This is a genomic window from Stutzerimonas tianxiuensis, assembly GCF_053470365.1.
In genome coordinates, this window is sequence record NZ_JBPVWS010000008.1 from 55,942 (window position 1) to 240,010 (window position 184,069).

Sequence of the window (184,069 nt, forward strand, 5' to 3'; positions counted from 1 at the left end):
AGGCGTTCGTTGCGATTCTCCGCAACGCCTTTGTCGAGGCCTTCTCAGCTCGTTTCGAGCGCTCGCTTGGCGACGATGAGGGATAACCGCGAACACCTATGGAACGGTTGCCCATTCAGTGACTGAATGATCCGCTCACGTTCACACTCGCGCATCCATCACTTATAGTCGGCCGTCTAACTAAACAGTAAGCGCCTGCGTGCCAGGCCCGATGCAAGGAAACTCCGATGAAGTTCGAAGGCACCCAGTCCTACGTCGCCACCGACGACCTGAAGCTTGCGGTGAACGCCGCCATCACACTGGAGCGTCCGCTTCTGGTGAAGGGCGAGCCGGGCACCGGGAAAACCATGCTGGCCGAGCAACTGGCCGAGTCATTTGGCGCGCAGTTGATCACCTGGCACATCAAATCCACCACCAAGGCGCATCAGGGCTTGTACGAATACGACGCGGTGAGCCGTCTGCGTGACTCGCAGCTGGACTCCGATCGCGTTCACGATGTACGCAACTACATCAAGAAGGGCAAACTGTGGGAGGCATTCGAGTCAGAGCAGCGCGTTATCCTGCTGATCGACGAGATCGACAAGGCCGACATCGAGTTCCCTAACGACCTGCTGCAGGAACTCGACAAGATGGAGTTCTACGTTTACGAGACCAACGAAACCATCAAGGCCAAGCAGCGGCCCATCATCATCATTACCTCGAACAACGAGAAGGAACTGCCCGACGCCTTCCTTCGCCGCTGCTTCTTTCACTACATTGCTTTCCCCGATCGTGACACGCTGCAGCGGATCGTCGATGTGCACTACCCGAATATCAAGAAGGACCTGGTGGCCGAAGCGCTCGATGTGTTCTTTGATGTACGTAAGGTGCCAGGCTTGAAGAAGAAGCCGTCCACCAGCGAACTGGTCGACTGGCTGAAGCTGCTGATGGCGGACAACATTGGCGAGGCCGTCCTTCGCGAGCGCGATCCGACCAAGGCCATTCCGCCGCTAGCTGGGGCCCTGGTGAAAAACGAGCAGGACGTGCAGTTGCTTGAACGTTTGGCATTCATGAGTCGTCGCGCCAGCCGTTGACCGACGGCGTTCACACGAGCCGGACGCCTCACTTACTGGAGGAAGATCCATGCAAACGCATACCGGTAGCTGCCTCTGTGGCGTCGTTCGCTATCGCATCGACGCCCCGATCAACGAGCTGACCCATTGTCACTGCAAGATGTGTCGCAAAGCCCACGGTGCGGCTTTCGCCACTTATGCGAGCGTGCCGCTGGATGCGTTTCACTTTCTCTCCGGCAAGGATCAGCTGGGCGTTTATCACTCGTCCGACCATGTGACGCGGACGTTCTGCATTCGCTGCGGCTCCAACCTGCAATTCGTCGACAACCGCGAGCATGAGCTCGGCGTCGCAGCCGGCACGCTCGACTCGCCATTGCCCGCCCCGCCGCAGACGCACATTTTCGTGCGCTCCAAGGCGGACTGGTATGAGATCCGAGACGGCCTGCCGACTCACGACGAAGATCTCTGAATCAATCATGAAAAGCTGCCGCCACGACCGGCAGTTCGAGGTTCTGCCATGTTGCTTGGCTTGTTCAATGAGATGCGCGCTGCAAAGGTTCCGGTATCGGTGCGCGAACTGCTCGATCTGATCAATGCGCTTAAACACAACGTCGTGTTCGCCGACATGGACGAGTTCTACTATCTGTCGCGTGCCATTCTGGTGAAGGACGAGCGACACTTCGACAAGTTCGATCGCGCCTTCGGCGCCTACTTCAAAGGTCTGGAAAATCTCGATCAACACATCGAAGCGTTGATTCCGGAAGAGTGGCTGCGCAAAGAGTTCGAGCGCTCGCTGAGCGATGAAGAGCGGGCCAAGATCGAGTCGCTAGGCGGCTTGGACAAGCTGATCGAGGAGTTCAAGAAGCGTCTCGAGGAGCAAAAAGGCAAACACGCGGGCGGCAACAAGTGGATCGGCACGGGCGGCACCAGCCCCTTCGGCTCCGGCGGTTACAACCCCGAGGGCATCCGCATTGGCGATGCGGGCAAGCGCCAGGGCAAGGCGGTCAAGATGTGGGATCAGCGCGAGTACAAAAACCTCGACGACCAGGTCGAGCTTGGAACGCGCAACATCAAGGTTGCCCTGCGCCGTTTGCGCAAATTCGCCCGCCAAGGTGCGCAGGACGAACTGGACCTGGACGGCACCATCGACCACACCGCGAAGGACGGCGGCCTGCTGAATATCCAGATGCGCCCCGAGCGTCGCAATGCGGTGAAGCTGCTGATTCTGTTCGACATCGGCGGATCGATGGATGCGCATGTAAAGGTCTGCGAAGAATTGTTCTCTGCCTGCAAGACGGAGTTCAAACACCTCGAGTACTTCTACTTCCACAACTTTATTTATGAATCGGTCTGGAAAAACAATTTCCGCCGCACCTCAGAACGCACCTCGACCCTCGATCTGCTGCATAAGTACGGCGCTGATTATAAGGTGGTGTTCGTCGGCGACGCGGCCATGGCGCCTTACGAGATCACTCAGGCCGGGGGCAGTGTCGAACACTGGAACGAGGAAGCGGGCTACGTCTGGATGCAGCGCTTCATGGAGAAATACAAGAAGCTCATCTGGATCAATCCTTACCCGAAAGACACCTGGGGCTACACCTCATCGACCGGAATCGTCCGCGACTTAGTTGAAGACCGCATGTATCCGTTGACCTTGAGCGGGCTGGAAGAAGGGATGAAGTTCCTGTCGAAATAGACGAACCGCAAGCAGCCGCCTCAAGGTCCAGTCATAGGGAGACGATGGGCCAAGGGGGCGATTTCGTTTTGACGCCCGGGTTAACCGCTCCCCAGCCCAGCCTGGGGTAGCGGGGGATTACTAACCAAATGTGCGATTAGTGCAGTGTCGAAAAATCGGACTATTGCTTCGATGGAAGCGGGTTAGCCGTACGACGCCGGCGTCGATTACGTTGTGGAAACAGCGCCTGGCGAAGCAGTACGAAGAGACTTTCAACGATCCATGCGAGCAATAGCGCACAGCTCAGACCCCACGCGATCGCCTCAGGTGCCAGTAACACCCGGAACCGATAGCCACTCCAGACTTGCTGCCGGATCGCCCGGTCTGCGCCTATTAAAACGTGCCAAGCCTGCGCATACCAAGGCCCCTCCATGATCCGCCATTCGCGGTCGAGCAAGCGTGCACGCTCGACCAACGCCGAGACACTGCTGGCATCGCTCTGGATCACCGGATCTTCGCTGGCGCGGTAATGCTCGACCAGTGCGTTAAGGTCACCTTCGAAAAATTTCCCGGCGGTGTCCTGAAACCCTGCCAGGCCTTGGTGGGCCTCTAGGCGACGCGCCTCGACCTGATTAGCATAGGCCTCAATGAAGCCCGGTACCTGAACGCCGACGAGCAACCCGAGGGCGAACAAGGTAAGCCGCAAATAGCTTCGCAGCATCACTGCACCTGCCCGCGTGCGACGCACTCGCCCAACCGCCACAGCGTCCATTCGCCCGATTGATGGACGTCCCACTGTTCATTGTCGGTCAGCGGCTCGGTCGCCAGCACGGTCACGACGTCGTTGGGCGTCGTCTCGGCGTTGAAATCCACCGTTAATTCGGCATCTTTCAACTGAGCTGGGCCAAACGGCGCGCGACGGGTGATCTGCGCCAGCTTGGTCGAGCAGAAGCTGAACAACCATTCGCCGTTGCTGAGCAAACAGTTGAACACGCCCTTGGTCCGGTAACCGGCGCAGGCATCGAGCAGATGAGGGATCAAATCTTCCGCTGCGACTCGCTCGGGGAAGTCGCCGCGTATCTGATTAAGCAGGTCGCAAAATGCCGCTTCGCTGTCGGTATCCCCTACCGGCTGATAGAAGCCACGTGCTGGGCTGAAATCTGCTAGCTGCCCGTTGTGGGCAAAACACCAGTGCTGCCCCCATAGCTCACGCACGAAAGGATGCGTATTGACCAGCCCGACCTTGCCCACATTGGCGTGACGGATATGGCCGATCACCACATGACTTTTGATCAGATAGTGCTGGACCATCTTCGCTACTTCCGACTCGCAGCTCGCCACCGGATCCTGAAACAGCCGCAAACCGCGACCTTCATAAAACGCGATGCCCCAACCGTCCTTGTGTGGCCCAGTACGGCCACCGCGTTGCATCAATCCGGTAAAACTGAAGTGGATGTCGGTCGGTACATTGGCGCTCATGCCGAGCAGTTCACACATGCGCTATCTCCCGGTAGTTCCTGCTGCGCCTGGGGCGAGAAAGGTAGAGTCAGAGTCTGGGTTCGGTACGCGCCTGATAGCGGTTCGTCGGGCGGAGGTCATCGTCATCGTCTTCAAGTCGCTCGCGCAGAGTACGAGGGTCCTCATGGCGCGATTGGCTCCCCTGCTGCTTCATTCGGCGTTCGAACAGCCAGCGTATGACCGCAAATATTGAGTAGATCGCGAATGCGACCAATCCGTAGAGCGCGAGGTCAGCCACGGCACGCCAGGCATTGCTGCCAACGTTGAAAAGCAGATCCAGCATGGTGATGGCGACCGCCGGGGCGAACAGCTCCTTGGCGGGGTCGACGATGGTCGGCGTCAGCAGCAGCACAGCAACAATCAGCCGCAACGGTTCGCGCAACCATCGCCACATAGGGCGAGTAATGCGCATCCAGACCAGCAGACAGCCCAGCGCGGCGACTCCGTAGGCAGACCAGGCGAGCAGATATTCATTGGCGAGTAGGAACATAACGATCTCTGTACAGACCGGAGGAAGCACCGGCATTAACGGCGGACATGATAACAGTGGTGAACCGCGGCACGGCTAGCTACCTGATGCGATGCACGCTGGCCATTACGCATCCAACGCCGTATAAACCCTGAAAAAAACGCGTCGCAGCCCACACCGCGTGCCTAGAAGCCATACTTGTAGCAACCGACACTTCAGGAGATTCACCATGATCTACCAGCATATTCTGGTCGCCACCGACCTGAACGACGACTGTCACCCGGTGGTAGCGCGCGCCCAGGCGCTGGCGACAGCCAGCGGCGCGAAACTGGCCTTGGTCCATGTCATCGAGCCCATGGCCATGGCTTTCGGCGGGGATGTGCCGATGGATCTTTCCATGCTGCAACAGCAGCAGTTCGATCAAGCCCGCGAGCGCCTGGCCGTATTCGCCGATCGCTACCCTGGCCTTACCGCCGACCAACGCCACCTGGCTTACGGCCAGCCCCGCCAGGAGGTGCACCGGCTGGCCAAGGAGCAAGGCTGCGATCTGGTCGTGGTGGGCAGCCATGGCCGCCATGGCCTGGCTTTGCTGCTCGGCTCAACCTCCAATGACATCCTTCACGGTGCACCCTGCGATGTGCTTGCCGTGCGCCTGAAAAAACCCGAGTGAGCCCTCGAAACGGCCTGAACCGAGAGTCGATTCAGGCCGTTTCGACGTTCTCATTGGCGCTCATCACCAATGGTCGGATCTTTTGCAGCTGGGTTTCCAGTGAATAGGTCAGGCTCGATGCCATTGAAAAAAAGGTCAGAAAGGCCTTGAGATTGGAGTCACCATGGCAGGTGTCATGGATACGCTGCCAGAACGCCTGGTTGACCAGCTGCAACTGCTGAAATGAGCGCACCAGTCCGCGCAGCTCCCAGTCGGCATGCCGCCCCTCGCGCAGATTGAAATACTGTTGCGCCAGATACAGTGATACAGCACGCAACACGAACTCCTGGTTGCTGGCGAACGGCAAGTGCTGATGGGCCATCGGTTTGAGCCGGCCGAGCACCGGGCAGGCGCTGGTGGCCATGATGACGCCAAGTAACGCTCGCAGGCCCTCCTCCAATCCCACCAGTTTGTTGTACTCCCGCTCCGGCGTGCGAACGCGCACATGCGCCTTGCGGATGGCGGGCAGGCCCTGGAAGTCTTCGATTACCTGATGCAGGTCGACCGCAGCCGGGCAATGACTGTGCTGGTCGCGCTTCAGCGGACAGTTGTTGCACTGCTGATGATCCAAACGCGTCCACTTGGGCGCTTGTTTCGCGGCCTCGTGATCAAAGGCACGGTCCAGCTCGATCCGGTAACTGAATTCGTGCTCATCGTCGAGAATGATGCGGTATTCGATAGCCATCTATGCTCCGTCCAATGCTGCCAGATGTTCCGTTCAATCAGGTTCCGTCAATCAGCCGGACGTTTCATTCCGCATGCGCCTAGGCTGTACGCGGCTTTTTTCGAGCGTGCCGAAGCAGAAGCCGCCCGGCGTTTCAGCCTTCCAGCTCAGCCCAACGCTCTAGCAATTCATCGAGCTCTCGTTGCATTGCCTCAAGCTTCGCTATCGTTTCGCCGGATCGCTCGGCGCTCTGCTGATAGAAGGTCGGCTGCGCCATCTCCTCCTGCAGCCCGGCAATACTCTTTTCGGCAGCATCGATCTTTCCTGGTAGCGCCTCGAGTTCGCGCTGAACCTTGTAACTCAGTTTCTTCTTCGCCGGAACGGGTTCGGCAGGTCTGGGTGCAGCCGCCGTGGTCGCCTCGGATTTGCTCTCCTTACCGTCTTTCGCCTCACCGACGCCGAGCAGCTTTACCGAGCCGCCCTGGCGCAGCCAATCCTGATAGCCACCGACATACTCACGAACCACGCCGTTGCCTTCGAACACCAGTGTGCTGGTCACCACGTTATCGAGGAATGCCCGGTCGTGGCTGACCATCAATACCGTGCCCTGGAATCCCAGCAGGACTTCCTCAAGAAGCTCGAGCGTTTCCACATCGAGATCGTTAGTGGGTTCGTCCAGGACCAGCAGGTTGGCGGGTTTGCTGAACAACTTAGCCAGCAAGAGCCGTGCCCGCTCGCCGCCCGAGAGCGCCTTGACAGGCGTGCGAGCGCGCTGAGGGCTGAACAGGAAATCCCCGAGGTAACTCAGGACATGTCGGTTCTGGCCATCGATGGTGATGAAATCGCGCCCCTCGGCTACGTTGTCGACCACGGTCTTTTCCAGCTCCAGCTGGTGACGCAGTTGGTCGAAATATGCCACTTCCAGCTTGGTCCCGGCTTCTACCGTACCGCTGGTTGGCTGCAGATCACCCAGCAGAAGTTTCAGCAACGTAGTCTTGCCGGTGCCATTTGCGCCGAGCAAGCCAATACGGTCACCGCGCTGCAGCACCATGGAGAAATCACGAATCAGCGGCTCGCCGCCAGGATGGGAAAAACTCGCATGCTCCACGACGATGACCTGCTTGCCGGACTTTTCAGCCGCATCAATCTGGAGATTGGCTTTGCCCTGGTGTTCGCGACGCTCGCTACGTTCAGCACGCAGCGCTTTCAGCGCCCGCACGCGGCCCTCGTTGCGGGTACGGCGCGCCTTGATACCCTGACGAATCCAGACTTCTTCCTGGGCAAGCTTCTTGTCGAACAGCGCATTGGCGGTTTCTTCAGCTGCCAGTTGCTGCTCCTTGTGTACCAGAAAGCTCGCGTAGTCGCCGTTCCAGTCGATCATGTGCCCACGATCGAGCTCCAGGATTCGGGTTGCCAGGTTCTGCAGGAATGCCCGGTCGTGGGTGATGAACAGCACCGCACCATTGAAGCCGGTGAGCGCCTCTTCCAGCCAGGCGATAGCGCCGATATCCAAGTGGTTGGTCGGCTCGTCGAGCAGCAGCAGATCCGGCTCGGACACCAGCGCCTGTGCCAGCAGCACGCGCCGGCGCCACCCACCGGACAATTCGGCGAGGGTCTTATCGGCCGGCAGCTGCAAGCGGCTCAGGGTGCTGTCGACCAGCTGCTGCAGGCGCCAACCATCTTTGGCTTCGAGCTCCTGCTGGACGTGCATGAGCTTATCGAGGTCAGCCTCGTTCTGAATGTTCTGGCTCAGGTGATGATAATCAGCGAGCAGCTGACCCACGCCCGCGAGCCCCTCGGCCACGACATCGAATACGGTGCGCTCATCGGCGACCGGCAGCTCCTGAGGCAGCTCGCCGATTTTCAGTCCTGGCGCACGCCAGATCTCGCCGTCGTCCGGCAGCTGGCTGCCCTTGACCAAGCTGAGCATGCTGGATTTTCCGGTGCCGTTACGGCCGATAATGCACACCCGCTCACCCCGCGCAATCTGCCAGGACACTCCATCGAGCAATGGATTGTTGCCATAGGCGAGGGACACATCGGTCAACTTGAGCAGGGTCATGGCTATCTCCGGAAAACAGGGCGCGCATTCTAACAGAAGGCAGCGGTCCGTCGGGCTCTGACGAACACCGATCAACCTGCTTGAGGACAGGTTATCGCCGACGTTTTCAGCCTCTATCCGAAGGGGTCGGGGCAGTCTGGAACGGACGATGGCATGACGCTCGTCGGAAGTTTCGCTTTGACGCTTTCCAGCGCTTAATCCTCGTTTAACTGCTGGACCGGCCAAGCTAAGCTAGCCCCAAGAAATCCCCCTCCGTACCCCCGTTTTCGGAAGTCTCATGCGCGGTCGACTCTCCAGTGTTTGTTTGTGCCTTTTCTTCACCGTCGCCACCCTCGAAACCACTCAAGCCGCGAGCCTGCAGCAGGAGCGTCAGTTCTACGACGAAGCCAAGCGGGCTTTGGCCAAGGGCGATAGCGGGCCCTACCGGCGTTACGCCAACGCGCTGCGCGATTATCCGCTTGAGCCTTATCTGGCATATGACGAACTGACCGCACGGTTGAAAACCGCCAGCAACGACGAGGTGGAAAAATTTCTCGCCGAGCACGGAGATCTGCCACAGGCGAGCTGGATGAAGCTTCGCTGGCTGCGACTGCTGGCTGCACGTGGCGACTGGCGCCCCTTCGTCGCCCACTACGACCCAAAGATGAATTTCACCGAGCTCGACTGCCTGTATGGTCAGTACCAGCTCATCAGCGGGCAGAAAGAACAGGGCTATGCCACCGCCGAAAAGCTCTGGCTGGTCGGCAAGTCCCAGCACAACGCCTGCGATGCCTTGTTCGAGCGCTGGGAAGACGCGGGTCAGCTGACCGAGGAGCTGCGCTGGAAGCGCGCCAAACTGGCGGTCGAGAGCGGCAACTATGGCCTGGCCAAGTTCCTGATCAAAAGTCTACCGACGCTGAAAGTGCAGGGAGAACTGCTGATCGATGTCGCGCAGAAGCCACAGCTGCTCAGCCAGCCCGAGCGCTTTTCACCGGCCACCGAAACCATGGGTGATATCGTCTCGATAGGCTTGCGCCGGCTGGCCCGTGCAAACCCGGAGCAAGCCCTTGGACTGCTCGACAGTTACGCCAGGCGGATGTCGTTCTCGGCAGAGGAGAAGGTCTCCATTGCACGCCAGATTGGCCTTACGCTCGCTAAGCGTTTCGATCCCCGCGCGCTGAAAATTATGGCCGAGTACGACCCAGAACTGCGTGATGACACCGTCAGCGAATGGCGGGCTCGGCTGTTGCTGCGCCTGGGCCGCTGGGATGACGTCTATGCGCTGACTCAGCGGTTCCCCGAGGAACTCGCCAACAGCAATCGCTGGCGTTATTGGAAGGCACGCAGCCTAGAACTGGCAAAGCCTAACGATAAGCAAGCCATCGAGCTCTACCAGCCGGTTGCCGGGGAGCGCGACTTTTACGGCTTCCTTTCGGCAGACCGCATCCAGGCGCCCTACAAGCTCAACCATCAACCGCTCGCGCTCGACCCGAAACTGGTACAGAAGGTTCGCAATACCGCTGGTATCCGCCGCGCCATGGAATTTCATGCGCGAGGGCAGATCGTCGACGGACGCCGCGAGTGGTATCACGTCAGCCGACTGTTCAGCCGCGACGAACTGGTCGCCCAGGCGCGACTGGCCTATGAATTGGAATGGTACTTCCCGGCCATCCGCACCATCAGCCAGGCGAAGTATTGGGACGACCTGGACATCCGTTTCCCCATGGCACATCGCAGTAGTCTGGTAAACGCCGCGAAGGCGCGTGAGATTCACCCGAGTTGGGTATTTGCGATCACTCGCCAGGAAAGCGCATTCATGGCCGATGCCCGCTCTCACGTAGGTGCCTCGGGCCTGATGCAGCTGATGCCGGCTACCGCGAAAGAAACCGCCAGGCGCTTTGGCATTCCGTTGGCGTCGCCCCAGCAAGTGCTCAACCCCAACGTCAATATCCAGCTAGGTGCTGCCTATCTCAGCCAGATCTATGGTCAGTTCAACGGGAATCGGGTGCTAGCCTCGGCTGCCTACAACGCCGGCCCTGGGCGGGTTCGACAGTGGCTGAAGAATGCTCAACATCTGCCGTTTGACGTCTGGGTCGAAAATATTCCGTTCGATGAAACCCGCCAGTACGTGCAAAACGTCCTGACCTATTCGGTCATCTACGGGCAGAAACTCAATTCGCCGCAACCACTGGTTGAATGGCACGAGCGCTACTTCGACAGTCAGCGATAGGCTGCGGATCCGACTTGATGAGCTGCGGCATGCGCCGCAGCCTTCAAATCGCCCGTCTTAGCCGTAGCGCCATTTTTGAGAGATTAGCGTTGTTCTGGCTACGCCTGCTCGAGCACTTCAACGGGCATACCAACCTGCAACAAGCCAGTGCCTTCGGCGATCAGATTCTGACCGAAGAACACGCCACCCTCCCCCTTGCGGTAGCCCATCAGCGTAGCCAGCGGCTCGCGATCAGGGTTGCGCTCCCCGCTAAGGGGGTCGATGGTCGGGATGATGCAGCGCGAGCAGGGCTTGACCACGCGGAATGTCAGATCACCGATGCGGATGCGCCGCCAGCCATCTTCTGCGTAAGGCGCCGCCCCGGCAATCACCAGATTCGGCCGAAATCGGCGCGCGTCAAGCAACTGTCCGACTCGCGCCGATAGGTCGTCGAGTGACCGCTGGCCAATCAGAAGGAAGGGGAAACCATCACTGAACGCTGTGCGTTCACCTGGCCGTGCGTAGTCCTGATCGACCTGGATGCCACGCGAAGTCGGCAAATGCACCAGACGACAGGGATGATCAAGCAGCCCCGTCAGCCATCCAGCCGCAGCGTCACCCGCATCGGGCACCCGTACACTTTCGCGCCAGATCAGCACGCCACGCTCAACGGCACCTTGCTCCGGAACCGCCACACGCAACGCATCCATCCCTGGCGCGGTCAACAGCAGCTCCGTGCCGCCCTGCCAGCGGGCATCCAACAGGGCCATGCGTGGCAGCATTCGCTGGGTCAGGAATTTCCCGCTTGCAGCGTCCACTACCATCCAGCGCCGGTCACCGCACAAGCCAAGCTCGTCGCATCGTTCATGCTCCAGCAGCTCAGCCGAACCGGACTTGAGCGGAAAACGATACAGAGCGGCAAGGTGCATGCTGGGCCCTCTATTGGTCGATCAGGTCAGTGTTTTTCGTCCAGCAACAAACGTTCGCGGACGACGTCGACCAGTTTCTCCGGCTGAAACTTGGAAAGGAAGTTGTCGCAGCCGACTTTTTGCACCATTGCCAGGTTGAAGCTGCCAGAAAGCGACGTATGCAACACCACGTAGAGATCGCGCAGGCGAGGATCGTTGCGGATCTCAGTGGTGAGACGGTAGCCGTCCATCTCCGGCATTTCGGCGTCGGTGAATACCATGAGCAGTCGATCGGTGAGTACTTCACCGCTATCCGCCCAGGCCTTCAGTTTGTTCAAGCCCTTCATGCCGTCGCTGGCGGAATGAACCGTGATACCCAGCTGGCTCAGGGTTTCACGCAGTTGCGCCAGGGCCACAGTCGAGTCGTCTACGCAGAGGACCTCACGCCCCCTGGCACGCTCGAGCACCGGATCGGTCAAACGCTCCGGTGCGATGCTGGTGTTGTACGGAACGATCTCGGCCAGGACCTTTTCCACGTCGATCACTTCGACCAGCTTATCCTCGACTTTGGTGATTGCAGTGAGATAGTGCTGCCGTCCCGCAGTGGTCGGCGGCGGTAGCACCTCCTCCCAGTTGAGGTTGAGGATGCGGTCCACACCGCCGACCAGAAAGGCCTGAATCGAGCGGTTGTATTCGGTCACGATGATGGTACTGCTTTCATCCGGTACCAACGGCCGCAAGCCTATGGCTCGCGACAGGTCGATGACCGGCAAGGTCTGCCCGCGAAGGTTCACAACGCCGCACACCGAGCCGTGGCGGTGCGGCATCAGCGTCATCTTCGGCAGCTGCACAACCTCTTGCACCTTGAACACGTTGATCGCGAACTGTTGCCGTCCGGAAAGACGGAACATGAGAATTTCCAGACGGTTCTGCCCCACCAATCGGGTGCGTTGATCGACTGACTCCAGAATGCCGGCCATTGCGGGCTCCTTTGGCGAATAGGGACTAAGGAGCTATCGGCCGCAAACGTCCGGGCTTTATCCACCGGCAATAGAATTTATCTCCCGCCCGCATGCACTGCTCGCATACGGAACCGCAAACGGTCAGGCGGATGGATGATCGTTCTCTATCAGCGGCTCGTCCCGCAGCAATGGGCTATCCACAGGAAGGTGCAAACGCAGTGCTCGCCGTTTCACGGAAAAATGCATCTGCTTTGCCGCGATCGGCTCGCCATCAAGATTAATACTGATTTCTTCTGGCGCTTCTACCTCGAACCAGGGTGCACGGGCTTTGACCGAGACGGTATCTATACCCAGCAGACCGCCACTCAGCAAGGTGCCGAGGGTCCCGACCGCATCAGCCGGAGCTGGAACGATGCAGATGTCGAGCAGTCCGTCATCGATCGAGGCCTGAGGACAAAGCTGCTGCCCACCACCGGACTGGCGGCCATTACCGATGCCCAGCGCCAGAAACTCCCCCTCCCAGGTGAAGTCAGGCGCCACGAAGCGGCCCCAGGTGGAGCGCAGCTCACTGAAGCGGGACAAGCCGGTCAGCAGATACGCACTGCCGCCGAGAACCCGCTTGAGCTCCGACGATGTGGTGGCGGTGACCTTGGAGCCAAAGCCACCTGTCGCCATATTCATGAACAGTTCGCCGTTCATTTCGCCGACGTCTACCCAAACTGGCTCTCGATTCAACAACGTGAGTGCATCGAACGGTGCGAGCGGAATTTCCGCCGCATGAGCAAAATCATTAGCGGTGCCGAGCGGTAACACCGCCAAGCTCGCGTCAGAACCACTGTCGAGCAACGCCTGCGCCATCTCGCGCAGTGTTCCGTCACCGCCTCCCGAGACCAGCGTCCGATATCCCGCCGCCAGCGCTTCACTGACCAAGCGCGCGGTGTCGCCTGGTTCCCACGTCACCCGCACCGCCAGTTCATTGCCTAACTTGCGCCATTCGGTAACGGCCTCTCTGACTTCTTCGTTGAGCCCTTGCTTCCCGTGGAGGACGAGCAATGCCTTGGGTTCATTCATGCCAATCGTTCCAGTCATCCGTATCGGTATGCGCAGATAGACCTGTTTGCACCGCATAAAGTTGTGAAAAGGCAACCGCATACGGGGTTAAGCCGAGTTACCAAAACGCTGACCACCGGTCAGCGCAGGGCGCTGAAAAAACGCTTAGATGCAACGCAATAATCAATTTAACCGTTGTAAATCAAGCATTTGCGCCATGCATTTAATTCTTTCGCAGCGATAGGCTCTTTGTATGGTTTCGGTGAACTCATTTCCTGCAGGGCGGTCGGAGCTGTTGTCCAGGTGAAGGTTGCGATAGCGGCCTGCCATCAGAACCGCGGATCGCGGCGATCAAAACGAGTATTGAGCTAGTAATAGCCATAGGAAGGAGCCTTGTATGCGCTTACAGTCCGTTGGAACCCTTGAGTACGCCCACCCCAGCTTCGTAGATTACTTTCTTGCCAGCATTCGTCTAATTCACGGGCTGACCTCAGTGCTGCCGGGCGTTCTGTTGTTGCTATTTCTGCCCCTAGACCTGCCCGCAGGCGGAGGCACATTCAGCACCTTCCTGATGTTTTTTGGCGTGATCAGCGTTGTCATCTTCCAATCGGTTGGCATCTACCGTGAGGAAGTATTCAGCACGCTGCTGCGCTTCCGCACCATGCTCGTCGCCTGGGCCGCGGCTTTCAGCCTGATGATCTTCATGCACCAGGGGCTGGGCATGTTTGGCTACCTCGAAGCCAAACACCTGACCTTCTGGTTCGTCACCAGTGGCATCCTGTTCGGTGCCGAACGACTGATGATGCTCGCTCTTTTTCGCCGGCTGATGGCAAAAGGCGTTTATCTGCAGAATGCCGTAATTCTGGGCGGCACCGACAATGGTGTGCGTGTTGCCGAGTATCTGGCTCACCACCGCGATATCCGCACAGGCGTGCTCGGCTTCATCGACGACCGCCTTGAGCGTCTTCCGGACACGCTGGCTGATCTACCGCTGCTGGGCAATACCCGCGACCTGGAGCAGATGATTCGTGAAGAAAAGGTGACTCAAGTGCTGGTCGCCCTGCCCTGGTTTGCCGACAGCCGCATCGGCCAGCTGATCAACGAGTTGCGCAGACTTCCGGTCAACGTTCTGCTGGTACCGGACATGGTCGCCTTCCGCCATGCCAACAAGCGCATCACCGAAGTTGGTGGATTGCCGACGCTGATTGCCTCCGATCTGCCACTGCGTGGCTGGTCGCCAATGTTCAAGCGCATCGAAGACATCATGCTGTCCAGCCTTGCCTTGCTGGCGGCCGCCCCCGTCATGCTGCTGCTCGCTCTGGCGATCAAGCTCGACTCGCCCGGTCCGGTGTTGTTCAAGCAGAAGCGCTACGGTTACAACAACCGACTGATCGAAGTCTTCAAGTTCCGCTCGATGTACCACGCCAAGTCCGACGCCAATGCCGAACGGCAAACGACGCGCAACGATGACCGCATCACCCGGGTGGGTCGCTTTATTCGCAAAACCAGCCTCGACGAGTTGCCGCAGCTGCTCAACGTGTTCCTGGGCAGCATGTCCATGGTCGGACCTCGCCCCCATGCGACCGCGACCAAGGCCGCAGGCGTGCTGTTTGAGGACGCCGTATCGGAATACTCCGCACGCCACCGCGTCAAACCCGGCATCACCGGCTGGGCGCAGATCAATGGCTACCGTGGCGAGACCGACACAGTCGAGAAGATCGAGAAGCGCGTGGAGTACGACCTCGATTACATCGAACGCTGGTCGGTCTGGTTCGACATCTACATCCTTGCCCGGACCGTCCCCGCCCTGCTGCTCAACAAGGACGTCTACTGACTGCCACACGCATTGACCAGCTCCAAACTGGCAACACGCCACATTACATGCGCGAGCGCAGCAGGAAGATTGAACTAATGAAGCGAGCCAACATCAGATTTGCGTTCTGCAACAGGCAGACCTGTTCGCCCACTAAACCAGGGCTACGAGGCTGAGCAAATGTTCCAGAACATATTGATTGTCTGTGTGGGCAACATCTGCAGAAGCCCCGCAGCCGAAGCATTGCTAGCCCACAAACTCGAGGGCAAAGGCCTGACGATCAGCTCGGCAGGCATAGGTGCCTTAGTAGGCAACCCGATGGACAAGACGGCACATGAGGTGCTTAACGACCATGGAGTGGAACACACGGCTCACCGTGCGCGTCAGGTCGATAGCGAAATGCTACACCGCGCAGACCTGATCCTTGTGATGGAGCAGAGCCACATCCAACACATTCGTCAGATCGCACCCGAAGTACACGGCAAAACCTTTCTGCTGGGTAAATGGCTGGACGATACGGAAATCCCTGATCCCTACCGCCAGTCCAAGCCCGCATTCGAACATGTTCACAGCCTTCTGACCCAGTCCGTCGAAAGCTGGCTTCCTTACCTGAAATAGAAGAAGGAACTTCAATGACCACCATGCCCCGACCCATTTATGAAACAAAAGAGGACAAGGACATTGACCTGGCCCACCTCTTTGACACGTTTCTAAACAACCGAGCGCTGATTCTTACCATAACGGGGTTTTTCGCCGCGCTGGGGGTTGCCTATGCGCTGCTCTCGACACCGGTATATCTGGCCAGTGCAATGATCCAGATCCAGGCTAAGGGCGGCCTGCCGAGCCTCACCGACGTGGTCGGCACCGCTCCCGCCGTTTCGCCGGCGCAAACAGAGATCGCCCTGCTCAAATCACGCTCGGTCGTGGGTAGCGCAGTCGAAGATCTGAACCTCGATATCATCATCGAGCCTCACCACTTCCCGGTGTTCGGCGGTTATATCTTCCGTAGATTCGAGCCAACCGAGGAAGGTGAGCTGGGCTGGTATCCGGAAGGCTTCGAGTCCTATGCCTGGGGCGGCGAATCGCTGCGCGTCACCCAGCTGATCGTGCCAGACAAGATGCATGGCGAAGAACTGACACTGGAAGCGGCCGAAAACAACGGATTCATCCTGCGCGACACCGACGGCGAGGTGGTCGTTCAAGGCGTCGTCGGCGAGCCCATCGAGACCCCGGATTACGGCATCACCGTGGCGGAGCTTAATGCACGGCCGGGCACCACTTTTACCGTGGTCAAGAACCGCACCTACGCCACTACCGAGGACTATCAGAACCGCTTGAACGCTGGTGAGCGCGGCAAGCAGTCGGGCATCCTCAACGTGACACTGGAAGGGACCGATCCGGAAAAAGCGGTCAAGGTGCTGGAGGCGGTAGCCCAGCGCTACGTCGATCAGAATATTGCGCGCAATGCGGCCGAAGCGACCCAGAGCCTTGAATTCCTGAGCGAGCAGGTACCTGAGGTCCGCAAGAAGCTCGATGCCGCACAAACAGCGCTGAACGAATTCCAAACCGGCAACCGCTCGGTGGACATCTCTGCCGAAACCCAGTCGGTACTCGACCGCATTGTGGATCTGGAAAACCAGATTTCCGAGCAGAATCTAAAGCGCACCGAGATGGAGAGCCGCTTCACCCGTCAGCATCCTAATTTCCAGGCGCTGATGAACCAGATCAATCAACTGCAAGCGCAAAAGGCCGAACTGGAGAAGCAGATAGGCACCCTGCCCTCTACACAGCAGGAATTGTTGCGCCTCAACCGCGATGTCGAGGTGTCCTCCGAGACCTACTCGATGCTTCTTAACAAGACGCAAGAGCTGGATATCATCCGTGCCGGGACCGTGGGCAACGTTCGCATCGTCGACCACGCTGCGGCAGACATCGACGAGCCGATCAAACCCAACAAGCCGTTGATCGTCATCGTCGCTACGCTGCTTGGCGGCATTCTTGCTGTCGCCTTCGTCTATGTTCGTGAAGCTCTGAAGCGTGGCGTCGAAAATCCTGAAGAGATCGAGCGTGTAGGCATCCCGGTGTACGCAGCGATTCCGTTCAGCGAGAAACAAGGACTGCTGGAAAAACGCCTGGCCAATTTCAAGCGGGACAAGAGCAGCGCTTCGTATCTGCTTTCGATCAATGATCCAGCCGACCTGGCGACCGAAGCGATGCGCAGCCTGCGTACGAGCTTGCACTTCGCGATGATCGAAGCAAAAAACAACATCCTCATGATCACTGGACCAAGCCCAGCAGTGGGCAAGTCCTTCGTGACCAGCAACCTTGCCGCCGTCATCGCGCAGTCTGGCAAGAAGGTGCTGCTGATCGACGCCGACATGCGCAAGGGTTATCTGCACAAAGTCATGCGGTGCCAGGGTGAAAAAGGCCTGTCCGACATTTTGTCCGGCCGAATCACACTGTTCGATGCCATTCAGAAAACCCAGTTGAACAATCTGCATGTGATTACTCACGGCCAGCTGCCGCCTAACCCATCGGAACTGCTGATGCATGAGAACTTCTCGCGCTTCGTTAAAGAGATCAGCAGCATGTACGACCTGGTCATTTTCGATACGCCACCGATTCTGGCCGTAACCGACGCTGCACTGGTCGGCAGCCAGGCAGGCACCACCCTGATGGTGACGCGCTACGGGCTGAACGGAGTGAAAGAAATCGAGTTCGCCAAGCGCCGTCTTGAGCAGAACGGTCTCCTGGTCAAAGGCGTTATATTCAACGCCGTAGTGCGCAAGGCATCAACTTATAGCGAGTACGGTTACTACCAGTACGAGTACCAGAGCAAGTAACCCTTCTGGCTTTTGGAGTCCTGCAAGCTATCAGGCTCTGCCGCCGCTGCCCCCATTGCTACTAACCGAACCGTTCGCCTTGCACAAGGAGAACGGTTCGCATTATGCAATCGACTGAGCACTACAAAGCCGTCGAGTTGGTAGCGGCCCTTTGGAGATAAAGGTCATTATGGAACGTCGCCCCCTTTCTCTTTTATTCCGCACTGCAAGGTTAATAGCCGGCTTGTCTATTGCCGGGTGCATATCGGTCGCACAAGCGCAGCCCGACGATCACACAGGCATCGACTTGGTTGGCATTAACATGTCAGGCGCGAACTTCGCTCCTCACATCACACCCGGAAAAGTCGGCACCAATTATTTCTATCCGGAAGAAAAGTACTTCGAATACTACGCAAGCAAGAACATCCGCCTGATTCGGTTTCCCTTCATATGGGAACGCCTGCAACATGACCTTTACAAAGGCGTCAACTTTGATCAGATGCGGTTGCTAAAGCGGACGCTGGACTTCGCGGCCAAACATAACCAGAAAGTCATTCTGGATATGCACAACTATGGGCGGTACAAGGGCAAGCTGATCGGTTCGCCACAGGTGCCCTACGAGGCCTACGCAACTGTCTGGCGCAAGCTTGCGCAAGAGTTCAGAGACCACCCCGCGTTGCTGGGCTACGACATCATGAACGAGCCCCATTCCACAGATGGTCTTTGGCCTGGGGCTGCCCAGGCAGCAGTCGATGCCATCCGCCAGGTAGACATGGACACCTTGATATTCGTCGAAGGCGACCGCTGGGCCAGCACCTTTCACTGGCGCTACGTCAACGAGGACTTTCTGATCAACGATCCGGCAGACAAGATCATTTACGAGGGACACCTGTACCTCGACAAGGATTTTTCCGGGCGTTATGCCAAGGACGAAGTGGTCGACCCAATGCTGGGGGTGGAACGCGTTCGGCCGTTCGTCGAGTGGCTGAAGGAAAACAAGCTCAAGGGTTTCCTCGGCGAGTACGGTGTACCTGGGCATTCCGAATCGATGCTGATTGCCATGGACAATTTGCTTGGCTACCTCAACGAAAACTGCATGCCTAGCGCGTACTGGGCGGGCGGCCCGGGCTGGGGGAAATACGTGTTGGCTGTCGAGCCCATCGATGGCAAAGACAGACCTCAAATGGAGGTTTTGCAAAAACACATTTCCAATAGCTGCACGGAATACGGCCCTAAGCAGCAGCCTTGACAGACGCGTTGTCGCCCTGACTGTGGATGGCGGCATGGCCCGCGGCAAACAGTGTGAAGCCGTTCAGAAAGATTTCGATGAAATCTGAAAGATCGACGCAACCCTGCCGGCAGCCGCTTGTCCAAATTCGACCTTACATCGAGCGGCTTAATGCGAGGGGAACTCAAACACTCCTGCGGCTATCGAATCCAGATGTTACTGGCTGACTGCCGGCGGCGAATTGACCGAGGCGCTTAAGCTATCAGCCAGACGTAGAGTGACGACGCACCGAAGGCATCGATGTGGAAATGCTAAAGCTTGAGTTTGTTGCGACGTAGTAAATCTGGAATGGAAATGCACCTAAGGACTCAGGTGATGACAAACATCAGCTCAAAATTTTTCTTTTTGCCGTTGACCGTGCTTGCGATCGTCTTGCACTTTTCGGTGTTTGGTGACAGTACGCACAACCCGATCGGCTTCAAGTTTCTGAACGAAGCCTATTTGGCCGTCTGCTTGGGATTGTCGCTACTGTTGATTCTTGCCAGCACTGAAGAGTCATCGAGAGAGTTCCGCATTCTGATGTATTACGCTTTCTACAGCGTTTTCGTATTCACCGTACTACCCGCAATCTTTTCGTTTTACACCTTTGGCCAACCCATCACATACGGCCTGATCGAAGAACGCCGGATTCTTTTTACTTTCGGCTTCGTCCCGCTGCTATTGCTTGCCAAGCACATCAGTACGCGCCAATTCGAGCATGCATTCATTTACGCCGCACTGATTGCAGTGGTCCTGTCCTGGTGTTTCAAGTTCGGGCTGGTTCCGGATCTGCGCGAGGAGCAAACGTCATGGGATCGTCCGGACCGCTCATCCATCGGGCCCTTTTTGATCTGTTTCGCCTATTTCTATTGCATTCAGGTGTGGGCAAAAGGCAAATCGCCCATCAATGGTGAGCAGCGACAGCGAAAGCTGTATCTCATTCTTGCAGCCGTGCTGTTGCTGACCTTGGTCTTCGCCACGCAAACCCGTCAGCTAATTGTACTGTGCCTAGCATTCACGCTTTTCTCGTTGCGGGCCAAAGCGATCATTTGGGCTGCCTCGCTTTGCGTTCTGTTGTCCCCGCTGTTCTTTTATCCAGAGTTACTTGAAATTCTCGGTCTGAACGTGGAGTTCTACGAGAGCAGTTTGGACGGTGACGTGGAGGATGGTGTGAGGCCCCACACGATCGCATCCGTGTTCAGTCACTTGAACCTAGTTAATTGGTTGCCTAGCGGGTCCCTTTCGCTGATGTGGCAGGACGGTTTCATCCCCTACTTCGGCGAACACTTCTTCCTGTCAGACATCGGCATCATTGGCACACTGTTTCGCTTCGGTTTTCTAACGTTCCTGCTAGTGCCTCTGACCCTGTTCGTCTACCACCGTATTGCACGCAGTATAAATTCCGAAATGGAGTTCACCTATGCAGTGATGCTGGCCTTCTTCGTGATATGGCCACTTAACGGTCTATTCGAATATACCCAACCAGTTATTTGCATGCTTTTCGTATTACATGCTCTACGGGCACGCCATCTTCGCAGCAAGGAACGAGTACATGAACGTCGCACTTATTCTCAACTACAAAGCTGCTACTGAAACGATCAGCTGCGCCGAAAGCCTGCTCGAACATTGCGCAACGATTGGCCATATCGTCATCATCGACAATGATTCGCAGGACGGCTCCGCCATCGCCCTTCAGAACTGGCTGGATGACAAAGCCCATACGAACGTGACCCTGCTGTGTAACCCAGACAACAGCGGTTATGCGGGCGGCAACAACTACGGGTTGCGCTGGGCAATGGAGCATCTGCAGCCGGAGTATTTCTGGGTCATCAATAACGACACCTATGTAGACAGTGATGCCTTCTCACCGCTACTGGAGGCATTGCAGCGTAACGACCGTCAGTTTGTCGGCTCGCTCGTATTGAGCGCTGACACGGGTCGGCTTGAGTGCTATGGCGGCGGAAAGCTCTATCCGATCCTAGGCAAAGCCCGATTGCTCGGGAAAGATCAGAGCATCGAAGCGTCTCAAAAGCAGCAACCTCAGCACGCTCCAGACTACATCATGGGCTGCAGCCTAGCCTTTTCGGCCGCATTGACTGAAGAAATCGGTTTGATGGATGAAGATTACTTCATGTATTTCGAAGAGGTTGATTGGCAGTACCGTGCCAGGAGCTTTGGTGTTTCAACGAGAGTGATCCCTGAAAGCCGCCTGTATCACTACGGTTCACTCAGCCTGGGTAGTCGATCAGCGTTCTATCACTACTATCGCAACCGTGCAGCCACCCGTTTCAACAAGCGCTTCTACGGCCCGGCATTCGCGATCGTTTCCGCGTTTCTGCTTTCGGCCGTTACAACTGTCAAGGAATACAAAAATCCCACCCTCGCCTGGTCAGGTATCAAGGGCGCCTTCAAGGGAGTAGCAATGAGTGTCGAGTGATACTAATGCGTTCGGAATAGACTTCTATTCCGGCAATAAGAAGACTTTATTGACCTGCATACGCGAGGGCGTCAAGCAACCCTATTCGTTTGTGGTTACGCCGAATGTCGACCATCTGGTTCAGTTGGAACATGACGAACAGCTGCGTGACGCTTATTTCAAAGCACGCTGGAGAGTATGTGACAGCCGCATCCTGCTTTCGCTGTTGAGCCGTTTGGGCATACATCTGGATGAAGCTATTCCCGGCAGCGATTTGACACTCGACCTGCTCAAATGGGCGGACCGGGATCGGCTGCGCATTGTCCTGATTGGTTCAGCGACATCCGAAGCCGATAAACTCAGAGCGCTCTATCCAGGCATTTCTCTTTATCACTACAACCCGCCGATGGGCTTCATTAAAAAACCGGAAGAAGTGCAGCGTTGCTTGCAGTTCGTTCGCGAAAATCCATCGGAGTTGGTTCTTTACGCCGTGGGTACCCCACGCGGTGAAGTCCTGGCTGCAGCCACCCAGCCCTACGAGCGCACGGGTATGGGCTTCAGCATCGGCGCCTCCATTTCGTTTGCAACGGGAACCATCAAGCGAGCCCCGAAGTGGATGCGCGAATTCAAACTTGAATGGCTGCATCGCATGTGCATGGAGCCCCGCAGGCTAGCCAAACGCTACTGGGCGGACGCGGTGTATATCGTGCCGGCCTTCCTGAGGGAAAAGAACTCCAGGCAGAAAGGCAGCCCAGCAAAACAGGAGTCTTGATCGACGATTGAGGCCACCCTTCGGACATACCGAGCACCGGTACGCGGTGATCGGCGGTCAGTGAAGCTGACCGATTAACTTCGCTGCCTTGCAGTGCCTCGTGCCAGGCAGGAGCGAAGCAAGAGCACATCAGAAAACCTATCCTCGAACAGGGAAGAACATGAAAGCGATTATCACGGGTATCACAGGACAAGACGGCGCCTACCTTGCAGAGCTCCTTTTGGAAAAAGGCTATACCGTCTATGGCACGTTCCGTCGCACCAGTTCGGTCAATTTCTGGCGGATCGAAGAGTTGGGCATCGACAAGCATCCCAATCTAAATCTTGTTGAGTACGACCTGACGGACCTGTCTTCCAGCATTCGATTGCTTGAAAGCACCGGCGCGACTGAGGTTTACAACCTCGCCGCACAGAGCTTCGTGGGTGTTTCTTTCGAGCAACCGCTGACTACCCTTGACATCACCGGTGCAGGCGCCGTGAACCTGCTGGAAGCCATTCGTATCGTCAACCCGAAGATTCGCTTCTACCAAGCCTCGACTTCAGAAATGTTCGGTCAGGTACAGGCCATTCCGCAGTCCGAAACCACACCCTTTTACCCCCGCAGCCCCTATGGCGTGGCCAAGCTTTATGCGCACTGGATGACGATCAATTACCGCGAGTCATACGGCATATTCGGCTGCAGCGGCATTCTGTTCAATCACGAGTCACCGCTGCGCGGGCGTGAGTTTGTGACGCGGAAAATCACCGATTCTGTGGCCAAGATTAAACTGGGCAAGCTCGACGTGCTGGAGCTGGGCAACATTGACGCCAAACGTGATTGGGGCTTTGCCAAGGAATATGTGGAAGGGATGTGGCGCATGCTGCAGGCGGACGAGCCTGGCGTTTTTGTGCTGGCGACCAACCGCACCGAAACCGTGCGCGACTTTGTGACTTTGGCGTTCAAGGCGGTTGATGTCGAGCTCCAGTGGGAGGGCTCCGGCGAACAGGAACAAGCCACCGACGCCGCAACCGGCAAGGTCGTTGTGCGGGTAAATCCTAAGTTCTACCGCCCAGCGGAGGTCGACCTGCTGATCGGCGACCCTCAAAAAGCCAAGGACGTGTTGGGCTGGGAACCTAAAACTACGCTTGAGCAACTGTGCCGCATGATGGTGGACGCCGACATGCGCCGTAATCAGCAGGGCTTTTCATTCTAAGGGCAATCGACTGGCAACGGCCGTTCTGGTTCAGGCGCCTGCTGATATCCGAGCACCCCAGAGGGTAGCCTTGTCGAAAGTCAGCCGGCGCTTTGATTTCGGTGCGGTCTGTTGGTCGTTTCAGCAGTCGAGACAGACGCAACTGGTACACCGAGACAGCGCTGGCGTTACGGCACTGATCGCCAACTGACGTCGACAGTAACCGCAACGCCATGCCCCTCGCCTATACCTGGGCCCTGCATCGGCTTTTGAAACTGGAAATTCATCCTATCGGGAAGATCATGCGTAAAGTGCTGATTACCGGCGCTACCGGTTTTACCGGGCGCTATATGGCAGAGGAACTCGCGGCCTGTGGCTACGAGGTTCATGGCCTCAGCTACCGCCAACCCGTCGGCGAACTGCCCGCGGCGGTCTCAGCCGTCCATTGCTGCTCGTTGAACAATGCTGAGCTGCTACGCGCGCTTTTGATCGAAATTCGCCCAACCTACGTCGTGCACCTGGCCGCGGTCTCTTTCGTCGCACACAGCGATGCCGATGCCATTTACACAGCCAACCTGCTCGGCACTCGCCACCTGCTGGAAGCGTTACGTACCGCAGCAATCGAGCTTGAAGGCGTGTTGCTAGCCAGCAGTGCAAACGTCTACGGAAACGCAACCGAAGGTGTACTGGATGAATCCGCGCCCTTTGCTCCGGCCAATGACTATGCTGTTAGCAAAGCAGCCATGGAGTTCCTTGCCCGGCTGTACCAGGATCGTTTGCCGCTGATAGTCAGTCGCCCGTTCAACTACACGGGCGTTGGTCAAGCGGAGCAATTTCTCATCCCGAAAATCGTGTCACATACGCGCCGTCGGGCCGCGGTAATCGAGTTAGGTAATCTGGATATTGCCCGTGATTTCTGCGATGTACGTCAGGTTGTCCATGCTTATCGACGCTTGCTTGAAACACCCGCCGCGGTCGGCCAGACAGTCAATATCTGCTCCGGATCTGCCTATACACTCGAGTACGTTCTCGAGCAGGCAGCTGCCATTTCCGGCCACCGCATGGAGGTCAGGGTCAATCCAGCGTTCGTGCGCAGCGCAGACGTAAAGAACCTGTTCGGTAGCCGAGCCAAACTGGATTCGCTGATTGGCGACATGTCCCGTATCGAATTGAAGGACACGCTGCGCTGGATGATCGAGCATTCCTCCGCGACAAATACCTGATCCAACCACTTTGCCGTCAGGAATGTGGCCGTCGATCTCAGTGATCGCACGGCCGCTTTCGCTGGCTCACGTGCGCGGTGTCAAGTCAGCCTGATAGCAAGTTGACAGCCGCATTTAACCGGCCACGGCTGCTGGTTACCTCAGCGTTCGCTTGCTTTTGATCTCCCTTTCGCCTCGTGCCGGCAAGCTCTGCATTACCAATTCATTTATGCACGTGGCCGTGAACCGCAGAGAAACGAAGCGGTCTATGGCTACTGTGAGCAACACGGCGTCGTTTTTCTATTAAGGAAGGACGCCAAACAACGATTGAGCGGTACCTGCCCGGTGGCTCAATCCGAACTGGCCTCACAGAGGTCTGGAGGTATATCCCTCAGAGCTTGCAGTAGCGACACCCGGAACAGCAGAGATTGAATGCGTCTGTAGCACCGCCGAAACACTTCGGCGACTGTCGATAGACAAGTCAGTGTTCGCTCGCTCCTTCAGCTAAAGGTGAATTGCGCTGTTTCACTTCGTAAAAACAACTATTCCGTCAAGGATGAAGAAACCATGAAACCATTATTTGCTCTCGCTTTCTCTTCCGTGCTGGTGCTACAGGGATGCGTCTTCTCGCCCGGTCAGCATCTGGATCCCGATCAGTTCAAGGACGGCGCAGAAACGGAAGACGGCACTGTCCAGCTGATGCGCATCACCCCTGAAATGCTCAAGGGCGAACTCTCCTCCGACCAGGGCACGTCCAGCAAGCAAGAGCTGCTGAGCTTCAAGCCAGAGGCTTATCGCATCGGCGCCAATGACCTCCTCTATATCACCGTCTGGGACCATCCCGAGCTGACCGCTCCGTCGGGCCCACAACAACAGCTGGACGCCAATGGTCGTCTGGTTCGCCCCGACGGCACCCTGTTCTACCCTTACATCGGGAATATCGAAGCAGCGGGCAAAACGATCGAGCAGCTTCGCTCCGACATTTCCAAAAGGCTGGCCAATTACATCGACAGCCCTCAGGTAGACGTCAGTCTGCTGCGCTTCGGTAGTCAGCGCATTGTGCTCTCCGGTGCATTCAATACTGCTGGCGAGGTCGAGGTGACTACCGCTCCGATGACCATCATGCAGGCTATTGGTCAAGCCGGTGTCGATACCGATACGGCGGACCTGTCCGGTCTGATGCTCAAGCGTGACGGCCGCGAATACATGCTTGATCTCGACGACCTGAACCGTCCGGACTCCTGGCTCCATGAGGTTTATCTGAAAGACGGCGACCAACTCCATCTGCCGTATAACGACCAGAAGAAGATCTACGTTCTGGGCGAAGTGGTAAACCCGCAAGCCATGACCTTCAAGGCCACCAGCCTCAACTTGATGGATGCTATCGGCACCGCAGGCGGTATTCGCCAAGACACTGCCGACGGCGAAGCGGTCTACGTGATTCGTGGCGCAGAAAACATCGCCACCGAAAAAGCCACCGTGTTTCAGCTGAATGCTGAGTCTCCTGCGGCATTTGCCCTGGCTCAACACTTCCCTCTGCAACCGCAGGATGTGGTGTTCGTCGGACCAGCAGGTATCACTCGCTGGAACCGCTTCATCAGCCAGCTGCTGCCTTCGGCTAGCGTCATTGGCACCGGAGCTGCGTTCAACCGGTAACAACCGCAGTCATCAGGTCGAGATCGGCCTGATCAAAACCGCAGTCAGCTTTGGAGCGACTGCGGTTTTTTATTGTGCTGCCGAACTCTTCGGGGCGCCTAGGTACGCTTAATCACTAGACCATTCAAGCGGCTATACATCCGACCCCAATCAGCGCGCGGAACCTTGCCGTTATGGCTGCCCCTTGCACGCAGCCGTGCGGCGCCGCACGGCGGTCTCACGCACCAGGACCCTGCTCTCCTGATAAACTTGCCGGCCATTTTCCGAGGCGATCGGTTAAGCAACCGCCCCAGTCGCCTTCAACTCGCTCAGACAGTCGCTATATCGCCACAGCCAACGGGCATAAAAGTGTCGAAGCAATCGTAGCGCGCCCTAAACGCTCCGCCGGAAAGCCGCATGAACGCCAGCTACAACCCTGTCACTACGTCTCCGCAACTGTCGCGCCGGTTTTCCGTCGCGCCGATGATGGACTGGACCGACCGGCACTGTCGGTATTTTCTGCGTCTGCTTTCACGGCATGCCCTGCTCTACACCGAGATGGTCACTACGGGCGCACTGATCAATGGCGATGCCAACCGTTTCCTGCGTCATGATGAGGCCGAGCATCCCTTGGCGTTGCAACTTGGCGGCAGTGTGCCAAGTGACCTCGCCGTCTGCGCAAAGATGGCCGAAGCGGCTGGTTACGATGAGGTGAATCTCAATGTGGGATGCCCCAGCGACCGCGTGCAGAACAACCTGATCGGCGCATGCCTGATGGGCCATCCAGCACTGGTGGCCGATTGCGTGAAAGCGATGCGTGATGCTGTGGGGATTGAAGTGACCGTCAAGCACCGCATCGGCATCAATGGGCGCGACAGCTATGCCGAACTTTGTGATTTCGTGGGGCAGGTCCAAGCGGCAGGCTGCCGCAGTTTCACCGTCCATGCGCGGATCGCCATTCTGGAGGGGCTTTCACCAAAGGAGAACCGAGAGGTTCCACCCCTTCGCTACGATGTTGCGCAACAATTGAAGCGCGACTTTCCAGATCTTGAGGTTATCCTCAACGGCGGCATCAAAACGTTGGATCAATGCGAAGCCCACCTGGAGCATTTCGATGGTGTGATGCTAGGGCGCGAGGCCTACCACAACCCTTACTTGCTCGCGCAGGTTGATAGCAGATTGTTTGGCAGCGAAGAACCGGTCATTACCCGAGCCGAGGCATTGAGGCGCATGCGCCCTTATATTCAGAATCATCTTGATAGCGGTGGCTCGATGCATCACGTTACCCGTCACGTGCTGGGGCTTGGCCAGGGTTTTCCAGGCGCCAGAAGGTTTCGCCAGCTGTTATCGGTCGACATCCATAAAACCAGAGAACCACTGGCGTTGCTTGAGCAAGCGACCGGATTGCTCGAGGGGCACTGATACTAGGAGGGAACACGCGGCCGCATTTTCAATCCAACAGCTGCAACACCCGGACCATCGGATACAGATGGCGAGATGGCCACGGAAATCGAGTCATGACTACCAAAGGATAGAGCGCCCTTATGACGTCAAAGCTGGAACAACTCAAACAATTCACCACCGTGGTTGCCGACACCGGCGATCTCGACGCCATCGCCCGTCTTCAACCGGTTGATGCCACCACCAATCCTTCGCTTCTGCTCAAAGCTGCTGCACTGCCGCGTTATGCAGAGCACCTCAAGGACGCTATGTCCCGCTGTGGCGGTGATATTGGCCTCGGCTGCGACCTGTTCGCGGTCGCGGTTGGGCAGGAGGTGCTGAAATTGATCCCGGGGCGGATCTCTACGGAGGTCGATGCGCGGCTTTCATTCGATACACAAGCCATGATCCAGCGGGGCGAGCGCCTGATCGGCCTATACGAGCAGGCCGGCGTATCCCGTGACCGCGTATTGATCAAGCTGGCCTCTACCTGGGAGGGCATCCGTGCGGCTGAGCAGCTGGAAAAATCAGGCATCCAGACCAACCTGACACTGCTGTTCTCTTTCACCCAGGCGGTGGCATGTGCCGAGGCCGGGGTGTTTCTGATCTCGCCTTTCGTCGGCCGTATCTACGATTGGTATAAAAAATCCGAAGGCCGCGACTATGTGGGCGACGAAGATCCTGGCGTGCAGTCGGTCAGCCGGATTTACGACTACTACAAGACGCACGGTTACAAGACCGTGGTAATGGGTGCGAGCTTCCGTAACGCGGGTCAGATCGAAGCGTTGGCAGGCTGCGATCGCCTGACGATCAGCCCTGAGTTGCTCAGCCAGCTGGCACAGGAAGAAGGCACGCTGGAGCGCAAACTCTCCCCCGGACGCGCCTCCGAGCCGCGCATCTGCATGGATGAAGGCAGCTTCCGCTGGGGATTGAACGAAGATCCGATGGCGACGGAGAAACTGGCCGAGGGAATTCGCCAGTTTGCGCGGGATCAGGAAAAGCTTGAAGCACTCCTGCCAACCAAGCTGTAGCTCAAGACCGCTCCAACGCTGTCACGAGGTCGCGAAACGCCTCGCGGTTCGATTCGTTGAGGCTCATCAGAATACGGTGAGCCTCCAGCACCTTGCCCTTTACGATCTCCTCGGACTGATCCTGGCTTGGCAAATCGGCCAGTTGCTCAGGCGACGGCAGCGGCTGATCAACGATATTAAACACCTGATCGAAACCCATAGATTGCAACAGACGTGTGATGTCTTCATGGGTGGTAACCAATGTCGGCAGCATGCCGACCTTCTGCCGCGAAAGAATCGAAAGTTTGGCGAGCAGACCGAGCGTGGTGCTGTCGATGCTACGGCTTTCAGTGAGATCGATAACGATCGATGAGAAATTGCGCGAAGAGAAGATCTTCTCGATCGTTGCATCCAGCGCCGAGCAAAGCGTCAGTCGGATCTCACCGACGAACTTGAGCACGAACGTGCCGTTCTGCTCAGCGAACTGGATCTTACCCGTGCTCATGCAAGGTTCCTGCTCAATACCAACAACGCGATGTCATCGGGCATATCCTCCAGATCGGCTAGGCCCAACACCCGCTGTAGCCCCACCAGCGTACCGCCTGCTTCGCGAATCAATCCGGGTAGCCCGGCCTCTTTATCTTTGAGGGTCTCGCCGGGCAAAAGGTCCAAAATGCCATCGGAAAGTAGCGTAAGACTGAAAGACTCAGGCAGTTCGATCTCGTAATTCTCGTAGGTGGCTTCGACGAACAAACCGACCGGCAAACCCTTTCCTTCGAGATATCTTGCAGCACCGTTGGCGTATAACACCGGCATTGGAAGGTGGCCGCCGATGCTGTAATGCAGCACGTTGCGCTCCTGATCAATAACCCCGCCTAGCATTGTGACGTGCTTGCCGAGCTTGCAGTTGATCAAGCCGCGATTGATGTGATCGAGCACCTCGGACGGCTTAAAAGCGCGTAATGCTCTGCCCCGTCGAGACTCGTAGAGCAACCGCGTGGTCATGAATTTGAGCAGGACGGTGACGAACGCTGAAGAGGCCCCGTGGCCGGATACATCCGCCAGGTAGAAGCCGATGCGGTGCTCATCCACTCGAAAGTAATCGACAAAATCACCCGAGAGGTACAGAGAAGGAATTATCTGATGGGCGAACTGGAACTCGTCGAGGCTGCAGGGTGTGACCGGCAGCATATTCATCTGCACTTGTCGACCAGCATCCTGATCCTCCTGAAGAAGATGCAAGCTCGCCTGCAGGTCGCGGTTGGCCGTCTCCAGCTGTTCCCGGTAACGCCGGTTTTCCATGCGCAAGCGAGACCGATCGAGGGCACGACGGACCGAGTGCTCAAGCATCGCCAGGTCTTCAAGGGGCTTGATCAGGTAGTCGGCGGCGCCCAACCGCAGAGCTTCGACCGCATCACTCATCACACCGGCACCTGACACTACGATTACCGGCAGGTCAGCCTGACGCTCACTGATCAGTCGGATGAGCTCCAGGCCATCCATCTGCGGCATACGCAGGTCGCAAATCACTAGATCAGGGTGTTCCGCGTCGAACAGCTCCACCCCTCGCGGTCCGTTAGGCGCCTGCAACACCTTGAAACCACTGTCATCCAGATAGGCAGCCAGGCTGGCTCGCACCACATCGTCGTCATCTATGATCAGCAGCGTCGCGCTTGGGTTATGCATGTTCCTACCAGGCGGTATCGCCAGGATGATTGGCGAAAGCATCGGCCCTGCGCGAGCGCCGGGCATGGGATCGTTTCAAGGCGCAGACGGTACTCCCATACGATCGGCGTTTCAAGCCAGGCGCGGTCGCTCCGCCTGTCCTTTACAGGCCGAATTGACGGGCGTTATAAGAACTGGCGAAACAAGAACTCAGAGGACGAAACAATGACCCAGCGAGATCGGGACTACAGTGAAAAACGCGACTTCATTCGAATGAATATCGAGACAGCCATAACCCTGACACAGGGTGAACATTGCTACGAGGCAACCTGCCTGGATCTTTCCAGCACAGGGATGCAGGTGGTCGCAGCGACGAGTTTGCAGATGGGTGACAAGGTCCAGGTGCACATTCCTTCGGAACACAGCGAACTGAAGGGACTGGATGCCGAAACAGAAGTGGTGCGGGTCGGTAAGCACGAAGACGGACGACAGAGCCTTGGGCTAGCGATCCTTTCAATGAAATGACTGTTGCTTAGGTAAAAACCACTTAGGAACAGCAAGGCTGTTAGAAACAGGCGGACCGCATCGGCGTTGGCCAATGCGGTCCGCAGCAGACCTATCAGAAATCGTCTTCGACCTGACCATCCTGAGTGCGGAATTCACGATTCTGCAGGTAGGCGTTGCGCACGAAGATGTACCTGTCGCCTGTAATCATTTTTTCCGCCGAGAGCAGACCGGCACGCATGTCCACCACATTGACGGCACGGGTCACGTTGCGTGTCGGCACATGCTCGATATACGGATACGGCTGCAGGAAAGAGTCCGGCACGCGTCCAGCCGCATCGCGCACAGTGCTCGGCCCCAGCAGCGGCAACACGACATAAGGGCCACTGCCCAGGCCCCACGCGCCAAGCGTCTGCCCAAAGTCTTCATCGTTCTTCTGCAAGCCCATACGGGTTGCGACGTCGAAGAAACCCAGCACGCCGAAGGTGCTGTTGAACAGGATACGGCTGGTGTCGATGCCCGCGTCCCGAACCTTGCCCTGAAGCAAGTCATTGGTCAGCACCACAACATCGCCAAGATTGCTGAATACATTGCCGATGCCGTCTTCGACAAAATTTGGCGTGATCTTCTGATAGCCCTGCGCAAGCGGCTTGAGCGTATAGGTATCGACTTTATCGTTGAAGGTGAAGATCGCGCGATTCACGCCTTCCCAGGGGTCTTGCTCAGCGGCCTGGAGCGATGATGCGCCAAACACGGCCAGCGCCGTCACCAGCGCTATTCTGAAGTAACCAACCCAATCCTTGCCGATGACTTGCATCGCGGCATTCTCCTATTTCGAATGGGGACAATTGCCCAACAAAGCGCAGCAGTATAAAGCGATAACGGCCAGTTCCGGCAGCGGGCAGACACACGGAACCCCTACGGATCTTTGCAGACTCATTGAGACTCAAAAGCAAGGACAAGCCCAGCACGCTGGTTTACCCTGCTCACATCAAGCGCTGGCGACTTTGCCGTACGACAAACCAAGAGGGTAGCAACATGCCGGAACATGATCTGCAGTCGCAGCTAGCAGAGCTGCGTAGTCAACTGGCCCAGGACACACCGCTTACTGAAGAGGAGCGCGCGTCGCTGCAGGTGATTGCCCATGACATCGAACTGCGACTCGCCAACGAAGACGGAGTCGACCATCAGAACGACTCGCTGGTCGACGGCGTCAATCTGGCTGTCGAGCGTTTCGAGGTCAGCCATCCGAACACGGCAATGACGCTGCGCAACATCATGCAGACCCTGGCAAACATGGGCATCTGAGCGAAACCGCTCGGTCTATCAGAGCGTGAACGCGTTCACGCTCTCCTATCGCAACGGTTATTGCCGAACCAGCCGGCTATTGCCCGGCGATACAGGCTGGGTACTGCGGTAGGGATTGATATCCAGCCCGCCGCGACGTACGTAGCGAGCATGCACGCTGAGTCGCTCTGGCATCAGCACGCGCTGCAAGTCGAGAAAGATACGCTCGACGCACTGTTCATGAAAGTCAGCGTGCTGGCGAAAACTCACCAGATAGGCAAGCAGGCTGCCGTGGTCCAACGCAGCGCCGCGATACTCAATTACTACCGTGCCCCAGTCCGGTTGGCCGGTGACAGGGCAGTTGGATTTCAGCAGATGGCTATAGATACGCTCATCGACCTGGCGCTCAGGGTCGCTGCTCAGTAGTTCTGGCCGCGGCGAATCGTATTGCCGAATCTCGATATCCAGATCATCGATACAGTGCCCGTCTAGCGGCGCGATCCCATCCTCAGCAACTTCATCCAACGTGCGCAAGCGAACTCCGACGGACTTACCCGCTGCGGCTGACAAGTCCCGCGTCATCACCTGCACAAGCGCTGCCCGACTCTCGAAGACCGATTGGTTCAGCGAGTTGAGATAAAGCTTGAAAGACTTGGATTCGATGATATTTGGCGAGTCGGCGGGAATGCTGAACTCACCAATGGCCACCACCGGCTTGCCGGATGGCAACAGCCAGGACAGTTCATAGCAATTCCAAATGTCGACGCCGCCATAGGGCAAAGACTCGGCCGTCAGCCCAAGCTCGGCCCATTTGGGCGCACGCGGGATGGGAAAGAGCTGCTCGGGGCTGTAGGTCGCGACATAGGCGCTGGATTTGCCCAGCGGCGACAGTTCGGCGGGGTGCTGCATAGCGGGAACCTGTACGAAAAATGACCGCAAGTGTAGCGGTTCCCGTGTGGTTTATCACCGCGCCTGCTCATCGGGCCATTGGCTGCCCGTCAGATCAAGCGCAGCAACCTCGCCAATGGAAGTGCCTGGCGCGATGACTACTGGCGCATGCCTCGGCCACTTTTGAGCAAATGAATGCACAACAGGTACATGAGGACTGCCGCCACGGCCATGAAGCTGATCGCAATGCTTATACGGATGTCCGAAACCCCCAGAATGCCGTAACGGAACGCATTGACCATGTGCAGAATGGGGTTCGCCAGCGACAGTGTCTGCCAGAACGGCGACAGCAGGTTGATCGAATAGAACACGCCGCCCAGGTAGGTCAGCGGGGTCAGCACGAAGGTCGGAATGATTGAAATATCGTCGAAGTTGCGGGCGTACACCGCGTTGATGAAGCCGCCGAAGGCAAAGATCGTCGACGTCAATGTAATCACCAGAAGCGTCACGCCTAGATGATGGACCTGCAGATCGGTGAAGAACATCGACAGCAGCGTCACGATCAACGCTACCGCCAGCCCGCGGGTAATGCCGCCCAGAGCGAAGCCAATCAGGATCACATGAGGCGATACTGGCGAAACCAGCAGCTCTTCAATCGATCGCTGAAACTTGCTGCTGAAGAAGCTGGAAACCACGTTGCTGTAGGAGTTAGTGATGACCGACATCATGATCAACCCGGGCACGATGTACTGCATGTAAGTGAAGCCATCCATCTCGCCAATCCGCGCGCCGATCAGGTTTCCGAAGATGACGAAGTACAGCACCATGGTGATCGCTGGTGGCAGCAGTGTCTGCGGCCAGATGCGCGTGTAGCGGCGGATTTCGCGGTGGACGATGGTCTGCAACGCGACCAGATTGGGCCGGAATTCTGCGTTCATTTGGCCACCTTGGGCAGGTTGTTTTCCACCATCGAAACGAAAAGCTCTTCCAGCCGGTTGGTCTTGTTGCGCAAGCTCAGCACCTCGATGCCCTGGGCCGACAGCATACGAAACAGGTCGGTCACGCCCTGGCTCTTGTCCACTTGCACCTCGAGGGTGTGATGGTCAACCAGGCGCGCCGGATAGCTGCCAAGCTCTGGCGGGACCAGCTGCGACTCTTTCAGGTCGAGCAGGAAAGTCTCGACATGCAGTTGCTTGAGCAACTCGCGCATGCTGGTGTTCTTGACGATCTGGCCGTGGTCGATGATGCCGATGTTGCGGCACAGCTGCTCGGCCTCTTCCAGGTAGTGTGTCGTGAGGATGATGGTGATGCCCTCACGGTTGAGCTCGGTCAGGAACGACCACATCGAACGGCGCAGTTCGATGTCCACCCCCGCGGTGGGCTCGTCGAGAATCAGCAAGCGCGGTCGGTGGATCAGCGCTCGAGCAATCATCAGACGCCGCTTCATGCCGCCTGACAGCATGCGCGAGGACACGTCACGCTTGTCCCACAGCCCTAACTGGTTGAGGTACTGCTCGGCGCGTTCCTTGGCGACTTTTGCCGGAATACCGTAGTAGCCGGCCTGGGTGACAAGGATGTCGAAGGCCTTCTCGAACTGGTTGAAGTTGAACTCTTGGGGTACAACACCCAGGCAGCGTTTGAGGCCTGAAGGATCGCGATCAAGGTCGTGACCGAACACGTTGACCGTGCCGCCGGTCTTGTTCACCAGCGTGGAAAGGATACCGATGGTGGTGGATTTGCCGGCACCGTTGGGACCCAGCAACGCAAAGAAATCGCCTTCGGCAACGTCCAGGTCAATGCCCTTGAGGGCCTCGAAGCCGTTTCCGTAAACCTTGGTCAACTGCCGAATGGACAGAGCAGTAGTCATATAAGAACGCACACAACACAGAGAGATTCAAAGTACATAAGGGCGCGCTGCGTCAATTGCAACGTCGAAATGCAAACCGCGGAGAACCACCAGGTCACACCAGCGTAAATAAACATGATGACCCGAAGCAGTCACTTCGAACTCGCTTGTGAAGGCTCGGTCATTATCTGATACCAAACGCGTCGTCCTGTCTCTTCACCCCGCTTGCTACAAACGCCTATGCTCAATTTGGACGCCATTCGCTCAACAAGGAAAACCATATGACCCTGCTCTGGCTGCTCGTATTACTCACCGGCATTGCCGTGATTGCCCATTTACGGGTTTCCCCCGTTCCGGCGTTGGCCATTGTTGCAGCGTATCTGGTCCTCATGGGCGCGGCCGACGAGACGCCGACCTGGTTGATGGTCATCCTCTGGCTCATGCTGATTGCGATCGCGGTGCCCTTGCTGGTCACCGACCTGCGTATCAAGTACTTCAGCGGCCCGATGTTCGACTGGTTCAAAAAAGTCCTGCCCCCTATCTCCGACACCGAACGCGATGCGATCGACGCCGGGACAGTCTGGTGGGATGGACAGTTGTTCAGCGGCAAACCTGACTGGGACGTCCTGCTCGGCTATCCAAAGGCCGTCCTGACCGAGGAAGAACAAGCTTTCGTCGATGGCCCGACAGAAACCTTATGCGCCATGGTCAACGACTGGGAAGTTGGCCAGCGCATGGACCTTCCACAAGAAGCGTGGGATTACATCAAGGCCGAAGGATTCTTCGCCTTGATCATCCCAAAGGAATACGGTGGCAAGGGCTTCTCGGCCTACGCCCACTCGCAGATCGTGATGAAACTGGCCACCCGCAGTGGCGACCTTGCGACGACCGTCATGGTGCCCAACTCCCTCGGCCCGGCTGAGCTGTTGATGCATTACGGCACCGATGAACAGCGCAATCACTACCTGCCGCGCTTGGCCAATGGCACCGACATTCCCTGCTTTGCCCTGACCGGTCCCTATGCGGGCTCCGACGCTGGCGCGATGAATGACAGCGGTGTCATCTGCCGCGGTGAATGGGAAGGCGAAGAAGTACTTGGCCTGCGCCTGAACTGGGAGAAGCGCTACATCACTCTCGGCCCAGTCGCCACGCTGCTCGGTGTCGCCTTCAAGACGTACGACCCTGAGCATCTATTGGGCGATGAGGAAGAGTTGGGCATTAGCCTCGCGCTGATTCCGACCGATACTGCTGGTGTCGAGATCGGTCGCCGTCACCTGCCCCTTGGCGCTGCGTTCATGAATGGCCCGAACTGGGGCAAGGATGTGTTCGTGCCGCTCGAAGCCATCATCGGCGGACGTGACATGATCGGCAAAGGCTGGATGATGCTGATGAACTGCCTGTCAGTCGGGCGTTCGATTTCATTGCCAGCGACAGGCGCCAGCGCGGCCAAGACCTGCAGCTATGTCAGCGGCCGCTATGCGCAAATCCGCGAGCAGTTCAACGTGCCGCTGGCGGCCTTTGGAGGTATTCAGGAACCGCTTGCGCGCATCGGCGGCAATGCCTGGTTGATGGACAGTGCACGAATCCTGACGGCCAACGCAGTCGACCTTGGAGAAAAACCTTCAGTGCTGTCGGCGATTCTCAAATATCACCTGACCGAGCGCGGCCGCGAGTGCATCACCGACGCCATGGATATCCATGGCGGCAAAGGCATCATCATGGGCCCCAGCAACTATCTCGGCCGCATGTGGTTGTCTGCACCCATTTCGATTACGGTCGAAGGGGCGAATATCCTCTCGCGGAACCTGATGATCTTTGGCCAAGGCGCGATCCGCTGCCATCCGTTCGTACTGCGCGAGATGGAGCTGGTTCATGAGCCAGACCGCGACGCTGCAATCAAGAAGTTCGACGGGTTGCTGATGCAGCACATCGGTTTCGCCGTCAGCAACACCGCCAGCACCCTGGTGCTCGGGCTGACGTTCGGCCTGTTCGGCAAGGCGCCAGGCAACGACCTGACCCGCCCCTACTTCCGCGCGCTGGATCGGATCGCCGCCGCGTTCGCCATGCTTGCCGACCTGTCCATGATGTTGCTCGGCGGCGAACTCAAGCGTCGTGAGCGCCTCTCCGCGAGGCTGGGCGATGTGCTCAGCCATCTGTATCTGGCATCCGCTGCGCTCAAGCATTATCACGACCTGGGCCACCCAGTCGAGCAAGCACCGCTGCTGCGCTGGGCGATGGAAGACTGCCTCAGCAAGGCTGAGCAAGCCCTGGCCGATACGCTGGCGAATTTCCCCAACCGCCTGCTTGGCGGCGTGCTGAAGGTTCTGGTATTTCCGTTTGGTGCCCGCCACAAGGGGCCGTCTGATGCGCTTGATGCCGAAGTCGCCGCAATTCTCGGTCGCCCGGAAGGAGACCCGGCCTTGGAGCAGATTCTCGAGGGCGTCTACCGGCCACAAGGGCGCGAGGAAGCCTTGGGTGCATTGCGAGACGCGTTCGACACCCTGGCGGCATCGCAACCGCTGCAAAAGAAGCTGCACAAAGCGCTCAAGGCCGGTGATATCCAACCTGCCGCCGGAGAGGACCCGATCAGCGCCGCACTCGCAGCAGGCGTACTCGATCCCGCCGAGGCAGAGCAGCTGACCGCTGCGGAAGCGGCCCGCCGCAAAGTCATCAGCGTAGATGATTTCGCCAAGGAGCCTCTTGAGCTACCCGAAGGCAAGACTCGCTAGCCCTGCCTGCTACCCAGTCCACTTGTAGGCTCTGCCAAGCGCCGCGCTCACGCGCGATGCTTGGCGAGTCGCTCCTCTCGGCGTCGCGTGCCGTCATCGGCCAGCACCGACTCAGGCGATGTTTGCGTACACGAGCAAGCCAACGCTCACCTTGGCACCAAGGGCCTTTGCGCAGCTATCCGACGTCCGTACCGAACCCAGCACCGCGACCCGAGTCAACTAGACACGCCCCAATTAATCCGCGCGCCTTTATAATCGCGCGCCCAATCGATTCAGGTGAACCATGGCCAACCCTTATCACGATCACAACCTGGCGCTTCTGGCCCATCTGCGCGGCATCCTGCTTGCCATGGGTGAAACCGAACAGGTTTCGGAAGAAAGCCATGCGCTGTTTCTCGAGCGGTTCGACGAGCTGATCATGAACCTGCAGGACGTGCCAGAAGAGCGCCATATGGGTCAGGACATGATCTGCCAGGTCTTTCACCGCTACCCGCAGATTGCACATCTGGTTCCGCGCGACCTGCTCTGGTACTTCGGCGGTGATTGCCTGCACTTCATGCCGGACGAAGAGATCGAAATTTTCCAGCAGCTGGAAGAACGTCGCTATGAAGCAGAGCAGAACGACGAGCCGTTTGATTGGAATATGGAAAGGCAGCTGATGAGCATGCCTGAAGAGAGCCCGCGCCACTAAGTCGCCGCCCAACCTATACAGAAAACAGCGTCTACGACGAGGCGGATATCTTTGGTTTCGGTTGACCGGTGCTAAAGCTGGAATGGCTTCGCGCAGCACTTTAAACACTACTCAGCCGACCTGAGCCCTGCCCGCCTTCTAGCGGATAACACCCCGTTTAGCCTGAGTCAGTGCTGTACCCAGCGTATTGCACAATGCGGACGTTGCTCTTTGCATCGACCGACGGGTTTAGCCCACAAGCGAAGCGCTCACCGGCTTTGTTCCGACACGTGCAGCAGTCAACAGCCGCGACCGTTTTACCATCCGCCAGCTTAAGTCAGCGCCACGGCTAGAATCTGTCCGATGTGGCTACACGGCATCAGCCTCACCCCGCCGCTGAAATTGGCAGCTCTTGGAAATCCGGCCCTAGATGTCTGGCCGATTAGATGGATGCTCGACATGGCCCTGAACAGATAGCGTCGCGGGTGTCAGGACAAAACTGATTCCTTGAGCCAAGCTTGTAGCTCGACGGGACTCTCTGGCTGGCCTGAACGGAGAGCTGTCAACACTATTGCTCCAGCTCAGAGCTGAACGTCGCGGAGGGAATAAGCTCTTCGGGGAAAATCCGCTTCGTTTTGAATCCTCGGCCGAAAATGCTGCCCAAGCTGCATACGCAATGCGTCGACAATCAGATACTCAAGTGATTCAGTCACTTATGGATATAACGGCACGCCGCCCACTCTTGGCAGCCTGCCTTCACGGATAAATTGCTCAAGGTTGTTTTGCTATGACGTCGTTATTAGCCCCCATCAGCTCGCTGCTGGGTGGAGTTGCATTTCTCCTGCTCGGCCACGGATTGCTGAACACGCTGCTGACGCTGCGCGGCATTGAAGAAGGCTATTCCACCGGGCTGATCGGCCTGCTGATGTCCGGCTATTTCGCCGGCTTTCTCGTCGGCACCTGGTTGGCGCCTTCGCTGATCCGGCGCATTGGCCACATCCGCACCTTCGCTTTCTACGCCGCACTCGCCTCGGTCGCCGTGCTGCTGCACGTGCTGATCGTCAATCCATGGGTGTGGTTGGTGCTGCGGGTGATGTACGGCGTCGCCCTCGTCACGCTGTATATGGTGATCGAAAGCTGGCTCAATGCGCAGGTCAGCGGCGAAAAGCGCGGCCAGGTGTTCGCCCTGTACATGGCCGTCAACCTCGGCTCGCTGGCTGCGGCTCAGCAGTTGCTAAGCCTCGACAGCCCGATGAATTTCACGTTGTTTGCGCTTGCCGCGATCCTCATCTGCGCAGCCCTGATGCCGATTACCTTGACGCGTCAGGCACAGCCCGCGCAGCCCGACATGCCGGCTACAGATCTCTTGCAGCTGGCGCGAATCGCCCCATTGCCCTTGATGGCTGCGGGAATTTCCGGCCTGACCCTCGGGGGCTTCTGGGGCCTCGCGCCAGTCTATGCCTCGCAAACCGGTTTCGACGCCTCAGGCGTCGGCCTGCTTATGAGTATCACCATTCTCGGAGGCGCCGTTCTGCAGTGGCCTATCGGGCTGTTCTCCGACAAGCATGACCGCCGCCTGGTCTTACTCTGGGTTGTGGCAATTGCCGCGGTGATCGGCGGTTTGATCACTCCCTTGACCTCCGGTCCGCTGCTGCTGGGAATGATGTTTCTCTGGGGTGGCTTGGCCTTCTCCATTTATTCGATCGCTGTCGCGCAGATGGTCGACCAGTTGCACCCCGACGAGATTCTGTCCGGTTCCAGCGGCCTGTTGCTGGCGAACGGCTTCGGCGCGGCCTTCGGCCCGGTTATAGCAGGCGGCCTGATGAGCTTTTTCGGGCCCAAAGCGCTGCCTGTCTTCTTCGCCGTCACCCTGGCGTTTCTGGCGCTGTATTCCTACTTCCGCGCGCGCCGCGTGTTCGATCTGGTGACCGAGCCGCACGGCCACTTCACGCCGATGCTACGCACCAGCCATACCGTGCTCGAGCTGATGCCGGATACGCCGGAGGGCGAGGTCGCCGAGGCGGACATTCTCGACCAAGGCCAGCAGCCACTCGACGAAGAAGAGGTCGCCGAACCGCGCACCGGCACGCATTCTTAAGCAACTGACGTGGGTCCGCTTGCGCGAGGGATCGTGGCCCTTCGGATCTGACCTGACACAGGGCCCGGTCAAACCGGCCCAGCCGCATCCTGTCCGCAGGCGGGGCCGTGCTGCTGACGAGCGTCAGAAATCCACTTTGCCGCGTCCGGCCTTGATCGCACCGCGCTTGGTCTTGCCTTCCAGGCGCCGCTTCTTGGACCCCAGCGTTGGGCGTGTCGGGCGGCGCGCTTTTTCCACTTTCGTCACGCTACGGATGAGTTCGGCCAGACGCTCCAGAGCATCGGCGCGGTTCTGCTCCTGGGTACGGTACTGCTGCGCCTTGATCACTATCACACCATCGCCTGTGATGCGGCTGTCGCGAAGCGCCAGCAAGCGCTCCTTGTAGAACGCGGGCAATGAAGACGCGGTGATATCGAAGCGCAAGTGCAGCGCACTGGATACCTTGTTGACGTTCTGCCCGCCGGCACCCTGCGCGCGGATGGCAGTCAGTTCGATCTCGCTGTCGGCTAGTTGCACGTTGTTGGATATGTCGAGCATCGGTCCTACATCAGTTGGAATCGGAGGTCATTGTCCACAACAGGAGCCTCGCGGACATGTTTTTATATGATTTGGAGCCGCTACGGTACTGCCAGTTCGGCTACCGTAGCGCACTCGGAAAAGATGGAATCGCGCATGGACTCGATAACCCAAGCCCTTCTCGGTGCCACTGTGCAGGCGACCCTGCTGGGCCGATGGCAAGGCCGCAAGGCGCTGCTCTACGGTGCAGTGCTCGGCACCCTACCTGATCTAGATGTGGTCATCGATTACGGCGATGCCATCGCCGACATGACCTATCACCGAGGCTTCAGCCATTCATTGTTCGTTCTCAGTTCACTGGCCGTTGCGCTGGCTTGGCTGGCGCGTCGAATAAGGCCTGATCCCAATTACAGCAGCATGCGGCTTTTTCTCACGATCTGGCTGGTGTTAGTGACCCATGTACTGCTCGACGCCTTCACCAGTTACGGCACCCAGCTGTTCTGGCCGCTGACCACGCCGCCGGTGGCATGGTCCAGCGTGTTCATCATCGACCCTCTGTACAGCCTCCCGCTGTTGCTGGCCGTGCTGGTTGGCGTGATTGTCGGTGTGAAGGGCCGCAGCCCCCGCTGGGCTGCGAGCGCACTGCTGCTGTCGTCGCTCTACTTGGGCTTTACGCTCACTGGCAAGCAGATGGCCGAGCAGCGCGTGGAAGCGGCAATGAACGCACAGGGTATACAGGCCAGCCAGCTGTTCAGTACGCCGACACCGTTTAACAGCCTGTTGTGGCGAGTCATTGTCATTGAAGGCGATCAATACTACGAAGCGCTGGTGAGCTGGTTCGATGAAGAACCACCTGAACTGGTGAGTATTCCTCGCGGCGAGCGGCTCGCCACAGCTCTTCGCGAATCGCCGCAGCATGCTCGCTTGCAATGGTTTACCGGCGACGTGCTCCGTTACGATGAGGTGGGAGGCCAGCTGCTGGTGACAGATTTGCGTCTCGGCATGACTGGTTTTCATCCCTTCCGCTTTGCTCTCGCCGAGCGTAACGGCGCGGGCTGGGGGCTGATTCCCTACGTCGAGCGACTGCCCGCCGAACGCGGCGATCTTGACCGGCTCAAGCAGATCTGGCTGCGCATCTGGCAGCAACAGCCGGGCCTGCCACTGGCAGAGTGGGCAGCAGACCTTAACCGGCCCGGCTGACCGCGACGCCCCCTCTACTGGGAAGCTCGCTGGTGTTTTCAGATCGCAATAAAAAAGCCCCGGCAGACCGGGGCTTTTTTTATTTCACGGGTGCAACCTTCAGGTACGAAAACGCGCCACCAGCCCCTGCAGCTCAACGCCAAGGCGCGCCAGCTCAGCACTCGCTGCGGCGGTCTGCTCGCTACCGCTGGCGCTTTGCTCGCCAATGTCACGCACACGAGTCACGCTCTCGGAGATGTTTTCCGCTACAGCGCTCTGCTGCTCAGCTGCAGCGGCGATCTGCTGGTTCATCTGCTCGATGGTTGAGACCGATTCGGTAATGCGACCGAGCGCACTGCCCGCTTCGTTCGCCAGGCCAACGGTGCGCTGGGTCAGGCTTCGGCTGGTCTGCATTTGCTCGACAGCCTTATGCGCCACCCGCTGCAGGTTGGCGATCAGCCCTTCGATTTCCTCGGTAGAGTCGTGAGTGCGACGAGCCAGGGCGCGGACTTCGTCCGCCACAACAGCGAAACCGCGGCCCTGCTCACCGGCACGGGCAGCCTCGATTGCGGCATTGAGCGCAAGCAGATTGGTCTGCTCAGCCACCGCTCGAATCACCTCGAGTACGGTGCCGATGCGGCCGCTTTCGGTATTCAGCTCTTCGATGGCGTGAGCGGAGTGCTCGACTTCGCTGGACAGGCTGCCAATCTGGCCGATGGCCTCTTGCACGACCCGATCGCCCTGGCGCGCCTGCTGGTCAGCCTGTCGGGCGGCATGCGAGGCCTGCTCAGCGTTCTGCGCAACTTCCTGAACGGTGGCCGCCATTTCGTGCATGGCCGTAGCAACCTGTTCGGTTTCAACCCGCTGCTTCTGCACGCCGGCGCTGGTTTGTGCAGTCACCGCCGAAAGCTGTTCAGCTGCGGTCGCTATCTGACCGACACCTCCACCAATGCGACCGATCAGGGTGCGCAGACTGTCGGTCATGCCGTACATGGCTTGCTGCAGCTGACCGAGCTCGTCGCGACGGGTGACTTTCTGCGACTGGGTCAGATCGCCTTCAGCCACCCGCTGAGCCAGCTGTACGGTATAACGCAGCGGAACGACGATCATGCGAGAGATTGCCGTGGCGGCCATTAAGCCGATCACCACAGCCAGAACGCTGATAACTCCGAGCAGCATATAGGCGCTGCGGCGCTGGTCCTGCATCGCCTCGGTTGCGCCAGCCAGCGCCTTCTCGGCTGTATCCAGGATGCGTTGAGCCTGAGCCACCATCGCCTGTTCCAGCGCGACGCGCTCGATCCGGTTGCTGCGGAAGTCACCGAATGCCTGCTGGTAGGTTGCCAGTGCGGCGAGCGCACCATCCATGGTGGTCTTCTGCTCGTCGTTGAGCCAGGTTTTCAGACTGCTGCCGATGGTTGTCACGTCCTGATAGGACTCGTTCCAGCTATCCACCGCGGCTTGAGCGCTATTAGCAATGAACATGCTTTCGAACGTACGCAGATCGAGGATGCGTTTTGTCAGGCCAGAAGCCGCTTCAGCGATGGTCAGCGGATCACTGCCTGTCAGACGGTCACCTTCAAGGCGCAACACACGCACCGCGTCGTACATATCCAGCTCGATGTACTCGAATTCCTCACGGCTTTTCTGCGCCGCCTCGGCCATGCGCTCCCGAAGCGCTATGCCCTTGTCGATCAACTGACCGTATTGGGTGAACTTGTCTGCATACTCTGCAGCATTACTGCGAATCTGCTGCAGCGCCTGCTGGTCTTCTTCGGGCACGCTTCCGGCAAGCTCGTCCAGTTCCTGATTGAGCTTGGCCAAGGTGCTGCGCAAGGCGGCAGCGGACGCGTCACTCCGAGTCAGCGCAAAGTCACGCTCCAGGCCACGGGCCTCAAGGACAGCGGCGTTGATCCGTAACAGCTGATTCATCTGATACGAACGGGTCAGAATCGAGTCCACAGCATAGAAGCCGGTTCCGGCGACTCCCAGCGTCAGCAACAGGACCATGGCAAAGCCGCACAGCAGCTTCTTGCCTACGGAAAGGTTGGCGAATATATCGACGGACTGCATCTTAACTTCCTAGATAGATGAGATAGGCACAGCCATGAAGTCGGCAGGCTGCGACTAAAGTTGAACCCAAATTCTGATCATTTTAATCAGGCATTAATGGCACCGGGCCGGCCCGAGAGAGAAGCGGCGGAACGGAAGAACCGACCCGCTAGGCAAGCACAGCTTCAATGCTGCTGGAGATGCCCGTAAAGCTTGGCATAGAGCCCTCCGTCGGCGATCAGCTGCTGGTGATCGCCCTGCTCCGCGATGCGCCCGCCATCGAAAACGAGCACCCGATCAGCCTGCTTCACCGCCGATAAACGGTGAGCGATGATTAGCGTCGTGCGACCTTGCAGGAAACGGTTGAGCCCCTGATGCAAGGCATATTCGGTGGCTGCATCCAAGGCCGATGTCGCCTCATCGAGAATGACCACCTTGGGCTCGGCCAGCACCATGCGCGCCACGGCCAGTCGTTGTCGCTGGCCGCCGGAAAGACGCACGCCAGAACGACCGACAATGCTGTCCAGCCCGGCTGGTAATTGGCGAATCGTATCAGCCAGCTGAGCGATTTCCAGCGCGCGCCAGCACGCCTGATCATCCCGTTCACGACCCATCAGCAGGTTGGCGCGCACCGTGTCGTTGAACAGAGCCGGATGCTGCAGCACCACCGCGACGTTGTCGCGAACCGTGGGCAAGCCGATGTCGCGCACTTCGACACCGGCGAAGCGGATATGCCCCGCCTGCGGCTGATAGAGGCCCAGCAGTAACTGCACCAAGGTGCTCTTGCCGCCGCCGCTGGCGCCGACAATGGCCACCTTCTCCCCTGCTGAAATGGTCAGATCCAACCCTTCCAGCACCGGCTCATCCTGATAGGAAAAGCAAAGACCCTGAACATCGATGTCAACGGTATCTCGCCCCGCGAACGGGTCCTGACCGCCGGCATACTGCGGTTCATCGGCACGCGCCAGCAGCTGGTTGATACGGCTCAGCGCACCGCCTGCCGCATAGAAGGCGTATTGCAGATTGAGCAGCTGCTCAACCGGACCAATCATGAACCACAGGTAGCTGAACACCGCGAGCATCTGCCCGATGGACAGATCGGAGAACAGCACCGTGAGCATGGCCGCGGCGCGAAAGATGTCTATACCGAACTGAAACAGCAGACCGCTGGCGCGATTGGAGGCGTCCGTCTTCCATTGCGAAGCGACCGCGTGATCCCTGACCTCTCGGGCCTTCAGACCCAGGCGTCCAAGGAAGAAGCCCTGCCGGTTGCCGGCGCGGACTTCCTGGATCGCATCCAGCGTCTCAGTGAGCGCCTGGGTGAACAGCGAAGTGCTGTCGTTTTCCAGCTTCTTCAGATGCTTGACCCGCTTGCCCAACTGCACCGTTGCGTAGATCACCAACGGATTGAACAGGAGGATCAACAGCGCCAGCTGCCAATGCATCCAGAGCAGGATCGCCGCCGTACCGATAATGGAAAGCACGGCGACCAACAAACGGCTAAGCGTCTCGCCAATAAACTTGTCGATGGTCTCCAGATCGGTGACCAAGTGGGCAGCAACGGTTCCGCCACCCAGGCTTTCGTACTCGCTGAGGGCGATTCGCTTGAGTCTTTCGATCAAGCGCACTCGGATGCGATAGACCAGATCCTTCGACAGCCGAGCGAACAGCCGGGCCTGCAGCACGTTGAAGGCCAGCGCTGATGCGCGCAGCAGCAGCGTCACGCAAAGCATCAAACCGATATAGCCGAGCGCCGTCTGCCACTCTGGCGGAAGAAAGTTGTTCATTATTTCGAGTGCTGCGTCGCCCTGCTTCAGCAGCACCTCATCAACCAGCAACGGCAGCAGCAAGGGGATCGGCACGCTACACAGCGTCGCCAACACCGCGACAAGGTTGGCCAGCACCAAGGCTTTACGATGGTGCAGCGCGAGGCGGCGGATTTCGGCCCAGCTGAGCTGATCAGGCATTTATGTTGTGATCCAGCCAGCGTGTCAGCAGTGGTGCCAGCGCCTCGAGCGGTTGGTACCCGTTCGTCACCAGCGCCAGCTGACCTTCGTGTTCAGCCAGTAAGGTAGGAAAACCGGCAATGCCGAGATTGCGGGACCAATCGAAATCCGCGACGGTGGCATCGCGGGCAGCCTGAGAATCGAAACGATCAGCGAACTCGATGCGCGGAACCCCGGCGGTTTCGGCCAGCTCAACCAGCTCCTGAGGCAGCGTGACATTGCGCCCTTCGACATAGAACGCGCGCTGAATCAGCCCGGCAAGACGCCAGGCGACCTGAGGATCAAGACTGCGCGCAGCGACCAGGGCGCGGCAAGCCGGCTCGGTGTCATAGACCAGCCCTTCTGGAAGACCCGCCTCGAAGTTGAAGGGCTGACCGCTCGCCTCGTGTACCGCATGCCAATAAGAAGCCGTGCGGTCGCGAGCCGCCTGGTCCATTGCGGTACGCTCCTGGCGCAATCCTCCGACGACGAGATCCGCACCTACTCCACGAGCCTGCGCCTGTTCGATCAGAGCTTGCACGACCGGTGCGAAACCCCAGCACCATGAGCACATCGGGTCCATCACATAGATCAGTCGGCTGCTCATCGGCGCTCCGGTTCTATCAGGTTGAAGCGCGTCTAGCGCGCCTCCGGACTGTACGGTTAAACACCCGCCTTGCGATAGTTGTAGCCGATAGGGTGTGGCTGGTTGCGCTTGAGCGCCAGTTCGATCTGCTTCTGCCGCTCACGCGCACTGTGGCGCGTCTTTTCGCTGAGGTTATCCCAGCAGTGCGGGCAGCTGATGCCTGAAGCGTAGTGCTCGGATTGGCGGTCCTCCAGCGAAATCGGTGTGCGGCAGGCGTGGCACTGGTCGAAGTCGCCCTCGGTGAGGTCATGGCGGACGGTGACGCGGTTGTCGAACACGAAGCAGTCGCCGCGCCAACGGGTTTCTTCCTGCGGTACTTCTTCGAGGTATTTGAGGATGCCGCCCTTGAGGTGATAGACCTCCTCAAAGCCCTCGCCGAGCATGTAGCTGGAGGCCTTCTCGCAGCGGATACCGCCGGTGCAGAACATCGCGACCTTCTTGTGTTTGGCCGGATCGTAGTGAGCCTTGATGTAGTCCGGAAACTCGCGGAAGGATTTCGTCTGCGGGTCGATTGCGCCTTCAAACGTCCCGATGGCCACTTCGTAGTCGTTACGGGTATCGATCAGCAGCACTTCCGGGTCTTCGATCAGCGCGTTCCAGTCCTTCGGGTCGACATAGGTGCCGACGCGCTGGTTGGGATCCACGCCCTCCACACCGAGGGTGACGATTTCCTTCTTCAGCTTGACCTTGGTGCGGTAGAACGGCTGCTCATCGCAATAGGACTCTTTGTGGTCGATATCCGCCAGGCGCTCATCGGTAGCAAACCAGGCGAGCAAGGCATCGATCCCTTCGCGGGTGCCGGACACGGTGCCGTTGATACCTTCTTCCGCCAGCAACAGCGTGCCTTTGATGCCATTGGCCTCAAGGGTTTCGAGCAGGGGTTCACGCAACGCGACGTAGTCCGGCAGGGAGACGAACTTGTACAGCGCCGCGACGACGATCTTCTGGGTCATGCGGGTATTTCCTCCAGTGGTCACCCACGCAAAGGGCGGACCGGGAATGCGAAAACGACAACGCCGGCGTGAGCCGGCGCGGCGCGCATTCTAGCAATAATTGCAGGACAGGCTTCAAGCCGCCCGGCAGCTGACTACTTATGTCCCCCGGCACAGACCGGGGACGCCGGTGCGACGCCCTGCTCGGCCCACTCTTGCGGGGTATAGGTGTGCAGGGCGAGTGCGTGAATCTGCGGCATCAGGTCGCCCATGGCCGCGTAGGCGCGCTGGTGGCGCTTGACAGCATTCAGACCAGCAAACTGTTCGCTGACGATCACCGCCTTGTAATGGGTTTCCTGACCACGGCTGTGCATGTGGCTTTCATCCAGCACCTGCAGATACTGAGGTTGCAGTGCGCCTTGCAGCGCGTCTTGGATAAGGTCGATCTTGGGCATGCCGGGCGTGCTCCGTCAGGGTTTTTTCTGGGTATCGAGTTCGGCCGTCATTTCTGCCAGCAGTTTGTTCACCTGAGGCACGGCGCTTTCCAGCTTGGCCTGGGTGACCTGCGCCGAGCGTGCATTTAGCTCCGGCAATTTGGTCAGCATTTTCTTGCCCAGCGCCGACTCGTAGAAGTCGTTCAACTGGGTCAGTTCCTGCTCGGTGAAGGTTTCGGTATAGAGCTTGATCAGATCGGGTTTAACTTTTTCCCAGCCGATCGCCTTGTCCAGTGCGGCATCCGCCTTGGACTGGTATTGCTCGAGAAGCGCGCGTTTGCTTTCCGGTGCCCGAGTCTGTTCAAAGCGTTGGGCGAACATCTGCTGCACCTGGCCGTAGACCGGCACCGACAGCCGATCGGCATTGACCAGTTCCAGAAAACGCTCAGCCTGAGTTGCGTGGCTGGCGCTGTCCGCGCTGGCCTGACCACTGAGCAGCGCGATCGACAGAGCGCTACAAAGGCCGAATGTACGAAGCATGTGCATGAGATGATCCTTGGCGATCGTTAGGTGAGCCTCAATGGACACATTCTGCGCGCTGAGTTCCCGTCGCTCAAGGCACACTGCAGGCCAGATTGAACCTGTGCCCGCTGCCAGCGACCTAACAGGGATACCTCATTAATGGAGCACGGCATGACACGCACCGAAACCGACAGCCTGGGACCTGTGGAAGTACCTGAGCAGGCATATTGGGGCGCTCAGACACAACGTTCCCTGATCAATTTCGCTATCGGTGAGCAGCGCATGCCGCTCGCCGTCTGCCATGCGCTGGCGCTGATCAAGAAAGCTGCGGCGCGAGTAAACGACCGCATAGGCGACTTACCGCCGGACATCGCCCGCCTGATCGAACAGGCCGCGGACGAGATCCTTCATGGTCAACACGACGATCAGTTTCCGCTGGTGGTCTGGCAAACCGGCAGCGGCACCCAGAGCAACATGAACGTCAATGAGGTCATCGCCGGACGCGCCAACGAGCTGGCCGGTGGTGCGCGCGGCGGCAAGAGCCCGGTCCACCCCAACGACCACGTCAACCGTGCACAGAGCTCCAACGACTGTTTCCCTACCGCCATGCACATCGCCATTGCGCGGTCGATCCAAGAGGACCTTCTGCCTGCAATCGCCGAGCTGTCTGGCGGCATTGCTGAGCAGGCGGCGCGACACGGCGGGCTGGTCAAGACTGGGCGCACCCACATGATGGATGCGACGCCCGTCACCTTTGGCCAGGAGCTATCCGCTTTCGTGGCGCAGCTGGACATTGCCGAACAATCCATTCGCCACGCGCTGCCTGCAGTCTATGAACTGGCTCAAGGTGGCACCGCGGTGGGTACTGGGCTTAACGCCCCGCACGGCTTCGCCGAAGCTATTGCTGCCGAGCTGGCCGCGCTGTCCGGCCTGCCGTTCGTTTCGGCACCTAACAAGTTTGCGGCCCTGTCTGGCCATGAACCTCTGGTGGCCCTCTCCGGCTCACTGAAGACGCTGGCGACCGCGCTGATGAAGATCGCCAATGACCTGCGCCTGCTGGGCTCGGGCCCACGGGGTGGTTTCGCCGAGGTGCGTTTACCTGCCAACGAGCCGGGCAGTTCGATCATGCCGGGCAAGGTCAATCCAACTCAGTGCGAGGCACTGTCCATGCTTGCCTGCCAGGTCATGGGCAACGACGTTACCGTTGGTTTCGCCGCGAGCCAGGGTCATCTTCAGCTCAATGTGTTCAAGCCGGTGATCGTGCACAACATGCTTGAGTCGATCCGGCTGTTGGCTGACGGTTGCCGTAACTTCAACACTCACTGCATCGTCGGCCTGGAGCCGGATGCCGGGCGTATGGCCGAGCATCTGGAGCGAGGGCTGATGCTGGTGACCGCGCTGAACCCGCACATCGGTTATGACAAGGCAGCCGAGATCGCCAAGAAGGCCTACGCCGAAGGCACTACCCTGCGTGAGGCGGCGCTGGCGCTTGGCTATTTGACCGACGAGGAGTTCGACCAGTGGGTCCGACCGGAAACCATGCTCGAATCCAGTCGCAGCTGAGCTGAGGCAGCGATCTGGCCGCGGGGTGGTGGGCTGAAGCCCACCCTACAAGCCTCGGTCGCCAGACTGCGGTAACAAAAAAACCCGCGCCAGGCGCGGGTTTTTATTTATCTGACTGCCTCAGCGTACGGCTTCAAACAGCCCCGATGCGCCCATGCCGCCGCCCACACACATGGTCACCACGCCGTAACGCTGATTGCGGCGCTGCAGCTCACGAATGAGATGGCCCGCAGTCCGTGAGCCGGTCATGCCAAACGGGTGACCGATGGAGATCGACCCGCCGTTCACGTTGAACTTCTCGTTGTCGATGCCGAGTGTGTCGCGGCAATAGAGGCACTGAGAAGCGAAGGCTTCGTTAAGCTCCCAGAGATCAATGTCGCTGACCTGCAGGCCGCGCGCCTGAAGCAGACGCGGAACCGAGAACACCGGGCCGATGCCCATTTCATCCGGCTCGCAACCCGCGACGGTGAAACCACGGAAATAGGCACGCGGCTTCAGACCCAGCTCCAACGCCTTGTCCAGGCTCATCACCAGCGTCATCGAGGCACCGTCGGACAACTGCGACGCGTTGCCAGCGGTGACGGAGCCGTCATCCGCGAACACGGGCTTGAGCGACGAGAGATTCTCCAGCGTCGTATCGGGACGGTTGCAGTCGTCGCGATCAACCACGCCTTCATGTTCGGCGCGCTCGCCAGTGGCCTTGTCTTCAGTGAAGTAGCGGACGTTCATCGGTACGATTTCGTCTTGGAACAGACCTTCGGCCTGGGCCCGCGCCGTGCGCTGCTGGCTTTGTAGCGAGTATTGATCCTGCTGCTCGCGGGTCACGTTGTAGCGGCGCGCAACCATCTCAGCGGTCTGACCCATGCTGTGATACAGCCCTGGGACGCGCTCCTGCAGGATCGGATTGAAGAGGTTGTCACTGTTGCGGCTCTTGGCCGTCATGGTGATCGACTCGACGCCGCCAGCAACAATGATGTCGCTGCAGCCTGAAGCGATCTGGTTGGCCGCGATGGCGATCGATTGCAGGCCAGACGAACAGAACCGATTGAGCGTCATGCCCGCGCACTGAATGCCCAGGTTCGAGAGAACCGCCACGTTACGGCCGATGTTGTAGCCCTGAGCGCCTTCGTTTGAACCGGCACCAACGATGCAGTCCTCGACCAGCTTGGGATCCAGGTCGTTGCGCGACAGCAGCGCATTGACGCAATGGGCCGCCATGTCATCGGGGCGGGTCATGTTGAACTTGCCGCGGAAGGACTTGGCCAGGCCGGTCCGGACGCTGTCGACGATCACTACTTCACGCATGGCATACCTCGAATGGTTTGGGCGGCCGCGACGGGGGCGACCGGCCTGTTGACGATGGGTCGAGCATAGTTCCGGCCCATTGCCAAAGGCGACGACCATTCAGCAGGGATATGGCCGGCCATTGTCTCCCCTCCCTTTGCAACCTCAGCTGATCGCAGCGTCCAGCGCATCGTTGAGCGTTCGTAACACCTTCACCCGAGCGAAGCGCTTGTCATTGGCCTCCACCAGTGTCCAGGGCGCTATTTCGGTACTGGTGCGGTCGACCATGTCCGCTACCGCATTACTGTAGTCGTCCCATTTTTCACGATTTCGCCAGTCTTCCTCGGTGATCTTGAAGCGCTTGTGCGGGGTATCTTCGCGTTCCTTGAATCGCTCCAGCTGCGTCTGTTTGTCAATCGATAGCCAGAACTTCACCACCACCACGCCGGCATCGACCAGCTGTTCCTCGAACTCATTGATTTCGGTGTAGGCCCGCAGCCATTCATCCGGCGAGCAGAAGCCCTCGACCCGCTCGACCAGCACTCGGCCATACCAGGACCGGTCAAAGATGGTGAACTGCCCGCGGGCCGGGACGTTGCGCCAGAAGCGCCACAGCCAGGGTTGCGCCAGTTCGTCCTCGCTGGGCGCGGCGATCTGTATGGTGCGATACAGCCGCGGATCCAGTGCACCGGTAACCCGGCGAATGGCGCTACCCTTGCCTGCCGCATCGTGGCCCTCGAACAGGGCCAGCACCCCCCGCTTGCGTAGTCGCGGATCGCGCAGCAGCTGACTCAGTCTCGCCTGCTCCTGCCCCAGTTGCTCCTTGTAGTGGTCCTTGCTAAGCGACTGGTGCATGTTGAGGCTGTCGAGCAGGCTTGCCTGGTCGAGATTCAGCTCGACGGTTGCCGTGTGCGGCTGAGTCAAGGGTTGTTCGGCGGCGTCCAGCGCCGCGTTCAGCCCTTCGAGCAACAGCCGGCCGGCGGTCAGGCTGCGGTATCGTTCGTCGCTTCCTTCAATCACGTACCAGGGCGCAAAGTCCCGGCTGCTGCGACGCAGGATCAGTTCACCGTGCTTGACGAACCGGTCGTAGGTTTTCGACTGCTGCCAATCCAGCGGGCTGATACGCCAGCTGTGCAGTGGGTCATCCTTGAGCGACTCAAGCCGCTGCTGCATGCGGTCCTTGGACAAGTGAAACCAGAACTTGAAGATCAGCATGCCCTCGGCGCAGAGCATCCGCTCGAAACGTTGAGCGCGGTCGATGGCAAGCTGAAGATCGGTCTTCTTGATTCGACGATGAACGCGATCCTCAAGCATCTTGCTGTACCAGTTACCGAAGAAAATCCCGGTTTGCCCCTTGGGCGGGAGCCGTCTCCAGTAGCGCCAGGCTGGAGGATGCGAAAGTTCTTCGTCGGTGGGCACATCGAAGCTATCAACGCGGATCAACCGTGGGTCCATCCATTCGTTGAGTAGCTTGATCGTCTCGCCTTTGCCAGCGCCCTCAATGCCATTGATCAGGATCAGCACCGGAAACCGTGCTTGCTCCCTGAGGCGGTACTGCGCCTGCAGAAGCGCTTCGCGCAGGACAGGCACCTCTTTGTTGTAGGTGTCCTTGTCGATGGTGTGACCGATTTCCGCGGACTCGAACATCTTGAACTCCAAGAAAGGATGCTGTGATGAACCCTAGCAGGCCGAGACAGCTGCAGTACTGATGTAGCACCGCCTGTTTGCGCTGGTGCGCAAGCTTGCACGCCTATCGATGCGACAAAGCGCGCCCGCAGCAGGTTTCGCGCGGCTGCTAGAATCGCGGTCTTTCACCGCAGGAAACGTCGATGTCCGCCCCGCTCCACACCGGTTTTCAGCATGCCGAACTCGACTGGGACGAGAACGGCCAGCCGCAATCCCGGCAGTATGGTGACGTGTACTTTTCCCGCGGCTCCGGCATGGCCGAAACCACCCACGTGTTTCTGCGACCCAATCGGCTGGCCGAACGTTTCGCTGCCCTTCACGCCGGAGAACGCCTGGTGATTGGCGAAACGGGCTTTGGCACCGGTCTCAGCTTCCTTTGCGCGTGGGCGCTGTTCGAGCGCACTGCGCCTGCCAATAGCGCCTTGCACTTTGTCAGTGTTGAAAAGCACCCCCTCACGCACGACGACCTGTGTCGTGCCCTGGCTTTGTGGCCGGAACTGCATGACCAGGCGCGGCAGTTGCTGGATCAGTATGTGGCGATCAACCCGGGGTTCCAGCAGTTTCGCTTTGGCCAGGTGACGCTGACACTACTGGTCGGCGATGCGCTCGAGAGGCTCAAAGAGCTGGATGCGCGGGTAGATGCCTGGTTTCTCGATGGCTTCGCACCGCCAAAGAACCCGGACATGTGGCAGCCCGAGCTGTTCGAGCAGGTGGCGCGGCTGTCGGCTCCAGGTGCAACCCTGGCAACCTTCAGCAGCGCCGGCAGCGTACGGCGAGCACTCAAGGAAGCGGGCTTCGAGGTCAAGCGGATTCCCGGCTTAGGCCATAAGTGGGAAAACCTGCAGGGCCAGCTTGTCACGCCGCGAGAAACCCCGCAGACCCCTTGGTTCGCGCGCCCTTCGCATCAACCGGCGCAGCGCAAAGCGCTGGTGATTGGCGCAGGCCTCGCGGGTTGCGCCAGCGCCGCCAGCCTGGCGGCGCGCGGATGGCAGGTGGCACTGCTGGAACGGCACGACGATATTGCCCAGGAGGGTTCTGGCAACCCGCAGGGCGTGCTCTATTTGAAGCTCTCAGCGCACGGCACCGCGCTCTCGCAGCTTGTGGCCAGCGGCTTTGGCTACACCCGCCGGCTATTGCACAACCTGCAGCGCGGACAGGACTGGGATGCCTGCGGCGTGCTGCAGCTCTCCTTCGATCATAAGGAAAGCGTCCGCCAGGCGGCACTTTCCAACGCCTTCCCGCCCGGTCTTCTGCATGCGGTGCCGCGCGAAGAGGCCGAGCGGCTGGCGGGCGTAGTGCTGGACCATGGGGGGCTGTTCTATCCGGATGCCGGCTGGGCGCACCCACCAGCGCTGTGTCGCTGGCTGATCAAGCACCCGTCGATCGAGTTGCATCGCCATCGGCACCCGCTCGAACTGCGTCGAAGCGGCGAGCAATGGCAGGCGCTGGCCGGCGATGAGCTGCTGGCCGAGGCGCCGGTCGTGATTCTGGCCGGCGCTGCCGATGCCAAGCGGTTCAGTCAAAGCGCCTGGCTGCCACTCAAGCGGATTCGCGGGCAGATCACCGCCCTGCCGGCGAACGAACAAAGCGCCGCATTGCGCACCGTGTTGTGTGCCAAGGGATATGTCGCCCCGCCACGTGAGGGTCAGCATACGCTGGGGGCGAGTTTCAATTTTGCCGAGGCCGATCCCGCGCCGAGCGCTGCTGAACATCATTCGAATCTGGACATGCTCAGGGAGATTTCCGGCGATCTGCATCAGCGCCTGGACGCCGACAGCTGCGACACAGACCAGCTGCAAGGACGTGTCGCGTTCCGCTGCACCAGCCCCGACTATCTACCCATCGTTGGCGCCCTAGCCGATCCGGAATGTTTCGCCGAGACCTATGCGGTGCTGGCAAAGGATGCCCGCCAGGTGCCCGATAAGCCGTGCCCCTGGCTTGACGGGCTGTACGTGAACACCGCCCACGGCTCGCGCGGCCTGATTACCGCGCCCCTGGCCGGGGAATTGCTCGCAGCCTGGCTGAATGACGAACCCCTGCCAGTGCCGCGAGCCATCGCCGAAGCCTGCCATCCCAATCGATTCCTGCTGCGCAAACTCATCCGCCGGACCGACTGACTGACCGCGATCGCCTGGCGCTCGCACGCCAGGCACGCAGCCTTGAACAGGCCGTAGTACTAGCTTCGACGAAACGGCTCGTCCCAAAACGGACGGGAAGTTTCGGTTTCGATATCGGCCCGGCTCAAGCCGATGTCCTTGAGCATCTCGTCGCTCAATGCCGCGAGCTGCTGACGCTGACGATACAGCGCATGCCAGCGACTTAATTGCTGCCAGACCGCACGCAACGACCGGCTGAACGAGTAATGGGCCGTTGTGCTTCTGACGCAAGGTTGAACGAACTCAGCATGGCTTTTCATCTGGGATACCTCCGAGTGGATGGCGTCAGTGTCCTGCCCGGCTTATGATCAATCCAACGAATGTTTCTGATGGCGTACATCTCGGAGATTGATGAATGGCCAACTACCCCAGTATCGATGCAGAGCTGCTGCGCAGCTTTGTGGCGATTGCCGATCACGGCGGCTTTACCCGAGCGGCTGAAGCCGTCAATCGCACGCAATCGGCGATCAGCATGCAAATGAAGCGTTTGGAGGAGGACGTGCTGCAACGGTCGGTATTCGAGCGCGATGGACGTCAGGTCAAACTCACCGCCGAGGGCCAGATCCTGCTCGGTTACGCCAGGAGAATCCTCAAACTGCACGGCGAGGTGCTGACGACCTTGCGCGAACCGCACATGGTCGGCTCGGTGCGCATTGGTACCCCGGACGACTATGTAATGCGCTTCCTGCCGGGCATCCTGTCGCGCTTCGCGCAGGCCTATCCGCTGGTCCAGGTGGAGGTGCATTGCGAACCGTCTTATCAGTTACTGCAGCGGCGCGACCTGGATCTGTCCATCGTCACCCGCGAGCCGGGCACCGAGATCGGTCAGCTGCTGCGCCGAGAGCGTTTCGTCTGGGCCGAAGCGCCTGGCTTCAACACCCATGAACAACGGCCCATGCCACTGGCCATGTTCAATACCGACTGCTTCTGCCGGGCTTGGGCCTGCAACGCCCTGGACAGCCTGGAAGTACCCTACCGGGTCGCCTATACCAGCCCCAGCCTTTCGGCGCTGATGGCTGTGACCAACGCGGGACTTGCGGTGACCGCGCAGCTGCAGAGCCTGGTGACAGCGGATATGCGCGTGCTGGGCGAAGCCGAGGGGATGCCGGAGCTGCCTTCGTGCAGCATTGTCCTGCTGCGCAACGATCGCAATCAGTCTCAGGTCAGCGAGACCCTGGCGGAGCATATCGTCGAAGGTTTTCGTCTGTAGCGGGTCGGTCGATCAGCGCGGCGTCGGCTAGTCTTCCGAACCGCATATCGACGCGGCGCGCAGTAACGCCGCGGTAATCCCGTGCTGCTCCCACTCCGGCAGCGCCGAAAATCGCGCAACGAACTCGGGCGGTAACAGCGAAGGCGCCTGCTGTTGCAGTGCCCGCCCCTCGTCAGTCAATAACAGCCACTGACGACGGCGGTCCTGATCATCCCGTTGGCGCAACAACAGTCCGCGTTCAGCAAGGCGGTCGAGTTGCCCGGACAGCGTCGCTGGCGTCAGGCTGACGCGCTTGCTCAAAGCGCTGGCGGTCAGCTGCCGTTCGCTGGCCAGCACCTGCAGAATCATCAGCTGCACCGGGCTCAGCCCACCGAAACGGGCCAGTCGCTTGGCATGCATCTCGGCGTCTTGCTGCAACCGGCGCAAGGCCTGAAACAGAGACAATTCAAGGTTACCTTCCGCCACCTCAATAGTTTCAGATCGAATGTTTTTTTCGCTCACAGACAAGTAACTCGTGCCGAGTACGGTTTGACATGAAAGCACTATTTTTGTTTCCCTGTAAAACCTGACTGACGCAGCAGAGCGCGATTCAGGCCAGCCGAGGCGCCCCTGAACAAGCCCCTCAGGCACCGAGCCAGAGCGGTACACGCCCGTCTGAAATCCTGAACTTCGCGGTCCGAGCGTCAGTCACACTCCCCAACGGCAATACCGGTAAGGATCCTATGTGTGGCATAGCTGGCGAACTTCGCTTCGATAATCAACCGGCCGACCTGGCCGCGGTTGAACGCATCACCCAATCCCTGACGTCCCGTGGCCCGGACGCCTGCGGCTTCAACAGCCAAGGCCCTCTCGCTTTGGGTCACCGACGCCTGAAGATCATGGATCTGTGCGAGGCCTCTGGCCAGCCGATGATCGACTCGGCGCTCGGCCTGTCCATGGTGTTCAACGGCGCCATCTACAACTACCCCGAATTGCGCGCCGAACTGGAAGCATTGGGCTACAGCTTCTTCTCCGGCGGCGACACCGAGGTCTTGCTCAAAGGCTTTCATGCCTGGGGCGAAGCGCTGTTGCCCCGACTGAACGGCATGTTCGCTTTCGCCATCTGGCAGCGAGACGTGCAAGAACTGTTCATCGCGCGCGATCGTCTCGGTATCAAGCCGCTCTATCTGTCACGCACGGGAGAGCGCTTGCGCTTTGCCTCGACGCTTCCGGCGTTGCTTAAGGGCGGAGATATTGCTGGCGTGCTGAACCCGGTGGCTCTGAATCACTACATGAGCTTCCATGCTGTGGTGCCGGCGCCGGATACCCTCATCGCCGGAATCGAAAAACTGCCACCCGGCACCTTCATGCGGATTGACGCCAGCGGCATGAGCAGTCAACACCGCTGGTGGACGCTGGAATTCGGCGCATCGGAAGAAGAACAAGGCTACAGCTTCGAAGACTGGCAGGAGCGCACCCTGACCACCTTGCGTGAGTCCGTTGCCCTGCGTCATCGCGCGGCGGTCGACGTGGGCGTTCTGCTGTCCGGCGGTGTCGACTCCAGTTTGCTGGTCGGTCTGCTTCGCGAAGCCGGCGCTGGCGATAACCTGCAGACCTTCTCCATCGGCTTCCAGGATGCCGGTGGCGAGCGTGGCGACGAGTTCAAATACTCGGATCTGATCGCTCAGCATTACGGAACGCGTCATCACCAGCTGCGCATTCAGGAAAAGGAAATTCTCGAACAGCTACCCGCCGCCTTCCGCGCCATGAGCGAACCGATGGTCAGCCATGACTGCATCGCGTTCTATCTGCTCTCGCGTGAAGTCTCCAAGCACTGCAAGGTGGTGCAGAGCGGCCAGGGCGCAGACGAGCTGTTCGCCGGTTACCACTGGTATCCACAGGTGGACGGTGCCGAGGACCCGGTCGAGGCTTATCTCACAGCCTTTCGTGACCGCAGCTTCGAGGAGTACGCCGACACCGTGCAGCAGCAGTGGGTCAAGGGCGACTTCTCCGGCGATTTCGTACGTCAGCATTTCGCCCAGCCCGGCGCCGACGCCGCTGTAGACAAAGCTCTGCGCATCGACAGCACAGTGATGCTGGTCGACGACCCGGTCAAACGCGTCGACAACATGACCATGGCCTGGGGCCTCGAGGCTCGAGTGCCGTTTCTAGACCACAACGTGGCCGAGCTGTCGGCAAGAATTCCAGCCAAGTACAAGCTGCCCGACGGCGGCAAGTACGTGCTCAAGGAAGCCGCGCGCAAAGTCATTCCAGCTGCGGTCATCGACCGTCCCAAGGGTTATTTCCCGGTGCCAGGGCTCAAGCATCTGCAGGGCGATACCTTGAATTGGGTGCGGGAGCTGCTGACCGACCCGAGCCAGGACCGCGGGCTGTATAACCCGGCCATGCTGGACAGGCTGTTCAATGACCCAGAAGGTCAACTGACGCCTCTGCGTGGCTCGAAATTGTGGCAGTTGGCAGCGGTCAATCTATGGTTGAGCGAACAAGGCCTCTAACAACCCGTTCATGACGACGCAATGAGCGAGCGCCGAAGCGTTGCCGTAGTGAAGTCATACAAGCTCCAAGGAATGCACCATGCAGAAGTCTCAAGCCTACGGACAGCGACTGTTGCGCGGCCAGACACCGACCTATGAGCGCTTGCAGCAACGGCTCGCCGAGGACGGCCAGGCGGAACATCAGGCGCCAGTAACACTGCACTGCGGCTGGGGCCGGATCTTGATCGGCCACACCTACTCCGACCCTGAGAAGCTCGCGGCCGACCTGCTCCATGAACAGGCCGGTGAGCGGGATATCGCCCTGTACGTCGCCGCGCCGCATCAGGTACTCGCCTATGCGCCGCAGCAGCTCTTCCTTGATCCATCGGACACATCGCGCATCTGGTTCACCGATTACCGCCCGGCTCGCCGGAGCTTCCGCGGCTTCGGCATCCGCCGCGCTCAGAGCGAGGAGGACTGGAAGGCGATCAACAGCCTGTATCAGTCCCGCCACATGCTGCCGGTCAACCCTGAGTTGTGCACACCGCGAGAGCAAGGCGGTCCGGTGTATTGGCTGGCTGAGGACGATGACTCCGGCGAGATCATCGGCAGTGTCATGGGCATCAACCACCACAAGGCGTTCAATGATCCGGAGAACGGTTCCAGCCTCTGGTGCCTGGCGGTCGCGCCAAACTGCACGCGCCCCGGTGTAGGCGAAGCGCTGGTTCGCCACCTAATCGAGCACTACATGGGCCGTGGGCTGGCGTATCTCGATCTGTCGGTACTGCACGACAACAAGCAAGCCAAGGCGCTCTACGCCAAGCTTGGCTTCCGCGACCTGCAAACCTTCACGGTCAAGCGCAAGAACACCTTCAACCAGCCGCTGTTTCTTGGCCCAGGCCCGGAAGCGGAGCTGAATCCCTACGCCAAGATCATCGTCGACGAGGCACGCCGCCGCGGCATCGAGATCACCATCGATGATGCCGAGGCCGGCCTATTCACTCTGACCCAGGGTGGCCGCAAGGTGCGCTGCCGCGAGTCACTGTCGGACCTTACGTCTGCGGTCAGCATGACGTTGTGCCAGGACAAGAGCCTGACTCACCGGACCCTTGCTCGCGCGGGGCTTAAACTACCTGCCCAACAACTCGCGGGTTCGGTCGAGGAGAATGCCGCGTTTCTCGAGCAACACGGCGGTGTGGTCGTAAAGCCGCTCGATGGTGAACAGGGCCAAGGCGTCTCGGTCGACCTGCGCAGCAGCCAGGATGTCGAAGAAGCCATTGCTCGCGCACGTCAGTTCGATCAGCGCGTGTTGCTGGAAAGCTTTCATCCCGGACTTGACCTGCGCATTGTCGTGATTGGATATGAAGTCGTGGCCGCGGCGATCCGCCGTCCGGCTGAAGTGGTGGGTGACGGCAGCCACAGCATTCGCCAGTTGATCGAGACCCAGAGTCGGCGCCGCCAGGCTGCAACCGCTGGCGAAAGCCGAATCCCTATGGACGAAGAGACACAGCGCTGCATCAGCGACGCTGGCTTCGACTACGACAGCGTCTTGCCACGTGGCGAGCGCTTGGCGGTGCGCCGCACTGCCAACCTGCATACCGGTGGCACGCTCGATGATGTAACCGATCAGTTGCATCCAGATTTAATCGACGCCGCCGTTCGGGCCGCTCGCGCGCTTGATATTCCTGTAGTCGGCCTGGACCTGCTGGTGCCGGCAGCAGACAAACCCGAGTACGTATTCATTGAAGCGAACGAGCGGGTCGGCCTCGCCAATCACCATCCCCAGCCCACCGCCGAGCGCTTCGTCGACCTGCTCTTTCCACTCAGCTACGGCACCCACTAGCGGGGCACTCAGGCCGTAGATGGCCTGGTTCCGGCACCAGCAGATGCCGGAACGGCCCGCCGCCTCGCTTGCGGCACCACCGCAGCTCAACTTCACTCACTTACATAGCGGCAGCCAGTTTTCCGCCGCTAAGGAATGATCATGACTGCCAAGCTTCCCGAACCGGACCTCAACTACCTGCAACGTGTGCTGCTGGAGATGCTCGCCATTCCCAGCCCCACCGGCTTCACCGACACAATCGTTCGATATGTGGCAGAGCGCCTGAAGGAGCTCGGCATTCCCTTCGAGCTGACCCGCCGCGGAACCATCCGCGCCACGCTCAAAGGTCGCCGGTACAGCCCGGATCGAGCCATCGCCGCGCACCTGGACACCATCGGCGCCAGCGTCCGGGAAATTCAGGACAATGGCCGACTCGGTCTGTCCCCGGTGGGTTGCTGGTCAAGCCGCTTCGCCGAAGGCAGCCGCGTCAGCGTCTTCACTGACACCGGCGTGGTACGTGGCAGCGTGCTGCCCCTGCTCGCCTCGGGGCATGCATTCAACACCGCAGTCGACGAGATGCCGATCAGCTGGAACCACGTCGAGCTGCGTCTGGACGGCTATACCGCGAGCCGCGCCGACACCTTCGCGCTGGGCATCAACGTGGGCGATTTCGTCGCGTTCGATCCAATGCCCGAGTTTACCGACAGCGGTTACATCAGCTCGCGCCACCTGGATGACAAAGCCGGAGTGGCAGCCTTACTGACGTCACTGAAAGCGGTGATCGAAAGCGGTCGTGAGCCACCCATCGACTGCCATCCGCTGTTCACCATCACCGAGGAAACCGGGTCTGGGGCAGCCGGCGCCCTGCCCTGGGATGTCAGCGAGTTCGTCGGCATCGACATCGCGCCGACGGCCAAGGGCCAGGAATCCAGCGAACACGCAGTTACCGTCGCCATGCAGGATTCGGGTGGGCCATACGATTTCCACCTGTCCCGGCATCTGCTCAAACTGGCAGAAGCCAATGAGGTACCGGTGCGGCGTGACCTGTTCCGCTACTACCACAGCGATGCACAGTCGGCGATCGCTGCCGGGCACGATATCCGCACCGCGCTGCTGGCGTTTGGCTGCGATGCGACACACGGCTATGAGCGCACCCATATCGACAGCCTGGCCGCCATGAGCCGCTTGATTTCAGCCTATTTGCTGAGCCCACCGGTTTTCACCAGTGATGCCCATGCAGGCAAGGATTCCCTGGAGAATTTCAGCCATCAACTCGAACACGTGACGCAGATGGAAAACGACACGCGCGTGCCGGCAGTCGATTCAATCTTCGACAAGCCGACCGATGATTCTTCAGGTTGACTGTGGCGTTTCATGATGTGCCGCCAACTTGAGGCATTTGCCGATTGCGAGGCGGCGGTGATCCGGGCAAAGTCGCAAGCCTCTGAAACATATGAATGCTTGGCCAGTCAGGCATGAAGCGAACAGGGTTTGCCATTCGCGCGACTGGAAACTGCGTTTTGCGAGTGTGTACTCCTTGGATCAATAACATGGCGCCGCGTCTTTTTCTGGCCGTTCTTCTGTTCTGTCTGACCGCTCAGGCATCGGCGTTCGAGCCCGTGCCGGTGGACTCCCAGCATTTCCGCCAGGCACTGGGTAGCTGGAGCTACTTTTTGCGAGACCCGGCTGCCGAACTCGGCGTGGCTGAAGTCTTCGCGCTGCCGGAAAAAACCTTCGTCCCCGTGTCCGGGGTACATCCCAACAAGGGCAAGAACGATTCAGTCTGGTGGTTCCGTGTCGACCTGGAAAACCAGTTGCACGACCCCATCGGCGGCTTCGTCGAGATCAACTACCCCCTGCTCGACGACATCCAGCTCTATCTCCGTCACCCGGACGGCCGCATCAGCCAGCAGCGCTCCGGCGACAACCATCCGTTCAACGAACGAGCGGTCAGGGTCAGCAACTTCTGGTTTCCTCTGGAACTGGAGCCCGGTACCTCGACCTTGCTGCTGCGTGTGGAAAGCACCAGCACTCTCTACGTGCCGCTGTACTTCAGCAGCTATGCAGCAAACGCCGAATCATTCGAGGATTCGACGGGCTTGGCCGGAGCCTTCTACGGCGTGCTGTTTGCGATGTTCTGCTACAACTTCTTTCTGTTCCTCTCCCTCCGCGAGCCTGCGTATTTCTGGTACCTGATCTACAACCTCAACGTGGGCCTGTTTGCGCTCAGCTTCGATGGCATGCTGGTCAAGTGGCTGAACGATGCAGGCGGGGTGATCGCGCTGGGCATCTATGCACTGATGCTCAGTCATTGCCTGGTGTCTATCCAGTTCAGCCGCCATTTCCTGCATACCCGAGAATACTTTCCGCGCCTGGACTTCGCTCTGCGGGTGGCTCTGATCCTGTCAGTGGGCGCGCTGCTCTCCGGTTTCGTTCTGGAAACGCAGGTGTGGAGCGTACTGGCCAGTGTGATGGTCATCAGCTCGTCGATCGGGCTGCTGCTGACCGGAGCGTTCGTCTGGAGCCGCGGCGTGCGCTATGGCCTGTATTACACGCTGGCCTGGGGCGTGCTGTTGGCGACCTTCGTCATCGTCACGGCCGGATCACTGGGCTTCAACCTGCTGGGGCTGTATGGCCCCTCGATCGTCAAAGTTGGTATTGCCTTCGAGCTGATCACCCTGTCGATCGGGCTCGCGGACCGCATCAACCTGCTCAAGGAAGAAGGCTTCCGTTCACGCCAGGCAGCCGAACGGGCGGAGAGCGAGAACCAGGCAAAGAGCCGCTTCCTGGCGAAAATGAGCCATGAAATCCGCACGCCGCTGAACGGTGTACTGGGCATGCTGCAATTGCTGCGTGAGACCCCGCTTGACCGTAACCAGCGGTTCTACCTCGACACTGTTTCGAGCTCCAGCCACTCGCTGATGACGGTCATCAACGACATCCTTGACTATGCGCGGATCGGTGCTGGCAAGCTGGTTCTGGAAGACATCGAGTTCGACCTCGAAGTGCTGGTCTCCGAAACCATCAGCCTGTTCACGGCTCAAGCGCTGCAGAAGCAGCTGAACCTGCATCTCAACCTCGCCCCGGGTGTGCCGCGCCGCCTGCGCGGCGATCCGACTCGTCTCAAACAGGTTCTGATGAACCTGCTTAGCAATTCGCTCAAATTCACCGAACAGGGCTGTGTGGTACTGAAGGTTGTCTGCCAGGGCCCTGAAAGCAGTCGAAGCCTGGTCTTTTCGATCACCGACAGCGGGATCGGCATGCGCGCGGAGGTTCTGGCCCAACTGTTCGAATCCTTCGCTCAAGGCGATTCCAGTACCACCCGGCGCTATGGTGGCAGCGGTCTGGGGTTGGTTATCAGCAAGGAACTGGTAGAAATGATGGGCGGCCAGATCGATGTGCAGAGCACGCCCGGCCAAGGCAGCCAGTTCAGCTTCGACATCCCGCTGCGCGAGGCGAGCGGCAACCTCGACCCACTGACGGCGCTACTCGAGGGACGCACCGCTGTGATCGCGTCCAAGGACATCTGCGCCCTGGATGCAATGGGCAACTTGCTGCAGCGCTGGGGCATGCGAACCGTCCGCTGCGAGGAGCCACAACATCTGCGCCGCTACCTCGACGATCAAGCCTCAGCCCCACTATTGGTAATCATGGCGCCGTGGCCAGGTAAACCCCAGGCTTGGCTTAACGCCGTAGCCGATCAGCTCGAACTGAATCAACGGGTGATGCTGCTCTACCCGCCGCAAAGCGAACCTTCCCCGGCATCGTCATCGCTGCGCCTGGCCAACTTGCCGTTGCCACTGCTGCTCGGTCCCTTACGCGAAGCGCTGCATCGCCTCCATCAGGCGAACCCTCCGTCCGATAGCGCTGCGGCGGACACTGAGCACCCGGGACGCTCCAAACCGCTTATCCTCGCTGTTGAGGACAATCCCGTCAGCCAGATGGTGGTGTCCAGTCTGCTGCGCAAACGCGGCTATGAGGTCATGATGGCCGAAAACGGACGCAAGGCGGTCAGTGCCTACAGCGAGAACCCGGCCGCGGTGCGGCTGATCCTGATGGATTGCGAGATGCCGGAGATGGATGGTTTCGAGGCCAGCCGACAGATCCGCCGACTAGAGGCGCAGTTGCGGTTGCAGCCAGTGCCGATCATTGCGCTGACCGCTCACGTACTCGATGAACATCGCCGCGCTGGCAGCGAGGCCGGCATGGATGAATTCATTGGCAAACCACTGGACAGCGAGCAGCTGTATGCTTACCTGGATCGGTTCCTCAACGCGCCGATCAACGAACCCGACCTGCACCCTCCCACCTGATTCGGCATCGATGCTTATTCCTTACGACCAACTCGAACCTGACACCCTGACCCGCCTCATCGAAGATTTCGTGACCCGCGAGGGCACCGACAATGGCGATGAGACGCCGCTGGAAATCCGTGTCGAGCGGGTACGCCAGGCGCTGAGCAAAGGCACCGCGGTGATCGCGTTCGACATTGAGCATCAGCAATGCCAGTTGGCGCTCAGACGCGACGTACCGAAAGAATGGCTGGAGGACTAGAACTCAGCTGAGCACCCCACCGTCACGTTCCCAGGCGCAGCGCATGCGCAGATCGCGCTGATGAGGGCTGTGCGAGCCGCTTTCGGTTTCCCAGCGAAAGGTATGAATGCCATTGAGTTCGGTCTCCAGATGGACCACCGCGCTGGTCCAGTAGAGTTCGTTCAGCAGCTCCTCGAAATGACGCACCCAGAGCGCCCACTCATATTCGACCGCGCGGTAGCTGGCACCGAAATGAATGACCTGCGTCTGATACACCCCTTCGTCCATACAGCAAGAGAACATCTCTCTTCCGAGAAAAGGCCAACCCTCGCCTTGCGGCAGGCTGTACAGCGCACGCCGATTGACCGCGCGGCGCAACCGGCACTGCTCGATATCGGTTGAAGGCCAGTCACGGATGCTGCCGTAGACGATGGATTCCGGCTCCACAGAAACACTCCAGGAGAAAGCCCGTCATGTTCGACTAAATCCGTTCAGCCTTCCAGCGTCCCTTGCAGACAAGGTCTGGGTACAAGCTGCAGAGGTGACGCAGACCACAACCTCAAGGCAGTCGAGTCGCTTCAGCGCGTGCTCGCTGCAGCCAGATCGCGCCGAGGCGCCAGCCGCAAGGCCAGCAGGGACATCGCCGCCGACATGGTCGCGAGTACGAGGAAGGGTTCACGATAGTCACCGGCGATATCTCGGCCCAATCCGGTCAGCACAGGGGTGAAACAGGCCAGACAATAACCGGTGCAGAGCATCATCGCCGTCAAGCGGCTAACCGCAAGCGGCGTACTGGCTTCGTACATCGGCAATACCAGCGACATGGAGAAGGTCCCGTTCAGGGCTATACCCAGCAGCATGCACACCAGCAGCGGATTGACCTGCGGAAGCCAGGCAATGAGCAGCAGACAGACCGTTGCCAGCACGCCGCAGCAGGCCATCAGCAAGTGCCGCCGGCCAAAGCGCTGCGCCAGCCAAGGCATGATGAACGCGCTGGGCAAACCGATCAGCATGAAGCCACTGAAGAAGGCATTGCTCTGCAGCAGACTGAAGCCAACCTCGTGGTAACGCGCCACCAACCAGGTAGCCAGCGCGTAAAACAGACCAGCCTGCAAGGCGAAATAGATGCTTACCAACCAGGCGCGCGGTTCGCGCCATGGCAGACCGGTACGGCTCTCCACGGCCGGCTCCGGCTGGTTCGGTAGGCGCCACCAGATCAGCAATGCCAGCACCGCCGGGATTGCCCACAGCGCCAGGCCCCAGGTCCAACGCTGGCCCAACCATTCGGCTGCTGGTGCAGTCAGCACTACGCCGATGGTGCCGCCAACCGCCATGCTCAACGAATAGTAGGCCGCAGTCTTGCCCATCTGCTCGAGAAAATAACGCTTGATGAAGCCCGACAGCAGCGGCCCGGCAACCGCGATTCCGGCACCGACCATAGCCGCTGTGCCGATCAACACTGGAGCATTCTTGCCGAACAGACGCAGTAACAGCGCCAAACCGATCAAACCAAGGCACAGGCTGATGGTGCGCTCCAGGCCGAAACGCACGGCCAGACGGGGTGCCAACGGCGCCAGCAGCCCCATCAGCAGTACTGGCAAGGCGGTGGTGAGGCTGATGACGCTGCGGCTGAGACTGAGCTCCTCGGCGATGCGTTCGATCAATGGTGCAAACGAAGTGATGCCTGGCCGAAGGTTGATGGCGGCCAGCACAAGGGCCAGCATGAGCAGCCAGCGAGACGGGTTTTTCACAGTGAATCCAGAGGCAGACTGGGAAGGATCGGCAACCCTACTCCCGCCCCTGGATCAGGGCAAGCAAAACGGACCAGCCGGTCAGGTTTTGCTCTTGCTGCGCTTCTTTTCTGCCAACAGCGCCATCTCGTCGTAGATCGCCTGCGGGTTCTGTTGCTTGATCTTCCAGGCCATGCGCCCTTCATCGTGGGGCAGGATCATGAACACGCCCTCAGCCACCTGGCGATAGATGTAGTCGGCAATGTCGGCAGCAGAGATAGGCGACGCTTCGAGCAGCTTGCTGATCTGCGCTTTCATATTGGGAGTCGGACCGCGGTAGGAGTCCATCAGGTTGGTCTGGAAGAATGACGGGCAGACCACATGAACTCCGACTTCCTGCTGCTTCAGCTCCACCAGCAGGCTCTCGGACAACGCCACCACACCGGCCTTGGCCACGTTGTAATTGCTCATGCCCGGCGCCTGCATCAGAGCCGCCATGGACGCGATGTTGATGATCTTGCCTTGGCTCTTCTGCACCAATGGCAGGAAGGCCTTGCAGCCCTTGACCACACCCATGAGATTGATCGCGATCTGCCAGTCCCAGTCCTCCAGTGACAGCTCGTCGAAGAAACCACCCGAGGCAACACCCGCGTTGTTGACCACCACATCGATACCGCCAAGCTTGCTTTCGCATGCCTGCGCCAGGGCTGTCAGCTGGCTGTAGTCGCGCACGTCACAGCGTTGAGTAAAACCGTCGCCGCCTGCATCACGGACCATTTTCAGGGTTTCGGCCAGGCCGGCCTCGTTGACATCCGACAATGCCAGCTGCCAACCCTCGCGCGCCCAGCGCAACGCTATCTCGCGACCCAGGCCGGATCCGGCCCCCGTGACCATCATGCGATTTTGCATCGGTTGTAACCTTTTGTTCGTTGGGTTGCCACGAGTCTAGCGAAAGCTGCAGCAGGCTCCGGCCTCTATCGAAATGCTGAATGACTGGCATGCTCCGCTCCCGATTGGCCCCGCAGAGATGGCTGGTCCCAGAACAAAAAAGGCAGCCCGAAGGCTGCCTTTTCGATCACAAAACCCAGGATCAGTGGGCGACCGCACCAGTCGAACCCAGACCGGTCTGCGAGCGGATGAACTGCGGGAAGAAGCGCGCGCGCTCTTCGGCAGCCGTCTTGGACTTGTCGGTGACCGAGAAGAACCACAGGCCGGCAAAGGACGCGATCATGGCGAACAGGGCCGGATACTTGTACGGGAATATGGCCTGTTCGAAATGCAGCACGTCGACCCAGACCGTCGGGCTCAGGATGGTCAGCAGCAACGCCGTACCCAGGCCCATCGCACCACCGATCAGAGCACCGCGAGTGGTCAGGTCCTTCCAGTACATCGAAAGGAACAGGATTGGGAAGTTACAGCTGGCGGCAACCGAGAACGCCAGTCCCACCATGAAGGCGATGTTCTGATTCTCGAAAGCGACGCCAAGCAGGATGGCCAGTACGCCCAATGCCAGCGTGGTGCGCTTGGTCACCTTCATCTCGTCCTCTTCCTTGGCTTTGCCCTTCATGATCACGCAGGCATAGAGGTCATGAGCGACCGCGGAAGCACCGGCCAGCGCCAGGCCCGAGACCACCGCAAGGATGGTGGCGAAGGCCACCGCAGAGATGAAGCCCAGGAACAGGTTGCCGCCGACCGCCGATGCCAGGTGAATGGCGACCATATTGGTGCCGCCAACGATGGCGCCCGTGGCATCTTTGAAGCTTGGGTTGGTGCTGACCAGCAGGATCGCGCCGAAACCGATGATGAAGGTCAGGATATAGAAGTAGCCAATGAAGCCTGTTGCGTAGAACACGCTCTTACGCGCTTCCTTGGCATCGGCAACGGTGAAGAAGCGCATCAGGATGTGCGGCAGGCCGGCAGTACCAAACATCAATGCGAGGCCCAGCGAGATAGCCGAGATCGGATCGGAAACCAGGCCGCCCGGGCTCATGATCGCCTGATGGCTCGGGTGCAGCGCTACAGCCTCGGAGAACAGACGGCTGAAATCGAAGCCCACGTTATACATGACCATGACGGCCATGAAGGTTGCGCCGGACAGAAGGAGCACAGCCTTGATGATCTGCACCCAGGTGGTTGCCAGCATGCCGCCAAACATCACGTACATGACCATCAGCACTCCGACCATGACCACTGCAACCAGATAGTCGAGGCCGAACAGCAGTTGAATCAGCTTGCCCGCACCGACCATTTGCGCGATCAGATAGAAAGCCACCACGATCAGCGAACCGCAGGCAGAAAGGATACGGATCTGCGTCTGTCCCAGGCGGTAGGAGGCTACGTCGGAGAAGGTGAATTTGCCCAGGTTGCGCAAGCGCTCTGCCATCAGGAAGAGGATGATCGGCCAGCCCACCAAAAAGCCGATCGAATAGATCAGGCCGTCGTAGCCGCTGGTGAAAACCAGCGCGGAAATGCCGAGAAATGACGCCGCCGACATGAAGTCGCCAGCAATTGCCAATCCGTTCTGGAACCCAGTGATACTGCCACCGGCCGTGTAGTAATCAGAGGTAGAGGTATTGCGTTTGGCCGCCCATTTGGTGATACCCATCGTGAACACGATGAACACGATGAACATGGAAATGGCGGTCCAGTTGGTGGCCTGTTTCTGCACATCGCCGGTCAGGGCGTCAGCAAACAGCGCCGGAGCAACTGCCATCAGAGCAGCTGCGGTCAGCAGACGAGCGAGCATTATTTCTGAGCCTCGTTGAGAATGTCCTGGGTAATGCGATCGAACTCGCCGTTAGCGCGCTGCACGTAGACGCCGGTCAGCACGAACGACAGGAAGATCAAGCCCAGACCCGCCGGGATCCCCCAAGTGGTGACGGAGCCTGCACTTAGAGGGGTTCCCAACACCGCAGGGTCAAAGGCGATGACCAGAATGAAAGCGAAGTAAGCGGTGAGCATGATGGTCGCCAGCATCCAGGCGAAACGACCACGCTTGGCAACCAGGTCCTGAAATCGTGGGTCAGCATTGATCTGCTGAATTACGGTCTCGTTGTTCATTGGGGGTCTCCACACGGTCCTCTGCCCACACATGAAGGCAGGGCGGCTACTTTAGGGCCGGCCCGTTTGAAAACCACTCGACCATAGTCTTGTTTTTATTTGGTGGAAGGCCCGTGCCAGACGCATTGATGACGACTTCCACCTAACGCAGCGGGCACCGATAGCGATGGGCTATGTCATTCATCAAGCGTGACCATTTCCAACGTTTTGGCGGCATCTGCACACTCCATTGCAACCGAGAACAGTTCTCGATCGCTTTGGAGAAACAACCATGATCAAGACCGTTACCTTTACCCTGATGCATTTCTGCATCGCATTCTCGGTGACCTATGGGTTAACCGGCAGCGCTGCAGCGGGCGGGCTGGTTGCGGCGATCGAGCCCCTGTGCAACTCAGTAGGTTTCTACTTTCACGAGAAAGTTTGGCAGCGCCTGGACAAGCGTCGGCTTTCGGAGGAGAACATCCCCGCTCACGCCTGGTTGCATCACCAGGCGTAAGTGACTCGACCGCAGTCCCGGAAGCGCTTACGCCGTCAAGAATTAATCGGCAGCTTCTTTAAAACGCTCTGTTCAGCGCCTGCGCCTGCCCTGACTGATCGGTCACATTTACCAGCCAATCAGTCCGCGACCGGCTTTTCGCTATCACCGGGCCTAAGCTACGCAACCTGACGGCTTAATTGTGGTCCATGCTTAGCGAAACGACAGGGTGCAGGCGATTCCAGGCATGATCTGGGTATGAAGATGCGTGGTCGTTGCGATCGAATCAACCTCTGCCGAGACGCCACCCGTTGTACCAACCGACGCCATTTCGCCGGACGGATTCCGGCCCCGCCGCCGACACGCGAACACTAAAGATTAAATCTGCCAACCCCCCACCGTAGTCACCGGAGATCACCTCATATGCGATTGCTGCTGTGCCTGAGCGCACTGCTTGCACTGGTCGTTACGCCTGCCCACGCGGCAGACATCAGCGTCGAGCAGTATGGCTATCCCCTGAGTAACCCGTTCGAGGCGACGATAGCGACGACACCGGCGCCTTTTCGTGCCGAGCTGCCTGAGGATGACGAGATCGATCAGGCCGACTACAGCCTGCGGTTACGCCCCGAACGGGAGTTCACCCTGCCCGACAATTTCTGGGCGGTTAAACGGCTGACCTACCGCTTGGCAAAACAACCCGGACCAGCACCGCTGATGTTCATCATCTCAGGCACTGGTGCCAGCTACTCGGCTGGCAAGACCGAGTCGCTCAAGCGACTGTTCTATGGGGCTGGCTATCATGTGGTGCAATTGTCCTCCCCCACCAGTTTCGACTTTATCGCCGCTGCCTCGCGCTACGCCACGCCAGGCTACAGTCCAGGCGATGCCAAGGACCTCTACCGCGTGATGCAGGCCGTTCGCGCACAGCAACATGAACTGCCCGTCACTGAGTTCAACCTGGTCGGTTATAGCCTCGGCGCGCTTAATGCTGCGTTCGTCAGCAAGCTTGACGAGACGCGACAAAGTTTCAACTTCAAGCGCGTGTTGATGATCAACCCGCCGGTGAACCTCTACACCTCGATCAGTAACCTCGACAAGTTGGTGCAGACGCAGGTCGATGCCATCGACAGCACCACAACCTTCTATGAAGTCATCCTGGAAAAGCTCACGCGTTACTACCGGCAGCAAGGCACGATCAACCTGGACGAGGCGATGCTGTTCGACTTCCAGCAGTCCGCGCTGCGGCTGACCGATGAACAAATGGCCATGTTGATCGGCTCGGTATTCCGCTTCTCGGCAGCTGATATTGCATTCACCTCGGATCTGATCAACCGCCGCGGCCTGATCGTGCCGCCGAAATACCCAATCGATGAAGGCACCAGCCTCGAGCCGTTCTTTCGCCGCGCGCTGCTCTGTGACTTCGATTGCTATATCACCGAGCAGCTGATCCCCATGTGGCGCGCGCAGCAGGACGGCGGCAGCATGGCGCAGCTGGTAGAACAGGTAAGCCTGTACGCGCTTGAGGATTACATGCGCAACAGCCCGAAGATCGGTGTAATGCATAACGCCGACGACATCATTCTCGGCGCTGGAGACCTGGGGTTTCTTCGCCGCACCTTCGGCGAGCGCATGACGCTTTACCCTCGCGGTGGCCACTGCGGCAACCTCACCTACCGGGTCAATGCCCACGATATGTTGGAGTTTTTCCGTGGCTAAACGCTCTCTGCTTGCTGTCATGCTGCTGATCAGTAGCGTGGCCCATGCCCAGACGGGAACTGTCGATGAAGATGGATTCACCCATCCGTTGCGTGACCTTGAGTTCAACCCTGGCCTCGACCAACGCGAATTCGAGCGCGCTACCTTCGACGCGCTGAACATCTATGACCCCTGGGAATCGCTGAACCGGCGCATGTATTACTTCAACTACCGACTGGATCAGTTCGTGATGCTGCCTGCCGTTCGCGGCTACCGTTACGTCACGCCTAAGATCGTGCGGACTGGCGTCAGCAACTTCTTCGATAACCTCGGTGAAATCCCGACGCTCTTCAACAGCATCGCTCAGCTCAAGGGCGAGCGCGCCATGACCACCACGGCGCGCCTGCTGTTCAACACGATCCTTGGCGTCGGAGGCGTCTGGGACCCTGCTACGCGCATGGGCTTGCCCCGTTACAACGAGGATTTTGGTCAGACCCTTGGCTTCTATGGCGTTCCCCACGGCCCGTACCTGATCCTGCCCGCACTCGGCCCGTCCAACCTGCGGGACACCGCAGGCCAGGCAGTGGATTTTGGCGTCGAACGGCAGGTCGACTACTTCAGCTATGCCGAAGCCAGCGGCGGTGAGTTCGGCTTAACGGCGCTTCGGTTGATTGACATCCGCTACACGACGCCGCTGCGTTACGGACAGCTCAACTCGCCGTTCGAATACGAGAAGGTCCGCTACGTCTATACCCGGGCGAGGGAGCTGCAGATCGAAGAATGATCGATCTGACCGATACGAAGGGTTCAAATTTCGCATGAACGGATCGAGTTGCTGGTCGTAGTCTTAGCTCATCTGTTCTAGGAGCGAGCTATGACCACGCGCGAAATCTTTTCTATCAGCACCGGCCGTGCCACCTCCGATGGTGCAGGCGTCAGCCTGACACGGCTGTTTGGCGGCGCCGAGCCGGAGCGATTCGATCCCTTCCTGATGCTTGACGAGTTCGGCTCGGATAACCCGGACGAATACATCGCCGGCTTTCCGGCGCACCCACACCGCGGCTTCGAGACCATCACTTATATGCTCGAAGGCCGCATGCGTCACGAAGATCACCTCGGCAATGTCGGTCTGCTGGAAAGCGGCGGCGTGCAATGGATGACCGCCGCACGCGGCGTCATCCACAGCGAGATGCCTCAGCAGGAACACGGGGCGATGCGCGGCTTTCAGCTGTGGCTCAACCTGCCGGCGAAGAACAAGCTGGACGAGCCGAGCTACCGTGATTTCTCACCTGCCGAAATCCCACGGATGACGCTGCCGAACGGTATCGAAGCAGTCGTAGTCGCCGGCCAGCTCTGCGCCGAAGGCGTCAGCCAAGCCGGTGCTGTGCAGCGCCTTGATACAGAGCCACAGCTGTTCGATCTTCACCTTCCCGCCGGCACAGGGTTAAGCCCACAGCTGTCCGACGGGCTGCGAGTGATCCTCTATGTGTTCGATGGCGAGTTGTTAATAGGCGGGCAACGTCTCGTGAAAAACCAGCTCGCCCGACTTTCCGATCAGGGCGAGTTGGCGCTTTCAACCAGCAGCGGCGCCCGCGTTCTGCTTCTTGCAGGCCGTCCAATCGGCGAGCCGATTGTGCAGTACGGCCCGTTCGTAATGAATAGCCGCGAAGAGATCGAGCAGGCGCTGCGCGACTTCCGCGACGGCGTCTTTACAGACTGACCGGTTTCTTCGGGCGCTTGCGGTAAAGACTCGGATCCCCCGCCGGTCGTGTCTTGAAGCGCCGGTGGGCCCACAGATACTGTTCAGGATGCTGCCTGACCGAGTCTTCAATCCACTCGTTGATGCGGCGGCAATCAGCCTCCTCGCTTTCACCGGGAAAATCTTCCAACGGCGGATGCACCACCAGGCTGTAGCCCTTTCCGTGGGGCAGGCGCTCCAGCGTATAGGGGATCACCTTTGCCCGTCCCAGGCGGGCAAACTTGGTCGTAGCGGTCACGGTTGCGGCCTGAATTCCGAACCAGGGTACGAAGATGCTCTGCTTACGGCCGTAATCCTGGTCGGGTGCATACCAGATCGCCCGGCCCGCGCGCAGGACCTTGAGCATGGCACGCACGTCCTCGCGCTCGATCGCTGTCGCGTCCTGGTTGTGCCGCTCCCGGCCACGCCGCTGCACATAATCGAACACCGGATTCTTGTGCTCGCGGTACATACCATCAATGGTGTGCCACTGGCCGAGGAGCGCTCCACCGATTTCCAGCGTGGTGAAGTGCAAGGTCATCAGGATCACGCCCTGCCCTTGCGCCTGTGCTTGTTGCAAATGTTCGAGCCCCTGGATTTGTGCCAGCTGCTGCAAACGCGACTTGGGCCACCACCAGCTCATGGCCATCTCAAAGAAGGCAATGCCGGTCGAGGCAAAATTCTCGCGCAGCAGCCGCTCACGCTCCGCTTCGCACAGCTCCGGAAAGCACAGCTGCAAGTTGCGTCGGGCGATCTGCCGTCTCGAGCGCGCAACGCGGTACATCAACGCGCCAAGGCCGCGCCCCAGCAGCAGCAGTATCCGATAGGGTAACTGCACCACCAGCCACAGCAGGCCGAAGCCAAGCCACAGCAACCAGAAACGTGGGTGAAGAAATGATGAACGGAAACGAGGACGATCCATTGGCAAGCCCGAACCAATAAAAGCGCGCATTCTAGCGATAAATCGCCTGCCAATGCGGTGGCGTCGCGATACACGGCATCCGTCCGACAGCGCTGGCGAGACTTGCAGGCGACAGTTTGCCCCGCTATAAGTCCTCGCCATTTACCGCAGCAGGCAGACCATGAGCCAAGCCGATCTCACCGACCAAGCCCCCGTGTTCCAGCTCAAGGGCAGCATGCTCGCCATCACCGTGCTGGAGCTGGCACAGAACGACCTGCAGCGTCTGGATCAACAGCTCGCCATCAAGGTCGAACAAGCCCCGGATTTTTTCAACAATACGCCGCTGGTGTTGGCGTTGGACAAACTCCCGGCTGATTGCAATCTCGACCTGCCCGCGCTCATCGTGCTCTGCCGCAAGCACGGCCTACGCACCCTTGCGTTGCGTGCAGGCGACCCACAGATCGTCGAAGCCGCCGGCCGCCTGGATCTGCCCGTACTACCGCCGTCGAACGCTCGTGAACGCAAGCTCGACATCGCCAGCAAAGCCCCAGCCGAGCCCGCCAAACCGGCAGAGCCCGCCTACCGACCAACACGGGTGATCACCACCCCTATCCGCGGTGGCCAACAGGTCTATGCTCAGGGCGGCGATCTCATCGTGCTTGCTGCGGTGAGTCCTGGCGCGGAACTTCTCGCCGACGGGAACATCCATGTGTACGGCCCGTTGCGCGGCCGTGCGCTGGCAGGCATCAAGGGCGACGCTAACGCACGTATTTTCTGCCAGCAACTGGCCGCTGAAATGGTCTCGATTGCCGGGCATTACAAGGTCGCCGAAGACCTAAGACGCGACCCTTTGTGGGCCGAAGCCGTGCAAATGAAGCTATCCGGCGACGTGTTGAACATCACCCGCCTTTAACGGATACTGCCGCGAATTTTCAAGCACCAAAACGGGCGCACTGTAAGCCGACTCGGCTACGGTCCCGACTTCATATTTAGGGTGAATCACCTTGGCCAAGATCCTCGTAGTCACTTCCGGCAAGGGTGGCGTCGGTAAAACCACTTCCAGCGCCGCCATCGGTACCGGCCTCGCCTTGCGCGGCCACAAGACCGTCATCGTCGACTTCGACGTCGGTCTGCGTAACCTGGACCTGATCATGGGCTGCGAGCGTCGCGTGGTGTATGACTTCGTCAATGTCATTCAGGGCGATGCCACCTTGACTCAGGCTCTGATCAAGGACAAGCGTCTCGAAAATCTCTACGTTCTGGCCGCCAGCCAGACCCGCGACAAGGATGCCCTGACGCTCGAAGGCGTCGGCAAGGTCATCGATGAGCTGGCCAAAACGTTTGAATACGTCATCTGCGACTCCCCGGCTGGTATCGAGAAAGGCGCCCACCTGGCGATGTACTTCGCCGACGAAGCCATCGTCGTCACCAACCCGGAAGTCTCTTCGGTTCGCGACTCGGATCGCATGCTGGGCCTGCTGGCCAGCAAGTCCCGCCGTGCTGAAAACGGCGAAGAACCGATCAAGGAACACCTGTTGTTGACCCGCTACAACCCCGAGCGCGTAGTCAAAGGTGAAATGCTTGGTGTCGAGGACGTCGAGGAAATCCTTTCGATTCGTCTGCTCGGCGTCATTCCCGAATCCCAGGCCGTACTGAAGGCTTCCAACCAGGGTGTGCCGGTGATTCTCGATGACCAAAGCGATGCCGGCCAGGCGTATAGCGACGCCGTGGATCGCCTGCTGGGCAAGGAAGTGAACCATCGCTTCCTCGACGTTAAAAAGCAGGGCTTCCTGCAACGCTTGTTTGGAGGCCGCGAATGAACCTTCTCGACTTCTTTCGTGAACGCAAGAAGAAGGAAACACCAGCCAACATCGCCAAGGAACGCCTGCAGATCATCGTCGCCCACGAGCGCGGCCAACGTACGCAACCGGACTACCTGCCGGCTTTGCAGAAGGAACTGGTCGAGGTGATCCGCAAGTACGTCAACATCGACAGCGATCAGGTTCAGGTCGCCCTGGAGGATCAGGGCAGCTGTTCGATCCTCGAGCTGAACATCACCCTGCCGGATCGTTGATCGACCGGGTAGTCGCCAGCACCTTTGTGTAGCGGCAGATTCATCGGCGACTTCGGTCGCCGATGTCGTTTGCGGAATTCGAAAATGCCACTGAGCAACATCCAGATCGTTCACCAAGACGCCGCGTTACTGGTCATCAACAAGCCTACTCTGCTGCTGTCGGTTCCCGGTCGCGCCGAAGACAACAAGGATTGTCTGGTTACTCGCCTTCAGGAAAATGGTTATCCAGAGGCGCGGATCGTCCACCGCCTGGATTGGGAAACCTCAGGCCTGATCGTGCTTGCCCGCGACGCGGACAGCCATCGCGAACTCTCCCGACAGTTTCATGACCGCGAAACAGAGAAAGCCTACACCGCCTTGTGCTGGGGCGAACCCGAGCAGGACTGTGGAAGCATAGATCTACCGCTGCGCTATGACCCCCCAACCAAACCCCGACATGTGGTCGATCATGAACTGGGCAAGCATGCTCTGACGTATTGGCGAGTCCTGGAGCGCTGCGGTGATTACAGCCGGGTCGAACTCACCCCGATTACCGGCCGCTCCCATCAGCTGCGTGTTCACATGCTCTCGATTGGCCATCCTCTGTTAGGCGACCGCCTGTATGCGCATGAGCAAGCGCTTGATGCACATGACCGGCTCTGCCTGCATGCCAGCATGCTTGCCCTGACCCATCCTCAAAGTGGCGAGCGCATGCGCTTCGACTGCCCGGCGCCGTTCTAGAACGAAGCAGCTGAAGGCTTCATGCAAAACACAAGGTGCGGTTTCGGCTGCTTGCAGCATGCGGCTGTAGCTAGCACCTTGTTCCGCGATAAACTCCGAGCCATTGTCGTCCGGAGCCAACCATGCGCGAAGAACTCAACCAGGGTCTGATTGATTACCTCAAAGCCTCCCCTACCCCATTTCACGCCACCGCCAGCCTTGCCCAAGCCCTGCAGGCCGCTGGCTACAAGGCATTGGAAGAACGCGAGACCTGGCACACCGAACCGGGCGGCCGTTACTACGTCACCCGTAACGACTCCGCGATTATCGCGTTCCAGCTGGGTAACCAATCGGTCATCGAACAGGGTATCCGCCTGGTCGGCGCCCACACCGACAGCCCCTGCCTTCGAGTAAAGCCGCAACCTGAATTGCAGCGGCAGGGCTTCTGGCAGCTAGGCGTCGAAGTCTACGGCGGCGCGTTGCTGGCGCCATGGTTCGACCGTGACTTGTCCCTGGCTGGACGCGTGACCTATAGCCGCGACGGCCGGATCGAAAGCCAGCTGATCGATTTCAAGCTGCCTATTGCGGTGATTCCCAGCCTTGCCATACACCTCAATCGAGATGCCAACCAGGGCTGGGCGATCAATCCACAGAACGAGTTGCCGCCGATACTGGCGCAAGTCGCCAGTGAAGACAGCCCGGATTTCCGGGCGCTGCTGGCGGACCAACTGAGCCGCGAGCATGGTCTGGTGGCTGACGTCGTACTGGATTTCGAACTGAGCTTCTACGATACCCAAAGCGCTGCCGTGATCGGTCTGAATGGCGATTTCATCACCGGCGCTCGCCTGGATAACCTGCTGTCGTGCTTTGCAGGCCTCCAAGCCCTGTTACGCGCCGGCCCCGAGGAAACCTGTGTGCTGGTCTGCACTGATCATGAAGAGGTCGGCTCCACCTCGATGTGCGGTGCCGACGGGCCGTTCCTCGAACAAGTCCTGCGCCGCGTATTGCCTGAAGGCGAATCCTTCCAGCGCAGCATCAACCGCTCACTGATGATCTCTGCCGACAATGCGCACGCCGTGCATCCCAACTACAGCGACAAGCATGACGGCAACCATGGTCCGAAACTCAATGCCGGGCCGGTAATCAAGGTCAACAGCAACCAGCGATACGCCACAAGCAGCGAAACTGCCGGCTTCTTCCGCCACTTGTGTCTGGAAAATGAAGTCTCGGTGCAGAGCTTCGTAACCCGCAGCGACATGGGCTGCGGCTCGACCATCGGCCCTATCACCGCCAGCCAGCTGGGTGTACGCACCGTGGATATCGGCCTGCCGACCTTTGGCATGCACTCGATCCGCGAGCTGGCCGGCAGCCAGGATCTGGCACATCTAGTGAAGGTACTCAGCGCGTTCTATTCGAGCGCCGAGCTGCCCTGACCCGTGAAATCCAGGCGCACGCGCCTGGCTTGGATTGTTCAGCCAGACTGGCATCGATAACCAACGCAACATTCGCCGATATATGGTTGCTCGCCAGGGCAGCAAACGCGCCTCCACGTCGCCGGGACTGCATCCCAGGCGTGGAGAAAGCGTCTGGTTGGCCAAGAGCGGCCCGAATCTGCTCTGCAATGTCAGCCAGTAACTTAGCCCGGTCATCCGAAGATATCGGTCACGCCGGGCGGTGGCGGATAGTGCCCGCGCGCTGCAGCAAATCGGCACGGTTCAGGCCTGCAGCGGCCACTTGAATCCTGACCTCTTCCTTGCCGCACTTCGCAACGGTGCGTTCCACTCACTCCAGCTGCCCTTCGATGCCTTGCAATGCCTTCATGCTGCCTCCATAGTGGTTCACACCTGCGCCCGCTAAACCGTGACTCCGGCAGTGCAGGCCGCTGATCAAGTTCCACCCAGGCCTCACAGCGATACGCCCATTCAAAACCATGGATTGCCTGATCGGCATCCTCGGTGCGGAGAATCGCCCTACCGCCTCGGTGCGAACTGAATCGCGGCGTGCCAGCCGCCAGATACCATCGGGCTGTGTTCTTCCCGCCGAACGAATTCCGTCTCGGCGCCTGATTTGATGGCCTAATATGCGTTACTACTCAGCCTCGCGTCGCTCTCTCGATATGAAACGATCATTAACCGCAGGCTTGCTAGCCTTGCTGGTAGGTCTTCAGGCAAGCGCCACTCTGGCCAAGCCTACCGACCCACACACCTGGGATTATCTGCAGCCGGATCGTGATCAGGTGATTGCCAGCCTGAACGTGGTCGAGCTGCTCAAGCGCCATCACTACAACAAGCCCCCGCTCAACGACGCTCGCTCAGCGAAGATCTTCGACAGCTACATTGAGATGCTCGACCCTTCGCGCAGCTATTTCACTGCAGGCGACGTGGCCGAGTTCGAAGCCTGGCGCAACCAGTTCGACGACTTCTTGAAGAATGGCAACCTCGAGCCTGGGTTCATTATTTACAAGGTGCATCTGGAGCGGCTGCAGAGCAGGCTGGAGTACGCCCTGAGCCTGCTGGAGCAAGGCGTCGACAGCTTTGACTTCACCCTGGACGAGGAGCTGCTGGTCGATCGCGAGAATGCAGCGCGCCCGGAGAACGAACAGGAACTGGATGACCTCTGGCGCAAACGCGTAAAGGACGAGGTGCTCCGACTGAAGATCGCCGGCAAGGAGTCCAAGGCCATCGAGGAGTTGCTCACCAAGCGCTATAAGAACCAGCTGGCACGCCTTGAGCAAACCCGTGGCGAAGACGTGTTTCAGACTTACATCAATGCCTTTGCGCAGTCCTACGATCCGCACACGCAATACCTCTCTCCCGACAACGCGGAGAACTTCGATATCAACATGAGCCTCTCCCTTGAAGGGATTGGCGCGGTACTGCAGAGCGACAACGAGCACGTCAAAGTGGTGCGTCTGGTCCCTGCTGGTCCTGCGGAGAAGAGCAAGCAGATCGCGCCTGCCGACAAGATTGTCGGGGTCGGTCAAAGTAATGAGGAGATGGTCGATGTGATCGGCTGGCGGCTAGACGAAGTCGTCAAACTGATCCGCGGCCCGAAAGGATCGGTCGTCCGGCTCGAGGTCATCCCGGCGAGCAATGCGCCAAACGACCAGAGCAGCAAGGTCGTTGCCATTACCCGTGAAGCGGTGAAGCTTGAAGAGCAGGCGGCGAAGAAATCCGTGCTCAAGCTCAATCAGGACGGCCGCGATTACAAGCTCGGGGTCATCGAAATCCCTGCGTTCTACCTTGATTTCAAGGCCCTGCGTGCTGGCGACAAGGAATACAAGAGCACAACCCGCGACGTGAAAAAGCTGCTGACGGAGCTGGAAGAGGAAAACGTCGATGGCGTGGTCATCGACCTGCGTAACAATGGCGGTGGCTCGCTCCAAGAAGCCACCGAACTGACCGGCCTTTTCATCGATCAAGGGCCTACGGTTCTGGTCCGCAACAGCGATGGCCGTGTCGACGTCCTCGCCGACGAGCAGCAAGGTGTGTTTTATAAGGGCCCACTGGCCGTGCTGGTCAATCGACTGTCCGCATCGGCCTCGGAGATCTTCGCCGGCGCCATGCAGGACTATCACCGGGCGCTTATCGTCGGTGGTCAGACCTTCGGCAAAGGCACCGTACAAACGGTCCAGCCACTTAATCATGGCGAACTCAAGCTGACACTGGCCAAGTTCTATCGGGTCTCGGGACAGAGCACGCAGCATCAGGGCGTGATTCCGGACATCTCCTACCCAGCCGAAGTCGATACCAAGGAAATTGGCGAAAGCGCATTGCCGGAAGCGATGCCCTGGGACAGCATCCGCGCAGCGGTCAACCCGGATATGAATCCGTTCAAGCCGTTCCTTGCTGAACTCAAAGCTCGTCACGAAGGACGGACCCATGAGGATCCCGACTTTGTGTTCACGCGCGACCGTCTCGCGCTGACTCAGGAGCTGACTCACGAGACGACCATCAGCCTCAACGAGGAAAAGCGCCGGGCTCAGCAGGAGCGCATTGAGAAGCGCCAGCTGGCCTTGGAGAACACCTTGCGCGAGGCCAAAGGCGAGGAGCCACTGGCCAAGCTTGAAAAAGAGGATGAAACAACACCGCACGTTGAGGACAAAAAAATCAAACCCGAGGACGATGCCTATCTCTCGGAAAGCGGCAGAATTCTGCTGGATTACTTGGGACTGCATAAGGCGATGGCCAAGAACCAGTCTGTCGAGCGCTGATCTCGGGTGTCATCACAATGACATCATAGTGTCGTGAAATACGAAGGGCCGTCATTGTGCGGCCCTTCGCATTTTAAGGCCGCCACGAGACCCTCATGACCGTCACCGAGCAGTTGAGCACGCTGGATTCCATCCTTGCTCACAGCAGCATTACCAGCCTGTTCCAGCCGATCGTATCGCTTGCCGAACGAGTCATCCTCGGCTACGAAGCCCTTACCCGCGGCCCTTCAAACACCTCGCTTCACTCACCTATCAAACTGCTCGCCGCCGCTCGACATGCCGGACGGCTCAATGAGCTGGAGATGACTTGTCGCGAGAGCGCCTGTCGCCGATATAGCCAGCAGCAGCTAAAGGGCAAGCTGTTCCTCAACGTGTCGCCGGAAACATTATTAGATGCCACGCACAAGCCGGGCCGCACACTGGAGCTGCTGCACAAATACGGCATCTCGGCCGACAGTGTGGTAATCGAACTTACGGAGCAAACGCCCACCGATGATTTCGAACTGCTTCGTGCCGCCTTGCATCACTATCGTGACATGGGCTTTTCCATTGCACTGGACGACCTCGGTGCAGGCTACTCCAGCCTGCGCATGTGGTCGGAGCTGCGCCCCGACTACGTCAAGATCGACCGCTATTTTATAGACGGTATCCACCGGGACGCTGTTAAGCGCGAGTTCGTCGGGTCGATCATGAAGATTGCCAGAGCATCACGCGCTGAGGTCATCGCTGAGGGCATCGAGCTGGGCGAAGAACTGCACGTCCTGTCAGACATGGGCGTCGACCTGGTTCAAGGCTATCTGTTGGGCCGTCCGGAAGAGGAGCCGAAAGCGGACGCCAGTCTGTGTTTGCCGAATATGGGGAATCGTGCCGAGCCATTAAACGACCACCACCCTGCCAAGCCGCTCGGCGGCTCAAGCAGCCCACATTCTTTAGCTAATTGGGCTTGTTCAGCCTGCAAACAAGCTTGACGCTGCAATAAGAAGTTAGCGCAACAGTCAGGCTGGTCAATCTTTCCGTAGCGACCCATCGGCCAGTGCTGGTTAACCTCGAGTGCCTCACGAGCGAGACCGCACTCGCTCCGCAAGCGGCTGACGCAAGCAATCATCGGTTCAAAATACAACCGTGATCTATCGCCCTCCTCGTCCAAACAATGGGGGTGATCAATCCTGATCTCGGTCCCCCAACGTTCGGCGCGGCCGATGCTCCATATCCGGATCAGTGTCGCCATGATTGGATTGCTCGTAGACCTGCTCCAGCCGCTGATCGCGGACCTCACGATCGTTGCGCTTTTCCCCAGACTGTTCAGGTAGTCGTTCTATACCCGCACCGGTGCCCATGGAGCCATTTCCGAGGGTACGGTTGACCGAACCGGTATTCTGCGCCAGCAGCGTATAACCAGGCATTGAATCTCCCGCTGACGCCTGGGCCGCAGCCACTGCCGCAAGCGCGGCGCCAAGCACGATAAGCAAATAGCTCCGCATACGTTTCTCCTTTTGTTTCGAGCCGATACTCGAAATTAGGCAACGAGCTGCGGCCAATGATCCGCGCTATCGACAGAAGGCAAGCGGAACCGTTGTTTCCTTTCGACGGTCCCATATCCAGAGAGCACTTGATGTCTGGTTAGAAAGGAATCCAACGATGATCACAGCGCCACTGGTAATTCTTCTGATAGTAATTGGCTGGAGTGCAGCCGCCCTGGCGATGCTTTGGGGCATGCTGCGAGTCGCTCGTCATCATCACAAGCCATCCGCAGATAGCCGACTGGGTCAGAACCGACCTCGGGCAAGCGAGTCGCACAGCGCTCATGTTTCGCTTAGCGCGTGACGAAATATCGCTCGATTTGCAATAAAACAGTGACAGATCAGCCGAAAGATGTAGAATGCCGCCCACAGACGCGGGATGGAGCAGTCTGGTAGCTCGTCGGGCTCATAACCCGAAGGTCGTCGGTTCAAATCCGGCTCCCGCAACCAATACGAAAAAGGCCACTCAATTGAGTGGCCTTTTTCGTTTGGGTCCGCGCACAGACCTGAATTTACGCGGTCCACTCATTGTGCCAAAGCCTGACTGCCAGCCTAAATACCTGAAAATAAAACGCTTTATCGAGCAGCAAGGTTGACATGGGATCGTTAGCCTGTAGAATGCCGCCCACAGACGCGGGATGGAGCAGTCTGGTAGCTCGTCGGGCTCATAACCCGAAGGTCGTCGGTTCAAATCCGGCTCCCGCAACCAAATAGAAAGGCCACTCAATTGAGTGGCCTTTTTTTTGGCCTCCGATTTGTATCCAAAAGAACTTCAAGCGAATATAAAACGCCCCAACCTTTTAATTTCGAAATAAGCCAAATAACTTCCGGCATCTATCTGTTCATCGATAAAATAGTCGTAGATCAAACGACTTAGTTCAGAAGATGGAGCCCGCTTAAACCCGTCCAAGGCGGAAACCCATAAACACTTTAAAAGTTCCTTTGCAATCAAGGCATTGAGCTAAGTGACCGTATTGCTGACGATTTTTTTTGTTTCGGTTCTTGACTGCCGTCAGGTTCTGAATGTTAACTACATCACACAGCTAAGAGACGCCTCGTTTCGAACGGCAAACTAACTAGTAAGCCGAGCTGTACTGATGCGCATGGATGGCGTTTCTTCAGCAGCAGCAATGCTGCTGCTTTCGCCAACAAAGATTTGTTTGCTTATCTCGAATTCTAGCCGAGTGCGGTAGCTCTGTCTGAAGCGTGCCAAGCCTGCAACCTAGAGCAACGCTCTAATTACGCAAAGGCAGCTGTGTCGGCTGGTGCGGTAGCTTTGCCTGATCGAAACTCGTGAGCGAAAAGCCAATACGGCTCGATACTGGCTCAAGCCCTTAATGCCAAACACCAGTCGTAAACAGAGAGCGCTGTTTACGAGCAGTTATCGCTTGGCTTGAAACTTTAAAAACTTCTACTCGATTGTATTATCCAATTGGAGTGCATCGTGAATACATCTTTCCGCAACCTGGAAGCGCCCGCTCTTCAGTTAATTACTTATGAGATGTCCAATAAGGGAAGCGCCTGCATTGCCAACTTTCTAACAAGTGACCAACTGAAATCTCTTAAAGAAAGCGTCCGAGCAGAAGCCGAAAAGCATAAAGGAAGGTATTTTGCGCATCATGGTGGCAGCGAAATAGAAAGCTCCCTGCTCGGCGCGCTAGGCGCTTCACCAGAATTTCGAAACATGCTGGAAAGTATCTATCAGGCGGGCGCGGGGCAAGCTGCTTATAGCAACGAGATACTTAAAGTCCTGCGCTGTGTCCAAGGGACTTCAGGTCGCCGTGAGTCCAATTGCTTTCACTACGACGCTAGCCTGGTCACGGCGCTGCTACCGATAGAAATTCCTCAGGATGGCGTCGACCGGGGTGATTTGCTGTTGTTCCCCAATGGTCGCCGCATACGCTCCAACGTGTTGATCAATGTTCTCGAAAAAGCGTTGTTGCAGAACGCGCTGAGTCGGAAATTGATTAGCGCAGCCATCCGGCACAAATTTCTGCGCCCGCAAAAGCTTCAACTCGTTCCCGGCAACCTCTATCTGTTCTGGGGCTACCGCACGCTTCATGCCAACGAGCCCTGTGATCCTGATCATCGCCGCGCAACGGCCATCTTTCACTTTGGCGATCCACATGCAGGCAGCCTCGCGACCCGCTTGATTCTCAAGCTGAATCAGCGACGAGCACGACGCGCAACAGCCTTGGGTACGCAACCTGCAGCGTGACCTCACAGGCGCAACATTCATTGCGCCTGGTTCAGACGTGACGACAGATAGGGATATCGAGATGATCAATGTCACCCGATCATATCTTGGCAACAAAGCCAAATTTCTGGGCTACGTCGACAGTATTTATGCCACCGGTTGGCTGACCAACCATGGCCCTCTGGTTACGGAGCTGGAGGAGCGGCTGCGTGATTACCTGGGTGTCAGAAACATCATTCTGACCAACAACGGCACCTTGGCGTTGCAGATTGCCTATCGGGCTTTGAACCTCACCGGCAGTGCAATCACCACCCCGTTCAGTTTTGTCGCGACCACCAGTTCACTGCAGTGGGAGGGCATTCGACCGATATTCGCGGATATCGACAAAGCGACCTGGAATCTTGATCCCAGGGCGATCGAAGCGAGGATAGAGGCCGACACTCAAGCGATCGTCGCCACCCATGTTTTCGGCAATGCCTGCGACGTCGAAACAATCGCACAAATCGCGCAGCAGCATCGCCTGAAAGTGATCTACGACGGCGCCCACGCATTCAGCGTCCGCTACAAGGACCACTCGGTGTTCAACTGGGGCGATATCAGTACGCTCAGTTTTCACGCGACCAAGCTTTTCCACACGATCGAAGGTGGTGCCATCGTCACCAACGATGATGCCCTGGCCGCCAGGATTCGTTTGCTCTGCAACTTCGGCATCGTCGACACCGACATCATCGACGGCATCGGCATCAACGCCAAACTCAATGAGTTTGCCGCCGCGATGGGGCTGTGCATTCTCGACGACATAGTATTGATTCTGGAGCAGCGCGAAGAAATCGCTAGCCGCTACGAACATCAGCTCAGTGACCACTTCGACTTGCAACGCCAGCAAGCGGACTCGCAACGCAACCACAGCTATTTCCCCATTGCCCTGACTGATGAAAGTCAGCTGCTGCGGTGTCGAGCGGCACTCATGGACAAGGGCATCAACCCCAGGCGCTACTTCTACCCCTCGTTAGACACCCTCAGCTACGTGCAGCCGCAAACCCCACAAACCGAGTCCCGCGCCCTGAGTCGTCGGGTGCTGTGCCTGCCGATCTATCCGGGCCTGCCACGGCATGTCCAGAACACGGTTATCGAGACGCTGTTGAAAGAATCATCACATCGCAGCCAGCCGCAGGCCGAACGTATCTGGCCTCAGGTCACCGCCGGTTGGCTGGTGGACGACCGGGCAAACCTGCCGGCCCCTATGTGCAAGCGCATTTACTGATTCATTCGCAACGGCTGACGTCATGTCCGATCGAAATCTATCGATGCTTCGTAACACCGGCCTGAGCTATGCGGGGCAAGCGTATGCCATGCTCATCGGCATTCTTATCCTGCCCTTCTATCTTGGACATCTTGGCGCAGAAGCTTACGGTCTGATCGGTTTCTTCGCGGTACTACAAGCCTGGCTGCAGCTGCTGGACGCCGGTCTGTCCCCTTCACTGGTTCGTCAGATCGCCCATTTCCGCGGCCGGCCGGACAATGCAATACAGCGCTACGAACCGGGACAATTGCTGCGTTCGTTCGAGATCATATTTCTGCCGTTGGCAATACTCACCGCTCTCAGCATTCATCTCTCCAGCGGATGGATTGCACACCAATGGCTGCAGGCAGCGGAATTGAGCAACACCACCATCGTCCACTGCATCAGCCTGATGGGCTTGATGATCGGGCTCAAGCTCTACGCCACTTTGTATAAGAGCGGCCTGCAAGGGCTCGAGCTACATGCGTGGCTGAACAGCGCCAATGTCATCGTCGCCACGCTGCGTTATTTCGGCGGGTTGTTTCTGGTGGCCAATATCAGCCAGAACCCGGAAGACTTCTTTCTCTTCCAGACGGCTGTCGGACTGCTCGAAACCCTCATCTTCGCCGTCAAAGCGTACAGCTTGATGCCCAATCCAAAGCTGCTGACCGGTTTCAACTGGGCAGTCGTCAAGCCGGTGCTGCCATTTGCCGCCGGCATTTCGCTCACCTCAGTGCTGTGGATCGTCCTGACGCAGCTGGATAAGGTGCTGCTATCCAATGTGCTGCCGCTCAGCGAATACGGCTATTTCTCGCTGGTTGCGCTGATGTCGACCGGCATCATGACGCTGACCAATCCGCTGGTGCAGACGCTGTTACCGCGCATGACGATGCTTGTCGCCGAGGACCGTATCGCCGATATGCAGGCGCTCTATCTGAACGCGACCCGGTTCGTCTGCAGCTTGCTGTTTCCCCTGGCCGGGGTGATCGCGTTTCACTCTGCCGAGCTGGTTTTAGCCTGGACCGGCGACGCAGAAGCCGCGCAATGGAGCCGTCTGGTCCTGCCGTGGTACGTGATCGGCAGCGCCATCATGGCCGTTACCGCCTTCCAGTTTTACCTGCAGTACGCCTATGGGCAGTTGCGCCTGCATGTGTGGTTCAGCCTGGTCAGCGCCGTATTGAGCATCCCCGTGGTCGTCTACGCAACCCTCGAACACGGTGTCTACGGCGCTGCGCTGGCCTGGTTCGGATTACGCATGCTGACCTTTCTGATCTGGCCGTCGATGGTGCACAAACGCTTCGGTGCCTGCCTGCATCGCCCATGGCTACAGGACCTGTTGCGCATCACGGCCATGACCGGCCTGGGGCTGCTGATCGGCGAACCGGTGTTCGCTGCCATCGCCAGTGACAACCGATTCGACATTCTCCTGGGGCTGGCAGTCAGCGGCCTGATCTGCCTTGCCCTGGTGACCTTCACCTCCAAGCCGGTGGTAATGCGGCTTTACGTAATGATGACCAAGTCGAGCGTTTGAAATGGACAGCCAATCGAGAACCGAACAGGACGTAATGGCAGCTTGGGGCGACCAACGCTCTCCCCTGCTGAGCATCATCTGCCTGACCTACAACCATGCGGCGTTCATAAAGGGAACGCTGGACGGTTTCATTCGGCAGGAAACCGACTTCCCGTTCGAGGTGGTGGTCCACGATGACGCGTCGACCGACAGCACAGCCGCGATCGTCCGCGAGTACGCCGCGCGTTACCCCAACCTGATCAAGCCGATCTATCAGCAAGAAAATCAATATCAGCTGGGGGTGCCGTTCAGCACGCGACTTTTCGCTCAGGCCCGCGGCAGATATATCGCCTATTGCGAAGGAGACGATTACTGGACGGACCCGCGCAAGCTGCAGATACAGGTGGACTTCCTCGAAACACATCGTGACTACGTGATGACTTACCACGATGCATTCATGTTCAACAGCCAGGGCGTCGTCCGTACCCCTCACCTGACCGGCAAGTATCGAAAGGACGCAACCGCTCTCCAGCTGCAAAAGGCGCGTCCGGTTTCCACGCTGACCGTCTGTTTTCGCAACCTTGTGAAGGAGTTACCACCGGAGTTGCACGGCGTCGAAGTGCTGGATATCTGCTGGTGGTCACTGCTTGGCGCGCATGGCAAAGGCAAGTTCATCGAAGAGATAAAGCCTGCGGCCTATCGCGTGCATGAAGGCGGAATCTTCTCGATGCGCAGCAGTAAGCAACGCATCCAGATGACCACGCACGCCTACTACAACCTCGCTCGTTACTACCAGCGCATCGGCGTCCAGCCGCTGTACGAGTACTTCATGATCCAGGTGTTCGCTCAGGTGCTCGCGTCGATCTCGCCGCTCAGCAAGCTCCAGGCACTGGGTCAGGTCTTCCAAAACATCAGCATCAATCTTTTGCGCAGGCTGACCCCAGGTGTCTGAAGAACACCTGGCCGTCACGCCCGCTGCTGCACCGGTGGCGCAACACTCAAGGAAGGAACCCGCAATGACTGCAATGGCCCGCTCTTCGCTGGAATACGATGGCGATAACCGGATCGATCTGGCGCGCATTCTGCGCGTGGCGTTCGATCACAAGCGTCTGATTTTCACCATCACCGGCCTCTTCGCTCTGCTCGGCGTCGCCTACGCCATCGTCGCCACGCCGATCTATGAAGCCACCGCGATGATCCAGATCGAACCAAAGAAGTCAGGGATCACTGGTATTCCCGAATCCGTGCCCAGGCCGAACTCGGTGTCGCAGGCAATCACCGAAATAGAGCTGATCAAATCCCGTGCGGTACTGGGCGACACCGTCAATGACCTGAGGCTTTACATCAATGCCCGGCCCAAGTACGTCCCGCTGCTCGGCAGCTACCTGGCCCGCCAGCACGACCCCGTAGAAGACGGAGAGCTCGCTGCACCGCTATTGGGCCTGGACAGCTACGCCTGGGGTGGAGAAAAACTCGACATCTTCCAGCTGGACGTGCCGGACGCCTACCTGGGCGAGAAACTGCTGCTGCGTGCCGGCACTGCTGGCTCATACCGCCTGTATGACGCTGAAGAGAAATTGTTGCTGACCGGCAAAGTCAACGAAGCCGTTCAACTCGACGGATTTCGTCTGCAAGTCGCCGAACTCAAGGCTCGCCCCGGCACCGAGTTCGTCGTTGTGCGCAGCCGTCCGCAGACCACAGCCTTGGACTACCAGAAGCGCCTCAAGGTGGGCGAAGCCGGAAAGGACTCCGGGATCATCTATCTCACGATGGAGGACCCGGATTCGGACAAAGCAAATCGGGTGCTCGACAAAATCAGTCGCCTGTATGTTCGACAGAACATCGAACGCAGCTCCGCCGAAGCGGCTCAGCGCCTGGAGTTCCTGAGGTCGCAGGTACCCATGGTGCGCAAGGAGCTGGAAAAGGCCGAAGCCGCCCTCAACGACTACCAGACCAGCGCCCAGTCGGTGGACATCAGCATCGAGACCAAGGGTGTGCTCGATCAGATCGTCGCGCTGGAATCACAGATCTCCGAACACAACCTCAAGCGCACCGAATACAACCAGCTCTATACCCCGGAACACCCGACCTACCAGACGCTGATGAAGAAGATCGGCCAGTTGGAGGCCCAGAAAGCCGCGCTGATGGGCAAGATCGACACCCTGCCAATGACGCAGCAGGAACTCTTGCGTTTGAATCGCGACATGCAGGTCACCACGCGCACCTACACGCTGCTGCTGGACAAGGCCCAGGAGCAGGACATCCTTCGCGCGGGCACCATCGGTAACGTCCGCATCATCGACAGCGCCTACGCGGTGGTGGAGAAACCGGCAAAACCAATCAAGCCACTGGTGGTGCTGGTCGCGATCTTCATCGGGCTACTGGTGTCGGCAATGGTGATCCTGCTGCGGCAGGTGTTCTACCGCGGCATCGAAAGCCCCGAGACCATTGAGAATCTAGGGACGCCAGTGTATGCCGCGCTGCCTTTTTCGCCGAAGCAGGAGCACCTGTACCGGTTGAGGAAGATTCACGACGGCAGAAGCAAGCTGCTGGGTCGCGCCGATCCCGCCGACCTGGCTATCGAATCGCTCCGCAGCCTGCGCACCAGCCTCAAGTTCGCCATGCTCGAAGCACGCAATCAGGTACTGGTGATTACCAGCCCGACGCCCGCGGTGGGCAAATCGTTCGTCGCCAGTAACCTCGCTTCTGTCATAGCTCAGGCTGGCCAGCGCGTGCTGCTGATCGATGCCGACATGCGGCGCGGCTATCTGGCCGGCATGTTCGGCATGGCGCCGCGCAACGGTTTGTCGGACGCCCTGGCCAGCGGCTTGCAGCTCGCCGCCGTGGTTTGCAAGACCGATCAGGCCAACCTGCATTTCATTGCCAGCGGACATAGTGCGCCCAACCCCTCGGAACTGTTGATGCACGAGAATTTCGCTCGTCTGCTCAAGGACGCCGAGCGTGAGTACGACTTCGTGATCGTCGATACACCACCGGTATTGGCGGTAACCGATGCCGTTCTGGTTGCGCAACAGGCCGGCACCTGCCTGTTGGTGGCCCGTTATGGGTTGAGCACTGCCGGCCAGATCGAAGCCTCCAAACGGCGCCTGGCGCAGAACGGCGTACTGCTCAAGGGCGCCATTCTCAACGGTGTCAAACGCAGGGCCTCGAGCTCGGCCTACGAGACCGGCGCCTACGGTTACTACAGCTATTCTCAAAAAGCCTGACACACGCGAGGGATATGCCCGTGCTCAGAACCGTCTCGATGATGCAGCCCTACCTGTTCCCGTATCTCGGCTATTTCCAGCTGATCGCGCGCAGTGATGTCTTTGTGCTGGGCGACGACCTTCAGTACGTCAAGGGCTCATGGATCAACCGCAACAGGATACTGGCGGCCGGGCAACCGAAACTCATCACTTTTCCACTGCGAAAAGCCAACCAGTTCTTCCCGATCAACCAACGCTGGCTCTGCGACGAGTTCGAGCAAGAAGCGCAAAAGATGCTGAAAACCTTGGAGCTGGTGTACTCCCGTGCGCCACACAAAGCCGAGGTGATGACCCTGGTGCGTCAGATCTTGGCGCACCCCGAGCGCAACCTGGCGCGCTTCATCGAGAACTCCATCCGCCGGATCTGCGCCTACCTGCAGATCGCGACGCCGATCCGCATCGGCTCTGAACTGGGCTTGCCGGCACGCATGGACAAGCAGGAACGCGTGGTCACCATCGCCCACAAGATGAACGCGGAGCTGTACATCAACCCAATCGGCGGCACGGAGCTCTACAGCCACGCCTTTTTCAGAGCGCAGGGGCTGACGCTGAGATTCCTGAAGATGGATGACTTGAGCTATCCCCAGTTCAACCACCCCTTCGTGCCTTCGCTGTCGATCATCGACGTGTTGATGTTCAACAGCCGAAGCGAAGCGCAGGCGCTGCTCAAACGTTTTTCTTTGGTCGAGGGCATAGAGCAGCCGGCCGCGTTGCAAGGCGCATGACCTCGACAGAACGGACATCGACAATTCTCACTATGGAAGGCGGTTCAAATGACCTCGCTCAGCAGCAACTCCCACTGGTACCTGATCCAGACCAAACCCCGCCAGGAACGCCGCGCCGAAGACAATCTTCGACGTCAGCACTTCGAGTGCTACCGGCCTATAAAGCCTTGCACAGGGAACGGAAAAACGGACGAAGCGCTCTTCCCGGGTTACCTGTTCATCCGACTCGATCGGCAGCTGGATAACTGGTACCCGATTCGCTCCACGCGCGGCGTCGCCCGCGTAGTGTCATTCGGCAGCGTGCCGACACCCGTCAGAGACGAACTCATCGAGCAGTTGCGTCAACGTCTGGCCAGCGAGCCTCAGGCGCCTCAGTTCGAGCCCGGCGAAAAAGTTCAGGTGCATGGCGGCAGCTTCATCGATCTCGAGGCTATTTTCGTCAGTGCCGACGGCGAGAAGCGTTCGGTAATCCTGCTGAACCTGCTTCAGCGTGAACAAAAGGTTCGTTTGCCCACCCGCTACCTCTGCAGCATCCCTGCACAGCCAGCCTTCTCGCTGGCCTGCCGAGCGGATTGACTGATCATCGAGGGGCGCACCATGAAGGTTCTTTTTCTACACAGTTTGTATGCGCCCCACATTGGCGGCGGAGCGGAAATAGTGGTCCGACAGTTAGCCGAAGGGCTCCAGCGCCGTGGCTGCGACATTGTTGTCTTGGCGACTGGCCCAGAGGCGGGACTTCACGATGAGGAGCTCGACGGCGTGCGGATCTACCGCGCCGGGCTGGATAACTTCTACTGGCACTTCACTCAGTCCCGCCCCAGTCGACTGTTACGGCTGGGTTGGCATTATCGAGACCGCTACAACCGCCCCATGCGACGTCATGTGCGTCAGGTCATCGAGCGCGAGCGACCCGACGTGGTGGTTTGTAACAACCTCACAGGCTGGTCGATATCCGCATGGGACGAAATCAGCGCGGCCGGGCTGCCCATCATTCAGGTGCTACACGATCTCTATTTGCTCTGCCCCAAAGACACCATGTTCAGCAAGGGCCGTAGCTGCGAGCGCCAGTGCGGCATGTGTTCAGCCTTTCGCCATTCGCATGCGGGGGCCTCGGCTCAGGTCGCGGCGGTCATCGGCGTCAGTCGGTTCGTCCTGGATAGGCTGACGGCCCAGGGCTATTTCGGCCGAGCCAGCCAGCATGTCGTGCACAACAGCATCGACGCCAACAGCGGCCTGCCCGCCAGACCACGGGCACGCCATAGCGGGCTGCTGCGCTTCGGTTACATCGGTACGCTTTCTGAAAACAAGGGCGTGGGCTGGCTGATCGAGCAATTCCAGGCGCTCTCCATCAACGCCACGCTGGAAATCGCTGGTCGCGGCAAGCTGGACTACGAGGCCAAGCTCAAGGAGCAGGCCGACCCTGCCAGGGTGAGATTCGTTGGCTACCAACCCTCGGAACGCTTCATGCGGGAAATCGACGTGCTGGTCATCCCGTCGATCTGGGCCGAGCCCTTCGGGCTGGTGGCGGTTGAAGCCTGCGCTCAGTACTTGCCGATCATCGCCACGAACATGGGCGGCCTGCCGGAAATCATTCAGGACAACCTGAATGGCTTGCTCTGCACCCCGAGCGACCCCGACTCCCTCGGCAGGGCCATGCTCAAGCTCTATCTGGACAGCGGACTGCGCCATCGTCTGTCCAGCCATGCACGCGAGAGTGTCGCCGCCTTTTTAGATACGGAACGAATGCTCGATCAATACCAGTCGATCCTGCATTCCACGCTACACGGCCGGAGCGCCCACGATGAACCCGAGTTCGCTGACCATTTCGCATCGCAGGTCGAGACCGCTGGCGATTGATAAACCGACGGTGCTGACGCTGATCGCGGCCTCGCTGCTGATCAGCGAAACCTTCGCCGGAGCACTTCGTTATTACCTCGATATTGCTGGCGTTTCGGCCCTGCTCTACTTGCCAAAACTGGCCTGCATCGCGGCAGTTGCGCTGGAAATACCCAGGGCCCGAAGCCAGCCCGGCGTCTGGCTGGTGCTGTTTGCCGTGCTGGTCTCAAGCATGTTTGCTCTGCTGCACGGTGCCACGCTGGGCAATGTCGGCTTCAGCCTGTTCATCTACATCCCGCTGTTGTTCGGATTGTTCTGCGGCGGCTATCTGGAGCAAAGGACCAGCCTGCTCAGCTGGGTCATCGGTTTCTGCCTGGTCGCGTCAATGCTCGGCATTGCGCTGGACATGTTCACCAGCGTGCCATGGAAGGGCTATAGCTACATGATGGGCGACGTCGAGCTGACCGCTAACAAATCCTGGGCGTTCGGCAGTACCGACCGTCTTGCCGGATTCGCCCGAATGTCGACCAACCTGGCCGTAATGATCGCCCTGTACAGCCTGTTCCTGGCGGCGTTCCTGCGGTCGCGGTTACTACGGATGCTGCTGTACCCGCTGGCCTTTGGCGCGATATTTCTCACGACCAACAAGTCCACTGCCGCTGCATACCTGCTGACCCTGCTCATGCTGTTTCTGGCCGGTTACCGCCTGCCCAGCGCCACGGCATTTTTCATCGCCGTGCTGGTGGGCATGGGATTGCCGATCGCCAGCCTGCTGTTGAACATCCCGCAAAGCGAGGCATATAGCGCCAGCCTGCTAGCGTCCTTCAATGATCGGCTGATCCACAGCTGGCCGAATTTCATCGATGTCATCGTTAACGAAGGCTGGGGTTGGTGGGGCGCTGGCTTCGGCGCAGTAGGCAGCAGCGCGGCGGCCTTCCCATTGGCTTGGCTGGAGTTGCTGAGCATCGCTGACAACACGGCGTTGTATCTCTGGGGAATGCTCGGCGTATTCGGTGTACTGCTGTATCTGCTGCTGTTTCCGTTGTTGCTGCGCCTGCATGACCGTGGCCCGCGCATTCGCGACGCGCTACTGGGGATTGTTTTCTGCGCCATCCTGATCGGCTGGGCAACCGACGTACTGGAAGTCACCACGGCCACCCTGTTCCTCGGCATGGCCATTGCCCATGCCCTGACGCCGCAGGAGCGTCACCATCCGGTTGCAACGGTATCAACGCATTACGGCCTTGAGCTTGATAAGCGAAAACCCAGGGACGACCGGCCATGAAACACCGACATCCATTGCACTGCCTTGCGCTTGCCGCTGCTGTGACTGCGCTTGCTGCGCCAGCACCGGCACAACCGACAGAGGACCCATTTATCGTGGGGGTCTGTTCGCATGACCTGCATCTACGCGACACCACCAGCAAGGGTGTGCAGCTTTTACAACAAGCAGGCATCGAGTCGGTACGCACCGATGCGCACTGGGCCTTCCTCGAGCGCAAGCGCGATCAGCTCAAGGTGGAGCGGCATTGGCCAGCCTACCTTGCTGGCAACGAAGCGCAGGGGATCGAAAGCATGTTCATTCTGGGCTATGGCAACCGCTTTCACGGCAACGGCGAGAAGCCACGCAGCGAGCCGGTGCGCGCGGCGTTCAATCGCTACGTGGCGTTCACGGCTCAACAATTCCGCGGTCGCATCAAGCACTACGAGATCTGGAACGAATGGGACGTAGAGGACCCGATCGACCCGCAGTTCACGCAGGATTACGCCCGGTTGATCACAGATGCGGCGGGCATCATTCGTCAGCATGACCCGGACGCCAAGGTACTGGCCGGTGCAGTGACCACCAAGGGCATCGAGTCTGGATTCGCGTTGCGTCTGGTCGAGGCTGGGATCATGCAATCGATCGATGGCCTCTCGTTGCACCCGTACGTCCACTGCCGTAACCGTGGGAAGAACACCCCCGAAGCCTGGATCGAATGGCTCGCCGAGGTCGATCTCGAACTGTCGAGTGCTGCAAACCAACCGGTGCCGCTTTACCTGACCGAAATGGCCTGGCCTGCGCACCAAGGTGCCTGCGGGATCGATGAAACCCTTCAGGCGGCCTATCTGGCGCGAAGCTTTTTCCTCGCCAAAACGTTACCCAACGTGCGCGGCTACTGGTGGTATGACTTCCGCAACGATGGCACCGATAAGCGAGAGCGGGAACACAACTTCGGTCTGGTCCGACAGGACTACTCGCTTAAACCGGCGTATCGCGTGCTCGAAACAATTAGCCCGATCATCAATAACTTCGAGTTCGTAGGCCGGGTTGGCAACTCACCGGACAGCGTCCAGCTGCAGTTCTCCAATGGCCAGGAGCAGCTGCTGGTGGCATGGGCCCCCGACCGGCCACGCCCAGCCACCATTACCGCTACAGGAAAGACAACGGGTGACTTGAAGCTGCTCGATACCGCACAGCCCGACAAGGGATGGTCGTCCTTTAAAGCCTGGCAGTGCGCGAGCGACACAGGTACCTGCACTGCGCAGATTGAGCTCGACCGGTTCCCTAAAATTGTCAGCCTCGGCGAAGCGGCTTCGCCTGATACGGGGCAGACGCTGACCATCTCGACTCGTTGAACAGAAGGAACTCAAGATGATCGTGATCAATGCTCGCTTCCTGACTCAGGATATGCGAGGCGTACAGCGGTTCGCGGAACAGATTTGCCTGCAGCTCAAAGACTTGCGCAACGACCTGGTCTTCGTCGCGCCTGATGACATACGCCTGCACGAAAGTGCAGAACAATTGCAGGTCCGACGTATAGGCCGACACCACGGGCACTTGTGGGAGCAACTGGATCTTCCACTGTGGCTGGCACGCAACGGCTCTCCCCCCCTGGTCTCGCTGTGCAACACCGCCCCACTGTTCTACGGCAACCAGATTGCGACGCACCACGACATCACCTACATCAGGCACCCGGAAAGCTATTCCAGGACATTCAGAGCCATGTACCGAAACCTGACCCCGTTTCTGCTTGGACGAACCAAGGCGTTGATCACCGTCAGCGAATTTTCCAGAAAGGAGATAGCCGGCCATTACGGGTATCCGGCAAAAAATATCTGCGTTGTACCAAACGCGGTGGATGCACGCTTCCAACCCTTTTGCGCAGAGCAATGCCCACGCGAGGCGGCGCCTTACCTCCTGGCAGTGTCGTCGCCCAGCGCGCACAAGAATTTCGCCCGGATGGTCGCGGCTTTCCTGAGCATGGAAGGTCTCGATGAGGTCGAGCTGCGCATCATTGGTGACTCCAACCGGATCTTCTCGGGAAGCCTCCACGATGTGGCCGGTAGTCGACGCATTCGCATGCTAGGCAGGCTGACGGACGAGGAACTGGTAGAGGCCTACCAAGGTGCGGCTGCCTTCGTATTTCCTTCGCTATATGAAGGGTTCGGCATCCCTCCACTCGAAGCGCAGGCCTGTGGTTGCCCGGTTATCGCCGCGCGTGCCGCATCCATTCCCGAGGTTCTCGGCGACAGCGCGCTGTACTTCGATCCCATGAGGGTAGAGGACATCGCCCAGAGCATGCAGCGGGTCCTGCGGGACGAAGCCTTGCGTCAGGACCTGCGCCGTCGAGGCAAGGCAAACGTCGCGCGATATTGCTGGAACACCTCGGCTCGTCAGGTCTCCAGACTTATCGACCAGGCGTTCACCGGCGTGCGAAATGTCGACGTTGCAGACATTAATCCGCTGCCAATCAGCCAACCAAAGCACTAGCCAGGAAGCGGGTCCGTTCCCAGCCGTCCCGATATCCCCGCCCCGCTGGCGGCTAAAGCATCACGCCAGTAGCTGTAACTGCGATTCCCGTCACTGCAACCGGGGTGACGCCTGCCACTCCCCTACCTAGAAAAGGCCTTCGCAATGAAAATCGCCATAATTCATGACTGGCTAGTGACCTATGCCGGTGCCGAGAGGGTGCTTGCCGGATTGCTGGATGTCTGGCCGGAAGCCGACCTGTATTCCGTGATCGATTTCCTCTCCGATGAGGACCGAGCCAACCTCGGCGGCAAGCGCGCCACCACGACTTTCATCCAGCAATTGCCGAAGGCGAAGACGCACTACCAGAAGTATCTGCCCTTGATGCCGCTGGCCATCGAGCAGCTGGACATGTCGGGCTACGACCTGGTGATTTCCAGCAGCCATGCCGTAGCCAAGGGCGTTTTGACCGGCCCTAACCAACTGCATATCAGCTACGTGCACTCGCCGATCCGCTATGCCTGGGATTTGCAGCATCAGTACCTGCACGAAGCGAGTCTCGATCATGGATTTAAGGCCAAGCTGGCGCGCATGCTGCTTCACTACATGCGCATGTGGGATCAGCGCACCGCTAGCGGTGTTGACGACTTTGTCGCCAACTCTCACTTCATCGGTCGGCGCATCAACAAGAGCTACCGCCGCGAATCCACGGTGATTTATCCACCGGTCGACACACGTCAGTTCACGCTCCACGCGGCGAAAGAGGATTACTACCTGACGGCCTCGCGAATGGTGCCGTACAAGCGCATCCCGATGATCGTCGAGGCGTTCTCCCGGATGCCCGACAAGAAGCTCATCGTGATCGGCAGTGGGCCGGAGATGGCGAAGGCCAGGGAGCTGGCCACGCCAAACGTGACGCTGATGGGCTACCAGAGCTTCGCCGTGCTGCTGCACCATATGCAGCGCGCACGTGCCTTCGTGTTTGCTGCAGAAGAGGATTTCGGCATCGCACCCATCGAAGCACAGGCGTGCGGCACGCCGGTCATTGCCTACGGCAGAGGCGGCGTACTGGAAACCGTACGGGGAATCGAGCATCCCGAGCCAACGGGCGTGTTCTATAACGAGCAGACGCCTGAATCGTTGATAGCCGCCGTGGAGCGATTCGAGGTGCGCGCGCATCAGATTCTGCCTGAGACCTGCCGCACAAGCGCAGAGCGATTTTCAACCGAACGATTCAGGCAGGAGATCAAGTCATTCGTTGATACTAGGGTTCGAGAGGTTTCGTTGCTCCAAGGGCAGGATGCGCTACTGGATCTACCAACGATCACCTCTCTGAATGTGGCTCAGGTTTACCCTACGGCAGTTCCGATGAAACATGCCTGACCGAGTCCTCACTCCCCTATGCGAGGCTTCAAGGATGAACACAACCACCGCAGCACAATGCTTTCAAACCATTTCGGCATTAAGCCTCGCGCTGTTGATCGGCGGTACCGCTAGCGCCCACCACCGCTCGGACTTGCCAAGCGAAGACGGGCTTTTACATGAGTCTGGCCATTCCGTGCAGAGCAAAACAGGCTGCGCCAAGCGTCGCGGAGCAACCCTGTTCAATCTCGGCATGCATCAGAACGCTCCGCAATGCGCGGGCAGTTCCAGCTCCGACATAGCGACACCCGCGCCGATCCGCCTGGCAAAACCCTTTGTAGGCAACCCATATCGTTCAAACGAAACCATTCGCTACTCGTTTTAACCCCCGTGATAATTGGAGTCGCTATGGACAGTGCAGACCAAACCCAGCAAACCCTGGTGTATGCCGACGGATATTCCTACACGGAATTTTTCCAAGCGCCGCCCGACGCGTCCGGGCCCAGCAAATTGATCAGTGTCTTCCACGCATTGTTTACCCCGGACCGCCATGTCCTATTCTCAGCAGTCGAGCCGTCCTCTGAAGCGCAGCCAAACGCCAACGCTACATCCGACCAAATCGCCTGATTAGAACCACCCACTTCCTAGCGATCCCGCTACCCGCTACCGCAGCGCCGCAAGGGCCTTGCCGGGAGCGCCACGCCCCTGGGTAGCGGGCCGCTCACGTTTCCACGTCGAGACAATCATGACTTCTAAAACCACTGTGGTCACCGTGACCTACGGAGACCGGCTGCCGTTTGTGCAGCAATCGATCGAGCGCGCCCTGAGTTTTCCCGCGGTCAGCAACGTGGTGGTGGTGAGCAACGCATCGCTGGCGTCTCTCGATCAGTTGGTACAGCGCTGGCCGGATCAGGTTCGTGTGATCGAGCTGGCCGAAAACACAGGCTCGGCCAATGGCTACGCCGTGGGACTTGAAGCTGCGCTGGCGTCCGACGCCGACTTCATCTGGATGATGGACGATGACAACCTGCCCACTGCCGCCGCCGTATCGATTCTGCACCATGAGCTCACGCGTCTGACTGGCCTGCTCGGCTCGGACCAGGTCGCAGTCCTGGGCTACCGTGAGACCCAACAGGCCGACATCGCTCAGGGCATACCTGCCCGCTACATCCGGCAACCGCGCTCCAGCTATTTCGGGTTTCACATCGCCCAATTGCCTTACAAAATCTGGAGGCGACTGCCGTGGGGCAAGCGAGCCGGCCCACTGCCGACAAGCATCAGCCTGCCATTCGCCCCCTATGGCGGCATGCTCGCGCACCGCAGCCTGTATGAGCGGATAGGTTTGCCGCTGAAAGAGCTGGTCCTTTACGTTGACGACACCGAGTACACCCGGCGAATCACGGCCAGCGGTGGGCGGCTGTTTCTCTTTACCGAAGCCGTGATCGAGGAGCTGGAGCAGTCCTGGAACACAAAGCAGCGTACCCGAAACATCTATGAGACCTTCCTCCTCGGCGAATCGGATTTCCGCGCCTACTACACCGCGCGTAATCAGGCCTGGTTCGACAAGAACGTTTGGGCTGCCTCTCCCAGGCTCCATCGCATCAACCGAGCAATGTTTCTCACCCTCCTTCGCCTCGTCGCTCGGCTGCGCAACAGCCGCGGGCGTCTGGCGCTCATTGAGCAAGCCATTCACGACGGCGAATCCGGTGCGTTAGGAATGAGCAAAACATTCCCCTTGCGTTGACCTGGCCACCTCGGTCGTTTCAGAAACATCAGGAGCCGTGCATGGACATTGCCTCAATGCAACGCGACGAAAACAACTTCGACTTTCTACGCTTCTTCGCTGCATCCGCAGTGGTGCTTGGCCACTGCTACTGGCTCTCTGGACTGGGCGCTGTCGAACCGGTACGGCTGTTCACCGGTTCCATGGACACCGCTGACATTGCGGTGAACCTGTTTTTCGTCATGAGCGGTTTTCTGATCGCCGCCTCCTGGATTCACAGCCGTAGTGGCCTGGACTTCGCCGGCAAACGAGCACTGCGTATATTTCCAGCGCTGGCGGTATCGACGCTGTTCACCGCCTTTGTCGTCGGCCCACTGGGCACCGACCTTTCGCTCGGCGAGTACTTGCTCAACAGCCAGACTGTCCGTTATCTCTCCAATGCGGCGCTGTTCACACAGTTCCATCTGCCCGGCGTCTTCACCGAAAATCCGTTTCCGGGGACGGTCAACGGATCGGTCTGGACGCTGCCTTACGAAGTACTGATGTACACGATGCTGTTGGTGCTAGGGCTGCTCAGGCTGTTTGGACGAGCTGCAGTAGTGGCGGTGCCGATGGTGCTTATGCTCGTCCACTTCTACCTGGTGCCGAAGCTGGGGCTGGAGAGCGACATCCTGCGCAAGGTAACCCGCTTGGGCATGTTTTTCTTTCTTGGCTCAGCACTATATCTGTATCGCAAGCTGCTGCCGTGGAACTGGAAAATCGCGCTTGTCCTGCTTTCGCTATCGCTGCTCAGCGCCAGGACTGAATGGTGGTTCTTCGTACATGTCCTGACATTGCCCTACCTGACCATTTACCTGGCGCATCTGAAAATCCCGCGGCTGTCAGGCTTCGGCCGATACGGTGATTTCTCATACGGCATCTACATCTTCAGTTTTCCCGTGCAGCAACTGATGATGCACTGGTTGGATCCCCACCTGTCGTTGCCGGCATTCATGGCGATCAGTCTGATAACGAGCATCGCCATCGCCGCAGTGTCTTGGTATCTGATCGAGTCACCAGCGTTGCGCCTCAAGCGTTTCCTGCCGGGCAGTCGGCAAGGTATCAGCGCTACTGGTCTGAATCCGGTGCCCTGAGCGCGATATTCTTATCGGCCTAGCGAGTCGCCTCCGAGGGCGTGCCGTTGTCCTCGACGAGACGGCGAATGGTGGCCACCAGTGTCTCCAAGCCGGTGCCCTTTTGCAGGAAATGATCGACCAGGCCGTCGATTGGCAGCTGCTGGGGCAACGCAGCGCTCATCATCAGGATCGGCACGTCGTCATACGCAGGGGTCTTGCGTATTGCGCACACCATCTCGAAGCCATTGAGCTCGGGCATCATGTAGTCGGTGATGATCAGCGCGGGCTTTTCCTGCTCGAGCTTGGCTAAGCCCTGCGCACCGTTTGCCGCTTCGACGACTCGGTAACCCTCGTCCTCTAAGATCATCACCATCAGTTTGCTGAGGCCGAGCTCATCCTCGACCAGCAACACGAGCGGTTGGAGTCTTTGGGGCTGCTCGTCACGCATCCCGCCCTCCCGTCAAGGTTTGACGGTGGGGCTGCCCCGTCACGACCCCCTCAGTACGCTCCATCCTCCCTCCGAGCTTGAACCCGCCCTCGCCCAGATAGAACTCGTACACATAGGGGTCGAAGCCGCTTTCGCGCATCTTCAGGATCGCCAGTGTTCGGTAGAGCCGCGATTCGAGTTCTGCATACCTCAGCAGAATGATGTTCTCGGCGATCGCCGAGACGGCGGCAAACTGCAATCCATGCTCGCCGCCGACGATCTCTGCCAACTCCGCGGTAAATACCGTCGTAACACCCTCGCAACGGAGAATGGCCGTCAGGGTGCTGACAAAACGCCCCAGCCGCTGCTCATTCACTGCCGCTTGTTTGAACGCGTCGATGCCGTCGATGAACAGCCGCTTCACGCCTCTCCGGCGAACCTCCTCGATAATCTCTTCGGCGAGCTGATCCTGCAGCAGCTCGGTTGGAGCGTGATGAACCACCTCCACCACGCCACTGTCGATCATGGCCCCCAGCTCAAGCCCGAGTGCTTTTGCACGACGTCGCAGCCTGTGTGCGTCCTCGTAAAAGCCAAAAATGAGACCGGGCTCAGCTTCGCTGCTGTCACAGATGAAGCTCAGTCCCAGGGTGGTCTTGCCCACCCCGGTGGGGCCTACCAGCAAGGTCGTCGAGGAAAAAGGAATACCGCCCTGAATGATGTCGTCGAGCCCAACAACACCGGTGCTCAGGCGCTCATCGCGCATGGGCGCCGATTCCAATTCGCCGGTAACTGCCTCCAGCCGTGGGAACACACGAAAACCGTCGCTGGTGATCGAACTCATGTGTCGACCGGAAATGAAGTCGCTGCCGCGGAACTTGCGCACCTGCAGATACCGGTAGGTCCGGAACTGATCCTCGTCACTGCCCAGGTGCAACCAACCATCGACCATGGTGAACTCGGGGCTGCCAGAGTCGCGTTTGCTGTTGGTCAGCAAAAGGATGGTGCAGCCAACTACGTCAGCGTAAATCGACAGGTCATTGATGAATTCGCGAAAAGCACGCTCCGAGGCGGCGTTTTCTTCCAGCGCGAACAGCCCGTCGATCACGATCAACGAGGCCTGTTGACGCTTTCCATTGCGCGTGAGGTAACGCAGGATGCCTTCCAGCCCGTCGGTACGGAGAATGTCAAAGGCACTCTCATAGACCACCGAAGTGCCAGCATACTGGTTGTCCATGAAACGCATGTTCTGCAGATGGCGAAGCAGACGGTGGTGGGTTTCGGCCAGCAAGGTCACGTACAGGGAACGCTCGCCACGGGCTGCCCAGCTGTAGCAGATCTGGTTGGCCAGAATGGTTTTCCCCTCACCCGGCCCACCCTGGACGATGTATACCGCTCGGGGCAGCAGCCCGCCTTTTAGGACAGCGTCCAACCCTGGCACGCCAGTCGGAACATGAGCTGGCGCGGTTGGCGAGTAGGTAGAGTTGTCGGTCACAGCAGCTTTCCGTTTCGATCAGTGAGCGCATGGTAGCAAAGGCACCCCGGACCAGATTACTCGCCGGTGCACATTGGTCACCTTCCGGGCCCGGTTGTTCATGTTTCATACAAGGTATGACAGGGGAAGCGATCAATAATCTTGCTTGCCTGCTTGATGACCGTGTTAGGGTCTCGCGAGCTGCACGCCCGCAACCAGAATCTGCCAGACCTGTTGTCGACTGTTTGCCGTCATTGCTGGAGGCAAGGCAACAAACGCCCTAACATCCCGCCGAGATTGACTACAGCTCGAACTATGCAAACCGCTCGCCTACCTCGCTTGGACTTGCGCCGACTGATCATCCTGTTGGCAATGCTGAGTGGCTTGATCACGCTCGGCATTGGCTTCTACGCCAGCTACAAGGTCCAGCGCGACTCACTGATCGGCAGCACACTCGCCGCCAACCAAGCGTATGCAGCAAAGTTGGCAGACGGAGCCGAAGAGTTCTTCCGTAGCGCTCAACAACAATTGGCTGTGAGCGCCGAGATCATGGCCGCGCGGTTCCCGGACGTTAACCAATGGCAGGCTGAGGCCTGGCGGCTTCGGCAACAGACCGACAGTTTCAATGCTGTGGTCATCACCAGCGCCGAAGGTAAGGTTCTCGCAACCGCCCCGAATACCGGACTACTGGTCGGCCAGAAGCTGAATTCGCCGGGCGCAAGCCAAGCGCTCGCCGAGCGCAAGCCCCTGATCAGCAGCCCCTATATTTCGGCTCTGGGCACATTGGTCGTCCTGATTTCACATCCCATCGTGGCAGACGACGGAACCTACCTCGGCTATGTCGGTGGAGTGATCTATCTGCGAGAGCGCAACATCCTGCACAGCATGTTGGGCCAGCACTTCTATCAGGACGGCTCCTACCTCTATGCCGTCGACCAGACGCGAAGGTTGCTCTATCACCCTGAGCCGAAACGGCTGGGTACGGTAGTGGGCGAAAACGCAGTGATCGACAGGGCGCTACAAGGCGAGTCCGGTAGCCTTCGGGTGGTCAACAGCCAAGGCGTGGACATGCTGGCCGGCTATGCGGCCTCCCCTGCCGCTGGCTGGGGCATCGTGGCTCAGCGGCCGACAGCCAACACCTTGCAACCGCTCGATGACCTGATGTTCAGGGTTGCTCGCCAGACCGCGCCGCTAGCCCTGCTGACGTTACTGTGCATTTGGGGCCTGGCGACGCTGATTACTCGACCGCTGTCGCAACTGGCCCAGCGCGCCAGCGAAATGGACGCACCCAACACCGCTGAGCGCATCCAGCGTATCCGCTCGTGGTATTTCGAAGCGGCCCAGCTCAAGCGCGCCATGCAATTGGGTATCAGCCTGCTGCATCAGCGCATCGGCAAGCTCAACCTGGACGCACAGACCGATCCGCTGACTGGGCTGCACAACCGTCGAGGCCTTACCTTCGCGCTGGAGATGCTCGGCAGCGAAGGCCGTTCCTTTGCAGTCATTGCGCTGGACATCGACCATTTCAAGCGCATCAACGACACCCACGGCCATGACGTAGGCGATACCGTCATCCAACAGATGGCTGGACTGATGAAGACTTGCTCGCGGGATGCCGACATTCTCTGTCGCAGCGGCGGCGAAGAGTTCTTGATGCTACTGCCCAACACCACGCTCGATTCGGCGTTGCTGGTAGCCGAGCGCTTGCGTACCTGCGTCGAGCTTGAGCAAATTCCGGTGGTTGGCCACATCACCGTTTCGCTGGGGATCGCAGTCTGGCCGATGCACGCCAGCGACATCGAACGCGTCCTGAAACTGGCCGATGCCGCGCTCTACCGAGCCAAGCAACACGGGCGCAATCGCTCGGAAATCGCTGAACCCGATCAGTACTTGCCGGAAGATTCCAAACCGGACGCTTGAGCTCTGCAAACCCCGCGGTTTTAGTGCTGACAGGATTCCGCCTTGACCTGGGCGACGGCAGACATGGCTAAAAAATACCCAGCTCTGTATACTCGCGCGCCTTTTTCATGCGCGGTTTTCGAGGTTCAAAGTCGATGAGCAAAACGCCAACAGTCGGGTTCGTCAGCCTGGGTTGCCCCAAGGCCACGGTCGACTCTGAACGCATCCTGACCCAGCTGCGCATAGAGGGTTACCAGATCGTGCCGTCCTACGAGGATGCCGATGTGGTGGTGGTCAACACCTGCGGCTTCATCGACAGCGCCAAGGCCGAGTCGCTGGACGCCATCGGTGAAGCCATCGCCGAGAACGGCAAGGTGATCGTCACCGGCTGCATGGGCGTCGCCGAAGACAATATCCGCAGCGTGCACCCCAGCGTCCTGGCGGTGACCGGCCCGCAGCAGTACGAGCAGGTGGTCAACGCCGTACACCAGGTTGTGCCGCCGAACATCGATCACGACCCCTTCGTCGATCTGGTCCCGCCGCAAGGCATCAAGCTGACCCCGCGCCATTACGCCTACCTGAAGATTTCCGAAGGCTGCAACCACACCTGCAGTTTCTGCATCATTCCGTCCATGCGCGGCAAGCTGGTCAGCCGCCCGGTAGGCGATGTGCTCAGTGAAGCCGAGCGTCTGGTCAAGGCCGGTGTAAAGGAAATCCTGGTGATCTCTCAGGACACCAGCGCCTACGGCGTCGACGTCAAGTACAAGACTGATTTCTGGAACGGCCAGCCGGTCAAGACGCGGATGCTGGAGCTGTGCCAGGCATTGTCGAGCATGGGCGTGTGGGTGCGACTGCACTACGTGTATCCCTACCCGAACGTCGATGACGTGATCCCGCTGATGGCTGCCGGCAAGCTCCTGCCGTACCTGGACATCCCCTTCCAGCATGCCAGCCCGAAAGTGCTCAAGGCCATGAAGCGTCCGGCCTTTGAAGACAAGACCCTGGCGCGCATCAAGAAGTGGCGCGAGATCTGCCCGGAACTGACCATTCGATCCACCTTCATCGTGGGCTTTCCTGGCGAGACCGAGGAAGACTTCCAGTACCTGCTCGACTGGCTGACCGAAGCCCAGCTCGACCGCGTGGGCTGCTTCCAGTATTCGCCCGTCGAGGGCGCCCCCGCCGAAGCCATGGATCTCGAGCCGGTACCGGACGACGTCAAGCAAGACCGCTGGGACCGTTTCATGGCCCATCAGCAAGCCATCAGCGCAGCGCGCCTGGAACGCAAGGTTGGCCAGGAACTGGACGTGCTCATTGACGAAGTGGACGAAGACGGCGCCATCGGACGCTCATGGGCTGATGCCCCTGAAATCGACGGCATGGTCTATGTCGACAGCGAGCGCCCACTGCAGGCTGGCGAAATGGTGCGGGTTCGGGTCACCAACGCCGATGAATACGACCTCTGGGCCGAAGTGATCTGATCAAACCCAACCGAGCGCGTTAAGCCCCGTACCCACGGGGCTTTTTTCTGTCCAGCAAGGCGACGCGATCATGCGCCATCCATTCGGCGCCGACCTGCATCAACACTGCGGCCGCTAATGAATGAGTGCCGACTTCTGGGCGAGAGCAGATGGCTTATTGCTGCATCGAGATGAAGCATTGTCCGCTTGGTCAGGTTCTTTCTGGGGCAAGAACCTGCGCTGGCGCCGAACGAGCCCGGCGCTATAGCTGACCGTAAGACTTATCTAATTGATAAATAAACAATAATACGAACATAAGGCCATTCGAGAGCACTTGGCTCAAGACTTGCTTTGTCAGATTCATCTGACCGTTCGGCCAAGAAAAAGCACACATAACGCAACAGGAGCGCTACATGAAATCCATACTGACCACTGCCGCACTCGCCAGCAGCATGATGCTCGCTGGCCAGGCAATCGCCGCACCGATGCTCTGGCAGAACAACAGCCTGACTTATCTGTACGGGAATGACTTCAAGGTCGACCCGGATACCCAGCACACCCTGACCTTCGAGCATGCCAGCGGCTGGACCTACGGCGACGTGTTCATGTTCGTCGACTACAAGTGGAATGAAAGCACGGACGACAGCGAGGCCGCACGGACCTACTACGGCGAGTTCAGCCCGCGTCTTTCGCTCGGCAAGACCACCGGAATGGATCTCTCGTACGGTCCGATCAAGGATGTACTGATCGCTTTTACCTACGAGCGCGGCGAGGACGAAGTGCAGAACTACCTGCTCGGGCCGGCCGTCGACCTGGCGGTTCCGGGCTTCGATCGCCTGGCCATCAACACCTACTACCGCAAGCCTGATGGCATTCGTGACAAGGCGTCCGGCCAGTGGCAGATCACGCCGACCTGGGCTATCACCATTCCCGTCGGCAGCTCGGACATCCTCTTTGATGGCTATATCGACTGGGTCGTCAATGACGCGGGTAACGAAGGCTCGGACGATTTCCAGTCGAAGAACTTGCACATCAACCCGCAGGTCAAGTACGACCTGGGCAAGGCCATATACCAAAAGGCCGGTCAGCTCTATGTCGGTATCGAATATGACTATTGGTCGAACAAGTACGGCATCAAGGACGGCGGCTTCGTCAGCGAAAACTTTGTCGGCCCTACCGACCAGAGCGCCTGGAACGCCATCGTGAAGGTGCACTTCTGATGCACGCAGCCGCCCGCTCCACGGGCGGCCCACCGTCTTGAACGGTCTTGCTCACCAACGGCGGTGCCCAAACGGTGCCGCCGTTGTTGCGTATCGAACACCGCCTTATTGTCGCGCGAGTGCACGGTCAGCCGAAGGTCTGTAGCCACCGCTTCCGGAGCCGGCGTAGGCTAGCATTCGACAAGCGCATCGGGCCTGATGCCGCCCCTACAGGGAAAGGACCTTATGACTACTTTCGACGCGTTGCTCCCCCCGGCGTCAACCGACGGTAAACGCACCGGGCGGATTCGCCAGAAGAACGAAGAGCTGATTCTGTCAGCCGCGGCGGAAGAGTTCGCCCACCACGGCTACAAGGGCACCAGCATGAACGCGATAGCCCTTCGAGCAGGTCTGCCCAAGGCCAACCTGCATTACTACTTCACCAACAAGCTCGGCCTCTACGTCGAAGTGATGCGGCATATCCTCGAACTCTGGGACAGCGCTTTCGATCACCTCACCGTCGAGGATGATCCGGCCGTTGCGCTGGCTGATTACATCCGCACCAAGATGGCTTTTTCCCGCAAACAGCCACAGGCCTCGAAGATCTTCGCCATGGAGGTCATCAGCGGCTGCGAATGCCTTTCCGCGCATTTCAACGAAGACTATCGCGATTGGTTTCGCGGTCGCGCAGCAGTGCTGCAGGCCTGGAGCGATGCCGGCAAGATGGACCCGATTGACCCCATGCACCTGATCTTCCTGATCTGGAGCAGCACCCAGCATTACGCCGACTTCTCCGATCAGATCCGACGCATTACCGGTCAACGCCGCGTCACCAAGGATGATTTCGAGCGCGGCACCGAGACGCTCATCCAGGTGATTCTCAAAGGGTGTGGCCTGACCCCACCACGCTGACCCCAGCGCCATTCACCGTTTGCTCCCGAGCCGTCAGCCTGTATGTCCCGACGCCTGCGTATCCATTCACCTGCGATCCATTACTTCGACATGGTGCGGCGTTGCCAGTCGATCCGCGAAGCCGCGCGGCGTCTGAACGTCGCCTCCTCCGCTGTGAACCGGCAGATCCTGAAGCTGGAAGGCGAAATCGGCTCGCCGCTGTTCGAGCGCCTGCCAGCGGGCCTGCGCCTGACTGCGGCTGGCGAAGTCTTCGCGCGTCACGTCCTCGTCGTATTACAAGACGCTGCGCGCGCGAGCTCGGAACTCGACGCGCTGCAAGGCCTGCGCACCGGCCATGTGGAGATCGCCACCGTTTCGGGCGTCACCGTCGACTTGCTGCCCTCGGTGCTGGAAAGCATGACAGCACGCTATCCGCACATCACGGTCGGGGTGACCAGCCTGGGTTCGCAAGCCATTCCGGAAGCGGTCGTCAGTGGCCAGGCCGATATCGGCATCGCCTTCGCGCTGCGGCGGACTGCCGATCTGCAACAGCTCGGCGTCGGTCATTTTCGCCTTGGCGCCATCGTTCCTGCGGGCCATCCGCTGGCAGACCGCCACGAGGTGAGCTTCTCGACCTGCGCCGCGCACCGCCTGATTCTGGCCAAAAGCGACCTCTCGATTCACCACCTGCTTGCCCCGGTATTGGCGCGTACCCGTTCGCCACAGAAAGCGGCACTTGAAACCAGCTCGGTTGAGCTTGCAGCGCAGATGGCTAAGCGTGGCGCCGGCATCGCCTTCCAGACACGTATCGGCATCGAGGCGGAACTGTCTGCAGGTAGCCTGGTGCACCTGCCGCTGAACGACAACGGTCAGGTGCTCAGCGATCTCGGCGTATATGTACGCAGCTCACGCTACCTGCCCGTGGCGGTGGATGCATTCGTTCGCGCGCTCTGCGAGGAAATCACTCTTCGCGAACAACGCGAGCGCACCGATGCCGGGCTGATCTGACGTACCCCCTGGCCCCGCCGCGCCCTCCCATACAAAACCCAACACCTCCCGCCGCTCAGCTCAGAACCAATCCCTTCAAAACAGCACGCTCAGTGCCTCAGCCATCAATGAGAGCGAAGTTGTTTCGCCTCACTCAAAACCCGGCTGGGTGCGCCCTTTCGGAGCATACGGCTTCGGCTAAAAGCTGCCCTCAAGCCTGTAGATCACACCCGGCGCGGATTACCACAAGCCCCGTTTTAGAGCACCCCAGGCCCTATAAAGAGGCAGCAAGCACTGATGCCGAAACGGCATCGGCATGCGCGATATTCTCTTCTTTTGCGCACAGCTGACGCGCCGGATACTGCAGCGCAAAGGGTCACCGCCCTCCCGTACGCAGGACTGTTTACATGTCTTATCCCCTCCTTCCAGGCCACGCCCCCGCCTGCCATCTGCCGTTGATCGACCTGACCGGCCTGCTCGGCAAGGATCCACAGGCACGCATCGCCGTCGCCGAGGAAATTGGAAAGGCGTGCCGTGACTGGGGCTTTTTCTACATCCACCACCATGGCATCGATGCGGCGCTGCAAGCGGTCGTGTTCGAACAGGCGCGACAGCTGTTCGACCTGCCTGACGAAGCCAAACGAGCGCTCGACAAAGCCGCCTCCCCTGCCAACCGTGGATACGAAGCGCTGCGCGGTCAGCGGCTGGAGCCAGGCGCGCCGGCTGACTTGAAGGAAGGCTTCTATCTTGGCCGCGACCTTCCGGCAGAAGACCCGCGCGTACAAGCCGGACGCTTCAATCACGGGCCGAACCAGTGGCCGGTGACCCTGCCCAATTTCCGCACTGCCATGGCGCGTTATCACGCAGCCATGACCGATCTCGCCGAGCAGCTGATGGCGGGACTGGCGCTATCGCTTGAGCTGCCGGAGGCGTACTTCGCCGGCTTCTGTGAAGACGCCATGGCCACTCTGCGGCTGCTGCACTACCCGCCGCAACCCGCAAACGCTGCGCCGGGCGAGAAGGGTTGCGGTGCGCACACCGACTTCGGCGGCTTGACGCTGTTGCTGCAGGACGACAACCCCGGCCTGCAAGTCTGGAATCACCGCACTCAGGACTGGATGGACGCTCCGCCTCTAAAGGGCACCTATGTAGTCAACCTCGGCGACATGATCGCCCGCTGGACCAACGACCGTTACCGCTCGACCCTGCACCGCGTGGTCAATCTGTCCGGTCGCGAACGTTACAGCGTGCCGTTCTTCTACGGCGGCAACCCCGATCATCTCGTCAGCTGCATCCCGACCTGTCTCGCGCCCGACGAAGCGCCGCGCTACCCAAGCGTCACGGTCGAAGAACACTACCGCGAGATGTATCGGAGGACGTATGCCTGAACGCCATGTCGTACTGATTCACGGCGCCTGGGCCGGCAGCTGGGTCTGGGACGGTTTGCTCGACGGGCTGCGGTCTGCCGGCTTCACGCCCCACGCTGTGGACCTGCCCGGTAACGGCAGCGATGAGACGCCAGCAACAGCGGTGAGTCTCGAGAGCTACGCGGCGCACGTCTGTACGCTGATAGACCAACTGGAAGGCCCCATACAGATGGTGGCGCATTCCGGCGGCGGAATGACTGCGACGGCTGTGGCCGAAAAGCGCGCCGAGCGTATCGCGGGCGTGTCCTATGTCGCCGGCATGATGTTGCCCAGCGGCTTGTCGTTCGCAGAAGCCTGTGCGGAATTGGTCAGTACCGCGCCGGAAGTGTCCGGCGTAGGCCCTTTTCTACAGCGCAGCGCGGATGGACTCGGCACTCGGGTGCCCGCCGAAATCGCCTGCGCACTGTTTTTCCATGATGTGCCATTGCCGCAAGCGCTGGCCGCCGCGCAGCGGTTGGGGGTCCAGCCCGACAGCGGACGTGCAGTCGTAGCGCGCTGGACCGCCGAGCGCTTTGGCCGCCTGCCACGCCTGTACATCGAATGCAGCACGGACCGCTCGGTGGTGCCGGCCGTTCAACGCTGGATGCAGGAGCTGGTGCCGGGCGCCGAACGGGTCACGCTCGACTGTGGGCACGCGCCGCAACTGGCCGCCCCGGACAGGTTGCTCGCCAGCTTGCTGCCATTTTTCTCACACCATCCCGACCCCGTTTTCTGATCGACACCCTCTCGTGACGCCAATCAAGGAGCGACGCCCCATGTTCAAGAAAACCCTGATCGCCAGTTCATTGCTGGTCCTTTTCTCCCAAGCTGCGCTGGCGGCCGATACCGTGCGCTGGCTGAATGACTGGCTGCCCGCCGGCGACAAGGCAGTGATCTATCTCGGCGTCGACAAAGGCTTGTTTGCCGACCAGGGCATCGAGGTGGAGATCGCCAGCGCTCGCGGCGGCAGCGACGTGGTGACCAAACTGGCCACTGCCAGCGCCGACTTTGGCAGCGCCGGCCTGGCCTCGGTCCTGCAGGCGCGGGCACAGGGACCTGTGCCGGTGGTCGCCGTGGCACCGATCTACAACAAGCAGCCAGACGCCTTCTTTACCGCAGAAGGTTCTGGCATCGAAGCGTTCAAGGACATCGCCGGCAAGACGGTCGCGACCCCGACCTTCTCCGCCTCCAATGTGGTGTTCCCGCTGGTGCTCGAAGCCAACGGCATCGACCGCGACGGAGTGAAGCTGCTCAAGCTCGACCCGGGCGCGCTGGCGCCCATGCTGGCCACCGGCAAGGTCGATGCGACCATCAATTGGGTCACCGTGGCACCCGGCTTCGCCCGCTCCATGCAGGAAGCCGGCAAGCAACTCAAGGTCATCCCGTGGTCGGACTACGGCTTCGACGGCTATGGTCTGTCACTGATCGCCTCTGAACGCTTCCTGAAGGACAACCCCGAGGTTGCGAAGAAATTCATCAAGGCCTACCGCCAAGCCCAGGACATGGCTATTGCCGATCCCGCCGCAGCCGCGGCTGCACTGAAGAAAATCGTTCCAGAAGTCGATGAGCAGCAGGCGGTCGAGCAGTTCACGGCGTCAGTCCCACTGATGCAGAACGAGGTCAGCGAAGCCGAAGGAACCGCCCAATTCGACGCCGAGCGCCTGGAAACCACATGGCAATGGGTCGCCCGCGCGCAGAATCTGCCAAGCGACAGCCTCGACCCGAAACAGGTCATTGCCAACGGTTTTGTCGAGTAACCGCATGAATCAGACCGAAACCCGCTCGGCCGTACGGCCGAGCATCACCTTCGAGCAGGTCCGGCAGGTGTTTACCTCCTCGGATGGCAGCGAAGTGGTGGCCCTCGACGACACCAGCTTCGCCATCGATCGCCACGAGTTCATCGCCGTAATCGGCCCGTCAGGCTGCGGCAAGTCGACGTTGCTGCGGATTCTTGCCGGTCTGATTCAGCCCACCAGTGGTCATGTCAGCATTTACGGCAAGAAGCTGGACGGTCCGCGTGATGAGGTGGGCATCGTTTTCCAGAAACCAACGCTGCTGCCCTGGCTGACGATCCGCGACAACCTAACCTTTCCGATGAAGCACAAGTACGGGCGGGTCACCCAACAGGAGCGCGAGCGTGGTGAAGAGCTGCTCCAGCTGGTGGGCCTTCAGGAGTTCGGCGGCAAGCGTCCGGATGAGCTGTCTGGCGGCATGCAACAGCGCGCAGGCATCGCCCGCGCGCTGTTGCACGACCCGGAGATCCTGCTGATGGACGAGCCCTTCTCGGCGCTGGACGCCCTGACGCGCGACGAACTTAGCCTGGAGCTGCTGAACATCTGGACCCAGCGGCCGAAGACCGTGCTGTTCATCACCCACTCGATTCCCGAAGCGCTGCTGCTGGCCGACCGCATCCTGGTGATGTCAGCACGCCCGGGCCGGGTGACCGAGATCATCGATGTCGATATACCTCGACCGCGGTCGCTGGACACTCTCACGGAGCCCCGTTTCAACGAGCTCGCCAACCATATCCGTCGCAAGGTATTCAGTCGTCATGGTCTCTAAAAGCGCACTGGGCGAGCGTTTCGCCCCTGGGCTGGCACTGCTCGGTCTGCTGTTGCTCTGGGAAGCAGCCTGCCGCCTGTTGAGCCTGCCGGCATTCGTTTTGCCTTCCCCGATCGCCATCGTTGCCGCCACCTGGAAGCTCGACCCGACGATCTGGGCCGAGCACATCTTCGCCACGCTGCGGGTAACCCTGCTCGGCTACGGGCTTTCGATTCTGATCGGGATTCCGTTGGCTATCGCGCTGGCATCGTCCAGGCTGCTGTCACGCACGCTCTATCCGCTGCTGGTCATCGTGCAGTCGACGCCCATCGTCGCGGTCGCCCCGATCATCGTGGTGGTGATGGGTGCCGGTGACCTGCCGCGCGTGTTCATCACCTTTCTGATCGCCTTTTTCCCCATCGTGGTGTCGACGGTAACCGGCCTGCTGGCGACGCCACCTGAGCTGATCGAATTGTCGCGATCGCTGGGCGCCTCGCGAACCCGCGAGTTTCGCAACATCCGCCTGCCCTACGCGATTCCTCACCTGTTCTCGGCGCTGCGCATCTCCATCACGCTGGCGGTGATCGGTGCGGTGGTTGCCGAGTTCGTCGCGGCGGACAAGGGCCTGGGCTACTTCATCAATTTCTCGACCTCGATGTTCCAGGTCCCACAAGCCTTCGCGGCCTTGATGATGCTGGTCATCATCAGCCTGGTGCTGTTCCAGCTGGTCGGCCTCGCGCAACGCCTGTTCTTCACCTGGAGCCTGCCGAAAGGCGAAAGCTGAGCCTGCCTGCCAGCAGATCTAATCTCTCAATGGACATCTCACCATGCCCCTAGACGACACTGCCTTGCTGCGTAAAAGCTTCGACGTGGCGCGCCGCGCGCTGGCCGAGGGTACGCACCCCTTCGGCGCCATTCTGGTCGGCCCGGATGGCGAGACCCTGCTCGAACAGGGCAACGCATACATGCCGGACCATGACATGACCGGCCACGCCGAACGTGTACTGATGACCCGCGCCTCGACCCGCTATACGCCGGAATTCCTCTCGCGCTGCACCATGTACACCTCGGCCGAACCCTGCGCGATGTGCGCGGGCGCCGCGTACTGGGTGGGTCTGGGGCGGGTGGTGTATGGCCTTTCCGAGCGCAGCCTGAAGACCATCACCGGCAACCATCCGGAAAACCCGACGTTGGACCTGCCCTGTCGCGTGGTCTTCGAAGCGGGCCAGCGAAAGGTCGAGGTCGTCGGGCCGTTGCTTGAAGATGAAGCGGCCGCCCTGCACGACGGCATCTGGTAAGGCTCACTCAGCCAGAATCAGGCAAGCCCTCGGCAGGATCGACATAACGCCGCGTACCGTCCGCTGCTTAGCATTCATCTAACGGCGCATCCGCGCTGCCGAATGACCGAGCGAGGATCTGCGCATGTCGAACATCAACGGAAAAGTCGTACTCATTACCGGCGCCAGCAGTGGCATTGGCGAAGCCACGGCGCGCCTGCTGGCCGCTCGCGGCGCTACGGTTGTACTCGGCGCCCGCCGCGTAGAGCGGTTGGAACAGCTTGCCGCCAGCATCACCAAAGCCGGTGGCAGCGCAGCCTTTCGCGCATTGGATGTCACCAGCCGCGAGGACACCCAGGTCTTCGTCGATTTTGCCGAACAGCGCTTTGGCCGGGTCGACGTGATCATCAACAATGCCGGGGTGATGCCGCTATCACGCCTCGATGCCCTGAAAGTCGATGAGTGGGACCGGATGATCGACGTGAACATCCGCGGCGTGCTGCACGGCATCGCCGCCGCGCTACCGCTGATGCAGCGTCAGCGCTCAGGCCAGTTCATCAACATCGCCTCCATCGGCGCCTACGCAGTCAGCCCCACTGCAGCGGTCTACTGCGCGACCAAGTACGCGGTTCGCGCCATCACCGAAGGGCTGCGTCAAGAGGTCGGCGGCGACATTCGCGTCACCCTGGTCTCACCCGGTGTCACCGAATCGGAACTGGCCGAGAGCATCTCTGATGAGGGCGCACGGGCGGCCATGAACGATTTCCGTCGCATTGCCATTCCAGCCGAAGCCATCGCGCGCGCCATCGCTTATGCCGTCGAGCAGCCAGCCGATGTGGATGTGAGCGAACTGGTGGTCCGCCCGACTGCTAGCCCCTACTAGCGACACCATTATGGTTCTGCTTACCGGCAGCCCGCATTGGGCTGCTCGGCTCACGGACTCGATGTTGCCCGATGCGAGCCGGTCTGAGCCTGGATCATCAAAAGCGCCTTCTTCGCCCGCCCCACCCCGGTGCACCCAGGGGCGGCAATGCCCTTCCTGGCACCAATTCGAAGCACTGATAAGGCTCGCTGTTATCGTGAGCCGACAGCCAGCCGCCTTGTTGTTGGCTTCGCTGCGGAATCCTGACTGCCTGGCCAGCTTTTTGCTATTCACTCGGTCATGACTTCCAGCGGACGTTCCCATGCCCGATACATCCCAACCCCGCCTGCAGCTGAACGGCATCACCAAGCAATATCCAGGCTGTCTGGCCAATGACCGCATCGATCTCATCATCAATGCCGGCGAAATACACGCACTGCTCGGCGAGAACGGTGCTGGCAAAAGCACGCTGATGAAGATCATCTACGGCGTCACGCAACCCGACGCCGGGGAGATCCGCTGGGAAGGCCAACCGGTCGTCATGCGCGACCCCGCGCAGGCGCGTGAGCGCGGCATCGGGATGGTGTTCCAGCACTTCTCGCTGTTCGAAACCCTGAGCGTCGCCGAGAACGTGGCGCTGGCCCTCGGTGCAGCCGCCGGAACGCCCAAACAGCTGGAATCGAAGATCCGTGAAGTGTCCCAGCGTTATGGCATGCCACTGGAGCCGAATCGCCTGGTTCATAGCCTCTCCATCGGTGAGCGTCAGCGGGTGGAAATCGTTCGCTGCCTGATGCAGGACATCAAACTGCTGATTCTCGACGAACCGACCTCTGTACTCACTCCACAGGAGGCCGACGACTTGTTTGCCGTGTTGCGCCGGCTGGCGGGGGAAGGCTGTAGCGTCCTGTTCATCAGCCACAAGCTGAACGAGGTGCGAGCGCTATGCGAGGCCGCAACAGTGCTGCGCGGCGGGCGTGTCTCCGGCGATTGCATACCTGCCGAATGCAGCGATCTGGACCTTGCAAGGCTGATGGTCGGCGATGCCGAGGGGCTTGAAGCGGAGTATCCGAAAGCCGTAGGCGGCACGCCTTTTTTGCAGGTCGAGTCGCTGTCCTGGCACAACGCCGATCCGTTCGGCGTGTCACTTGAACAGGTGATGCTCGAAGTCCGCGCCGGGGAAATCGTCGGTATCGCCGGTGTCGCCGGCAATGGCCAGGACGAGCTGCTCGCACTGCTCAGCGGTGAACAGCGCCTGGCGCGGGACCAAAGCGCACGCATCCGCTTTCTCGACGCTCCCGTGGCGCACCTGGCGCCGGATGCTCGGCGTCGCCTGGGGATGACCTTTGTCCCGGCCGAGCGCCTCGGTCATGGTGCGGTGCCGGCGATGAGCCTAGCTGACAACGGGCTGCTGACCGCGTTTCAACAGGAGGGAATGGTCAACCACGGACTGATTCGGCATAGCCGAGTCGAGGCATTCGCGCGGCGCATCATCGAGACCTTCGCGGTAAAGACCCCCGGCACCCATACCCCGGCGCGCAGCCTCTCCGGCGGCAACCTGCAGAAATTCATCCTCGGCCGCGAAATCCTCCAGCAACCGAAACTGCTGATCGCCGCGCACCCGACCTGGGGCGTGGATGTCGGCGCGGCCGCAGCGATTCACCGTGCGCTGATCGAGCTGCGCGACGCCGGCGCCGCCATTCTGGTGATTTCTGAAGACCTCGAAGAGCTGTTCCAGATCAGCGACCGCATCGGCGCGCTGAGCCATGGCCGCTTGTCGCCGCTGCAGCCCACCGCTGCTACCAGCGCCACGGACGTCGGCCGCTGGATGGCGGGACAGTTCGATCACCCCACGACCACAGCCGCCTGAGAATTCCATCATGTTGTTATCCCTTGAACCCCGCGGGTACGAATCGCGCCCGATGCTCTGGCTCTCGCCCGTGCTGGCGGCGCTGTTGACCTTGTCTAGCGGTGCCCTGTTGTTTGCATCACTCGGTCACCCGCCGCTGGAAACCCTGCGTGTGCTGCTGATCGACCCGGTCAGCGACCTCTACGGCGTCTCCGAACTGCTGGTCAAGGCACTGCCGATCCTGCTCTGTGCCTTGGGCTTGGCCGTGGTCTACAACGCGCGGATCTGGAACATCGGCGCGGAAGGCCAGCTGCTGATTGGCGCACTGGCAGGCAGCGCGGTGGCGGTGCATGTCATCGAGTGGGATTCGCGCTGGGCGCTGGTGCTCAGCCTGCTCGTGGGCACCCTCGGCGGTGCCGCCTGGGCGGGACTCTGTGCCTGGCTGCGCACGCAGTTCAACGCCAACGAGATCCTGACCAGCATCATGCTCAACTACATCGCGCTGAACCTGTTGCTGTTCGCCGTGCACGGCCCGCTTAAAGATCCGGAGGGTTTCAACTTTCCCGAATCGGCGATGTTCGGCGACGCCACGCGACTGCCGCAGCTGTTCGAGGATCTGCGCGTGCACGGTGGCTTCTATTTCGCATTGCTGGCGCTGGTGGTGGTGTGGGTGCTGCTGCAGAAGAGCTTTCTCGGGTTTCAGATCAAGGTGCTCGGGCTCGACAAGCGTGCTGCCGGCTTTGTCGGCTTTCGCGAGAAGCGGCTGATCTGGATCGCGCTGCTGATCAGTGGCGGCCTGGCCGGCCTGGCGGGTGTATCGGAAGTCGTCGGCCCCATAGGCCAGCTGGTGCCGCAGGTGTCGCCTGGCTACGGCTACGCCGCGATAACCGTGGCCTTTCTCGGTCGACTCAATCCCATCGGGATTGTCTTTGCCAGCCTGCTGATGGCGCTGCTTTATCTCGGTGGCGAGAATGCCCAGATGGCGGCCAACCTGCCGCAATCGATCACTCAGCTGTTTCAGGGCATGGTGCTGTTCTTTCTGCTGGCATGCGATGTGCTGATTCTCTATCGCCCGCGCCTGAAGGGCTGGAGCCGCAAGGTGCAGCCAGCAGCGCTCGAACCGGAGCCCGCCGCATGATCTCCTTGCCCCACTTTTCCGATGGTTTGCCGCTTGCAGCTCGAGGCTTGATTTGATGGATATCGATCTACTCACCAACATCTTCTACGCCATGATCAGGACTGGCACGCCGCTGCTGCTGGTGGCGCTCGGCGAGCTGGTCTGTGAAAAGTCCGGCGTTCTCAATCTCGGTCAGGAAGGCATGATGCTGTTCGGCGCAGTGGCCGGATTCATCGCCGCTTTCGCTACCGGCAATCTCTGGCTAGGCGTGGTGTTTGCCTGCCTTGGCGGCATGCTGTTGTCGCAGCTGTTCGCGTTGGTGGCGCTGGGCTTCAATGCCAATCAGGTAGCCACCGGACTGGCGCTGACCATCTTTGGCGTCGGTCTGTCCTCATTCATTGGCGCGGGCTGGGTCGGCAAACCACTGGCCGGTTTCGAGCCGATCGCGATCCCACTGCTCAGCGATATCCCGCTGATCGGGCGCATGCTGTTCGCTCAGGACTTGCTGGTCTATCTGTCATTCGCGCTGTTCACATTGGTCGCCTGGGTGCTGCTGAAAAGCCGTGTCGGGCTGATCATCCAGGCGGTTGGCGAGAATCCCGATGCCGCCAGTGCGATGGGCCTGCCGGTGCTGCGGGTGCGTGCGCTGGCCGTGCTGTTCGGCGGTGCCATGGCAGGGCTGGCGGGAGGTTACCTGTCGCTCGCCTACACGCCGATGTGGGCGGAAAACATGACCGCAGGCCGTGGCTGGATCGCCCTGGCGCTGGTGGTCTTTGCCAGCTGGCGGGTGGGACGCGTGCTGCTCGGCGCCTATCTGTTCGGCCTTGCCAGCATCCTGCATCTGGTCGCGCAGGGGATCGGTTTGTCGATCCCCGGCAACCTGCTGGCAATGCTGCCCTACGTGGCGACCATCATCGTACTGGTGCTGCTGTCGCGTGACGCCATCCGCACCCGCCTCTACGCGCCGGTGTCGCTGGGGCAACCGTGGAAAGCCGGTCATTGACCCGCGTGGAGAGCGGGACCTACGGGCCCGCTCTCCATCTGTTGCTAATACGTGGCACCAGCCCCTGCACCACTGCTGCCCCTACAGACCGAGGCCCAGACGCCGCAGCAAGGCCTTTTCGATTTCCAGGATGACCAGTACCGCCACCCCGGCCAGTACCACCACCATCCCCGTGGACAGCGATAACGCCTCGGAGGCGAACAGCGACTGCATGAACGGCGCGTAGGTGAACAGCAGCTGCAAGGCGAATACGCCAAACACCGCGACCAGCACCCGCGGCGTGCCCTTTACGCCCTGCACGGTGAAGGATGGCGCCTTCAGGTAGCGCACGCTGAACAGATAGAACACTTCCATGCAGACCAGCGTGTTGACCGCCACAGTGCGCGCCGCCTCGACCGTCGCGCCCTGCGAGAGCATCCACTGGTACATGCCGAAGATGCCGGCCAGGAACAGCGCGGAAACGAAGAAGATTCGCCAGATGACGAATCGCGACAGCATCGGTTCGTCCGGCCGTCGCGGCGGACGCTGCATCACATCCGCCTCTGTCGGCTCAAAGGCCAGCACCATCGCCAGTGCCACCGAGCTGACCATGTTGACCCACAACACCTGCACAGGCGTGATCGGCAGGGCGATGCCGAGCAGCACAGCCAGCAACAATGAAAGCGACTCGCCGCCATTGATCGGCAGCAGGAAGGTCACGGTCTTGCGCAGATTGTCGTAAACGGTACGGCCTTCTTCCACGGCATGCGCAATCGAAGCGAAGTTGTCGTCCGCCAGCACGATGGCACCGGCCTGCTTGGCCGCCTCGGTGCCCTTCATCCCCATCGCCACACCGACATCGGCTTGCTTCAGCGCCGGCGCATCGTTGACGCCATCGCCGGTCATCGCGACCACTTCGCCGTTGGCCTGCAGTGCACGCACCAGCCGCAGCTTGTGTTCCGGGCTGGCGCGGGCGAACACGCGGGCTTCGGCCACAGCCTGCCGCATGGCCGCTTCGTCCATATGCTCCAATTCAGGTCCGGTAATCGCCTTGATGTCATCACCCATGCCGAGCTGTCTGGCAATGGCGCTGGCCGTCACGCCGTGGTCGCCGGTGATCATCACCACCCGGATGCCGGCAGCGCGGCACTGCGCAACTGCGCGTATCGCCTCCTCGCGCGGTGGATCGATGATGGCGACCAGCCCCAGCAGGGTCAGCGCGTTGGCGACATCAGCGTGTTCAAGCATGTCCTTTCCGGCGGGCAGTTGGCGCCGAGCGAGCGCCAGGACCCGGCGACCGGCTTGCGCCTGCGCCTCGACCTTCGCATGCCACAGGTCCAGTTCCAGCGGCCGCTCCTCGCCATCGGCCATCATCTGGTTGGCGCACATGGCCAAAATGCGCTCCGGCGCGCCCTTGACCAACACCTCGCTGCCGCCATCAGTCGCGTGCAGCGTCGCCATGAAACGGTGCTCGGACTCGAAGGGGATCACATCCAGTCGCGGCCGATCGACATGCAGATTGGTCGGCGACAGCCCTGCTTTCATCGCCAGGGTCAGCAAGGCACCCTCGGTGGGATCACCGGCCAGGGTCCACAGCTGGTCCTTCTCGTGCAGGCTGGCGTCGTTGCACAAAGCAGCTGCTTGCATCAGTGCGCTGACCGCCGGAGAACGCGCCAGCAACGCGGCCGGTTCGACTGCCGCGCCGTCGAGCAGGAGCGCACCTTCAGGCGCGTAGCCGGCACCTTCGACTTTCAGCGACTGGCCGGCGCAGATCACCTCCTGCACCGTCATCTCGTTACGAGTGAGGGTGCCGGTCTTGTCGGAGCAGATCACCGTCACCGAACCCAGCGTTTCCACTGCGGGCAGTCGCCGAATCACCGCATTGCGGGTCGCCATCCGCTGCACGCCGATGGCAAGGGTGATGGTCATGATCGCCGGCAGCCCTTCCGGGATTGCCGCCACTGCGAGCCCCACCGCTGCAATGAACATTTCACCGGCGCCCATGCCGCGTACCAGCGTCCCGAACAGGAACAGCAGCGCGCTGGTCGCGAGAATCACCATCGTCAGAATGCGGCCGAATTCCTCCATCTTGCGCAGCAGCGGCGTGGTGCCCTGCTCGACCGATTCCAGCATGCGACCGATGCGACCGATTTCCGTGGCCGCGCCCGTGGCGACGACAACGGCGCGGGCCTGCCCCTGTGTCACCAGCGTACCGGCGTAACCCATGCAGAGACGATCACCAATGGGCGCGTCATCGGCCACCGCCTCGACCTGTTTGTCCACCGGAACGGACTCACCGGTGAGCGCTGCCTCGTCGATGCGCAGGTTGCGCGCCTGCAGCAGTCGCACGTCCGCCGGCAGGCTGTCGCCTGAGGCCAGCAGGACCACATCGCCGGGTACTAGATCTGCGGCATCGATGTCCTGTTGACGACCATCGCGCAGCACCACCGCATGTGGCGCCAGCAGGTGACGGATTGCCTGAATGGCTTTTTCCGCCTTGCCCTCCTGCACGAAACCGATGGCGACGTTGAGCACCACCACCACCAGGATCACGAAGGTATCGACCCAGTGCCCCATCAACCCGGTGACCAGCGCGGCGGCAATCAATACATAGAGCAGCACGTTGTTCAGATGGCGCAGCAACCGTTGTAAGACGCTCGCGGGCTTGGCTTCATCGAGACGGTTCGGCCCGTAGCTGGCGAGCCGCTCCTTCACCTGATCGTGAGTCAGCCCTGCGGGCGATGCTTCAAGCTCACGCAACGCCTCATCAGCCTGACAGGCGTGCCAGCAGTTGGCTCGGGTTTGCTGTTCGGGCATGGGATCCCCCTTTGTCTTGATTCGCTGGTGCCGAATGCAGCAACGCAGGTGCTTCATGAGAGCCGAATAAGGATGACCATAGCTATCGCAGGGACATGCGTTGCAACACAGAGGCAGCGGTCAAATGTCGCAGCAGCGCCCCTCGGCGCAACCGCGCCACGCTATGCTTTCTTGCCCTACCCCCTACTTTAGGAGCTCTCATGCAGAAAACCGTGCTTATCGTTGGCGCATCCCGCGGTCTGGGCCTCGGACTGGCCAAACAATTTTCCAGCGAAGGCTGGCAGGTAATTGCCACGGTTCGCAATTCGCAACAGGCCGACGCGCTCAGCCAGATTCCGCAGGTGAGTGTTGAAACCCTGGAGATGACCGATGCGACCAGCATCGAAGTGTTGGTCGAGCGGTTGGAGGGTGCACGGCTGGATGTGCTGTTCGTCAACGCTGGCGTCGCCGGCCCGCAGAACAAGCCGGCCACCCAGGCGAGCGAAGCGGAAGTCGGTCAGCTGTTTTTCACCAATGCCGTCGCCCCGCTGCGCCTGGCCGAGCATCTGCTGCCACGGGTGGATGACAAACAAGGCGTTGTGGTTTTCATGAGCTCGATCCTCGGCAGCGTCGAGACCGGTCCAGGCATGGGCATGTCGCTCTACGGTGCAAGCAAGGCCGCGCTCAATCACATGACTCGCACGTTCGTGGCGGAGTTGGGCGAGACCGGGTTGACCGTGCTGTCGATGCACCCCGGTTGGGTAAAGACCGACATGGGCGGTGAGCAGGCGCCGCTGGACGTCGAGACCAGTGCGCGCGGCATGGTCGAGCAAGTCACCAAGGCGCTAGGCAGTGGCGGCCATCGGTATCTGGACTATCAGGGAACTCCACTGCCCTGGTAAGGCCAGCAGACGCGACGCTGCCCTCTGCACCGGCACGCCTGGCCGCGGGCTCGGCGTCGCTTGAGCCCTGCCCTGGGCGCACTGACCTGGGGCACCGCATTCCATTCACGCACCACTTGCGCTCCTGCCGTACCCGCCGTCTGCCGCACTTGATCCCCTAGCGCCCGCCGTTTCGCCGATCTGTCCATCTGGTCAGCTTTTTGCAATTGGAGTGGCAGCCGCTACGGCTCTCGTCAGCACACACAGGAGCGTCATCCCTATGCATAAGAAATCACGGAGCACCTTGCTGCGCGGCCTTGCCGCCGCCATCGGCTTTACCACTGCATTGACCGCCGGGGCAGCAATCGCGGCCGATCCGCTGAAGGTCGGTTTCGTGTACGTCGGCCCGATCGGCGACCATGGCTGGACCTATCAGCACGAGATGGGCCGCCAGCATCTGGAAAAGGAGCTTGGCGAGCAGGTCGAGACCACCTTCGTGGAAAACGTGGCCGAGGGCGCCGACGCCGAGCGGGTGATCCGCAACATGGCCAAGGGTGGCTATGACCTGATCTTCACCACGTCCTTCGGCTACATGAACCCGACGCTCAAGGTCGCCAAGCAATTCCCCAAGGTGACCTTCGAACACGCCACCGGCTATAAGCAGGCCAAGAACCTCGGTACTTACCTGTCGCGCTCTTATGAAGGCCGTTACGTCGGCGGCTTCCTCGCGGCAAAGATGACCAAGAGCAAGAAGATCGGCTACATCGCCTCGTTCCCGATTCCTGAAGTCATCCGCGACATCAACGCCATTCAACTGGCGCTGGACAAGTACAACCCCGGCACCGAAATCAAGGTGGTGTGGGTGAACTCCTGGTTCGATCCGGGCAAGGAAGCCGATGCCGCCAACGCGCTGATCGACCAGGGCGTGGACGTGGTCTTCCAGCACACCGACAGCCCGGCGCCGATCCAGGCGGCCGAGCGCCGAGGCGTCTATTCGGTCGGCTACGCATCGGACATGGCCCACTTCGGTCCGAAGGCGGTGCTGACGTCCATCGTCAACGACTGGGGCCCGCACTACAGCAAGTCGGCTAAAGCGGTCATCGACGGTAGCTGGAAGCCGCAGGATTTCTGGGGCGGGTTGGCTGAAGAAACCATCAGCCTGCCGATCAGCGACCTGGTGCCGGCTGAAGTGAAAACCGAGGCGGAACAGATCATCGCCAGTATCCGCAGCGGGGCGTTCCACCCGTTCACCGGCCCGATCAAGGATCAGTCCGGCACCGTGCGCATTGCCGAAGGCGCCACCGCCAGCAACGGTGATCTGGCATCGATGGATTACTACGTAAACGGCATCAGCGCCGAGCTGCCGAAGTAAAACACGATCAGCCACAGCATCAGCCGCGCCCTCAGAGGCGCGGCCCCCGGAATTTGCCGTGCCGTCCCTCCTCACGGAGAACCGCTGGCAGAGGGCTGAGCCCTACACGGCTGCCGGTACGAGAAGACCGCAGCGATCATTCCCGGAGTCACCCATGAGCACACCACTCCCCATTATCGACATCGCGCCGCTCTATGCCTCGGACGAGGACGGCTGGCACGAGGTCGCCCGACAGATCGACTCGGCCTGCCGTGACTGGGGCTTTTTCTATATCCGCAATCATCCGATCAGCGCTGAGCGTATCGGCCAGCTGAAGGATGCGGCCGAACAGTTCTTTGCGTTGCCGGTCGAGCAAAAGCTGCAGATCGACATCACCAAAAGCAGACACCACCGCGGTTACGGCGCGATTGCGACCGAGCAACTCGATCCCGGCAAGCCCAGCGATCTTAAAGAGACCTTCGACATGGGTTTCCACATGCCGGCCGATCATCCGGACGTCCTGGCAGGCAAGCCGCTGCGCGGGCCGAATCGCCATCCCGATCTGGAAGGCTGGGAAGCGCTGTTCGAGCAGCATTATCGAGACATGCATGCGCTGGCTTGCACCCTCCTGCGCGCCGTGGCTAATGCGCTCGGCGTCGAGTCGGGCTTTTTCGATGAGCGCTTCGTCGAGCCGATCAGCGTGTTCCGCATGATCCACTATCCCCCACGCCAGACCGCAACGGCACCCGAGCAACAAGGGGCCGGCGCGCATACCGATTACGGCTGCATCACCCTGCTCTATCAGGACCAGGCTGGCGGCCTGCAGGTGCAGAATGTGCGCGGCGAATGGCTCGATGCGCCGCCTATCGAGGGGACTTTCGTGGTCAATATCGGCGACATGATGGCGCGCTGGAGCAATGACCGGTACAAGTCCACACCGCATCGGGTGATCAGCCCACTGGGCGTCGACCGTTACTCCATGCCGTTCTTCGCCGAGCCGAATCCCGACACGATCATCAGTTGCCTGTCCGGTTGCCAAAGCGAAGGCCATCCGCCCAAGTACCCGGCCACGACCTGCAGCGCCTACATGCTTTCGCGTTTCGCCGAGACCTATGCCTATCGGCGCGAGGCCTCAGCCGCAGCCGCAGCGACATGAGCTGCTCACACGCGCGAGGCGGAAAGAACCGTATCCGTGTCAGCATCGCTGCTCTAGAGGCGCACCAGGGAGAACGGGGGGCGAATCGCTCGCCCTCCGCTCAACCCAACCTGACCATACTCAGCCGCGCAGAGGCGCCTTGCGAACCGGCGCGCAATTGGCCACGTAATAGGCGGCCGTGCTGCGCGGCAATGGTTCACGTCCACGAATCCGGTCGGCGATCTTCTCGGCGATCATGATGGTGGTGGCGTTGAGGTTGCCGGTGATGATCTGCGGCATGATCGACGCATCCACCACGCGCAGGGCTTCCACGCCGTGGACACGCCCCTGACCATCAACCACTGCCATCTCGTCCGTGCCCATCTTGCAGGAACAGGATGGGTGATAGGCGGTCTCGGCATGCTCGCGGACGAAAGCGTCCAGATCCGCATCACTCTGGGCTTCCACGCCCGGGCTCAATTCCTTGCCACGGAAGGGGTCGAGCGCCGGCTGGTTGATGATCTCGCGCGTCAGGCGGATGCCATCGCGAAACTCCTGCCAGTCCTGATCATGAGCCATGTAGTTGAAGAGGATGCTTGGATCGACGTGAGGATCGGTCGAACGGATCTGAATCCGCCCGCGACTCGGTGAGCGCATCGAACCCACATGGGCCTGAAAGCTATGGCCGTCGTGTGCATTACTGCCGTTGTAGCTGACCGCCACTGGCAGGAAGTGGAACTGGATGTTCGGCCATTCGAACGCCTCGCGACTGCGAATGAAGCCCCCGGCTTCGAACTGGTTGCTGGCACCGATACCGGAGCCGAGAAAAAGCCACTCGGCGCCAATGGCCGGCTGGTTCCACCATTTGAGGGCGGGATACAGCGAAACCGGCTGCTTGCACTCGTACTGCAGGTACATTTCCAGGTGATCCTGCAGATTCTGGCCGACGCCAGGCAAGTCGTGAACCACTTCAATCCCGAGCCCCTTGAGCAACGACGCTGGACCGACGCCGGAGCGCTGCAGCACTTGAGGTGAAGCAATGGCCCCGCCGCACAGCAACACTTCACGACGAGCCTGAGCGACGGTGGCTTGTTCGCGGCCACGCAGGTACTTCACACCTACGGCGCGCTTGTTCTCGAAGAGCACGCGGTCGGTGACGGCATGGGTGACGATGGTCAGGTTCGGGCGGTCCTTGGCTTGGTCAAGGTAACCACGCGCCGTACTGGCGCGACGGCCATTGGGCGTGACAGTGCGGTCCATGGGCCCGAAGCCTTCCTGCTGGTAACCGTTGAGGTCCTCGGTCTGCGGATAGCCAGCCTGCACGCCCGCCTCGACCATCGCCTGGAACAGGACGTTGTTGCCGGCCTTGGGCGTCGTGACGCTGACCGGGCCGTCGCCGCCGTGGTAGTCGTTGGCGCCGATGTCGCGGGTTTCAGCCTTGCGGAAGTACGGCAGGCAGTCCAGATAGGTCCAGTCCTCCAGACCCGGCATGGTCGCCCAGTTGTCGTAGTCCAGGGCGTTGCCACGGATGTAGCACATGCCGTTGATCAACGATGATCCGCCCAACCCCTTGCCGCGCCCGCAATCCATGCGCCGATTGTTCATGTGGGGTTCTGGGTCGGTCTTGTAGGCCCAGTTGTAGCGCGTGCCTTGCAGCGGATAAGCGAGTGCTGCCGGCATCTGAGTGCGGAAATCGAGGCGGTAGTCAGGCCCGCCCGCCTCCAGCAGCAGAACGCTGACATCCGAGTCCTCCGTCAGGCGTGCAGCCAGGGTATTACCCGCAGAGCCGGCACCAATGATGATGTAGTCGTATTCCATGAATCCTCCTGTCGCGTTGGCGAGCGCCGCCCTGCGCTCGCCTCGGCCTGCTCGCTTAGAAAACCGACGCGAAGTCGCCCAGTTCAACCTGTACCGATTTCAATCGCGTGTAATGCGACAAAGAGGAGATACCGTTTTCGCGGCCGATCCCGGACTGCTTGTAACCGCCGACGGGCATCTGTGCGGCTGACTCACCCCAGGTATTGATCCAGCAGATTCCGGCTTCCATCTGATGGATGATCCGATGCGCGCGCACCAGATCCCGCGTGACCACACCGGCGGCCAGACCGTAGTCGCTGTCGTTGGCACGACGCACGGCTTCGTCTTCGTCGTCGTAGGCCAGGAGGCTCAGCACCGGGCCGAAGATCTCTTCACGGGCGATGATCATGTCATCGGTGCAGTCGCTGAAGATGGTCGGCTCGATGTAGGCGCCACGGCCGAAATCGCCGCTGGTGGCGCGTTCACCACCACAGAGCAGGCGCGCACCTTGCGACTTGCCCTTGGCGATATAGCCGAGCACGTTTTGCATGTGGGCGAAGCTGACCATGGGGCCGAATGTGGTCTGCTCGTCCTGCGGGTCGCCCATGCGGATGCGCTTGACCCGCTCGAGCAGCTTCGCTTCGAACTCGCTCAACAGCGAGCGCGGCACGAACACGCGGGTGCCGTTGGTGCAGACCTGACCGGAGCTGAAGAAGTTGGCCATGACAGTGATATCCGCGGCGCGATCCAGATCGGCGTCATCGCAGACAATCAACGGCGACTTCCCGCCCAGCTCCATGGTCACGTCTTTGAGTGAAGAGCTGGCGGCGCTGGCCATGACCTTCTTGCCAGTCGCGACACCGCCGGTAAAGGACACCTTGGCGATGCGCGGATGCTCGGTGAGCAAGGCGCCAATTTCGGCACCGGTGCCGGTCAGCACGTTGAACACACCGGCGGGCAAACCGGCTTCGGTGAAGATTTCGGCGAGCTTCAGCGCGCTCAGCGAAGTCACTTCGCTCGGCTTGAAGATCATCGCGTTGCCCGCGGCCAGTGCCGGGGCGGCCTTCCAAAGGGCGATCTGGATCGGGTAGTTCCACGCGCCGATCCCTGCTACCACGCCCAGCGGCTCACGGCGGGTATAGACGAAGCTGGTGTCGCGCAATGGGATCTGCTCGCCTTCGATGGTCGGCGCCAGGCCTGCGTAGTACTCGAGCACATCGGCGCCGGTGACGATATCGACGCTGCGGGTTTCCATCAGTGGCTTGCCGGTGTCGAGGGTTTCCAGCAACGCCAGCTCATCATTGCGCTCGCGCAGAATGTCGACCGCCTTGCGCAGCACCCGCGAGCGCTCCATGCCGGTCAGTGCGGCCCAGACCTTTTGGCCTTTCTCCGCGCTGACAACCGCTCGCTCAAGGTCAGCACGCGATGCCTGGGCCACTTCGGCAAGCACTTCGCCGTTGGCCGGATTGATGCTCTCGAACACCTGTCCACCGCTGGCCTCGACATAGGTGCCATCGATATAGAGTTGTTGCCGTGGATAACGGGCCATGATTTACCTCTTCGAATGTCCGAGTGGCAACGGCCGGATAAGCCGCTGCCACATTTCAGATGCCCACGACGAACCTGTAGGTTCGCCGTGATCGCGGTCAGGTGGCGCTTGTGGTGCCGGGTTCGGACGAGCCGTCCGCCAGGCTGCCTTTCTCGCGCTGCAGATGCAGGAACTGCATGTGGTGCTCGTAGTGATCGAGGATGTCTTCGATCAGCTGACGCTTCGAGTAGCCCATCAGGTCGTAACCCAGGCTGCCCTGACGCAGGTGTACCTCAAGCCGGTAATAGTGCGCACTGCTGCTGGAGGTGCGCACCGCAAAAGACGGCATGGAGCTGCGAACGGGCCAGATCTGGTAGGTGAAGTCCATCTCGCTGCCGAGATTCACGTTGAGGATCAGGTGCTCGTTGCCGGGCTCGCCTTCGACAATCTCCACCGGTACGCCCTTCTCGCCGAGCGCCTTCTGGATTTCTTCCATGGCCGGACGACATGTCTCCTTGAGGTAGCGGCGAATTTGCGACTGGCTCGGGAAGCTCATCGCCCGCGAGAGCCGCTGACTCCAGTTCATGTGGGCATGCTCGAGCGTCGCACGGCCGGACAGCTGGCCGGAGAGGCTCTTCTGGTAACTGTCCGCCATCACGCCTTCAACGTGCAGCGCCTTGAACAGGCCGACCATCATGAACAAGAGCACAATGGAGAACGGCAGTCCCATGATCACCACGGTGCCTTGCAGTGCGCTCAGCCCGCCGGCAATCAGCAGCGCCAGGGTCAGCACGCCGATGATCGCGGCCCAGAGTATGCGCATCCAGACCGGCGCATCGCTGTTCGCGTCCCGGAGAATCGAGGTGAAGTTGGACAGCACCAGCGAACCCGAGTCCCCCGAGGTCACAAAGAACACAATCGCGAGCACGGTGGCGACCGATGTCGTCAGGCCAGCCCAGGGCAAGCTCTGCAAAAACAGGTAGATCGAGGAGCCAGGATTGCTGACAGCCTGCGCGCCAAACTCGACGGCACCGTTCATGACCAGGTCGATGGCGCTGTTACCCATGATCGACATCCACGCCATCATGAAGGCCAGCGGCAGCAGCAAAGTGCCAACCACGAACTCGCGGATGGTACGGCCTCGCGAGATGCGCGCCAGGAACAGCCCTACGAACGGCCCCCACGCGATCCACCAGGCCCAGAAGAATACCGTCCAGGCATTCAGCCAGTCGGTCGGCTGGTCGTAGGCATAGGTGTCGAACGACAGGCTGATGAAGTTGGAAAAGTAGTCGCCGATGTTCATCACCAGCGCGTTGAGCAGGAAGGTGGTCTTGCCGGCGAACAACACGAACAGCAGCAGCAATACCGCGAGCAGCATGTTGAATTCGGAAAGTCGGCGGATGCCCCGCTCCACCCCGGTCGCCGCCGATATCGCCGAAAACACGACAATCAGCACGACCAGCACCCCCTGAGTCAGCGTGCTCTCAGGCACCCCGAAAATGTAATTCAGGCCGAAATTGAGCTGAATGATGCCAATGCCCAGGCTCGTGGCGATACCAAACACCGTGCCCAACACGGCGGCCGTGTCGACTGTATGCCCGATGGGTCCGTAAATGCCTTTGCCAAAGATGGGGTACAGCGACGAGCGGATCGAAAGAGGAAGCCCTTGGCGAAAACTGAAGTACGCCAGCGACATGCCCACAAGGGTATAGACGCCCCAACCAGACAGCCCCCAGTGCAGGAAGGTCAGCTCCATCGCGTGCCGGGCTGCCTGCGCGGTGCCGCCTACGCCTACCGGCGGCTCCAGATATTGGGTGATGGGCTCAGCGATACAGAAGAACAGCAAGTCGATGCCGATACCGGCGGAGAACAACATCGCCGCCCAGGTCACGACATTGAATTCCGGTTTCGAGTGGTCAGGGCCTAGCCTGATCTTGCCGTAACGCGAGGTCGCAATGACGATTACGAACAGCAAGTACACCAGCACGGCCAGGAAGTAGAACCAGCCAAAGGTGTTCGAAATCCAGCCTAAAACGGTATTGATGACCGTCAGGGAAGGCTCCGTGAAGAACATCGTCCAGATCGCAAACACTACGATGGCTACCGCCGAACTGTAGAAAACGACCGGGTTGATGCGATCCCGTGTTGAGTCGGTGTGATTGGGTGAGAGCTCAGCCTCGTTCATCAGTTCTATCTCCGGAACTTGTTCTGGCTTTTAGGACATCGCGAAGCGACGAATGCGGCTGCCACGTTTCGCGACTGCCAAAGCGGCTGCACTGCTGCTGCCTGATGCGGGCGACGTCAGGGGCGACGTGCCAAAAACCGCCGTATAGCTCTGGCGAGCACGGCGCTGGAAAGGGATAAAGCGTAGAGCCGTAAAACAAACCTAGCCTATGTTCGAAAAAGGGCGCGCATCCTACACGAATTTTCCAAACGCTGCATCTCCCGACCGCCTCCGCGCGAGGGAGGTTCGACTGCTAAAGAACGCATCTGTGGGGTCTAGCGCTGATTGGATCGATGTTGAAGTCCGGGTGCATGGCGCGAGCCGTTACCGCAACGAGTAAGATGGCAGGCTCCGCGCCTGGATGGTCAGCATGTCTTACTCCGTTACCCCAATCGGCTTCGTGCACTCCTGTTTCAAAGAGAAGTTCGCGATTCCGCGCCAGCCGCAGCTGGCGCCGGCTGCTCGCGGCGTGCTGGAGCTGGTCGCACCGTTCGACCAGCCCCATGCGCTGGAGGGCCTGGAACAGGTGAGCCATGTTTGGCTACTGTTTCTTTTTCATCAGGCGCTGGAGACTGAACCCCGGCTACGGGTGCGCCCGCCAAGACTGGGCGGCAATCGGATGGTTGGCGTTTTCGCCACACGTGCGACACACAGGCCCAACGGCATTGGGCAGTCGGTGGTAAAGCTCGACCGAATCGAGCCAGGACGCCTGCATCTATCAGGTATCGATCTGCTCGACGGGACGCCGGTACTGGACATAAAGCCTTACGTCCCCTACGCCGACGTGGTCAGCGATGCCCGTAACGGCCTGGCCGAGGACGCGCCCAGTCTCATCGCCGTGCACTGGACCGAATCCAGCCTGCAGCAAGCGCAGGGCGAAGCGGCAAGACTGGGCGAACCTCTGCAAGCCCTGATCGAGCAATGCCTGGCGCAAGACCCGAGACCGGCCTACCAGACCCCGGCTCCAGAACGCCGTTACGGTACCCGCCTGTGGGACGTTGAAGTTCGCTGGCATTACCCCGACCCGTCGAGCATAACTGTATTGGAAGTGACACGAGCGGCCAGCTAGGCTGAGCTGAACGCGCGGAAAACCGCTCAGGAACGCCCTGCGTAGCGGCTCGAGCAGTTGCCTCTCCAGCCCGGCGCACACGACAGGTGACCGTCATGCCCACATTCGTCGGTATCTACATTTACCCCGACGTCGAGGTGCTCGACTTTACCGGGCCCTACGAGGTGTTCAGTACCGCGACGCGATTGGCGTTGCGCAACGGTCAGCCACCGCCCTTCTCGACCTCGACCATCGCTGCACGCAAGGGCCTGGTTCGCGCCAGGGCCGGGCTGGTGGTGCAACCCAACTACAACTTTGCCAACCATCCGCCCATCGATCTGCTAATCATTCCGGGCGGCGTGGTTACGAGCGAACTGGAAAACCCCGAGGTGGTGCGATGGATCGAGAAAGCCGCCGCGCAAGCCGGCCTCACCGCCTCGGTATGCACCGGCGCCTTCATGCTGGCAAAAGCCAACGTGCTGTACGCGCACAAGGTGACCACGCACTGGGAAGACGTCAGCGAGCTGAAAGCAATGTTTCCGTTGCTGAAGGTGGTCGAAGGCTGTCGCTGGGTGGACACCGGCCGCTACGTGACCTCGGCCGGCATCTCTGCCGGTATCGACATGAGCCTGCATCTGGTCGAGCGAATCGCTGGCCGAGAGCTGGCCGAAGCCACCGCCCGGCAGATGGATTTCGATTGGCGTAAAAACAACTGACCCACAGCGACGCCACATCGTCCACGGGTCTTTACACTACTTGGGCGACGGCGTAAGCAGCAGCCGCTGGGTGCCGTAGACCTTGTCCAGATTCTCGGATTTGAACGGGAAGCTCATATAGCCGCCCTTCAACCAGGCCTCGATGCCGTCTGCGTAGTGGGGGCTGGCCGGGTTGCCGGACTGACCCGTACTGTTGAGGCCGATCATGGGCTCGTCACGGCCGAAGTCGACAATGATCCGCATTGCCGGAATCAGCCAGGTATCGAAATTGTCGCCCCAGCGGTAGGCCGATACGTTCAATGTGCTGTGATCACCACCAGCCGGGGCCGGGCCACGGTCCAGATAGCCGCTGATCGCGTTGATGCCGGCGCGCTGGCTGGTCGACATGTAGGGCGCCAGTTGCGTAGTGCCGGTCTTCCAGGTGTAGGTATGCAGCTGCCCCCATTGCCATGCATTCCGGTCAGTACCAAGGGCAGCTTCCATGCGAACGACCGAAGCGGCAAGCGAACGCGCCAGAATGGCAGGCTTGTCTTCTTTGCCCGGTGTACCGATGTCGTCCCAGAAAGGGCTGTCGTCGCGGCTGAGCAGATGATCTGCCTGCGCCGAATAGGAGGCGTTTGCGGTTTCGACCAGCGCCTTCCATGCAGCACTGCTGTCTGGCCCTAGCTCGTCGAGAAAAGTCTGGCGCGCCGTTTCCATCAGGAACGCTTCATACAGCGCGGCGTCCGCCGAGCCGGCGGCCAGCCTGCCATCGAAGCGCAAAAGTGTCGAAAGCGCCTCACGTGCCCGGCGCCGATCCGGCTCGCCCAGTGCGTCGATGGAGGCTTTCAGCGGCTCTGCCATTCCCGGTGCCTGCAGCATGGTCTGCAGCTTGGCAGCAAAGGTCGTGGTCTGATCGTATTGCATCGCGATCACGCTGCGAGTGTCCTGCTTGCCTTGCCCAAGCAGAGCGGCCATGCGCTCGGCACGATCCGGGTAGTACCAGGAATTGGAAAGCTGCATGCCGTAGCCCTTGGGTACTGTGCGCTGATTGGCAGTACCCAGCCAGCCCTGCACCGGGTCCTGGTCGTAGGGATGCAACATCGGATCAGCATAACCATCCCAGTCATAACGCCCTTCCCAACCGGGCGACGGGACCAGGCCCAAGCCCTCGCGACGGTTGGGATAGCGCCCGGTGACCTGCCAGCCGGTACTTTGCTGGTCAGCAAACACAATGTTCAGCGCCATTGCACGGATGTCACGAGTCGCCTCGAACGCCTGATCAACGGATTGCGCACGGGTCAGGTCGAAAAATGCGTCCAGCGACTGATCCGCTTCGAACTGGTTGGTTTTCAGGGCCAGCCCGTAGCCACTGCTCAACTGCAGCGGCTGCAACGGGTGTTTGCGCTCGCCTAGAGCGCTGTTGAGCAGCGGGCCGTTGCGTGTCTCGTAGATCGTTTCACGAACTGGGCGTGCGCCCTTGATAAAGAAGGTCTCGTTTCGCTCGCGCGCCGGCACCCACTTGCCATCGGCCAGATAGAGCAAGCGGCCGCCCTCGCGCCGCACCTGTTCAAGAAACAGATCTTGGGTATCGCCCATGACCATGGTCATGCCCCAACCCAGCTTGCCGTTGAAACCGGCGACCACGGCCGGCACGCCGGCAATCGTCACGCCTGCAGCCTGGAATTTCGGCGAGCGAATCTGCACGAAGTTCCAATACGACGGCATCGACAGCGGCAGGTGAGTGTCGTTGGCCAGGATCGGTTTGCCGCTGCGCGTATTGCTGCCGGAAACGGCCCAGTTATTCGAAGCGGCAACGCCCAGCATGTTGAGCGATGCCACTTGAGTGGCAGCGCTATCGAGCGCTGCAAGCCCAGCGATAGCGCCACTGAGCTTCAAGCCTTTGAGCTTGTCGACTTCCTCGAATGGCAACGCCTCATCCGGATAGGTGGGCAGCAGCCAGGCGACCTTATCCGCACCGACTTTCTGCGCCATGACCAGCGATGCGATTTCTTCCTGAAGATTAACCGCCAGGCCGAAGTTCAACAGACAGAACACCAGCGCCGAATCTTCAGCCTTCCAGTATTCGGGGGTATAGCCCGTGGCGGCCAGATCCATCGGCAACTTGTCGCGATGGCGGAACAAGTAGGCGTTAACGCCCCTGGCATACACCTCGAAGAAGCGTTTCATCCGAGGCGAGCTGTCCCGGTACAGCCCCGCTGCGCTCTGCCGAAGATTCACGGCACGCATGAAGCGGTCTACTTCAAGTACGCCAGGACCGGCCATTTCAGCCAGGCGCCCTTCGGCCATAAGCCGCATGCTGACCATCTGGCTCAGGCGGTCGGTGGCATGCACATAACCCAACCCGAACAGCGCGTCGTGAAAGTTCGCCGTTTCGATCAACGGCATTCCCAACGTATTGCGACGGATGCTCACACTCTTGTCCAGACCGGTAATCGCCTGGACGCCACTAGCAGGCGGCAAGCTGTCGCTATAGCGACTGTCCAGATAGGCCTGGCAGCCGCTGAGGGCTCCACCTACAAGTGCGGCGCCCAAGAACAGGCGAACCAGAGAAAACGGCAGACGCAATGGCATCAACGGCTCCTTGCAGGCAGGGCAGTACGAGTATGAAAAGGATGTGATCAGCCGTCGCGGTCAGGCGGCTTGGTGATTCTTCGGCAGTGCTTCATCGAGCAACCAGCGGGCGGAGCGGCGCGCCTCGGCCTTGTGCTGCAGTTCGAGCGCGCTGAAGCGGGCTTCATGATGGCGACGCTCGGAGCGATCCAGCGCTTTCCAGGCGTCATGCGTCGGCACCTGCGCGGTCTCAGCGAAGAGCACCTGGAAAACCTGGCAGCGCGGATCCTGGCCTAGCGTGGAGTCGTAGTTGTCCAGCAGCACCTTGATCCGGATCGCGCCTTCGATCAACGGCACCTGCTCGTCAAGCAAGCTACCGGCCAGTACGCGCAGATCCGCCGCAAGCGCTGCATGCTGCTGCGCCTGCATTTCCGCCAGCTGCTGCTCCCTACGCCACACCTTGCGCCATAGATGCAGGGCGTATCCCGCCAGGGCCACGATCAGCAGCAGGCCAGCTATGAGCAACAGTGTGTTGATGGGAGTCATGCGCGGATCAGGCTCCGTGGCACTTCTTGAACTTCTTTTCGCTACCGCAGGGGCAAGGATCGTTCCGACCAACATCCTTCAGCGGATTGCGCACCGGGTCGTGGCTGTGATTGCAATGCGGGCCGTGAACATGACCATGATCGTGGTGTGCGTGGTCGTGGTCGTGGTCGTGATTGCAATCGGGACCGTGCACGTGGGTTTCGTGGTTCATCGGTACTACTACTCCGGGATAAAGTTGCCAGGGATTATCTCGCCATTGGTGGAGATGTGCACGCGCCGCCCGAGCATCAGGCCCGTTTTCAACTCACCATCCAGACGATAGGCAATGGGACGGTCCGGTTTTTCCAGCAAGCGAACAATGTATTTCATGTGCCGCCAGAGATTGGTATGGATCGGCACCTCGTAATACTCGAAGCCGTTTCCAGCCACAGTTGTCCAGCCACTGGACTCACCGCTCGCCAGCTCGATGTCGTTGAGGTGCACTTTATAGACCAGGCCGCGAACAGGAAGGCTTTGTTCGTTGGGATTGTCGATGCGAAAGCGCAGCATGAACTCCTGCTCGAGCAGCCTGGCCTTGATGATTTCAACGTTTTTGAGTTGAACGCGAGGATCCCGGAAATCACTGCTGAACCAAGTTGAACAGCCTGCAAGGCCGGCCAGCAGACTCAACAACATCACCGTTCTGGATATTCTTCTTATAGGTGCGTGGCAAAGCATTCCGGTACTCCAAAGGACGGCCAAGTGTAGCAAGCAGCGGATCGCCCGCAATGGGTGTTGGACGAAAATAGCAGCGATACGCTACGTCTTTACTACCGTTCTTTTTGAGTCCGCCAGCCCATCGCGCCAGTTCAGCCTGCGCACACTCGCTCGCCAAGGCAGCACGCACATCCTTGTACTCAACCCACCAGCGCGCGTGCCAGTACCGTACGTACCTTGACGATCCCTTCAGCCAGCGCGGCCTCGATATCGGCCATGGTGATTATCCCACTGGCCTTTCCAGCAGCAGGATTAACGACCAGTGCCAGACAGGCATATGGAAGCTCCAGCTCACGCGCCAATACTGCTTCCGGCATACCGGTCATCCCGACGATATCGCAACCATCGCGCTCCATCCTGGCGATTTCGGCAACCGTTTCTAGCCGCGGCCCCTGAGTGCAGCCATACACGCCATGGCTGCTGAACAGATAACTCTCAGCTGCCAGACCGCCTATCAGGCGCTGACGCAGGCGTTCGTTATAGGGATAGCTGAAATCGACATGGGTGACATGCTCGATGTCGCCCTCGAAGAATGTGTGCTCACGGCCATAGGTGTAATCGATGAGCTGGTGAGGCACACAGAGATGGCCGGCACCCATGGCTGGATGAATGCCACCAACAGCGTTCACTGCGATGATCGACTCTGCGCCCGCGCGTTTCAGAGCCCACAGATTGGCGCGGTAGTTCACCTGATGTGGCGGAACCCGGTGAGGGTGCCCGTGCCGGGCGAGAAATAGCACTTCATGACCGGCATAGTCGCCACGCAGAATATCGGCCGACGGCGGACCGTACGGCGTCTCGGCGGGAACAGCTTCACGCAGGGTCAGCCCCGGCAGCTCTGTAAGCCCGGTGCCGCCAATAATGGCATGGACAGTCATCTATGTTCCTTGGTCAAGCAATCAGCTCAGCGGCTCTGAGCGCAGCAATGGAGGCCTGCCAGCGTGGGTCCTGTTTATACTCCGACGAGTCGGCCGCGCGGCTGCGCATCTTGCCTAAGACCGCGGATGGCCGCACTCCAAGCCGCTGCAGCGCCGACAGCGCCAACTCCGCGGCGCCTCGATCGTTGCATACCAGCCCCATGTCGCAACCCGCTGACAGCGCTGCTTCTATCCGGCTCGCGGCATCACCGGCCACATGCGCCCCGGCCATCGACAGGTCATCACTGAAGATCACGCCGCGAAAACCCAACTCGCCGCGCAGGACATCCTGTAACCAGCGCCGAGAAAACCCAGCGGGCCTGTCGTCGACCTGCGGATAGATCACATGGGCTGGCATTACAGCGTCAAGCTTGTCCGCCAACCTGTAGAACGGAACAAGATCCTGACCGCGAAGCTCATCCAGTCCGCGTTCGTCGACCGGTATCGCCACATGGGAATCTGCCTCGGCCCAGCCATGACCGGGGAAGTGCTTACCAGTGGCGGCCATTCCGGCACTGTGCATGCCGTTGATGAAAGCATCTGCAAGCTCACTGGCGCGTAGCGGATCTCCCTCGAAAGCACGCGAGCCCACCACCGCGCTGCGCTGATAATCAAGGTCCAGCACAGGCGCGAAACTGAAATCGAGTCCAACGGCGAGCACCTCGGTCGCCATGATCCAGCCACAGGCTTCTGCCAATTCAACGGCATTGGCATGCGAGGCAAACTCTCGCATCGCCGGTAGCCGGACGAAATCACGCCGCAGCCGCTGGACACGCCCGCCCTCCTGATCGACCGCGAGCAAGAGGTCAGGCCGCACCGCTCGAATGGCGCGGCAAAGGGCCTCGACCTGACGCGGATTTTCGATGTTGCGGGCAAATAAAATTAGCCCACCGACTTCCGGCTGGCGTAATAACTGGCGATCCTCGGCAGTGAGCCAGGTACCAGCGACGTCCAGCATCAAAGAGCCTTGCATGTTAGTCAGCGAATCCTTAATTGATCGTTGCGCTCGACCATTCCGGACATGCCGCTTCGCCGATGTGCACGGCACAACCAGCGGGCACACGAGGAAACAGATCGAGCAGGTCGGCATTGCGCATTCTGATACAGCCATGCGAACGCGGTATGCCCATTGGCTCAGAGTCAGGCGTGCCATGCAGATAGATATAGCGACGGAAGGTATCCACCGAGCCCATCCGGTTATAGCCAGGCTCGCAGCCGCTTAGCCAGAGAATTCGGGTCAGAATCCAGTCACGGCCAGGAAACTGGTCATGCATGTCGGCATTCCAAACCTCGCCGGTCCAGCGTCGTCCACGCAACACGGCGCCCAAAGGCAGGCCCTCACCAATCCGCGCACGCACCCGGTGGCGACCCCGGGGCGTACAGCCAGAGCCATTACGCTCGCCTGCCCCATTAAGCGCAGTCGAAACTGGCAACCGGAGCCGCAGGCGGGAACCGGTAAAACCGTAAAGCATCTGGTCAGCGATCGAGACGTGAAGAAAATCGAGGTCAGTCATGGGCGGCTAGCTTAGCTGATCGCGCCCCGAGGATGCACCCTAGCCCTTAGCTGGCATAGCCAGCGCGTTACGCCGGGCAATCGGATGGGCCTGAGCCAGCCCAGGATCAGCCACACCGGAATCGGCCCGCATGCCGGCCGCGAGGAACGGCACCATCATGCGCATGACCTGCTCGATTGACGTCCTGGCGCCAAAGTCGTTCTCGGCAATGGCCCGTAGAGCCTTGATGCCGGACATGCTGAATGCCGCAGCGCCAAGCATGAAGTGCACACGCCAGAACAACTCAATGGGTGGGATCGACGGAGCGGCCTCGTGGACTCGATGCATATAGCGGCGGAACACCTTGCCGTACATGTCTTCCAGGTAACGACGCAGATGGCCCTGGCTCTGACTGAACGAAAGCCCCAGCAGGCGCATAAAAATGGACAGATCGTCGCCACTGCGTGGCGTCACCGCCAGTGCCTGCTCAACTAGAATCTCAAGCAACTCCTCGAGACTTTCTTTTCTGTCGGACTGGGCCTCACGCCTGTCGAGCTCACGTTCGAGGCTCAAGCAGAACGGACCCAGAAAACGCGAGAAAACCGCTTGAATAAGAGCTTTTTTCGAGCCGAAGTGATAATTCACCGCGGCCAGGTTGACGCCGGCTTTGCTGGTGATCAGACGCAGCGACGTCTCGGCGAACCCCTTCTCAGCGAATAGCTGCTCCGCCGCATCCAGAATACGCTCGACTGTTTCAGACTGCGCCATGCTTCTCCCCCGACAAACATCTGTTTGAAACTTACGTTTCAACCTACCCCAAGTCAACCAACATAGCGCCAAATAACTCTGGCGACCGGTTCAAAGCGCATTCAAAGATAGCCTGCGGCTGCTTCAAACAACGATTGCCAAGCATCCAGCACTGTATATAATCCCAGTCACTGTATAAAAGAACAGAGGCCCTTTGATGATCAAGCTGACCCCACGCCAGTCGGAAATTCTCGCCTTCATCAAGCGCTGCCTTGAGGACAACGGCTATCCGCCGACGCGTGCCGAGATCGCTCAAGAGCTGGGTTTCAAGTCGCCCAATGCCGCAGAGGAGCACCTCAAGGCCTTGGCTCGCAAAGGAGCCATTGAGATGACGCCCGGCGCCTCCCGCGGGATACGTATTCCAGGGTTCGAACCGGCTACTGAGGAAAATGGACTTCCAGTAATCGGCCGGGTGGCCGCCGGGGCGCCAATTCTCGCACAGCAGCATGTCGAAGAATCTTGCCAGATCAATCCTTCATTTTTTCAGCCGAAGGCTGATTACCTGCTGCGTGTACACGGTATGAGCATGAAGGATGTCGGCATCTTCGATGGTGATCTGTTGGCGGTCCATACCACGCGTGAAGCGCGTAACGGACAGATTGTCGTGGCCAGAATCGAGGACGAAGTAACCGTTAAGCGTTTCAAGCGCGAAGGCAGCAAGGTCTGGCTGCTCGCTGAAAACCCCGAGTTTGCGCCTATTGAAGTTGATCTCGAGCAGCAAGAGCTTGTTATCGAAGGTTTGAGCGTCGGCGTAATACGCCGCTAAGGAGAGGTTCATGCAGTACCATCCCCAACCCACCGCAGGCAAACCACCGCAGCTTTCCTTGTTCGAAGGGCTGATCGCGCATCGCCTGACGCCCTTCGGCGAGGTAGCGCGCGCCCCGCAGCCCGCGGATGACTGCCTTAGCGAAATGACCCTTACCGGTAGCGGGGATCACTGCCGCCAGTTGCTGGCTCCAATGCTGCGCGAGCTCAGTGAGGCGGCTGATACGCGCTGGCTCACACTGATTGCTCCACCGGTATCACTTTCACAGAATTGGCTGCGAGAAAACGGCCTGAATCGTGACCGTATCCTGTTGCTGCAGGCGCGTGAAAGTCAGACTGCGCTTGAGCTGGCGTGCAAGGCATTGGTGTCAGGCTGCAGCCACACGGTGATTACCTGGTTCCCACGCCTCGACAAGGCGTCCCGGCTGAAACTTCGGGTGGCGGCCGCTCAGGGTAATGCGCAAAGTTTGAACATACGTCTGGGTAGCTGATACGTCCCAGCCATTCGGCATAAGGATGTGCCGAAGCCCGCCCGCAGCCGTAAAGCAGTCCAAGCATTCCACCTCTCAATGCAATACCCGCGAGCCCTCTTCCTCCCGCTCGAAATCACCCTCTGACACCCGCCCCGCCATTTGCACGCCAATGTTGAACATTGCCTTGGCGATTTCGACGTGCTGCCCCTGCAGGAACGCCTTGGCATCGTCAGAAAAATCCAGCGTGACCAGTACGCCTTCGTCCTCGGCGCGACGCAGCACAATGCTGCCGTCGGGTAGCTCGACGATTTCCAGAAAAGACGTTGGCATGATCATGCTCCCGTTCAAACGGCGCATTGTAACAGCCACCCGGCCTGCGGGCAGCTTTTGGGTTTCGCTGCCGAGACACATTGCTGAATTTTCAGACACTCTCGCCCAGACAGAAAGCAGATGCGCAGCAACGCGGCCAGCCGTTAGGATGGCGGTCTACCGTGGACCGGACCGCTGGATGACCATCAAAACCTTGCTATTGACGGCCCTGGCCATGCTTGCATTCGCTGGCAACTCACTGCTTTGTCGCGCGGCACTTCGCGACAGCCAGATCGATCCGGCCAGTTTTACTGCACTGCGTTTATTTGCCGGAGCAGTGGTGTTGTGGCTTTTGCTGTGCCTGAGAAGACGATCTTCGTCGACCTCCGGTAGCTGGCGAGGCGCCTTGGCACTCTTCGCCTATGCAGCCTCCTTTTCCTATGCCTACCTCAACCTTGACGCAGGCGCCGGCGCGCTGCTGCTGTTCGGGGCTGTGCAGTTGAGCATGATCGCCTGGGGGATGCTTCACGGTGAGCGATTGCATTGGGGGCAGAGTGCCGGAATGCTTATGGCAGGCGCTGGCCTACTCACGCTTCTGCTGCCTGGCACGAGTACACCGCCGCTATCGGCTTCTCTGCTGATGGTGCTGGCGGGCGCTGCGTGGGGCGCCTATTCGATATTAGGCAAAGGTACGCCTGATGCACTGGCTGCTACTGCGGGTAACTTCGTTCGGACCCTGCCAATTGCCATCCTGTTATGCCTGCTGGCGCTGAACAGCCTGAAATGGGACAGCACAGGAGTGATCTATGCGCTGCTGTCTGGCGGCTTGACCTCCGGCATCGGCTACGCCATCTGGTACGCAGCGCTCCCGGGCCTGGCGGCCATCCAGGCGGCCACCGTACAGCTGAGCGTGCCACTTCTAACAGCCCTGGCGGGAAGCCTGTTGCTAGGGGAGCCCTTGACCGGAAAGTTGCTGGTCGCCGGCTTTGCGATTCTAGGCGGCATTGCTCTAGTCCTAAGGTTCAAGCAGCGCACCTGATGCAACGGCGGCCCCCTGCCGTTGCGCGCTTATTCGCTTACCACTCGGTCAGTGACTCGCGAAAGCGTAAGGCCAGCTCTTTCAAGCTGCGCCGCCAAGCCTCCAGCTCTTCCCGTGCCAACGCCGGCACCTGTTCATCGACACTGACTGCCTCGATCAACGGCATGGTGGGATCGGTCTTGGCTTTGGCTGGCGTACGAGGCGGCTCGAAGAGTACCGAGTAAGCTTTCAGCAGCTTTGCTAACCAGGTTTCGGAATGCTCGGCCAGCTCAATTAGCTCAGCCAGCTCCGGGCTTGATGAAGCGCCTTGCACTGAGGGCACCAGCAACAGCTCCGGACGCGGCGCACTGGCTTCGGGCAGGCGATAGTAGCCGGCGATCTCATGACACAGGCCCAACAACGCGCCGTACAGTTGAAAAAGGCTAGCCTCGCGCTCGGCCTGAATCAGACCTGGCGCATTCATCGCGCCTTTCTCTTCAGCCCGCCGCCAGTTTTCGAGGGCCAGTCCGGCGAAGTAGATTTTCTGATTGGTGCGGGTGTACAGCTCATGAGCCATGGCGACGGTCTCCCGAGAGTTGAAACGCAATGAGTCGAAGCCCGCAGGAAGACGGCTTCGACTCGCGGCTGTCAGTTACTTGCCGGTGCTCTTGTCTTCTACCTTCCACTTGCCGCCATCAAAGAATGCCTTCCAGCCGGTCGGCTTTCCATTGACCTCGGTTTGAACGTATTGCTCCTTGGTCTTGCGGCTGAAGCGGATCACGGCCGCGCGCCCTTCCGAATCCTTCTGAGGCGCACTCAGCAGAAAGTGATACTTAGGGTCGATCTCATCCTTGTGGGGGAGCAGCTCCAGCACCAGGGGTGCACGGGTCTCACGGTTCTTGGGGAACTGGCTGGCGGCCAGGAACAAACCGGAGGCGCCGTCACGCAACACATAGGTGTCGTCGACCTTTTCACATTTAAGCTCAGGCATCTTCACGGCATCCATCTTCGGTGGAGCCGCCTCACCGCTTCTGAGCAATTTACGCGTGTTCTTGCAGTCGGCATTGGTGCAGCCGAAGAACTTGCCGAAGCGGCCCGTCTTGAGCTGCATTTCACTACCGCACTTGTCGCATTCCAGGCTCGGCCCCTCATAGCCCTTGATGCGGTACTGACCCTCTTCGATTTCGTAACCGGTGCAGTCGGGGTTGTTGCCACAGATATGCAGCTTGTGGGTTTCGTCGAGCAGATAGGCATCCATCGCCGTGCTGCAGATCGGGCAACGATGTTTGCCCAACAGCACTCGGGATTCGGACTCACCTTCGTCATCAGCGGCAATCTCATCGCCAGGGATGAGGTTGACCGTGGACTTGCAGCGCTCTTTTGGTGGCAGGCTGTAGCCGGAGCAACCTAGGAAGACGCCGGTGGACGCGGTGCGGATCATCATCGGCCGACCGCAAACCTTGCACGGAATGTCGGTCAGCGTAGGCTGATTGGCACGCATGCCGTTCTCGCTGGCCTCGGCCACCTCGAGCTTTTTCTTGAAATCTCCGTAGAACTCGTCGAGTACGTGCTTCCACTCGCGCTCGCCCTGAGCAACGTCGTCGAGGTTTTCCTCCATGCCGGCGGTAAAACCGTAGTCCATCAGATTATTGAAGCTTTCTGACAGGCGTTCGGTAACGATGTCGCCCATCTTCTCGGAGTAGAAGCGGCGGTTGTGCAGCGAGACGTAGCCACGATCCTGGATCGTCGAGATGATCGCCGCATAGGTCGATGGACGGCCGATGCCTCGCTTTTCCATCTCCTTGACCAGGCTCGCTTCCGAATAGCGCGCCGGGGGCTTGGTGAAGTGCTGGCTCGGATCAAGCTTGATCAGCTTCATCCCATCGCCCTTGTTCATCTCCGGCAGCACGTCGTCTTCGCCGCTCTTGCTTTGCTGCGGCATGACCTTGGTGTAACCGTCGAATTTGAGAATGCGGCCCTTGGCGCGCAGCTCGAAATTGCCGGCAGTGACCGTCACGCTCGTCGACAGATACTGTGCAGGCGGCATCTGGCACGCCACGAATTGACGCCAGATAAGGTCATAGAGGCGTTCGGCGTCTCGTTCCATTCCCGTCAGCTGCGCCGGGCGCAGATTGACGTCCGACGGACGAATCGCCTCGTGAGCCTCCTGGGCGCCCTCCTTGCTGGAGTAGAAGTTGGCCTTTTCAGGCAGATACTTGCCGCCAAACTCGTCTTCGATGAACCCCCGAACCATCGTCAGCGCATCTGCCGACAGATTGGTCGAGTCGGTACGCATGTAGGTGATGTAGCCAGCCTCGTAGAGACGCTGCGCCATCATCATGGTTTTCTTCACACCGAACCCTAAACGGTTGCTCGCCGCCTGCTGCAACGTCGAGGTGATGAACGGCGCAGACGGCTTGCTGCTGGTCGGCTTGTCCTCACGCTTGGTGACGCTGTAGCTGGAATCCTTGAGCTGCTCGAGCGCCGCCATGGCATGCGCTTCGTTGAGGGGTTTAAAGGCTTCGCCGTTCTCGCGAGAGACTTCGAAGCGAACCTTGGCATTGCCGCTCGTACCAAGGTCGGCGTGTACTTCCCAATATTCTTCCGGAACGAATGCCCGGATCTCGCGCTCACGCTCCACCACCAGCTTCACAGCAACCGATTGAACACGGCCAGCGGAGAGCCCTCGGGCGATCTTGGACCAGAGCAGCGGTGAGACCATGTAACCCACGACTCGGTCGAGGAACCGTCGTGCTTGCTGCGCATTGACACGATTGATGTCGAGGTCGCCCGGCTTGGAGAACGCCTCTTGAATCGCCTTCTTGGTGATCTCGTTGAACACCACGCGCTTGTAGCGGCCATCATCGCCACCTATGGATTCGCGCAGATGCCAGGCGATGGCCTCCCCCTCTCTGTCCAAGTCGGTCGCGAGATAGATGGTATCGGCTTCCTTGGCCAGGCGACGAAGCTCATCGATGACCTTCTCTTTGCCGGGCAGGATTTCGTACTTCGCCTTCCAGCCGTGCTCGGGATCGATGCCCATGCGGGTAAACAGCTGACGCTTGGCCTTCTCCTTCGGCGAAAGCGCTGGAGCTTCGGCCGCTGCAGCCTTGCCGCGCTTGACCGGCTCCTTGTTGGCAGAGCCGCTGGTGGGAAGGTCGCGGATGTGGCCGATACTCGACTTCACCACGTATTGGTTGCCCAAATACTTGTTGATTGTCTTGGCCTTGGCCGGTGATTCCACGATGACCAGCGATTTACCCATGGAGAGGAGAGTTCCTGAATCGAGAGGTGAACTGAGATTGTTGAACCGGCAGCAGCCCGACGTCGAAACGTCACCTGGCTTGCCAGCCTAGAAGCGAAGCAGCGTAACCAGCCTGCGAGAGCAATCATTTGCTCCGGAAAACGTCCGCACCCATGGCCTAAATCCATTGGCAGCCTGGCTGCCCGGCTGGGTCTTATCGTCCTAAACCGAGGGAGAATGGTCTTCACCCGGTCTGAAAGCACCGCTATATATAGTGGCGATAGAGCTGAGGTCAAGCGCAGGGGTTAAGCCAGCTCGTGCATACAGTGCCTAAAAACGAGTGGGCTCGGCTTCGATCAGGGCAAAACGGGGAAGCGTTTCGCCGTCGACCTCTACCGTCTCGGTAAACATCGAGAGCGGACGAACCCACAGCCCGAAATCGCCGTATAGCGCCTGATAGAAGACCACTGACTCTTCCGTTTCGGAATGCCGAGCAACTGCGTATACGCGATACTCGGGGCCTTTGTAATGACGGTAACGGCCTGGCGTGACTTGCATCTCGACTGCCTCTGAAAAAAACACTCATCAAAAATGAAAACCGGGGCACAGAGCCCCGGTTCCAGTACCGCCAAATAGCTTAGACGCGTTCGAACACCGTGGTGATGCCCTGACCGAGGCCGATGCACATTGTGGACACGCCAAGCGTACCGCTGTTCTGCTTCATCACGTTCAACAGAGTGCCGGAAATACGCGCACCTGAGCAACCGAACGGGTGACCCAAGGCAATGGCTCCACCGTGAAGGTTGACCTTCTGCTCCATCTTGTCGAGTAGCTTGAGGTCCTTCAGAACTGGCAATGCCTGGGCGGCAAAGGCTTCGTTGAGCTCGACGAAGTCGATGTCGTCCATCGTCAGACCAGCACGCTTGAGCGCTTTCTGAGTCGCCGGCACCGGACCGTAGCCCATGATTGCCGGGTCGACGCCGGCCAGCGCCATCGAGCGAATCACCGCCATCGGCTGGATACCAAGATCCTGAGCACGCTGCGCCGACATGACGATCATGCAGGAAGCACCGTCAGTGATCTGCGATGAGGTACCTGCAGTCACGGTGCCGCCCTTCGGGTTGAAAGCAGGCTTCAGCGCCGCCAGGCTTTCCAGGGTGGTTTCCGGACGAATGGTCTCGTCGTAGTCGAAGACCTTGAGGAAACCGTTCTCGTCGTAGCCTTCCATCGGGATGATTTCATCCTTGAACAGGCCTTCGACGGTCGCTTTGTGCGCCAGACGATGCGAACGCTCACCAAAGGCGTCCTGCTGCTCGCGGGTGATGCCATGCATCTTGCCCAGCATTTCGGCTGTCAGACCCATCATGCCGGACGCCTTAGCAGCGTGCAGCGACAGCTGCGGGTTCGGGTCGACGCCATGCATCATGCCGACGTGGCCCATGTGCTCGACACCACCCACGACGAAGACATCACCGTTACCGGTCATGATCGCCTGAGCGGCGGTGTGCAAAGCGCTCATGGACGAACCGCACAAGCGGCTGACAGTCTGCGCGGCGCTGGTATGCGGGATACGGGTCAGCAACGAAGCCATACGGGCGATGTTCCAGCCCTGCTCCAGGGTCTGGTTGACGCAGCCCCAGATCACGTCCTCGACTTCTGCCGGGTCGACTTTGGAGTTGCGTGCCAACAAGCCATCGATCAGCTGCGCGGACATGGTCTCGGCGCGGGTATTGCGGTGCATGCCGCCCTTGGAACGACCCATCGGGGTACGGCCGAAGTCGACAATGACGACGTCTCTCGGATTAAGGCTCATATCTCTCTATTCCTCGATTAACCGTAGAAGCTCTGGCCGTTAGCGGCCATCTCACGCAGCTTCGCAGTCGGGTGATACAGCGGGCCCAGGTCGGCGTACTTGTCGGCCAGTGCCACGAACTCGGCAACACCGATCGAGTCGATGTAGCGCAGTGCACCACCACGGAAAGGTGGGAAGCCTATGCCGTAGATCAAGCCCATATCGGCCTCGGCAGCGGTTTCGACGATGTTGTCTTCCAGGCAGCGGACAGTCTCCAGGCACAGCGGAATCATCATGTAGTTGATGATGTCTTCGTCGGAGAGCTCGCGCGTCTCGCTGACCACCGGCATGAGCAGCTCGTAGGACTGCGGGTCGACCACTTTCTTCGGCTTGCCCTTCTTGTCCATCTCGTACGCATAGAAGCCCTTGCCATTCTTCTGGCCAAGACGGTTGGCGTCATACATGACGTCGACGGCCGTACGGGTGTCGTCCTTCATGCGATCCGGGAAGCCTTCAGCCATCACGTCACGGCCGTGGTGGCCAGTGTCCATGCCGACGACGTCCATCAGATACGCCGGACCCATCGGCCAGCCGAACTTTTCCATCACCTTGTCAGCGCGGACGAAGTCCACACCATGAGCGATGGCACGGGCAAAGCCGCCGAAGTACGGGAACAGCACGCGGTTGACCAGGAAGCCCGGGCAATCGTTGACCACGACCGGGCTCTTGCCCATTTTCTTCGCGTAGGCAACGGTGGTGGCGATCGCGGTTTCGCTGGTCTTCTCACCACGGATGACTTCCACCAGCGGCATCATGTGCACCGGATTGAAGAAGTGCATGCCGCAGAAGTTTTCCGGACGCTTGAGCGCCTGGGCCAGCAGACTGATGGAAATGGTCGAGGTGTTCGAAGCGATGATGGCATCGTCACGCACCAGGCCTTCCACTTCGGCCAGCACCGACTGCTTGATCTTCGGGTTTTCGACAACGGCCTCAACCACGATGTCGACGTGACCGAAGTCGCCGTAGGACATGGTTGGGCGGATGGCGTTGAGGGCTTCAGCCATCTTGGCTGGCGTCAGGCGACCTTTCTCGACACGCTTGCCGAGCAGCTTGGAAGCCTCGTTCAAGCCCATCTGGATGCCTTCTTCGCGGATATCCTTCATCAGGATCGGCGTGCCTTTGACAGCCGACTGATAGGCGATACCGCCACCCATGATGCCGGCGCCGAGCACGGCAGCCAGTTTCACGTCACGGGCCTGCTTGTCATACGCCTTGGCCTTCTTCTTCAGCTCCTGATCGCTCAGGAACAGACCGACCAGGCTCTGTGCAACAGAGGTCTTGGCCAGTTTGACGAAGCCAGCGGCCTCAACTTCGATCGCTTTGTCGCGGCCGAAATTGGCGGCTTTCTGAATGGTCTTGATCGCTTCGACCGGCGCCGGATAGTTCGGGCCAGCCTGACCAGCCACAAAACCCTTGGAGGTTTCGAAAGCCATCATTTGCTCAATAGCGTTGAGCTTGAGCTTGTCCAGCTTTGGTTGACGCTTGGCTTTGTAGTCCAGCTCACCAGAAATGGCGCGCTTGATCAGATCCAGCGCGGCGGCCTGAAGCTGCTGGGGAGCAACCACGGCATCGACGGCGCGGACCTTGAGCGCGTCTTCAGCACGGTTTTCCTTACCAGACGCAATCCACTCGACAGCGTTGTCCACGCCAATCAGACGCGGCAGTCGAACGGTACCGCCGAAACCTGGGTAGATGCCCAGCTTCACTTCTGGCAGGCCGACCTTGGCAACAGTGGACATGACGCGGTAGTCAGCGGCCATGCACATCTCGAAACCACCGCCCAACGCGATGCCATTGATGGCCGCGACGGTCGGGACACCGAGGTCTTCGAAATTGCTGAAGATCTTGTTCGCTTCGAGGTTACCGGCGACCAGCTCCTCATCGGACATCTTGAAGTTGTCGACGAACTCGGTGATGTCCGCGCCGACAATGAAAACATCCTTGCCGCTGGTAACGATGACGCCCTTGACCGAAGCGTCCGCCTTGATGGCGTCGACTGCCTGGCGCAGGTCGTTGAGGGTGAGGCGATTGAACTTGTTGACGGACTCACCCTTGAGGTCGAAATTCAATTCGACGATGCCGCTCTCAAGAGCCTTAACCGTGATGGCTTTACCTTCGTAAATCATCAACTGATCTCCACGGTATGGAAGCTGAACGTTACGTGTCGCACGTCATCGGCCCGAAGACCGTCACTGCTACACAGTGAAACGACACCCACCGACACGATAAACCGGGCTGACGGCATTTGCGTGGCAAACGCTCGATTCATACGCCCGTTTGATTTGGGTGAGCACACCTTCTTTGAAAAGCATCCGAATGTCAATCGACTGACCAAACCGCAAGGGCACTTCATCCGCTTCAAGACCATCAAGCCTAGCCAAGGCCAGCCAAACCCGCGACGAGCAGGCACATCTTTCCTCGCATGGGCGGGCATTCATGCAGCTGATCCCACCCGCCATCAGTGATGGACCACTTCTTGCGCCCAGCGTCACAACCAGCCTGGCTTGCTTGTACACTCACCGCCTGCACCCAAAATCTCGTTCAGCTGCGCCAGTGCGCAGCCACGCTTCAGGAGTCATGCATGTCTGCACCCATTGCCCGCGTCGATACAGGCCAGGATTCATACAAGTGGCTGGAGAACCGCGACGCACCCGAGGTGCTCGATTACCTGAAAGCGGAAAATGCCTATCTGGAAGAACAGCTGGCTGACCAAGACCAACTGCGTGAATCGTTGTTTCTCGAAATCAAAGGCCGTATCCGGGAGACCGACCTTTCGCTGCCCTCCCCCTGGGGACCCTGGCTCTATTACCAGCGCACCACGGCTGGCGATGAATATCCGCGCCACTACCGCTGCGGGCGCCCGGCGGACGGCTCATTCGCCGTGGATGAAGCTAGCGAGCAACTCTTGCTCGACCCCAACGAGCTGGCAGCGGGAGGCTTCCTGTCGCTGGGCGCGTTCAGTGTCAGCCAGGACCACAGCAAGCTGGCTTACAGCCTCGACACACAAGGCGACGAGATCTATCAGCTGTTCATCAAGGACCTGCAAACAGGCGAGGTGACCGCGCTCCCCTTCGAAGATTGCGACGGCAGCATGACCTGGGCCAACGATAATCAAACCCTGTTCTTCGGCGAACTCGACGACACCCACCGCCCCCACAAGATCTACCGTCACCGGCTGGGCAACAGCGAGCGCACCGAGGTCTATCACGACCCGGACGGGCGTTATTTCGTGCATTGCTACCGAGCCAGCTCAGAGCGCCAGCTGGTCATCCTCTCCAACAGCAAGACCACCAGCGAAGCCTGGGCGCTCTCAGCGGATAAACCCGAAGGAAACTGGGTTTGCCTGGCACCACGCCAGGACGATCACGAGTACTACCCTGACCACGGCCTGCTGGATGGGCAATGGACCTGGCTGATCCGCAGCAACCAGGCCGGTATCAATTTCGCCCTGTATCAGGCACCGGAGCGCACCCCGCAACGCGAGCACTGGCATGAGTTGATCGGCCACAGCGACTCGGTGATGCTGGAAGACGTCAGCCTGAACGCCGGCGCAGTCACCCTGAGCCTGCGTGAGGCGGGGCTTCCCATCATCGAAGTTAGACCGTCGACTGCCGCGCCCTATCGCGTGCAACTGCCGGATGCCGCCTACAGCCTCCACGTACACAACACGCTCGAATTCGACAGCCCGGTTATCCGGCTGCGCTACGAAGCGCTGAACCGCCCGGCTCAGATCCGTCAACTGAGCCTGGCCGACGGCCAGCAGCAGGTGCTCAAGGAGACGCCGGTCGAGGGTCCGTTCGATGCCGATGCCTACGAGAGCCGACGCATCTGGGCCACTGTGGCCGATGGCACTCAGGTGCCTATCAGCCTGGTTGGCCGCCGTGAGCATTTCGGTAAGCCAGCCCCTCTGTATCTCTATGGCTACGGTGCTTACGGCCACAGTCTGGACCCCTGGTTTTCCCATGCCCGGCTATCGCTGCTCGATCGCGGATTCGTCTTCGCCATTGCCCATGTACGCGGCGGCGGCGATCTTGGCGAGGCCTGGTATCGCGGGGGCAAACTGGAACATAAGCCAAACACATTCAGCGATTTCATTGCCTGCGCTGAAAAACTCGTTGCAGATGGTTATACCGAACCGGCTCGACTCGCCGTCAGCGGCGGCAGCGCCGGGGGCCTACTGATTGGCGCCGTAGTCAATCTGCGGCCGGACCTGTTCGGTGCGGCCATCGCCGAGGTGCCCTTCGTCGACGTGTTGAACACCATGCTTAACGCCGACCTGCCGCTGACGGTGACCGAGTACGACGAGTGGGGCGACCCGAATCAGCCCGACGTGCATGCCCGCATCAAGGCCTACGCGCCCTACGAGAACGTGCGCAGCCAACCCTACCCGGCCATTCTCGCGGTAGCCGGGTATAACGACAGCCGCGTGCAATACTGGGAAGCGGCCAAGTGGGTCGCCAAGCTGCGCGCGCACAAGACCGACGACAACCTGCTGCTGCTGAAAACAGAGTTTGGCGCTGGGCATGGAGGCATGAGCGGGCGCTATCAGGCGCTGAAGGATGTCGCGCTGGAATACGCCTTCGTCCTCAAGGTATTCAACATGGCGCCTCGCTAGAAAATCGAGGCCCCAAGCGTGCCGCCGGCCCCCTTGCCTGTGGCGCCCAGGTTTGCCGACCCACGGTGGGAACAGTGCCAGAGCGACGGGGTCACTTATCACACCATCAATTCGGAGTGATTACCCATGTTCAGGACATCCTCAAACCATGCCTCACAGAACGTGCACGGCTGGGAGCGCGCAGCATCGATCATCGGCGGCCTGTACTTCCTCGGTAAAGGCCTTGGGCGTGGCGGCGTAGGTGGAGTTCTACAGCTGGCGGTCGGCGGAATGGCCTTGGCGCGAGGCATCTCCGGCCAGTGCGAAGCCAAGCGCATGCTCGACGACGTGAACGAACAGGCCAGAATGGCCGAGGGAAACTCGCGAAGCATGCCGCTCGAACGCAGTGAGGCCGATGACGTGCGCCTGAGAACCAATGCCCAGGCGGCCACCGGCACCGCGACAGTGACCGGCAACGACTCGCTCGAGAACCCGCGCACGGGCGTCTGACCAGGCTACAACTGCGCGAGCGGTAATCGCTCCAAATCCGCTCGCGCGGAGGGGTTTGCCCGCAACACAAAAGAAGAATCGGCCCCGCGGCACGGTGTAGACGCAACGTACTATCGCGAAAAGACTCTAGCTTGCCTAACGCAACGCCTGTTTTTGGCGATGGCCTACCAGCAGTTCGAAACCGCTCACTGCTCAGTCACGGGGAACGACGATCAACCCGGCACGCCCGCCGATCGCGACGTCCGCAATCGGGAACAAGATCCGCGCATGCTGCTCTTCTACCACCCAGCGCGTGCCGTTCTCATCCTCCGCCAGCAAGGTGCCAGGCACAAGCGGAGTGAAGTTCTGTATCTCCTCGGGGAGGCGAAGAGCGAACTGATCGCTTTGCTTGATGATTTCGCGCGCCAGCCGAAATTTCAGTAAAGGCGGCCGCTCAGGCTCATGAAGAGCAGGATCGACCGCTTCGATCCAGCTACACGCAGCCTGCAAGAATTGGTGGAGACATTGCGGCCATGCGCCCCCCAGGGCTTCGGCCATTTCCAGCGTAAAGGCCTCGGCTCCATGCAGAGTCGCCGTGTGAGCACTGAAGGTTCCGGAAGGCTTCTCCTGCAGTAGCACCGCATCAACCGCGGCGTGCTGAAGACGTGTCAGGCTTTGCGGGGCGACTTCCCGTCCTTCTACCCAAGGACAGACGGCGAACTGCGGCAGCACCGACTCACGCATCGCCGAGTGCAGGTCGTAATGCCAGCGCCGCCGGCCAGGCTCCTGGAAAAACGCGGCAACCCAGGCCTCCAGCTGCGCCGCGCGGCGCGTCTCGTCGCTTGGCTCGTTTTCCGCGTGCTTGCCACAGAACAGCCGGTTCAGATCCTGACCCAGACGACGCACGCCCTGCCGCATGGCGGGCGGATTGCAGAACAACAGCAACAGCCGCGCACGCGGGCGAATCTCGTTACAGGCGACCGCCTTGATCAAGCGGTCCAGCAGTTCAATCGGAATGACTTCACAGCCATGCACGCCCGCCGACAGCACCAGATCGAGCCCTGAGTCCAGGCCGTTCGCAGGGGTGACCTCCAAGGCTCCCTCGCCCAACCATCGCAGCCGAACACCATCGGCGGTGAACTGCTCGCTTTCAGGCGGCACCTTACCGGCAATCGTCAGCTCCAACAGCCGACCCAGTGTCGGCAGTTCGGAACTGTCAGTGGTCGTGGTTACAGTCTGGACCATGAACGTGATCATCCTCGCTGGCTTCAACCGGCTCCATCTCAAGCTCAAGGCTAACCAAGTTGGTCGCCAATGGACGTAGCAGCAAGTTGGCGTATTCAGTGTCGCCGTCTTCTACATCGACACCGATCATCAGCTGGTTGTTGCCGACTTGCTGAATCCAGACCTCCCGCCCCTGCCACATCACAGCAAAACGGGTGCAAGACGTCTCCAACTGGGTGCCATCTACGTCTTCAAGGATCAATTGCAGGCTGTCGCTCATCGTTAGAATCTCGGTAGGGAAAAGAGGCAGGGCAGATGACTGCCCTGCTAGTTTTAAAGGCGCTTTGCCTCAGGCCCGGCTCAGTTTTGCCGCAGCACGCTCAAGACGGGCAAGCCCTTCGGCGATATCGGCCTCTTCGATGATCAAGCTCGGAGCCAGGCGGATCACATCGGGGCCGGCTTGCAGAATCATCAGCGCTTCGTGCTCAGCCGCGTCGAAGATCTCGCGCGCGCGACCTTTCCAGGCGTCCTCAAGTACGCAGCCAATCAACATGCCCATCCCCCGGACCTGGCTGAACAGGCCATGACGCTGCCCGATCTCCAGCAGGCCCCGCTTGAAGCGCTCGTGCCGTTCCTTCACGCCGTTCAGCACCTCAGGCGTATTGACGATATCGACCACCGCCTCGGCCACGGCGCACGCCAGCGGGTTGCCGCCGTAGGTGGTGCCATGAGTACCCACGCTGAAATGCGCAGCGATCTCATCGGTGGTCAGCATCAAACCAATCGGAAAGCCGCCGCCAAGGCTCTTGGCATTGGTCAGGATGTCCGGTGTGACGCCATAGTTCATGTAGGCGTACAACTCGCCGGTACGGCCCATACCGGTCTGGACTTCATCGAAGATCAACAGCGCGTTGTGCTGGTCACACAGCTTGCGAGCCCCTTCCAGATACGCCTGATCAGCGGGCAGAACGCCACTTTCACCCTGGATCGGCTCTAACACCACGGCACAGGTCTTGTCCGAAATCGTTGCGGCGAGCGCATCGAGATCGTTATACGGGACGTGGCTGATGCCCTGAATCTTGGGGCCGAATCCATCGGAATATTTCGGCTGGCCGCCCACCGTCACGGTAAACAGCGTCCGGCCGTGGAAGCTGTTAACGGCGGAGATGATCTCGCATTTCTCCGGCCCGTGGTTGTCATGCGCGTAGCGGCGCGCCAGCTTGAACGCCGCCTCGTTGGCCTCGGCGCCGGAGTTGGCGAAAAACGCCCGGTCGGCAAAGGTTGCCGCGGTGAGCTTTTTAGCCAGACGCAACGCCGGCTCATTGGTAAAGATGTTGGAAATGTGCCAGAGCTTGCCAGCCTGCTCGGTCAGCGCCGCCACCAGCGCCGGGTGGGCGTGGCCGAGCACGTTGACAGCAATGCCGCCAGTAAAGTCAATCAGCTCTCGCCCGCTCTGATCCCAGACTCGTGAACCCTCCCCGCGCACGGGAATGAAAGCGGCGGGTGCGAAAGTAGGAACAATGACCTGGTCGAAATCAGCGCGTTCTACCGGGGTGTGCGGGGCGGACATCAGGACTCTCCTGGGAGGCGACACGAATAGGAAATAAAACGCCCCGCCATGGCGGGGCGTTGCATGCGCAGTTTAAACGCAGGCCCGCCAGCAATGGGCGGCCTGGCGAAAATTCTCTTCAGGACACGATCGAATGCTGCTGGTCGAGCTCAATGGCCCGCTCCAAGGTTTCGAGCAAGGCCTTGCGTGCCTTGAGCTTGGTGTTCTTGTGCGCAGTCATGTTGATCTTCTTCAACTGGGCCGCCGCCGCCTTGGCGGCATCCATTAGCTCACTGGCCGGCACTATCTTGTCAAGGAAACCCGCCTCGACTGCAGCTTGTGGATTGAAGATCTCACCATTGATCACCGATCGCTGAAAAGCAGGCTTGGTTAAACGGTCCCGAGCCAGTTCGATACCGGAGTGGTGCATGGTCATACCGATCTGCACTTCATTGAGCCCAATATTGAACGCGCCGTCGACACCAATGCGATAATCAGACGACAGCAGCAGAAAAGCACCTTTGGCAATCGCATGCCCGGGGCAAGCCGCAACAATGGGGAAAGGATGAGCCAGCATTCGCAGCGTAAACTTGGAGCCGATGGTCACCAATGCAATGGCGTTCTCCGGCCCAGAGGTCATGACCTTGAGGTCATAGCCACCGGAGAGAATGCCCGGCTGCCCAGTAAGGATCACCACGGCGCGGTCCTGCTCGGCGCGGTCGAAAGCCGCGTTGAGCGCGTCGAACATCGCCGGAGACAGCGCATTGACCTTGCCGTAATTCAGCGTCAGCGTGGCGATGCCGTCTTCGATTTCGTAGGAAACCAGATCACTCATGACGAATATTCCTTGTTAAAAGTCCACAGACGTTACCCAGCAGAACCCGAGAGGTAAAGCATCGTGACTGACCGACAAGTCATGGTTTGCGACCGGTGCCCGGCTGGCGTCGGAAGGAAAAGAGAAGAGGCCTAACCTTCGACCGTCTCCGGCTCGAGCTCGAGGACTGCAAGCAGTTCGGGATGCAGAATGGTCTGCAATTGCGGATCAGCAATGAACAGGCCATAGGACCCATCCGGAATCCCGCTACTGATCCTGTAGGGCGTTCCATCGGCGTCGACTGTAAGCTGGGACAAGTCCAGATAACGCGGCTCACAAGGCATCTTGTTAGCGCCGCGTAACACGACCACCTTGGGTCTGAGGTGCAAGTGGGCGTGTTTCTCCAGCACCAATCCCACCTCGCCAGTGTGCAGTTCCACCAACGTACCGACTGGGAACACGCCGAGCCAGCGAATGAATTCATGAACCAGTGCTTCGTCGAACTGCTGGCCGGCGCTGCTGCGCAACACGTCATAGGCCGCCTGGATCGGGCGCGCATTGTCATAAGCACGATGACTGGTAATCGCATCGAAGGCGTCAACGATGGTGATTACCCGGGTCGTGAACGGGATCTGGTAATGATCGAGCCCTTGCGGATACCCCTTTCCATCCAGCCGCTCATGATGGCCGTGCGCTGCCTGAATCGCAGCAGCAGGAATGTCTTCCTGAGTGCACAGGGCCTGAAAACCAAACGTTGGGTGCAGCTTGATGTGCTTGAACTCCTCCTCGGTCAGCTTGCCAGGCTTATTCAGAATCGCCGGATCAATCTTCATCTTGCCCACGTCATGCAACAGCCCGGCAATACCCAATAGCTCGATCTTATCGTCGGCTAACCCAAGGTGCGTTCCAAATCCCATTGCCAGGATGGAGACAGAAAGGCAGTGCAGGCTCGTGTAAAGATCCTGAGATTTCAGACGCGTCAACCACAGCATGGCGCTTTCATTACGAAGCATGCTTTCGAGGTTTCGCTTTACCAAAGCCTGACAGGCCTTGGTATCGATCGCCCGGCCCTGCTGAACATCCAGTAGCACCTGATCCAGAACCAGGGTGCTGCTCAGATAGGCTTCTCGCGCCTCCTGCACCTCAAGGGAGAGCGGGATGCGCGTCATCTTGCGCGTCACGCGCAGGGGCGTCGCCGAAGGTACGATCATTTGCCCATGATCGACCGGCACACGGCGAGTGTCGTCTACGAACACATAATCGCAGCGCTCGCGCACCGCTTGAATATGCTCAAGCTTAAGCAGGGGGAAGCCTTGAAAGAGAAAGTCTGTCTGCCGCCACGGTCGATCCAACTCGCAGATATACATCCCGAGCTCTAGATGACTGACGTGCAGACGACGTTTGGTGGCAATTTCCACCACCTCGGGCCGTTTACGCTTTGTTTTGAATAACTTCATCAAAGCCTTTCCTGGCTCTCAATATTCACTACGCTTGATTGCGCACAGGCACAGCAATTCTTTGAGCTTCGAACCCTAGAGCAACGATAGGTTCATTGCCACGCTCGCCTATCCGGATTCCCAACAACCCCTTAAGCGCATGAAAAAACTAAAAAACTTTTTGCCATCCGCAAGCTCTTCGGCTACATTAGCGCGCCTCGAAGGACAACGCGTCTTTTGAGACCCGGTGAGGTGTCCGAGCGGTTGAAGGAGCACGCCTGGAAAGTGTGTATACGAGAAATCGTATCGTGGGTTCGAATCCCACCCTCACCGCCAGATCAAACGACAAAGCCCCGTCTATCGGGGCTTTGTCGTTTCTGCAGCATGCAATTCCAAAAGGGTGTTGCTCGTTGCGCTCGTACGCTGAGGCGATGCACCGCCAAGGATTCAGGCATTAGGGCAGTGCTGCATCGCCCCGCTACCTTGTTGTTTCGATTCCACCCGAATTGCCGCCAGCGAAAATTTAGACGTTTCCAAACGATCCATCAGGCCATTGGATCCGGCAATGCGGCACTCAGAAATGCCAAGCGGCTAGTGACAAGCCATGAAGCAAAAGCTCCATCCCTAGCAAACACATTTCTTGGGGCCTTCACTGAAGATAAGACCAGCCGCACCCCGGTTCGAAACCAAAGCGCTCTAGCGGAAGGCTTACCCGGCGATAAAATCAGATCGCCAGCACGCCTACAAGCGGAGCGACATTTGGTAGAGCAGGCCTCGGTGCATCGCCCCTTACATTTGCGTGGCCCACATATTGCTTTCCTAACGCCGAAGCTTGAGTAAAAACCTCCAAGCTCGAGATCGGTCTGGAACAGCGCTGCTGATCCGCCAGAACAACCAGAATAATTAAAAGGCCGCCATCATGTTCAAACACAAAAAGGTCAGACAGGCTACGATGATCCTGTTCGCCACCGCCGTGATTCTGATCTTGCCGAACCTCACTCGGCTGATTAGTTGACACCGCCAGAATGAGGCCTCCGATGAAAGTCCTGTCCCACCTGCTTACTTTAATCATTGCAACGGTTGCGACCGCTGCCGCCAGTGCCGCTCAAGTCGATCAGTCAGCCGCGCTGGACGCGTTGCAGCGCCCTAGCAGCGTCTTGATCGACGTGCGCACCGAACAGGAGTTCGCAGAAGGCGCGTTGCCTGGCGCTACGCGTATCGAGACGGAAGATCTTGCGGAGCGCATCGCCGCTGTAGCTCCTGACAAGGACGCTCCCGTGGTGCTCTACTGCCGCAGCGGCCGCCGGGCCTCAGCCGCGCAGGATCTGCTACAGGAGCTGGGTTATACCCAGGTTTTCAATGCTGGCGGTTACCAGGAGCTGAAAGAACTCGCACCGCTTCGCTGATCGCACACGCCCTCACCACCGGCCTTCCTCGCTTCACCGACCTCTCTAGTGGGAACTAATGCGCTGCAGTGGCTACTGAAACAGGAGCCACTGCTTAAGCGCTTGGTCGCGCATGTCGGGAGGAAATGACTTGATAAATTGGGATGTGATGTTGGACGAAGAGCTTTGGATCAACATCGCCATAATTGCTGGCATCACGATTGCCAGCTATCTCATCCTGCAGACCGTCCTGCGGATCATCACCAACCGTCTTCGCAAGCTGGCGAAGGGCTCCAAGAGCGGCTTCGTTGGCATCGCCGCGGAGATGCTGAGCCGCACCAGCCACCTGTTGCTGATCGCCCTGTCACTGCTGATTGCGCTGAAGGCCGTTCAACTGCCGGAGCGATGGGAAGCGGCGATGTCGCACGGCTGGTTTATCGCGCTGGCGTTCCAGATAGCACTGTGGATGGACACCGCCGTCCGGCTCTGGATGGAGAGCCTGACTCACGACGGCAAGACGCGTAACCCGGTCACCACAACAATCATCGGGATCATGGTACGCATCGTTGTCTGGACGATGATGCTGCTGTCGATCCTCGCCAATCTCGGTGTAGATATCACAGCCATGGTGGCCAGCCTGGGGGTTGGCGGTATTGCCATCGCCCTGGCAGTGCAGACTCTGCTCAGCGATATCTTCGCTTCGCTTTCGATCGGAATCGACAAGCCGTTCGAGATCGGCGATTTCGTAGTGTTTGGTGAGGTGGCGGGCAATATCGAACATATCGGCCTGAAGACCACCCGCATTCGTAGCCTGAGCGGCGAGCAGGTGGTGTGCGCCAACGCAGATCTACTCAAGCAAATCCTGCACAACTACAAGCGCATGAACACGCGCCGAATCGTCTTCAAGTTTGGGATCACCTACAACACACCGTCCGACAAGGTGCGCGAAGTTTCGGCGCTGGTGAAGCGGATCGTTGATGGCGTGGAAAACGCCAATTTCGACCGAGCGCATTTCCTGGCCTTCGATGATAGCCAGCTGACTTTCGAAGTCGTGTACATCATGCAGGTCTCGGACTACAACGCCTACATGGACGCCCAGCAAGAGATCAACCTGCAGCTGCTCGACGGCATCCGCGAGATGGGCCTGCAGTTCGCCTTCCCGACCCGCAGTGTCGAGTTCGTCGGCGGAAAGTTTCCCGAGCTGACCGTAGCAGGTGTGCCGAAAGACAAACCAGCAGCCAACCATGAGACGCAAAACGCGATGACCAACGGGTGAGCTTAGGTTCGGGTGCCCCCCCGGCCCGATGGCCGGGAGTCACTGCCTATCAACTCATAGCGCGCATCTGGTTGTGCGTTTCAATCAACTGCGGCACCACGCCTGGATCAGCCAAGGTCGAGATATCACCCAACGCATCGTGCTCATCGGTCGCGATCTTGCGCAGGATGCGACGCATGATCTTGCCTGAACGCGTCTTGGGTAAGCCCGGCGCCCATTGGATGACATCAGGCACAGCAATTGGCCCGATTTCCTTGCGTACCCACTGCTGCAACTCCTGGCGCAACTGATCGGAGGGCTCCTCGCCCGCCACCAACGTCACGTACACGTAAATCCCCTGCCCCTTGAGCGGATGCGGCACGCCAACTACTGCCGCCTCGGCTACCTTGCGGTGCGCAACCATCGCGCTTTCGATTTCCGCGGTCCCCATGCGATGCCCGGAAACGTTCAGCACGTCATCCACCCGCCCCGTGATCCAGTAGTAGCCATCTTCATCGCGGCGCGCGCCGTCTCCGGTGAAATACATGCCGCGGAAGGTCTTGAAGTAGGTATCGACGAAGCGGTCGTGGTCTCGATAGATGCTGCGCATCTGCCCAGGCCATGAGTCGAGTATTACCAGATTGCCCTCGGTAGCCCCTTCGAGCAGGTTGCCGAGATTGTCCACCAGCCCGGGCACCACGCCGAAAAAAGGCCGCGTCGCCGACCCGGGTTTCAGTGCAGTAACGCCAGGCAAGGGGCTGATCAGGATGCCGCCCGTCTCGGTTTGCCACCAGGTGTCGACGACCGGGCAACGCGATTTGCCGACCGTCTCGTAATACCAGTGCCAGGCCTCCGGGTTGATCGGTTCGCCCACGGTGCCGAGCAAACGCAGACTCGAACCATCGGCACCTTCCATCGCCGCGGGCCCTTCGGCCATCATCGAACGAATCGCAGTCGGCGCGGTGTAGAGGATATTCACCTGATGCTTGTCGATGATCCTGGCGATCCGCGTGACATCTGGATAGTTGGGCACCCCCTCATAGATCAGGGTGGTAGCGCCATTGGCCAGCGGGCCGTAAATAATATAGCTGTGCCCTGTGATCCAACCGACGTCGGCGGTACACCAGTAGACCTCACCTGGCCGGTAATCGAACACCCGCTCGTGGGTCAGTGCCGCATATAGCAGATAACCGCCGGAAGTGTGCAGCACGCCCTTCGGCTTGCCGGTAGAGCCCGAGGTGTAAAGGATGAACAGCGGTTCTTCCGCCCCCATCTCCTTTGGGGCGCATACATCCCCAGCCACGCGCATCAGATCCTCGTACCAGATGTCGCGATGCGGGTGCCAGCGGATGTCGCCACCGGTGCGCCGCACCACGATGATTTTCTGCACGCAGCGCGTTTGCGGGTTGGTCAAGGCCTCGTCCACATTGGCCTTCAGCGGCACGTGTTTGCCGCCGCGCAGCCCTTCATCAGCCGTGATCACCACCTTGGAATTGCCATCGATGATCCGCCCGGCCAAGGCTTCCGGCGAGAAACCACCGAAGACCACCGAATGGATGGCTCCGATGCGCGCGCATGCCAGCATTGCAACCGCCACCTCTGGAACCATCGGCATGTAGATCGTGACCACGTCGCCCCGGTGCACATCCTGGCCACGTAGCGCGTTAGCGAACTTGCTGACTTCGTGATGCAGCTCGCGATAGGTGATTTCGCGGTGATCTGCCGGGTCGTCGCCTTCCCAGATAATCGCCACATCTTCGCCGCGGGTTTCCAAATGCCGGTCCAGACAATTGGCCGAGACGTTCAGCGTGCCATCGGCAAACCATTTGATGTCGACATGATGGTCATCGAAGGACGTCTGTTTGACTCGCGTAAACGGCTTGATCCAGTCGATCCGCTCGGCCTGCTCGCGCCAGAAGCCGTCAGGGTTGACCACCGACTGTTGATACATGGCTTTGTAGGTGGCCTCATCGGTCAGCGACTGAGCCGCCGCCTCTGGACTTACCGGATACAGGGACGCAGCACTCATGGCGAATACCTCATTCGTCGGTCTTGTTATCGTCTCGAATAACCCTGTCTCACAGGCGAACCCTACGAATCTCACCAAGCGCCTGGCAGACGTCACAATTATCCATGTGGGGCTACCGCGCCCCTGCAAGCCTTGAACCTGCAGAAACGCACTGCTGTAATAGAGCATAGACGCTTCAGTCGAAGCGCACGCAGCCGCTCCTCTCGGCTGGATGTCTGTGCGCTCAAACCCAACAAACGTAACGTCACAACCATCCCCCCCCAGAGATTCGCTCATTGCCTGCAAGATGATGCGCGGTCATCCTTCGAAGATTAATCGGCCTGGCATAGGTGTTGATATGCACGAACAGAGTGAGAACAGCTTGCCCCTGCATGGCCTCAAGGTCATTGAAATGGGACAGCTGATCGCCGGCCCCTTCGCCAGCAAGATGCTCGGCGAGTTTGGTGCCGAGGTGATCAAGATCGAGCCGCCGGGCGTTGGTGATCCGCTGCGTAAATGGCGCAAGCTCAAAGACGGCACCTCGCTCTGGTGGCACGTTCAGTCGCGCAACAAACAGTCCCTGACTCTGGATCTGAAAGCCGCCGAAGGCCAGGACATCGTCCGTCAGCTAGTCGCCGAAGCCGATGTAGTGGTGGAGAACTTTCGGCCCGGTACGCTCGAAGAATGGGGTCTGGGGTGGGATGAACTATCCAGGCTCAACCCACGCCTGATCATGCTGCGCATCTCCGGCTACGGCCAGACCGGCCCCTACCGCGACCTGCCCGGCTTTGGCGTGATTGGCGAGGCAATGGGTGGTTTGCGACACCTGTCCGGCTATCCGGGTCAACCTCCGGTACGGGTGGGCGTGAGTATCGGTGACTCGTTGTCATCGCTGTATGGGGTAATCGGTGTGCTACTGGCGTTGCAAGAGCGTAACCGCAGCGGCAAGGGACAGGAAATTGACGTAGCGCTCTACGAATCGGTCTTCGGCATGATGGAAAGCCTGGTGCCGGAATACGATGCCTGTGGCTACATCCGCGAGCCCGCCGGCAGCGCCCTGCCCGGCATCACGCCCTCCAACTCCTACCCGTGCAACGACGGCGCCTATGTGCTGATCGCCGGTAACGGCGACAGCATCTACAAGCGTTTGATGAACCTATTTGGCCGTCAGGATCTGGCCGACGATCCGCGCTTCGCCCATAACGACGGCCGCGCTCAGCAGGCCGAGCTCATCGACGCGGCCATCGGCGAATGGACGATAAAACACAGCCGCGACGAAGTGATCGAGGCGTTGAAAACGGCACGCGTTCCGGCCGGCTACCCTTTCACCGCCGCCGACATTGTCCAGGACCCGCACTACCTTGCGCGGCAAATGATCGAGACAGTCCAGACCTTCGCCGGTCCGCTGAAGGTCCCGGGCATACTCCCCAAACTCAGCCGCACACCCGGCCGCATCGGCACAGGCGGACCGCAACTGGGCGAACACACTGAAGACGTATTGGCTGGACTTGGCCTGACTAATGAACAGGTCCGAGGGCTGCGCGAACGAGGCATCATCTAAACCGTCCCGTAGGGTGGATGACGCTTTTCTGATCCACCGTGACAGCCTCAACAATGCGATGGCCAACGCACCAACCACCAGCCCTGGTAGCGGTGTATAGGTGGGGCTTCATCCACCCCACCGGTCTGCGGGCAGTTCGTAGGGTGGGCTTCAGCCCACCGCCTCATGTCTGTTATTGCGCAACCGAAGTGGATGGCCCTCTCTTTAGGCCCTGTCGGTAATGACGTTTTAGCAAGGCACAAACGAAACTTGGGCCTACGAATGAACAACATCGATGTACGCTGGCAACAACGCCTGCATAACTACAGTAGTACTCTGCTACAGCTCAATGAAGCAATGGAGCTCATGCAGCAACGTGAGTTATCGAAACTGGAAAAGCAGGGCGTTATCCAAGGCTTCGAATATTGCTATGAGCTTGGCTGGAATACGCTCAAAGACTTCCTCGTCTGGCAAGGTATCGATGGGATTGTAGGCTCTCGCGACACCATTCGTGAGGCATTCAGCAAGGGTCTAATCAGCGACGGCCACGCCTGGATGCAAATGCTCACAGACCGCAACCGCACCTCGCATGCATACAACGAGGAAACCGCCGAAGCAATCTTGAGCAATATCCGATTGAATCACCACCTGCTGCTCAAAGAACTCGAGCAAACCATGCACAGCCGCGCCGAGCCAACCCCATGATGGTGGAGAACACGGGGCTGTCCCGAGAGGATGTTTACTCGATCCAGCAAACGCTTCGACTGTTCCCCAGAATTAGCGAAGCGATCCTCTACGGGTCCCGCGCTAAAGAAAACTACCGCCCCGGATCAGATATCGATCTGACCCTAAAGGGCAACGAACTCTCTCACCAAGACCTACTGGATATCGAGCTGGCACTGGATGACTTGCTCCTGCCTTACAAGATTGATCTTTCCCTGCATCATCAGCTCGACAACCCGCAGCTCATCGACCACATCGACCGAGTCGGGAAATCGTTATACAAGGCAACGAACTAGCGCATTAACTTGCCCGCTGTTCAATAAAGGCTGCGGAATGCGGAAGCTTCTTGTAGGCAGCACGCCCTCGGGGCGAAGCTTTCGAACTCCGACAGTCCATCGCCCCCATTCGCCGCGAGTCACGCCTCCTACAGACGCAACTCAAACCCAAGCGCCTTTCGTGGGAGGCCCGCCCCGCGGCGAAGCTTCTGCTTCCCACATTCTTAAAAAAACATCACCAAGCCGAGCTCCCACCAACCGAAACTGTCACTACTCAGTCGGCCCTGCCCTGCGCTGCTGATAAATCAAATCGACGATCTCACCCTCTGGCACGTACCCGCTCACCACTTCCCGCAGCAGGACCCGCACCTGGGGGTAATCGTCCTGCTCCACAGCCTTGAGCAGCTTCGTCAGCACGCCCCGCAGCACGTCCCAAGTGAAGTACTCCTCATCGGCCCGCATGATCATTGGATGCTCTGTGGGGCTGACGTTGTCGCCAATCAACAGTTCTTCATAGAGCTTCTCGCCCGGGCGCAACCCGGTGAACTCCACGGCGATATCTCCATGCGGGGATTTTTCCGAGCGCACGCTCAGGCCAGACAGGTGAATCAGCTTCTCGGCCAGTTCGGCAATGCGCACCGGCTGCCCCATGTCCAACACGAACACATCGCCGCCCTGCCCCATGGAGCCCGCCTGGATCACCAGCTGCGCCGCCTCGGGAATGGTCATGAAATAACGGGTGATCTTCGGATGGGTCACCGTCACCGGCCCACCGCTGCGAATCTGCTGATAGAACCGAGGGATCACCGACCCCGACGAGCCCAGCACGTTACCGAAGCGAACCATGGTGAAGCGCGTCTTGTTGACGTGATGCACCGCCCCGTCCGCATCGAACAGCACGGGCGCCGTCTCACGGCTCAGTGCCTGCAGGATCATCTCCGCGACCCGCTTGGTACTGCCCATTACATTGGTGGGCCGGACGGCCTTGTCGGTGGAGATCAGCACGAAGTTCGCCACACCCGCCTGAACCGCCGCCTGGGCCGTGTTCATGGTGCCCTGCACATTATTCAGCACACCTTCGGCAACATTGTGCTCCACCATGGGCACATGCTTGTAGGCCGCCGCATGGTAGATCGTCTCCACCTGCCAGGTGCGCATCACATCCAACAGACGATCCGGATTGCGAATCGACCCCAGGATAGGCACAAGCTTGATCGGCAACGACGCTCGCTCGATTACCCGCTCCAGCTCAATATGGATGCTGTAGAGATTGAACTCACTGTGCTCGAACAGCAGCAGCACCTTGGGCTTGTTCAACAAAATCTGCCGGCACAGCTCCGAGCCAATGGAGCCGCCCGCACCCGTAACCATGACCACCTTGCCACGTATACACCGCTCGAACAGCGCCTGTTGCGGCGGTACCGCATCGCGGCCCAGCAGGTCGGCGATATCAACCTCCTGGATATCCTCGACCTTCACCCGCCCACTGGCCAGGTCCATGAAACCTGGCACACTGCGTACATGCAGCGGGTAGTGCTCCAATGCTTCCAGCACCTCGCGCCGGCGCGCACGCGAGGCGGAGGGAATGGCTAGCAGGATCTCATTACAACCTGTCTCATCGATCATCTGTTGGATATGCTTGGGTGAATACACCCGCAACCCGGCAATGCTTCGGTTGTAGAGGTTTGGATCATCGTCGATAATCGCTACCGGGTGCATACCCCGCCCCAAGCGCAACGCTGCGACCAACTGATTACCCGCCGCACCCGCGCCATATACCGCGACCCTCGGCAACCCCGCATCGCGGCCCCTGAACTTGGTCAGAGATTCTGGGGAAAACCAGTCGCCCATGAAGTATTGCCGCATGACCAGCCGTAACCCGCCAATCAATACGAGGCTCAGCCACCAGTAGTTGAACACCATCGAGCGCGGAATCAGCTTGGGTGCATCGGTACGCCAATACACAGCCAGGGAAAGCAGCAGCGCCGAGAGCGTCACAGCCTTGGCAATCGCCATCAGTGCGTCATTACCGAAATAGCGCATTACGGCGCGGTACATGCCGAATCGGATGAAGAACGGAATGGCAATCAGAGGCGCGATACCAAACAGCCACGCGTGACCGCCAAGCGGGTCGACAAAAGCGAAGTCTCCAAGGCGAACAAAAAACGCAAGCCATAGCGCGGCCCAGACCAACGCCACGTCTGTGGATACTTGAATCAATCGCTTCTGGCGCCTGGGCAATCGCACCAGCCGCTCACGAAGTTTTTCAGCCAGTCTCAACACAAAGCTACCCTTCCCATAGCCGTAACACCGGCCGCTTCGGTTACTCAGCCCATTTATTCATCATTTATCTGCAGTGACGTACACAGATTAGCAAGAGCCGAGGTTAGCGCTTCACGACCCGGTCCCCAGCGCCCTTGCCTGCGACGGTCATAAAGATGTACTTGAAGTAATCGACCAGCGTCAGGCTGCGTATCATCTTCTGATCCGTCTCGGCCAGCAGTGCCGGCGTGGACATGTCGATTTCGCTCACCTGCGCCAGCCCTGTAATCCCTGGCCGCACATCAAACACGCCACGCGTGGCACGCTCCGCAGTCAGTTCTTCCTGATTGAACAGCCCTGGCCGTGGCCCTACCAGGCTCATATCGCCCTTCAGCACGTTCCACAACTGCGGCAGCTCGTCCAGCTTAGTCTTGCGCAGGAAATGGCCGAAGCGGGTAATGGACGCGCTACTGGCCAGATGTGTGGCAACCGATGCGGTATCCACGCGCATCGTGCGGAACTTGACCAGCGTAAACGGCTGCTGATGGCGACCAACGCGCACTTGCCGAAAGATTGGCGAGCCCGTATCGAACAGACCGATGACCGTCAGCGCAAGCAACACCGGGAAGCCAACCACCAAGCCCACTAGCGAAAAAACAAAGTCGAAAAGTCGAATCACGGGTGCACCCGGTAATAAATCAATTAGAACGCTCGAAGCAGCGTCGGAGCCCTTCCTGCACGGTATAAGGCGGCTTCCAGTCCAACAGCTCGCAGGTCTTGCTGATATCAACCTGCAAAGAACCAAGCAGCCGTTGGGCCATCGCTTTCTTGCCAAGCAGAGTAGCGCCGAGCTGTAGCACGCCAGCCGGTACAGGAATCAGCCGTGCGGGCTTGCCCATCGCTTCGCCCACTGCACGCAAAAGCTCAGTGGTGGAAAGATCCTCCCCATCGCCAGCAAGCAATACCTTATTGGCTGCGGCGGGATGATCAATGCAGCGAACAATTAGATCAACCAGGTTGTCAATTCCCACTAAGGAGCGCTTGTTGTAGACCGAACCAAGCGGAAGAGGAACACCTTTTTCAACCCAGCGCACCAGACTACCAAAATTGCCCGGTGCATCATGGCCATAGACCAAAGGAGGGCGAATAATCACGACTTCCATCCCCGTCTCTTCCTGAATCTGCCAGAGTCCTTGCTCGGCATCCCACTTAGATTGAGCATAGGGCTCCGCAGGGCTAGGCTGATCGAACACTGAAAATGGCCGAGTATTGGTACTACCGTTGACTCCAATCGAACTAATAAAGATGAAGCGATTAATCTTGTTTGTAGATGCCTGCTTTGCTAATTCAAGCGTAACGTCGACATTTACATCACGAAATTCAGCGTGTGACTCAGCAGAATACGTAACGTGAGCGCGTGCAGCTGCGTGAATAACGGTATTTACTCCAGCCAGCACATCAGTCCAGTCAACGGTACTGGTGAACGCACCTATAGCGTGCACACGGCTGCAACCGGCAATGCGGCAAGGGCTACGCACCGCAGCTACGACGTGATATCGACTCGAATTTCCTAGCTGACGCACCAATCCCCGACCTAAGAAACCGGTTGCTCCAGTAAGCAAAACGGTGTGCATCTACATGAACCCAAAAAACGCTAAAAAACCAAATGCCAAACGGTCGCGAGCGGATCGTCTAAACTCATTAAAGTTGAAAATTAAAAAGCGTTTTGGAAAAGCACCTTCATCCAAAAAGCTAGCCGGCAGACCGGGCACATCACGCCCCACTAGATTAGATATTTTCATAAATTCGCTCCGATACCATCCCGAAGACAGCAAAGCCAAACGGCTTCTGATACCCGAAATTCCGTTATTTGCGCCTATCTGATTCCCACCGTGCTGGCGATACAAGATATAGGACCGCTTATCAATATGCCACTTTTTACCAGCAGACCGAAACCACGCATAAGTCAGCCAATCATGCAGACCGACTTCATTGGTCTTTTGCCAGTTGTGAAGTAAAAAATTCTTGAACTCTAAGGCTTCAGCCACTCTAAGTACATAGCTACATCCAGGGCCACCTGCTTCGAATAAAAAATCGTACTTGCGCTGACGTTGCGACTTTACGAGCAGGACTTTCCGCCCGTCCGGCCAATAGGCAGTAGCATTACTTGAATAAGCTGCACAGCCACGCGAAATAATAGTTTCATGTGCCGCACGATACTTATCTTCAAGGTAAATATCATCTTGGTCAGCGTATGATACATAGTCAAAATTGCTAAAATCTACATCCTTAATTAGGCGGAAAAAATTTTTTGCGGCACCACCGTATCGCTCACCGGTATCCGGAAGCACTATAACTCTTGAATCTCTTTGAGATAATTCTTGACACCAGGCTAAAGTACCATCTGATGATAAATCAACGCTTATGTATACAACAACATCAACTGCGCGCTGACAAAGAATAGATGCGATCTGTTCTTCAATCCAACGCATACCATTGTAGGCAGCGAGAAGGACAGCAACATGGGGCTTGTAATTAACAAGTGACATATACACTCCAATCAAGCCAGGAAAAAGACAATCTTAGATACGCAGCCAGTTATCTAACTGTAGATTACGCTGATAGTTATTTCTAGACACCGAACAAATTAATGCGTAACTAACTTACTGACATTAGTCGCCTAATTTTCAGTAGAAAAACACGAACTGGATATTTAAAAAACTCCACGAATCGAGCGAACATATAAATATATAAGGCCATCTTATCTTCAGCATACAAGCTCTTAAGCACAGCAACGTAATCTTTATGCATCAACTCAACAGCGCCAGATAACCCCGAGGCGCCTATTGGATGTTTGAACCCACCTGCTAACAATAGGTCAATAGAAGCAACTCGGGTGCGATGGAAGTTTTCGTACCAACACTTATAATCTTCCATTCTACGGAACCGCTGATCGAAACTAAAGAACCCGGCTCGAAGAACCATGACAGTAGGAGTGAAAATAGGATTCCCAAGCACGAACCGACGTCTTTTTAAGACTTTGTAAGCAACCGCACCAATAGCCGGAAACGCGCGATCATTCAAGTTTGCAATATATCCATGAGCAGATAATGAAAAATCATTATCCAACATAAAATAATATTGAATCTTTATTTTATCCGGATGCCAAACATCATCTGAATCTAGAAATGCAATATAGTCACCGATGGCCAGCGAAACCCCCAGGTTCCTAGCATAAGAAGCGCCCTTGTTCTGATCCGACAAAATCAAACGAATGCTTAATTTATCAGAATACATATCGACCAAGTTTTTTAAGTCAGCGGTACATCTGCTACCGTCGTCTACAATTATAAGCTCCTGAACAGCTAACGACTGCGATACGACAGAATCAATGCTTCGGCAGATTGTGGCCTCCGAGTTAAAATGTGGCATGACGACCGAAACACTAGCCTTCACTTTACCTCCCAGAAAAAGTGATAGGGCAAGAATGGTGATTCACCTTCCCCCTGCCCATTAACCATATTTCTCATCGATGCGGCGAAACCGACCACTCCGATAAGCATAAGACTTAACATAAAAAAAGGCCGCCGCCGAGCGTGCATTACATCCAGAGCAGGAACACCACAACACATGACGAAAAGAATCAAGAACTGAAGTCGCAAGCCAGCATAACTATACTTCGCCAACACGAAGGAAGAGAGTTCGGAAACAAGCAGGAACGTCAAATAAATATAGCTTTTGGGAGAAAAAAAAAGCGAAGCCATAAATATCAAAATTGAAATCATTAACGGAGCAAGACCTGACAACCCGTCCGGAGACTCAAGTGACTCATATGCAGCCATCTTCAAGAGAATCTGATCAGAAGAAACAGCAGCTCCAATAAGCGCAAGAGCACCAAAAGCCACTAAAGCATTACGACTAATCTTCCTAATAGCCAGAAGAACGAAAACCAGCAATGAAGAAACGTGAAAAGAAAACGCAAGCACAAAAAACAAGGCAGCTAAGGGAAGTTTTTTTTCGTCGAGATAGTCGGCAGCCAGCTTAGCGAAGCAAAACGCCATACCGTATCGAAGGCCGTTCATACTCATATCATAAAAAAAAACCGGAAAAACCAAAAAGGTGAAAACTATCGCATCGTCCCGCCGCCTAGAAAATGAAAACAAAGCGAGCACACACACAAGTCCTGAAATAAAAAGCGCAACCGTACGAGGCGAAAGGCCTAAATACAAAAAAACTTTAAAAATATAAAAACCGAATTCAACTCCATACCCCGACAGATTGCCGGAAACATTTTGCATAGAGTCCAAAATTTGAATATAGCTTGCTGTATCTGTGCCCACATCCCCCCTAATTACTACAAGGACAACGGCAGGAACGGAACATAGCAACAGCAAGTCTCTAACTTTCACCTTCAATAAAAGCCCTGACCAGAACGTCCCAACCAAGAAAAGATAAGGAATAATATAGAACGCCAATTTCTCACCATCTAGGATGCTGTGGTTTGGTTGGCTGGATGGGCATCCTTCCAACCAAAACCGTTGGGATTTAGAAAGGTCAAGTGCGCCAGCCAACTAGCTCATTTTGCACATATTCCAACTTGAGAAGAAGTTTCTTGACTTCGACCACATCAAGTTGATTTGTGTTATGAGATGTATAATCACTGAGACTCGAAACGCTTGGCTCCCCACTCATAGAGTATTTTTCGTAATTAAGATCTCGATTATCAGCAGGTATACGATAATAACGGCCCATATCCTCAGCCTTAGCCATTTCTTCTCGGGAAATCAAGGATTCATATAATTTTTCCCCGTGCCTCGTACCGATAATCTTTATTTCATTACTAACCAAAAAAATTTCCTGAAGGGCCTGAGCTAAATCGCCAACGGTTGATGCCGGAGCCTTTTGAACGAATATATCCCCCTGCTCAGCGTGCTCAAATGCGTGCAGAACCAGATCCACAGATTCTTCAAGCGACATCAAAAAACGGGTCATGAGCGGATCTGTGACTGTTAAAGCCCCTTTGGCTTTTATTTGATTAACAAATAACGGGATAACCGACCCTCTAGATGCCATTACATTGCCGTAGCGGGTAGCACATATAACCGTATCAGCATTTTCCGGAATCATACGTGACTTCGCTATCAATACTTTTTCAGCCAGCGCCTTAGATATTCCCATTGCATTGATAGGGTAAACGGCTTTATCAGTACTTAGGACCACTACACGTTTTACATTGTTATTGATAGCTGCATTCAGTACATTTTCCGTACCTATAACATTTGTTTTTACAGCCTCCATAGGAAAAAATTCACATGAAGGGACCTGCTTGAGGGCGGCAGCATGAAAGATATAGTCTACGCCTATAGTAGCCTGCGACAGGCATTGGTAATCACGAACATCACCAATATAGAATTTGACCTTATCATTAGATAAAGCCAGACGCATATCTTCTTGTTTTTTTTCATCTCGGCTGAAGACACGAATTTCTCTAACATCAGTACTTAAGAAACGGTTAAGAACAGTATTGCCGAAAGACCCCGTACCTCCAGTAATCATTAACACTTTGTTATTAAACATTTTTTGACACCTTAGTATCTGACATTTTACAGAAATCTAAATACATCGAATGGATGAGTTGCTTCCAACTTAAGGGATTATAACCAGTCAGCAGCCTAAAGCGGGATGAATCTAACGACCTATCTATACAAAGCTCGGTATCCGCTACGATTTCAATATCCTTGCCGTACACTTCAGAAATTAGCTTTAGAAGCGAATATTTATCTATCGGATCAGCGGATACATGGTAAAGCCCGGATAGCTCTGGCTTATCGATCACAAAGTCACTGATAATTCGCGCCAACTCGATAGTCGGAACACCTGAAAATATCGCGTTTTTATACCCTTTAACCTCGCCAGACTGAGACAGAAACCATTCGACTAATGAGTTCCCACTCCTTAGCTCATGTCCTATTATAGATGTTCTAAGTGTCACACTGTGGTCAAATTCTCGTAATTCACCGATGAACTTGGATTTCCCGTAAAGATCTTCGGCATCAGAAACATCCGTTTCTTGATAGGCACCTTTCTTGCCAGAGAAAACACAGTCCGTACTTATATGTATTAGCCTTGACCGAGCTAACATACAAACTTTCTCTAGCCTGTGGGGAAATATAGAATTTATAGGTAACACATGTACCGGATCATTAGCTTTCTGGACCTGCTTGATCAGGCCGACGCAATTGATAACAACATCGGGCTGGACTTTATTGATGCAGCCAATAAGCTCATCTGAGCGAAGAACATCAACGGATTCAAAAATCTTACCATTTTTAAATGGTGTTAAGTATTTGCCACCTTCACTTCTCATTGTGCCAAATATGGTATGGATAGTATTAGAGCACAAGTAACGATACACCGCGCTACCTAGCATGCCGCTCACACCCAGTATCAATATTTTCATTTGCCACCTTTTATTTTACTTAATCAAGAAAACTTTAGCAGTTCTTTTCTAAAGAATCCAAAGCCTAACATTACCAATACCAACGATACCGCGAATACAAAAACAGTCGCAGCAAAATCACCTTGAATGCCGATGAAATACTTCACCAAAACAAAACATCCTACCGCCACAGGAACTACAGAACCCAAAACTTTAAAAAGGGCACAGTACGAGCTAGCTAGATACCTGAACCGCTTAAACATAAAATAATTGATGCCAATTAACGACGAGATATTGTAAAACAGCCAAGCATAGGCGGCACCTAGCGCACCATATCTTTCTACCAAAACCGGCAGTAGAGCTATAAAGATTGGAACCAGGAACAAGTTCATGCGCAGTGCAAGCGCACTCCAACGACTAGCTAGCTGTAACGCAAACGGTACCATCAATAAGGACTGTATCGAGACCCCCAAGATTAACACCGGCAATACGTTATAAATGTCGTTCGCCAAGTCACGACTGAACATTAACCTTAAGGGGTGAATAGAAAAAAGCCAAACTGACACACATAGGACCGACATTATTATTGCAACACCACATAGCGCCGCCCTGTATAAGTCATCTACTTTTTGATAGCACCCTATATCAAGCTGCACGGTAAATCTCGGAAACAAAACTGAATACAGTGACGAAGATATGACATATGGGAAATTCGCCATCGTCGCTGCCAAAGTGTAAGCCGCGAATTCTGTAAGGGGCACAGAGCCGGACAAGTAAAATTTGTCAAATTGAACGACGATCATAGATGTCAGCGACAGCAATAAGATATCTCTACTGTAACTGGAACCATCTACAAAAAAGCGAAAACTAGGTTTTGCTTGAAGGAAAACTCGCCATTGCTCCCGGCCATAGATCAATGCTAGCAAACCAATTAAGTAAGCGAATTGACATAAAACCTGAAGCTTGAAATAAGCTAACGGACCTGCAGAATTTTCAACAGCCCAAAAGAACACCACCATACCGAGAGTGCGAGATAACGAAAACACTATATAAAGGACATTCAGAGGCACCTGCATTTCACGCCCTATCAATACAGCCTGGGCGGCAATAACGATGAAATTTGCTCCTATGAATATACCCATCCACCTCACTGAAGCAACAACCTCCGAAACAGGAACGTTATCTACTTCAAGCCATTTAGTAGCCAAGAACGACGAACTGAAGTGAACGCCGATCACACATATCAAACCTAAAATCAAGAAGGCTACAAGGTACGAGTTTGTGATTTGAAAACCGTACAACACGTAACGTGCTGATAGCGCAGCTTTGGAATTTACCTTAGCGATTAAGTTTATGACATTGCTCGTCAACCCTCCTTCGAGAACCATCATAACCATCAGGAGCGTGTTAAAGAATCCAACTAGCCCAACGCCTTCTACTCCAATATATTTTTCCAAAAGCGGCAGCGCAGCAAGACTAGAGATTGCATAAACAATGCGCCCCGAAAAGTTGGCCAATAACAACTTTCTAAGGCTATTTCGTCGCATTATAAATTCCCAGCACGACTATCCTCCGATTCTTTTTGCTTCGACAGAAAGATAATCGTCAAGCTCTTTTCGTGCAAGTTGAACATCTTCAACAACCGCCAGAACTCTTTTGCCGTTACGCGGAGATGGGTCTTTAAATCGTAGAGCAAGCGCGCGAGTACGCTCCAATATAAATTGGAAGCACTCTTTAATAAAATTGTTCACCTGTGCCTTGGGGTGTTCAGACTTCCTAGCTCTTTTCCAGGAGGAGGTAGTTAGACGCCAATATGCGGGGTGCCTAAAGAGGCACAGCACATACAATCTTGCCAGATTAAACTCTTCAAGCAGCGCGTCATTTTGTGTATTTAATAGCGTATCCCATGCTGCTTGAGCCCATACCGTTTCGACACTAAAGAATTTAGGGATGACGTCAGGCCACACAAGATTACGAAATGGCTTTATATGAGCATCCTCATTCAGATTCCCCTTATGCTGGCCACTTGCACTGCGTCCACTATTGCTGCCGCCTGCGCCGCCCGGCATCGTAAATGGGTAGTCAACAACGTGATAAGTGCCGCCTTTAAGAGATAACAACAGTGCGGCGGAAACATCCGGGCTCGTGCCAAAAAACACTTTGCCGTAGCTCCTCTGCAACTCATTTAATGTCTGCCTCAAGACTAGCCCATGGTATAGTCTGGGCAAAAATTCGGTACCTTGGCACGCTAATAAAAGAGCTCTATGCAGATGGTTAGCTACACTGAAGCTTTGTATACGCGCATCAAAGGGCTCGACATAGATACGACCAGCATGTGCGTCTCCATAAAATCGTGAGCGAAAGTCTGGCCAATAGTACGAGGCTTTAATTATTGGCGATAGTACCGTCAACCCTTTCGATTCAGCATAAATGGCAGCATCGATGATCTTACTTGATACAGTGTCGTCATCACCAATTAAACAGACATATAAACCATCAGCTAAATCCAGAGCCCGCTCATGATTATCCGTCATTGAAAGCCGTTCTTTCCAGTGAACATATTTCAACCGCGGATCAGTTTGCTTTTCAGCCCACTCCCTTAACAAACCCTCATCATCGCTTGTATCGTGCACTGCGATCTGTAGCTGTTCCGAAGCGATCTCAAGGACGCTCTTTATGCATGAAATCGCGTATTTAGAACGGTTATGGGTAGGTACAACAACCGTCACCAGGAATTCATTAGTGTTAATCATAGGTGATTTTAAATCCTAACGCCAGACTAGTGTTTGTAGAAACCGACACATGTCAGGCCGTGTTATATACGTTGACGCCCGTTATTCTTCTTGACCACATATAAAACGATATCCAATCACTCTATCTAGCTGTGTCAGATACGCCATCGCTTTAACTTATTAAGGCTCGCACAATAATGTCATAAGATATCTTCCGTAAGCTGTCTTCTCTAGACGTCTTGCCTGGTCAGCCAGCTGGCCTGAGCCTATCCAGTCTTGGCGAAAGGCTATTTCCTCCAGGCAAGCGACCTTTAAACCCTGGCGTTGCTCGATGGTATGAACGAAATGTCCCGCCTCTAACAAGGCCTCATGCGTTCCGGTATCCAGCCACGCGAAGCCGCGCCCCAACATTTCTACCCTTAAAGTTTGATTTTCCATATAAAAGCGGTTGATATCGGTTACTTCTAACTCACCACGAGCAGAGGGCTTAATTGACTTGGCGATATCAACCACACGGTTATCGTAAAAATACAAGCCAGTAACAGCATAATTCGACTTTGGCTTTGTGGGCTTCTCTTCGATACTGATCGCCCGCCCCTGCTGATCGAATTCGACTACACCGAATCGCTCAGGGTCAGATACGTGATAACCGAATACTGTTGCGCCATCGATGCGAGAGTTGGCAGCTTTCAGGTTTTCAGAGAAGTGTTGCCCGTAAAAGATATTATCTCCGAGAATCAGGCAGCAGGCGTCATTACCGATGAATTCTTCTCCAATAAGGAATGCCTGCGCTAATCCATCCGGTGATGGCTGCACCGCATACGAGAGATTGATGCCAAACTGCTTTCCATCACCGAACAGCTTCTGGTAACTCGGCAAGTCATCCGGAGTGCTGATAATCAGAATTTCACGGATTCCTGCTAGCATCAGCACAGAAAGAGGGTAATAGACCATTGGCTTATCATAGATTGGTAATAGCTGCTTGGAGACACCGAGAGTGATCGGATGCAGTCGGGTGCCGGAGCCACCGGCGAGAAGAATGCCTTTACGCTGGGTCATTGTCTGTTCCCACTCACTTCTTTTAAGAGCCGCGTTATGCCGTCTTGCCACATCGGTAGATGCAATCCGAAATTAGATACTAATTTTCGGGTATCCAAACGGGAGTTTCGCGGCCGCTGGGCGCAGGTTTGATATTCGCTGGTGCTAACAGGTGAAATATTTTCTATCTTGAGCTTTATTCCATGACTTAGAGCGCTACTCACGATAAAGCGCGCATAGTCATACCAGGAGGTTTCACCAGCGGAGGTAAGATGGTAAAGCCCCGCCAACTCGGGCATGGCCACCGCGCGATGCAGCGCGTGAGCTGTTACATCGGCTAGGAGATCAGCGCCTGTTGGTGCTCCAATTTGGTCATCTATCACTTGAAGATGATCCCGCTCATCCGCCAAGCGCAGCATGGTTTTCGCGAAATTGTTTCCATGTGCGCCGTACACCCAGCTAGTGCGAAAAATCAAGTGCTTACAGCCTGATGATTCTATAGCCCGCTCGCCGAGCAACTTACTCTTGCCATACATATTCAATGGGGCAGTAGGGTCGTATTCGTGCCAAGGTTTTTCACCACTTCCGTCAAAAACATAATCGGTCGAATAGTGCACAAGCCAACCATTGAGTCGTTGTGTTTCCTCGGCGAGAAATTTTGGCGCCTCATGGTTTATCTGCAGCGCTTTAGCAGCCTCGTTTTCGGCTTTATCGACAGCAGTATAGGCTGCTGCGTTGACAATGATGTCTGGCTGCACACTTTCAATAGTAAGGCGCAGACCCTCGAGGTCAGTCAAATCACCACAGAGGCCATCCTCGCCCTCGCGGTCTGGCGCTACCACTCTACCTATCGGCGCGAGCGCACGCTGAAGCTCCCAGCCTACCTGCCCATTTTTACCGAGTAGGAGGATCTTCATGGGTTTGCAGGCCTATGGCTGTAATTTCTCTCAAGCCATCCCTGATAAGCACCAGTCTTGATGTGCTCAATCCAGCCGGTGTTTGCCAGATACCATTCAACTGTTTTGCGAATGCCAGTCTCGAAGCTTTCTTCCGGCGTCCAACCGAGTTCACGCTGGATCTTGCTGGCGTCAATGGCGTAGCGCAGGTCATGGCCGGGACGGTCCTGGACGTGGGTGATGAGGTCTTTGTAGGTGGTTAGGTGGCTGGCATATGTATTCCCCGCTACAGGGCGGAGTTCATCAAGTAGACTGCAGAGTATCTGGACAACTTCGATGTTCTGTTTCTCATTGCGGCCGCCAATATTGTAGGTCTCGCCAACCTGCCTTTCGGTGATCACTTTGTACAAAGCACGAGCGTGGTCTTCGACGTAGAGCCAGTCGCGTATCTGATCTCCTTTGCCGTAAACCGGAAGCGGCCTGCCCTCTAAGGCATTGAGGATGATCAACGGGATGAGCTTCTCAGGGAAGTGGTACGGTCCGTAGTTGTTAGAGCAGTTTGTGATCAGTACCGGCAAGCCATACGTACGCTGCCAGGCCCGGACCAGATGATCGGAACTTGCTTTGCTCGCTGAATACGGTGAGCTTGGCGCGTATGGCGTGGACTCAGTGAAAAGGTCTTCCGGGCCTTCCAGATCTCCATACACTTCGTCAGTGGAGATGTGGTGGAAGCGGAAGGCTGCCTTTCGGCTGTCGTTCATCTCTTGCCAATACAGGCGGGCGGCTTCCAGCAGGGTATACGTACCAATGATATTAGTTTCGATAAAAGCTGCCGGACCATCAATGGAGCGATCAACATGAGACTCAGCGGCAAGGTGCATTACTGCGTCAGGCTGATGCTCGAGGAAAACCCGGTCGAGTTCGGCACGGTCGCAAATATCGACGTGCTCGAAGGCGTAGCGCTCGTTATCGCAGACATCGTCTAAGGACTCGAGGTTGCCGGCGTAGGTCAACTTGTCAAGGTTGACTACCGAGACGTTCGTCCTGCCGATGATGTATCGGATCAAAGCCGAGCCGATAAAACCGGCTCCGCCGGTTACGAGAATCTTCACTATTCAAATTTCCTTTGACGACTAACAAGACTATCCACAAACGACGCTGGGTAAAGAGCCACTCAGCGAGTGACTTGTCCTTAAACGTTCACAGCTGTAGCTTCATCTGATTTTCGGTCTCTGCATAGCGAGCCTTCAGCGTGTCGGCCAGCGCTTGCTTGGCATTTTGCTCCCCATGCACCACCCGTATCTCAGTCGGCCACTTCTGCATCCCAGTCACAAACTCAATCAGCCCTTTCTGATCCGCATGAGCAGAGTAGCCGCCAATACTGGTGATGCCTGCCCGAATATCGCAACGCTCGCCATCCAGATCCACATGGCCGCCCTTCGGCCCGTAGGTCTGAATGGCATGTCCGGGGGTCCCTTGGGCTTGGTAACCAACGAACAATACGTTGTGCCGCTTATCCCCCAGCATGGCCTTTAGGTAATTGAGGATGCGACCGCCGCTACACATGCCACCACCGGCAATAACGATGGCTGGGCGTGCAGTCTGGGCCAGATGTTTAACGATGCGCTGATGATCACCGTGGCTGTCTATTGTAATGAGCTGTTCGAAGGCCAACGGGCGGCGTCCGGATTGGATGCGTTCGCGGGCCTCTTCGTTCCAGAAGGGTTTTAGACTTCGGTAGGCCTCGGTGAAGTGGCTTGCGAGGGGTGAGTCGAGGATGACGGGGAGTTCGGGCCAGTTGGGTTCGTCAGACTGCGTTGCGGCCTGATTCGCGAGCGAGCTCGCTCCTACAGAGACGGGCTTGGCGCTTTGCTTGCTCTGAATGATGTCTTCGAGTTCATAGAGCAATTCCTGGGTGCGGCCGATGCTGAATGCGGGGATGAGGACGGTGCCATGGTCTTCGAGGGCTTGCTCGATGACGGCTTCGAGCCGCTGCCGTCGGTTGCTGCGGTCTTCGTGGAGGCGGTCGCCGTAGGTGCTTTCTAACACCAGGATGTCGGCGCGTTCAGGTGATTCGGGGGGCATCAAAAACGGTGCGTGCGGCGCGCCGAGATCGCCAGAAAAAACGACGCGCTTGCTCTCCCCTGCTTGCGGGTAAGCCAGATCGATCTCGACGTAGGCAGAGCCCAGAATATGCCCGGCACGCTGCAGCCGTATGCGTGCCAGCAGCTCGTCCGAATCTGTCAGGGTGAACCACTGTTTATACGGCAGCGCGATGATCCGCTGCTCTACGAGTTGGATGTATTGCTCGATCTCTGCCCGGTCACGGCTGAAGCCTAACTTGAAGGCATCTTCCAGCACGATCGGCAGGAGTTTGGCGGAAGGCTCGCTACATAGAATGGGGCCATCGAAGCCTGCCGCCAGCAGGTAGGGTATGCGCCCGACGTGGTCGATATGCACGTGAGTGGCCACCAGCGCTTTTATGGTGTCCAGCGAGAATTCAATGGAGAGGCGATCCGCGCCAGCGTAATCCGGAATCGAAGCGTCATTGCCCTGGAACAGGCCACAGTCGATCAGCAGGCTGGTGTCGGCATTCATGCGCAGTTGATGGCAGGAGCCGGTAACGCCGTCCTTGGCGCCGTGATGTTCTATTTGAGGATAGTACATAGTTATTCCATTAACGTTGCGTTAGCTGTGAGCGAACTGCTCACCCCAATCTTTGTAGGAATGAAGCGAACTTCACCTCCCGCGTCGGATTAACACCTTAATTAGCGCAACGAACACTCCAAGCATCCCACCGAGAACGATTCCAAGCGCGACGATTAACGACTTCTTTGGCTTGATGGGCGTTTCGGGTACTTCCGCGACGCTGTCCAAGGTGAACACTGATACGTTCTCTGGTCGCACCTCTACTGTCTTTAGAAAAGAGAGCTGCTCCTGGGAACTACGCAACTCGGGGATAAAGGGGTCGTCAGACTCGCGGGCTTCTAGCACCTTCATTTCTGCTTCGATTGCTTTAGCGCCCCGCATATAGGTCAAGCTGCCATCGATAAACTCTGAAAGCTCCTCGTTTGAAGATGTTCGGCCAGCGGTTACCTGTGGGCTATCCATACCGACTGCCCTAGCCACGACCAATGCCTCTTTCAAAATAGCGATACGGTCTTCACGCCGCTGCTGAGCGGTGCTCCGCAAAGAAGCAATTCGGCGTTCGACGGAGCGGATACGAATGTCCAGCTCGCTCGACACGTTAAGTTGCATGTCACGCTCAGAGGCCTCTGCGGCGCGGCTTATCAGCTCATTCGCCCAGGCAGCTGCTTGGTCCGGTTCACTTTGTTGTACGGCGACCTCGACCAGTTCAGTACGCTGCTTATCGGGCGTCCGGATCGACAGGATCTCGTTAAACTCTGACCAAAGCTGGTCTCGTGGGGCGGCCCGAGCAGCTTCTGGTAACGAGGGAATGTATACGTCCCTGAAAAAGTCACGCCGAAGAGAAAGAGATCTTAAATTACGAGTGAATACCGCATAAACCTCATCAACTGTGAACGGCTTGAGCTGGGATTGATTCCCTGATGACTCCGTTCTGCCGGCGTTGTAGGACGCGATGTCAGAGAGCAACGGGGGAAGGACGGTGGCCTTGGCTTCGTAAACAGGCGTTGAAAACAGCGCGTATGCCAAGGCTATCGCTGCGCCTGCAATCGTGGCGCAGATGATGATGAGTTTCTGAGACCATAGCGCTTTGGCCAACTCCACTAGGTCGATTTCGTCATCTCGCGTGTGGGCGGCGTAGCTTCCTGTTTCCTGCATGAATCCCCTCCAAGGGAAGCGCTAAATAAAAACGGCGCATACTGCCACGGAGAGTAAAAATTGCCAAACCAAACAGCGAATAATTGTTAAGACGCTGACCTACGGCATTTTTCATATAAGCGAGCGAACAAACACTTCCATTTAACGACAACTATTCGTCTTCATTAACCCTATCCCGCAGCTCCTTCCCCGGCTTGAAATGCGGGACGAACTTGCCGTCGAGCGGGACGGATTGGCCGGTCTTGGGGTTACGACCGACGCGGGGGGCGCGGTAGTGGAGGGAAAAACTGCCGAAGCCGCGAATTTCGATGCGGTCACCGGTGGCTAGCGCCTGCGCCATCTGCTCAAGCATAGTTTTGATTGCCAGCTCCACATCCTTGGACGAAAGCAGCCCTTGCTGGGTGACGATACGCTCGATCAACTCCGACTTGGTCATGGTTTTCCCTTCGTTTTCAAGCGGCTAGATCATTTGGGTTGCGCTCGTTTTTAGCATGTTGTTCAGAGTTTGAACAGCCCGACCAAGGGAACCGATTCACGCTTGTATTGCATACCGATACCAAAGCGTGCTGAGCGAAAGAGGCGTTCCGGTGCGACAACCGCCTCGCTTCAACGAGTTTGGCGATCGAGTAGGAGGCGGATTCACATCCGCCGTCCTCTCACACCACCGTACGTACGGTTCCGTATACGGCGGTTCAGGT

The 184,069-nt window shown here is 58.6% G+C and carries 162 protein-coding genes, 3 tRNA genes and 2 pseudogenes (1 of these 167 cut by a window edge); 92 read left to right on the forward strand and 75 right to left on the reverse strand.

Annotation, left to right across the window (positions count from 1 at the left end; translation table 11 throughout):
* The 4 genes from ACSSNI_RS11880 to ACSSNI_RS11895 all read left to right on the forward strand — a co-directional run.
* On the forward strand, positions 1-86 hold the 3' end of the coding sequence (locus tag ACSSNI_RS11880; RefSeq protein WP_200638092.1) for a DUF748 domain-containing protein. The gene continues 991 nt to the left of window position 1, outside the view; only the last 86 of its 1,077 coding nucleotides appear in the window; its start codon lies beyond the left edge, outside the window; it ends in the stop codon at positions 84-86.
* A gap of 141 nt (positions 87-227) precedes the next feature.
* A complete protein-coding gene (locus ACSSNI_RS11885; RefSeq protein WP_019341637.1) occupies positions 228-1,073 on the forward strand; it encodes an AAA family ATPase in 846 nt (281 codons plus the stop codon).
* A gap of 49 nt (positions 1,074-1,122) precedes the next feature.
* Positions 1,123-1,521 (forward strand): GFA family protein, encoded by a 399-nt coding sequence (locus ACSSNI_RS11890; RefSeq protein WP_200638090.1) that lies wholly within the window; start codon positions 1,123-1,125, stop codon positions 1,519-1,521.
* A 48-nt stretch (positions 1,522-1,569) separates the two neighbouring features.
* On the forward strand, positions 1,570-2,748 hold the full coding sequence (locus ACSSNI_RS11895; protein ID WP_200638088.1) for a vWA domain-containing protein: 1,179 nt from the start codon (positions 1,570-1,572) through the stop codon (positions 2,746-2,748).
* Between the two features lie 160 nt (positions 2,749-2,908).
* Here the strand turns inward: ACSSNI_RS11895 and ACSSNI_RS11900 are convergent, their stop codons facing one another.
* From ACSSNI_RS11900 to ACSSNI_RS11910, 3 genes are read right to left on the reverse strand one after another with little or no spacing between them, the layout of a single operon-like run.
* The gene (locus ACSSNI_RS11900; RefSeq protein WP_200638086.1) at positions 2,909-3,448 is read right to left on the reverse strand and encodes a DUF2937 family protein; all 540 of its coding nucleotides are present in this window, start codon (positions 3,446-3,448) and stop codon (positions 2,909-2,911) included.
* The gene (locus ACSSNI_RS11905; protein WP_200638084.1) at positions 3,448-4,224 is read right to left on the reverse strand and encodes a class II glutamine amidotransferase; all 777 of its coding nucleotides are present in this window, start codon (positions 4,222-4,224) and stop codon (positions 3,448-3,450) included. Before ACSSNI_RS11905 ends, ACSSNI_RS11900 begins: the two co-directional genes overlap by 1 nt.
* Positions 4,225-4,273: 49 nt before the next feature.
* A complete protein-coding gene (locus tag ACSSNI_RS11910) occupies positions 4,274-4,735 on the reverse strand; it encodes an MFS transporter (RefSeq protein WP_200638083.1) in 462 nt (153 codons plus the stop codon).
* 208 nt (positions 4,736-4,943) lie between these two features.
* Between ACSSNI_RS11910 and ACSSNI_RS11915 the strand changes: the two genes are divergently transcribed.
* Positions 4,944-5,384, forward strand: coding sequence for a universal stress protein (locus ACSSNI_RS11915; RefSeq protein WP_148924953.1), 441 nt, complete (start codon positions 4,944-4,946; stop codon positions 5,382-5,384).
* A gap of 31 nt (positions 5,385-5,415) precedes the next feature.
* Here the strand turns inward: ACSSNI_RS11915 and ACSSNI_RS11920 are convergent, their stop codons facing one another.
* Both ACSSNI_RS11920 and ACSSNI_RS11925 read right to left on the reverse strand, forming a co-directional pair.
* Positions 5,416-6,108, reverse strand: coding sequence for a DUF6901 family protein (locus ACSSNI_RS11920; RefSeq protein ID WP_102834537.1), 693 nt, complete (start codon positions 6,106-6,108; stop codon positions 5,416-5,418).
* A 133-nt stretch (positions 6,109-6,241) separates the two neighbouring features.
* Positions 6,242-8,149 (reverse strand): ATP-binding cassette domain-containing protein, encoded by a 1,908-nt coding sequence (locus tag ACSSNI_RS11925; RefSeq protein WP_200638082.1) that lies wholly within the window; start codon positions 8,147-8,149, stop codon positions 6,242-6,244.
* 277 nt (positions 8,150-8,426) lie between these two features.
* Here ACSSNI_RS11925 and ACSSNI_RS11930 point away from each other — a divergent pair, with 277 nt between their 5' ends.
* Positions 8,427-10,358: a transglycosylase SLT domain-containing protein gene (locus tag ACSSNI_RS11930; protein ID WP_200638081.1), complete on the forward strand. Its 1,932-nt coding sequence runs from the start codon at positions 8,427-8,429 to the stop codon at positions 10,356-10,358.
* 98 nt (positions 10,359-10,456) lie between these two features.
* On the opposite strand, the gene ACSSNI_RS11935 is transcribed toward ACSSNI_RS11930, so the two are convergent.
* The 3 genes from ACSSNI_RS11935 to yegS all read right to left on the reverse strand — a co-directional run bounded on the left by ACSSNI_RS11935 (position 10,457) and on the right by yegS (position 13,278).
* On the reverse strand, positions 10,457-11,266 hold the full coding sequence (locus ACSSNI_RS11935) for an MOSC domain-containing protein (protein WP_200638080.1): 810 nt from the start codon (positions 11,264-11,266) through the stop codon (positions 10,457-10,459).
* A 26-nt stretch (positions 11,267-11,292) separates the two neighbouring features.
* Positions 11,293-12,225, reverse strand: coding sequence for a chemotaxis protein CheV (locus ACSSNI_RS11940; protein ID WP_102834541.1), 933 nt, complete (start codon positions 12,223-12,225; stop codon positions 11,293-11,295).
* A 123-nt stretch (positions 12,226-12,348) separates the two neighbouring features.
* Positions 12,349-13,278 (reverse strand): lipid kinase YegS, encoded by a 930-nt coding sequence (gene yegS, locus ACSSNI_RS11945; protein WP_200638079.1) that lies wholly within the window; start codon positions 13,276-13,278, stop codon positions 12,349-12,351.
* 376 nt (positions 13,279-13,654) lie between these two features.
* Between yegS and ACSSNI_RS11950 the strand changes: the two genes are divergently transcribed.
* The 12 genes from ACSSNI_RS11950 (at position 13,655) to tal (ending at position 28,826) form a co-directional block, all read left to right on the forward strand.
* Positions 13,655-15,091: an undecaprenyl-phosphate glucose phosphotransferase gene (locus ACSSNI_RS11950; protein ID WP_102834543.1), complete on the forward strand. Its 1,437-nt coding sequence runs from the start codon at positions 13,655-13,657 to the stop codon at positions 15,089-15,091.
* Between the two features lie 159 nt (positions 15,092-15,250).
* Positions 15,251-15,688, forward strand: coding sequence for a low molecular weight protein-tyrosine-phosphatase (locus ACSSNI_RS11955; protein ID WP_102834544.1), 438 nt, complete (start codon positions 15,251-15,253; stop codon positions 15,686-15,688).
* A gap of 14 nt (positions 15,689-15,702) precedes the next feature.
* Positions 15,703-17,913: a polysaccharide biosynthesis tyrosine autokinase gene (locus ACSSNI_RS11960; RefSeq protein WP_200638078.1), complete on the forward strand. Its 2,211-nt coding sequence runs from the start codon at positions 15,703-15,705 to the stop codon at positions 17,911-17,913.
* A gap of 169 nt (positions 17,914-18,082) precedes the next feature.
* On the forward strand, positions 18,083-19,141 hold the full coding sequence (locus ACSSNI_RS11965) for a glycoside hydrolase family 5 protein (protein ID WP_200638205.1): 1,059 nt from the start codon (positions 18,083-18,085) through the stop codon (positions 19,139-19,141).
* Between the two features lie 354 nt (positions 19,142-19,495).
* Positions 19,496-20,752 (forward strand): hypothetical protein, encoded by a 1,257-nt coding sequence (locus tag ACSSNI_RS11970; protein WP_148924946.1) that lies wholly within the window; start codon positions 19,496-19,498, stop codon positions 20,750-20,752.
* Complete coding sequence (locus ACSSNI_RS11975; protein WP_200638203.1) at positions 20,712-21,596, forward strand: glycosyltransferase family 2 protein; 885 nt, start codon at positions 20,712-20,714, stop codon at positions 21,594-21,596. The genes ACSSNI_RS11970 and ACSSNI_RS11975 overlap by 41 nt, the downstream gene beginning before the upstream one ends.
* Positions 21,586-22,347: a WecB/TagA/CpsF family glycosyltransferase gene (locus ACSSNI_RS11980; protein WP_102834549.1), complete on the forward strand. Its 762-nt coding sequence runs from the start codon at positions 21,586-21,588 to the stop codon at positions 22,345-22,347. Before ACSSNI_RS11975 ends, ACSSNI_RS11980 begins: the two co-directional genes overlap by 11 nt.
* 160 nt (positions 22,348-22,507) lie before the next feature.
* Positions 22,508-23,539: a GDP-mannose 4,6-dehydratase gene (gmd, locus tag ACSSNI_RS11985; RefSeq protein WP_102834550.1), complete on the forward strand. Its 1,032-nt coding sequence runs from the start codon at positions 22,508-22,510 to the stop codon at positions 23,537-23,539.
* Positions 23,540-23,820: 281 nt separating this feature from the next.
* Positions 23,821-24,741: a GDP-mannose 4,6-dehydratase gene (locus tag ACSSNI_RS11990; protein WP_200638076.1), complete on the forward strand. Its 921-nt coding sequence runs from the start codon at positions 23,821-23,823 to the stop codon at positions 24,739-24,741.
* A gap of 546 nt (positions 24,742-25,287) precedes the next feature.
* Entirely contained in the window at positions 25,288-26,376 is a 1,089-nt protein-coding gene (locus tag ACSSNI_RS11995) for a polysaccharide biosynthesis/export family protein (RefSeq protein ID WP_200638075.1), read from the forward strand.
* A 396-nt stretch (positions 26,377-26,772) separates the two neighbouring features.
* Entirely contained in the window at positions 26,773-27,777 is a 1,005-nt protein-coding gene (dusA, locus tag ACSSNI_RS12000) for a tRNA dihydrouridine(20/20a) synthase DusA (RefSeq protein ID WP_200638074.1), read from the forward strand.
* Positions 27,778-27,899: 122 nt separating this feature from the next.
* Positions 27,900-28,826 carry a transaldolase gene (gene tal, locus ACSSNI_RS12005; protein WP_200638073.1) on the forward strand — a complete coding sequence of 309 codons (927 nt, stop codon included), beginning with the start codon at positions 27,900-27,902 and terminating at the stop codon, positions 28,824-28,826.
* Position 28,827: 1 nt separating this feature from the next.
* Here tal and rssC read toward each other — a convergent pair whose 3' ends face one another.
* Both rssC and rssB read right to left on the reverse strand, forming a co-directional pair.
* Positions 28,828-29,310, reverse strand: a complete 483-nt coding sequence (gene rssC, locus ACSSNI_RS12010; RefSeq protein WP_102834554.1) for an anti-sigma factor antagonist RssC — start codon at positions 29,308-29,310, stop codon at positions 28,828-28,830.
* Positions 29,307-30,491, reverse strand: a complete 1,185-nt coding sequence (gene rssB / locus ACSSNI_RS12015; RefSeq protein ID WP_200638072.1) for a two-component system response regulator RssB — start codon at positions 30,489-30,491, stop codon at positions 29,307-29,309. The genes rssC and rssB overlap by 4 nt, the downstream gene beginning before the upstream one ends.
* 204 nt (positions 30,492-30,695) lie before the next feature.
* Between rssB and ACSSNI_RS12020 the strand changes: the two genes are divergently transcribed.
* Complete coding sequence (locus ACSSNI_RS12020) at positions 30,696-30,995, forward strand: PilZ domain-containing protein (RefSeq protein ID WP_200638071.1); 300 nt, start codon at positions 30,696-30,698, stop codon at positions 30,993-30,995.
* 94 nt (positions 30,996-31,089) lie between these two features.
* Here the strand turns inward: ACSSNI_RS12020 and ACSSNI_RS12025 are convergent, their stop codons facing one another.
* Positions 31,090-31,791: an MlaA family lipoprotein gene (locus ACSSNI_RS12025; protein WP_200638070.1), complete on the reverse strand. Its 702-nt coding sequence runs from the start codon at positions 31,789-31,791 to the stop codon at positions 31,090-31,092.
* A gap of 221 nt (positions 31,792-32,012) precedes the next feature.
* Here ACSSNI_RS12025 and ACSSNI_RS12030 point away from each other — a divergent pair, with 221 nt between their 5' ends.
* Positions 32,013-32,282 (forward strand): DUF4404 family protein, encoded by a 270-nt coding sequence (locus ACSSNI_RS12030; protein WP_102834558.1) that lies wholly within the window; start codon positions 32,013-32,015, stop codon positions 32,280-32,282.
* A gap of 57 nt (positions 32,283-32,339) precedes the next feature.
* Here the strand turns inward: ACSSNI_RS12030 and queF are convergent, their stop codons facing one another.
* The 3 genes from queF to ACSSNI_RS12045 all read right to left on the reverse strand — a co-directional run bounded on the left by queF (position 32,340) and on the right by ACSSNI_RS12045 (position 35,016).
* Positions 32,340-33,170: an NADPH-dependent 7-cyano-7-deazaguanine reductase QueF gene (gene queF, locus ACSSNI_RS12035; RefSeq protein WP_200638068.1), complete on the reverse strand. Its 831-nt coding sequence runs from the start codon at positions 33,168-33,170 to the stop codon at positions 32,340-32,342.
* A 137-nt stretch (positions 33,171-33,307) separates the two neighbouring features.
* Positions 33,308-34,087, reverse strand: coding sequence for an ABC transporter permease (locus ACSSNI_RS12040; protein ID WP_159968515.1), 780 nt, complete (start codon positions 34,085-34,087; stop codon positions 33,308-33,310).
* Positions 34,084-35,016, reverse strand: coding sequence for an ABC transporter ATP-binding protein (locus ACSSNI_RS12045; protein WP_102834561.1), 933 nt, complete (start codon positions 35,014-35,016; stop codon positions 34,084-34,086). The genes ACSSNI_RS12040 and ACSSNI_RS12045 overlap by 4 nt, the downstream gene beginning before the upstream one ends.
* Before the next feature lie 260 nt (positions 35,017-35,276).
* On the opposite strand from ACSSNI_RS12045, the gene ACSSNI_RS12050 reads away from it, so the two are divergent.
* From ACSSNI_RS12050 to ACSSNI_RS12060, 3 genes are all read left to right on the forward strand, one after another.
* Entirely contained in the window at positions 35,277-37,724 is a 2,448-nt protein-coding gene (locus tag ACSSNI_RS12050; RefSeq protein ID WP_200638066.1) for an acyl-CoA dehydrogenase, read from the forward strand.
* 283 nt (positions 37,725-38,007) lie between these two features.
* Complete coding sequence (locus tag ACSSNI_RS12055; RefSeq protein WP_148924933.1) at positions 38,008-38,415, forward strand: PA2817 family protein; 408 nt, start codon at positions 38,008-38,010, stop codon at positions 38,413-38,415.
* A gap of 766 nt (positions 38,416-39,181) precedes the next feature.
* On the forward strand, positions 39,182-40,492 hold the full coding sequence (locus tag ACSSNI_RS12060) for an MFS transporter (protein WP_102834564.1): 1,311 nt from the start codon (positions 39,182-39,184) through the stop codon (positions 40,490-40,492).
* 123 nt (positions 40,493-40,615) lie between these two features.
* Here the strand turns inward: ACSSNI_RS12060 and arfB are convergent, their stop codons facing one another.
* Complete coding sequence (gene arfB / locus ACSSNI_RS12065; RefSeq protein WP_200638064.1) at positions 40,616-41,029, reverse strand: alternative ribosome rescue aminoacyl-tRNA hydrolase ArfB; 414 nt, start codon at positions 41,027-41,029, stop codon at positions 40,616-40,618.
* A 135-nt stretch (positions 41,030-41,164) separates the two neighbouring features.
* Between arfB and ACSSNI_RS12070 the strand changes: the two genes are divergently transcribed.
* Positions 41,165-42,208: a metal-dependent hydrolase gene (locus ACSSNI_RS12070; RefSeq protein ID WP_200638062.1), complete on the forward strand. Its 1,044-nt coding sequence runs from the start codon at positions 41,165-41,167 to the stop codon at positions 42,206-42,208.
* 99 nt (positions 42,209-42,307) lie between these two features.
* Here the strand turns inward: ACSSNI_RS12070 and ACSSNI_RS12075 are convergent, their stop codons facing one another.
* The 6 genes from ACSSNI_RS12075 to ACSSNI_RS12100 all read right to left on the reverse strand — a co-directional run bounded on the left by ACSSNI_RS12075 (position 42,308) and on the right by ACSSNI_RS12100 (position 48,779).
* Entirely contained in the window at positions 42,308-44,257 is a 1,950-nt protein-coding gene (locus tag ACSSNI_RS12075) for a HAMP domain-containing methyl-accepting chemotaxis protein (RefSeq protein WP_200638060.1), read from the reverse strand.
* Between the two features lie 164 nt (positions 44,258-44,421).
* Complete coding sequence (locus ACSSNI_RS12080; protein WP_200638059.1) at positions 44,422-46,203, reverse strand: ABC transporter ATP-binding protein; 1,782 nt, start codon at positions 46,201-46,203, stop codon at positions 44,422-44,424.
* Entirely contained in the window at positions 46,196-46,828 is a 633-nt protein-coding gene (locus tag ACSSNI_RS12085) for a DsbA family protein (protein WP_200638058.1), read from the reverse strand. The genes ACSSNI_RS12080 and ACSSNI_RS12085 overlap by 8 nt, the downstream gene beginning before the upstream one ends.
* A 56-nt stretch (positions 46,829-46,884) precedes the next feature.
* Positions 46,885-47,820: an oxygen-dependent tRNA uridine(34) hydroxylase TrhO gene (gene trhO / locus ACSSNI_RS12090; RefSeq protein ID WP_200638057.1), complete on the reverse strand. Its 936-nt coding sequence runs from the start codon at positions 47,818-47,820 to the stop codon at positions 46,885-46,887.
* 134 nt (positions 47,821-47,954) lie between these two features.
* A complete protein-coding gene (locus ACSSNI_RS12095) occupies positions 47,955-48,254 on the reverse strand; it encodes a BolA family protein (protein WP_200638056.1) in 300 nt (99 codons plus the stop codon).
* A 15-nt stretch (positions 48,255-48,269) separates the two neighbouring features.
* Entirely contained in the window at positions 48,270-48,779 is a 510-nt protein-coding gene (locus ACSSNI_RS12100; RefSeq protein ID WP_200638055.1) for a DUF2059 domain-containing protein, read from the reverse strand.
* Positions 48,780-48,926: 147 nt separating this feature from the next.
* Here ACSSNI_RS12100 and ACSSNI_RS12105 point away from each other — a divergent pair, with 147 nt between their 5' ends.
* Positions 48,927-50,318 carry a class II fumarate hydratase gene (locus ACSSNI_RS12105; protein WP_148924924.1) on the forward strand — a complete coding sequence of 464 codons (1,392 nt, stop codon included), beginning with the start codon at positions 48,927-48,929 and terminating at the stop codon, positions 50,316-50,318.
* A gap of 120 nt (positions 50,319-50,438) precedes the next feature.
* Here the strand turns inward: ACSSNI_RS12105 and ACSSNI_RS12110 are convergent, their stop codons facing one another.
* Both ACSSNI_RS12110 and pap read right to left on the reverse strand, forming a co-directional pair.
* Complete coding sequence (locus ACSSNI_RS12110; RefSeq protein ID WP_200638054.1) at positions 50,439-51,623, reverse strand: thiolase family protein; 1,185 nt, start codon at positions 51,621-51,623, stop codon at positions 50,439-50,441.
* 144 nt (positions 51,624-51,767) lie between these two features.
* Positions 51,768-53,249 (reverse strand): polyphosphate:AMP phosphotransferase, encoded by a 1,482-nt coding sequence (pap, locus tag ACSSNI_RS12115; protein WP_200638052.1) that lies wholly within the window; start codon positions 53,247-53,249, stop codon positions 51,768-51,770.
* A 182-nt stretch (positions 53,250-53,431) separates the two neighbouring features.
* On the opposite strand from pap, the gene mnmC reads away from it, so the two are divergent.
* Positions 53,432-55,405 (forward strand): bifunctional tRNA (5-methylaminomethyl-2-thiouridine)(34)-methyltransferase MnmC2/FAD-dependent 5-carboxymethylaminomethyl-2-thiouridine(34) oxidoreductase MnmC1, encoded by a 1,974-nt coding sequence (mnmC, locus tag ACSSNI_RS12120; protein WP_200638050.1) that lies wholly within the window; start codon positions 53,432-53,434, stop codon positions 55,403-55,405.
* 59 nt (positions 55,406-55,464) lie between these two features.
* Here mnmC and ACSSNI_RS12125 read toward each other — a convergent pair whose 3' ends face one another.
* Positions 55,465-55,704, reverse strand: coding sequence for a DUF1127 domain-containing protein (locus ACSSNI_RS12125; protein ID WP_200638048.1), 240 nt, complete (start codon positions 55,702-55,704; stop codon positions 55,465-55,467).
* A 95-nt stretch (positions 55,705-55,799) separates the two neighbouring features.
* On the opposite strand from ACSSNI_RS12125, the gene ACSSNI_RS12130 reads away from it, so the two are divergent.
* Entirely contained in the window at positions 55,800-56,654 is an 855-nt protein-coding gene (locus ACSSNI_RS12130; protein ID WP_102834578.1) for a LysR substrate-binding domain-containing protein, read from the forward strand.
* 27 nt (positions 56,655-56,681) lie between these two features.
* On the opposite strand, the gene ACSSNI_RS12135 is transcribed toward ACSSNI_RS12130, so the two are convergent.
* Positions 56,682-57,053, reverse strand: coding sequence for a MarR family winged helix-turn-helix transcriptional regulator (locus ACSSNI_RS12135; RefSeq protein WP_200638201.1), 372 nt, complete (start codon positions 57,051-57,053; stop codon positions 56,682-56,684).
* A 323-nt stretch (positions 57,054-57,376) separates the two neighbouring features.
* Here ACSSNI_RS12135 and ACSSNI_RS12140 point away from each other — a divergent pair, with 323 nt between their 5' ends.
* The 5 genes from ACSSNI_RS12140 (at position 57,377) to ACSSNI_RS12160 (ending at position 65,504) form a co-directional block, all read left to right on the forward strand.
* Positions 57,377-59,149 (forward strand): N-acetylglutaminylglutamine amidotransferase, encoded by a 1,773-nt coding sequence (locus ACSSNI_RS12140; RefSeq protein ID WP_200638046.1) that lies wholly within the window; start codon positions 57,377-57,379, stop codon positions 59,147-59,149.
* A 79-nt stretch (positions 59,150-59,228) separates the two neighbouring features.
* Positions 59,229-60,971: an N-acetylglutaminylglutamine synthetase gene (ngg, locus tag ACSSNI_RS12145; RefSeq protein ID WP_159968528.1), complete on the forward strand. Its 1,743-nt coding sequence runs from the start codon at positions 59,229-59,231 to the stop codon at positions 60,969-60,971.
* Positions 60,972-61,112: 141 nt separating this feature from the next.
* Positions 61,113-62,312, forward strand: coding sequence for an osmoprotectant NAGGN system M42 family peptidase (locus tag ACSSNI_RS12150; RefSeq protein ID WP_102834582.1), 1,200 nt, complete (start codon positions 61,113-61,115; stop codon positions 62,310-62,312).
* A gap of 188 nt (positions 62,313-62,500) precedes the next feature.
* Positions 62,501-65,263 carry a 7TM-DISM domain-containing protein gene (locus ACSSNI_RS12155; RefSeq protein ID WP_448259375.1) on the forward strand — a complete coding sequence of 921 codons (2,763 nt, stop codon included), beginning with the start codon at positions 62,501-62,503 and terminating at the stop codon, positions 65,261-65,263.
* A gap of 10 nt (positions 65,264-65,273) precedes the next feature.
* A complete protein-coding gene (locus ACSSNI_RS12160) occupies positions 65,274-65,504 on the forward strand; it encodes a YheU family protein (RefSeq protein WP_102834584.1) in 231 nt (76 codons plus the stop codon).
* Positions 65,505-65,507: 3 nt separating this feature from the next.
* On the opposite strand, the gene ACSSNI_RS12165 is transcribed toward ACSSNI_RS12160, so the two are convergent.
* The 5 genes from ACSSNI_RS12165 to ACSSNI_RS12185 all read right to left on the reverse strand — a co-directional run bounded on the left by ACSSNI_RS12165 (position 65,508) and on the right by ACSSNI_RS12185 (position 70,273).
* Positions 65,508-65,930, reverse strand: a complete 423-nt coding sequence (locus ACSSNI_RS12165) for a hypothetical protein (RefSeq protein ID WP_102834585.1) — start codon at positions 65,928-65,930, stop codon at positions 65,508-65,510.
* A 131-nt stretch (positions 65,931-66,061) separates the two neighbouring features.
* Positions 66,062-67,207, reverse strand: a complete 1,146-nt coding sequence (locus ACSSNI_RS12170; RefSeq protein ID WP_159969698.1) for an MFS transporter — start codon at positions 67,205-67,207, stop codon at positions 66,062-66,064.
* Between the two features lie 108 nt (positions 67,208-67,315).
* Positions 67,316-68,122 carry an SDR family oxidoreductase gene (locus ACSSNI_RS12175; protein WP_102834586.1) on the reverse strand — a complete coding sequence of 269 codons (807 nt, stop codon included), beginning with the start codon at positions 68,120-68,122 and terminating at the stop codon, positions 67,316-67,318.
* Between the two features lie 181 nt (positions 68,123-68,303).
* Positions 68,304-69,959: a cation acetate symporter gene (locus ACSSNI_RS12180; RefSeq protein WP_102834587.1), complete on the reverse strand. Its 1,656-nt coding sequence runs from the start codon at positions 69,957-69,959 to the stop codon at positions 68,304-68,306.
* Positions 69,959-70,273 (reverse strand): DUF485 domain-containing protein, encoded by a 315-nt coding sequence (locus tag ACSSNI_RS12185; RefSeq protein WP_102834588.1) that lies wholly within the window; start codon positions 70,271-70,273, stop codon positions 69,959-69,961. The genes ACSSNI_RS12180 and ACSSNI_RS12185 overlap by 1 nt, the downstream gene beginning before the upstream one ends.
* A 271-nt stretch (positions 70,274-70,544) precedes the next feature.
* Here ACSSNI_RS12185 and ACSSNI_RS12190 point away from each other — a divergent pair, with 271 nt between their 5' ends.
* The 4 genes from ACSSNI_RS12190 to ACSSNI_RS12205 all read left to right on the forward strand — a co-directional run bounded on the left by ACSSNI_RS12190 (position 70,545) and on the right by ACSSNI_RS12205 (position 74,163).
* Positions 70,545-70,769, forward strand: coding sequence for a DUF2061 domain-containing protein (locus tag ACSSNI_RS12190; protein WP_200638042.1), 225 nt, complete (start codon positions 70,545-70,547; stop codon positions 70,767-70,769).
* Between the two features lie 402 nt (positions 70,770-71,171).
* Complete coding sequence (locus ACSSNI_RS12195) at positions 71,172-72,464, forward strand: alpha/beta fold hydrolase family protein (RefSeq protein ID WP_159968531.1); 1,293 nt, start codon at positions 71,172-71,174, stop codon at positions 72,462-72,464.
* A gap of 19 nt (positions 72,465-72,483) precedes the next feature.
* Positions 72,484-73,227, forward strand: coding sequence for an MlaA family lipoprotein (locus ACSSNI_RS12200; protein ID WP_372239418.1), 744 nt, complete (start codon positions 72,484-72,486; stop codon positions 73,225-73,227).
* 90 nt (positions 73,228-73,317) lie between these two features.
* On the forward strand, positions 73,318-74,163 hold the full coding sequence (locus ACSSNI_RS12205) for a pirin family protein (RefSeq protein ID WP_200638040.1): 846 nt from the start codon (positions 73,318-73,320) through the stop codon (positions 74,161-74,163).
* Here the strand turns inward: ACSSNI_RS12205 and ACSSNI_RS12210 are convergent.
* Positions 74,153-75,103: a lipid A biosynthesis lauroyl acyltransferase gene (locus ACSSNI_RS12210; protein WP_148924907.1), complete on the reverse strand. Its 951-nt coding sequence runs from the start codon at positions 75,101-75,103 to the stop codon at positions 74,153-74,155. The genes ACSSNI_RS12205 and ACSSNI_RS12210 overlap by 11 nt on opposite strands.
* 160 nt (positions 75,104-75,263) lie before the next feature.
* Between ACSSNI_RS12210 and minC the strand changes: the two genes are divergently transcribed.
* The 5 genes from minC (at position 75,264) to ACSSNI_RS12235 (ending at position 79,288) form a co-directional block, all read left to right on the forward strand.
* A complete protein-coding gene (minC, locus tag ACSSNI_RS12215; protein WP_148924906.1) occupies positions 75,264-75,995 on the forward strand; it encodes a septum site-determining protein MinC in 732 nt (243 codons plus the stop codon).
* Positions 75,996-76,086: 91 nt separating this feature from the next.
* On the forward strand, positions 76,087-76,902 hold the full coding sequence (minD, locus tag ACSSNI_RS12220; protein WP_102834594.1) for a septum site-determining protein MinD: 816 nt from the start codon (positions 76,087-76,089) through the stop codon (positions 76,900-76,902).
* On the forward strand, positions 76,899-77,156 hold the full coding sequence (gene minE, locus ACSSNI_RS12225; RefSeq protein ID WP_019341568.1) for a cell division topological specificity factor MinE: 258 nt from the start codon (positions 76,899-76,901) through the stop codon (positions 77,154-77,156). The genes minD and minE overlap by 4 nt, the downstream gene beginning before the upstream one ends.
* An 84-nt stretch (positions 77,157-77,240) precedes the next feature.
* Positions 77,241-77,876, forward strand: a complete 636-nt coding sequence (locus tag ACSSNI_RS12230; protein ID WP_148924905.1) for an RluA family pseudouridine synthase — start codon at positions 77,241-77,243, stop codon at positions 77,874-77,876.
* A 122-nt stretch (positions 77,877-77,998) separates the two neighbouring features.
* The gene (locus ACSSNI_RS12235; protein ID WP_200638038.1) at positions 77,999-79,288 is read left to right on the forward strand and encodes a M18 family aminopeptidase; all 1,290 of its coding nucleotides are present in this window, start codon (positions 77,999-78,001) and stop codon (positions 79,286-79,288) included.
* A gap of 215 nt (positions 79,289-79,503) precedes the next feature.
* Here the strand turns inward: ACSSNI_RS12235 and ACSSNI_RS12240 are convergent.
* Positions 79,504-79,637: pseudogene (locus ACSSNI_RS12240) on the reverse strand (NAD(P)H-quinone oxidoreductase); the annotation flags it as partial.
* 334 nt (positions 79,638-79,971) lie between these two features.
* On the opposite strand from ACSSNI_RS12240, the gene ACSSNI_RS12245 reads away from it, so the two are divergent.
* Both ACSSNI_RS12245 and ACSSNI_RS12250 read left to right on the forward strand, forming a co-directional pair.
* Positions 79,972-82,068, forward strand: a complete 2,097-nt coding sequence (locus ACSSNI_RS12245) for a carboxy terminal-processing peptidase (protein WP_148924903.1) — start codon at positions 79,972-79,974, stop codon at positions 82,066-82,068.
* 95 nt (positions 82,069-82,163) lie between these two features.
* Positions 82,164-82,919: pseudogene (locus ACSSNI_RS12250) on the forward strand (EAL domain-containing protein); the annotation flags it as partial.
* Between the two features lie 309 nt (positions 82,920-83,228).
* Here ACSSNI_RS12250 and ACSSNI_RS12255 read toward each other — a convergent pair.
* The gene (locus tag ACSSNI_RS12255; protein WP_148924902.1) at positions 83,229-83,549 is read right to left on the reverse strand and encodes a hypothetical protein; all 321 of its coding nucleotides are present in this window, start codon (positions 83,547-83,549) and stop codon (positions 83,229-83,231) included.
* A 412-nt stretch (positions 83,550-83,961) separates the two neighbouring features.
* Here ACSSNI_RS12255 and ACSSNI_RS12260 point away from each other — a divergent pair.
* The 18 genes from ACSSNI_RS12260 (at position 83,962) to ACSSNI_RS12345 (ending at position 102,355) form a co-directional block, all read left to right on the forward strand.
* Positions 83,962-84,038 (forward strand) — tRNA-Met (locus ACSSNI_RS12260).
* Between the two features lie 182 nt (positions 84,039-84,220).
* Positions 84,221-84,297, forward strand: a tRNA-Met gene (locus tag ACSSNI_RS12265).
* A 792-nt stretch (positions 84,298-85,089) separates the two neighbouring features.
* Complete coding sequence (locus ACSSNI_RS12270; protein ID WP_200638199.1) at positions 85,090-85,806, forward strand: hypothetical protein; 717 nt, start codon at positions 85,090-85,092, stop codon at positions 85,804-85,806.
* 61 nt (positions 85,807-85,867) lie between these two features.
* Entirely contained in the window at positions 85,868-87,049 is a 1,182-nt protein-coding gene (locus ACSSNI_RS12275; RefSeq protein ID WP_200638037.1) for a DegT/DnrJ/EryC1/StrS family aminotransferase, read from the forward strand.
* A gap of 22 nt (positions 87,050-87,071) precedes the next feature.
* Positions 87,072-88,598 (forward strand): oligosaccharide flippase family protein, encoded by a 1,527-nt coding sequence (locus tag ACSSNI_RS12280; RefSeq protein ID WP_200638034.1) that lies wholly within the window; start codon positions 87,072-87,074, stop codon positions 88,596-88,598.
* A gap of 1 nt (position 88,599) precedes the next feature.
* Positions 88,600-89,529, forward strand: coding sequence for a glycosyltransferase family 2 protein (locus ACSSNI_RS12285; protein WP_200638032.1), 930 nt, complete (start codon positions 88,600-88,602; stop codon positions 89,527-89,529).
* Between the two features lie 64 nt (positions 89,530-89,593).
* Positions 89,594-91,804, forward strand: coding sequence for a polysaccharide biosynthesis tyrosine autokinase (locus ACSSNI_RS12290; protein WP_102834603.1), 2,211 nt, complete (start codon positions 89,594-89,596; stop codon positions 91,802-91,804).
* 20 nt (positions 91,805-91,824) lie between these two features.
* Complete coding sequence (locus ACSSNI_RS12295; protein ID WP_102834604.1) at positions 91,825-92,568, forward strand: WbqC family protein; 744 nt, start codon at positions 91,825-91,827, stop codon at positions 92,566-92,568.
* A gap of 48 nt (positions 92,569-92,616) precedes the next feature.
* The gene (gene rfaH, locus ACSSNI_RS12300) at positions 92,617-93,144 is read left to right on the forward strand and encodes a transcription/translation regulatory transformer protein RfaH (RefSeq protein WP_200638030.1); all 528 of its coding nucleotides are present in this window, start codon (positions 92,617-92,619) and stop codon (positions 93,142-93,144) included.
* A gap of 21 nt (positions 93,145-93,165) precedes the next feature.
* On the forward strand, positions 93,166-94,425 hold the full coding sequence (locus ACSSNI_RS12305) for a glycosyltransferase family 4 protein (protein WP_200638028.1): 1,260 nt from the start codon (positions 93,166-93,168) through the stop codon (positions 94,423-94,425).
* Positions 94,370-95,689, forward strand: coding sequence for a hypothetical protein (locus ACSSNI_RS12310; protein WP_200638026.1), 1,320 nt, complete (start codon positions 94,370-94,372; stop codon positions 95,687-95,689). Before ACSSNI_RS12305 ends, ACSSNI_RS12310 begins: the two co-directional genes overlap by 56 nt.
* Positions 95,686-97,023, forward strand: a complete 1,338-nt coding sequence (locus ACSSNI_RS12315; protein WP_200638025.1) for a hypothetical protein — start codon at positions 95,686-95,688, stop codon at positions 97,021-97,023. Before ACSSNI_RS12310 ends, ACSSNI_RS12315 begins: the two co-directional genes overlap by 4 nt.
* A 16-nt stretch (positions 97,024-97,039) precedes the next feature.
* The gene (locus ACSSNI_RS12320; protein WP_159968544.1) at positions 97,040-98,158 is read left to right on the forward strand and encodes a glycosyltransferase family 4 protein; all 1,119 of its coding nucleotides are present in this window, start codon (positions 97,040-97,042) and stop codon (positions 98,156-98,158) included.
* 144 nt (positions 98,159-98,302) lie between these two features.
* Positions 98,303-99,520 carry a glycosyltransferase family 4 protein gene (locus tag ACSSNI_RS12325; protein ID WP_200638024.1) on the forward strand — a complete coding sequence of 406 codons (1,218 nt, stop codon included), beginning with the start codon at positions 98,303-98,305 and terminating at the stop codon, positions 99,518-99,520.
* Positions 99,521-99,554: 34 nt separating this feature from the next.
* On the forward strand, positions 99,555-99,884 hold the full coding sequence (locus ACSSNI_RS12330) for a hypothetical protein (protein ID WP_148924892.1): 330 nt from the start codon (positions 99,555-99,557) through the stop codon (positions 99,882-99,884).
* A gap of 23 nt (positions 99,885-99,907) precedes the next feature.
* On the forward strand, positions 99,908-100,126 hold the full coding sequence (locus ACSSNI_RS12335; RefSeq protein WP_200638023.1) for a hypothetical protein: 219 nt from the start codon (positions 99,908-99,910) through the stop codon (positions 100,124-100,126).
* A gap of 118 nt (positions 100,127-100,244) precedes the next feature.
* On the forward strand, positions 100,245-101,243 hold the full coding sequence (locus ACSSNI_RS12340) for a glycosyltransferase (RefSeq protein ID WP_200638022.1): 999 nt from the start codon (positions 100,245-100,247) through the stop codon (positions 101,241-101,243).
* Between the two features lie 41 nt (positions 101,244-101,284).
* A complete protein-coding gene (locus ACSSNI_RS12345) occupies positions 101,285-102,355 on the forward strand; it encodes an acyltransferase family protein (RefSeq protein ID WP_200638020.1) in 1,071 nt (356 codons plus the stop codon).
* A 19-nt stretch (positions 102,356-102,374) separates the two neighbouring features.
* Here ACSSNI_RS12345 and ACSSNI_RS12350 read toward each other — a convergent pair whose 3' ends face one another.
* Together ACSSNI_RS12350 and ACSSNI_RS12355 are read right to left on the reverse strand one after the other, a co-directional pair.
* Complete coding sequence (locus ACSSNI_RS12350) at positions 102,375-102,785, reverse strand: response regulator transcription factor (protein WP_200638018.1); 411 nt, start codon at positions 102,783-102,785, stop codon at positions 102,375-102,377.
* Positions 102,778-104,256 carry an ATPase domain-containing protein gene (locus ACSSNI_RS12355; protein ID WP_159968546.1) on the reverse strand — a complete coding sequence of 493 codons (1,479 nt, stop codon included), beginning with the start codon at positions 104,254-104,256 and terminating at the stop codon, positions 102,778-102,780. The genes ACSSNI_RS12350 and ACSSNI_RS12355 overlap by 8 nt, the downstream gene beginning before the upstream one ends.
* Positions 104,257-104,550: 294 nt before the next feature.
* Here ACSSNI_RS12355 and ACSSNI_RS12360 point away from each other — a divergent pair, with 294 nt between their 5' ends.
* The 15 genes from ACSSNI_RS12360 (at position 104,551) to ACSSNI_RS12430 (ending at position 120,720) form a co-directional block, all read left to right on the forward strand.
* Positions 104,551-106,155: a sensor domain-containing diguanylate cyclase gene (locus tag ACSSNI_RS12360; protein WP_200638016.1), complete on the forward strand. Its 1,605-nt coding sequence runs from the start codon at positions 104,551-104,553 to the stop codon at positions 106,153-106,155.
* Between the two features lie 134 nt (positions 106,156-106,289).
* Positions 106,290-107,612 (forward strand): 30S ribosomal protein S12 methylthiotransferase RimO, encoded by a 1,323-nt coding sequence (gene rimO / locus ACSSNI_RS12365; protein WP_200638014.1) that lies wholly within the window; start codon positions 106,290-106,292, stop codon positions 107,610-107,612.
* A 392-nt stretch (positions 107,613-108,004) separates the two neighbouring features.
* The gene (locus tag ACSSNI_RS12370; protein ID WP_200638012.1) at positions 108,005-108,811 is read left to right on the forward strand and encodes an outer membrane protein OmpK; all 807 of its coding nucleotides are present in this window, start codon (positions 108,005-108,007) and stop codon (positions 108,809-108,811) included.
* 225 nt (positions 108,812-109,036) lie between these two features.
* Positions 109,037-109,702 (forward strand): TetR/AcrR family transcriptional regulator, encoded by a 666-nt coding sequence (locus ACSSNI_RS12375; protein WP_159968549.1) that lies wholly within the window; start codon positions 109,037-109,039, stop codon positions 109,700-109,702.
* Positions 109,703-109,744: 42 nt separating this feature from the next.
* Positions 109,745-110,689: a LysR family transcriptional regulator gene (locus ACSSNI_RS12380; RefSeq protein ID WP_200638010.1), complete on the forward strand. Its 945-nt coding sequence runs from the start codon at positions 109,745-109,747 to the stop codon at positions 110,687-110,689.
* A 386-nt stretch (positions 110,690-111,075) separates the two neighbouring features.
* Positions 111,076-112,056: an isopenicillin N synthase family dioxygenase gene (locus ACSSNI_RS12385; RefSeq protein ID WP_200638009.1), complete on the forward strand. Its 981-nt coding sequence runs from the start codon at positions 111,076-111,078 to the stop codon at positions 112,054-112,056.
* Positions 112,049-112,810, forward strand: coding sequence for an alpha/beta fold hydrolase (locus ACSSNI_RS12390; RefSeq protein ID WP_200638008.1), 762 nt, complete (start codon positions 112,049-112,051; stop codon positions 112,808-112,810). Before ACSSNI_RS12385 ends, ACSSNI_RS12390 begins: the two co-directional genes overlap by 8 nt.
* Before the next feature lie 40 nt (positions 112,811-112,850).
* Positions 112,851-113,831, forward strand: a complete 981-nt coding sequence (locus ACSSNI_RS12395) for an ABC transporter substrate-binding protein (RefSeq protein ID WP_102834622.1) — start codon at positions 112,851-112,853, stop codon at positions 113,829-113,831.
* Between the two features lie 4 nt (positions 113,832-113,835).
* Positions 113,836-114,636: an ABC transporter ATP-binding protein gene (locus ACSSNI_RS12400; protein WP_148924878.1), complete on the forward strand. Its 801-nt coding sequence runs from the start codon at positions 113,836-113,838 to the stop codon at positions 114,634-114,636.
* Complete coding sequence (locus ACSSNI_RS12405) at positions 114,626-115,399, forward strand: ABC transporter permease (RefSeq protein WP_200638007.1); 774 nt, start codon at positions 114,626-114,628, stop codon at positions 115,397-115,399. The genes ACSSNI_RS12400 and ACSSNI_RS12405 overlap by 11 nt, the downstream gene beginning before the upstream one ends.
* A 43-nt stretch (positions 115,400-115,442) precedes the next feature.
* The gene (locus ACSSNI_RS12410; RefSeq protein WP_102834625.1) at positions 115,443-115,913 is read left to right on the forward strand and encodes a nucleoside deaminase; all 471 of its coding nucleotides are present in this window, start codon (positions 115,443-115,445) and stop codon (positions 115,911-115,913) included.
* 124 nt (positions 115,914-116,037) lie between these two features.
* The gene (locus tag ACSSNI_RS12415; protein ID WP_200638006.1) at positions 116,038-116,775 is read left to right on the forward strand and encodes an SDR family oxidoreductase; all 738 of its coding nucleotides are present in this window, start codon (positions 116,038-116,040) and stop codon (positions 116,773-116,775) included.
* A gap of 301 nt (positions 116,776-117,076) precedes the next feature.
* Positions 117,077-118,621, forward strand: a complete 1,545-nt coding sequence (locus tag ACSSNI_RS12420; RefSeq protein ID WP_200638005.1) for an ABC transporter ATP-binding protein — start codon at positions 117,077-117,079, stop codon at positions 118,619-118,621.
* A gap of 10 nt (positions 118,622-118,631) precedes the next feature.
* Positions 118,632-119,738, forward strand: a complete 1,107-nt coding sequence (locus tag ACSSNI_RS12425; RefSeq protein WP_200638002.1) for an ABC transporter permease — start codon at positions 118,632-118,634, stop codon at positions 119,736-119,738.
* A 55-nt stretch (positions 119,739-119,793) separates the two neighbouring features.
* Positions 119,794-120,720, forward strand: coding sequence for an ABC transporter permease (locus tag ACSSNI_RS12430; RefSeq protein WP_200638000.1), 927 nt, complete (start codon positions 119,794-119,796; stop codon positions 120,718-120,720).
* Positions 120,721-120,801: 81 nt separating this feature from the next.
* Here the strand turns inward: ACSSNI_RS12430 and ACSSNI_RS12435 are convergent, their stop codons facing one another.
* Positions 120,802-123,516, reverse strand: a complete 2,715-nt coding sequence (locus ACSSNI_RS12435; protein ID WP_200637998.1) for a cation-transporting P-type ATPase — start codon at positions 123,514-123,516, stop codon at positions 120,802-120,804.
* Between the two features lie 200 nt (positions 123,517-123,716).
* Here ACSSNI_RS12435 and ACSSNI_RS12440 point away from each other — a divergent pair, with 200 nt between their 5' ends.
* The 3 genes from ACSSNI_RS12440 to ACSSNI_RS12450 all read left to right on the forward strand — a co-directional run bounded on the left by ACSSNI_RS12440 (position 123,717) and on the right by ACSSNI_RS12450 (position 126,883).
* Positions 123,717-124,397, forward strand: coding sequence for an SDR family oxidoreductase (locus ACSSNI_RS12440; RefSeq protein ID WP_200637996.1), 681 nt, complete (start codon positions 123,717-123,719; stop codon positions 124,395-124,397).
* A gap of 259 nt (positions 124,398-124,656) precedes the next feature.
* Positions 124,657-125,748 (forward strand): BMP family ABC transporter substrate-binding protein, encoded by a 1,092-nt coding sequence (locus ACSSNI_RS12445; RefSeq protein WP_148924873.1) that lies wholly within the window; start codon positions 124,657-124,659, stop codon positions 125,746-125,748.
* Between the two features lie 154 nt (positions 125,749-125,902).
* Complete coding sequence (locus ACSSNI_RS12450; protein WP_200637992.1) at positions 125,903-126,883, forward strand: 2-oxoglutarate and iron-dependent oxygenase domain-containing protein; 981 nt, start codon at positions 125,903-125,905, stop codon at positions 126,881-126,883.
* A 120-nt stretch (positions 126,884-127,003) separates the two neighbouring features.
* Here the strand turns inward: ACSSNI_RS12450 and betA are convergent, their stop codons facing one another.
* The 3 genes from betA to betT all read right to left on the reverse strand — a co-directional run bounded on the left by betA (position 127,004) and on the right by betT (position 132,372).
* Positions 127,004-128,680 (reverse strand): choline dehydrogenase, encoded by a 1,677-nt coding sequence (betA, locus tag ACSSNI_RS12455; RefSeq protein ID WP_200637990.1) that lies wholly within the window; start codon positions 128,678-128,680, stop codon positions 127,004-127,006.
* A gap of 55 nt (positions 128,681-128,735) precedes the next feature.
* A complete protein-coding gene (betB, locus tag ACSSNI_RS12460) occupies positions 128,736-130,208 on the reverse strand; it encodes a betaine-aldehyde dehydrogenase (RefSeq protein ID WP_200637988.1) in 1,473 nt (490 codons plus the stop codon).
* 97 nt (positions 130,209-130,305) lie between these two features.
* Complete coding sequence (gene betT / locus ACSSNI_RS12465) at positions 130,306-132,372, reverse strand: choline BCCT transporter BetT (RefSeq protein ID WP_102834636.1); 2,067 nt, start codon at positions 132,370-132,372, stop codon at positions 130,306-130,308.
* A 409-nt stretch (positions 132,373-132,781) separates the two neighbouring features.
* Here betT and tsaA point away from each other — a divergent pair, with 409 nt between their 5' ends.
* Complete coding sequence (tsaA, locus tag ACSSNI_RS12470) at positions 132,782-133,480, forward strand: tRNA (N6-threonylcarbamoyladenosine(37)-N6)-methyltransferase TrmO (RefSeq protein ID WP_200637986.1); 699 nt, start codon at positions 132,782-132,784, stop codon at positions 133,478-133,480.
* Positions 133,481-133,575: 95 nt separating this feature from the next.
* A complete protein-coding gene (locus ACSSNI_RS12475; protein WP_200637983.1) occupies positions 133,576-134,175 on the forward strand; it encodes a DJ-1/PfpI family protein in 600 nt (199 codons plus the stop codon).
* Between the two features lie 36 nt (positions 134,176-134,211).
* Here ACSSNI_RS12475 and ACSSNI_RS12480 read toward each other — a convergent pair whose 3' ends face one another.
* The 8 genes from ACSSNI_RS12480 to ACSSNI_RS12515 form a co-directional block, all read right to left on the reverse strand.
* Complete coding sequence (locus ACSSNI_RS12480) at positions 134,212-136,749, reverse strand: penicillin acylase family protein (RefSeq protein ID WP_200637982.1); 2,538 nt, start codon at positions 136,747-136,749, stop codon at positions 134,212-134,214.
* 60 nt (positions 136,750-136,809) lie between these two features.
* The gene (locus tag ACSSNI_RS12485; protein ID WP_200637981.1) at positions 136,810-137,274 is read right to left on the reverse strand and encodes a DUF2489 domain-containing protein; all 465 of its coding nucleotides are present in this window, start codon (positions 137,272-137,274) and stop codon (positions 136,810-136,812) included.
* A 7-nt stretch (positions 137,275-137,281) separates the two neighbouring features.
* A complete protein-coding gene (locus ACSSNI_RS12490; protein ID WP_200637980.1) occupies positions 137,282-137,485 on the reverse strand; it encodes an SEC-C metal-binding domain-containing protein in 204 nt (67 codons plus the stop codon).
* Positions 137,486-137,493: 8 nt separating this feature from the next.
* The gene (locus tag ACSSNI_RS12495) at positions 137,494-137,991 is read right to left on the reverse strand and encodes an LEA/WHy family protein (RefSeq protein ID WP_418952666.1); all 498 of its coding nucleotides are present in this window, start codon (positions 137,989-137,991) and stop codon (positions 137,494-137,496) included.
* Positions 137,992-138,170: 179 nt separating this feature from the next.
* Positions 138,171-138,908, reverse strand: coding sequence for an S-methyl-5'-thioinosine phosphorylase (locus tag ACSSNI_RS12500; protein WP_200637978.1), 738 nt, complete (start codon positions 138,906-138,908; stop codon positions 138,171-138,173).
* 13 nt (positions 138,909-138,921) lie between these two features.
* Positions 138,922-139,920, reverse strand: coding sequence for a beta-N-acetylhexosaminidase (gene nagZ / locus ACSSNI_RS12505; protein WP_200637977.1), 999 nt, complete (start codon positions 139,918-139,920; stop codon positions 138,922-138,924).
* Positions 139,921-139,936: 16 nt separating this feature from the next.
* Complete coding sequence (locus tag ACSSNI_RS12510; protein ID WP_200637975.1) at positions 139,937-140,461, reverse strand: L,D-transpeptidase; 525 nt, start codon at positions 140,459-140,461, stop codon at positions 139,937-139,939.
* Between the two features lie 39 nt (positions 140,462-140,500).
* Positions 140,501-141,208 carry a TetR/AcrR family transcriptional regulator gene (locus ACSSNI_RS12515; RefSeq protein WP_102834646.1) on the reverse strand — a complete coding sequence of 236 codons (708 nt, stop codon included), beginning with the start codon at positions 141,206-141,208 and terminating at the stop codon, positions 140,501-140,503.
* A 196-nt stretch (positions 141,209-141,404) separates the two neighbouring features.
* On the opposite strand from ACSSNI_RS12515, the gene lexA reads away from it, so the two are divergent.
* Both lexA and sulA read left to right on the forward strand, forming a co-directional pair.
* Positions 141,405-142,013 carry a transcriptional repressor LexA gene (lexA, locus tag ACSSNI_RS12520; protein WP_200637973.1) on the forward strand — a complete coding sequence of 203 codons (609 nt, stop codon included), beginning with the start codon at positions 141,405-141,407 and terminating at the stop codon, positions 142,011-142,013.
* Positions 142,014-142,023: 10 nt separating this feature from the next.
* The gene (gene sulA, locus ACSSNI_RS12525; RefSeq protein ID WP_102834648.1) at positions 142,024-142,503 is read left to right on the forward strand and encodes an SOS-induced cell division inhibitor SulA; all 480 of its coding nucleotides are present in this window, start codon (positions 142,024-142,026) and stop codon (positions 142,501-142,503) included.
* Between the two features lie 75 nt (positions 142,504-142,578).
* On the opposite strand, the gene ACSSNI_RS12530 is transcribed toward sulA, so the two are convergent.
* Positions 142,579-142,815: a hypothetical protein gene (locus tag ACSSNI_RS12530; protein ID WP_102835015.1), complete on the reverse strand. Its 237-nt coding sequence runs from the start codon at positions 142,813-142,815 to the stop codon at positions 142,579-142,581.
* Between the two features lie 178 nt (positions 142,816-142,993).
* Between ACSSNI_RS12530 and ACSSNI_RS12535 the strand changes: the two genes are divergently transcribed.
* Entirely contained in the window at positions 142,994-143,833 is an 840-nt protein-coding gene (locus tag ACSSNI_RS12535; protein WP_159968570.1) for a DMT family transporter, read from the forward strand.
* A gap of 37 nt (positions 143,834-143,870) precedes the next feature.
* On the opposite strand, the gene ACSSNI_RS12540 is transcribed toward ACSSNI_RS12535, so the two are convergent.
* From ACSSNI_RS12540 to fadB, 5 genes are all read right to left on the reverse strand, one after another.
* Entirely contained in the window at positions 143,871-144,389 is a 519-nt protein-coding gene (locus ACSSNI_RS12540; protein WP_148924859.1) for a DUF6586 family protein, read from the reverse strand.
* A 75-nt stretch (positions 144,390-144,464) separates the two neighbouring features.
* Entirely contained in the window at positions 144,465-147,077 is a 2,613-nt protein-coding gene (gene topA / locus ACSSNI_RS12545) for a type I DNA topoisomerase (protein WP_148924858.1), read from the reverse strand.
* A gap of 309 nt (positions 147,078-147,386) precedes the next feature.
* On the reverse strand, positions 147,387-147,614 hold the full coding sequence (locus ACSSNI_RS12550) for a DUF1653 domain-containing protein (protein ID WP_019340656.1): 228 nt from the start codon (positions 147,612-147,614) through the stop codon (positions 147,387-147,389).
* 79 nt (positions 147,615-147,693) lie between these two features.
* Entirely contained in the window at positions 147,694-148,869 is a 1,176-nt protein-coding gene (fadA, locus tag ACSSNI_RS12555; protein ID WP_159968574.1) for an acetyl-CoA C-acyltransferase FadA, read from the reverse strand.
* Between the two features lie 17 nt (positions 148,870-148,886).
* Entirely contained in the window at positions 148,887-151,034 is a 2,148-nt protein-coding gene (gene fadB, locus ACSSNI_RS12560; RefSeq protein ID WP_200637972.1) for a fatty acid oxidation complex subunit alpha FadB, read from the reverse strand.
* A 455-nt stretch (positions 151,035-151,489) separates the two neighbouring features.
* Between fadB and ACSSNI_RS12565 the strand changes: the two genes are divergently transcribed.
* Complete coding sequence (locus ACSSNI_RS12565) at positions 151,490-153,523, forward strand: S9 family peptidase (protein ID WP_200637970.1); 2,034 nt, start codon at positions 151,490-151,492, stop codon at positions 153,521-153,523.
* A 126-nt stretch (positions 153,524-153,649) separates the two neighbouring features.
* Entirely contained in the window at positions 153,650-154,012 is a 363-nt protein-coding gene (locus ACSSNI_RS12570; protein ID WP_200637967.1) for a YgaP-like transmembrane domain, read from the forward strand.
* 192 nt (positions 154,013-154,204) lie between these two features.
* Here ACSSNI_RS12570 and ACSSNI_RS12575 read toward each other — a convergent pair whose 3' ends face one another.
* The 5 genes from ACSSNI_RS12575 to ACSSNI_RS12595 form a co-directional block, all read right to left on the reverse strand.
* Positions 154,205-155,197 carry a succinylglutamate desuccinylase gene (locus ACSSNI_RS12575; protein ID WP_200638197.1) on the reverse strand — a complete coding sequence of 331 codons (993 nt, stop codon included), beginning with the start codon at positions 155,195-155,197 and terminating at the stop codon, positions 154,205-154,207.
* Between the two features lie 10 nt (positions 155,198-155,207).
* Positions 155,208-155,495 (reverse strand): topoisomerase II, encoded by a 288-nt coding sequence (locus ACSSNI_RS12580; protein ID WP_102834656.1) that lies wholly within the window; start codon positions 155,493-155,495, stop codon positions 155,208-155,210.
* A gap of 69 nt (positions 155,496-155,564) precedes the next feature.
* Positions 155,565-156,785 (reverse strand): aspartate aminotransferase family protein, encoded by a 1,221-nt coding sequence (locus ACSSNI_RS12585; protein ID WP_200637965.1) that lies wholly within the window; start codon positions 156,783-156,785, stop codon positions 155,565-155,567.
* Between the two features lie 118 nt (positions 156,786-156,903).
* Positions 156,904-157,599 (reverse strand): crotonase/enoyl-CoA hydratase family protein, encoded by a 696-nt coding sequence (locus tag ACSSNI_RS12590; protein WP_200637962.1) that lies wholly within the window; start codon positions 157,597-157,599, stop codon positions 156,904-156,906.
* 131 nt (positions 157,600-157,730) lie between these two features.
* Positions 157,731-159,035 (reverse strand): HD-GYP domain-containing protein, encoded by a 1,305-nt coding sequence (locus ACSSNI_RS12595; protein WP_200637960.1) that lies wholly within the window; start codon positions 159,033-159,035, stop codon positions 157,731-157,733.
* Positions 159,036-159,260: 225 nt separating this feature from the next.
* On the opposite strand from ACSSNI_RS12595, the gene ACSSNI_RS12600 reads away from it, so the two are divergent.
* From ACSSNI_RS12600 to ACSSNI_RS12610, 3 genes are all read left to right on the forward strand, one after another.
* Positions 159,261-159,350: transfer RNA gene (locus ACSSNI_RS12600), tRNA-Ser, on the forward strand.
* A 701-nt stretch (positions 159,351-160,051) separates the two neighbouring features.
* A complete protein-coding gene (locus ACSSNI_RS12605) occupies positions 160,052-160,420 on the forward strand; it encodes a rhodanese-like domain-containing protein (RefSeq protein WP_234484459.1) in 369 nt (122 codons plus the stop codon).
* Between the two features lie 133 nt (positions 160,421-160,553).
* On the forward strand, positions 160,554-161,675 hold the full coding sequence (locus tag ACSSNI_RS12610) for a mechanosensitive ion channel family protein (RefSeq protein ID WP_200638195.1): 1,122 nt from the start codon (positions 160,554-160,556) through the stop codon (positions 161,673-161,675).
* A 49-nt stretch (positions 161,676-161,724) separates the two neighbouring features.
* Here ACSSNI_RS12610 and acs read toward each other — a convergent pair whose 3' ends face one another.
* The gene (gene acs / locus ACSSNI_RS12615) at positions 161,725-163,683 is read right to left on the reverse strand and encodes an acetate--CoA ligase (protein ID WP_448259400.1); all 1,959 of its coding nucleotides are present in this window, start codon (positions 163,681-163,683) and stop codon (positions 161,725-161,727) included.
* Between the two features lie 337 nt (positions 163,684-164,020).
* On the opposite strand from acs, the gene ACSSNI_RS12620 reads away from it, so the two are divergent.
* From ACSSNI_RS12620 to ACSSNI_RS12630, 3 genes are all read left to right on the forward strand, one after another.
* Positions 164,021-165,223 (forward strand): CaiB/BaiF CoA transferase family protein, encoded by a 1,203-nt coding sequence (locus tag ACSSNI_RS12620; RefSeq protein WP_448259402.1) that lies wholly within the window; start codon positions 164,021-164,023, stop codon positions 165,221-165,223.
* 261 nt (positions 165,224-165,484) lie between these two features.
* Positions 165,485-165,907 carry a nucleotidyltransferase substrate binding protein gene (locus ACSSNI_RS12625; RefSeq protein ID WP_448259404.1) on the forward strand — a complete coding sequence of 141 codons (423 nt, stop codon included), beginning with the start codon at positions 165,485-165,487 and terminating at the stop codon, positions 165,905-165,907.
* Positions 165,904-166,221: a nucleotidyltransferase domain-containing protein gene (locus ACSSNI_RS12630; RefSeq protein ID WP_448259406.1), complete on the forward strand. Its 318-nt coding sequence runs from the start codon at positions 165,904-165,906 to the stop codon at positions 166,219-166,221. The genes ACSSNI_RS12625 and ACSSNI_RS12630 overlap by 4 nt, the downstream gene beginning before the upstream one ends.
* A gap of 249 nt (positions 166,222-166,470) precedes the next feature.
* Here ACSSNI_RS12630 and ACSSNI_RS12635 read toward each other — a convergent pair whose 3' ends face one another.
* From ACSSNI_RS12635 to ihfB, 16 genes are all read right to left on the reverse strand, one after another.
* Positions 166,471-168,483, reverse strand: a complete 2,013-nt coding sequence (locus tag ACSSNI_RS12635; protein WP_448259407.1) for a polysaccharide biosynthesis protein — start codon at positions 168,481-168,483, stop codon at positions 166,471-166,473.
* 103 nt (positions 168,484-168,586) lie between these two features.
* The gene (locus ACSSNI_RS12640) at positions 168,587-169,141 is read right to left on the reverse strand and encodes a sugar transferase (RefSeq protein ID WP_448259408.1); all 555 of its coding nucleotides are present in this window, start codon (positions 169,139-169,141) and stop codon (positions 168,587-168,589) included.
* A 19-nt stretch (positions 169,142-169,160) separates the two neighbouring features.
* Complete coding sequence (locus tag ACSSNI_RS12645) at positions 169,161-170,096, reverse strand: UDP-glucose 4-epimerase family protein (protein ID WP_082082178.1); 936 nt, start codon at positions 170,094-170,096, stop codon at positions 169,161-169,163.
* Positions 170,097-171,011 (reverse strand): glycosyltransferase, encoded by a 915-nt coding sequence (locus tag ACSSNI_RS12650; RefSeq protein ID WP_082082179.1) that lies wholly within the window; start codon positions 171,009-171,011, stop codon positions 170,097-170,099.
* A 109-nt stretch (positions 171,012-171,120) separates the two neighbouring features.
* Positions 171,121-171,918 (reverse strand): glycosyltransferase family 2 protein, encoded by a 798-nt coding sequence (locus ACSSNI_RS12655; protein ID WP_052724764.1) that lies wholly within the window; start codon positions 171,916-171,918, stop codon positions 171,121-171,123.
* Complete coding sequence (locus ACSSNI_RS12660) at positions 171,915-173,033, reverse strand: EpsG family protein (protein ID WP_448259411.1); 1,119 nt, start codon at positions 173,031-173,033, stop codon at positions 171,915-171,917. Before ACSSNI_RS12660 ends, ACSSNI_RS12655 begins: the two co-directional genes overlap by 4 nt.
* Positions 173,017-174,039, reverse strand: a complete 1,023-nt coding sequence (locus ACSSNI_RS12665; protein ID WP_448259413.1) for a polysaccharide biosynthesis protein — start codon at positions 174,037-174,039, stop codon at positions 173,017-173,019. Before ACSSNI_RS12665 ends, ACSSNI_RS12660 begins: the two co-directional genes overlap by 17 nt.
* The gene (locus tag ACSSNI_RS12670) at positions 174,032-174,922 is read right to left on the reverse strand and encodes a dTDP-4-dehydrorhamnose reductase family protein (protein ID WP_046163825.1); all 891 of its coding nucleotides are present in this window, start codon (positions 174,920-174,922) and stop codon (positions 174,032-174,034) included. Before ACSSNI_RS12670 ends, ACSSNI_RS12665 begins: the two co-directional genes overlap by 8 nt.
* A gap of 23 nt (positions 174,923-174,945) precedes the next feature.
* On the reverse strand, positions 174,946-176,448 hold the full coding sequence (locus tag ACSSNI_RS12675) for a lipopolysaccharide biosynthesis protein (protein ID WP_448259414.1): 1,503 nt from the start codon (positions 176,446-176,448) through the stop codon (positions 174,946-174,948).
* 18 nt (positions 176,449-176,466) lie between these two features.
* On the reverse strand, positions 176,467-177,654 hold the full coding sequence (locus ACSSNI_RS12680; RefSeq protein ID WP_448259415.1) for a glycosyltransferase family 2 protein: 1,188 nt from the start codon (positions 177,652-177,654) through the stop codon (positions 176,467-176,469).
* A gap of 159 nt (positions 177,655-177,813) precedes the next feature.
* Positions 177,814-178,692: a glucose-1-phosphate thymidylyltransferase RfbA gene (gene rfbA / locus ACSSNI_RS12685; RefSeq protein ID WP_448259416.1), complete on the reverse strand. Its 879-nt coding sequence runs from the start codon at positions 178,690-178,692 to the stop codon at positions 177,814-177,816.
* Entirely contained in the window at positions 178,689-179,588 is a 900-nt protein-coding gene (gene rfbD, locus ACSSNI_RS12690; protein WP_448259418.1) for a dTDP-4-dehydrorhamnose reductase, read from the reverse strand. Before rfbD ends, rfbA begins: the two co-directional genes overlap by 4 nt.
* The gene (gene rfbB, locus ACSSNI_RS12695) at positions 179,585-180,679 is read right to left on the reverse strand and encodes a dTDP-glucose 4,6-dehydratase (RefSeq protein WP_448259419.1); all 1,095 of its coding nucleotides are present in this window, start codon (positions 180,677-180,679) and stop codon (positions 179,585-179,587) included. The genes rfbD and rfbB overlap by 4 nt, the downstream gene beginning before the upstream one ends.
* Before the next feature lie 88 nt (positions 180,680-180,767).
* Positions 180,768-182,234: an MBL fold metallo-hydrolase RNA specificity domain-containing protein gene (locus ACSSNI_RS12700; RefSeq protein WP_448259421.1), complete on the reverse strand. Its 1,467-nt coding sequence runs from the start codon at positions 182,232-182,234 to the stop codon at positions 180,768-180,770.
* 72 nt (positions 182,235-182,306) lie between these two features.
* Positions 182,307-183,371, reverse strand: a complete 1,065-nt coding sequence (locus ACSSNI_RS12705; protein ID WP_448259423.1) for an LPS O-antigen chain length determinant protein WzzB — start codon at positions 183,369-183,371, stop codon at positions 182,307-182,309.
* Between the two features lie 151 nt (positions 183,372-183,522).
* Positions 183,523-183,807 (reverse strand): integration host factor subunit beta, encoded by a 285-nt coding sequence (ihfB, locus tag ACSSNI_RS12710; RefSeq protein ID WP_019340642.1) that lies wholly within the window; start codon positions 183,805-183,807, stop codon positions 183,523-183,525.
* Positions 183,808-184,069 lie beyond the last annotated feature (262 nt).

Excerpts from the sequence above, each read along its gene's own strand:
- ACSSNI_RS11885 (WP_019341637.1), top strand. The coding sequence starts at position 228 with ATGAAGTTCGAAGGCACCCAGTCCTACGTCGCCACCGACGACCTGAAG.
- ACSSNI_RS11890 (WP_200638090.1), top strand. The coding sequence starts at position 1,123 with ATGCAAACGCATACCGGTAGCTGCCTCTGTGGCGTCGTTCGCTATCGC.
- ACSSNI_RS11895 (WP_200638088.1), top strand. The coding sequence starts at position 1,570 with ATGTTGCTTGGCTTGTTCAATGAGATGCGCGCTGCAAAGGTTCCGGTA.
- ACSSNI_RS11900 (WP_200638086.1), bottom strand. The coding sequence starts at position 3,448 with ATGCTGCGAAGCTATTTGCGGCTTACCTTGTTCGCCCTCGGGTTGCTC.
- ACSSNI_RS11905 (WP_200638084.1), bottom strand. The coding sequence starts at position 4,224 with ATGTGTGAACTGCTCGGCATGAGCGCCAATGTACCGACCGACATCCAC.
- ACSSNI_RS11910 (WP_200638083.1), bottom strand. The coding sequence starts at position 4,735 with ATGTTCCTACTCGCCAATGAATATCTGCTCGCCTGGTCTGCCTACGGA.
- ACSSNI_RS11915 (WP_148924953.1), top strand. The coding sequence starts at position 4,944 with ATGATCTACCAGCATATTCTGGTCGCCACCGACCTGAACGACGACTGT.
- ACSSNI_RS11920 (WP_102834537.1), bottom strand. The coding sequence starts at position 6,108 with ATGGCTATCGAATACCGCATCATTCTCGACGATGAGCACGAATTCAGT.
- ACSSNI_RS11925 (WP_200638082.1), bottom strand. The coding sequence starts at position 8,149 with ATGACCCTGCTCAAGTTGACCGATGTGTCCCTCGCCTATGGCAACAAT.
- ACSSNI_RS11930 (WP_200638081.1), top strand. The coding sequence starts at position 8,427 with ATGCGCGGTCGACTCTCCAGTGTTTGTTTGTGCCTTTTCTTCACCGTC.
- ACSSNI_RS11935 (WP_200638080.1), bottom strand. The coding sequence starts at position 11,266 with ATGCACCTTGCCGCTCTGTATCGTTTTCCGCTCAAGTCCGGTTCGGCT.
- ACSSNI_RS11940 (WP_102834541.1), bottom strand. The coding sequence starts at position 12,225 with ATGGCCGGCATTCTGGAGTCAGTCGATCAACGCACCCGATTGGTGGGG.
- yegS (WP_200638079.1), bottom strand. The coding sequence starts at position 13,278 with ATGAATGAACCCAAGGCATTGCTCGTCCTCCACGGGAAGCAAGGGCTC.
- ACSSNI_RS11950 (WP_102834543.1), top strand. The coding sequence starts at position 13,655 with ATGCGCTTACAGTCCGTTGGAACCCTTGAGTACGCCCACCCCAGCTTC.
- ACSSNI_RS11955 (WP_102834544.1), top strand. The coding sequence starts at position 15,251 with ATGTTCCAGAACATATTGATTGTCTGTGTGGGCAACATCTGCAGAAGC.
- ACSSNI_RS11960 (WP_200638078.1), top strand. The coding sequence starts at position 15,703 with ATGACCACCATGCCCCGACCCATTTATGAAACAAAAGAGGACAAGGAC.
- ACSSNI_RS11965 (WP_200638205.1), top strand. The coding sequence starts at position 18,083 with ATGGAACGTCGCCCCCTTTCTCTTTTATTCCGCACTGCAAGGTTAATA.
- ACSSNI_RS11970 (WP_148924946.1), top strand. The coding sequence starts at position 19,496 with ATGACAAACATCAGCTCAAAATTTTTCTTTTTGCCGTTGACCGTGCTT.
- ACSSNI_RS11975 (WP_200638203.1), top strand. The coding sequence starts at position 20,712 with ATGAACGTCGCACTTATTCTCAACTACAAAGCTGCTACTGAAACGATC.
- gmd (WP_102834550.1), top strand. The coding sequence starts at position 22,508 with ATGAAAGCGATTATCACGGGTATCACAGGACAAGACGGCGCCTACCTT.
- ACSSNI_RS11990 (WP_200638076.1), top strand. The coding sequence starts at position 23,821 with ATGCGTAAAGTGCTGATTACCGGCGCTACCGGTTTTACCGGGCGCTAT.
- ACSSNI_RS11995 (WP_200638075.1), top strand. The coding sequence starts at position 25,288 with ATGAAACCATTATTTGCTCTCGCTTTCTCTTCCGTGCTGGTGCTACAG.
- dusA (WP_200638074.1), top strand. The coding sequence starts at position 26,773 with ATGAACGCCAGCTACAACCCTGTCACTACGTCTCCGCAACTGTCGCGC.
- tal (WP_200638073.1), top strand. The coding sequence starts at position 27,900 with ATGACGTCAAAGCTGGAACAACTCAAACAATTCACCACCGTGGTTGCC.
- rssC (WP_102834554.1), bottom strand. The coding sequence starts at position 29,310 with ATGAGCACGGGTAAGATCCAGTTCGCTGAGCAGAACGGCACGTTCGTG.
- rssB (WP_200638072.1), bottom strand. The coding sequence starts at position 30,491 with ATGCATAACCCAAGCGCGACGCTGCTGATCATAGATGACGACGATGTG.
- ACSSNI_RS12020 (WP_200638071.1), top strand. The coding sequence starts at position 30,696 with ATGACCCAGCGAGATCGGGACTACAGTGAAAAACGCGACTTCATTCGA.
- ACSSNI_RS12025 (WP_200638070.1), bottom strand. The coding sequence starts at position 31,791 with ATGCAAGTCATCGGCAAGGATTGGGTTGGTTACTTCAGAATAGCGCTG.
- ACSSNI_RS12030 (WP_102834558.1), top strand. The coding sequence starts at position 32,013 with ATGCCGGAACATGATCTGCAGTCGCAGCTAGCAGAGCTGCGTAGTCAA.
- queF (WP_200638068.1), bottom strand. The coding sequence starts at position 33,170 with ATGCAGCACCCCGCCGAACTGTCGCCGCTGGGCAAATCCAGCGCCTAT.
- ACSSNI_RS12040 (WP_159968515.1), bottom strand. The coding sequence starts at position 34,087 with ATGAACGCAGAATTCCGGCCCAATCTGGTCGCGTTGCAGACCATCGTC.
- ACSSNI_RS12045 (WP_102834561.1), bottom strand. The coding sequence starts at position 35,016 with ATGACTACTGCTCTGTCCATTCGGCAGTTGACCAAGGTTTACGGAAAC.
- ACSSNI_RS12050 (WP_200638066.1), top strand. The coding sequence starts at position 35,277 with ATGACCCTGCTCTGGCTGCTCGTATTACTCACCGGCATTGCCGTGATT.
- ACSSNI_RS12055 (WP_148924933.1), top strand. The coding sequence starts at position 38,008 with ATGGCCAACCCTTATCACGATCACAACCTGGCGCTTCTGGCCCATCTG.
- ACSSNI_RS12060 (WP_102834564.1), top strand. The coding sequence starts at position 39,182 with ATGACGTCGTTATTAGCCCCCATCAGCTCGCTGCTGGGTGGAGTTGCA.
- arfB (WP_200638064.1), bottom strand. The coding sequence starts at position 41,029 with ATGCTCGACATATCCAACAACGTGCAACTAGCCGACAGCGAGATCGAA.
- ACSSNI_RS12070 (WP_200638062.1), top strand. The coding sequence starts at position 41,165 with ATGGACTCGATAACCCAAGCCCTTCTCGGTGCCACTGTGCAGGCGACC.
- ACSSNI_RS12075 (WP_200638060.1), bottom strand. The coding sequence starts at position 44,257 with ATGCAGTCCGTCGATATATTCGCCAACCTTTCCGTAGGCAAGAAGCTG.
- ACSSNI_RS12080 (WP_200638059.1), bottom strand. The coding sequence starts at position 46,203 with ATGCCTGATCAGCTCAGCTGGGCCGAAATCCGCCGCCTCGCGCTGCAC.
- ACSSNI_RS12085 (WP_200638058.1), bottom strand. The coding sequence starts at position 46,828 with ATGAGCAGCCGACTGATCTATGTGATGGACCCGATGTGCTCATGGTGC.
- trhO (WP_200638057.1), bottom strand. The coding sequence starts at position 47,820 with ATGACCCAGAAGATCGTCGTCGCGGCGCTGTACAAGTTCGTCTCCCTG.
- ACSSNI_RS12095 (WP_200638056.1), bottom strand. The coding sequence starts at position 48,254 with ATGCCCAAGATCGACCTTATCCAAGACGCGCTGCAAGGCGCACTGCAA.
- ACSSNI_RS12100 (WP_200638055.1), bottom strand. The coding sequence starts at position 48,779 with ATGCACATGCTTCGTACATTCGGCCTTTGTAGCGCTCTGTCGATCGCG.
- ACSSNI_RS12105 (WP_148924924.1), top strand. The coding sequence starts at position 48,927 with ATGACACGCACCGAAACCGACAGCCTGGGACCTGTGGAAGTACCTGAG.
- ACSSNI_RS12110 (WP_200638054.1), bottom strand. The coding sequence starts at position 51,623 with ATGCGTGAAGTAGTGATCGTCGACAGCGTCCGGACCGGCCTGGCCAAG.
- pap (WP_200638052.1), bottom strand. The coding sequence starts at position 53,249 with ATGTTCGAGTCCGCGGAAATCGGTCACACCATCGACAAGGACACCTAC.
- mnmC (WP_200638050.1), top strand. The coding sequence starts at position 53,432 with ATGTCCGCCCCGCTCCACACCGGTTTTCAGCATGCCGAACTCGACTGG.
- ACSSNI_RS12125 (WP_200638048.1), bottom strand. The coding sequence starts at position 55,704 with ATGAAAAGCCATGCTGAGTTCGTTCAACCTTGCGTCAGAAGCACAACG.
- ACSSNI_RS12130 (WP_102834578.1), top strand. The coding sequence starts at position 55,800 with ATGGCCAACTACCCCAGTATCGATGCAGAGCTGCTGCGCAGCTTTGTG.
- ACSSNI_RS12135 (WP_200638201.1), bottom strand. The coding sequence starts at position 57,053 with ATGCATGCCAAGCGACTGGCCCGTTTCGGTGGGCTGAGCCCGGTGCAG.
- ACSSNI_RS12140 (WP_200638046.1), top strand. The coding sequence starts at position 57,377 with ATGTGTGGCATAGCTGGCGAACTTCGCTTCGATAATCAACCGGCCGAC.
- ngg (WP_159968528.1), top strand. The coding sequence starts at position 59,229 with ATGCAGAAGTCTCAAGCCTACGGACAGCGACTGTTGCGCGGCCAGACA.
- ACSSNI_RS12150 (WP_102834582.1), top strand. The coding sequence starts at position 61,113 with ATGACTGCCAAGCTTCCCGAACCGGACCTCAACTACCTGCAACGTGTG.
- ACSSNI_RS12155 (WP_448259375.1), top strand. The coding sequence starts at position 62,501 with ATGGCGCCGCGTCTTTTTCTGGCCGTTCTTCTGTTCTGTCTGACCGCT.
- ACSSNI_RS12160 (WP_102834584.1), top strand. The coding sequence starts at position 65,274 with ATGCTTATTCCTTACGACCAACTCGAACCTGACACCCTGACCCGCCTC.
- ACSSNI_RS12170 (WP_159969698.1), bottom strand. The coding sequence starts at position 67,207 with ATGCTGGCCCTTGTGCTGGCCGCCATCAACCTTCGGCCAGGCATCACT.
- ACSSNI_RS12175 (WP_102834586.1), bottom strand. The coding sequence starts at position 68,122 with ATGCAAAATCGCATGATGGTCACGGGGGCCGGATCCGGCCTGGGTCGC.
- ACSSNI_RS12180 (WP_102834587.1), bottom strand. The coding sequence starts at position 69,959 with ATGCTCGCTCGTCTGCTGACCGCAGCTGCTCTGATGGCAGTTGCTCCG.
- ACSSNI_RS12185 (WP_102834588.1), bottom strand. The coding sequence starts at position 70,273 with ATGAACAACGAGACCGTAATTCAGCAGATCAATGCTGACCCACGATTT.
- ACSSNI_RS12190 (WP_200638042.1), top strand. The coding sequence starts at position 70,545 with ATGATCAAGACCGTTACCTTTACCCTGATGCATTTCTGCATCGCATTC.
- ACSSNI_RS12195 (WP_159968531.1), top strand. The coding sequence starts at position 71,172 with ATGCGATTGCTGCTGTGCCTGAGCGCACTGCTTGCACTGGTCGTTACG.
- ACSSNI_RS12200 (WP_372239418.1), top strand. The coding sequence starts at position 72,484 with ATGCTGCTGATCAGTAGCGTGGCCCATGCCCAGACGGGAACTGTCGAT.
- ACSSNI_RS12205 (WP_200638040.1), top strand. The coding sequence starts at position 73,318 with ATGACCACGCGCGAAATCTTTTCTATCAGCACCGGCCGTGCCACCTCC.
- ACSSNI_RS12210 (WP_148924907.1), bottom strand. The coding sequence starts at position 75,103 with ATGGATCGTCCTCGTTTCCGTTCATCATTTCTTCACCCACGTTTCTGG.
- minC (WP_148924906.1), top strand. The coding sequence starts at position 75,264 with ATGAGCCAAGCCGATCTCACCGACCAAGCCCCCGTGTTCCAGCTCAAG.
- minE (WP_019341568.1), top strand. The coding sequence starts at position 76,899 with ATGAACCTTCTCGACTTCTTTCGTGAACGCAAGAAGAAGGAAACACCA.
- ACSSNI_RS12230 (WP_148924905.1), top strand. The coding sequence starts at position 77,241 with ATGCCACTGAGCAACATCCAGATCGTTCACCAAGACGCCGCGTTACTG.
- ACSSNI_RS12235 (WP_200638038.1), top strand. The coding sequence starts at position 77,999 with ATGCGCGAAGAACTCAACCAGGGTCTGATTGATTACCTCAAAGCCTCC.
- ACSSNI_RS12245 (WP_148924903.1), top strand. The coding sequence starts at position 79,972 with ATGAAACGATCATTAACCGCAGGCTTGCTAGCCTTGCTGGTAGGTCTT.
- ACSSNI_RS12255 (WP_148924902.1), bottom strand. The coding sequence starts at position 83,549 with ATGCGGAGCTATTTGCTTATCGTGCTTGGCGCCGCGCTTGCGGCAGTG.
- ACSSNI_RS12270 (WP_200638199.1), top strand. The coding sequence starts at position 85,090 with ATGTCCAATAAGGGAAGCGCCTGCATTGCCAACTTTCTAACAAGTGAC.
- ACSSNI_RS12275 (WP_200638037.1), top strand. The coding sequence starts at position 85,868 with ATGATCAATGTCACCCGATCATATCTTGGCAACAAAGCCAAATTTCTG.
- ACSSNI_RS12280 (WP_200638034.1), top strand. The coding sequence starts at position 87,072 with ATGTCCGATCGAAATCTATCGATGCTTCGTAACACCGGCCTGAGCTAT.
- ACSSNI_RS12285 (WP_200638032.1), top strand. The coding sequence starts at position 88,600 with ATGGACAGCCAATCGAGAACCGAACAGGACGTAATGGCAGCTTGGGGC.
- ACSSNI_RS12290 (WP_102834603.1), top strand. The coding sequence starts at position 89,594 with ATGACTGCAATGGCCCGCTCTTCGCTGGAATACGATGGCGATAACCGG.
- rfaH (WP_200638030.1), top strand. The coding sequence starts at position 92,617 with ATGACCTCGCTCAGCAGCAACTCCCACTGGTACCTGATCCAGACCAAA.
- ACSSNI_RS12305 (WP_200638028.1), top strand. The coding sequence starts at position 93,166 with ATGAAGGTTCTTTTTCTACACAGTTTGTATGCGCCCCACATTGGCGGC.
- ACSSNI_RS12310 (WP_200638026.1), top strand. The coding sequence starts at position 94,370 with ATGAACCCGAGTTCGCTGACCATTTCGCATCGCAGGTCGAGACCGCTG.
- ACSSNI_RS12315 (WP_200638025.1), top strand. The coding sequence starts at position 95,686 with ATGAAACACCGACATCCATTGCACTGCCTTGCGCTTGCCGCTGCTGTG.
- ACSSNI_RS12320 (WP_159968544.1), top strand. The coding sequence starts at position 97,040 with ATGATCGTGATCAATGCTCGCTTCCTGACTCAGGATATGCGAGGCGTA.
- ACSSNI_RS12325 (WP_200638024.1), top strand. The coding sequence starts at position 98,303 with ATGAAAATCGCCATAATTCATGACTGGCTAGTGACCTATGCCGGTGCC.
- ACSSNI_RS12330 (WP_148924892.1), top strand. The coding sequence starts at position 99,555 with ATGAACACAACCACCGCAGCACAATGCTTTCAAACCATTTCGGCATTA.
- ACSSNI_RS12335 (WP_200638023.1), top strand. The coding sequence starts at position 99,908 with ATGGACAGTGCAGACCAAACCCAGCAAACCCTGGTGTATGCCGACGGA.
- ACSSNI_RS12340 (WP_200638022.1), top strand. The coding sequence starts at position 100,245 with ATGACTTCTAAAACCACTGTGGTCACCGTGACCTACGGAGACCGGCTG.
- ACSSNI_RS12345 (WP_200638020.1), top strand. The coding sequence starts at position 101,285 with ATGGACATTGCCTCAATGCAACGCGACGAAAACAACTTCGACTTTCTA.
- ACSSNI_RS12350 (WP_200638018.1), bottom strand. The coding sequence starts at position 102,785 with ATGCGTGACGAGCAGCCCCAAAGACTCCAACCGCTCGTGTTGCTGGTC.
- ACSSNI_RS12360 (WP_200638016.1), top strand. The coding sequence starts at position 104,551 with ATGCAAACCGCTCGCCTACCTCGCTTGGACTTGCGCCGACTGATCATC.
- rimO (WP_200638014.1), top strand. The coding sequence starts at position 106,290 with ATGAGCAAAACGCCAACAGTCGGGTTCGTCAGCCTGGGTTGCCCCAAG.
- ACSSNI_RS12370 (WP_200638012.1), top strand. The coding sequence starts at position 108,005 with ATGAAATCCATACTGACCACTGCCGCACTCGCCAGCAGCATGATGCTC.
- ACSSNI_RS12375 (WP_159968549.1), top strand. The coding sequence starts at position 109,037 with ATGACTACTTTCGACGCGTTGCTCCCCCCGGCGTCAACCGACGGTAAA.
- ACSSNI_RS12380 (WP_200638010.1), top strand. The coding sequence starts at position 109,745 with ATGTCCCGACGCCTGCGTATCCATTCACCTGCGATCCATTACTTCGAC.
- ACSSNI_RS12385 (WP_200638009.1), top strand. The coding sequence starts at position 111,076 with ATGTCTTATCCCCTCCTTCCAGGCCACGCCCCCGCCTGCCATCTGCCG.
- ACSSNI_RS12390 (WP_200638008.1), top strand. The coding sequence starts at position 112,049 with ATGCCTGAACGCCATGTCGTACTGATTCACGGCGCCTGGGCCGGCAGC.
- ACSSNI_RS12395 (WP_102834622.1), top strand. The coding sequence starts at position 112,851 with ATGTTCAAGAAAACCCTGATCGCCAGTTCATTGCTGGTCCTTTTCTCC.
- ACSSNI_RS12400 (WP_148924878.1), top strand. The coding sequence starts at position 113,836 with ATGAATCAGACCGAAACCCGCTCGGCCGTACGGCCGAGCATCACCTTC.
- ACSSNI_RS12405 (WP_200638007.1), top strand. The coding sequence starts at position 114,626 with ATGGTCTCTAAAAGCGCACTGGGCGAGCGTTTCGCCCCTGGGCTGGCA.
- ACSSNI_RS12410 (WP_102834625.1), top strand. The coding sequence starts at position 115,443 with ATGCCCCTAGACGACACTGCCTTGCTGCGTAAAAGCTTCGACGTGGCG.
- ACSSNI_RS12415 (WP_200638006.1), top strand. The coding sequence starts at position 116,038 with ATGTCGAACATCAACGGAAAAGTCGTACTCATTACCGGCGCCAGCAGT.
- ACSSNI_RS12420 (WP_200638005.1), top strand. The coding sequence starts at position 117,077 with ATGCCCGATACATCCCAACCCCGCCTGCAGCTGAACGGCATCACCAAG.
- ACSSNI_RS12425 (WP_200638002.1), top strand. The coding sequence starts at position 118,632 with ATGTTGTTATCCCTTGAACCCCGCGGGTACGAATCGCGCCCGATGCTC.
- ACSSNI_RS12430 (WP_200638000.1), top strand. The coding sequence starts at position 119,794 with ATGGATATCGATCTACTCACCAACATCTTCTACGCCATGATCAGGACT.
- ACSSNI_RS12435 (WP_200637998.1), bottom strand. The coding sequence starts at position 123,516 with ATGCCCGAACAGCAAACCCGAGCCAACTGCTGGCACGCCTGTCAGGCT.
- ACSSNI_RS12440 (WP_200637996.1), top strand. The coding sequence starts at position 123,717 with ATGCAGAAAACCGTGCTTATCGTTGGCGCATCCCGCGGTCTGGGCCTC.
- ACSSNI_RS12445 (WP_148924873.1), top strand. The coding sequence starts at position 124,657 with ATGCATAAGAAATCACGGAGCACCTTGCTGCGCGGCCTTGCCGCCGCC.
- ACSSNI_RS12450 (WP_200637992.1), top strand. The coding sequence starts at position 125,903 with ATGAGCACACCACTCCCCATTATCGACATCGCGCCGCTCTATGCCTCG.
- betA (WP_200637990.1), bottom strand. The coding sequence starts at position 128,680 with ATGGAATACGACTACATCATCATTGGTGCCGGCTCTGCGGGTAATACC.
- betB (WP_200637988.1), bottom strand. The coding sequence starts at position 130,208 with ATGGCCCGTTATCCACGGCAACAACTCTATATCGATGGCACCTATGTC.
- betT (WP_102834636.1), bottom strand. The coding sequence starts at position 132,372 with ATGAACGAGGCTGAGCTCTCACCCAATCACACCGACTCAACACGGGAT.
- tsaA (WP_200637986.1), top strand. The coding sequence starts at position 132,782 with ATGTCTTACTCCGTTACCCCAATCGGCTTCGTGCACTCCTGTTTCAAA.
- ACSSNI_RS12475 (WP_200637983.1), top strand. The coding sequence starts at position 133,576 with ATGCCCACATTCGTCGGTATCTACATTTACCCCGACGTCGAGGTGCTC.
- ACSSNI_RS12480 (WP_200637982.1), bottom strand. The coding sequence starts at position 136,749 with ATGCCATTGCGTCTGCCGTTTTCTCTGGTTCGCCTGTTCTTGGGCGCC.
- ACSSNI_RS12485 (WP_200637981.1), bottom strand. The coding sequence starts at position 137,274 with ATGACTCCCATCAACACACTGTTGCTCATAGCTGGCCTGCTGCTGATC.
- ACSSNI_RS12490 (WP_200637980.1), bottom strand. The coding sequence starts at position 137,485 with ATGAACCACGAAACCCACGTGCACGGTCCCGATTGCAATCACGACCAC.
- ACSSNI_RS12495 (WP_418952666.1), bottom strand. The coding sequence starts at position 137,991 with ATGCTTTGCCACGCACCTATAAGAAGAATATCCAGAACGGTGATGTTG.
- ACSSNI_RS12500 (WP_200637978.1), bottom strand. The coding sequence starts at position 138,908 with ATGACTGTCCATGCCATTATTGGCGGCACCGGGCTTACAGAGCTGCCG.
- nagZ (WP_200637977.1), bottom strand. The coding sequence starts at position 139,920 with ATGCAAGGCTCTTTGATGCTGGACGTCGCTGGTACCTGGCTCACTGCC.
- ACSSNI_RS12510 (WP_200637975.1), bottom strand. The coding sequence starts at position 140,461 with ATGACTGACCTCGATTTTCTTCACGTCTCGATCGCTGACCAGATGCTT.
- ACSSNI_RS12515 (WP_102834646.1), bottom strand. The coding sequence starts at position 141,208 with ATGGCGCAGTCTGAAACAGTCGAGCGTATTCTGGATGCGGCGGAGCAG.
- lexA (WP_200637973.1), top strand. The coding sequence starts at position 141,405 with ATGATCAAGCTGACCCCACGCCAGTCGGAAATTCTCGCCTTCATCAAG.
- sulA (WP_102834648.1), top strand. The coding sequence starts at position 142,024 with ATGCAGTACCATCCCCAACCCACCGCAGGCAAACCACCGCAGCTTTCC.
- ACSSNI_RS12530 (WP_102835015.1), bottom strand. The coding sequence starts at position 142,815 with ATGCCAACGTCTTTTCTGGAAATCGTCGAGCTACCCGACGGCAGCATT.
- ACSSNI_RS12535 (WP_159968570.1), top strand. The coding sequence starts at position 142,994 with ATGACCATCAAAACCTTGCTATTGACGGCCCTGGCCATGCTTGCATTC.
- ACSSNI_RS12540 (WP_148924859.1), bottom strand. The coding sequence starts at position 144,389 with ATGGCTCATGAGCTGTACACCCGCACCAATCAGAAAATCTACTTCGCC.
- topA (WP_148924858.1), bottom strand. The coding sequence starts at position 147,077 with ATGGGTAAATCGCTGGTCATCGTGGAATCACCGGCCAAGGCCAAGACA.
- ACSSNI_RS12550 (WP_019340656.1), bottom strand. The coding sequence starts at position 147,614 with ATGCAAGTCACGCCAGGCCGTTACCGTCATTACAAAGGCCCCGAGTAT.
- fadA (WP_159968574.1), bottom strand. The coding sequence starts at position 148,869 with ATGAGCCTTAATCCGAGAGACGTCGTCATTGTCGACTTCGGCCGTACC.
- fadB (WP_200637972.1), bottom strand. The coding sequence starts at position 151,034 with ATGATTTACGAAGGTAAAGCCATCACGGTTAAGGCTCTTGAGAGCGGC.
- ACSSNI_RS12565 (WP_200637970.1), top strand. The coding sequence starts at position 151,490 with ATGTCTGCACCCATTGCCCGCGTCGATACAGGCCAGGATTCATACAAG.
- ACSSNI_RS12570 (WP_200637967.1), top strand. The coding sequence starts at position 153,650 with ATGTTCAGGACATCCTCAAACCATGCCTCACAGAACGTGCACGGCTGG.
- ACSSNI_RS12580 (WP_102834656.1), bottom strand. The coding sequence starts at position 155,495 with ATGAGCGACAGCCTGCAATTGATCCTTGAAGACGTAGATGGCACCCAG.
- ACSSNI_RS12585 (WP_200637965.1), bottom strand. The coding sequence starts at position 156,785 with ATGTCCGCCCCGCACACCCCGGTAGAACGCGCTGATTTCGACCAGGTC.
- ACSSNI_RS12590 (WP_200637962.1), bottom strand. The coding sequence starts at position 157,599 with ATGAGTGATCTGGTTTCCTACGAAATCGAAGACGGCATCGCCACGCTG.
- ACSSNI_RS12595 (WP_200637960.1), bottom strand. The coding sequence starts at position 159,035 with ATGAAGTTATTCAAAACAAAGCGTAAACGGCCCGAGGTGGTGGAAATT.
- ACSSNI_RS12605 (WP_234484459.1), top strand. The coding sequence starts at position 160,052 with ATGAAAGTCCTGTCCCACCTGCTTACTTTAATCATTGCAACGGTTGCG.
- acs (WP_448259400.1), bottom strand. The coding sequence starts at position 163,683 with ATGAGTGCTGCGTCCCTGTATCCGGTAAGTCCAGAGGCGGCGGCTCAG.
- ACSSNI_RS12620 (WP_448259402.1), top strand. The coding sequence starts at position 164,021 with ATGCACGAACAGAGTGAGAACAGCTTGCCCCTGCATGGCCTCAAGGTC.
- ACSSNI_RS12625 (WP_448259404.1), top strand. The coding sequence starts at position 165,485 with ATGAACAACATCGATGTACGCTGGCAACAACGCCTGCATAACTACAGT.
- ACSSNI_RS12630 (WP_448259406.1), top strand. The coding sequence starts at position 165,904 with ATGATGGTGGAGAACACGGGGCTGTCCCGAGAGGATGTTTACTCGATC.
- ACSSNI_RS12645 (WP_082082178.1), bottom strand. The coding sequence starts at position 170,096 with ATGCACACCGTTTTGCTTACTGGAGCAACCGGTTTCTTAGGTCGGGGA.
- ACSSNI_RS12650 (WP_082082179.1), bottom strand. The coding sequence starts at position 171,011 with ATGTCACTTGTTAATTACAAGCCCCATGTTGCTGTCCTTCTCGCTGCC.
- ACSSNI_RS12665 (WP_448259413.1), bottom strand. The coding sequence starts at position 174,039 with ATGTTTAATAACAAAGTGTTAATGATTACTGGAGGTACGGGGTCTTTC.
- ACSSNI_RS12670 (WP_046163825.1), bottom strand. The coding sequence starts at position 174,922 with ATGAAAATATTGATACTGGGTGTGAGCGGCATGCTAGGTAGCGCGGTG.
- ACSSNI_RS12675 (WP_448259414.1), bottom strand. The coding sequence starts at position 176,448 with ATGCGACGAAATAGCCTTAGAAAGTTGTTATTGGCCAACTTTTCGGGG.
- ACSSNI_RS12680 (WP_448259415.1), bottom strand. The coding sequence starts at position 177,654 with ATGATTAACACTAATGAATTCCTGGTGACGGTTGTTGTACCTACCCAT.
- rfbA (WP_448259416.1), bottom strand. The coding sequence starts at position 178,692 with ATGACCCAGCGTAAAGGCATTCTTCTCGCCGGTGGCTCCGGCACCCGA.
- rfbD (WP_448259418.1), bottom strand. The coding sequence starts at position 179,588 with ATGAAGATCCTCCTACTCGGTAAAAATGGGCAGGTAGGCTGGGAGCTT.
- ACSSNI_RS12700 (WP_448259421.1), bottom strand. The coding sequence starts at position 182,234 with ATGTACTATCCTCAAATAGAACATCACGGCGCCAAGGACGGCGTTACC.
- ACSSNI_RS12705 (WP_448259423.1), bottom strand. The coding sequence starts at position 183,371 with ATGCAGGAAACAGGAAGCTACGCCGCCCACACGCGAGATGACGAAATC.
- ihfB (WP_019340642.1), bottom strand. The coding sequence starts at position 183,807 with ATGACCAAGTCGGAGTTGATCGAGCGTATCGTCACCCAGCAAGGGCTG.